This window comes from Citrobacter sp. R-1.5.2, from assembly GCF_035064245.1.
Taxonomy (GTDB): domain Bacteria; phylum Pseudomonadota; class Gammaproteobacteria; order Enterobacterales; family Enterobacteriaceae; genus Citrobacter.
The window spans coordinates 115,344-307,645 of record NZ_JASEYC010000006.1 but is presented as its reverse complement, the minus strand read 5'-3'; the positions used below and the strand labels follow the sequence as shown (position 1 = coordinate 307,645).

Sequence of the window (192,302 nt, the reverse complement as noted above, 5' to 3'; positions counted from 1 at the left end):
TTTTTCGTCTTGCGACGTTAAGAATCCGTATCTTCGAGTGCCCACACAGATTGTCTGATAAATTGTTAAAGAGCAGTTGCGACGCGCTTTAGCGCTCTGTCGCGAGGTGGCGTATATTACGCTTTCCTCTTTCAGAGTCAACCCTCATTTTCAGGATTTTTCTCTTCAACCGGACCGGCTGTTTGTGTGAAGTGATTCACATCCGCCGTGTCGATGGAGGCGCATTATAGGGAGTCGACTCAGGAAGACAAGCGGAAAAATGCATTTTTGTTTCAACCGCTCACCTTTTATCCATAACGCTTACTTTTGCTGCTTTTTTATCGCCATTGGCAGGTCCGCCAGACTATTTAGCACTAAATCTGCCGCATTTTCTGCTTCCGGAGTGACTGGCTTGCCTGTGCGCACTAATACCTTCGTTCCTACATTTGCAGCTGTCGCCGCCTGCATATCTTCTATTTTGTCGCCCACCATATAAGAAGCAGCCATATCGATGTGCAGAAAGTCTCGCGCTGAAATAAACATGCCTGGATGTGGTTTACGGCAGTCGCAGACCTGGCGGTACTCTTCGACTGTGCCCTGTGGATGATGAGGACAATAATAGATACCATCCAGATCAACATCGCGATCGGCCAATGACCAGTCCATCCATTCAGTCAACGTTTCGAATTGTGCCTCGGTAAATTTGCCACGGGCAATACCAGACTGGTTCGTCACGACAATCAGCGCATAACCCATCTTTTTAAGTTCACGCATAGCATCAATGACACCGTCGATAAATTCGAACTCGTCGATCTCATGGACGTAACCGTGGTCCACATTAATAGTGCCGTCACGGTCGAGAAAAATTGCGGGTACAGACTTTGCCACCTTTTATAGCTCCTGAATAAGGCATGTTGCTCTAGTATCGCATGTTTCGGCGGGCAAGAAAGTGCTCATCGTGCAAAGCCCGATTGATTTAGACGTCTGGATGCCTTAACATCCATCTTGTTGACGGCGTCGACCGTACCAGACAGACGAAAATGCCACGGCTAACTTAATTACGATAATAAATAACCAATGATTAAACTTTTGAATATCACCAAAGTGTTCCAGCAGGGGACTCGCACCATTCAGGCGCTAAACAATGTCAGCCTGCATGTTCCTGCCGGACAGATTTATGGCGTTATTGGTGCCTCCGGTGCCGGTAAAAGCACACTCATTCGCTGCGTAAACCTGCTCGAGCGCCCAACTGAAGGTAGCGTTCAGGTCGGCGGTCAGGAGCTGACGACGCTTTCAGAGTCAGAGCTGACTAAAGCGCGCCGTCAAATTGGCATGATTTTCCAGCACTTTAACCTGCTCTCTTCACGCACGGTATTTGGTAACGTTGCGCTGCCGCTGGAGTTGGATAACACGCCAAAAGAAGAGATTAAACGTCGTGTGACGGAACTGTTGGATTTGGTTGGCCTTGGTGACAAGCACGACAGCTACCCGGCGAACCTTTCCGGTGGTCAGAAGCAACGTGTGGCGATTGCCCGTGCTCTGGCAAGTAATCCCAAAGTGTTGCTTTGCGATGAAGCCACCAGCGCCCTCGACCCAGCGACGACCCGCTCGATTCTCGAATTACTGAAAGATATTAACCGTCGCCTGGGGCTCACCATTCTGCTGATTACTCATGAGATGGACGTTGTAAAACGTATCTGTGACTGCGTCGCAGTCATCAGCAATGGTGAACTGATTGAGCAGGACACCGTCAGCGAAGTGTTCTCCCACCCCAAAACCCCGCTGGCGCAGAAATTTATCCAGTCGACGCTGCATTTGGATATTCCGGAAGATTATCTGGAACGTTTAAAAGCAGAGCCGCAAGCCGACAGCGTGCCCATGCTGCGCATGGAGTTCACCGGTCACTCTGTTGATGCCCCATTACTCTCGGAAACGGCCCGCCGCTTTAATGTGAATAACAACATTATCAGCGCGCAGATGGATTACGCCGGCGGCGTGAAGTTCGGCATCATGCTGACTGAAATGCACGGTACACAAGAAGATACACAAGCAGCCATTAGCTGGTTGCAGGAACACCACGTAAAAGTAGAGGTACTGGGTTATGTCTGAGCCGATGATTTGGCTGCTGGTTCGCGGCGTATGGGAAACGCTGGCAATGACCTTTGTGTCCGGTTTTTTTGGCTTTGTGATTGGCCTGCCCGTTGGCGTACTGCTGTACGTGACGCGTCCAGGGCAAATCATTGAGAACGCGAAGTTGTACCGCACGCTTTCTGCGCTGGTTAACATTTTCCGTTCCATCCCGTTCATTATTTTGCTGGTGTGGATGATTCCGTTCACCCGCATGATTGTTGGCACATCTATCGGGCTGCAGGCCGCTATCGTCCCGCTAACCGTCGGCGCCGCGCCATTTATTGCTCGTATGGTGGAAAACGCCCTGCTGGAAATCCCGACCGGGCTGATTGAGGCCTCGCGTGCGATGGGCGCTACGCCGTTGCAGATTGTACGTAAGGTATTACTACCAGAAGCGCTGCCAGGACTGGTCAATGCGGCAACGATTACGCTGATTACCCTGGTCGGTTACTCAGCTATGGGCGGTGCTGTCGGTGCAGGCGGTCTTGGCCAGATTGGCTATCAGTATGGCTATATTGGGTATAACGCTACCGTAATGAATACAGTACTGGTATTGCTCGTCGTTCTGGTTTATTTAATTCAGTTATCCGGCGATCGCATCGTCCGGGCAGTCACGCACAAATAACGTTACACACAACACTAAAAACTCATTAGGAAAAGGAAATAAGCATGGCGTTCAAATTCAAAACCTTTGCGGCAGTTGGAGCCCTGATCGGTTCTCTGGCACTTGTGGGTTGTGGCCAGGATGAAAAAGATCCTAACCACATCAAAGTGGGTGTTATCGTTGGCGCAGAGCAGCAGGTTGCTGAAGTCGCACAGAAAGTGGCTAAAGAAAAATACGGTCTGGATGTTGAACTGGTAACATTCAACGATTATGTCCTGCCCAATGAAGCGCTGAGCAAAGGCGATATCGATGCTAACGCCTTCCAGCACAAACCGTACCTGGATCAGCAGATCAAAGATCGTGGTTACAAACTGGTTGCCGTAGGCAATACCTTTGTTTATCCGATTGCAGGCTACTCCAAAAAAATCAAATCACTGGATGAACTGCAGGATGGCTCTCAGGTCGCTATTCCAAACGACCCGACTAACCTCGGCCGTTCTCTGCTGCTGCTGCAGAAAGTCGGTTTGATTAAACTGAAAGATGGCGTTGGCCTGCTGCCGACCGCGCTGGACGTGATTGAAAACCCGAAAAACCTGAAGCTGGTTGAACTGGAAGCGCCGCAGCTGCCACGCTCACTGGACGACGCGCAAATCGCACTGGCAGTCATCAACACCACCTATGCCAGCCAGATCGGCCTGACTCCGGCAAAAGACGGTATCTTTGTTGAAGATAAAGATTCCCCATACGTAAACCTGATCGTGACGCGTGAAGACAATAAAGATGCTGAGAACGTGAAGAAATTCGTTGAAGCATACCAGTCAGACGAAGTTTACGAAGCGGCAAACAAAGTCTTCAACGGTGGTGCTGTTAAAGGCTGGTAATTTTAGGCTGTTTTCACAATCTGTAATATCATCAGGACGGGCGCTTGCCCGTCTTGTCATTTATGCAAGCACCTGATTCAATATCTGACGTTTAGATCATTCATTGAGGAAATATTATGCGTGCTTTACCGATCTGTTTAGTAGCACTCATGCTGAGCGGCTGTTCTATGTTAAGCAGATCCCCTGTTGAACCCGTTCAAAGCACCGCTACCCCGCCAAAAGCGGAGCCGGAAAAACCAAAAGCACCGCGCGCGACGCCGGTCAGAATTATTACCAACGCAGAAGATCTGGTCGGTAAACCATTCCGCGATCTTGGCGAAGTGAGCGGAGAGTCCTGCCAGGCATCAAACCAGGATTCCCCTCCGAGTATTCCAACCGCACGCAAACGCATGCAGATAAACGCATCCAAAATGAAAGCCAATGCGGTATTGCTGCACAGCTGCGAAGTCACCAGCGGGACACCGGGTTGCTATCGTCAGGCAGTCTGCATCGGTTCTGCCCTGAACATTTCGTCTAAATGAGTCATTTTCAGTTCGAGCAAATAGGCGTTATCCGCTCTCCTTATAAAGAAAAGTTCGCTGTGCCACGCCAGCCGGGTCTGGTGAAAAGCGCCAACGGCGAACTGCATTTGCTCGCGCCCTATAACCAAGCCGATGCTGTTCGCGGCCTGGAAGCATTCAGCCATTTGTGGGTGATTTTTGTTTTTCATCAGACAATGGAAGGCGGATGGCGACCCACCGTGCGCCCACCCCGTCTGGGCGGTAACGCCAGAATGGGAGTCTTTGCCACGCGTTCAACCTTTCGTCCCAACCCTGTCGGGATGTCGCTGGTTGAGTTAAAAGGGATTGTCTGCCACAAAGAGAGCGTCATTCTGCAACTGGGTAGTCTGGACCTGGTCGACGGAACGCCGGTGGTCGACATTAAACCTTATCTGCCATTTGCAGAAGCACTGCCTGACGCCACTGCCAGCTACGCGCAGCATGCGCCGGTTGCCGAAATGGCGGTAAGTTTCACTACAGAGGTTGAACAACAGCTTTTGACGCTGGAAAAACGTTATCCATTGCTGAAAACATTTATCGGTGAAGTACTGGCACAGGACCCACGTCCTGCGTATCGTAAGGGTGAAGAGACAGGCAAAGCGTATGCCGTCTGGCTACACGATTTCAATGTGCGCTGGCGCGTAACGGAAGAAGGTTTTGAAGTCTTTGCGCTTGAACCCCGCTAATTTCGTGCCCTTCTCTTTTGACATCCCTTTCTCGCTGGTAAACTAAACCACTTTTTTTGTGTCAGGCTGGCATCCAGCCTGTTCGATCGTTCAACTGGAACCGTAACAACATGCGTACTAGCCAATATCTGCTCTCCACTCTGAAGGAGACACCTGCCGACGCCGAAGTCATCAGCCACCAGCTGATGCTGCGCGCCGGGATGATCCGCAAGCTGGCCTCCGGGTTATACACCTGGCTGCCGACCGGCGTGCGCGTCCTGAAAAAAGTCGAAAACATCGTGCGTGAAGAAATGAATAACGCCGGTGCGATCGAGGTGTTGATGCCGGTCGTTCAGCCTTCTGAACTGTGGGAAGAGAGCGGTCGTTGGGAACAGTACGGCCCGGAACTACTGCGTATCGCAGACCGTGGCGATCGTCCGTTCGTACTCGGCCCAACGCATGAAGAAGTCATCACCGACCTGATCCGTAATGAGCTGAGCTCTTACAAACAGCTGCCGCTGAACTTCTATCAGATCCAGACCAAATTCCGTGACGAAGTTCGCCCACGCTTCGGCGTGATGCGTTCCCGCGAATTCCTGATGAAAGATGCGTACTCTTTCCATACTTCTCAGGAATCTCTGCAGGAAACTTACGACGCGATGTATGCCGCGTACAGCAAAATCTTCAGCCGTATGGGCCTGGATTTCCGCGCAGTACAGGCGGATACCGGCTCTATCGGCGGTAGCGCCTCTCACGAATTCCAGGTGCTGGCACAGAGCGGCGAAGATGACGTGGTGTTCTCCGACAGCTCGGATTTTGCTGCCAACATCGAATTTGCTGAAGCCGTTGCGCCGAAAGAACCCCGCGCAGCCGCCACTCAGGAAATGACGATGGTTGACACACCGAATGCGAAAACCATCGCCGAGTTGGTTGAGCAGTTTAATCTGCCAATTGAAAAAACCGTTAAAACCCTGCTGGTGAAAGCGGTTGAAGGCAGTAGCTACCCGCTGGTTGCGCTGCTGGTTCGCGGCGATCACGAACTGAACGAAGTCAAAGCAGAAAAACTGCCGCAGGTTGCCAGCCCGCTGACTTTTGCTACTGAAGAAGAAATCCGTGCCGTCGTGAAAGCAGGTCCAGGTTCTCTTGGTCCGGTGAACATGCCGATTCCGGTGGTTATCGACCGTACCGTTGCGGTAATGAGTGATTTTGCCGCCGGCGCCAATATCGACGGTAAACACTATTTCGGTATCAACTGGGATCGTGACGTAGCTACCCCTGAAGTTGCTGACATCCGTAACGTGGTCGCCGGCGACCCGAGCCCGGACGGCAAAGGTACGCTGATGATCAAACGCGGTATCGAAGTGGGCCACATCTTCCAGCTGGGTACCAAGTATTCTGAAGCGATGAAAGCTGCCGTTCAGGGTGAAGATGGCCGTAATCAGATTCTGACCATGGGCTGCTACGGTATCGGGGTGACTCGCGTGGTTGCTGCCGCTATTGAGCAGAACTTTGACGATCGCGGCATTGTATGGCCAGACGCCATCGCACCGTTCCAGGTCGCTATTCTGCCAATGAACATGCACAAATCCTACCGTGTGCAGGAACTGGCTGAGAAGCTGTACGCAGAACTGCGTGCACAGGGTATCGAAGTGCTGATGGACGATCGTAAAGAACGTCCGGGCGTGATGTTTGCCGATATGGAACTGATCGGCGTTCCGCACACCATCGTACTCGGTGACCGTAACCTCGATAACGATGATATCGAATACAAATATCGTCGTAACGGCGAGAAACAGCTGATTAAAACCAGCGGCATTGTCGACTATCTGGTGAAAGCGATTAAGGGCTAATCAGATACCAACAATGTGCGTTTTGTAGGATTGTCCGGTGGCGCTTCGCTTACCGGACAAACTCAAAACACGTACTGCAGGCTGGATGAGCAAAGCGCCATCCGGCAAATAAAAAGGCCTCGCATTATGCGAGGCCTTTTTATTAGTTGCTGCAATCCTTACCTGGCACAAACTTCGCATTTTTGTCGGTGGCCAGCGTTTTCACCATCGCCCCGGTATCCGGGTTTGGCTCCAGGGTGAAATGACCTTCTACTGTCAACAAAACCGGTTTATCCGTAGCACCGCGTGCGCTCAAATAATCACGCTCCAGCTGTGCGTTGTTGGCAACGGCGACTCTTTTACCCGTTGCACAGTCGGTGAAGGTAGCGGCATCCGCCATGTAGAAGTACATTCCCCGCATCGGCATTGGCGTCACGGGGAGACTGGCAGAAACCGGCTGCAAGGTGTAGTTGAGCTGTGACTCAATTGGATTGCCTTCACGATCGAGCATTTCCAGTGCCTCGCCTTTTGCCCGGTAGTAAGACTTTTCACCTTTGCTGTCCGTCAACACCAGCTTGTCAGCCGTACGCGCCCACGAGCCATATGAAGCAAACGAAGAAGGTTCATCACGTACGCCCTGATAGCGTTCGTTCATTACCCATGTTCCATCTTTTTCCAGGAACAAAGAGGTTTCAATCCCTTCGCAGTCCGCACAAGGCAAGATGCCACGCCAGCTTTGCTGCATCGGTTTTAATTCTGCCGCTTGTGTCGGTTGCAGAACATCAACTTCAGAGCGATTGTTACAGCCGATCAAGGCAAAGAGTGTAAATACAGCTGCTAATGACAGTATTGCTGTTTTCACCACAGATTCCTTCTCAATATTGTATTCCCATTCGTCAGTCCTGTGGGCGACGAACTTTCCCGCGCAGTGCCTTCACAGTGGACTTTTGCGCCTTCGATGACAATCTGCGCTCTTTTGAAGCGCGTGTCGGGCGCGTTGCCTGCCTACTTTTCTGCACTGCGGTTAATTCTTTAATCACCGCCACCAGCCGGGATATTGCCGCTTCCCGGTTCAACTCCTGGCTACGATATTCCTGAGCCTTAATAATAATGACACCCTCGCCGCTGATCAGATGATGACTGGCAGCCAACAGGCGTTCCTTGTAATACTCTGGCAGGCTGGAGGCCCGAATGTCAAAGCGCAAATGAATAGCCGTTGAGGTCTTGTTAACGTGCTGTCCACCTGCACCCTGTGCCCGAATAGCGGTGATTTCCAGCTCGTTATCAGGGATAGAGACATTTCGGGAGATAATAACCATCAACGCTGCTGCCACGCAGCCAGATGGATTTCCAGATTGTTCTGAGAGTCGGACAACCAGATAGCACCGTCCTGAATGGTTGCCTGCAGCGCCATGGTGCGCCCTGCGAACTCGCTCAATTGCGCCAATTGTTCATCATCCAGATACCACACGGATAAATTGGCAAACTGCGCGCATCGGGTCTGATTCTGCTGCCACCAGATTTGCGCTGCGCGGCTGTTATAGGCAAACAAAGCGACTTCAGCAGACTGAGTACACGCCTTCTTAATGCGACGCTCATCCGGCAAGCCGAGTTCAATCCAGAGATCAATGCCCAGGTGGTCGTTGCGCAACCATGCTTCGGGTTCGTCTTCAGCGCTTAAACCCCGCGTGAATTGCAGCCGCTCGTCAGCATATTTAATCCATGCCAACAGACGCAACATCATGCGTTCCTGGGTTTCTGAAGGGTGACGCGCCAGCGTCAATGTCGCGTCAAGAAACTGGTTGCGGTCGAGATCCGCTACATTGACGACGGCTTTATAGATTGTCGCTTTAAGCGCCATGGGAGAACTCCTTTTGAATCAGGCGTCCATTGTAGCGAAAACTGCGGCAAAAGGCTGCTAACCGCTAACGAAGGTACCGTCTATCAAGGCGCTGATATTGCTTGAATGAGTATGGTATAGTCACCTTGCTAAACAGAGTTTATCTTCGTAGGCTTAGACTTGCATCCACGGTTAAGTCAGAGTGCTGACAGGAGGGCATGTGGAAAAATATTGTGAGTTAATACGCAAGCGGTACGCGGAAATCGCCAGCGGAGACTTAGGGTATGTCCCGGATGCGCTGGGTTGCGTATTGAAGGTACTTAATGAAGTGGCGGCAGACAGCGCCCTTTCAGAGTCGGTCAGGGAAAAGGCAGCCTATGCTGCCGCGAACTTACTGGTGAGCGATTATGTCAATGAATGAAACGTATCAACCCATCAACTGTGATGATTACGACAATCTTGAACTCGCCTGCCAGCACCATTTGTTACTGACGTTGGCGCTCAAAGATGGCGAAGTTCTACAGGCGAAAGCAAATGACCTGGTTTCACGCAAAAATGTGGAATATCTGGTCGCCGATGTCTCGGGTGAAACCCGTGAGCTTCGCCTCGACAAAATTGCCAGCTTCAGCCACCCGCAAATCGGTACCGTGGTGGTCAGCGAATCTTAACCTTTCTTGCACCTTATCAGGCCTACTTTCCATACGATACGTAGGCCTGATAAGCGCAGCCCCATCAGGCACGCCACACCAGACTCACTCCTTCTTCACCTTTTGCCAGCCCTTCATGCGTCACGAAAACCCCTGCTGCCGCAATCAGCGTGTCACCGTAAAACAGTAACGGCGTGGTGTCTCGCCGCCAGGGAGGAATACCCTGTTCCTGCCAGATTTTTTTAAGCTTACGCCCACCGTTGCGCCCGACAATATGCAATAACCCAGGCGCTTTAAAGCGAATACTAACGGCTTCGTCAACGTGTGGCCTGCGAAGCTCACCCGTAGCGATAAGCTGTATCTCGCCCAACCCTGCAGGTAGCGCCAACGGCGTTTTCCAGGATTGCCACGGGATAACGGTTTCACTTTGCCCGTCAACCGACCTCACCCACCACAGCTGCGACTGATAACGGCGGACGTCATACTCACCAAGGCGAAAACAGGGCGATGCGTCCTCGCGTGCCAACGCGACTTCCTGCCAGATACGTTCTAACGCATCACGGGAAGGCATCGGTGCATTTAATCCTGCCAGCCAGCGACGAAGCAGCGCAGCACGCCGTACGGTACTCATCGTCATTAATGGCCCGAGCAAGAGTGCACCCTGCGCCGTAACGCAGTTGGCTAAATCGCAGGCCAGCAGTTCATCCAGTAAGCTCTCCTGCTCAGCGCACAGCGCGGCACTGCGAGCCGTGGCTTGCGCAAAGTGCGGCCACCGCTGTTGCAGGTGCGGGATAATACGCAGACGTAAGAAGTTGCGATCGTAGGCGTCATCCTGATTACTTTCATCTTCAATCCAGCGTAATTCATGCCGGCGCGCCCACTGTTCAAGCGCATCACGCGTTTGCGCCAGCAACGGTCGAATCAGTTGGGTTCCGGCGAACGGTGAGTTTTCGCCCATGGCGGAAAGTCCGGCAGGACCACTGCCACGCTTAAGCGCTAACAAAAATGTCTCACATTGATCGTCCAGATGCTGAGCGGTCATCAGCACCTCTCCAGGCAGCAGCGTCTGCGCAAAGGCCTGATAGCGCGCTCGTCGGGCCTGCGCCTCGATGCCCAACCCATCATCCTGCAAATGAACCCGCTCAACCACCAGCGGCACCTGCCACTGCGCACATACCGTCTCACAGTGCTGTACCCAACTGTTTGCGTGCGGGCTTAATCCGTGATGAATGTGGATGGCCCGCAGAGAGACCTCCGGGTGCTGAATTCGCCACAGCACCAGTTGGTGCAACAGCACGGTAGAGTCGAGGCCGCCGCTAAAGGCAACGAGGATCGCGTTAGTGTTCAGAAGTGAAGTATTCAGCGTAAGTGTCGTCATGATGATTGCTTACAATAGCATTGCCCGGCACGTTACCGGGCTAAAGCTACAATGACAAGCCTTACAGCTCGTACAGTTCAAGTGGTAATCCGTCTGGATCGTTAAAAAACGTAAAGCGTTTACCGGTAAAGGGATCGATGCGCACTGGCTCACATTTCACATGATGGGCTTCAAGATGAGCAATCGACTTTTCCACATCCTCGACGCTGAACGCCAGATGACGTAAACCGCAGGCTTCCGGTCTACTGGGGCGACAGGGTGGGAAAGGAAAAGAAAAAAGCTCAATCACGTACTGGCCGTTCAGCGCCAGATCGCCTTTCCAGGAGTCACGTTCTTCCCGGTAGGCTTCACTCATTAACGTGAAGCCTAATACATCACAGTAAAATGCCTTACTGGCCCTGTAGTCCGTCGCAATAATGGCAATATGGTGAACCTGTTTTAACCCCAGCATGTTCTTCGCCTCTTTAATTTTACTCTCAGCACGTTACTCGTGCGCAACGGGTTCCGGCAAGTCGTTATGCCATTTTCAGGACTCTGACACGATACACGCCGTCCTCACCCAACTTAGCCCCATGAATGTCAGTTTCAAATCCAGGGTAGCGCTGCCCCACCGAGCACAGCATCAGCAGGAAATCGAGTACTGACCGGCTTTTTTCTGTGATCATTTCTCCGGGCATCAGCAGCGGGACACCTGGAGGATAAGGCAAGATCATATTGGCGGAAACACGCCCTACCAGTTGATCAAGAGTGACTGTCTCGACGTCACCTTTAATTTGCCGCTGCCAGGCCTGATGAGGCGTCATTTTCATTTCCGGCAACGTATCGAATGCCCGCAGCATCAACCCGGAGAGATCGTGTTGGCGGATCAATCGATGGATTCCCTGTGCCAGATCCTGAATACGCATAGTGCGATAAAAATCGGGATCCTCAGCATACAGATCCGGCAGCATATTTTTAACGCGTAAATTCAGATCGTACGAACGTTTAAATTCCGTTAGTCCACGCAGGAGACCCATCGCCCGGGTTTTATCAATGCCGATACTGAACAGGAACAACAGATTATACGGGCCCGTTTTCTCCACGACGACACCGCGTTCATCAAGGAATTTCGCCACCAGTGCAGCGGGGATACCCTCTTCGCTCATATTTCCCTGCTCATCCATCCCTGGCGTCAGAATGGTCACTTTCACCGGGTCGAGGTACATATGGTCGGCATCAGCATCAACAAACCCATGCCAGTCTTCACCTGGTGCTACTGGCCAGCACTCTGCTTCATCCACTTTTTCGGGTTGCCAGATATCAAAGAACCAGCCGTCAGATTCTTCACGCAGTCGCTGTACTTCTTTACGAAAGTGTAATGCCCGCTCAACGGAGCGATTGATTAATCGCTTACCTGAGTTTCCACGCAGCATCGCTGCCGCCGTCTCGATCGAAGCGACAATCGGGTAACTCGGTGAGGTGGAGGTGTGCATCATAAAGGCTTCGTTGAACGTCTCTTCGTCATAATCGCCTTTAATATGAATCAGCGAAGCCTGCGAGAGCGCAGCCAGCATCTTGTGGGTGGACTGAGTTTCAAAAATCACCTTTCCCGGCACCCGCTCGCCGCTCATACCACTTTTCCCCTGATAGATCGGATGAAAATGGGTATACGGCACCCAGGCCGAATCAAAATGAATAGAAGGCACATCCAGCGTTTGCTTGATCCAGTTAGTGTTGTAGAGCAACCCGTCGTAAGTGGAGTTAGTAATTACCGCATGCACCGGCCATTGCGCCTGTACCGTCTCTGCGACCTTGCGCTCGATACTCTCCCGGGTAAATTCACTCTTAGGTATACCACCAAGGATACCCAGCGCATTACGCGTCGGCTTGAGCCATACGGGCACGACATCGCTCATCATCAGCAAATGCGCCAGAGACTTATGACAGTTGCGGTCAATCAGTAACGTACTTCCCGAAGGGGCGGCATACATACCGACAATTTTATTCGATGTCGAAGTGCCATTAGTGACCATATAGCTTTGCTCGGCACCAAACGTGCGTGCAATGTACTCCTCCGCTTCGAGGTGCGGACCGGTATGGTCGAGCAGCGATCCCAGCTCAGTCACCGAAATGGAGACATCAGCCTTAAGCGTATTGCCGCCAAAGAAATCATAGAACAGGCAACCGACCGGGCTTTTCTGGTATGCCGTTCCCGCCATATGCCCTGGGGTACAAAAAGTGTACTTTCCCTCTTTCACGTAGGTAAACAGTGCTTTGGTAAAAGGTGGCGTTATGTTGTCGAGGTATTCATTGGTGTACTGGCGAATACGCGTGGCAATATCGTCAGACTGACCCAATGCGTACTCAAAGAACCACAGCGCCATGCGCAGATCGTGTGCGCTGACATCCATCGTCGAATGGGTATTAATAAAGGCGTAAAGAGGGAGGTATTCGTTAAGCTGGTTGATGTCGCTACACAAATCCAGGCTGTATTCATCCCAGTCAAAAATGACGCCACAGATACGCGGGTTGTGCTCAATAAATTTCAGCAGGTCGTTGCTATTCTGCGGCCAGATTATCTGAAATCCCTGCTGCTGTAGCGCACGTTCAAGCTCCTTGATGGGCTCATCTTTGTAAAAGACGCCATGCGGTCCCATGATGGCAATGATATTCATGCGTTCCTCCTGGAAAAACCTTAGTTAATCATAGCCTGGTCAAACCGCAGGTAAAAAAAAGGGCCACAACGTTGTGGCCCTTTTCAGAATAAATGCAGTTTAGGCGTAGCCGTAGCTCATCAGACGCTGATAACGACGGTTTTTCAAATCATCTTTGCTTAACACGTCAAGATCGGCAAGATCGGCCAACAGCTGTGCTTTCAGTGATGCCGCCATCACTTCCGGGTTGCGGTGTGCGCCACCCAGCGGCTCAGGGATGATAGAGTCGATAAGTTTCAGCTCTTTCAGACGCGGTGCGATAATCCCCATCGCTTCTGCAGCCAGCGGGGCTTTATCTGCGCTTTTCCACAGAATAGAAGCACAACCTTCCGGGGAGATAACGGAATAGGTGCTGTATTGCAGCATATTCACTTTATCACCCACACCGATTGCCAGTGCACCACCGGAACCACCTTCACCGATAACAGTGCAGATGACCGGCACGCTCAGACGTGACATCTCACGCAGATTACGCGCAATCGCTTCAGACTGGCCACGTTCTTCCGCGCCCACACCCGGGTAAGCCCCTGGGGTATCGATGAAAGTGATGATCGGCATATTGAAACGCTCAGCCATTTCCATCAGACGCAACGCTTTACGATAGCCTTCCGGCGCTGGCATGCCGAAGTTACGACGAATTTTCTCTTTGGTCTCACGGCCTTTCTGATGACCGATGATCATCACCGGACGGCCATCCAGACGCGCGATGCCGCCGACAATGGCCTTGTCATCCGCATAGGCACGATCGCCCGCCAGCTCATCAAATTCATCAAACGCCAGGCGGACATAATCCAGGGTGTATGGACGCTGTGGATGGCGGGCCAACTGGGCTACCTGCCATGCGCCAAGATCGGCGAAGATTTTGCGCGTCAGTTCTACGCTTTTTTCACGCAGGCGATGCACTTCTTCATCGATGTTAATATCCAGTTTCTCATCCTGACGGCTAACCGCAGTCAGAGAATCGATTTTTGCTTCCAGCTCTGCAATCGGCTGTTCAAAATCAAGGAAATTCAGACTCATAGTATTCCTGTATTAGTCAAACTCCAGTTCCACCTGCTCCGAACCAATAAGGCCACGGAGATCGTTTAACAAACGATCGCTCGGAGAGACACGCCACGTTGCGCCAAAACGCAATCGTGCTCGTGCATCCGCCCTCTGATAGTAGAGATGTACTGGAATTGTCCCCGAGCGGTGGGGTTCCAGAGACTGACGGAGTCGGTTTAAAAGCTGGTCATCAATTTGCCTGTCCGTCAGCGAGATAGCAAGCCCGCGAGCATATTTTTCCCGGGCTTCGTCAATATCCATGACTTCACGGGCCATCATTTTAAGCCCGCCGCTGAAGTCATCAAAGCTGACCTGTCCGCTGACGATAAGTATGCGGTCTTTTTCCAGCAATTGCTGGTATTTATCCAGGGCATCGGTAAACAACATAACTTCCAGACGCCCGGAACGGTCATCCAGGGTACAGATGCCGATACGATTGCCGCGCTTGGTGACCATTACCCGCGCGGCAATGACGAGCCCCGCAGCCGTGGTAACTTTACCACGTTCTGTCGGATGCATGTCTTTCAGCCTGTAGCCTCCGACATAGCGCTCAATTTCTTTTAAATACTGGTTGATAGGGTGTCCCGTCAGATAAAGCCCTAACGTTTCACGCTCACCGTCCAGTACCACCTGTTCCGGCCACGGCTGGCAACTGGCATAGGATTGCTCGATTTGTTCCGGCTCTTCCGCCAGTACGCCAAACATATCGGCCTGACCGATAGCTTCCGCTTTCGCATGTTGATCGGCGGCTTTAAGCGCATCGTTCAGTGAGTTCATCAGTGCTGCGCGATGCGGCCCCAGGCGGTCAAACGCCCCGGACATAATCAGCTTTTCCAGCACCCGGCGATTGAGTTTTTTGATATCCGTACGCGCACAGAGATCAAACAGCTCACGGAAGTAACCGCCTTTATTACGCGCCTCAATGATAGCTTCAATTGGCCCCTCACCCACGCCTTTTATCGCGCCGATACCGTAGACAATCTCGCCGTCATCGTTAACGTGGAAATGGTACAGCCCGGAGTTAATATCTGGCGGCAGGATTTTCAGCCCCATACGCCAGCATTCATCCACTAATCCCACCACTTTCTCGGTGTTATCCATATCGGCTGTCATCACCGCCGCCATAAACTCGGCTGGGTAATGCGCCTTCAGCCACAGCGTCTGGTAAGAGACCAGCGCATAGGCAGCGGAGTGCGATTTGTTAAATCCGTAACCGGCGAATTTCTCCACCAGGTCAAAGATTTTCATCGCCAGCTCGCCGTCGACGCCGCGCTTTTTCGCCCCTTCTTCAAAGGTGCCGCGCTGCTTGGCCATCTCTTCCGGCTTTTTCTTACCCATCGCACGACGCAGCATATCCGCGCCGCCAAGGGTATACCCAGACAATTCCTGGGCAATCTGCATGACCTGTTCCTGATACAGGATAATGCCGTAGGTTGGCTCCAGTACTGGTTTCAGGCATTCATGTTGCCACTGCACATCCGGGTAAGAGATCTCTTCACGCCCGTGCTTACGGTCAATAAAGTTATCTACCATCCCCGACTGTAGCGGACCGGGGCGAAACAGTGCTACCAGGGCTATCATATCTTCGAAGCAGTCAGGCTGCAGTCGCTTGATAAGATCTTTCATACCGCGGGATTCAAGCTGGAAGACGGCTGTCGTCTCCGAGCGTTGCAGCATGTCGAAGCTTTTCTTGTCGTCCAGCGGGATAGCGGCGATATCCAGCGGCGGCTCGCCGTTCTTTTCACGGCGGGCGTTGATCATCTCCAGCGCCCAGTTGATGATGGTCAGCGTACGCAGCCCGAGGAAGTCGAACTTCACCAGGCCGGCGTATTCCACGTCGTTCTTATCAAACTGGGTAACCGGGTGCAGCCCCTGCTCATCACAGTACAGCGGTGCAAAATCAGTAATTTTTGTCGGGGCGATAACGACACCACCGGCGTGTTTACCCGCGTTACGCGTGACGCCTTCCAGCTTGCGCGCCATATCAATAAGCGCCCTAACCTCTTCATCTGCCTCATAGATTTCCGGCAGTTGAGGTTCAGCCTCAAAGGCTTTAGCCAGCGTCATACCCGGATCGGGCGGTACCAGTTTCGAGATACGGTCAACAAACCCGTATGGGTGCCCCAGTACTCGACCCACGTCGCGGATAACCGCTTTCGCCGCCATGGTACCGAAGGTAATAATCTGCGAAACCGCATCGCGCCCATACATTTCCGCGACGTGTTCAATGACCTGGTCGCGTTTCTCCATACAGAAGTCAACGTCAAAATCAGGCATCGAGACACGTTCCGGGTTCAGGAAGCGTTCGAACAGCAGGTCAAATTCCAGCGGATCAAGGTCGGTAATTTTTAACGCGTAAGCCACCAGCGAGCCCGCACCAGAACCACGTCCTGGGCCTACCGGTACACCGTTATCTTTCGACCACTGGATAAACTCCATTACGATCAGGAAGTAGCCCGGGAAACCCATCTGGTTGATAACTTTAAGTTCAACTTCCAGACGTTCATCATAAGGCGGGCGCTTCTGCGCACGGACTTCAGGATCGGGGAACAAAAATTCCAGACGTTCTTCCAGGCCCTCACGCGATTTCGCGACGAGGAAATCCTCGGTGGTCATATCGCCTGTCGGGAACTGCGGCAAGAAGTATTCGCCCAGGCGCACCGTCACGTTACAACGTTTGGCAATCTCGACGGTGTTTTCCAGCGCTTCCGGGATATCGGAGAACAGCTCGCACATCTCTTCTTCGCTGCGCATATACTGCTGCGGCGAGTAGTTGCGAGGGCGTTTGGGATCATCAAGCGTAAAACCGTCGTGGATCGCCACGCGAATTTCGTGTGCGTCAAAGTCACCGGTTTCAAGGAAACGAACATCGTTGGTCGCGACCACCGGCAGGCCACGTGTTTCGGCCAGCGCTACTGCAGCATGCAGGTAATTTTCTTCATCCTGGCGACCGGTACGGATCAGCTCAAGGAAGTAGCAATCAGGGAAATGCTCTTCATAAAACGCCACGCACTCGTCGACCAGTGCGCTGTTCCCACGCAACAGGCTGCGTCCGACGTCGCCCATACGGCCGCCGGAAAGCAAGATTAACCCTTCTTTTAGCTCTATCAGCCAGTCTCTGTCGATAACCGGCCCTTCTGCGCCATAGCCGCGCTGATAGGCTTTTGATATCAACAATGTCAGGTTCTGGTAGCCCGTATTATTAGCCGCCAGTACCGTCAGTTGCGTGAGTTCATCACCCAATAGTTCGCTACGGACATGAAAATCTGCGCCAACAATCGGCTTAATACCTGCGCCATGACCCGCTCCGTAAAACTTCACCAGACCACACAGGTTGGTAAAATCGGTGATCGCCAGCGCAGGCATGCCCAACGCGGCCGCCTTTTTCACCAGCGGCCCGGTTTTCGCCAGCCCATCGATCATGGAATAGTCGCTGTGCACCCGCAGGTGGACGAAACGAGGTTCAGACATCTTCAGATTCCTTTAACACAAGAATCAGGACGTGAGTCCCAGTGCGCGTTTGACAGGAGCAAAACTGCGACGATGGTGCTCAATTGCACCATGCTCAGAGAGCGCAGCCAGATGAAAAGCGGTTGGATAACCTTTGTGCTGAGCAAAACCATACTGCGGGAAAACCTTATCCAGCTCGGCCATTTCAGCATCGCGCGTCACTTTCGCCAGGATGGACGCTGCGCTGATTTCCGCAACGCGGCTGTCACCTTTTACCACCGCCATAGACGGTACCGGCAATGTCGGGCAGCGGTTTCCGTCGATCAGGACGTATTCCGGCGCAATATGCAAACCTGCAACCGCACGCTGCATTGCCAGCATCGTGGCGTGCAGAATGTTCAATTCGTCGATTTCATGCGGTTCCGCACGACCCAGGCTCCAGCTTAACGCTTTATCTTTGATTTCATCAAAAAGCGCCAGTCGACGCTTTTCCGACAATTTTTTGGAGTCGTTAAGACCCACTATCGGACGTGCCGGGTCAAGGATAACAGCGGCAGTCACTACCGCGCCAACCAATGGACCACGCCCAACTTCATCCACACCCGCCACCAAATGCGTATGTGGATAAACAAATTCAATCATTGTGCTAACTCCAGAACTGCATCCGCTGCCTGCTCATCCGCATTGCAACGGATCTGCTGGTGCAATTCGCGGAACGTGTCGTGCATCGCATGGCTGGTTTTACCGTTCGCCAGCAAAGGCAGCAACGCGTGCGCCAGCGCCTGGGGTTCACATTCATCCTGCAACAGCTCTTTGACGAGTTCTCTTCCCGCCAGCAGGTTAGGCAGCGATACGTAATCGGTCTTCACCAGACGTTTTGCCAACCAAAAAGTGAAAGGTTTCATACGATAGCCGACAACCATTGGGCATTTCGCCAGCATACATTCCAGTGCAGCCGTGCCAGAGGCCAACAGCGCAGCATCACTGGCGACCATTGCTTCACGTCCCATTCCGTTGAGCATATGCACGGAAAGTTCCGGGGCAACCTCAGCCTTGATACGTTCAAATTGCTCGCGCCGTTTGGCATTGACCAACGGTACGACGACTTCGAGATCCGGATAATGCTGACGTAATAGCTGCGCCGTTTTCAGGAAATCGGCGCTGAGCATCTCCACTTCTGCACCACGACTCCCAGGCAAAAGCGCCAGGCAGTGAGCATCATGAGGAATGCCTAACACATCACGCGCCGCGTTTTTATCCGGGTCCAGCGGCATGGCGTCCGCCATGGTGTGACCGATAAACCGACACGGGACGTTAAATTTGTCATAAAACGCTTTTTCGAAAGGCAGAAAGGCCAGCACCATATTGGTGGATCTGCCTATTTTGAAAACGCGTTTCTGTCGCCAGGCCCATACAGAGGGGCTGACATAATGAATGGTTTTAATACCCTGCGATTTCAGATTACCTTCAAGGGTAATGTTGAAATCAGGCGCATCAATCCCGACGAAAACATCCGGCTTAAGGTCGGTGAATCGGCGAGTAAGATCGGCACGGATATGCAGTAAACGGCGCAGGCGCCCGAGCACTTCTACAATGCCCATTACTGCCAGTTCTTCCATTTCGTACCAGGCTTCACAGCCTTCCGCCTGCATCAATGGACCCGCAACGCCAACAAAACGCGCATTGGGAACACGAGCCTTGAGTGCACGAATTAAACCGGCACCAAGAATATCGCCGGAGGTTTCTCCGGCGACAAGGGCAATCGTTAAAGGACGCTGCTCAGTCATTAACGAATCAGACCACGCGTTGAGCGTTCAAAGAAATCACTAAAAGCCTGAACATCGGGGTACTGCTTCGCCAGTTCGGCGATTTCCGGTTTCACTTCCTCAAGCGTTTTACCGCTGCGGTACAGCGCTTTATAGGCGTTGCGGATCGCGGTAATCGCTTCACGGGTGAATCCACGGCGTTTCAGACCTTCGATGTTAACGCCAAATGGCGTTGCGTGGTTGCCCTGGGCGATAACGTACGGCGGGACGTCCTGGGCTACGCCAGAGCAGCCCCCCACCATCACGTGTGCACCAATAATGCAGAACTGATGCACCGCGGTCATGCCGCCGATGATAACAAAATCATCAAGCGAAACATGTCCGGCAAGTGTCGCGTTATTCGCCAGAATGCAGCGGTTACCGACCGTACAATCATGCGCAACGTGTGCGTTAATCATCAGTAAGTTATCGCTGCCCACCTTCGTCAACCCACCGCCTTGCACTGTGCCACGATGAATGGTGACGCTTTCGCGAATGCGGTTGCGATCGCCAATTTCCACACGGGTCGGTTCACCAGCATATTTCAGGTCCTGGTTCACTTCACCAATGGAGGCAAACTGATAAATCTCGTTATCGCGACCAATTTTTGTATGGCCATTCACGACAACGTGAGACTTCAGTACGGTACCCTCACCAATTTCAACATGGGGTCCAACAATACAAAATGGGCCAATGTGAGCATTAGCGCCAATGCTGGCGCCGTCTTCGACAATGGCAGTTGGGTGAATAAAGGCGGATTTATCAATCACGTATCAGGCCTCCCGGCTACGGGCACACATCATCGTTGCTTCGCACACAACTTTACCGTCGACCAGCGCAACCCCTTTGAAACGGGTCAGGCCGCGGCGCGTTTTCTCGAAAGTCACTTCCATGATCATCTGATCGCCTGGCACGACAGGACGCTTAAAGCGTGCTTCATCAATACCGGCGAAATAATACAGTTCGCCTGGCTCCAGTTTTCCTACGCTTTTAAACGCCAGAATACCCGTGGCCTGCGCCATCGCTTCCAGAATCAACACACCAGGAAAAATCGGTTTACCCGGGAAGTGGCCCTGAAAGAAAGGCTCGTTAACGGATACATTTTTCACTGCGCGCAGAAAACGACCTTCTTCAAAATCCAGCACGCGGTCTACCAGTAAAAACGGAAAACGGTGCGGCAGAAGTTCTAAAATCTCTTCAATATGCAGAGTATGAGTGTTAGTAGTCAAAATACTCTTCCTGTCTAAATATACTAAAAGGCAATAATAACACGGCCTGCCGCAATCCCAGGAATGTGACAGGCCGTAAAGTCAGACATGCGTAAAACGATGTATTAGTCTTGTTGATTAACCTTGCGCTCAATCGCTTTGAGGCGCTTGCTCATATCATCAATGTTCATCACCAGTGCAGCTGTTTTACGCCATACCTTGTTGGGTTGTAGCGGAATGCCTGAGGAGTAGACGCCAGGTTCTGTGATAGGACGCATCACCATACCCATGCCAGTTACCGTGACTTTGTCGCATATTTCCATATGCCCATTAATCACGCTGGCGCCGCCAATCATGCAGTAACGGCCAATCTTCAGGCTACCCGCCATAATGACGCCACCGGCTACCGCCGTATTGTCGCCAATCACGACGTTATGCGCAATCTGGCACTGGTTATCAATGATAACACCATTACCGATCACGGTATCGTCCAGCGCACCACGGTCAATCGTGGTACATGCGCCAATCTCAACACGATCGCCAATAATCACGCGACCCAGTTGTGGGATCTTCACCCAGTTACCGCGATCGTTCGCATAACCAAATCCGTCGGATCCGACAACAGTGCTGGACTGGATCAGGCAATTTTCACCGATCTGAATGTCGTGGTAAATCGTCACATTCGCCCACAAGCGTGAACCTGCGCCGATTTTTGTGTTTTTTCCAACGAAGCAACCCGCGCCGATAACCACGTTATCGCCCAGTTCTACGCCAGACTCAATGACCGCATTCGCGCCCACAGAAACATTGTTACCCAACTTCGCCGTTGCATCGATCACTGCACTGGGTGCAATATTTTGCGCAGGCTGAGGCGTGGTATCTAAAATTTGCGCCATTCGTGCATAGGTCAGGTAGGGATTCTTCACTACCAATGCAGCACTCTTAGCAAACGGAAGATCGTCCTGCGTCATCACAACGGCAGAAGCCTGGCATGCACTCAGGTGCTCACGGTACTTTGGATTCACCATGAACGTGATATTGCCAGTTTGCGCAGATTGCATGGACGCTACGCCGGTGATGGCGATATCGCCATCACCGTGTAATTCTGCATCCAACTGCTCTGCTAAATCAGCCAGTCGAATTGAAGGCATTACTTATTTAACCTGTTTCAGTACGTCAGCGGTGATGTCTTTTACATCGCTGCTGTTGTATGCAACGGTGTTCGCGTCAACAACCAGATCGATGCTCTGGCTGCTCGCAACAGATTTCACAGCTGTCTGGATACGATTAACCAGCTTGCCACGTTCTTCGTTAGAACGACGTTGACGATCCTGCTCGAAAGCCTGCGCTTTCTGAGAGAAAGTCTGGCGCTGAGCCATTACGTCTTTTTCCAGCTTGGTACGGTCGCTGCCTGCTTTCATTGATTGCAGACGCTGCATTTTAGATTGCAGGTCGGATTCCATACGCTGCAGTTCACTGGCGCGGCCTTTGAACTCATTTTCCAGCGTAGTAGAAACACCCGTCTTCTGTGCAACCTGTTGGAACAGGCTACCCATGTTGACGATTGCAATTTTGTCAGCAGCCTGTGCGGACGTTGCCATCGCTAAACCGAGACCTGCAGCTAATAACCACTTTTTCACAATTAACTCCTTACCATCCCATTTGCACCCGAAGGTGCAGTTCTTTGCGTGGCCAGGCGATCCCATGCAAGATCGCCTAAAGTCATCGCTACACTACCACTACATTCCTTTGCGAAGAACAATTACCAGGTTTTACCAATGTTAAACTGGAACTGTTCCGCTTTGTCTCCATCGTACTTCTTGAACGGTTGGGCGTAGGAGAAAACCAACGGCCCCAATGGGGACATCCATTGTAACGCGATACCCGCAGACATACGGATATTATTCGGATCGCTGTAGTCTGGCACGCCAAGTGCACGAGTGTCGGCAGTGTTCTGCCAGTTCGTATCCCACACGGTACCCATATCCCAGAAGAAGGAGGTACGCACCGAGTTAGCATATTTATCGCTGATAAACGGCGTAGGTGTGATGAATTCCAGGCTGGCTACAGCCATGGCGTTACCGCCGACTGCATCGTCTGATTTACACAGCGCAGCGCCCGTACACTCTTCGTAGTTGTCATTATTGTCTCTATCGCCAGAATAAGCCCCGTTCTTATAGACGGCTTTCGGGCCGATAGTATTGGACTGGAAGCCACGCACGGTGCTGGAACCACCCGCGTAGAAGTTCTCATAGAACGGCATCTCTTTACTACCTATGCCATCACCATAGCCCAGCTTGGTACGTCCCAGAACCACCCATTTGTGGTCGTCATCGATCGGCACATAGGTCGCCGTATCCAACGTCGCTTTATAGTATTCGTTATCAGAACCCGGAACAGTCACTTTACCGTTCAGGTTGACACGCGTACCTTCCGTAGGGAAATACCCACGGTCCAGCTTGTTGTAGGTCCAACCGTAGTTGAAGGTAAAGTCATCTGCGGCAAAGCTGCTGGTATCATCTTGTCCCATTGAATCAAGATAACGATCCATCGCAATCTGCGGCTGCATGTTGGACAGTTTGTTATGCACATAACCCAGGCCTGCGCGCAACGTGTTGTATTCGTTGACCGGGAAGCCCAGCGTTACGTCCGTACCATAGCTTTTGTTGGTATAGTCGGACAGATCTGCATCATCTGCCTCAAAGTCGTTATAGAAGACACGACCACCGAGACTCACACCATCGACGGTGAAGTACGGGTTGGTGACAGACAGCTCAGTATAGGTCTGATAGTCGTTTTTGGTGCCGCTAATCCCGACTGAATAACCGGTACCTAACCAGTTATCCTGCTGAACGCCCGCCTGGAAGCTTACGCCACTTTCAGTGCCGTAACCCACACCGAAGTTAAAGCTACCGGTGTTGCGTTCTTTCACCTTATAGACCACATCAACCTGATCAGGACTGCCCGGAACACGTTGAGTATCGGTATCGACAGTTTCAAAGTAACCCAGACGGTTCAGACGCTCTTTACCCTGGTCAACCAGATCGCTGCCCAACCAGGCGCCTTCCATCTGGCGCATTTCGCGGCGCAGTACGGAATCTTTCGAAGTGTCGTTACCTTCAAAACGGATCTTACGCACATAGAAACGGTTACCCGCATCCACGTTTACACGCAATTTAACGGTTTTGTCTGCATCGTTGATTTCAGGCTGCGACTGTACACGCGGGTAGGCATAACCATAGCGTCCCAGAAGCTTCTTGATATCATCTTCCATTTTGGTCACTTTGGTGCCGTTATAGAGTTCACCCGGTTCGATTTTCGTCAGGGTCTCAATTTCGGCAGAGTGTCCAGCCAGGTTACCACTCACCTGGACCCCAGAAAGCTTGTACTGCTCGCCTTCTGTGATGTTAACGGTGATGTAGATACCTTTTTTATCCGGCGTCAGGCTAACCTGCGTGGAATCGATATTGAAGCGAGCATAACCGCGATCCAGATAGTAACTGCGCAGGGTTTCAAGGTCGCCGGCCAGTTTCTGTTTCTGGTATTTACGATCGCCCACCACGTTCCACCACGGTACTTCATCGCGTAGTTGGAAGTGAGAGATAAGCTCGTCGGTTGTGAAGGCGTGGTTGCCGACGATATTGATCTGTTGGATCTTCGCCGAAACGCCTTCCTGGAAGACCAGTTTGAGGTCAACGCGGTTACGCGGCAACGGCGTTACCACCGCTTTCACACTGGCGCTGTATTTACCGACGCTATAGTAGAAATCTTCCAGGCCTTTTTCGATATCGGCAAGCGTTGTGCGATCCAGAGACTCGCCAACACGTACGCCAGACGCCTCGAGGTTTTGCTTCAGCATGTCATCTTTTACCGATTTGTTACCGGAGAAAGTGATGCTGGCAATCGTCGGACGTTCTTTTACCTGAACCAGAAGGGTATCACCATCGCGCAGGACGCGGACATCCTCAAAGTTACCGGTGGCGAACAGAGCACGAATGGTATTACTGATATCTTCATCATTAACCGTGTCGCCTGTGCGCACCGGCATACTGAGGAGAGCCGCACCAACGGCGACTCGCTGTAGGCCTTCGAAATGAATGTCCTTCACTACGAACCCTTCAGCACCGTATACGGTGGCGCTGCTAAACAGCAGCGACGCTATGAGCAACTTTTTCATCGCCATCGTTATTATGCGTTCTTCCTAACACTCTCTTACAACCGAGAGAAATCATTGAAAAGTGCAAGCCCCATTAACAACACCAGCAAGATAGAGCCAATGCGATAACTAAAGTCTTGAACCCGCTCGGATACCGGACCGCCCTTCAGCTTTTCAATCGCCAGGAACAGCAGATGCCCCCCGTCAAGAACGGGCAACGGAAACAGGTTAATTATCCCTAAGTTCACGCTGATAAGCGCAAGGAACATCAGGTAATAAATAACCCCGAACTCCGCTGACATCCCAGCCCCCTGGGCGATAGAAATCGGCCCACTGAGGTTGTTCAGTTTTACATCACCGGTAATCAATTTTCCCAGCATACTGACCGTTAGCTTCATCAACTGCCACGTTTTATCCGAGGCTTCGAGGATGGCGCTGAATGGCCCATACTGGCGTACAGTCTTATACTCATCAGGCAGAGGGATAATTTTAGGCACTACGCCCGCAAAACCTTCGGCCTTTCCGTTACCCGGTTTTGAATCCGGGGTTAACGTCAAAGACAAGGAATTCCCTTGTCTTTCAATTTCTAGCGCTAGCGGCTTATCAGGATTATCGCGCACCAACGTCACGAACGTCATCCATTGCGTCAGCGGCTGACCATTGACTTTAACGATCCTGTCGCCAGCTTGCAAACCCGCCTTACTTGCCGCGGAGTTAACCTGCACTTCTGACAGCACCGGTTCAATCTGCGGACCACGTGGACGAATGCCCAAACTAGAGACGGGATCCTCTTTGTCTGGCTCAAATGCCCAATGGCGTAAATCCAGCGTTTTGTCCTGTCGCTGGTTACTGCCAAACTGCGCCACGCTGATGGTCGTATGCTCATCGCCAATTTTGGATACCAGTTGCAATCGGACGGTATCCCAATCAGGGGTTTCGATACCATCAACCGCTTTTAGTTCCGTACCTGGCTGAATTTGCGCCTGGGCAGCAATCGAGTTGGGTGTTATTTCACCAACAACCGGGCGAACGCCAGGGACACCGATGATAAAGACCAGCCAGTAGGCAAAAATAGCGAAGAGGAAATTTGCAATCGGGCCTGCAGCAATAATGGCCGCGCGCTGCCCAACTGTTTTATTGTTGAATGCGTAGTGGCGCAGCTCCGGTACAACTGGTTCAGCGCGCTCATCCAGCATTTTGACGTAACCGCCGAGGGGGATTAAGGCGATAACGTATTCCGTACCCTGTTTATCGGTACGGCGCCAAAGCGCTTTTCCAAAGCCAATGGAAAAGCGCTCGACGCGGACTCCGCAGCGCCGTGCAACCCAGAAATGACCAAATTCATGCACGGTGATAAGTACACCAAGTGCAACGATGAATGCAGCCAGATTCCAGAGAATACTCAGCATAAGACCATCCGTTAGAGCGTCCTGAATACCAGTAACAACAGGCAAGCAAAGACCGGCACCGCAGCCGTCAGGCTGTCAATACGATCCAGAATACCACCGTGTCCTGGGATTAAGTGACCACTGTCCTTAATACCTGCTTCACGCTTAAACATACTCTCGGTCAGGTCACCCAGCACGGAGGCCAGGGCTGCAACGATGGAGCAAATGAGCAAGGTGACAGGCGCAACTTCAAGATTCGCCCACATACCATAACCCCACGAGATTACAGCTGCAGTGGCAAGTCCGCCAATAAAACCCTGCCAGGTTTTACCAGGAGAAACCTTCGGCGCCAGTTTATGTTTGCCAAACATCTTACCAAACATATACGCACCTGAATCCGCTCCCCAAACGAGGATCATGACATAGAGCAGCCATAGCGCGCCACTATAATGATTCTCATCATAGTGCCAGGCACGTAGCGCCAGCATTCCCCAAAAGAAAGGAACAATGGTTAACACGCCGAAAATTATGCGTAATGTTTTGGAATTACGCCAGACCGAGGCTGAACCGGGGTAAAACAGCACCAGTAATAGCGCCACGGCCCACCAGCCCAGCGACGCCCAAAGCGACACCTCAACCAGCGGTTGGTGAATGTTATGATGATACTCAGGCAGCAAAAACAGCATCAGTGCCAGCAATAGCCCGCACAAAACCGCCAACCAGACTCGCTGTGTACGAGTGGCAAAACCGCTTAACTGTCCCCATTCCCACGCGGCCAGCATACAGACGACCAGCGTAACAATGGCGAACCCCACCGGCGGCAACAAAAACAACGCCGCGATGACAACGGGTATTAAAACAAAAGCAGAAATCAGGCGATACTTCAGCAAAAGCGACCCCCATCAGGCTTTTTCATCACCGGGCTCGGTGCCGCCGAAACGACGCTCACGATTAGCAAAGGCATGTAGCGCACCTTCAAAGTCTTGTTCATCGAAATCGGGCCAGAGAACATCCGTAAAGTAAAGTTCGGCGTAGGCAATTTGCCACAACAAAAAATTACTAATTCGATGCTCTCCCCCAGTCCTTATCACTAAATCCACAGGAGCCAGCTCATGCATACAAACTTGCTGACCAAGCATCTCTTCATCAATTTGCTCCGGACGCAACAGACCTTCCTGCACCTGTTGTGCCAGTTGCCTGACGCCCTGGACAATATCCCACCGTCCGCCGTAATTCGCGGCAATATTCAGCGTTAACCCGGTATTCTGGGCGGTAAGCGCTTCCGACTTGCGAATCCGTTCTTGCAAACGTGTGTTAAATCGACTGATATCCCCAATAATACGCAGGCGCACGTTATGGCGGTGCAGGTTTTTCACTTCGCTATCAAGTGCCCACACAAACAACTCCATTAACGCACTGACTTCCTGCGCTGGTCGGTTCCAGTTCTCACTGCTAAAGGCATACAGCGTTAACGCATCAATACCGTTATTGGCAGCAAAAGAGACAGCCCGGCGGACGGATTTTGCTCCGGCCTTATGCCCAAAGGCGCGGATCTTCCCTTGCTTTTTCGCCCAGCGGCCATTGCCATCCATGATAATTGCGACATGGCGACAACCATGTGCTGGCAAATTTTCGCTTAATGGTTTAGTTGCAGACAACATAACGCGTTTTTAGTCCCTGAAAGGATTATACGGTACTCAGGAATACTGAAGCCTTTGCGCTTCATCCTTCAGGCTGCCTCTTCGTTGGCTGTGCTTATTCGCCCCTGTCACATACTATTTGTATGCTCCAGGGAACTCATTCACTTGCCGCCTTGATGCAACCTGAATGATTTTGTGCATCCACAAAAAAGCCGTGTCAAACCACGGCTTACCCGATCGAAAAAAAGCAAATACCTGCGATCAGGTGGCGCAGACTATATCACCGAAGCCCAACGCTAACAAATAGCACGATCCCCCACAGAGGGATTATCATCAGCTTGAGAGTCGTGTCACTTGTTTTGTCGCGACATCTCTGGCGATGGCATCGACCCTCAGCACATCATCAACGCTCTGCGGTTCCTGCAAATCCATCTTATCCAGTACAGATAAATTGAGATCGGCGATATCCGTAAATCGAATCTGCTGCGCCAAAAATGCGGCAACGGTAATTTCATTCGCGGCATTCAGCGCAGTTGTCGCAGCCTGTCCTTGCTCAAACGCGTCCATCGCCAGTTTCAGGCACGGATAACGCTGATAATCAGGTGCGGAAAACGTCAACGCACTGAGTTTGCAAAAATCGACAGGCTTAACGCCAGAGCTCACACGTTCCGGCCATGCCATTGTATGGGCGATAGGTGTGCGCATATCAGGCTCACCCAATTGGGCCAGGACGCTGCCATCCTGATAACGGACCATCGAGTGAATAACCGACTGTGGATGGATCAGCACTTCCATCTGACTTGCACTGGCATTAAATAACCAACGCGCTTCAATGTATTCCAGACCTTTATTCATCATGGTGGCGGAGTCGACAGAAATTTTTCGTCCCATCGACCAATTCGGATGACGGCATGCCTGATCGGGTGTCATTAGAGCCAGATCGTGCAATGGCGTTTCGCGGAAAGGGCCACCAGACCCGGTAAGCAGAACAGACACAACGCCGTTTTGCTCAAGGTCAGCGTATCCCAGATTGTGTTGGATAGGTTGCGGTAAACTCTGAAAAATCGCGTTATGTTCGCTATCTACCGGCAAAAGCTGCGCTTTATGGCGTTTCACGTCGTCCATAAACAGACGTCCGCAGGTTACCAGAGACTCTTTATTCGCCAGCAAAATGTTTTTGCCCGCGCGGATTGCCGCAAGTGTTGGCAACAAACCTGCCGCGCCGACTATCGCCGCCATAACCTGATCGACATCATCCAACGCAGCCATATCACAGGCAGCCTGCTGCCCGCACATAACCTCGGTGCGACTTCCATGATCCCGCAATGCGGCTTTCACCAGCGCTGCACTTTTTTCGTCATCCATCACCGCGTAACGGGGTGAAAACTCCAGACATTGCTCCACCATACGGGCGACATTTTTACCCGCTACCAACGCAGCAACACGAAATTTATCCGGGTTATGACGTACTACATCGAGCGTACTGCAACCAATAGAGCCGGTTGAGCCCAGGATGGTTAATTGCTTCATGAGACATCCAGAAGAATTGAGACAGGATAAAAAAGCAAAACGCCGCCATCCAGCCTTCTCAGGCCTTCTAAGCGGCGTTTTTAGCGTACAGGCGAATCAGAACTGCATCAGTTCCGCTTCTTTCTCTGCCAGCGCCGCATCAACTTTCTTGATTGCAGCATCGGTCAGTTTCTGTACGTCGTCCTGAGAACGGCGATCGTCATCTTCGCTGATCTCTTTATCTTTCAGCAGCGCTTTCACTTTGTCGTTGGCATCACGGCGTACGTTACGCACAGCAACACGCGCGCCTTCAGCTTCACCACGTACGATCTTGGTCAGATCTTTACGACGCTCTTCGGTCAGCGGTGGCAGCGGAACGCGGATGTCAGAGCCCGCTGAGCTTGGGTTCAGACCGAGGTCGGAAGCCATAATCGCTTTCTCAACAGCAGGACCCATAGAGCGGTCAAACACGTTGATTTTCAGGGTACGGGAATCTTCAACCGTTACGCTTGCCAGTTGGCGCAGCGGAGTCGGCGTGCCGTAATATTCCACGATAATGCCATCCAGCAGGCTGGGAGAAGCACGACCCGTGCGAATTTTGCTGATTTGATTTTTGAATGCTTCGACGCATTTGTCCATGCGTACTTCAGCATCTTTTCTGATATCGTTGATCACGTTACGAATCCTTGAAAGCTTGTTTCAGTCAGACCATACCCACTACGCAAGGTGTGACAAGTATAGTCTTGATTAATTTTGAGGGACGTATCCCGCGACATTAAAGCGGAATATTACCTGCATTTAGCCGCAACGGGAATTATTCCGTGATTAACGTGCCTTCTTTTTCACCCATCACAACGCGGCGCAACGCACCCGGTTTGTTCATGTTGAAGACACGAATCGGTAATTTGTGGTCACGAGCCAGCGTGAACGCAGCCAGATCCATCACTTTCAGTTCTTTATCCAGTACTTCAGCATAGGTCAGCTGCTCGTACATGGTTGCTGTTGGATCTTTAGCTGGATCGGCGGTAAACACACCATCAACTTTAGTGGCTTTCAGAACCACATCCGCTTCAATTTCAATACCACGCAGGCAGGCTGCGGAGTCGGTAGTGAAGAACGGGTTGCCAGTACCAGCGGACAAAATAACCACGCGGTTGTTACGCAGCAGACTGATCGCTTCTGCCCAGCTGTAGTTATCACACACGCCGTTCAGAGGAATTGCGGACATCAGGCGAGCGTTCACATAGGCGCGGTGAAGCGCATCGCGCATCGCCAGACCGTTCATTACGGTGGCTAACATGCCCATGTGGTCGCCCACAACGCGGTTCATCCCTGCTTTCGCCAGACCAGCACCACGGAACAGGTTACCACCACCGATCACTACGCCAACCTGGATTCCCAGCTCGACCAGCTCTTTGATTTCCTGAGCCATACGGTCAAGTATGCTTGCATCAATACCGAAGCCTTCTGAACCTTGCAGAGCTTCGCCACTTAACTTAAGCAGAATACGTTTGTAGACGGGTTTTGCATTGGTAGCCATGTTTCTTTCCTGAGACTGTCAACGAATGAGATGAGTTAATTCCAGCGACATTGTATGTCGCTTTTCAGCCTTACCACTATAGCGCTTAGCTGAATTTACAAGTCGGACGCAAAAAGAAGCCGCCCTCAGGCGGCTTCTTTTAAAATTAAGACTGCTTGGACATCGCAGCAACTTCTGCTGCAAAGTCAGTCTCAACTTTCTCGATGCCTTCACCCACTTCGAAGCGGATGAAACCAGTTACGTCAGCGTTGTGCTCTTTCAGCAGCTGAGCAACAGATTTGCTCGGATCCATTACGAAAGGCTGACCAGTCAGAGAAACTTCGCCGGTGAATTTCTTCATGCGGCCTTCAACCATTTTCTCTGCGATTTCTTTCGGCTTACCAGACTGCATCGCGATGTCCAGCTGAACCTGGTATTCTTTTTCTACTACTTCAGCAGAAACGTCTTCCGGCTTAACGAATTCTGGTTTGCTTGCGGCGATGTGCATTGCCAGCTGTTTAACCAGTTCTTCATCAGCGCCAGTTGCAGCAACCAGAACACCGATACGAGCACCGTGCTGGTAGCTACCCAGAACTTCGCCTTCCAGGGAAGCAACGCGACGGATGTTGATGTTCTCACCGATTTTAGCAACCAGAGCAACACGTTCTTCTTCGAACTGTGCTTTCAGAACTTCAACATCAGTGATTTTGCCAGCAACGGCAGCGTCCAGTACTTTGTCAGCAAATGCCTGGAAACCAGCATCTTTAGCAACGAAGTCAGTCTGGCAGTTAACTTCCAGAATGAAAGCGATATTGCCGTCGATTTTGGTTTTGATTACGCCGTCAGCAGCAACGTTGCCTGCTTTTTTCGCTGCTTTGATAGCACCGGACTTACGCATGTTTTCGATTGCCAGCTCGATGTCGCCATTAGCTTCAGTCAGTGCTTTTTTGCAATCCATCATGCCTGCGCCAGTACGCTCACGCAGCTCTTTTACCAGGGATGCGGTAATTTCAGCCATTCTAAAATCCTCGGAAGATTTGATCTGCCCGGCATGAAACCGCACAGATTTAAAAGTGAAAAAGGGGCCTGAAGGGCCCCTAACCAAACGTGATACTACCTGGTTTATAAGGGGGCTCTAACGAGCGTGCCTTATTATTCAGCTTCTACGAAGCTTTCTTCCGCCTGGGAAGCCAGATCCTGAGAACGGCCTTCACGAACGGTAGTAGCTACAGCGCCCAGGTACAGGGTCACAGCACGGATTGCGTCGTCGTTACCCGGGATAACGAAGTCAACACCGTCCGGATCAGAGTTGGTATCAACGATAGCAAATACTGGGATACCCAGGTTGTTTGCTTCTTTGATAGCAATGTGCTCGTGGTCAGCATCAATTACGAACAGAGCGTCCGGCAGGCCGCCCATGTCTTTGATACCGCCCAGGCTGTTTTCCAGTTTCTCAAGCTCACGGGTGCGCATCAGCGCTTCTTTCTTGGTCAGCTTTTCGAAAGTACCGTCCTGAGACTGAGTTTCCAGATCTTTCAGACGTTTGATGGACTGACGAACAGTTTTCCAGTTAGTCAGCATACCGCCCAACCAGCGATGGTTCACGAAGAACTGATCGCAGCTGTTAGCAGCGTCTTTCACCGCTTCGCTTGCAGCGCGTTTAGTACCAACGAAAAGGATTTTACCTTTACGAGCAGAGATCTTGTTCAGTTCAGCCAGAGCTTCGTTGAACATCGGTACAGTTTTCTCAAGGTTGATGATGTGAACTTTGTTACGCGCACCGAAGATGAACGGCTTCATTTTCGGGTTCCAGTAACGGGTCTGGTGACCGAAGTGAACACCAGCCTTGAGCATGTCGCGCATGGAAACAGTTGCCATGATTAAAACCTCTATATATAAAAGTTGGGGTTAAGCCTCCACGCATCCCATATTACCGACCCCAAAGGGCACCCCGGAATATGTGTCGATACGTGTGTGTTGTTACACAAAGTGAGATTTGTCGCTCCCGTCCATCGTGTGTAGTCTTCGAATGGATCGGAAGTCCGGCGCGCTTTATACCACAAATACGCCACCGACACCAATAATTGTTGGCGGTCTGTGCTGTATTGAACAATGAATTTCGTGTTACAGACAGGCGGCAAATTTTTGAATCCCCGGGAGCTTACGGCCAGTAAGTGACTGGGGTGAAAAAATGTAGCCAACGCATCTGTGGCACGAAAGGCGAAGTTCAGAATGATTCTCAATTTGGCAGGGTACACTCCAGACTGATACCATTGACGGCACTTACACAATTATTGTCGAAATAATCGACACTGATGGACAGAATTCATGGCTATCTCAATTAAGACTCCTGAAGAAATCGAAAAAATGCGCGTCGCTGGCCGTCTGGCAGCCGAAGTGCTGGAGATGATCGAACCGTTTATCAAACCGGGCGTGAGCACCGGCGAGCTGGATCGCATCTGTAACGACTACATCGTGAATGAACAGCAGGCGATTTCCGCGTGCCTGGGTTATCACGGTTATCCGAAATCCGTGTGCATCTCTATTAATGAAGTCGTGTGCCACGGGATCCCGGATGACGCTAAGCACCTGAAAGAGGGTGATATCGTCAACATCGACGTCACCGTGATTAAAGACGAGTACCACGGCGATACGTCCAAAATGTTTATCGTCGGTAAACCGACCATTCTTGGCGAGCGTCTGTGCCGCGTAACGCAGGAAAGCCTGTATCTGGCGCTGCGTATGGTAAAACCGGGTATTCGCCTACGTACCCTGGGTGCTGCAATTCAGAAATACGCAGAAGGTGAAGGCTTCTCTGTAGTACGTGAATACTGCGGCCACGGTATCGGTCGCGGCTTCCATGAAGAACCTCAGGTCCTGCACTACGATGCAGACGACGGCGGCGTGGTACTGCAGCCGGGCATGACCTTCACCGTAGAACCGATGCTGAATGCCGGTGATTACCGTATCCGCACCATGAAAGACGGCTGGACGGTGAAAACCAAAGATCGCAGCTTGTCTGCTCAGTACGAGCATACTATTGTGGTAACGGAAAACGGCTGTGAAATTCTGACATTACGTAAGGATGACACCATCCCGGCAGTCATCACACACGACGCATAATTTTTTGCCTGATGGCGATGCTCCTGCATCTTATCAGGCCTACAAATTACACCTTTACTCAAAATCATTCGAGTTGCCTCAAGGCGGCAAGAGAGTGAATCTTCAGGAGCGTACATAAGTACGTGACTGGAGTGAACGAGCGCAGCCAACGCAGAAGCAACTTGAAGGATGAAGAGTAAATACGTAGGCCGGGTAAGGCGTTCACGCCGTCATCCGGCTTTTTAATGGGTGGCGCACAATGAATACTCTTCCTGAACAGCACGCAAATACTGCCCTCCCCACCCTGCCTGGCCAACCGCAAAACCCAGGGACATGGCCACAGCACGACCTCAACTGTACCGGCATAAAAGCTCATATCGATAATTTCCAGCACTGGTTGGGGGAAGCATTTGACAGCGGAATTTCCGCTGAACAGTTAATCGAAGCCCGCACCGAATTTATTGACCAGTTGCTGCAGCGCCTGTGGATTGAAGCAGGTTTCGGTCAGATTGCCGATCTGGCGCTGGTGGCCGTTGGCGGCTACGGGCGTGGTGAACTGCATCCGCTTTCCGATATTGACCTGCTGATCCTTAGCCGTAAAAAACTGCCTGACGCGCAGGCGGAGAAAGTCGGCGAGTTATTAACGCTATTGTGGGATGTGCGGCTGGAAGTAGGACACAGCGTGCGTACGCTGGAAGAGTGTCTGCTGGAAGGACTATCAGATTTAACCGTCGCCACCAATCTGATTGAAACACGGCTGCTGATTGGCGATGTCGCGCTGTTCCTTGAGCTGCAAAAGCATATTTTCAGCGAAGGTTTCTGGCCATCCGATAAATTTTACGCCGCCAAAGTAGAAGAGCAAAATCAACGCCATCAGCGCTATCACGGCACCAGCTACAATCTGGAGCCGGATATCAAAAGCAGTCCAGGTGGACTGCGCGACATCCACACCCTGCAATGGGTCGCCCGCCGTCATTTTGGTGCCACGTCGCTGGATGAGATGGTCGGTTTCGGCTTCCTGACGCTGGCGGAGCGCGCCGAACTGAATGAATGTTTGCATATTCTGTGGCGGATCCGCTTCGCATTGCATCTGATCGTGAACCGTTACGACAACCGTCTGCTGTTTGATCGACAGCTCAGCGTGGCACAACGCCTCAATTATGGCGGTGAAGGCAATGAGCCTATCGAGCGGATGATGAAAGACTATTTCCGGGTCACGCGGCGGGTGAGCGAACTGAACCACATGCTGCTCCAGTTGTTTGACGAGGCGATTCTCGCCATGCCGGCCGATGAAAAACCGCGCCCAATTGATGACGACTTTCAACTGCGTGGCACATTGATTGACCTGCGCAATGACGACCTGTTTATCCGCGAGCCCGAGGCCATTTTGCGGATGTTTTATATCATGGTACGCAATAGCGCGATCACCGGAATTTACTCCACCACACTGCGTCATTTGCGTCATGCCCGCCGTCATTTAACGCAGCCGCTGTGCTACATTCCGGAAGCGCGCTCGCTATTTCTCAGCATGTTGCGCCATCCAGGCGCAGTCAGTCGCGGCCTGTTGCCAATGCATCGCCACAGCGTGTTATGGGCCTATATGCCGCAGTGGTCACATATCGTCGGTCAAATGCAGTTTGACCTGTTTCATGCTTATACGGTGGATGAGCACACTATCCGCGTCATGCTGAAACTGGAAAGTTTTGCCAAGGAAGAGACCCGCCAGCGCCATCCGCTGTGTGTGGATCTGTGGCCGCGCTTACGTCAACCGGAACTCATTTTGATTGCTGCGCTGTTCCACGATATCGCCAAAGGTCGTGGCGGCGATCACTCTATTCTCGGGGCTCAGGACGTACTCAAGTTCGCCGAATTACACGGACTCAACTCCCGCGAAACGAATCTGGTTATGTGGCTGGTACGCCAGCATCTGCTGATGTCGGTGACCGCTCAGCGCCGTGATATTCAGGACCCGGAGGTGATTAAGCAATTCGCCGAAGAAGTACAAACGGAACACCGTTTGCGTTTCCTGGTCTGCCTTACCGTCGCCGATATCTGCGCCACTAACGAAACGCTATGGAATAGCTGGAAGCAAAGCCTGTTGCGCGAATTATACTTCGCCACAGAAAAACAACTGCGTCGTGGAATGCAAAATACACCGGATATGCGCGAGCGTGTGCGCCATCATCAGCTTCAGGCGCTGGCGTTATTGCGGATGGATAACATTGATGAAGAAGCGTTGCACCATATCTGGTCACGCTGTCGAGCGAACTATTTCGTGCGCCACAGCCCAAATCAACTGGCCTGGCATGCGCGTCATCTCTTACAACATGACCTCAAAGAACCGCTCATTCTGCTTAGCCCGCAGGCAACGCGTGGGGGAACGGAAATCTTTATCTGGAGTCCGGATCGCCCGTATCTGTTTGCCGCCGTTTGCGCCGAACTGGACCGGCGTAATCTGAGCGTCCACGATGCGCAGATTTTCACCACCCGCGATGGGATGGCGATGGATACGTTCATTGTGCTGGAGCCGGACGGCAGTCCGCTGTCGTCAGACAGGCACGAAGCGATCCGTTTTGGGTTGGAACAAGCCATTACTCAACGCAGTTGGCAGCCACCGCAACCGCGTCGTCAGCCGGCAAAATTACGCCACTTTACTGTCGATACTGAGGTCACCTTTTTGCCGACCCATACCGACCGTAAGTCATTCCTCGAACTTATCGCACTCGATCAACCAGGACTACTGGCGCGGGTCGGGCAGATTTTTGCCGATCTGGGAATTTCGCTGCATGGCGCCCGAATTACAACTATTGGTGAGCGAGTAGAAGATTTATTCATAATCGCCACCGCCGACCGGCGTGCCCTTAATAATGAGCTGCAGCAGGAAGTACATCAACGGTTGACAGAGGCCCTCAATCCAAACGATAAAGGGTAATGTTTTTATTTATTATGGAAAGAGTTTAACAATGCAGCAGTTACAGAACGTTATTGAGTCCGCTTTTGAGCGTCGTGCCGACATCACTCCGGCGAATGTGGATACCGTAACCCGTGAAGCGGTTAATCAGGTTATTTCTTTACTGGATTCCGGTGCACTGCGTGTCGCAGAAAAGATTGACGGCCAGTGGGTCACCCATCAGTGGCTGAAAAAAGCGGTCCTGCTCTCTTTCCGTATTAACGATAATCAGGTTATCGATGGTGCGGAAAGCCGCTACTTCGATAAAGTGCCGATGAAATTTGCCGACTACGATGAAGCACGCTTCCAGAAAGAAGGCTTTCGCGTGGTTCCGCCTGCGGCCGTGCGTCAGGGGGCATTTATCGCACGTAACACCGTGCTGATGCCGTCTTACGTTAACATTGGTGCGTATGTTGATGAAGGTACGATGGTTGATACCTGGGCGACCGTAGGTTCTTGTGCGCAAATCGGTAAGAATGTTCACCTGTCCGGTGGCGTTGGCATCGGCGGCGTACTGGAGCCGTTACAGGCTAACCCGACCATCATCGAAGATAACTGCTTCATCGGTGCGCGTTCGGAAGTTGTGGAAGGCGTGATTGTCGAGGAAGGTTCCGTCATCTCGATGGGCGTGTATATCGGTCAGAGCACCCGTATTTACGATCGTGAAACAGGCGAAGTGCATTATGGTCGCGTACCGGCAGGTTCTGTTGTCGTTTCCGGCAACCTGCCGTCGAAAGATGGCAAATACAGTCTGTACTGCGCGGTGATCGTGAAGAAAGTCGACGCTAAAACGCGTGGCAAAGTGGGTATCAACGAACTGTTACGTACCATCGACTAACAGCAATTTGAAAAAGCGGGCTTAGCCCGCTTTTTTTACATCTGCGGGTGGCATAAACAAGGCTTTTCGTTAATTATTCAATGGTTATAGTAAGCTTAAGGGTACCGCTATGTATGACAATCTGAAAAGTCTGGGCATTACTAATCCTGAAGAGATCGATCGTTACAGCCTGCGGCAAGAAGCCAACAACGATATCCTGAAAATCTATTTCCAAAAGGATAAAGGCGAGTTTTTTGCCAAGAGCGTGAAATTCAAATATCCCCGTCAGCGTAAAACGGTGGTCGCCGATGGCATCGGTCAGGGCTACAAAGAAGTGCAGGAGATCAGTCCAAACCTGCGCTATGTGATCGACGAGTTGGATCAGATCTGCCAGCGCGACCGCAGTGAAGTCGATCTTAAACGCAAGATCCTCGATGATTTACGTCATCTGGAAAGCGTCGTGACCAATAAGATCAGCGAAATTGAAGCCGATCTGGAAAAACTGACGCGCAAATAAGCCATCATATCTTCAGGCCAGGAAACTGGCCTTTCTAAAAAAATATCACACACCCACACTCCCTTTAATTTACTCATCATTTCATTATCCATAAAGATAAAAAAATATATATCCATATCATTAACATCATTGCACACGGATATTATATAAAATGACTTTTATTATCTCATAAAAAATATAAGGTTTATCTATCTTCAACCACTAAATAAGAGATAACCAACTATGAACAATATACTTTTAATGAAATGCTATGCTCTCGAAAAGGCAACATGGCTTAATAAAGAAGGTTTTAATAAAGGGTTACTGCACGATCGTCAGGAATTAGACTTTATTTTGCCCGCGGAGACCATCCTTCGCGTCAGGCAGTCCGACATCAGTAATGGTTCTGCTACCTTGCGTCTATTATGCAATGACTCTGCTGTTGAAAAAACATTAACATTGAAAACTGAATGGCAAGAGATCAGCGCTACTGTTGATACCGTCCCTTTCATTGATACGCTATACATGGAAAATGTTTCTGATTACGACGTTGAATTTGAAACACCAGAAAAATTCCAGACATTGCCTTTTTTTGACAAAAATAGTGATTCTGCTTTATTTTTTTCTTCATGGTCAGAGACCAACGCCCCCTATGCGCTTATCGATACTGGCAGTGCCAAACTATTAGTTCCCTTTGCCGACATGGATAATCTCCAGAATGTAAATACCGACAATGGCATTTACGGACTATTGGACTATTATGAAAAAATTTTTGCATTCTATAATGATTTAGCCGGACTTAGTTTTACGCCAGTAAATTCTCTCAATCAGAACATTGCCAATAAGTATTTCATTAAGGCAGATAAAAACGGTGTGGGTTCCGCCTATTTCAACACCTACTGGTGTGCAGAGACCTCATCAACCATCGCGCAAGGCTGGATTGATAATGTTGAAAACCAATGGACTGTGCTTCATGAAATTGCCCATGGATATCAGGGCAATTTTATGAATGACTCTCGCTTCTCCGCTGGAGAGGTTTGGAATAATATATATGGCGCATGGTTTCAGCAAGTTATGTTGGGCAATAAAAATGAACTGTATACCGATGGATGGTTATATAACGATGGAAACAGAGGTTACACTGAGGATAACTTCCGAAATAATATCTATAATCAAACACCTGTGAATCAGTGGAATCCACATCAAAGATTATTATTATTGATGCTAATGCAATTCAAATCCTCGATGAAAAATTTTGTGCTATTTAATGATAGTTACCGGGCATTGGCAAACAGCGAAAATTTCTCCGCATCAGATCATCACATCCTGGATATGCTTGCAGAGGCAAGCGCCTCTGCCGCAGGATATGATATGACCCCCTATATTGATTTGTGTGGTGTTGAACTTGATGATATCACCCGAGAACGTATTCAGACTCTGGAAACCAAACCGGTTTATCCACTCTTTGATCTCCTGCCTGAGGCGGAATGGGACAACGCGCAGCAAGCAATGGGGCTACAAACGTCTGTTTGGTTGGTTGATAATGCAGAGTTGTCTGTCTTAAACAAAAAAGGCAATGTTACCTTTGATATCATCATTGATAATTTAGCTCAAATTTATGGACGTGATCTCAAAATAATTGATCATTGTGGCAATGATATTACGGTCAGAATTACTAATACTACATTAGAACAGCAATATTTACCCATTGGGGTTTATCAACTTATTCTGCCAAAAGGAAAATCTCAAAAATATACTACTGATCAAAACTGGTTTGTGGTACGTGAAGGCGAAAATAATGTAACGATTAATTATACCCCACTAAATGACACCAGCGGTCGTAACGAAGAACTTATTTTCCTGGGGCTTGGCGATGCAAAGTTTGCAACCCTCACTGTTGAGAATGAGAGCAAAACAATCCAACTAAATGTCACCAGTTCCGCGCCACATTCTTACTATGGCAGTGACATTTATGCGAGCGTCACCATTTTCTCAGCGACTGGCGAGGAAATTTTCAATCGTGATATGCCAGGACAAAATTGTCCAATTACCTATGATGAAATTCCTTTTGAAGATGGGTATCTCATCGAGGTTTATCATGCCGAATGTGGGAAGCGTTTATATAGCCTACCAAATTATCTTGATCTGGTTGTGCACAATGAAAAAATCAATAACTTCAGGATTGATAAAACAGGATTATTTAATACCGCACTAAACAATGACCCGGATGAGGATCTCCGTTCTATTATTGCTGAGTCAGCAGAAAAGCTACGCGTTGAGTCACTTATTTATACTCTACCAGAAAGCACAGAAAAAATTAGTATCTGGCTAATGATTAACAAATTCACTGGCGAGGAGCGTGATTTATTATTGCTTGAATATGCAGATGTCATTCCATTAGATAATAGTGAACCCGACATCCTGACAGGGAGTATTATTCATCTTGAATTACGCGGATTGAGTGACGCCGAATTTTCCGAAATTACTATCGATAACAGTAATTACTTGATGACGGTAAATACTAAATCAGTAATACCACACAATTATTATCCGGAAACCTACGCATGGATACGTGTGTGGAATGAAAATGGGATTGAAATGTACAACCGAAATTATGATGGCTCAATCCGATATCCGACTACAACAGAAAGCATTCCATTACGCAATGGCTATGTTATCGACATCCTTCATTATGAACCATTCAGATGCGTAGCTTCAAACGTTATGCAAAATACAGATTTTCAACTTGCACAGGATAATACATGGGAAGTCATTAGTTCAGGGCTACAAGATTACCAACACCCGGCTTCCAGTGATCCGAAGGCGACAATACGAGGTAATAAATTTCTCTGGAAGCTACTGGGATATTACGATGTACAGTTTGCCAGTATTGATATGGATCTGGTGAATAACCAGGTTGTTTACTCAACAGAGGCCACCACGCCACACAGCATATATGGCGAAGATCTCTATGCAGAGGTCAACATTATCGATAACAATGGTTTTCTCGTTTATCATCAGGAAATACAAAGTAAAGTCCTGCTGGAGAAATACACGAACACTATGACACTGGAAAAAGGATATACTATTGAGGTTTATCATGCAGAAGCATATAAACGCTCGGTTATTCTCAACACCGAGACCGAGCAAAAGTATCCCCAAAAGAAAAAAGTAGTTTATCAGGTTATTGAAAAAGGACTGCTTTTAATTTCTGAAGAGTAACCCGTAGCTCAAAACCACCTCGCTGTGAGGTGGTTTAATGTCTCAATGCTGCTCATCCAGCTGCAACGCCACATACAGTAGCAGTCTGTCGTCAAAATTCCCCAAATCCAGCCCGGTAAGTTCTGAAATACGATTCAGGCGATATTCAAGCGTATTGCGGTGGATAAATAGCGCCTTTGAGGTCGCCAGCGGCTGTACGTTGTGGCGAAACCATGCCGCTAATGTCCTACGCAGCAAGCCGTTGTTATCCATCGCTTTCAGTCGTACCAACGGACGGGCCAGCTCATTAGCCTGCCAACCGCCACGCAGGCTGTCTAACAGCACGGGCAGCATCAAATCCTGGTAAAAATAGCTACGGCTTTCCGGCATGCGCTGCTTACCGACCATCATGGTCGTACGCGCGGTGCGATACGAGCGGGCAATGCTGCCCGGCCCGGTAAAATAGTTACCCAGCGATACGCGAAAGCGTAGCTGTCCGTTCTCTTTCATACGGGCGATCAGCTGTTCAACACGCTTGCGATGATCTTCTGCATCCCAGCGGCCAAACTGATTCAGCGCGGGTTTCAGAACGACCATCTCAGTCAGTGAAACAATCGCAATCAGGTTATTTCGCTCTGGTGTCGTCAACGCATTTTGTAATTGCTGTAGTTCAGCCATGGCGCTGTCTACACCAAGCTGACCGCTGTCGACCTCCACCACAGCTACCACACGTGGTTGGTTCAGATCTATTCCTAGCCGCTGCGCCCATTCCACCAGCGCCGGGGTGTTCTCTTCAGCCTGAATCAGGTTCATCACCAGTTCTTCGCGCAGACGACTGTCCTGAGCGAGCAGATGCATCAAACGCGACTGCTCCAGCATCATTTCGGCGGTCATACACACCAGTTCACCGTACTTACGCAAATGCTCCGGCTCGCCAGTTAAACCAATAACGCCAACAATTTCGCCTTCAAGCCGCAGCGGCAGGTTTATTCCCTGTCGCACGCCGTGCAGATGTCGTGCTACCGCATCATCAATATCGACGACCCGGCCCTGTGAGAGCACCAGCAGCGCACCTTCGTGCAATTCACCAATACGCTCGCGATCGCCACTGCCAATGATCCGCCCACGGGCATCCATTACGTTGATATTGGTATCAATGATGCGCATCGTGCGCGCCACGATATCCTGCGCCATTTTGGTATCGAGATGCCAGCCAGCCATAAAGCCCTCCTGTGAGCAGTGCTCAAGCATAGGGAAGAAAACAGGCCGCGACATTGTGCAAATGCACAAAGCAGAAGAGAGAAGTATGGAGTTGTGGTAGGTATCACAAAAAGAAACCCCTTCCCTGATATGGGAAGGGGTTCAGAGGGATTACTGCATCAACAGATAGATAGAGCTGTCACCACGCTGAATGTTCAGCGCCAGAACAGCTGGTTTACTGTCGAGAATTTTGCGCAGTTCCGCGATGTTTTTCACCGGTTGCTGGTTAGCACCAATGATGACATCCCCTTTCTTCAGGCCAATCTGTGCCGCCGGCGAATTCGGTTTCACATCGCTTACCACGACACCTTTGTCCTGGCCTTTGTTGCTCATATCCGCACCTTCAATGCCTTTGAAGATAGAGCTGGAATCAACCTGAGTCTGGCTGCTCTGCTGCAGTTCCAGGTTCACCGTTACCGGCTTACCGTCTCGCAGCAGGCCAAGGTTAATTTTGCTACCCACTGGCATGGTGCCGACCTGCGCACGCAGGGCAGCGAAGCTGCTGATGGGTTTACCGTTCAGTGATGTAATCACGTCACCCGCTTTGATACCGGCTTTCGCTGCAGAAGAGTTCGGCATAACCTGACTGACGAATGCCCCACGCTGGGCATCAACTTTCATCGCTTTCGCCAGCTCAGAGCTCAGCTCAGTCCCCATAATACCCAGCTCACCGCGTTTAACCTGGCCGAACTCAACCATCTGCGAAGTCAGGTTTTTCACCATGTTGCTTGGGATAGCAAAACCGATACCGATGTTGCCACCGTCCGGCGCGAGGATCGCGGTGTTAATCCCGATCAACTCACCATTCAGGTTAACCAACGCACCACCAGAGTTACCGCGGTTGATCGCCGCATCCGTCTGGATAAAGTTCTCGTAGTTTTCGGCATTCAGGCCACTACGCCCCAGTGCAGAAACGATACCTGAAGTCACTGTTTCACCAAGGCCAAACGGGTTACCAATCGCTACAGTGTAATCACCCACGCGCAGCGCATCAGAATCTGCCAGCTTAATTGCCGTCAGGTTTTTCGGGTCCTGGATTTGGATCAGTGCGATATCAGAGCGCGGATCTTTTCCGACGATCTTCGCGTCAAACTTACGACCATCGCTCAGTTGAACCTTGATCACCGTGGCGTTATCGACCACGTGGTTGTTGGTCACAACATATCCTTTCGCGGCATCAATGATGACGCCAGACCCCAGCGCCATAAATTTCTGCTGCTGTCCGCCGCCGTTGTCAGCACCCGGAGCGCCACCCTGACAGAACGGTGAGCTCTGGAACGGAGAACCGTCCTGGCAGAACGGAGAGTTATCACCGAAGAACTGCTGGAAATTACGCGGCATACGCGGCGTATTGACCGTCGTGCTCCCCTCGACATTAATACTCACCACCGATGGCATCACTTTTTCGAGCATCGGGGCCAGGCTTGGCATCTGTTGGGCAGTTGTTGCTGAAGACGCTGTCTCAGCCGCCGTTGCAGACAGGGGGGACAACGCCAAACCTAAACTCAGAGCCAGTGCACTCATTGCTAATGTGGTTTTTTTCATGTGTTTCGTTCTCGATTAACAGGTCACGCAAAATTGCTGTATACCTCAGAGTCGTTTTATAGCGCTAAGTTCCAGAATGAAGTTTAAGGAAAAAGTAAAATTTTATTGTCCGTCTTTACAAATGAGTATTTATTGTTCTACCGCCATCAGCCGTCTATATTCATCCCAGGCATACAAGTCAGTCATCCCGCTGATATAATCCTGAATTAAACGGCAGCGGTAATAATATTCCATAACCGGGAACTCGGCACTACCCGGCAATATTTTACTGACCGCCTCAACATAAGCAAGACGATGGCGGGTAGACAACTTTTGAAATAATCGAGATTCGATAGGGAACTGTTTTAATCTTTCGTGTTCAACCAGCTCGCTAAAGTCGGATAATGACATTTTTAACAGTGGCTGGTAGATTTCCAGAAGCCCACTGATAACCCGATAGCCTTGCAATTCCAGTTGCTCCACATCTGGATGGCTAAACACATGTTTTACCGCTACATTTTTATAAACCCCAAGTAACTGACTGAAGCTACTGGCATCTTCTAATAAAGCGTGATTAAAACTCCCCTCAAAAATTTGCGGTAAATTATCAATAAAACGCTGAGCGGCGTACGGTACCAGTTTATTCAGCGTGTTAACGCGTAAATACATAAAGAATTGATCTTCCGTACTGCGACTTAATGTATTTGAGCGAGATTTTTCCCAGGCGTTCTCAACAACCTGGCTAAACAGGGAACCTTTTTCATGATGCCCCCACGCCTCATACAGATGGTGGTAAAGCTGCTCAACACTGAAGATTCTTTTCTCAACAGCATCCTCCAGGTCAGCCACACAATAAGAGATATCGTCCGCTGCTTCCATAATCCAGGTTAATGGAAAGCGACTGTAAGGCGCTAATGATAATTCTTTACGTAACCGCTCAATATACGGTTCCTCGGAAAGGTAATATCCCGGTTTCTTCATTAAATAGTTATGCGTCGCCGGCGTACCTCCACGCCACCATGCCGGGCGCGTATATTTTAAAATCCCCCCCACCTGCGACCAGGTCAGGTTCATGCGCATCAGTGTATGCACCAACCGAATGCCCTGTGCATTGCCTTCAAAATGGCACAGGTCCTGACGTACCTTGCGGCGAATATCATTGAGCGACTCTTCACCTTCACGCAAACGTAACGCAGGCACCTGGCAGCGATCGTCGCTTAAGGGCTGGCTTTCAGCATCAGCCGGATAGAGTCGCTGGCGAAACCAGTCATTAATTGCTGCCTCGCCAAAGTGACCAAACGGCGGATTGCCGATGTCATGCATCAGGCAGGACATTTCGACGATGCTTTCAAAGGGACCGGTCAACTCATCCAGGCCGTACTGCTCCAACAATTTTTGCTCTTTCAGTCGACTGAGGATCTCTTTGGCGATATAACGTCCTACCTGCTGAACTTCCATCGAGTGCGTCAGGCGCGTACGCACTGCCGCATTACGCTCCAACGGAAAGACCTGGGTTTTTTGCTGCAGTCGGCGAATAGCCGGAGAATTGATAATGCGTCCACGGTCGCTTTCGAAAATGCGCAGGATCTCATGCTCAGATTTCACGCCCTGCGGCGAACGGTAACGACGATGCCAGTTTATTTTTTTTCGGAAATCGATCTGTGCCATGTCCTCTCCCGCCTGAGAAATGCGCTACCCCTTAAGCGCATGATAGACTATGCCCTCAAATCTGGCTTATCGCGAGTAAATCTATGAAAATCGGCATCATTGGTGCAATGGAAGAAGAAGTTACGCTGCTGCGTGACAAAATCGAAAACCGTCAGACAATTGCTCTTGGCGGTTGTGAAATTTACACCGGCCAACTGAACGGTACTGAGGTTGCGCTACTGAAATCAGGCATCGGTAAAGTGGCTGCGGCGCTGGGCGCTACGCTGCTGCTTGAACACTGCAAGCCAGATGCCATCATTAATACCGGTTCAGCGGGTGGCCTGGCCTCTACGCTGAAAGTGGGTGATATCGTGGTTTCTGACGAAGCGCGCTATCACGATGCTGACGTCACCGCATTCGGCTATGAATTTGGCCAGCTACCGGGCTGCCCGGCTGGTTTTAAAGCCGACCCGGCACTGATTGCTGCAGCGGAATCCTGTATTGCCGAACTCAATCTGAACGCCGTCCGCGGACTGATCGTCAGCGGCGATGCCTTCATTAACGGCTCCGTTTGCCTGGCAAAAATTAAGCATAACTTCCCACAGGCGATTGCCGTTGAGATGGAAGCAACCGCAATTGCGCACGTGTGTCACAACTTTAACGTGCCGTTTGTTGTCGTTCGCGCTATCTCTGACGTTGCCGATCAGCAGTCCCATCTCAGCTTTGACGAGTTCCTGGTTGTTGCCGCGAAACAGTCAAGCCTGATGGTTGAAACGCTGGTGCAGAAACTGGCGCATGGCTAACTTCATCTCCAGGGCGCTGGTCGCCCTGCTTTTCACTCTTCCGGCGTGGCTTTACGCCGCGCCGCGCGTTATTTCGCTTTCCCCAGCCAACACTGAACTGGCCTTTGCCGCCGGTATTACCCCCGTTGGCGTCAGCAGCTATTCAAACTTCCCGCCCGAGGCCAAAAATATTGAAGAGGTCTCAACCTGGCAAGGCATGAATCTGGAACGTATCGTGGCGCTCAAACCCGATTTGGTTATTGCCTGGCGTGGAGGGAATGCCGAGCGGCAGGTTAATCAACTGACTGCCCTGGGAATTAAGGTCATCTGGGTCGATGCCGTCACCATCGAGCAGGTCGCTGATGCATTGCGTCAACTTGCGCCATGGAGCCCCAAGCCTGAACAAGCAAAGCAAGCAGCGCAAACCTTGCTTGATGAGTATGCTTTACTAAAGTCTCAGTATGCCAACAAACCGAAAAAACGTGTGTTTCTCCAGTTTGGCGCAAATCCTCTGTTTACCAGTGGAAAAGGTTCCATTCAAAACCAGGTTCTTGAGGTATGTGGTGGAGAAAACATCTTTTCCGGCAGCCGGGTTCCATGGCCGCAGGTCAGCCGCGAACAGGTCCTGGCAAGAGCCCCTCTGGCAATTGTTGCTACCGGCGGTTCGGGCGAAATTCCTAAAATTGAGCAATACTGGGGAAATCAGCTAAAAATACCGATTATTACTCTTGATAGTGACTGGTTTGAACGCGCGAGCCCGCGTATTATCCTCGCCGCAAAACAACTCTGTAATGCGCTTTCACAAGTAAATTAGCGCCTGCCCCCACCAGGTTTGTTGTGAGGATTTAAAGATGCTCGTCTATTGGCTGGATATTGTCGGTACCGCGGTATTTGCTATCTCTGGTGTATTACTTGCCGGAAAACTGCGTATGGACCCCTTCGGCGTTCTGGTCTTAGGCGTGGTAACCGCCGTCGGTGGCGGTACGATCCGTGATATGGCACTGGATCACGGCCCCGTATTCTGGGTTAAAGATCCCACCGATCTGGTGGTGGCGATGATCACCAGTATGTTGACGATCGTACTGGTACGTCAGCCAAGACGCTTACCGAAATGGATCCTTCCGGTGCTGGATGCCGTAGGTCTGGCGGTGTTCGTGGGTATTGGTGTGAATAAAGCATTTCTCGCAGGAACCGGACCACTGGTAGCAATTTGTATGGGGGTCATTACCGGTGTTGGCGGTGGAATTATTCGCGATGTGTTAGCACGTGAAGTGCCGATGATTTTGCGCACCGAAATCTACGCTACAGCATGCATCATTGGCGGCATCGTCCACGCCACCGCGTTTTATACCTTCAATGTGTCGCTGGAAAACGCCAGTATGATGGGGATGGTCGTTACCCTGCTGATTCGGCTTGCCGCCATTCGTTGGCATTTGAAATTGCCGACGTTTGCGCTGGATGATAACGGGCGTTGATGTGACGATGCAGAACATGTAGGCCGGATAAGGCGTTTACGCCGCCATCCGGCACATTGCCCGGTGACGCTACGCTTACCGGGCCTACACCATCAGACCATCGGTATTACAGACAGCAATCAGATGCTGAAAGAGGAACCACACCCGCAGGTGCTTTTGGCGTTCGGGTTAGTCACAACAAAGCGAGAACCTTCCAGACCTTCGGTGTAATCAACCGCACCGCCTACCAGATACTGCAGGCTCATCGGATCAACCACCAGACCAACACCTTGCTTCTCAATGGTCATATCACCATCGTTTACCTGATCATCAAAGGTAAAACCGTACTGGAAACCGCTGCAACCACCGCCGGTGATATACACGCGTAATTTCAGATTTGGGTTATCTTCATCTGCGATCAGGCTTTTTACTTTATTGGCTGCTGCTTCAGTAAATTGCAGTGGCAGCGCTACGTCATCACTCATATTTTGCTCCAAACGACATTGGCAATTGGGCAAATTATAACCCAATGGTTAAGGCCATTATCTAATACCCTGGTATTTCGTTCAAGTATTCTCGCCCGTGGCGGTACTCTGGCTTTTTGCCGCCTGCTCCGCTTCCTGTTTAGCCAGTGTGCGGGCAAGGATAGTCGAGTATAGCGGTTTTCCACCCATAAACTGGGCTAATAGTGTTGCGCCAAGACAGGTAATAATCATTGGCAAAATGAGCTGATAGTTATCCGTCATTTCCAGCACCAGCACAATGCCCGTTAACGGCGCACGCACAGAAGCGGCCAGCAATGCCCCCATCCCGGCAATAGCAAACGTCCCCGCCTCCAAATGATACTGCGGAAAAGAGGCCGCTGCAGCCATGCCAAATGCAGTTCCCAGCAATGTGCCTAATGCCAGCATCGGGGCAAATATCCCACCAGGCGCGCCGGATGAGAAGCACAGCAGCGTGGTGATGACCCTGGCGATAAAGATAAACAGCAGAAGACCCACACTGAAATTGCCCGCAGCAGCAATCGGGATCAGATTAAATCCACCGCCTGCCGCTTCAGGTTGAATCAAACCGAGGATCCCGCACAGACCGCCGATCACGCCACCCATCAGCACCCATTTTTTAATTTCACCGCCGTGGAAGCGCTGAAACATATCCTGGGTACGCAACACCATGGTATTGAACAACGGCCCGACGCAACCAAAAATAATCCCCAGGATGAGGTACAACCACAGCGTATTAACCGGCGCATTGGAGAGTTTCCCGACCTCAATAATCGGGGCCTCGCCGTTGAAAATACGAAACACAATGCTCGACATAATCACGCCGGTAAATACGGCTTTGATCGACACGAGGTTATAACGAAACTGTGGTCGCATCTCTTCAATAATGAACAGAATGCCGGCCAAAGGCGCATTAAACGCGGCCGACAGACCCGCAGCCGCACCGGTTGCCAGTAAGGTGTGTCGCGCTTCGGCGCTACGCATGCGGAAAATATCCAGCACCATGCGCCCGATATTGCCACCAATTTGCACCGTTGGCCCTTCCCGGCCGAGCACCATCCCGGCACCCAGCGTCCCCATACCACCGATAAATTTTACCGGCAGCACACGCCACCAGCGCACAGGTCGCAATTCTTCTAATGCGCCTTCAATCTCCGGGATCCCCGAACCGCCCGCTTCCGGCGCAAATTTACGCACCAGAAAATAGCCGACCATCGCCAGCAATGCAGAGAGGATAAACGCCAGCGGCCACAGCAGAATGGCATGGTCAGCAACCTGAGCCAGCGCGCCAATACGCTGATTCTGCACCCAGGTAACGGCTTTCTCAAACGCCACACCCACCAACCCCGTCACTGTCCCCACCACGGCGGCCATCAAGAGGATCGCCAACGGCGTTTTGTCACGATCGAGGAGTCGACGGATCTGATCCCTGCGCCGTAAACGCACAATTTGTTGTGCTTCAAAAGAAGGGGTGTCTGTTTTCATCAGATAATCATTAATTGGTAATACAAATACGGAAACGGCATTCTACTCGCACGTTTCGTGAAAATCCCCTGCAAATCGTATTGTTTCAAATACGCAAAACTTTCATAACCTTCTCTGAATAACTAGAATAGCGGGCATTTACTTTTTCTACGAACCAGGACCCCATCCATGAGTAAGTCTGAAAACCTCTACAGCGCAGCACGCGAACTTATCCCCGGCGGCGTTAACTCCCCAGTTCGCGCCTTTACTGGCGTGGGTGGTACTCCGCTGTTTATTGAAAAAGCGGACGGCGCATATCTGTATGATGTCGATGGTAAAGCCTATATCGATTATGTCGGCTCCTGGGGGCCGATGGTGCTGGGTCATAACCACCCGGCAATTCGCAATGCCGTGATTGAAGCGGCAGAGCGCGGTTTAAGCTTCGGCGCACCGACCGAGATGGAAGTAAAAATGGCGGCGCTGGTCACTGAGCTCGTGCCAACCATGGATATGGTACGTATGGTGAACTCCGGTACCGAAGCGACGATGAGCGCGATCCGCCTAGCGCGCGGTTTTACCGGTCGCGATAAGATCATCAAATTTGAAGGCTGCTACCACGGTCATGCTGACTGCCTGCTGGTCAAAGCCGGTTCCGGCGCATTGACGCTGGGCCAGCCTAACTCCCCGGGGGTTCCGGCAGATTTCGCGAAACATACCCTGACCTGCACCTATAACGATCTTGCCTCAGTACGTGCGGCATTCGAACAGTATCCGCAGGAAATCGCCTGTATTATCGTTGAACCAGTAGCGGGCAACATGAACTGCATCCCGCCACTGCCGGAATTCCTGCCGGGTCTGCGTGCGCTGTGCGATGAGTTTGGCGCACTGTTGATCATCGATGAAGTCATGACCGGTTTCCGCGTCGCACTGGCGGGTGCGCAGGATTATTACGGCGTAGTACCGGATCTGACCTGCCTGGGTAAAATCATCGGTGGCGGCATGCCTGTTGGCGCATTTGGTGGCCGTCGTGATGTGATGGATGCCCTGGCCCCAACCGGACCGGTTTACCAGGCGGGTACGCTGTCCGGAAATCCAATTGCGATGGCGGCAGGATTCGCCTGTCTGAATGAAGTCGCCCAGCCAGGGATTCATGAGACGCTGAACGAACTGACGACACGTCTGGCAGAAGGTCTGCTGGAAGCCGCTCAGGAAGCAAATATTCCACTGGTGGTTAACCATGTCGGCGGGATGTTCGGGATTTTCTTCACTGATGCAGAAACCGTAACCTGCTATCAGGACGTGATGTCCTGCGACGTTGAACGCTTTAAGCGCTTCTTCCATATGATGCTGGATGAAGGCGTTTACCTGGCACCGTCCGCCTTTGAAGCAGGCTTTATGTCTGTCGCGCACAGCGAAGACGATATCAATAACACCATCGACGCCGCGCGTCGGGTGTTTGCGAAATTGTAAAAGAGAACGTCCAGAAACAACGTAGCCGGGTAAGGCGAAGCCGCCACCCGGCTTTTTTATTGCCGGATGGCGACGCAAAGCGTCTTATCCGGCCTACATGAAAAGAATCAGCCTCAACGGCTCTGCTTACGTAACAGATAGATAAAGTACGGCGCGCCAATAAACGTCGACAACAGTCCCGCCGGGATCTGATACGGAAACAGCACCATACGCCCACACCAGTCGGCAAACACCAGCAGTACTCCACCCGCCAGCGCGGATATCACCATATGCGGCATCGTACGCCGAAAACCTAACATCCGTGCGATATGCGGCGCCATCAGCCCCACAAAGCTCAACGGACCGATTGTCATGGTTGCCGTAGCGGTCAGACCCGCAGCCAACATCAGTAAGCCAACGCGCGACGGTGTTAATGCCATACCGACAGCCCGCGCAGTGTCACCGCCTAACGGTAGAATCGTCAGCCAGCGGCGGCACAGCGGCGTTATCGCCAGCAGAATGATCATCACAATACCGGTACGTAAAACCTGTTCATTGGAAGCGTTATAGGTCGAGCCGGACATCCAGGTCAGAATGCCCGCCATGCGCGGATCGCCGCTGGCCTGCAGCATCATCAGCAGCATTGTGAATGCCGTACTGAGCGCCATCCCCGCCAACAGCATCCTATGCGGAGAGAAACCACCGCGCCCGGCGGCAATCATAATAATAAGCAAGGTGACCGCCGCACCGATACTCCCGGCGGGCAACAGCCAGCCAAACGCATTGCCGGGCACCAGAAACAGCATGAGCACCACGCCGAAGGCCGCGCCGGAGCTAATACCCAACACTTCCGGGCTGGCCATCGGATTACCAGTCAAACGCTGAATAATGCAGCCCGCCACAGCCAGCATTACGCCAGCCACCAGAGCAGCCAGGATACGCGGCCAGCGCCAGGGCATCAGCTCATCCAGCATTGCACCGCTGGCCCAGCTCCAGCCGTGGGCATCGCGACCCAATGACAGCGCAACCACAACCGTCAGCAACAATATCGCCCCCCCAGCCAGCGCGAACATCAACACATGCTGGCGCTCAGCGGCGACACGGTTGCTGGCATTCATATCCGGTGCGCTCATACTGCGAAGGCGCGGCAATAGCCACAGCAGCAATGGCGCGCCAATCAGCGCCGTCACCGAACCGGTGGAGACTTCCATCCAGACGCGAGTGAGTAATAAAATAATTTGATCGGAGAGCCAGAGGATCAGTGCGCCAATCAACGGAGCCAGCAGCAGACGCGCCAGCAAACGCCGCGCGCCGAGCATTTTCGCCAACAGCGGCGAAAACAGTCCCACAAAACCGATAATTCCGACGGCGTTGACCAGCAAAGCACTGAGCACAATCGCCAGCGTTAACGCCGCCAGGCGCGCCAGCGACAGCGCCAGTCCGAGATTGCGCGCCACGCCGTCATCCAGTCCCATCAGCGTCATTGGGCGTAATAGCAGCAGCGTCAACATCACGCCACCCACCAGTTGCGGCCACAGCCTTTGCACCCCGCTCCAGTCGGTTTGCGTTAGCGTGCCGCTGCTCCACAAAAACATGCTTTGCAGCTGGTCGTGATGGAAAATCACCATCAATTGATTAATCGCGCCACAGTACAGGCTGACCACCAGGCCCGCGAGGATCAGCGTCACCGGAGAAAGTCGTTTGCCCCAGGCTACGCCAAACACCAGCGCCCCAACAATACAAGCCCCTGCCAGCGCCGCAAATTGTGTCGTCAGTGCGCCAGGAATAGCCCACAGCGTAGTCACCGTGATGCCCAGTTGTGCCCCGGTGGCAACACCCAGCGTAGTCGGCTCCGCCAGCGGGTTACGCAGTACCTGCTGAAACAGCACACCAACCAGTCCCAGCCCGGCACCGACCAGCAGAGAAATCGCCAGCCTCGGTAGCAGGCTAAAATGGAATACCATCTGCTCAATAACATCGATATCCGGTGACCAGATAGCCTGTTGCCACTGGCTACGCGGCAGAGCAGCGGAAAAGTTAAACCAGGTCAGCCAGCATGCAGCAACAAACAGAACCGCTAGCAGAAGAGTTGGGAGCAGCGCAATACGTTTACTCACGCTTTCCCCCCCAGCGCATTATCCAGAATGCGCGCAAAATGCATCGCCGATAGCGTTGCACCATAGAACCAGACGGCGGGAACACGTTGAAAACGTCCGGCGCGAACAAACGGCATCGCCAGCCACAACGGTGTGGACATCAGTGCTTGCATATCCATGTTGTTACCGTGATCGAAACACAGCACATCAACATCTTTGTAGGCGGCAAGCCTGTCAATCCCTACCGCGGTGCTGCCCCAAAAGTTGGTTTCGCCCTGCCAGGCGTTGCGGATCCCGTACTCATTCAGCACTTCCTGGAACAAGCAGTTAGGCCCAAATACCAGCATATGGCGAGGATCGAGCAGGGTCATCAGCAATAATGGCCGGGAGCCTCGCTGAACAAAGCGCGGTTTCAGGCTGGCAATCAGGTGTTCGTACTGCGACAGATGACGTTCGGCAGCGGTCTGCAGATTCAGCAACTGAGCCAGTTCTTGCAACGACTGACGCGCCACTGCCAGCGGCTTTTTGCCATCACTGAAGTTAAAGCCGCGACCCGGCGCAATACGTGCAAGCTTCTCAGGTGCAGGACCATAACCAGCCGACCAGACCATAAATGAGGGTTTCATTTCAGTCAGCAGTTCGAGGTTCGGTTCAGTACGTAATCCGACATCAATGACGGAGTCCGGCAACGCGGGTTCGTTGACCCACAGTTTGTAGTTTGGAACATCCGCGACGCCGTAAGGTGCAACACCCAGCGCCAATAGCAACTCAACAGGCAGCCATTCCAGCGCCACTATACGCTGTGGATCAACCGCCGCCGCGCGGGCTGTATTCATTTGCCACAGTAGCGGAGATAGCGCCATTGCCGTTAGCAGTCGTCGACGGGAAAGATGAGGTAATCCAATCATTAATAGACAAAACTCACGGGTGCGGCACCGGCCGGATGCGGCAAAATGCCCATCGGGATACCGTAAATCAGTTCCAGGGTTTCACTACGCATCAGTTCCGCAGGTGTTCCCTCTGCAATCATTTCCCCACCGCGCAGCGCGACCAGGTAGTCACAGTAGCGGGCTGCCATGTTGATATCATGCAGTACGGCAACCACCGTCAATCCACGTTGTTGGCTCAAGCGATGTACCAGCGCCAGAACATCAACCTGATGCGCGATATCCAGCGCCGAGGTTGGTTCGTCCAGCAGCAGGCAACGGCTGTCTTGTGCCACCAGCATGGCGATCCACGCACGCTGACGCTCGCCGCCAGACAAGCTATCCACCAGGCGATGCGCCAGAGGTTTGAGTCCAACAAGCGTAATTGCCTCTTCCACTTTCTCCCTGTCAGCCACACCAAAGCGTCCCAACGCCCCATGCCAGGGATAACGCCCAATCGCTACCAGCTCACGTACCGTCATCCCTTCGGCCTGCGGTAACTGCTGGGGTAAATAGGCAACCTTACGGGCAAACGCTTTGCTGCTCCAGCTCTCCAGCGGCTGCTCATCAAGAAGGATTTCACCTTCTGACGGCGGCTGATGACGTCCCAGCATTTTCAATAAAGTGGATTTACCGGAGCCGTTGTGGCCGATAAGACCCGTCACTTTACCCACGGGAAAGGTTAACGAGAGAGGATGCAAAAGCGTGCGGCCAGGCACACGAAAGGAGACATTCTTCAACGCAAACGTCGTGTCGGGATGGGATCTGTTTTCCTGCATAGTGGCCAACTTGTAAAACGGGCACGCAAAGCGTGCCCAAAGAGAAATTAGAAACGGAAGGTTGCTGTTGCAACGACCTGACGTTCTGCGCCCCAGTAACATGCGTATTCGCTATAGCAACTGGAAACATATTCACGATTAAACAGGTTGTTGACGTTTACGGCAACGGACGAACCCGCCATACCGAAACGGGCCAGATCGTATTTCACCATGGCATCAGCAACGGTATAACCGCCCACATTAAACGAATCGTTTTTCTTCCCTGCAGCAGTATCGTTTTTGTAGTAACTCACCGTTGAACCGGTATAACGCACGCCAGCCCCAATGGTCAAACCACTCAGTGCTGATTCATAGAACGTGTAATCGGTCCATAACGAAGCCTGATTACGTGGTACTTCCGCCGGTCGTTGACCTTTAAAGATAGTGTCTTCGGTATATTCCGCATCCGTGTAGCTGTAAGCCGCCGTAACGTTAATATTGGCATTTACGGCTGCTTTTGCTTCCAGTTCAATGCCGCGTGAACGAATCTCCCCAGTCTGGACGCTGTACAGACCCGTAGGATCGTTCGGGTCCGCCGTCAGGTTTTTATCTTTCGTCAGCTGGTACACAGCCGCCGTCAGTACAACTGGCATATCCTTCGGAACACACTTCACACCTGCTTCGTACTGCTTACCACGCGACGGATCGAACGGTTTGCCTTCTTTCGTTGAACCGGATGTCGGTTCAAACGATTCGCTGTAGCTGAAGTACGGAGAAATACCATTGTCAAACAGATAGTTAACACCACCACGCCAGGTAAACTGCTGATCGTTCACTTCGGCCAGTGAATTACTGGAGCGGGTCAACGTGGAGGTGGTTGCAAAATCATAGCGGCCGCCCAACGTCAGCACCCACTTATCCCATTCCATCTGGTCCTGGGCGTAGAGTCCGGTCTGTTCCATACGGTTTAACACGGCGTACTTAGCATACGGTCCGCTGACATCAATATTCGGGTTACCGTACTGAGGGTTCTGCATATTTAATGGATCAGCATCGCCATACAGCGCATTGACATCGTTACGCATACGCGAGTAATCAACACCGGTCAGCAGAGTATGTGCAACATCACCGGTGGCAAAAGCAGACTGGAGCTGGGTATCAACGGTAAATGCATTGAGATCTTCATCAGAACGAACGTATTTACGGATAATCTCACCAGGCTGACTATAGCCAAAACCATATACAGAACGGTAGAGCGTTTTCACCTTGTCATAACGCAGGTTCTGGCGCACGGTGAAGGTGTCGTTAAAGGCATGCGAGAAGTTGTAGCCAACCATCTGCTGGCGGCGAGCCATCTTGTTATCCGCTTCACCTTCATTGAAATCAGTCGGCAGCTTGTGCGGATTACCATTTGCATCGTAATACGGAACAAGCGTACCTTCACGCGGCAACCAGCCATAATAACCCGCGTACGGATCGTTCTGGAAATTACTCAGGAAGGTGAAATCTGTTTTATCATCAGGGCGCCAGCTAAACGCAGGTGCAACTGCGTAGCGCGTTGATTTTGACATCTCCTGCTGAGAGTTCTGGCTATTACCCAACCCCGTTAAACGGTATGACCACACGCCGTCATCATCAATAGCATCGCTAAAATCGAAACCAGTTTGCCAGAGGTTGTTCGTCCCCATTTTAAACTGCACTTCTTTCAGGGGTTCTGTTGTCGGACGTTTGCTCACCATACTGACGATGCCGCCAGGGTTGCTGTTGCCGTACAGCACTGAAGTCGGCCCGCGCATCACTTCTACGCGTTCCAGAAAATACGGGTCCATAGATACTTCAGAGTAGTTATTACCCTGAAGTTTCATGCCATCAAGATACTGGTTGGTGTTGACCGTGGTTGGAGAGGTAAAACCACGAATCGTCACTACATCATAGGTGGAAGAGCTACCACGGGTAGCAAAAACACCGGGTGTATAAGCAATGGCTTCTTTTACTGTAGCCGGTTGCTTGGTATCCATCTCTTCACGCGTCACAACCGAAACAGACTGCGGGGTCTTTTCGATAGGCGTATCGGTTTTGGTGGCAGTGGCGGAACGCTTCGCGGCAATCGTCGGCGAAGGTCCCCATGCGCTTTCTTGTGCGGCAGGTGCTGCGGTTACGGTGATTGTTTCTTCTTTCGGTTGAACCGCCGCCTGTGCATACACAGACATGCCGCTAACCGCTGTGGCTACCACGACTGCAATTTTGCGCAGTGAGGAGTTTGGCTGAGCAGTTTTAAGACGCGCCATTGGTATTTCTCTGATGAAAGTGAATGATAACGTAAACGAGAATTATTATTATAACGGCAGCATAATATTCGAAACTCTGGCGAGATAGCAAGCAATACGCGCCCCTACTAAAACTAAGGGGTTAAGAAATAACCAGATGAAAAGAAAGGGTTAATAAATTAGGCTGAAATGTTTTAACAGAAGACCTGCCGGATAGCGTCATGGCTGCTCAAATTCCGTAGACCTGATAAGCGCAGCGCCATCAGGCAAAACAAAACCGAATGACGCCAAAAGAAAAACCCGCCGGAGCGGGTTTTTAGGTAGATATTGGTAGGTATTAGTTACTGCCAAACATATCCTTGATCCAGCCTGCGACGCCGTCGCTGTCTTTCTTCTCCTGCTGCGGCGGCTGTTGTTGCTGCTGCTGCTGTTGAGGCTGCGACTGCGTTGATTGATCGAACGGATTACCTGACTGCTGCTGCATCTCACCTTGCTGACACAACGAGTCCGGATCGGTGGTCCACACTGGCAGCGTACGCATACCGCCACTGCACACGAAGTTACCGTCGTAATCGACACCCATATCAACAATATCTTCCGGCGGCGTCAGCACCAGCGGGGTTGGTGTCTGGTTCGCCAGATAACGCTGATAAATCGACATCGCCCCGCTGGCACCGTACAACTTGGTTGGCTGGTTGTTATCGCGGCCTACCCAGGTAATCGTCACCTGGCTGCCGTCGATACCGGCAAACCACGTATCCACGTTGTTGTTGGTGGTACCGGTTTTCCCTGCCAGGTGCAGCCCTGGGTACTTCGCGCCCAGTTGACGACCCGTACCGCGTTGAACCACCTGTTGCATGGTCCACAGCGTCATATAGGCCGCCTGCGCCGGAACGGCGCGCTCTGCCTGCGGGAAGCTTTGATACAGCACGGTTCCATCTTCAGCAATGACCGAACGCAGTGCTGATAATGGCGCACGGTTACCCCCGCTGGCGATGGTCTGGAACGCCTGCGCCACTTCAATTGGCGTCAGGTTCAACGCCCCCAGCAGCATCGCCGGAACCGGATTGAGCTGATCTTTCGGAGCGCCCAGTTTCGTCCAGGTATCGGTAACAGCAGGCAGACCCAGCGCCATCCCCAGATTGACAGTCGGGACGTTCATTGAACGCGTTAATGCATCCACCAGCATCACTTTACCGCTTTCGCTATAGCGACGGTCATCGTTCTGCGGTGACCACACCTGGCCGTTCGGCTGGCGCAGCGCAATCGGCGCATCGGCTATCCAGGTATTCAGGCGATACAGCTTCGGCTGGCTGAGTGCCGTCAGATAGGTTGCCGGTTTTGCCAGAGAACCGATGGAACGACGGGCCTGCATCGCGCGGTTATAGCCCGCAAACTGCGGCTCAGCGCCGCCGACCATAGCACGAACCTCGCCGCTAAAGCGGTCAACGACCACAATCGCGGTTTCCAGATCGCTCAGCTTGCGCTGTTTCTTCAGCACCGGAATGCCTTCCACCGCCGCTTTTTCTGCCGCATCCTGCGCCACGGAATCAAAGGTGGTGAAAATTTTCACACCGGAGAGATCTTTGACTTTATCGCCCAGCTTCGCCTGTAGCTCCTGGCGAACCATCTGCATAAACGCTGGCTGTGGTGAAATCACTCCGCCACGCGGCTGCACGCCTAACGGGCGCGCACTCAGCATGTCATACAGATCCTGATCGATAATCTGCTGCTGTTGCAGCAGGCGCAGCACCAGATTACGACGTTCCAGCGCCAGCTTCGGATTACGCCATGGGTTGTAGATTGACGCACCTTTCACCATCCCCACCAACAGCGCCTGCTGGTCAAGACTCAACTCCTCTACCGGGCGACCAAAATAATACAGGCTCGCCAGCGGGAAGCCACGGATCTCGTTATCACCGCTCTGACCGAGGTACACCTCGTTCATATACAGTTCAAGAATGCGGTCTTTGCTGTAGCGCGCATCCATGATCAGCGCCATGTAGGCTTCGTTCGCTTTACGCCAGTACGAGCGCTCGCTGGAGAGGAACAAGTTCTTCACCAACTGCTGGGTCAGCGTACTGGCCCCCTGCACCGTACGACCAGCCGTCAGGTTCGCCAGCACTGCACGTCCGATGGAATAGAGGCTGATACCGTCGTGCTCATAGAAGTGACGGTCTTCTGTCGCCAATAGCGTGTCCACCAGCAGATCCGGGAAGCCGCTACGCGGGACAAACAGACGCTGCTCGCCGTTAGGCGAAGAGAGCATGGTGATCAAACGCGGATCGAGACGGAAGAAACCGAACTGGCGGTTGTTATCCATATTCTCAATGGTATCCAGATGATCGCCATCAAAGGTCAGACGCGCACGCACCTGCCCTTCTTTACTGTCCGGGAAGTCAAACGGACGGCGGATCATCTCAATGCTCTTCGCCTGCACGGTAAATTCGCCAGGGCGCGTCATTTTCGTCACCTGACGGTACTGTGTCGCCTCCAGCAGTTTTACCATCTCGTTCTTGCCGATGGGCATTTCTGGCTCAAGGTTAACCATCCGGCCATAAACAGCCGCGGGCAGTTGCCAGACTTTGCCATCGATACGGCTGCGAATTTTTTGGTCCAGGTACACGCCATATATCGCGATCAGCACCAAAAAGACGATCGACAGTTTTACCAGCAGCCAGAACCAGCCACGCTTACCACGAGGCTTACGCCCTTTGCCTTTACCCTTACGCGGCATCGGTTCTTCATCCTCATAGTCATCATCATCATAATCGTCGTCATACTCGTCATCTCTGAGTTGACGACGGCTCACCTTTTGTTTCGCCGGACGTGACGGTTTCCCTTTACGTCCAATTGGCTCGCGGTCATTCCCCGCCATGCTTTTTCTCCGCAACATTCAGGCGCAAGGGCCCGATTCTCTGTTCTTCCGTCCTGCGACAGAAGAAGAAATCTCTCAATTTTCTGCTGTATTTATGCCGGATGGCGGCGTAAAACGCCTTATCCGGCCTACAGTTGCATTACGAATACTTCTTCGTGCGCCGCGTTGGCGCGGTATTCGCCGGATCGTCCGGCCAGACGTGTTTCGGATAACGCCCTTTCATCTCTTTTTGCACCTCGCGGTACGACCCTTTCCAGAACGCGCTCAGATCGCTGGTCACCTGTAGCGGTCGCTGGGCCGGAGACAGCAGTTCCAGCACCAACGGCACACGCCCCTCGGCGATGGTTGGCGTATTCGCTTCGCCAAACATTTCCTGCATCCTGACCGCCAACACCGGGGGATTATCCTCGTGATAGCGAATGGCTATCCGGCTTCCCGTCGGCACAGTGTAATGCGCCGGCAGCGAACTCTCCAGACGTTGCAGCATTGACCAGTCCAGTAAACCGCGCAATGCCTGAGCCACATTTAATGCTTTGAGTGCGCGTAAAGAGTGCACACCGCTCATATGCGGCAATAGCCAGCTCTCCAGCGTCGACAGCAGCGAGGCATCATCGACAGCAGGCCAACCGTACTCCGGCAACCAGTTTGCCGCGCATTGCAGACGCAACCGAAACTGTTCAGCCTCAGGCGTCCAGTTGAGCACACTTAGGCCTTTATCGCGAATTCCGTTCAACATGGCCTGATGCAACTCGTCTTCCGAAGGTTTAGCCAGCGGCTGTACTTTAACTGTCAGTTGACCAATGCGCATTCGGCGCAGCGCTTTCAGCGTCCCCTGGGTTTCATCCCATTCGATGGTATCTGACTGTCGCAGCAGCTCAGGACACGTCTGTATTAATCTGTCGATATCCAGCGGCAAAGACAGCAAAATACGAGCATCCGGCGAGGCACTACCCTGTAGCAACAGCGGCGCGATAAGCCACTCATGGCGCGCCGATGCATCATCAGCATCCAGCATTGCCCCCATCCCGTTCGCCAGTTGATATCGCCCTTCCTGACCACGACGCCGGGCAATACGATCGGCAAACGCCTGCGCCAGTAAAGGTGCTAACCGTTCGCTATCAGGCTGGCCTCCACGCACATTCAGGCGCTTCAGTAGCTGCTGGCTACGCAGTTGCCAGGCGGGCTGGTGGCGTGAAAATGCTGTTGCCAGATCGGTACTCCCACCGCGCGGTGGTTCTTCCAGAATTGCCGCCAGCTTTGCTGCCGTTGCCGCTTCGTCGTCATTGTTAGCACTGACTAGCATTGCTGCTAAGCGGGGATCGTTGCCCAGTGCCGCCATTTTTTGTCCGGTGGCACTGAGTCTGTCCCCCTCCAGTGCGCCCAGCATCAGTAACAAACGCGTTGCCGCCTGCATATTTACGACTGGCGGCCTATCCAGCCAGCTTAACTGTGCGGGATCGGTGCATCCCCATTGCAACAGTTCCATCAGCAGGCCGGACAGGTCGCTTTGTACGATTTCCGGCTCGCCTTGCGGCGCAGCCCTTTCTGCCTGCTCTTTGGCCAGCAGATGCAGACAAATACCGGGTTCCAGACGGCCTGCTCGCCCTGCACGTTGGGTCATTGAGGCCTGGCTAATGCGTTGGGTAATCAGTCGCGTTAATCCCGTGCGTGCATCAAAACGCGCCACACGCTCCTGAGCGCAGTCCACCACCAGACGGATACCTTCAATGGTTAAGCTGGTTTCAGCAATATTGGTTGCCAGCACGACTTTACGTCGCCCCGCTGGAGCAGGCAAAATGGCCTGTCGCTGCTCGGTCAGCGATAATGCGCCATACAGCGGGCACAGCAAGATATCGCTGCCCACGCGGCCTGCCAATTGCTCCTGCACACGCAGGATCTCCCCCACGCCGGGTAAAAATAGCAGCAACGAGCCACTCTCGTTACGCAGCAACTCCGCGGTGGCAATGGCAACCGCTTCGTCAAAACGTAAATGCGTCGCCAGGGGCTGGTAGCGCCGTTCAACAGGAAACGCACGTCCTTCGGAAACAAGGGTAGGCGCTTCAGGCAACAGCTGTTGTAAACGCCCGTTGTCCAGTGTGGCTGACATAATCAGCAGTTTTAAATCATCCCGCAGGCCTTGCTGCACGTCCAACAGGAGCGCCAGTGCCAGATCCGCCTGCAGGCTGCGCTCGTGAAATTCATCAAGGATCACCAGACCAACCCCCTGCAATTCTGGATCGCGTTGGATCATGCGCGTGAGCACACCTTCTGTGACCACTTCAAGCCGGGTTTGCGGCCCAATGCAGCTTTGCGCGCGCATGCGGTAACCCACGGTTTCGCCGGGCTTTTCGTTTAGCGACTCCGCCAGTCGTTGTGCCACATTGCGAGCCGCCAGACGACGCGGTTCCAGCAGGATAATGCGCCCCGAAATCCCCTGATGCTTCAGAAACTGCAGCGGCAGCCAGGTCGATTTCCCGGCCCCCGTCGGCGCGGTCAGCAGGACCTGCGGTGAGGCATCAAGGGCAGTAAGCAGTTCAGGCACGATGGCGGCAACGGGCAACGACGTCACAAATGACTCCAGAGGGTTAACATTCTTCGCGCTGCATTGTAGCATCGCGTTAATTCATAACCGAGTATCCATCATGTCTGAGCCAAAACGGCTGTTCTTTGCCATTGAATTGCCTACTGAGGTTCGGGAGCAGCTCATCCACTGGCGAGCCGCACAATTTCCACCGGAAGCGGGCCGCCCTGTCGCCGCGGACAATCTGCACCTGACGCTGGCTTTTTTAGGGGATGTCAGTGCGGAGAAACAGCAGGCGCTATCACAGCTGGCCGGACGCATTCGCCAGCCGTCGTTTACGCTCAGGCTGGACGATGCAGGGCAATGGCTGCGTTCGCGGGTGGTATGGCTGGGAATGCGCCAGCCGCCACGTGGGCTATTGCAACTGGCCAACATGCTGCGAGCACAGGCCGCACGCAGCGGATGCTACCAAAGCCCGCAGCCCTTTCACCCGCATATCACGCTCTTGCGCGATGCCAGCCATGCAGTCGCCATCCCGCCCCCCGGTTTTTGCTGGTCATTTCCGGTTACGGAGTTTGCGCTTTACGCCTCGTCATTTGAGCGAGGACGCACTCGCTACTCAACCTTGCAACGCTGGGCGCTGAGCAAGTAATCAAGGGTATTATTCATGCAATTTTCTCCCCCTTTACAACGCGCTACGCTAATTCAGCGCTATAAACGTTTTTTAGCGGATGTGATCACACCTGATGGCACAACCTTGACGCTACACTGCCCAAATACCGGAGCAATGACCGGATGCGCAACCCCTGGTGATACCGTCTGGTATTCAATATCAGAAAATACTAAACGGAAATATCCACATACATGGGAATTAACGCAAACCGGATCTGATGCTTTTATTTGTGTTAACACGCTATGGGCCAATCGCTTAACGAAAGAGGCGATTCAGAATGAACTCATTGCGGAGCTTTCTGGCTACAGTGTGTTGAAAAGTGAAGTAAAATACGGCGCAGAAGGCAGTCGTATTGATTTTTTGTTACAGGCAGATTCCCGGACTGACTGCTATATTGAAGTAAAATCAGTCACGTTGGCGGAAAAAGAGTATGGTTATTTTCCCGATGCCATCACTGAACGAGGTCAGAAACATCTTCGGGAATTGATGAGCGTAGCGGCTGAAGGTAAACGTGCAGTCATATTTTTCGCGGTACTACATTCAGCCATTACACGGTTTTCACCCGCGCGCCATATCGATGCAAAATATGCGCAGTTATTAGTCGAAGCACAGCTAAAGGGGGTCGAAATTCTGGTTTATAAAGCGGAACTTTCTGCCCATGGTATGACTCTTAAAGAACCGTTGCCCATTGCCTTATAATGGTGTGAACAACGGGTTAATTAGTATTCTGGCCGCGTGCGCAAATACGCTTTTCCTCACAGGGTTGTCAAGTGTTACGTATAGATAATTGCTATCCGGAAAAGCATCTGCTATTTATAGCGACCTGATTTTTCCCCCGAACATGGGGATCGATAGTGCGTGTTAAGGAGAAGCAACATGCAAGAAGGGCAAAACCGTAAAACATCGTCCCTGAGTATTCTCGCCATCGCTGGGGTGGAGCCGTACCAGGAGAAACCGGGCGAAGAGTATATGAACGAAGCCCAGCTGTCGCACTTCAGGCGTATTCTTGAAGCATGGCGTAATCAACTCAGGGATGAAGTCGATCGCACTGTGACTCATATGCAGGACGAAGCGGCTAACTTCCCTGATCCGGTTGACCGTGCCGCACAGGAAGAAGAATTCAGCCTTGAGCTGCGTAACCGTGACCGTGAGCGCAAACTGATCAAAAAGATCGAGAAGACGCTGAAGAAAGTAGAAGACGAAGATTTCGGCTACTGCGAATCATGCGGCGTAGAAATTGGTATTCGTCGTCTGGAAGCCCGTCCAACAGCCGATCTGTGCATCGACTGCAAAACGCTGGCAGAAATTCGCGAAAAACAGATGGCGGGTTAATCCCGTAGGCTGTTGCATGCCGGATAGCATTACGCTAATCCGACAATACCTGGGCGGGAGTTTCTCCCGCCTTATTCTTTTATATTATCCATCGACATGACAGACAAACCCTATATTGGCCGTTTTGCCCCTTCACCTTCCGGTGAACTGCATTTTGGTTCCCTGGTAGCCGCCCTCGGCAGTTATCTGCAGGCCCGTGCACAACGTGGAATCTGGCGGGTACGAATTGAAGATATCGATCCCCCTCGTGAAGTTCCCGGTGCTGCAGAGACGATTCTGCGTCAGCTGGAACATTACGGGCTGCACTGGGATGGCGAAATCGTGTGGCAGTCGCAACGCCATGACGCCTACCGTGAGGCACTGGCCTGGTTACAACAACAAGATTTAAGCTACTACTGCACCTGTACACGCGCCCGTATTCAGCGTATTGGCGGGATTTACGACGGTCATTGCCGCGCGTTACGCCACGGGCCGGAAAATGCAGCGGTACGCATCAAGCAACAGCATCCCGTCTTACACTTTAACGACCTGCTGCGCGGCAATATTCACGCCGACCCAGAGCTTGCTCGGGAAGACTTTATTATCCACCGACGCGACGGACTGTTTGCTTATAACCTTGCGGTGGTGGTTGATGACCACTTCCAGGGGGTAACTGAGATTGTACGCGGTGCAGATCTCATCGAACCGACTGTACGCCAAATTTCGTTGTATCAGCAGTTCGGCTGGCAAGTACCGGACTATATTCATCTGCCGTTGGCGCTCAACGAGCAAGGCGCTAAACTTTCTAAGCAGAATCATGCGCCTGCCCTACCGCACAGCGATCCACGCCCGATTCTCATCAAGGCGTTGCGTTTCCTCGGTCAGAGCACTGCAATACCGTGGCAAGCGCTGAGTGTGGAAGAATTACTGCAAACTGCGGTGCAAAATTGGACGCTTTCGACTGTGCCGGGTTCAGTGAATGTAAATCCGGCATTCTCAAATGACTCATGCTGAGCTATGATTAGCCGCGATTTTTACACAGCAACACTTGTTCTGACTGAAGTTTGACACTACCGAGGTGCACTATTTTTACCCGAGTCGCTAATTTTTGCCGCAAGGTGCTAAGCCGCGAGGAGCGCGAGGCCGAGCTTGCCGTCGCCCGTCCGCATATGACGGTAATCCCGCGTGAGCAGCACTCTATCTCCCGCAAAGATATCAGTGAAAATGCCCTGAAGGTAATGTACAGGCTTAATAAGGCTGGATACGAGGCATGGCTGGTTGGCGGTGGCGTGCGCGACCTTTTGCTGGGCAAAAAACCGAAAGACTTTGATGTCACCACTAACGCGACACCGGATCAGGTACGGAAGTTGTTTCGCAACTGCCGTCTGGTTGGGCGTCGTTTCCGTCTGGCTCACGTCATGTTTGGCCCGGAAATTATCGAAGTCGCGACTTTTCGTGGTCATCATGAAGGCAGCGAAGCCGATCGTGCAACGTCACAGCGTGGACAAAACGGAATGCTGTTGCGCGACAACATCTTCGGTTCCATCGAAGAAGATGCCCAACGCCGCGATTTCACCATCAACAGCCTCTACTATAGCGTGGCTGATTTCACCGTTCGTGATTACGTGGGTGGAATGCAGGATCTGGAAGACGGCATCATCCGTCTGATTGGCAATCCTGAAACGCGCTATCGTGAAGATCCCGTGCGTATGCTGCGCGCGGTACGCTTTGCAGCCAAGCTTGATATGCGTATCAGCCCGGAAACCGCAGAGCCGATCCCACGCCTGGCAACACTGCTGAACGATATTCCTCCTGCACGCCTGTTTGAAGAAGCGCTCAAGCTGTTACAGGCAGGCTACGGTTATGAAACCTATAAAAAACTGCGTGAGTACAGCCTGTTCCAGCCGCTGTTCCCAACCATCACCCGCTATTTCACCGAAGACGGTGACAGCGCGATGGAACGCATCATTGCCCAGGTACTAAAGAATACCGACACCCGTATCCACAATGATATGCGCGTAAACCCGGCATTCTTGTTTGCAGCGATGTTCTGGTACCCGTTACTGGAAACCGCGCAGAAAATTGCCCAGGAAAGCGGTCTGGCCTATTACGACGCCTTCGCGCTGGCAATGAATGACGTGTTGGATGAAGCCTGTCGTTCACTGGCTATCCCGAAACGCCTGACGTCGCTCACCCGTGATATCTGGCAGCTTCAGTTACGCATGTCCCGTCGTCAGGGTAAGCGCGCCTGGAAGCTGATGGAGCATCCAAAATTCCGCGCTGCCTACGACTTGTTGGCCCTGCGTGCCGAAGTGGAAAATAACGCCGAGCTGCAGCGTCTGGCGCAGTGGTGGGGCGAATTCCAGGTGTCGGCTCCGCCAGAGCAAAAAGGCATGCTGAACGAGCTTGATGAAGAACCAGAACGTCGTCGTCATCGTCGTCCACGTAAGCGTGCGCCGCGCCGCGAAGGTTCCGCATGACCCATCACGTATACCCTACAAAATTCGAGGCGCATCAAGGCGGTGACACAGATGCAGCTTGAAAGACGACGGGTATATATCGCTCTCGGCAGTAATTTAGCCTCTCCTCTGGAGCAGGTGAATGCTGCCGTGCAAGCGATCGGTGAAATCCCGGACAGCCAAATTCTCGCCGTTTCTTCCTTTTACCGCACCCCGCCATTAGGCCCACAGGATCAGCCCGATTACCTGAATGCCGCCGTCGCGCTGGAAACCACCCTTGCAGCGGAAGAGTTACTTAATCACACTCAACGCATTGAGTTGCAGCAGGGCCGTGTGCGTAAAGCCGAGCGCTGGGGCCCGCGTACGCTGGACCTCGACATCATGCTGTTTGGTGATGAAGTGATTAATACCGAACGTCTGACCGTACCGCACTACGATATGAAAAACCGCGGCTTTATGCTGTGGCCACTTTTTGAAATCGCCCCTGAACTGACTTTCCCGGACGGAACCCGCCTGCATCAACACCTCTCCCAACTCGGTGCAGCAAAACCTGCACACTGGTAAAGTAATCCTTCCCCTTTAGCGTTTACTGCTTTCGCGCCAAACGATTGCTTAAATCAATTGCCCCCCTGAATGTGACTGCTAGAATGCCGTTAAATATGACTTTCACCATCAGGAAATGTTATGAAACCGACAACAATCTCATTGCTGCAAAAATACAAGCAAGAGAAGAAACGCTTCGCAACGATTACGGCCTACGACTACAGCTTCGCGAAACTCTTTGCCGACGAAGGTATCAATGTGATGCTGGTGGGTGATTCACTGGGGATGACGATTCAGGGTCATGACTCTACCCTGCCGGTCACTGTTGACGATATTGCCTACCATACTCGCACTGTGCGTCGCGGGGCACCCAACTGCCTGCTGCTTTCCGATCTCCCGTTTATGGCCTACGCTACGCCAGAACAAACCTTTGCAAACGCGGCGGTTGTGATGCGCGCGGGTGCCAATATGGTCAAGATTGAAGGCGGTGCATGGCTGGTCGATACGGTGAGAATGCTGACTGAACGCGCGGTTCCGGTTTGCGGCCATCTGGGTCTGACCCCGCAGTCAGTCAACATTTTTGGCGGCTATAAGGTGCAAGGCCGTGGTGATGCCGGGCAAACGCTGCTCGACGACGCACTGGCACTGGAAGCGGCTGGCGCTCAACTGCTGGTACTGGAATGCGTTCCCGTTGAACTGGCAAAACGCATCACCGAAGCGCTATCTATTCCGGTGATCGGCATCGGCGCGGGCAACGTCACCGACGGTCAGATTTTAGTGATGCACGATGCGTTTGGCATTACCGGCGGTCATATTCCAAAATTCGCGAAAAATTTCCTTGCCGAAGCGGGCGACATGCGCGCTGCGGTGCGGCAGTATATTGCTGAAGTGGAATCCGGCGTTTACCCGGGCGAAGAACATAGCTTCCACTAAATTTTCTGACGAGATGTAGGCCTGATAAGCGTAGCGCCATCAGGCGGTTCGGCGCACGTTGCCGGATGGCGGCGCAAACGGCTTCTCTGGCCTACAGACCCTCAGGCAACTAAAGGAGTCAAGGTGTGCTAATTATTGAAACCCTGCCGCTGCTGCGCCAGCATATTCGCCGTCTGCGCCAGGAAGGTAAACGTGTGGCGCTGGTTCCCACCATGGGCAATCTACACGACGGCCACATGAAGCTGGTCGATGAAGCAAAAGCCCAGGCCGAAGTGGTCATCGTCAGCATTTTCGTCAACCCAATGCAATTCGACCGACCGGAAGATCTGGTGCGCTATCCGCGCACGCTGCAGGAAGACTGTGAAAAGCTGAACAAACGTAAAGTCGATTATATCTTTGCTCCAGCCGTTGAGGAAATCTACCCACAGGGGCTGGAAGGCCAGACGTACGTTGATGTTCCCGGCCTCTCTACCATGTTGGAAGGCGCCAGCCGTCCGGGCCACTTCCGTGGCGTTTCGACCATCGTCAGCAAACTGTTCAACCTAATCCAGCCGGATGTTGCCTGCTTTGGCGAAAAAGATTTCCAGCAGTTAGCATTGATCCGCAAAATGGTTGCGGATATGGGTTATGACATTGAGATCGTCGGTGTGCCTATTATTCGCGCCAAAGACGGCTTAGCCCTTAGCTCACGTAACGGATATCTGACGGCAGAGCAGCGTAAAATCGCCCCCGGCTTGTACAAAGTGATGAACCGCATTGGCGAAAAATTACAGGCTGGCGAGCGCGATCTGGAAGAGATTATTGCTATTGCCGCGCAGGAGCTGAATGAAAAAGGTTTCCGTGCCGACGATATTCAGATCCGCGATGCCGACACACTGCTGGAACTGACTGAAAGCAGCCAACGCGCAGTGATTCTGGTCGCCGCATGGCTGGGCCAGGCACGGCTGATCGATAATCAAAGCGTTACATTAGCCCTGTAGACAGGGGTTAAAAATCGGGCAATACTGCCTGAGAAATTTCTCAAAGCGGGCCAGTTGTGCCTGCTTAGCCAAGGTAAACGACAGGGTATAGAAGTTATGATTCGCACCATGCTGCAAGGCAAGCTCCACCGCGTAAAAGTCACGCAGGCGGACCTGCATTACGAAGGCTCCTGCGCCATCGACCAGGATTTCCTTGATGCCTCCGGTATTCTGGAAAACGAAGCTATTGATATCTGGAACGTGACGAATGGAAAACGTTTCTCAACCTATGCGATTGCGGCTGAACGCGGCTCTAAAATCATCTCGGTGAACGGTGCGGCTGCACACTGTGCAGATGTCGGTGACATTGTGATTATCGCCAGCTTTGTCACTATGTCTGATGAGGAAGCCCGTACATGGCGCCCGAAAGTGGCTTATTTTGAAGGCGACAACGAAATGAAGCGTACCGCGAAAGCCATTCCGGTACAGGTTGCCTGATAGTAAATAGCCCCGAGATATTCATCGGGGCTATTTATAATAACCATCGACACAGCCAATAAAACACTTTATATATTACATTTAATTAATAACAAAACGAATAACACTAAAAGATTTAACATATCTCAACACAAATTTCAATCGTTCTATTCTAAAACCGTTTTTAATGATACTTAAATTTCTTTATTATTAATTAAATATAATATTATTAATTCCTAATACCCTTAGGACCCCCTTTAATCATTTATGGGGAAATTAATATTTTATATGGATATTATCAACATGAATAAGTTAACCATTGCCGCCGCATCAATTGTTATCGCACTGAGTTCAACATCTGCATTCGCAGACACCGATGTCGGTCTAATCACCTTTGATGGCGCCGTAACCGACACCACTTGCACGATCACCAGCAATAACGGTGTTGATGCTAACACCGTCACCATCAGCATGCCGGTTGTGAAAAGAGCCGATGTTGAAAAGACAACCATTGATACTGGCGTCGGTTCCAAAGAGTTCGAACTGCACTTCAGCGACTGCCCGACTGACCTAACCAAAGCCTCTGCCACTTTCACCTCCCATCAGTTCGCTGACCTGACTAATGGTACGTTGAAAGCCGACCCAAGCGTAAGCGGCCACGCGGAAAACGTAAACCTGGCGTTGTTCAATAACAGCACATCCGACACCGACCGTATTCAGGTTGGCCTGCCGGCAAACAACACACAGATCGCCACACTGACCGAGGGTGAAGGTGTTCTGGCGTTCCGCGTTGCTTATGTGCCAAGCGCTGACTGGGTTTCCGGTACCAACGATATCACTGCCGGTAAAGTAACCAGCAACGCTACTTTTACGATGACTTACGAGTAATCGTTACGTAATCGATTATGTGCCTGCCTTTGAGACAGGCACATTGTGAGGATCAATACTATGCACCGTTTTACCCGTCTTACCTCAGCCTCGCTTTTCTGTATAAGCGCAGCACTTTGTTCGTTTAATGCCAGCGCGGATATCGTCATATCCGGCACCCGCGTGATCTATCCACAGTCGTCCAAAGACGTTACCGTCAAAATGGAAAACCGTGGCAATAAGCCGTTGCTGGTACAGTCATGGTTGGATGACGGTCGCGATGAGGTCAACCCACAAGAGCTGAAGCTACCGTTTATCGTTACGCCGCCGGTATCCCGTGTCGATCCGTCCAAAGGGCAAACTGTGCGCATAACGTGGACACGGCAACCGCTGGCTCAGGACCGTGAGACCCTCTTTTGGTTTAACGTACTGGAAGTCCCCCCGAAGGCAAAAGACGCGGATAGTCAAAACGTACTGCAACTGGCCTTTCGTACCCGTATTAAAATGTTTTTCCGTCCGGATGGTTTACAGGGCGATCCGTCCATAGCCGCAGGTAATGTGAAATGGACCCAGCAAGGTAATGCATTAATCGCGAATAACAGCAGCCCTTATTTCGTTTCGATGTCCAGTGCCACCATCACGGTTAACGGTAAGAAAATAGCAGTGGACTCCCATACCCTCCCGCCATTCGCAAATGAAAATGTGCCGGTAAAAAATGCCGTTAGTATGGCAGGTGGAAACATAGAATATACCACTATCAATGATTTCGGCGGGACAGAAAAGCATCAGTCCACCATTAATTAATGTTCACGCTGAAGGATTTCAGCGAATTTAAAAGATAGGGAAATTATGTTTTTTCGTCGCTCATTATTGTGTACTGCTATATATATTGCACTATCGTCCTCAGTAATGGCTGAAGAAGCGTCTTCATCTTCAACAGATGAAGTTGAATTTAACGATCAGTTCTTATTCAATACGGGTACCAGTATTGACGTTAGTCGCTTTTCAAAAGGCAATCCGGTTCCACCGGGTACCTATAAAACGCAAATTATTTTGAACGGTAAGCCGAAAATGCTCACCGATTTCACCTTCAACGATAACGGCACACCTCGCGCAACCCCCTGCTTCACCGCCAAACTTCTCGCGCAAATTGGGGTTAAAACTGAAGGACTGAATCTTGAGTCTGCAACCTGCGTAGATTTTGCGCAACAATATCCGCAGTCTACATGGAATTATGATATCGGCACGCAAGAATTATCTCTGTCGATACCACAAATTTTCGTCCTCAGAAGCCCTAACGGCTATGTCGATCCTTCGCTGTGGCAAGACGGTATCCCAGTTGCGATGTTCTCTTATGATCTGAACAGTTGGCACACTGAAAGCGACGGCAACAAATCCGACTCTCTCTACGCTGGTCTTAAATACGGTGTAAATCTTGGTGCCTGGCACTTTCGCGCCCGAGGCAACGCTAACTGGAATCAGGACAGCGGCGGCGACTACACCAACCAGGATATTTATCTGCAACGCGATATTGCAGCGTTACGCTCGCAGTTTCTGGTTGGGGATTCATTCACCCGTGGTGATGCTTTTGACTCTTTCAGCCTGCGCGGCCTCCGTTTTTATAATGACGACCGAATGCTGCCCGGTGGAACATCAACCTATGCCCCTGAAATTCGCGGCGTCGCCAAAAGCAACGCCAAAGTCACTATCACGCAAAGTGGCAACAAGATTTATGAAACCACCGTGCCACCGGGGCCGTTTGCCATCACCGACCTCAGTACCACGGGTTACGGCAGCGATTTGGACGTCGCTATAGAAGAAGCCGACGGCAGCATTCGTACCTTCTCTGTCCCCTACTCCTCCGTTACGCAGATGCTGCGTCCTGGCTATGGGCGCTGGGATATTGGCGCTGGCGAGCTGCATGATAGCAACTTGAACGATAAGCCGAAGTTAGGTTACGCCACGGGTTATTACGGACTGAATAACATCTTTACCGGCTACGCTGGCGTGCAATATATGGACGTGGGCTATTATGCCGGGCTGCTGGGTGTCGCGACCAATACCCCCGTGGGCGCTTTCGCGCTTGATGTGACACATTCAAGCACGGCTATTGACGATCTGGACACCCTGACTGGTCAAAGCTACCGCGTTACCTGGAGCAAAATGATCGAAGAGTCTCGCACCTCTTTCAATATCGCGGCCTACCGTTTTTCGACCAAAAACTATATGTCACTGCGCGATGCTGCCACGTTAAGTGAGAACGTAAAACAAAACAGCGACAATTCAGAAAAGGAATTTAGCAATTTCCAGCGCATGAAGAATCAATTCCAGCTCAACGTCAGCCAACCGGTATCTTTTTTAGGTTCCAGCAATGGCAACGTGTATATCAGCGGTAGTTGGGAGGATTACTGGAACAAATCATCATCCACCTCACAGTACTCTGTCGGCTATAGCGACTCCTTCTCATGGGCCAGCTACAGCATTTCGGTTCAGCGTAGCTATAACGAATACGGCGATAAAGATGACAGCGTTTACCTGAACCTCAGTATTCCGCTGGAAAACTTGTTAGGTCGCAATAAAAAGCCGCTGGGGTTCTCAACGGTGAACATGAGTGTTAACAGCGATTTGAAATCAAACAACAGTTTCGCCACCAGCGCTAGCGGCAACTCTGACGACTATCGCTTTAGCTATAGCGTGAATACCACCTCCAGTCGAGGCGATGGTTCATCGATTAACCAACTGGGCGGCTACGGTACCTACAACGGACCGTGGGGACCATTAAGCGTGTCGGCCTCCGCCTCGGATGATAACAGCCGCCAGTACTCCGTAAGTTACAGCGGCGGCATGTTAGTACACCCTGGTGGATTGACGCTGGCCCCCAACAGTATCGGCGATACCGATACGCTGGCGCTGGTACACGCGCCTGGCGCCAAAGGTGCTCGCTTAATCAACGGCGACGGCAATATCGACCGCTTTGGCTACGCAGTCCAGCCTTATCTGTCTGCTTATCGGGAAAACAACGTCGGTCTCAATATCGACTCCATGGAAAACGATGTTGAGGTAAAAAACACCAGCACAGTTGTTGTTCCACGTAGCGGTGCCGTTGTGCAGGTCGATTTTGAAACTGATGAAGGGCGTTCGCTGCTGCTGGAACTGCTGCGCACCGACAACGGTTTTATCCCGCTCGGTGCCGACGTACAAAACGAGAAAGGCGAATCGATCGGGACCGTTGGGCAAGCCGGTATTGCCTATGTTCGCGGCGTTAACGATAGCGGCACGCTAAAGGTGATTTGGGGAAGTGGTATTGAAGGACGCTGCACCGTTAACTACCAGCTTACTGATGAAAACACCAACCAGAAAATTGGCCTTACCCGTCTATTGAGTAACCAACGTTGCCAGATGTAATGGCATTATTTTTACAGGGAATAAGATGAAAATAATGAAGCTAAAAAAACTCTACCTGCTGGGATGCAGCGGCCTGCTGTTTGCAACCGCATTCCCAGGTCAGGCGGCATCGCTGGATGTCACCTTCACCGCCACACTACGGGAAACCACCTGCGATATGGCGATTGAAGGCGGCAGCGGCGATGGCCAAAACAACACTATCCCTATTGGGACAGATGGCACCGTAGGTCTGGACAAAATCATCAACGGCGACAGCAGTGCGCAGACGACCTTTAAGCTGAAGATCACCGAGTGCCCGGCAAGCTTACAGTCACTAAAAACAACGGTATCGGGAACCCAATCAGCCGACTCCGATAAAATCATTGCCAATGGTGCGTCATCTGATGCAGCGACCAACCTTGGTGTTTCAATCGCCAGAGCATCCGCAACTGATGCGCCATTCACCATTAACTCAGCGAACGATAGCACCATGCTGGTATGGAGCAACGACGAAATCAGTAACAAAGAGGTCCCGTTAGTGGCAACGCTGGTTGAAACCTCTGCGGGGAAAGGGACGACAGGTGCCTTTAGTGCGCTTGCTACCTTCAACTTCACCTATGAATAATCATCAGAAAAGGAATATCTTGATGAAAAAAAATCGCTTTTCTGAGCGGCATGGCCGGCGCGTTACTTTTTTCGGCCTCCTCTTTTGCCGCCATTACCGGTACCAGCAGCGTTTCCGCGACGTTTACCTCAACGGTGACATCCGGTACCTGTACAGCACAAATTCAGGACACCAGCGGCAACCCTATCGACACCCTGGACTTCGGCGACGTCTTTAAATCAGACCTGGTCAACCAGAGCCGCAGCGAGCCGTTTAAAGTGGCCTTCACTAACTGCATGGGCGTGAAATCCGCCAGCTATCAGGTTGTTCCAGGCTCCGGTAGTAACTGCACAGGCCCCAATTCAGACGGTGACTCCTTCTCCGCCGGTAACGCTACAGGTTTTGAAGTCTGGCAAGGCGAGTCCGCCACCGGAACGTTGCTCAGTTGCAATACGAAACCCGCACAGTCTCTCACCATCAGCGACAGCACGCTGGATGTCGATTTTGCATCACGTATCGTCATTGCCAAAAGCAGAACGATTGCCAACGTCACAGCAGGTAACGTTAGCGCGCCAGTGACATTTGTTATCACCTATCAGTAAGCCACAAGGAGCAAAGCCGCCATGTCATATTGTATCCGTATTCTCTTGTCCTTAGGGAGAACGCTGTTGGTTGCGGGGGTGACTGGCGGGATATGTACTGCGCCCTGTTTTGCCGATGAGGGGGAAAGCAGTCTGGATGTCACGATCAAAGCGAACATCGTGGAGAACACCTGCCAGATCTCCCTTTCTGATAATGGAACGGTGCATTTACCCACCGTTTCCCGCCATTGGTTTTATAACGATGATGGCTCCACGCGTTTACAGCCTGGCGATGCCGCCAGCGGGACGCTTTTTAGCATCAATGTGGATAGCTGCGCAGGCGATGCCACCACGGTCAATACCATGACCTTTGGCTTCCAGCCGCAAAATGGCATCTGGCCAGCGCAAAGCCAGCAGGTATTTATCAATGAAACGCCTGCAGTCAGCGGTGGTGCAGAAAACGTCGGCGTGGTGATTTTCTCCACCAGCGATAATCGTAACGTCGTCAATAGCGATGGCACTTCTGCTGTGGCAATTGATGTCTCAACGGCGGCTAACTACCTGACCAGCTATGACTTTTACGCGCGCTATCAAAACACAGGGGTTGTGACCCCCGGAAAGGTCACCAGCCACGTACTGGTTGATGCTATCTATCAATAATCAAGGAAGATTGCATGCTTAAATATTTATTATGCCCGATAGCATTACTGGCTCTGAGTTTTCATGCCAATGCGAAAGAATGCCACCTTGCGGAAAATGGTAAATCGGGTACGATGGCGCTCAATGGCGGAGGCCCAAGCAACCCGATAACATTTCATTATGTCTCGGACGATATCACCACCTCCATCTATGAATTGACCTATTTTGACCCGACATTAGATCATGACCTCTGGACCTACTGTGATGCAGGGAGCCAAGGATATGGGTTCTATGCCAACACCAATGCCTCATCAACAACCATGTCAACCGATGGCAGAGCGCTCTATCCCACCAACGTCGATGGCATTTATTATGCGGTAAAAATGTACAGTAGCGGCGGCGGCGGAGGCTATTTCCCCTCAACGAATAATGGTTCATGGGTGTTGGTTGACGGCGGCAGCGAAAGCAAGTGGGACAGCCAGAACATGAAGGCGACGGTGACGCTCTATCAGGACACTGGCTTTCGCGGAAATATAAATGGCGTCACCGCCATTACGCCAAAAGATTCAAGAACGCTGGGGCAAATACGTATCGGCACCGCAGACTCTGATGACAATAACCCCTGGACCATTAACGTCACCCCCAGCAGTTTTCGCATTCCCGTAAAAGCCGCGACATGTGGCTCCCTGTCGGTCAATAGCGGCACTAACAATGTCGATTTTGGCGAGATAATGGTTTCAGAACTAAGGGAGAATTATTGGCCGAATAAGAACTTCACCTTCCAGGTGAAAAACTGCGTTAATACGGTATGGCTGCGCTTTAAGCTAACATCGACCCGCAGCACTACCAATAGTAATGGATATATACTGCTTAAAAATACGCTGAGTGGGAGTTCGGCGGCACAAGGTATTGGCGTTTATGTGCAAGCTAATATCCCGACACGCGATGGTGAACAGGCGTTTAAACCGGGAATGGAAATGTGGAGCCCGATGACTTCTGTCAGCAACGGGGCGTCATTCAATTTCCCCTTTTATTCGCAGATCTTCCGGCTTGAAGACGGCAGCGATCTTACGTTGGGTAATTTCAAAGCTATCGGCACGTTTACTGTCGACTATTTTTAGCTTACCCTTGCGGCTGGTTACTGATCAGCCGCGCCATCGTTTCCAGCGAATCCGTTCTTAAGATGTACAAACGCTTCAGTAAGAACGGATTATCTCCTGGCTTTACCTTCCCCCGCACCGTCGTCACCGCCATATGAAACCCGGCATCGCTCGCCGCTTTTACCGCCTTATCGTTATAACCGCCAAACGGATAAGAGAGATACAGCACATGCGGATTGAATTGCGAAAGCGCGCGGCGCGAACGTTCGAAATCAAACAGAATATTGTGATAGCTGCGACTTAGCAGCACCGGCTGGTTTTTAACACCAATACGATGCAAAAAATGGGTATGCGACTGGAAATCGAACACATCCCGCATTCCCTCAAGTTCCGAAACGCTCATAAATTGCAGCGATTTCGGGTCCCACTTCTGAGGGTGGCGCTTGATACGCGACGAAATGATAAACGCTGTCGCTTTCATCCCGTACTGCTTGAGGACAGGATAAGCATAACGGCTGACCGACTTCAGGCCATCGTCGAACGTCAGCACAACAGCCCGTGCTGGCAGATTCATTTTATTCTGCACGTAGCCTTCCAGTTGATACATCGTCAACGTTGTGTAACCGCGATCCCGTAGCCAGGCCATTTGGTTACTGAACGCACGCACAGAGGTGGTCGTGGAGGTGTGGCGAAAACGGGTATTCTCTTCATCACGCAGAATATGATGGTAGGTCAACACGGGAATACCGTGGTCTTCCTGTGCATCCAGCGCGCTGATATAAGCCAGCCTGCCACCAATGCGAATCTGAAACCAGGTCTGATTGAGTCGGTCTTTAAGCTTACTAATTATGGGATAGCGCAGGTTGTCCGTCAGTACGCCAAACGGAGCACTCCCAACATCCGGGGCATTATAAACGGGTGTGTCTTTCCAGGTTATCAGGCTTTGATTGCTGAGCGGTTTGTTGAGGTCACCTAAACCATCGTCAACTTTCTGCCGCCCCTGAACAGGCTCCAGATGTCCCTTATCGATAAACCCGGTACCGAAGCCAAAGGTGAATTCATAGTAGTCAGCGGCAATTGGCTCTACTGAGAGGATTTGGCCGGCACGAATATTCCCTACCGTCACCATTTTATTACCGATCTGTGCCCAAACAGCAGCCGCTTCGGTCGTTTGCATATAACGAGCTGGTAACGCCGCAGCAACGCTACCGGAGAACAGGAGCAACAAAACCAACAGAACGCGCATCACCATATAAGATAACCGAGGCGAGAAACTCCGATTATTGTAGCAAAATCGCTATCAATACCAATGATTAACACGCATACAAATCATGCAGCAATACGAAAGGCGGATTTTTCTGTTGTTGATGCCAGAGGCTCGAGACGTCAGGCCCACCAAGCGTCACGATACGGTCACGAAAGGCAGAACTGCTCAAAGATTCCCGCGACATTAGCATTTGCTCCAGCAATGCGTAGCTGATACCGGAAATAACTTCACACTGGGGATGCTTATGACTCATCAGCGAGGCGACACGGTACGGCGCAGCGCCAGCAATATCCGTCAGAAAGATGACGCCCTCACCGGAGTCTGTGGCATGCAAAGCATCGCACATCATACGGCTTAACATATTCGAACTGAGTCCACGCCAGAAGCTGACTGCCTGGCACTGTGCCTGTGGACCGTACTTTCTTTCCAGACGCTGCAGCATATCCTGTGCCTTATCGTCATGACAGGTAATTACCCAACCTAGCATCATCATCCCTCCTTTTGCTATAAACCATCCTGACACAGACAAACATGCTTGACAGTGATGGCGATCATCCTGGGTTAATTTATTTTTTTAACGCATGAAATAGCCATTCCCCTCATATTATTAATCGAATCATTAATAAAATTAAATACTTTATTAACAATACACACACTTAAAAACCATAAGGCATAATTGGCGCAAATAATAAATTAAACACCATTCAAATATAGCATGGGTTTATTCCTATTTTTTACCAGCCTCATATTCCAGCAAGCATTATATATTTACTTTAATATAGCAAAATAAGAAAATAAAAACGAAGCAAATGAATTAACACTCTTGATTAACACTGTGTTATTAATAATTAGTCTTAAAGGATTAAGCTCATGAACAAAAAAATGAAAACAATGGTTTTCGCTTCATTATTGATATCCACTTCTGCATTAGCCGATACCGCAAGCGATGGCACCGTCCACATCACAGGGACAATTCTGCAAAACGCCTGTACTGTCAAGACCAGCTCTATTGACGTCACGCTGAAAGACCAGTTTGCCTCCGTTTTTACCGCTGCCGGGCAAACGCAAAGTAATGAAGCCTTCACCATCGATCTGGAAAACTGCGATTCATCAATCTACGAAAATATCCAAACCCGTTTTGAAGGTACGCAGGACCCGTATGACACCAGCGTACTGGCAAACACGGGTGATGCAACCGGTGTAGGCGTGCAAATTCTGGATAGTGCCAATACTGCGCTGGCGTTGAATGATGAATCAGCATGGTCAACGAAATCTACGCTCACCAGCGGCCAGACCGAAATTTCCATGCCATTCTCTGCCCAGTTTATCTCAACCAGCGACACCGTAACGGCGGGCAGCGTTGACGCGACTGCAACCTTCTACCTGCAATACAACTAATCCATAGCGGCCAACGCGGGTTGGCCCTTTTGTTTGTTGAGGTCATGATGAATCCTTTGACGAAGGCAGTTCTTGCTGTCAGCCTTTTCGCCTGTCCTTTTGCTCATGCTGCAGGAATCAACATTGGTGCCACGCGCGTTATTTTTAACGGCGATGCAAAAGATGAGTCAATATCAATAAGCAATAATGACAACGTCCCATACTTAATTCAATCGTGGGTACAGTCAATTAGTGAAACGGGTAAAACAGGTGATGCACCTTTTATGGTAACCCCTCCACTATTTCGACTTGATGGTGGTAAAAGAAATGTTTTACGTGTTATTCGCACAGGTGGAAATATACCCAAAGACAGAGAGTCCCTTTATTGGTTAGATATCAAGTCCATTCCCGGAACTAATCCGGATGATAAAGGCAACAAACTTAAAATTGCGATTAAAGCGGAATTTAAACTGATTTACCGTCCCACGTCATTAAAGCAAACACCCGAAAAAGTGACCAATCAGCTGCAGTGGTCAAGAAGCGGCAGCATATTAACGGTCCGCAACCCAACGCCCTACTACATGAATTTCGGCGAAATAGCGGTCGGTGGCAGCAAACTGAAAGCACCGCGCTATGCACCGCCGTTTGGTAGCGCGCAGTACACATTGCAGTCGGGGGCGAGTGGTGTCATCACCTGGTCAATTATTAATGACTTTGGGGGGACGGGACCAATACATAAACAAGAGCAGTAAAAACACGGCCAAGGATGATTTATGGGCACGAGGAATGGACAATCTGTGCAGTTTTATCTCTCACGCAGTGCTCTTATGGTTGCGCTTCACTGCGCGCTGACGCATCAGGTTTGGGCCAGGGACTACTTCGATCCGGCATTTATTGAAAACCGCGGATCGCAACAGATCACAGCGGCAGATCTCTCCATATTTTCCACTGACCAAAGCCAGCTACCGGGTACTTATTACACCGATATTTTAATCAACAAGACATCACTGGGTTCGCGAAACGTTGATTATCAACAGGTCGCTCTACCCGATGGCCGCCAGGTATTACAGGGTTGTTTACTCACAGCGGAATTAAAAAGCGCAGGAGTAAAGACTGAACTTTTTCCCGCGTTGAATACCGCCAGGGGATGCGCCGATCTTTCACTGATCCCAGGTGCCAGCCAGCAGTTTGATTTTCAGGCACAGCAACTGTTTATTAGCATCCCGCAAATGTACATTGCCAGTAGCGCCCGAGGATACGTGCCGCCGGAAAAGTGGCAGGAGGGAATCCCAGCCCTGTTGCTCAACTACAATTTCAGCGGTTATCAGACCTTCGGAAAAAATCGCGATGTGGCGGATACCGACTCGCAATATCTGGCACTTCAGCCGGGTATTAATGTTGGACCATGGCGTTTTCGTAACTATACCAACTGGAACGCCAACACCAGCGATGGCAACACGCAGCAGAGCTGGAATACCGTATACAATTATCTTCAGCGCGACATTATTGCGCTGAAGAGTCAACTCACCCTCGGCGACAGCAACACGCCCACGGACATCTTCGACAGCCTTGCCTTTCGCGGTATACAGCTAGCATCAGACGATCAAATGCAACCGGACAGCCTACGTGGTTACGCGCCGACAATTCGCGGCATTGCCCGTTCGAACGCGCAGGTCACCGTGCGACAAAATGGCCGGGTTGCTTACCAGACCGCCGTCCCGCCTGGCGAGTTCGAAATTAACGACATGTTCCCCACCGGCAGCAACGGCGACTACGACGTGACGGTCAAGGAAGCCGACGGCAGCGAACAACACTTTATTGTCCCCTACGCTTCACTGCCTATTCTGCAGCGAACCGGGCACGCCAAATATAGCGTAACGGCAGGGAAGTACCGGGACGGCAGCAACCACACCGGCGATAGCTTCACCCAGGCAACCCTGCTCTATGGCCTTCCCTGGGGGATCACACTCTATGGCGGCGGACAGGTTGCCGGGAACACATACCAATCTGCCGCACTGGGGATCGGGCAGAATATGCAGATGCTCGGCGCTATCTCGCTGGACGGAACCTGGTCACATGCCCGGTTTGATGATGGTCACAAAGAAACTGGTCAATCCTGGCGCGTCCGCTATAGCAAAGGGGTAGTCAGTACAGGGACCACGCTTTCACTTGCCGGGTATCGCTACGCCAGCGAACACTACAACTCGCTTGAAGAAGTGCTGGACCCAGACGAGAGCTTCAACGATTACTATGGCAAGCGCCATAATCGTTTTGAAAGCTCATTAAATCAGCAACTTGGTGGAAAACTTGGGTCCTTCACACTGAGCTGGATAAAAGAAAACTATTGGCGCAGTGAACGTAAAATGGAATCACTGGGCGCAAGCTATAACAACCGTTTTGGCGCGGTGAGTTATACCCTGGGTTACAGCTATAACCGCAATACCTATCAGTCCAGCGCAACAGATAACGATCGGTATTATCAAAACGATCAACTGTTCACGCTCTCGGTAAGCGTACCTTTCGCGCTGCTCGATTCGCGCATGTACGCTAACTATATGCTCAGCACCCGTAAGCATGACGCTACCGTTAACAGCACCAGCCTGAGCGGTACTGCCCTTCGAGACGATAACCTGAACTGGTCCATACAGCAAAGCCACAGCACTACCGGCGGCGACTCCGGCGGGTTAAGCGCCAGCTATAAAGGAACGTATGCCAACGTGAACGCCGGTTATAGCCAGTCTCCCGACTCCCGGCAAGTCAGCTACGGTATTAGCGGCGGCATGCTGGCCCACGAAAATGGGCTAACGCTGAGCCAGCCGATTACCGGAGCGGCCGTGCTCATCAAAGCGCCCGGCGCGTCTAATGTCTCGGTTGTCAACCAGACTGGCGTTACGACCGACTTCCGCGGATATACGGTGATCCCGAACGTCACGCCTTACTATCGCTACGATATCGCGCTGGACAGCAGCACTTTTGCAGACAACGTTGATATCCCAATGAATAACCAGACCGTCTACCCGACACGCAATGCCATCGTGCGTGCTGATTACGACGCGCGCAAAGGCTACCGGGCACTCATCACGCTTCTGCGCGCGAACGCAAGCGCGGTGCCCTTTGGCGCGACAGTCAGCCTTACGCAACAAAACGAGAGTCTGGCCAATATTGTCGCTGATAAAGGACAGGTGTTCTTGAGCGGGCTGCCAGAGGAAGGCGTGCTTGTCGTGAGATGGGGAAACAGTGCGAATGAAACCTGCCGCGCCAGCTACCACCTCGACCCGCAAAAAAATCTCAATGGCATTGTGACAAGCCAGGCTCAGTGCCAATAAAGGAATACGATGAACCTGAAAGAATTGAAGTATTGTGCACTACTGTTAGTCGCGCTTTCCGGATGCGCCAGGGCCGAAGACTTTGGCAACGGTACAGGATGGTGCGAATCGACAAGCGGCACCCGAAATTATCCGTTTGATGTCAATCAGACGATCGACAGCACAGACAACAACCAGCGGGGGACGATTATTGAATCGAATTGGTCCGGCAGCGCTACCTACAACGCCGTATGTGATTGCGATAATACTGATTATCGGGGCTATAACTACTTTACCGCCACAACCGGTGACCTGACGCAAAAAGGTACCTACAGTGAGAGCCGCTACTACGGCTATATGTATTATTACGTACTGGTCGCGGGAAAGCTGGAGATCGGCTCTGAAACCTACATCGCTGGCAAACTCGGGCAATTTGTCCCCGTGCCTTTTTCCGCCGTCAGCAATCTTGACGCAACAGGAGGTGGCTGTCCAGGGGCAGAGATGAGGGCGATGACAGCAGGAAACCGCGGCAGGGTCAGGATCTACATTACCCATCCGTTGGTCGGTGAGATAATCATCCCAGAAACCACCATCGTGAACCTGTATCTATCGAAATCCGCCACCGGCGGCGGCGATAACGTACCGCCAGGCGTGCCGCCGGTCGCGCGCGTCACGCTCTCTGGCACGATCACCGTTCCTCAGTCTTGCTCTATAAACGCCGGACAGATTATCGAAGTGAAGCTACCGGATATTCAGGGAAAAGATATCCGCAACCTTGGCGACAGCCCGCAGGAATCTCATGTCACAACCCGCGTCAACTTAACCTGCAGCAACGTTGCCAATGGCACCAATCTCTCGCTGTCATTAGCAGGCACTAACGATCCGCATAACAACGACTATTTGCAAACCGATAATGAGAATATTGGAATTCGTATTTCTGACAAAGAGGACAATACCATCGTGCCGAACGGCAGCACGGAATTGCCCGTCGATGATTATCAGGATGGCAGTGGCAGTTCGACATTTACCACCGCTCCGGTAAATACCACCGGCAAAACGCCACATACCGGACAATATCAGGCAACGGCCACACTGGAAGTACAAATTCGCTAAAAAAAGGCGACTCACGTCGCCTTTTAACATTTAGCTGCGCAGCCCGCGCCCGCGCTGAATCAGATACCAGCACAGTAAATAAAATGCGGCGATAAACACCACCAGCACACCGAAGGTCGTCACCAGCGGCACATCGTGAATGCCGAGGAAGCCGTAGCGGAATCCGCTAATCATGTAGACAATCGGGTTCAGGTGCGACAGTCCCTGCCAGAATGGCGGCAGCAGCGTTAACGAATAGAAAACGCCCCCCAGATAGGTCAGCGGCGTTAACACGAAGGTCGGGATCAGACTGATATCGTCAAAGGTTTTGGCAAAAACCGCGTTCAGCAAGCCCGCCAGCGAAAACAGTACCGCCGTTAGCACCAGCGTCAGCGCCACGAAGACCCAGGAGTGCACCTGGAACGGAACAAAGAACAGAGAGATAGCTGTGACCAGAATGCCCACACACAGACCGCGAGCCACACCACCGCCGACAAAACCGGCGATGATAACGTGCGTCGGTACCGGTGCAACCAACAGTTCCTCAATGTTGCGCTGAAACTTGGCGCTAAAGAACGACGACGCCACATTGGCGTACGAGTTGGTAATCACCGCCATCATGATAAGCCCCGGCACGATAAACTGCATGTAGCTAAAGCCGTGCATTTCACCGATCCGTGAGCCAATCAAATTACCAAAGATAATAAAATAGAGCGTCATGGTGATGACAGGCGGCACCAGGGTTTGCACCCAGATACGCATAAAGCGGTGGATCTCTTTCGCCCAGATGCTTTTCAGCGCGACCCAGTAAAGCTGCATCATGCGCGATCTCCTTGTTTTTCATGAACCAGAGAAACAAACAACTCTTCCAGCCGGTTCGCCTTGTTCCGCATACTCAATACCTGAATACCCTGAGCGCTCAGCTGCGAGAACACGCTGTTCACCCCCTGCTCGCGCAGAACTTCAACTTCCAGCGTTGAGGTATCAACCAGGCGATATTGATAGCCTTCCAGCTTAGGTAGTGGGCTTTTCGCCGCCAGATCGAGAATAAACGTCTCAGATTTGAGCTTGGAGAGCAGATTCTTCATCGAGGTATTTTCTACCAGCTCACCGTGCTGAATAATGCCGATGTTCCGGCACAGCATTTCCGCTTCTTCGAGGTAGTGGGTGGTTAGAATAATCGTCGTACCTTTATCGTTTAAATCCTTCAAAAAGCCCCACATTGAGCGGCGTAATTCAATATCAACACCGGCAGTAGGTTCATCGAGGATAAGCAACTTTGGCTCATGCATCAGCGCGCGGGCAATCATCAGGCGGCGCTTCATCCCGCCGGACAGCATACGAGCACGCTCGTTGCGTTTTTCCCACAGGTCGAGCTGTTTTAGATAAATTTCACTGCGCTTAATCGCCTCTTTATGCTCAACGCCGTAATAACCCGCCTGATTCACCACGATCTGTTGCACGGTTTCAAACGGGTTAAAGTTGAACTCCTGCGGCACCAGCCCAAGCTGGCGCTTGGCATTAACCGTATCTTTATCAAGATCGAACCCGAAGACGCTAACCCGACCGGAGGTTTTATTCACCAGCGAGCTGATAATGCCGATGGTAGTGGACTTTCCCGCGCCATTGGGACCTAGCAGCGCATAGAAATCACCCGCTTCGACTTGCAAATCTATGCCACGCAACGCCTGAACGCCACCGGGATAGGTTTTTTTAAGTTTTTGAAGTTCCAGAGCAATGGTCATGGTTTTTTACTTACCTTACGTTCTGACATTTTATATATAGTTTAAATAATGCTGGAGTTACCCTATATTAGCCCATCGAATTTATCTGGCTTCGGGTTGTACAACTCCATGAAAGACATAGATACACTTATCAGCAACAATGCACTATGGTCAAAGATGCTGGTAGAAGAGGATCCCGGGTTTTTTGAAACGCTGACACATGCACAAAATCCGCGTTTTCTATGGATTGGATGTTCCGACAGTCGCGTTCCCGCTGAACGTTTAACCGGTCTTGAACCGGGTGAACTGTTTGTTCACCGTAATGTTGCTAATCTGGTTATTCACACCGACCTGAACTGTCTCTCAGTGGTTCAGTATGCGGTGGATGTGCTGGAAGTGGAACACATTATTATTTGTGGCCACTATGGATGCGGCGGTGTCCAGGCAGCCATTGAAAATAAAGAACAGGGGCTGATTGATAACTGGTTGCTGCATATTCGCGATATCTGGTTTAAACACAGCTCACTGCTGGGCGAAATGCCGCAGGAACGTCGCATGGACACCCTGTGCGAACTGAATGTCATGGAGCAGGTCTATAACCTGGGCCATTCGACAATCATGCGTTCAGCCTGGAAACGCGGTCAGAAAGTGACGATTCACGGATGGGCTTACGGTATTCATGATGGCCTGCTGCGCGATCTGGACGTCACGGCCACCAGCCGCGAAACGCTGGAACAACGCTACCGACAGGGGTTGTCGAACCTCAGCCAGAAGCACAGCAACCATAAGTAAGGCGATACTGCCGGGTGGCGGTGACGCCTTATCAGGCCTACAAATCAGCGCTGTAGGCCTGATAAGCGAAGCGCCATCAGGCGCTCCAGCCAATTACTCGTCCAGCAACACCACTTTGCCAACATACGGCAGATGGCGATAACGTTGTGCATAGTCAATGCCGTAGCCAACAACGAACTCATCTGGAATGGAGAAACCGATAAACTCGACCGGTACATTCACTTCACGGCGAGAAGGTTTATCCAGCAACGTACAAATCGCCAGAGATTTAGGTTCACGCAGACTCAGGATTTCACGCACTTTAGACAGCGTGTTGCCGGAGTCGATGATGTCTTCAACAATCAGCACGTCTTTGCCACGAATGTCTTCATCCAGGTCTTTGAGGATTTTAACATCACGTGTGGTGGACATTCCGCTGCCGTAGCTGGAGGCGGTCATGAAATCGACTTCGTGGGAGACATGCACTTCGCGGCACAGGTCAGCCATAAACATAAATGAACCGCGTAACAGGCCTACCAGCACCATATCACTGCCGCTGTCCTTGTAACGCTCGTTAATCTGACGCCCCAATTCGGCAATACGCGCTTTGATCTCCGCTTCCGGGATCATGACTTCTACAGTATGTTTCATAAAAGAAATAACTCACTGATTTTTATCAGTTAACACATCATGCAAATCGAAAGAAAGCGCTTACCTTGATACACCGACAGAGAGGCGGTGGCTCGCACTAACCACAAAACTTGCGACAGCATACAAACAATTCAGTGGGTGAAGTATACCAGCAAAGAGACCGCATTCCTCTGATAGTTACTCAGAGAACCTGCGCACGCATTTTAACGCGCGCTGAATACACAAAAGCCGGGCAACGAACCCGGCTTTTAGCGTGAACAAAATCGGACTTTTTCAGGTCAGAACGTTTCCCAATGTTGATCCTGGGTAGTAGAGACAACGCGATCCTGGCGCGGAGCGTCCTGCGATGGTTTTCGTGCCCCGCTTACCGCCTTCTCACGGGTAATGCGAAATACCGCAACAGCCTGCCGCAACTGCTCGGCCTGTTGCTCCAGTGAGGCCGCCGCCGCCGCAGACTCCTCCACCAGCGCGGCGTTTTGCTGGGTAACACTGTCCATCTGCGAAACCGCGAGGCTAACCTGTTCAATCCCCCGACTCTGCTCTTCAGAAGCAGACGCAATTTCGCCCATGATATCGGTCACACGGGTCACCGCCGCGACAATTTCAGCCATGGTTTTACCGGCATCCGAAACCTGCTGCGATCCCATGCCGACACAGTGAGTTGAATTATCAATCAGCGCTTTGATCTCTTTTGCTGCCTGGGCACTACGGCTTGCCAGAGTCCGGACTTCACCGGCTACGACCGCAAATCCGCGCCCCTGTTCTCCTGCTCTGGCCGCTTCTACTGCGGCGTTCAGCGCCAGAATGTTGGTCTGGAATGCAATACTGTCGATAACGTTCGTGATCTGCGCGATTTGCTGCGAGCTGTCCGCTATTTCACTCATCGTATGAACAACGGTATCAACAACACGCCCCCCGCGAGCGGCAGTATCAGAGGCGTTTTTCGCCAATTGGGTCGCCTGTTTCGCATTGTCCGTATTCTGCTTCACTGTCGCAGTCAACTGCTCCATGCTGGCGGCAGTTTCCTCAAGCGAGGCCGCCTGCTGCTCAGTGCGCGAAGAAAGGTCGTTGTTGCCCGAGGATATTTCAGCGGCCCCGGTATGAATTGACTCCGAGCTATTGCGTACGGCAGTGACTGTCGAAATCAGCGACTGTTGCATCTCTTCCAACCCCATCGCCAGTCGGCCCATTTCGTTGCGACCTTCAACATTAAGCTTATGGGTTAAATCTCCACCGGTAATGACGCGAATATGCTCCATAATCTGCGCCAGCGGCTTCAGCAGGATGTGTTGCAACCCGCTCCAGATCATGCCCAGAACGATCAGCACAACCAGAACGATGCCTCCCAGCGTCCACTGCATACGGGAAAAACTGAGCTGATTCTCCGCAGCAGCGTGCTGCAGCAGCGCATTATTCTCGTTTCGCCAGTGGTCATAGCTCGCTTCCATTTCATCCTGCGCTTTCTGGGCATCAAGATCGCCATAGGCCTGATAGTTATTCGCTCGCAGATACTCAATCGATAATTTCATGACTTCGTGCATCTGGCGATATTGCTTTTCCATTTCACTGGCGATCTGCGGATCTTGCCCTGTAACCTGTGGTAATCCCTGATACCGGGCGAAATAACCTTCCGCCTTCTTCATTGAATCACTGGCGGTATTGAGCAGCGTGTTGATCGCGGCTAAAGAAGCAGGATCGCTCTGATTTTTTAAAAAGCGGATGGCGACGCGTGTCACCGTAACACGGGTTTTAATCAACGTATTGACGCTGTCACTCAGATTTTCTTGCTGAGCGTTGAGGGTGCCTGAGTTCTGGAAATTCTGCCTATCATTGTTTACCGCAGAATAAAACAGGCTTCCCGTAACGGCCTGCAGTAAACAGAAAATGGCGAGAACCAGCAGGATACCGGTAATAACACGAATATTTTTAATCACGTTTTTTCATCCATTGAACTCACATTGGGTACATGATGATTATCGGCCCCAAAGGCGATTACTTTATGTTCAATGGCAGAATATGCAGGGGATGCGCCATACCCGGCCGACAAGAAATATCCTGTAGGCCGGGTAAGCGAAGAGACGTCGTTGTTTAAACCGTAAAACCGAGCATCATGCCGGTGTCTTCGTGCTCCAGCAGATGGCAGTGCGCCATATAGGCATGTTCTTTCGGCGCGTCGTGGTCAAACTTCACCAGCACCTCACTGACGCCACCTTCAACACGCACGGTGTCCTTCCAGCCTGCGCGATGCGTGGCCGGCGCTTTGCCATTCTCAGAGAGGATGCGGAACTGCGTGCCGTGAATATGGAACGGATGCAGCATCATGTCACCCTGACCGGAAATGACCCAGCGTTCATGCTGGCCTTTCGCCGCAGCAAACATCGGTTTATTCATATCAAAGGGCAGGCCATTAATCCGATTGGCGTTATGGAAATCAAACGACCCGCCATGTTTCATATTGCTCATATCACCCTGTTTCATGCTGTCCATATTGCCGTGATTCATATTGCCGTGGCTCATGTTACCGTGACTCATGTTGCTGCTGTTCATATGGCCCATCATTTGCCCGTGATCCATCCCGGCCATCGCCTGATCGCCATACTTTTGCATCAGCATCTGCATGCCCATCATGTCGAGCATCGGGTCCATCGACAATTGCAGTTTACGCACCGTCAGTCCATCCAGAGAAGGCAGCGCTGGCAGGGTGGTCAGCGTATCCGGCAGCGTCCCGGAAGCGGTAATAAGCAGCGGTTGAATACGCATCACCGGATGTGGTTTATCAAATGGCGCGATCGCCATCCCCATCTGGCTCACCGGCAGAGTGACCAAATCAAAGGCTTTTCCGTCGCTCACATCCACCAATACTTCAAAACGCTCACCCATCAGCATCGGCAGTTCGGTCACTTTTACCGGCTCAGCTAACAATCCACCATCACTGGCAATCACATACAGGGGACGGTTATCGCTGGCCGCGATATTAAGCGAGCGTGCGTTACAGCCATTCAGCAGACGCAGGCGCAACCAGCCGCGTGGTGCGGCATGTTGTGGGTAAATCGCCCCATTGGTTAGCAGCGTATCGCCAAACCAACCGACGGCGGCGGTCATCATATCCAACTGGTAATTAATTTGTCCGTCAGCGGAAAACTGTTTGTCCTGAATAATCACCGGCACATCGTCGATACCCCACTGCTTCGGTAGCAGTAGTTTGCGGATCTCGTCATCTTCAATCAGCACCAGTCCTGCCAGGCCCATCGCAACCTGACGTCCGGTTTTCCCGTGTTGATGTGGATGGAACCAACAGGTTGCTGCCCGTTGCGCAGGGGTAAAGGTCACTGAACGCTTCCCACCCGCCGGAATAACGCCTTGCGGCCCGCCATCGACTTCACCGGGGATTTCCAGCCCATGCCAGTGCAGCGTCGTCTCTTCGGCCAGTTGATTATGGATATCCACACTCACCGCCTGACCTTTATTCAGTTTTACCGCGGGTCCGAGCACGTTACCGTTATATCCCCAGGTGGTGGCGGTTTTCCCCGCAAACGTCGACTGCCCAGCTTTCACAATCAGCTGTATGCGATTAGAAGCATCCGCAGTTAACAGGTCAGGAATGGGTAACGCAGGACGGTCAGCCGCAAAAACGGTGCGGCTCCACAAAGGTAAAGCTGACGCGACGCTCAGCGCCACGGAGTACTTTAAAAAGTCACGACGTTGCATATTCATTTCCTTATATTCAGCAGCTTAAGCAGGCTATCTTTTAAGCATAAGCCCTCCCCTTACGGGAAGGTCAAGTGAACGGCTGATAATAAAGGTCGTCGCTTCGCTCTCAGTATGCTAACGTTTAATTTCCGTGATGCAGTGGTAGAAGCAATGAAGACGTTTTTCAGAACAGTTTTGTTCGGCAGCCTGATGGCAGTATGCGCAAATAGCTACGCGCTTAGTGAATCCGAAGCCGAAGATATGGCCGATTTAACGGCGGTTTTTGTTTTTCTGAAAAATGACTGTGGCTACCAGAATTTGCCCAACGGGCAGATACGTCGCGCACTGGTCTTTTTTGCCCAACAGAACCAGTGGGACCTCAGTAATTACGATACCTTCGATATGAAAGCACTCGGTGAAGACAGCTATCGCGATTTGAGCGGTATTGGTATTCCGGTCGCGAAAAAATGCAAAGCGCTGGCGCGCGACTCCTTAAGTCTGTTGGCTTACGTCAAATAAGACACCTTGCCCGATGGCGCTACGCTTATCGGGCCTACGAACCAGGAATGACATCGTTGTGCCAGGCCGGGTAGCACAGCGCCCCCGGCAGAGGCGAGAGCGAATTAACGCTGTTGCACAAATTCACGATACGCGGCAACCACCTGCAAGAAATCTTCAACGCCGCACAAAGATAAACTCTCTTCGTCGTAGTAATTCATTCCTTCTTCCATTTCATCGCCCGTGAACTCCAGTTGATTGGCGCGAACCATAACCTCTTCGCCATCCAGCCAGAGCGTGTATTCATGCCCTGCTCGCTGCCAGGAACGTTCACTGCCTTTTACCGCACGCGCTGCCTGTTCCACTTCATCAAGCAAGGCCATGTTCTCTTTCACTTCTTCATTAAACCAGTGCCCCACGACTTCATGGCCCATGGACATACGCACTAAAACCCGCCCGGTAACATCGCGCAGAAATTCGTAATCCATAATGTCTTCCTCTGCTCCCGGCAATGCGCCAATACCGCATTGCACCTTGCTGTAATTATCGCAGCAGCGCGGCAGAAAAAAAGTGTAGCGGGTATAAGGAATAGAAATAAAAATGCCCGGAGAAGTCAGCTTCTTCGGGCATTGATGCGTTTTTACGCTAAATGTGGTCGCGAATTAAACCGCAGTCTGGAAAATCACGCTATCTGCTTTCTCGGTGTACTGAGAGAGCTGGTCAAAGTTCAGATACCGGTAAGTATCCACGGCCGTTTTATCTACCTGCGCCACATAGGTCTGATACTCTTCCGCTGTCGGCAGTTTACCGATCAGCGCAGCAACCGCCGCCAGCTCTGCAGAAGCCAGGTAGACGTTCGCCCCCGTACCTAAACGGTTCGGGAAGTTACGGGTTGAGGTAGAAACGACTGTCGCACCGTCTGCCACACGCGCCTGGTTACCCATGCACAGTGAACAGCCAGGAATCTCGATACGCGCCCCGCTCTTACCAAAGACGCTGTAATAGCCTTCCTCGGTAAGCTGTGCCGCATCCATACGCGTTGGTGGAGCAACCCACAGACGCGTTGGCAACTGGCCTTTATGCGCATCCAGCAGTTTACCCGCGGCACGGAAGTGACCAATGTTTGTCATGCAGGAACCGATGAACACTTCGTCAATCTTCTCGCCCTGCACGTCAGACAGCAGACGCGCGTCGTCCGGATCGTTCGGTGCACACAGGATCGGCTCTTTGATATCCGCCAGATCGATGTCGATCACTGCCGCGTATTCGGCGTCAGCATCGGCTTCCAGCAGCTGCGGATCCGCCAGCCATTTTTCCATGCCCTGTACACGACGTTCCAGCGTACGGCGATCGCCGTAGCCTTCCGCGATCATCCATTTAAGCAGAACGATGTTGGAGCTGAGGTACTCAACGATCGGCTCTTTGTTCAGCTTGATGGTACAACCGGCAGCGGAACGCTCAGCGGAGGCATCGGTCAGTTCGAATGCCTGCTCAACTTTCAGATCCGGCAGACCTTCAATTTCCAGAATGCGGCCAGAGAAGATATTTTTCTTACCTTTCTTCTCAACGGTCAGCAGACCTTGTTTGATCGCGTACAGCGGGATGGCATGAACCAGGTCACGCAGGGTGATACCCGGCTGCATTTTGCCTTTGAAACGCACCAGAACAGATTCCGGCATATCCAGCGGCATCACGCCAGTCGCAGCCGCGAACGCCACCAGACCAGAACCCGCCGGGAAAGAGATACCGATTGGGAAACGGGTATGGGAGTCACCACCGGTACCTACGGTATCCGGCAGCAGCATACGGTTCAGCCAGGAGTGGATTACGCCATCGCCCGGACGCAGCGACACGCCGCCACGGTTCATGATGAAGTCAGGCAGAGTATGGTGGGTGGTCACGTCAACCGGTTTCGGATACGCAGCGGTATGACAGAACGACTGCATCACCAGGTCAGAAGAGAAGCCCAGGCACGCCAGGTCTTTCAGTTCGTCGCGGGTCATTGGGCCAGTGGTATCCTGAGAGCCGACGGAAGTCATCTTCGGTTCACAGTAGGCACCCGGACGGACGCCGGTTACGCCACATGCGCGGCCAACCATTTTCTGAGCCAGAGAGAAACCACGGCTGCTTTCCGCTACATCTTTCGCCTGACGGAATACATCACTGTGCGGCAGACCCAGCGCTTCACGCGCTTTGGTGGTCAGGCCACGGCCGATGATCAGCGGAATACGGCCACCGGCGCGCACTTCGTCAACCAGCACATCGGTTTTCAGTTCGAAGGTAGCCAGCAGTTCGTTGGTTTCGTGGTTACGCACTTCGCCCTTGAACGGGTAAACGTCAATTACGTCGCCCATGTTCAGGTTGCTTACGTCCACTTCAATCGGCAGCGCGCCCGCATCTTCCATGGTGTTGAAGAAGATCGGTGCAATTTTTCCGCCCAGACACAAACCACCGCCACGCTTGTTCGGTACATGAGGGATATCATCACCCATAAACCACAGCACGGAGTTGGTCGCAGATTTACGCGAAGAACCGGTACCGACAACGTCACCCACATAGGCCAGCGGGTAACCTTTTTTCTGTAATGCTTCGATCTGTTTGATCGGGCCAACGACACCCGGCTGATCCGGCTCGATACCTTCACGGGCGTTTTTCAGCATCGCCAGGGCGTGCAGCGGAATATCAGGGCGAGACCACGCGTCCGGGGCCGGAGACAGGTCATCGGTGTTGGTTTCACCCGTCACCTTGAAGACGGTAACGGTGATTTTTTCAGCCAGAGCAGGACGGTTCAGGAACCATTCGGCATCAGCCCAGGACTGCATCACTTGCTTAGCATATTCGTTGCCAGCTTTGGCTTTTTCTTCTACATCGTAGAAGTTATCAAACATCAGCAGCGTTGAAGAGAGCGCTTTGGCGGCAATCGGCGCCAGTTTGGCATCGTCCAGCGCATCAATCAGCGGATGAATGTTATAACCGCCCTGCATGGTACCCAGCAGTTCGATGGCTTTTTCTGGCGTGATCAGCGGAGAGGTAGTGTCACCTTTAGCGACAGCGGCGAGAAAACCGGCTTTAACGTAAGCGGCTTCATCTACACCAGGGGGAACGCGGTTAATCAACAGGTCTAACAGGAATTCTTCTTCGCCCACAGGCGGGGTCTTCAGCAGCTCGACAAGTGCAGCCATTTGGGTTGCGTCTAAGGGTTTCGGCACAATCCCCTGGGCGGCACGCTCAGCTACGTGCTTACGGTATTCTTCTAGCACGACGATATCTCCTCGCTCTCATTGTCATAATGCGGCGCTTTTGTATATGGGCGATTCTCTTCACGCTCCTGTGAGACAGCAGTTAGTAGGGTAAATGCCCGGTACCGCAAAAGGCACAATAACAGGATTTTCGTTGGGTGTTAATCTGTTTACAAAAAAGCAACATAAAAAATTGGCTGAATCGTTAAGGATGGTCTAATGCTCTTCGCAATGGCAGAAGTGGAATGATAATTTTCGCCAGCAATGTTTAGTCACATTATTTAGCTCCCTGATAATAAACTTGCGTTAACGATCCCAAGATTCGTCAAAAATTAAACTATTGTCTCTTTATACTCACGGAACACTGCACCCACTAGCGGCAGGCATAATGACTATGACGATTCTTACTGAGTCGGGAGAGATAAAATGACGTTGCCCTTTAAGCCCCATATCATTGCTCTGGCGTGCAGTGCAGGGTTATTTGTCGGTGCGGGCGTGCTGTTTGTAAACAGCCGCACACCAGAAGCCCCCTCGCAGCCAGCCCCGGCAGTAGCGCCTCAACCGCCCGTTGCTGCGGCTCCCGCAGTCGCCCCGGTTGCGGCAACAACGTATACCACTGCTCAACTCGATCAGTGGGTCGCCCCTGTTGCGCTCTACCCTGACCCGTTACTTTCTCAGGTGTTGATGGCCTCAACGTATCCATCGAACGTGGTACAGGCGGTTCAGTGGTCTCGTGATAATCCGACACTGCAAGGTGATGCCGCCATTCAGGCAGTGTCCGGCCAGTCATGGGACCCCAGCGTGAAGTCGCTGGTGGCATTTCCGCAACTGATGGCTCTGATGGGCGAAAACCCTGACTGGGTACAAAACCTGGGAAATGCGTTTCTGGCACAGCCACAGGACGTGATGGATGCCGTACAACGCCTGCGTTTGCTGGCTCAGCAAACAGGTTCGCTAAAATCCACACCACAGCAAACGGTCACGAACACCCAGAAAACAACCGTGGTTCAGACGCCATCATCATCAACGACGAAAGTGACCAGTAGCGCCCCCACCTCGACGGTTATCAAAATTGAGCCGACCGATCCACAGGTGGTATATGTGCCGAACTACAATCCAACCGTTGTTTACGGCAGCTGGCCTAATACTGCCTACCCGCCCGTCTATCTGCCGCCCCCTCCGGGAGAGCAATTTGCCGATAGCTTCGTCAAAGGTTTCGGCTATAGCCTGGGCGTTGCGACGACCTATGCGCTGTTCAGTAACATCGACTGGGATGACGACGACCATCACCATGATGATGACTACCATGACCATGACGGCCCTCACGGCGGTAATGGCTACCAGCACAACGGAGATAACATCAATATTGATGTTAACAATTTCAACCATATCTCCGGACAAAACCTGAAAGGGCAAAACATTGCCTGGCAGCACAACCCTGCGTACCGTAACGGCGTGCCTTACCAGAACGACGCGGTCGCACAACGTTTTCATCAGACCAACGTTAGCGGGGGTTTAAGCGCCACTCAACATACACCGACCACCGCTGCCACACGAGACAGCCAGCGTCAGGCCGCAATGACGCAGTTCCAACAGCGTAGCCAGACCTCTCCGGCAAACTTGTCGGGTCAGACATCGCGGGATGCTCAACGTAAAGCCGCCTCTTCACAGCTAAATCAAATTGCCCAGCGCAATAACTATCGTGGCTATGACGAAACACAAAACAACAGCCGTCGTGAAGCAGCACAGAAGACGCTGAATAAATCCACTACGCAACAGCAGCACCGCTCTGAACTGAAATCAAAAGCTCAGCAACATCCGGTTTCACAGCAGCAAAGGGAAACCGCTCGCCAACGCGTTGAATCATCCAACTCGCAACAACGTCTGGCCTCCCGTCAGAATACACATTCAAACGTCTTCAGCGGGAATGACAGTCGCTCACCGTCGTGGCAGTCCCAGCAACTGCGTGGACAGGAAAGCCGTCGCGCGAGCAACCTCAACAGCGGGCAGCGCGCTGCGGCACGCGAGAATTTTTCTGAGCACCACGAATTTCGCCGTCGTTAACCGGAGCCGATGATGAAAAAAATTATGTTAAGCGCCCTGTTGCTCTCCTTGCCGCTGGTGAGCTATGCGCAACAGGCGTTCACCTCCCCCGAAGAAGCGGCCAGTGCATTTGCCGCTGCGGTGGCGCAGCAAAATGAAAAGCAGCTCACGGCGCTACTGGGTGAAAACTGGCGACATTTTTTACCACCAGAAGGGGCCGATCCGGAAGCGGTGGCACGCTTTAATCGCGACTGGAAGGTGAGCCATCACATTGTGCTGCAGGACAACATGGCGCATCTCAACGTAGGGCAAGATGACTGGCAGTTACCCATACCGATGGTGAAAACCAGCAAAGGTTGGGCGTTCGATATGACCGAAGCCCAGGAGGAGATCCTCACTCGAACGATCGGTCGCAACGAGCTTTCAGCCATCGAAGCACTGCACGCCTACGTTGACGCGCAGCAAAGCTATTACGCGCTGAACAAATCGTATGCGCAAAAAATTGTCAGTAGCGAAGGTAAAAAAGATGGGCTTTACTGGCCCGCCGCATCAGGCGAAGCGCCAAGCCCTCTGGGACCCGCCTTCAGCCCACAAGAGCCCGGCACGGGTTATCACGGTTATCGTTTCCGCATACTGCCGGACAACGCCAGTGGTTTTGCCATGATTGCATGGCCCATTAGCTACGGTCACACAGGGGTGATGAGCTTTATGATTAGCGGCGATGATAAAGTCTATCAGGCCAATCTCGGCGTTGATTCTCAGCAAAAAGCACAGGCGTTAACCACATTCCATCCGGATAAAAACTGGCAGCCCGTAGCACCGTAAAGCGAGGTTAAGCCGTAGGCCGGGATAGCGCTAGCGCCACCCGGCATGTTGCCTGAAATAACGGGTAGCTTTAGGCAAAAAAAAACGCCTCCGAAGAGGCGTTTTCACAAAAACGAGAAGATTACTTTTTCTTCGCTTTCGGGTTTGGCAGGTCGGTGATGCTGCCTTCGAACACTTCTGCCGCCAGGCCCACAGACTCATGCAGAGTCGGGTGTGCGTGGATGGTCAGTGCGATATCTTCAGCGTCGCAACCCATTTCGATCGCCAGACCGATTTCGCCCAGCAGCTCGCCGCCGTTGGTACCGACAATCGCACCACCGATCACACGGTGAGATTCTTTGTCGAAAATCAGTTTGGTCATACCGTCTGCGCAGTCGGAAGCGATAGCACGGCCAGAAGCAGCCCACGGGAAGGTGGCGGTTTCGTAGCTGATGCCTTTTTCTTTCGCTTCTTTCTCAGTCAGGCCAACCCATGCAACTTCTGGTTCAGTGTACGCGATGGATGGGATAACTTTCGGGTCGAAGTAGTGTTTCTTCCCGGCGATAACTTCAGCGGCAACGTGACCTTCGTGAACACCTTTGTGCGCCAGCATCGGCTGACCGACGATATCGCCGATAGCAAAGATGTGCGGGACGTTGGTGCGCAGCTGTTTGTCAACGCGGATGAAGCCACGGTCATCAACTTCCACGCCAGCTTTGCCCGCATCGAGGTTTTTGCCGTTCGGTACACGACCGATAGCCACCAGTACGGCATCATAACGCTGTGCTTCAGCAGGCGCTTTTTTGCCTTCCATGGAAACGTAGATACCGTCTTCTTTCGCTTCAACGGCGGTCACTTTGGTTTCCAGCATCAGGTTGAATTTCTTGCTGATGCGTTTGGTGAAGACTTTAACCACGTCTTTATCGGCAGCCGGGATAACCTGGTCAAACATTTCAACCACGTCAATCTCTGAACCCAGCGCATGGTACACGGTACCCATTTCCAGACCGATGATACCGCCGCCCATTACCAGCAGGCGCTTAGGAACAGTTTTCAGTTCCAGTGCATCGGTGGAATCCCACACGCGCGGATCTTCATGCGGAATGAATGGCAGTTCGATCGGACGGGAACCCGCCGCGATGATCGCGTTGTCGAAGTTGATGACGGTTTTGCCGTTTTCGCCTTCAACTTCCAGGGTGTTCGCCCCGGTAAATTTACCCAGACCGTTAACCACTTTCACTTTACGGCCTTTGGCCATACCAGCCAGACCGCCGGTCAGTTGAGTGATAACTTTTTCTTTCCAGGTACGAATCTTGTCGATATCAGTTTTCGGCTCGCCAAAAACAATACCGTGTTCAGCCAGTGCTTTGGCTTCTTCGATAACTTTTGCTACGTGCAGCAGCGCTTTAGAAGGGATACAGCCGACGTTCAGACAAACACCACCAAGGGTGCTGTAACGTTCTACGATGACGGTCTCCAGACCTAAATCTGCGCAACGGAAGGCAGCAGAGTAACCTGCCGGGCCTGCCCCAAGTACCACGACCTGAGTTTTGATTTCAGTGCTCATCATGACCTCTTAATTTATACCCGTCGTCCACCGGGTCGTTCTATCCGCCCGTATTTTACAAAATTGTTAACAATTTTGAAACAACAAACGGCAACCGATTTGTCTTTCGCACAATAACCTCACTGACTTCATGAGATTACCAGAAAAAAGCCGGCCGTCGGGCCGGCTTTTTCGCTTACATCACCAGGCGGCGAATGTCAGACAGCATGTTGTTGATGATGGTGATAAAGCGCGCACCATCTGCACCGTCGATTACACGGTGGTCGAAGGAGAGCGAAATCGGCATCATCAGACGCGGCATAAACTCTTTACCGTTCCACACTGGCTCCATAGAGGACTTGGAGACACCGAGGATAGCCACTTCCGGCGCGTTAACAATCGGTGCGAAGTGGGTAGTACCCAGGCCACCGATGCTGGAGATGGTGAAGCAACCGCCCTGCATTTCGCCAGCGGTCAGCTTGCCATCACGTGCTTTCTTGGAGATCACGGTCAGTTCACGAGACAGCTCGGTAATGCTCTTCTTGTTCACGTCTTTGAAGACCGGAACAACCAGACCATTCGGGGTATCTACCGCAACACCGATGTTGATGTATTTCTTCAGGGTCAGACGCTGACCGTCTTCAGACAGAGAGCTGTTGAAGCGCGGCATCTGTTCCAGAGCGGCAGCAACGGCTTTCATGATGAAGACCACTGGGGTGAATTTCACGTCCAGTTTACGTTTCTCCGCTTCGGCGTTCTGTTGTTTACGGAACGCTTCCAGATCGGTGATATCGGTCTTATCGAAGTGGGTAACGTGCGGGATCATCACCCAGTTACGGCTCAGGTTAGCACCAGAGATTTTCTGGATACGGCCCAGTTCCACTTCTTCGATTTCACCAAACTTGCTGAAATCAACTTTTGGCCAAGGCAGCATGCCCGGGATACCGCCGCCAGCAGCGGCTGCCGGAGCAGCTTCAGCACGTTTAACCGCGTCTTTCACGTATGCCTGAACGTCTTCACGCAGGATACGGCCTTTACGACCTGAACCTTTCACTTTCGCCAGATTCACGCCAAATTCGCGCGCCAGGCGACGGATCAGCGGAGTTGCGTGGACGTAAGCATCGTTTTCTGCGAAGTCAGATTTGCTTTCCGCTTTTGCAGCCGGAGCAGGAGCAGCTTGTGCAGGTGCAGCGGCCGGAGCCGGTGCCGCAGCTTGTGCCGGTGCAGCAGCAGGTGCTGCGCCTTCAACTTCGAAGACCATAATCAGAGAACCGGTTTTCACTTTGTCGCCGGTGCTGATTTTGATTTCTTTTACGGTACCCGCGAACGGTGCCGGCACTTCCATAGACGCTTTGTCGCCTTCTACGGTGATCAGTGACTGCTCTGCGGCAATTTTATCGCCCACTTTGACCATCACTTCGGTCACTTCAACTTCGTCACCGCCGATATCCGGTACGTTAACTTCTTTAGAACCCGTTGCCGCCGGAGCTGCCGCTGCAGCAGGAGCCGCAGCCTGAGCCGGTGCAGCAGCAGGTGCTGCGCCTGCGACTTCAAAGACCATAATCAGGGAGCCGGTAGACACTTTGTCGCCGGTGTTGATTTTGATCTCTTTAACCGTTCCTGCGAACGGCGCCGGAACTTCCATAGACGCTTTGTCGCCTTCTACGGTGATCAGAGACTGTTCAGCCGCAACGGTATCGCCCACTTTAACCATGATCTCGGTAACTTCAACTTCGTCACCGCCGATGTCTGGTACGTGTACGTCTTTTGCCGCAGCTGCAGCAGCTGGTGCAGCGGCCGGAGCGGCTGCTTTCTTCTCTTCTGCCGGAGCAGGTGCAGCAGTTGCTGCACCGTCGGCGGAATCGAAAATCATGATCAGTTTGCCGGTCTCAGTTTTGTCGCCAACAGAGACTTTGATCTCTTTAACGATACCAGCCTGAGGAGACGGAACTTCCATAGAGGCTTTGTCGCCTTCTACGGTGATCAGCGACTGTTCAGCTTCAACTTTGTCGCCCACTTTGACCAGGATCTCGGTGATTTCAACTTCATCAGCCCCGATGTCCGGTACATTGATTTCGATAGCCATTATTCTTTTACCTCTTACGCCAGACGCGGGTTAACTTTATCTGCATCGATGTTGAATTTGATGATTGCGTCAGCAACCACTTTCTTATCGATTTCGCCACGTTTAGCCAGTTCGCCCAGGGCCGCTACAACCACGTAGGAAGCATCAACTTCGAAGTGGTGACGCAGGTTTTCACGGCTGTCAGAGCGACCGAAACCGTCAGTACCCAGTACGCGATAATCATCAGCCGGTACATAAGTACGAACCTGTTCGGCAAACAGTTTCATATAGTCAGTAGATGCAACTGCCGGAGCGTCGTTCATCACCTGAGCGATGTACGGAACGCGCGGAGTTTCCATCGGGTGCAGCATGTTCCAACGCTCACAATCCTGGCCATCACGCGCCAGTTCAGTGAAGGACGTTACGCTGTATACGTCAGAACCTACACCGTAGTCGTTCGCCAGGATCTGTGCTGCTTCACGGACGTGACGCAGGATAGAACCGGAGCCCAGCAGCTGAACTTTACCTTTCTTACCTTCAAGGGTTTCGAGTTTGTAGATACCTTTACGGATACCTTCCTCGGCACCTGCTGGCATTGCCGGCATGTGGTAGTTTTCGTTCAGCGTGGTGATGTAGTAGTAAACGTTCTCTTGTTTCTCACCGTACATACGCTCCAGACCATCATGCATGATGACCGCAACTTCGTACGCGTAAGACGGATCGTAAGAGATACAGTTCGGGATAGTCAGAGACTGAATATGGCTATGACCATCTTCGTGCTGCAGACCTTCGCCGTTCAGCGTCGTACGACCGGAAGTACCACCAATCAGGAAGCCGCGAGCCTGCTGGTCGCCTGCCTGCCAGCACAGGTCGCCGATACGCTGGAACCCGAACATGGAGTAGTAGATGTAGAACGGGATCATCGGCAGATCGTTGGTGCTGTAAGATGTTGCAGCAGCCAGCCAGGACGCGCCTGCACCCAGTTCGTTGATACCTTCCTGCAGGATCTGACCTTTTTCGTCTTCTTTATAGTAAGCAACCTGCTCACGGTCCTGCGGGGTGTACTGCTGGCCGTTCGGGCTGTAGATACCGATCTGACGGAACAGACCTTCCATACCGAAAGTACGCGCTTCGTCGGCAATGATTGGAACCAGACGATCTTTGATCGATTTGTTCTTCAGCATCACGTTCAGGGCACGAACGAAAGCGATAGTGGTAGAGATTTCTTTGTTCTGCTCTTCCAGCAGCGCACCGAAGTCTTCCAGCGCTGGCAGTTCCAGCTTCTCAGTGAAGTTCGGCTGGCGGCTCGGCAGGTAACCGTGCAGTTTCTGACGCTGAGCGTGCAGATAGGTGTGCTCTTCAGAACCTTCCGGGAAGGTAATGTAAGACAGGTTTTCAACCTGCTCATCGGTTACTGGCACATTGAAACGGTCGCGGATATAACGCACGCCGTCCATGTTCATTTTCTTAACCTGGTGAGCGATGTTCTTACCTTCGGCGGTGTCACCCATGCCGTAACCTTTGATGGTATGGGCCAGGATTACAGTTGCTTTGCCTTTGGTTTCCTGCGCTTTTTTCAGTGCAGCGTAGACTTTCTTCGGATCGTGACCACCACGGTTCAGCGCCCAAATCTGCTCGTCAGTCCAGTCAGCAACCAGTGCTGCGGTTTCCGGATATTTACCGAAGAAGTGCTCACGTACGTAAGCGCCGTCTTTGGATTTGAAGGTCTGGTAGTCGCCGTCAACGGTTTCGTTCATCAGCTGGATCAGCTTACCGCTGGTATCTTTACGCAGCAGCTCATCCCAACGACCGCCCCACATGACTTTAATCACGTTCCAGCCAGCGCCAGCGAAGATGCCTTCCAGTTCGTTGACAATCTTGCCATTACCGGTGACTGGGCCATCAAGACGCTGCAGGTTACAGTTGATAACGAAGACCAGGTTGTCCAGTTTTTCACGGGTCGCGATGGTGATAGCACCCTTAGATTCTGGCTCATCCATCTCGCCGTCGCCCAGGAAAGCGTAAACGGTTTGTTTAGAGGTATCTTTCAGGCCACGGTGTTCCAGATATTTCAGGAATTTAGCCTGGTAGATAGCACCGATTGGACCCAGACCCATAGATACGGTCGGGAACTGCCAGAATTCCGGCATCAGTTTCGGGTGCGGGTAGGAAGACAGGCCTTTGCCATGTACTTCCTGACGGAAGTTGTTCATCTGCTCTTCAGTCAGACGACCTTCCAGGAATGCGCGCGCGTAGATGCCCGGGGAGATGTGACCCTGGAAGTACACCAGATCGCCACCGTCCTGCTCGTTGCGTGCACGGAAGAAGTGGTTGAAGCAAACATCATATACCGTTGCGGAGGACTGGAAGGATGCCATATGGCCACCCAGTTCAAGATCCTTTTTAGACGCACGCAGTACGGTCATGATGGCGTTCCAGCGGATAGCAGAACGAATACGACGTTCCAGCTCCAGATTGCCCGGGTATTCCGGTTCATCTTCAACGGCAATAGTGTTTACATAATTGCTGGCCCCTGCACCTGCCGCTACTTTCACGCCGCCTTTGCGGGCTTCTGAAAGCAGTTGGTCGATCAGATACTGAGCACGCTCAACACCTTCTTCACGGATGACCGATTCGATCGCCTGTAGCCAGTCGCGAGTTTCGATCGGATCCACGTCATTTGGGAAACGTTCTGACATGGGGGTATTCCTTATCTATCTAATACGTTGAGTTATCTGGAACCTGTCCCATTGTGTTCTCGCTCGCGAGAGCACAATAAGACAGGTTCTGCGTTTAGTTGCCGCGCTTTACATTCGCGCTTGATTTACAACATCTTCTGGTTAACGTTCTGCCAGAAAAATCACTAATTCTTTCGTTGCTCCAGGCGGCGTAAGGCGCGTTCACGACGACTTTCCTCACGGCTTCTGTCCAGGAGAATCTCTTCGATAAATGCCAGGTGACGGTGCGACGCTTCACGCGCCTCCTCCGGCTTCCCGGCGATAATTGCTTCAAAAATACGGGTGCGGTGACTGCTTACCAGAGGCAGCATCTCGCGACGCGCATACAGCAATTCAAAGTTTTGACGGACATTCTGGGCCAGCATCGGCTCCATACACCTTAGCAAATGGAGCAGTACCACATTATGTGCCGCTTCGGTGACAGCAATTTGATACTGAAGTACGGCATCAGATTCACCGTCAAGATCGCCGGACTGTTGCGCAAGCTCGATCGCCTGATGGAGTTCACGGATACGCGTTTTGTCTTCATCCGTGCTGCGCAGTGCGGCGTAATAGGCCGCAATACCTTCCAACGCATGGCGCGTTTCGAGCAGGTCAAACTGGGATTCAGGATGGTCGGAGAGCAGCTCTACCAGTGGGTCGCTAAAGCTCTGCCACAGGCTGCTCTGAACAAAAGTGCCACCGCCCTGACGACGAAGCAGTAAGCCCTTCGCTTCGAGGCGTTGGATCGCCTCACGTAAGGAGGGGCGGGAAACGTCGAACTGTTTTGCCAGCTCGCGTTCCGGTGGGAGTTTTTCTCCGGGGCGAAGTGTCCCCTCAAGAATTAAAAACTCCAGCTGCTGCTCAATCACATCGGAGAGTTTTGGTTGGCGGATTTTGCTGTAGGCCATGATTTCCTGTCTTAAGCCATTTGCCCGGAGTCAATTGGTCTTACCAATTTCATGTTCTTGACGCTAAAGTAACAAAGTATTCACCTTCTGTCCATACAGGTTTTGATTGAAATCAGTAAAGGAGGCATATTTTAACAACATTACAGAAATAACGTTTCAAACATGTAACTATGCACAAATGTTAAATTTACCCATCCCGAGGTAGTTTTAACCGAATTGAAACGAAAAAATATATTATCTGAACCGATTCACCTGCTTATTTATCGATTTATCAATCACTATTTTCGAATAAAAATTCAAATTGGAAATTTTGTGGTAGATAAACTCGCGCTTACAAATGGTTTCTTTTTATTCAACTCATCACTCACGCCGCATAAAGCAGGTGCATTCGCGCTCGCATAACATTATTCTGATCAAGACAAAAGTCTTTAGGCAACATTTCATAATTCATTGCTGTAAATAAATTAATACAACAAACGGAATTGCAAACTTACACACGCGTCACTGCGTGGTTCAAAATATAAGTACTCGAAAGATGAAGAGTAAAACCACACACGAGGTTTCATGATGGAAAGTCAACAGCATGGCGATCAGCTAAAGCGCGGCCTTAAAAACCGCCATATACAGCTTATCGCGCTGGGTGGCGCGATTGGTACCGGGTTATTCCTCGGAAGCGCATCCGTTATTCAGTCTGCAGGGCCGGGTATTATTCTGGGTTACGCTATCGCCGGATTTATCGCTTTTCTGATTATGCGTCAGCTAGGTGAAATGGTGGTGGAAGAGCCAGTGGCAGGCTCCTTTAGTCACTTTGCCTACAAATACTGGGGGAGCTTTGCCGGTTTCTCTTCAGGCTGGAACTACTGGGTACTGTACGTATTGGTTGCCATGGCTGAGCTAACCGCCGTAGGTAAATACATTCAATTCTGGTATCCGGAGATCCCAACATGGGCTTCGGCAGCAGCCTTTTTTGTGATCATCAACGCCATCAACCTAACCAACGTAAAAGTGTTCGGTGAGATGGAGTTCTGGTTCGCCATTATTAAAGTCATTGCCGTAGTCGCAATGATCCTGTTCGGCGGCTGGTTGCTGTTTAGCGGCAACGGCGGCCCACAGGCCAGCGTCAGCAACTTGTGGAGCCAGGGTGGATTCCTGCCGCACGGCTTCACCGGGCTGGTGATGATGATGGCGATTATCATGTTCTCCTTTGGTGGGCTGGAACTGGTCGGGATCACCGCAGCAGAAGCCGATAACCCGGAGCAAAGCATTCCCAAAGCGACTAACCAGGTTATCTACCGTATCCTGATTTTCTATGTCGGTTCGCTGGCGGTTCTGCTTTCCCTGATGCCGTGGACGCGCGTCACCGCTGATACCAGCCCGTTTGTCCTTATTTTCCACGAGCTGGGTGACACCTTTGTTGCCAATGCGCTGAACATCGTGGTGTTGACCGCCGCCCTTTCTGTCTATAACAGCTGCGTATACTGCAACAGTCGCATGCTGTTCGGTCTGGCTCAGCAGGGTAACGCGCCAAAAGCGCTGATGAACGTGGATAAACGCGGCGTGCCGGTTAACACCATTCTGGTCTCCGCACTGGTTACCGCACTGTGCGTACTGATTAACTATCTGGCACCGGAATCTGCGTTTGGCTTGCTGATGGCACTGGTGGTTTCCGCATTGGTCATCAACTGGGCAATGATTAGCCTTGCGCATATTAAGTTCCGCAAAGCGAAACAGCAGCAGGGCGTCGCCACTCGCTTCCCGGCACTGCTCTACCCGCTAGGTAACTGGATCTGCCTGATTTTCATGGCTGCAGTACTGGTGATTATGTTGATGACGCCGGGCATGGCGATCTCTGTGTACCTGATCCCGGTATGGATTGCCATTCTTGGCATTGGCTATCTGTGTAAACAGAAAACGGCCGGGGCCGTAAAAGCGCATTAATCCTTTCCCCCCCCACCTGCACCAGGTGGGGGTTGTTATCTGCTTCACACTTTCCCACAGATGACTGTTTAGTCCATATCAGCGGCGCTATCCTGCAACGCAAAAACACCAGCACCAGACAATAATTCTCTCCATATCACATTAATGGAGTGCGCTTGATGGAAACCAGAAAGCTGTCGGTGAAAGAAAAGATCGGCTATGGAATGGGCGATGCCGGATGCAACATCATATTCGGCGCTATCATGCTGTTTGTTAACTATTTTTATACAGATATTTTCGGTCTTGCTCCAGCACTTGTCGGCGTATTGCTGCTCTCGGTACGCGTTATTGACGCTGTTACTGACCCTATCATGGGGGCAATGGCCGATCGTACTCGCAGTAAATATGGTCGCTTTCGTCCATGGCTTCTGTGGATGGCTTTCCCCTACGCATTATTCAGCGTACTGATGTTTACCACCCCGGAGTGGACGTATAACAGCAAAGTTATCTATGCGTTTGTCACCTACTTCCTGCTCTCTATTACCTACACAGCAATCAACATTCCCTACTGTTCACTCGGTAGCGTCATCACCAACGATCCGAAAGAACGCGTCGCCTGCCAGTCGTATCGTTTCGTGCTGGTCGGGATTGCCACTCTGCTACTCTCACTCACGCTACTGCCAATGGCAGAGTGGTTTGGCGGGGAAGATAAAGCCAAAGGCTATCAGATGGCGATGGCCGTGCTGGCTTTCATTGGTATGTGCATGTTCCTGTTTTGTTTCGCAACCGTGCGCGAACGTGTACGCCCTGCGGTACCCACGAACGACGATTTGAAAGCCGATCTAAAAGACGTGTGGAAGAACGATCAGTGGGTAAAAATCCTGCTATTAACCCTGTGCAACGTCTGCCCGGGCTTTATTCGTATGGCTGCCACCATGTACTACGTCACCTGGGTTATGCAGCAAAGCACACAGTTCGCAACGTTGTTTATCAGCCTTGGCGTTGTCGGCATGATGATCGGCAGTATGCTCGCGAAGGTATTAACTGACCGCTGGTGCAAACTGAAAGTCTTCTTCTGGACCAACATCGTACTGGCGGTGTTCTCCGGCGCGTTTTACTTCTTCGATCCGAAAGCCACCATGATGATTATGGTGCTCTACTTCCTGCTCAACATCCTGCATCAGATCCCTTCTCCACTGCACTGGTCTCTGATGGCGGATGTGGATGACTACGGCGAGTGGAAAACCGGTAAACGTATTACCGGGATCAGCTTCTCGGGCAACCTGTTCTTCCTGAAGCTGGGGCTGGCGATTGCCGGCGCGATGGTGGGCTTCCTGCTCTCCTGGTACGGTTACGACGCAGGCGCGAAAGCGCAAAGTGACTCCGCGATTAACGGCATTATGCTGTTGTTCACTATTATTCCGGGCGTCGGTTATCTGATTACCGCAGGCGTGGTTCGTCTGCTGAAAGTTGACCGCGAATTTATGCAGCAAATCCAGTCAGACCTGGAAAAACGCCGCGCCAACTACCGCGAATTAAATGAGTATCACGACATTAAATCGACTGACCATGTAAGGAAAGCCTGATGAATCAGTGGCCGAATCCCTTTATCGAACAGCGTGCCGATCCGTTTATCCTGCGTGACGGTAACCACTATTATTTCATTGCTTCAGTACCTGAATATGACCGACTGGAGCTGCGTCGGGCTGACTCTCTGGAGGGATTACGCACCGCGGAGCCCGTTGTTGTCTGGCGCAAACCGGACAGCGGCCCAATGAGTCAACTTATCTGGGCCCCCGAGATCCACACTATTGCCGGTAAGTGGTACATCTACTTTGCGGCCACGCACACCCAGGCGCTTGATACGTTGGGTATGTTCCAGCATCGCATGTTTGCTTTGGAGTGCGCAGATGCCGATCCACTAAGCGGAAAGTGGGTTGAGAAGGGGCAAATTAAAACCCAGTTTGATACCTTCGCGCTTGATGCCACAACGTTTAACCATCAGGGGAAACAGTGGTATTTGTGGGCGCAGAAATCGCCTGATATTGCCGGAAACTCCAATGTTTATCTCGCAGAGATGGAAAACCCTTGGACAATCAAAGGTCAGCCGGTGATGCTCAGCCATCCGGAATATGACTGGGAATGTCGGGGCTTTTGGGTCAACGAAGGTCCAGCCGTCGTGGTGCACGGAGACAAACTGTTTGTCAGTTACTCCGCCAGCGCAACCGATGAGAACTACTGCATGGGGTTACTGTGGGTTGATCTCCATGCCGATCCACTAAACCCGGAAAACTGGCACAAATCACCGCGTCCGGTCTTCACCACCAGCTATGAAAACCGTCAGTATGGACCCGGGCACAACAGCTTTACGCAAACGCCGGAAGGGGATGATGTACTGGTGTATCACGCGAGGAATTACACCGAAATAGAGGGGGATCCGCTGTATGACCCGAATCGCCACACCCGACTGAAGCTTGTACGCTGGGATGAGAACGGCATGCCGGATTTTGGCGTGCCACCTGCCGATACGCTTTAAAATGTTTGCCCGGTGGCGCTGCGCTTACCGGGCCTACGGCACTTACATATGGTGTAGGCCGGATAAGCGTTAGCGCCATCCGGCACAACGCTACACTAATGCCCCATAAATGGTGAGCAGCGCAATCACCACAACCACGACAAACGACGTTTTCTTCGCCATTGCAACGGCTGCTTTCGGCGTTTCGACCTTATCAGTATGCGGCTCACGCGCCAGCGAGAACTGCGCCAGACGGGTCAACACCTGATACTGCGAAGTATGCAGATCCGCCAGCGATGCAAACCAGGCGGGCAACGCCTTCTCACCGTGTCCTAACAGCGCATAGACCACACCCGCCAGACGTACCGGAACCCAATCCAGGACATGCAGGATCGCGTCAATACCTGACTGCAGACGCTGATGCGGCGTCTGGTAGCGCGCCAGCCATGACTGCCACGCACGTAAAAAAGCATAGCCGACTAGCGTCACCGGTCCCCACGGACCACCGACGATCAACCAGAATAGCGGAGCCAGATAAAAGCGAAAGTTGTTCCATAACAGCGCATTTTGTAGCTCACGCAGAAACTCTCGTTCATCACAATCCGGCGGCACGCCATGAATCAGCGTCAGCTCACTGGCCATCGCCTCACGGGCGTGCGCATCATTACGTGAAGCCGCATTCAGGTAGGCATGATAATGAAGGCGCACCTTGCCAGCACCGATGCACAGCAAACCAATTAAGATCCACACCACCAACAGCGGAACATTAAACAACAACCCATGCAGCGCGCGCAGTAACAGGAATGTCACTACCATCGCAATAATGGTCATTCCTAACGTTCGCGCCATAGAGAAATGCTTAACCCGCCGGAAAAAAGCCTCAATCCGGTGATCAAGCTGCCAGTGCTCACCCAGCTTAAACAAGCGCTCAACAATCAGCACCAGTAATGTTGTAAACAGCGTCATGTCATCTCCTTGTGTGACGAGGGGGTGACCAGGGCGCGAAACCTTGCCCAGTCAAAAGATGGCCCAGGATCGGTCTTCCGTTCGGGCGCAATATTGCAATGCCCAGTCATGTTGCTGGCAATCGCCGGATAACGCTGAATCAGCGTCTGCGTCACGGCAGCCAGTTGCTGGTACTGAACATCGGTATAAGCCAGCGTATCCGTACCTTCAAGCTCAATACCAATTGAAAAATCATTACAGCGTTCACGCCCCTGATAGCAGGAGACGCCTGCATGCCAGGCACGTTTGTCAAAGGGAACATATTGCACAACCTCACCGTCACGGCGGATCAGGCAATGGGCAGAAACGCGCAAATGGGCAATTTGTGCAAAAAAGGGATGGGCGTTGGGATCAATTGTTCCAGTAAATAACGCGTCTATCCATGGGCCGCCAAATTCACCGGGTGGCAGGCTGATATTATGCACCACCAGCAAAGAAGGGCTTTCGTCATCCGGGCGGCAATCGTAATGAGGAGAGGGAACGCGTCGCGCCTCTGCCAGCCAGCCCTCGTCTAACAACATGCAGAATCTCCTTATTGGTGGTGCTCATATCAGGTTCAGGGTAGCATGTTTCTACCTTATGATTCGTTAGCAATTTGGAGTTTTATCATGCCGCCTCGCCGCTATAACCCTGACTACCGACGTGACGCGCTGTTGGAACGCATAAATCTCGATATCCCTGCCGCGGTTGCCCAGGCGCTGCGCGAAGATTTAGGCGGAGAAGTTGATGCCAATAACGATATCACCGCACAGCTTTTACCTGAGGATATGCGTTCTCATGCCACTGTCATTACACGCGAAGAGGGTGTTTTTTGTGGGAAACGCTGGGTGGAAGAGGTCTTTATTCAGCTTGCTGGCGATGATGTCAGCATCAACTGGCATGTTGAAGATGGCGACAGCATTAAGGCTAACCAACCGCTGTTTGAACTGGATGGCCCTTCCCGCGTGTTGCTAACCGGCGAACGTACCGCACTCAACTTTGTGCAGACGCTGTCTGGCGTGGCAAGCGAAGTGCGAAAATACGTCGACCTGCTGGCCGGGACAAAAACCCAACTGCTGGATACACGTAAAACGCTGCCTGGGCTGCGTACGGCGCTGAAATACGCGGTGCTCTGTGGCGGCGGCGCGAATCATCGTTTAGGTCTTTCTGACGCCTTCCTGATTAAAGAGAACCACATTATTGCTTCCGGTTCGGTACGTCAGGCCGTGGAGAAAGCCTTCTGGCTACACCCGGATGTTCCGGTTGAAGTGGAAGTGGAAAGCCTGGATGAACTGGACGATGCGTTGAAAGCCGGAGCGGACATCATCATGCTGGACAACTTCGAAACCGACCAAATGCGCGAAGCGGTCAAACGTACCAACGGCCAGGCGCGTCTGGAAGTATCTGGTAACGTCACCTATGAAACGCTACGCGAATTCGCGGAAACCGGCGTGGATTTCATCTCTGTAGGCGCACTGACCAAACATGTCCGCGCACTCGATCTTTCGATGCGTTTTCGCTAATCGCTGACTGTTCTGCCCGATGGCGTTTCGCCTACCGGGCTACAGCCCCCAGCCAGATAAGCCTTATACGCCGCAGTCTGGCTGTTTATTCGAGTGCCTTCGCAAATACGTTGTCTGACTCTGTAATTTCGTAAAATTCCTCTGAACCGGTCTTCTCGTTCTATTTTTTGCCCCTCGCCTGAAATCCCTTCGATTTGCCAAAGTAGCGCCAGCTAACTCAAGGAGCAAATCAACAATGGATAAACAACGAGGTTTCACGCTAATCGAACTGATGGTGGTCATTGGCATCATTGCCATCCTCAGCGCTATCGGTATCCCGGCTTACCAAAACTATCTGCGCAAAGCCGCGCTGACGGACATGCTGCAAACCTTTGTCCCCTACCGTACTGCCGTCGAACTCTGCGCGCTGGAGCACGGCGGAACAGAAACCTGTGATGCTGGGACGAATGGGATCCCCTCTGCGACCACCACCCGCTATGTCTCAGGTATGAGCGTTGAAAAAGGTATCGTCAGCCTCACTGGGCAGGAAAGTCTGAATGGGTTAAGCATCACCATGACGCCCGGTTGGGACAACGCCAACGGTATAACGGGCTGGAATCGCAACTGCGCTATCCAGAATGACAGTGCGCTGCAACAGGCTTGTGAAGACGTTTTTCGCTTTGATGCCAACTAAGGAAAAGAGATGAATACCACACAACTGACGGCACTTTGCCAACGTTATCAGGGAATATTGCTGGATGCAGACAATGACGTGGTGCATATCGCCGTTGTGGATGCCCCTTCCCACGAACTGCTGGATGCACTGCATTTTGCAACGACCAGGCGTATCGATATTGTGTGCTGGACACGTCAGCAAATGGAGGGCCACACACACACGCCACATAAAATGCTCCCGGCCATCATCACAGAAAGCAGCGCAACTGCCGCGGGTTTGCTGAACCATGCTTTTCAATCCGCGTTGGCACAGCGGGCTTCTGATATTCATATTGAACCTGCGGAGAATCACTACCGGATCAGGATGCGTGTGGATGGCGTACTACACACATTGCCGGAAGTCACCACAGAGATGGGCATAGCTCTCACCGCAAGATTAAAGGTATTAGGCAGTCTGGATATTGCCGAGCACCGGCTCCCGCAAGATGGGCAATTTACCGTGGAGATTTCAGGTGAACCCATTTCGTTTCGCATCGCCACGCTGCCTTGCCGATGGGGTGAAAAAGTAGTGCTACGCCTGCTTCACCAGGTTAATCAAACGCTGGAGATCAACGCACTGGGCATGCATGAGGCACAGTTGGCTGCGTTTTCACAAGCATTACAGCAACCACAGGGATTGATTCTGGTCACCGGGCCGACCGGGAGCGGCAAAACGGTTACCCTGTACAGTGCGCTACAAACCCGAAACACCCCCGACGTGAATCTCTGTAGCGTAGAAGACCCGGTCGAGATCCCCATTGATGGGCTCAATCAGACACAAATCCATCCTCGCGCCGGGCTTAATTTTCAGGGTGTATTACGTGCACTGCTACGCCAGGATCCCGACATTATTATGGTGGGCGAAATCCGCGACGGCGAAACAGCTGAGATTGCCCTAAAAGCCGCACAAACCGGTCATCTGGTTCTTTCGACACTGCATACCAATTCCACCAGTGAAACACTGATACGGCTGCAGCAAATGGGAGTAGCTCGCTGGATGATTGCCTCCGCGCTGACGTTAATTGTTGCACAGCGATTAGTCAGAAAATTATGCCCACATTGTCGGCGACGACTTGATACTCCCATAACACTCCCGGCAACACTTTGGCCCACGCCACTACCGCGTTGGCAGGCACCCGGTTGCCAACACTGCTATCACGGATTCTATGGGCGAGCCGCTCTGTTTGAAGTACTGCCCATTACGCCAGCATTACGGCAACGTATTGCCGATGGCTCATCCGCAGACGTTGTGGAATCAGATGCTCAGCAAGCGGGCATGAGTACTCTTTTCGAAGATGGCTGTCAGGCTGTGGAACAAGGGTTAACGACATTTGAAGAACTGATCCGCGTACTGGGCATGCCCCATGTCAGCTAAACAGCTATGGCGCTGGCAAGGAATAACGCGCGAAGGACAGCCTGTAGCGGGGATGCTATGGGCTGATACCCGACCATCGCTCCTGTTTGTGCTCGAACAACAGCAGATTACACCGATTCGCATTAACCGGATGCGAGTTAAAACCTCGCACTGGAGCAGAACAAACAGTGCCGAAGCCATACGCCAGTTGGCAACATTGCTTAAAGCGGGATTGACGCTTTCCGCTGGGTTAACTCTGCTTGCTGAACAGCATCCCAGCAACCAATGGCAGGCATTACTGCGCACACTGGCTTACGATATGGAACAAGGCATTGCGCTGTCAGCCTCGCTTTCACGGTGGCAACACGTATTTCCCCCGCTGTACCAGGCAATGATCCGCACCGGAGAGCTAACGGGAAAACTGGACGACTGCTGCTTTGAACTTGCCCGTCAGCAAAAAAACCAACAGCAACTGGCGGATAAAGTTAAAAAAGCACTACGGTATCCCATTATCATTCTTGCCATGGCGATAATGGTCGTGCTGGCGATGCTGCATTTTGTGTTACCTGAATTTGCCGCCATCTATCGCACGTTCAACACACCGCTACCGGCGCTCACTCAATGGATGATTAACGCGGCATATTACAGCAGTCGATGGGGATGGCTGGTAGGGTTGCTCTGCCTGGGGCTGGGAACAGCATACGGGTTGATAAAGCAGAAGCCTTATTGGCTTATTCTACGCCAGAAAATACTGCTGCACTTTCCCATCATCGGGCCGATGGTCAGGGGGCAAAAACTCACACAGATCTTCACCGTACTGGCATTAACACAAAACGCGGGCATTCCCTTTCTGCAAGGCCTGGAAAGTGTCACTGAAACCCTTAACTGCCCTTACTGGGCCCAACGTTTGGCACAGGTGCATCACGATATCAGCGCCGGGGAGCCAGTCTGGCTGGCGCTTAAAAATAGCGGTGAATTTAGTCCACTGTGCTTACAACTGGTGAGAACAGGTGAAGCTTCCGGTTCGCTGGATGCAATGTTGCAAAATCTCGCCCGACATCACAGCGAGTACACGCTGTCCCAGGCCGAAAATTTGGCGGCATTACTTGAGCCGGCCTTGCTTGTCATTACAGGGGTGATTATCGGTACGCTGGTTGTGGCAATGTATTTACCGATATTTCATCTGGGAGATGCAATGAGTGGCGTGGGATAAGTTCAAATGCCGGATGGCGGCGTAAATGCCTTATCAGACCTACACAGAGCATGAGCGTAGGCCTGATAAGCTTTGCGTCATCAGGCATTTAACAGTACGACCAGTTCTTACAGACTATTGAAGACGCGGTTTTCTTGTTCCTGTACGCGAATAAAGGTTGTCCGTTTGGTCAGCTCTTTCAGGCGGGATGCACCGACATAAGTACAGGCTGAACGCAGGCCGCCAAGGATATCACGAGCGGTGTTATCAACCGGGCCACGCAGTGGCAGCTTAACGGTTTTACCTTCAGCGGCACGATATTGAGCAACACCACCAACATGGCGCGTCATCGCAGACTCAGAGCTCATACCGTAGAACAGCATGAATTTCTCACCGTTCTCTTCAACGATTTTACCGCCGCTTTCTTCATGACCGGCCAGCATGCCGCCGAGCATCACGAAGTCCGCACCACCGCCAAACGCTTTTGCCACATCACCAGGCATTGTGCAGCCACCGTCGCTGACAATCATGCCGCCCAGGCCGTGCGCTGCATCAGCACATTCAATGACGGCAGAAAGCTGTGGATAGCCAACGCCGGTTTTTACGCGGGTGGTACATACAGAACCTGGGCCAATACCCACTTTGACGATATCAGCACCGGAAAGGACCAACTCTTCACACATCTCGCCGGTGACCACGTTGCCAGCACAAATCGTTTTTGTCGGCCAGGCCGCACGTGCTTTCGACACAAACTGAACAAAATGCTCTGAGTAGCCATTTGCCACATCAATGCAGATAAAGTTCAGCGCTGGATTCAGTGCCAGAATCTGTTTGGTTTTTTCGAAATCAGTGTCCGACGTCCCGGTTGAAACCATCACGTGTTTCAGTACATCGGCAGAGGAGCCCGCAATGAAAGCGGCCCAGTCTTCAACGGAATAGTGTTTATGCACAGCGGTCAGGATGTCGAAGGAGGCAAGTGCCGTTGCCATGGCAAACGTCCCGACGGTGTCCATGTTCGCGGCGATAATCGGCACGCCGGACCAGGTCTGACCTGAATGTTTAAAGGTGAATTGACGTTCCAGTTCAACATCGGAACGACTTTTGAGAGTAGAACGCTTAGGGCGGATAAGAACGTCTTTGAAACCTAACTTCAGATCTTCTTCGATACGCATGTGCGGATTCCTGGGGTTAATGGCGAAAAATCGAAACTCACAACTCCAGTGACGCTATCATACGCACTAATCAATGCCGCGCAAGACTGCGAAATTCTCTTTTTTTACGCTACAATCCCATAAATTTACCTGGCGATTAGTAGGTTAATCCTGCATCAGCTTCGCCTTTGCATGCTTAATTTTTAACTGTTTGATAATCAAACCAAAACTCCAGGATCTGGATCTATGAGGTATACGGTAGCCTTAACCGGCGGCATTGGCAGTGGTAAAAGTACCGTTGCAAATGCATTCGCTGACCTCGGAATAAACGTGATTGATGCGGATATCATTGCGCGCCAGGTGGTCGAACGCGGCATGCCTGCCCTACGGGCAATTGCAGAACATTTTGGCTCCGACGTTATTGCTGCGGATGGCTCGTTACAACGGCGAATTTTACGCGAACGCATTTTTTCGGATCCTGATGAGAAAAAATGGCTAAATGCCTTACTCCACCCACTTATTCAGCAGGAAACACAGCGTCAGTTTCAGCAAGCGACCTCCCCTTATCTGTTATGGGTCGTCCCCTTGTTGGTAGAAAACGCCCTGTATGAAAAAGCCGATCGCGTACTCGTCGTGGATGTCACCCCTGAGACTCAACTCAGGCGAACCATGCAGCGTGATGATGTTACGCGCGAGCACGTTGAACAAATTTTGGCTGCCCAGGCAACACGTGAAGCGCGCCTTGCCGTGGCAGATGATGTTATTGATAATAATGGCGCACCGGATGCCATCGTCTCGGATGTCGCCCGCCTGCACGCGCTCTATTTGCAACTCGCGTCGCAGTTTGTCTCACAGGAAAAACCGTAATGCACACCCAGGTCCTTTTTGAACACCCTCTCAATGAGAAGATGCGTACATGGCTGCGCATTGAGTTTCTGATCCAGCAACTCTCCATTAATTTGCCCATTGTGGATCACGCAGGTGCACTGCACTTTTTCCGCAATGTGGGGGATTTACTGGATGTATTTGAACGTGGCGAAGTCCGTACTGAACTCCTCAAAGAGCTGGAAAGACAGCAGCGAAAACTTCAGGCCTGGGTTGAAGTTCCCGGCGTCGATCAAAGCAGAATCGACTCTTTACGTCAGCAGTTAAAAAGTGCGGGCAGCATTCTGATTTCAGCCCCGCGCATTGGACAAACCCTGCGTGAAGACCGTCTGATTGGCCTTGTTCGTCAGCGTTTAAGTATTCCCGGCGGATGCTGCAGTTTTGATTTGCCGACTTTACATATCTGGCTGCACCTGCCACAGACTCAGCGTGACGCGCAGGTTGAGACCTGGCTTGCCAGCCTGAATCCTCTCAACCAGGCATTGTCTCTGGTGCTGGATTTAATCCGCAACTCTGCACCGTTTCGTAAGCAAACCAGCCTGAATGGTTTTTACCAGGACAACGGCGATGATGCAGATCTATTGCGTCTACAATTGCCGCTCGCTTCGCAGCTTTATCCGCAAATATCAGGTCATAAGAGCCGCTTTGCCATTCGCTTTATGCCGCTGGATAGCGAGAACGGTCAGGTACCTGAACGCCTCGATTTCGATCTGGCGTGCTGTTAAGGAGTTAAGATGTCTGAACAAACTATCGTAAACTGCCCAACCTGCGGTAAAGCTGTCGTGTGGGCAGAAGTCAGTCCGTTTCGTCCATTCTGCAGCAAACGTTGTCAGTTAATTGACCTGGGTGAATGGGCCGCGGAAGAGAAGCGAATCCCAAGCTCTGGCGATCTATCAGAAAGCGACGACTGGAGTGAAGAGCAGAAGTAATTCTGCTAATACGGTAGGCCGGATAAGGCAACGCCGCATCCGGCCAATTATGGCGGGGGCGCTACGCTTGCCCGCCCTACGTTTTAGTTCGTAGGCCTGATAAGCGCAGCGCCATCAGGCAAAACAACATAAAATGCCGGATGCGGCGTTGCCTTATCCGGCCTGCTACACCATTAGCCAGCAATCAACTTTTCAATGACCGGTGCATTCGCAGGCGGGAAATCGTCCGTATTTAGCGCATCTTGCGCAATCCACTGAGCGGGTTGCCCCTCTTTCCCCCACGGTTCACCTTCCCAGCTTTCAACCAGCCAGAACCACAGTGTGATATGCCGGTCCGGAAACTGGTACTCCAGTTTTTCGAACAGTGAGCAATTAACGGGTGTAATCCCCACCTCCTCCTGTAACTCACGACTTAACGCCTGCTCTGGTGTTTCACCCGGTTCAATTTTACCGCCGGGAAATTCCAGTTTGTTTGCCATGTGAGCATCGGCGGCACGCTGAGTGATAAAAATCTCGTTGTGCTTATTACGAATAATTCCAACCGCGATTTGCAGTACTTTCATATTTATCGTCCATAAAAAAGGCGCAGAATTCTGCGCCTTTTTAGTGAGGTATTTTCTTAGCTCAGACGGCCATGGCACTGTTTGTATTTTTTACCGGAACCGCAAGGGCACGGATCGTTACGTCCCACTTTACGATCGCCGGTCTGTGCAGCCAGCTCTTCTGCAACAGCAGACTCATCATCTTTGTGGCTCAGTTGCTGCATCTGCGCTAAACGCTCAGCATCTTCGCGACGCTGCTGCTCCATTGCTTCGACTTCTTCAGGCATACGCACCTGCACTTTGCTCAGGGTGCTGATCACTTCATATTTCAGTGACTCCAGCATAGAGGCAAACATGGAGAAGGATTCGCGTTTATATTCCTGCTTCGGATCTTTCTGCGCATAACCACGCAGGTGGATCCCCTGGCGCAGGTAATCCATCGCCGCAAGGTGCTCTTTCCACAGGGAATCGAGCGTTTGCAGCATCACACCTTTTTCAAAGTGACGCATCATTTCTGCGCCTACGACTTCTTCCTTGCGATGATAGACCTCTACAGCGTTGGCGAGAATACGTTCACGCAGCGTCTCTTCATGCAGTTCAGGCTCTTTATCCAGCCACTCTGAAATCGGCATTTCCAGATCGAAGTCGTTTTTCAAACGTTCCTGCAGACCCGGAATATCCCACATCTCTTCCAGAGACTGAGGCGGAATGTACGCATCAATAGTCGCTTTGAAGACATCTTCGCGAATACTGTTGATGGTTTCACTAACGTCAGTCACGTCCAGCAGTTCGTTACGCTGGGTATAGATAGCGCGGCGCTGGTCATTCGCAACGTCATCGTATTCCAGCAGTTGCTTACGAATATCGAAGTTACGGCTCTCTACTTTACGCTGGGCATTAGCAATAGCTTTCGTTACCCATGGGTGTTCGATTGCTTCGCCTGGCTTCATACCCAGTTTACGCATCATGCCCGAGACACGGTCGGAGGCAAAAATACGCATCAGCGCATCTTCCATCGACAGGTAGAAACGAGAGGAACCCGCATCACCCTGACGGCCGGAACGACCGCGTAACTGGTTATCGATACGACGAGATTCATGACGCTCAGTACCGATGATATGTAAACCACCGGCAGCCAGCACCGCGTCGTGACGCACCTGCCACTCGGCTTTGATCTGTGCAATTTGCTCTGGCGTCGGATCTTCCAGCTCGGCAACTTCTGCCTGCCAGCTACCACCCAACACGATATCAGTACCACGACCGGCCATGTTTGTGGCAATAGTGACAGCTGACGGGTAACCCGCCTGAGCGACGATTGCCGCTTCGTTAGCGTGGAACTTGGCGTTCAGCACGTTGTGCTTGATACCCGCTTTGTTCAGCTCGTTGGAAACCACTTCAGACTTTTCAATGGAGATCGTACCCACCAGCACCGGCTGACCATTCGCGGTACGCTCTTTAATATCTTCGATAATGGCCTGAATTTTTTCCGCTTCGGTCATGTACACCAGATCCGGTAAATCCTTACGAATCATCGGACGGTTAGTTGGCACCACTACGGTATCCAGTTTGTAGATAGAGCTGAATTCGAACGCTTCAGTATCTGCCGTACCAGTCATACCGGCCAGTTTTTCGTACAAACGGAAGTAGTTCTGGAAGGTAATGGAAGCCAGCGTCTGGTTTTCGTTCTGGATTTCTACGCCTTCTTTGGCTTCAACAGCCTGGTGCAGACCGTCGGACCAGCGACGCCCCTGCATGGTACGACCCGTGTGTTCGTCGACGATGATAACTTCGCCGTCTTTCACAATGTAGTCTACATCACGGGTGAACAGCACATGTGCGCGCAGTGCGGCAGTCACGTGATGCATCAGCATGATGTTGCCCGGAGAGTACAACGACTCGCCTTCATCCATAATGCCTTCTTTCACCAGCAGTTCTTCAATCAGAACCAGACCACGTTCGGTAAGGTTAACCTGGCGCGCCTTCTCATCGACAGAGAAGTGGCCTTCGCCCTGGAACGTGTCAGAATCTTCCTTCTCCTGACGGATCAGGTTTGGAATGATTTTGTTCACTTTCTTGTACATTTCCGAGCTATCTTCAGCCGGGCCGGAAATGATCAGTGGCGTACGCGCTTCATCAATCAGGATGGAGTCGACCTCATCCACCAACGCATAGTGCAGTTTACGCTGAACGCGCTCTTCCGGGCTAAACGCCATGTTGTCGCGTAGATAGTCAAAGCCGTATTCGTTGTTGGTACCGTAAGTGATGTCAGCGTTGTAAGCTTCACGCTTGGCCGGTGCTGGCAGACCTGACATATTGATACCTACGGTCATGCCGAGGAACTCAAACAGTGGGCGGTTATTTTCGGCGTCACGCTGAGCCAGATAGTCGTTCACGGTAACCACGTGTACACCTTTCCCGCTTAATGCGTTCAGGTAGGCCGGCAACGTTGCGGTCAGTGTTTTACCTTCACCGGTACGCATTTCAGCGATACAGCGATCGTTGAGGACCATACCGCCCAGCAACTGCACGTCAAAGTGACGCATACCGAACACACGCTTACTGGCTTCACGGACGACCGCGAATGCTTCCGGGATCAGGCTTTCAACGCTGGCGCCTTTTTCCAGACGCGCGCGGAATTCCGCAGTCTTCGCTTTCAGCTCGTCATCGGAGAGTTTTTCCATCTCCGGTTCCATCGCGTTAATGACGTTGACCACTTTGCGCATACGACGCAGCGTACGCTCGTTACGGCTACCGAATACTTTCGTTAATAATTTGATTAGCATAATAAAATCTCAAACGCCCCGCGGTGCGGAGTCAAAAATTATAAGTTGGAAGGTTCTTTTTTAGCTGAGGCGTTGAGGGCCAGCGCGGATCCCCTGCTGCTGGCTTATCCAGACAGGAACACTAAACGCGGCCTGAGAAGTGAAATGGGCATATGTCACGCGACTGACAGTCGCCGGTGGTCTGCCTTCCTGCGTCAGCAGCGCGCTGAGCGTATTCAGTAAAGCAAGATGATGCGCCTGGATTGGCAAAGGTTCTTCGGCAACGGGCAGTGCCTGAGGAGCCATTGCAAAGGAAAGATGACGTATAACCGTACGAATGGCATGCTGGTGCCAGTAATCGACAGTAAAATTCGGGCGACGGTTAGTGGCTTCCAGCAAAGCAAGCTGGCTAAAGTTAACCTTAGCGGATTGATCGTGGTTGCTGGCGGTCGCTTTCGCGGGCGTATTCGGTTCAGCGGCATTACCGATCGCGGGCAGGCCAAAACTCGCCGCGACCATCCCTAATAAGAGATGCGGCCAGAAGTACCGTCTGCCTAACTGTCGCCAGCGCGTCAGTATTCCACTCACGTTAGTGCCACCTGATCTACCCTGCATTTGGGGTTTTAAATTCAAAACGATTTTTGCGCACAAATCTTATCATTAAAGCGTGCACTCCACAGCAGTAATGACAGCAAGTCGCGGTTAAATATGCTTAAGAAAGCATCGATCGCGCTGTATTTTAATCTGACAGCGGGGAAAAAGTCGCATCGGAAAAGACGGTGAGCTATCGGAGGATAAAAAAAACGACTGGCTCACCTGGCCGGAGAGAGTGCCAGATTAACCAGTCGAATTTATGCGACAGATATACACTTCATCTTTCAAGCTGCCTCTTTGTTGGCTGCTTTCTCTCACCCCAGTCACGTACTAGTGTACGCTCCTGTGGATTCGTTCAGTTGCCGCCTTGATGCAACTTGAATGATTTTGTGTATAGTTATTACGCCAGTACAGTCGAAGGCGCTTTGAACGCCAGCGGCAGTTCTGCGTCGTCCTGGAAGGTCACATATTCCCAGGCTTCCTGTTTTGCCAGGACCGCCTGCAACAGTTTGTTATTCAATGCATGACCGGATTTATACGCGGTAAATGCACCAATAATGTTGTGACCACACATGAACAAGTCACCGATCGCGTCGAGCATTTTGTGACGAACGAATTCATCTTCAAAACGCAGGCCGTCTTCGTTCAGTACGCGATAATCGTCAACAACGATGGCACAATCGAAGCTGCCGCCCAGGCACAGGCCGCGGGACTGCAGATATTCGATATCACGCATGAAGCCGAAAGTACGCGCACGGCTGATCTGGCGCATGAACGCATCAGCAGAGAAGTTCATCGCATAGCGCTGCGTGCTGGAGTCGATCGCCGGGTGGTTAAAGTCGATGGTGAAATCCAACGTAAAACCATTATACGGCTTAAACTCAGCCCACTTGTCGCCATCTTCGACGCGAACAGTCTCTTTGATGCGGACAAATTTCTTCGCACTGTTCAGTTCTTCAATACCTGCGTCAAGCAGCAGGTAGACGAACGGAGCAGCACTACCATCCATGATCGGGATTTCCGGGGCATTAACCTCAATAACGATGTTATCGATACCTAAGCCCGCCAGAGCAGCATTAAGGTGCTCAACGGTTGAAATCCGCACATCATGCTCGTTGACCAGACACGTACAGAGCATGGTATCACGCACAGATTTGGCATCGGCCGGGAAATCTACCGGAGGATTCAAGTCGGTGCGACGATAGATGACCCCGGTGTTGGCCGGCGCAGGGCGTAATGTCAGGGTGACTTTTTTGCCGGTATGTAAACCGACACCAGTCGCCTGAACGATACGTTTAAGAGTCCTTTGTTTGATCATCGTATAATCTCGCCAAATTACCTATCCAACCGAAGTGTACTATACATTCGGTGGGCCAGTTTAGCACAAAGAGCCACAATTCCCAAATTCCAGCTAATTCTTAATCAGCTTGCTTACGCAGGAATGCAGGGATATCCAGATAATCCGGTTCTTTAGTGGTCTGCGGCGTATTGTCGTTAACCACCTTCGCTACCGGCTTCTGCTCTTGCGTCAACGGCGCCATACCGTGCTGCTGGTAACGATCCATTACCGGCTGCTGAACCTGCTTGTTGGTCACCAGTGTGATTTCAGGACGCTTGTCCATACCAATTCCAGTGGCAACAACGGTAACGCGCAGTTCGTCGTTCATATCCGGGTCCAGAGAAGTACCGATAACCACGGTCGCGTTATCCGATGCAAATGCACGAATCGTGTTACCTACGGTTTCGAACTCATCCAGGCGCAGGTCGAAGCCCGCAGTAATGTTTACCAACACGCCACGCGCGCCAGACAGATCAATATCTTCCAGCAGAGGCGAAGAGATAGCCATTTCAGCCGCTTCTTCTGCACGATCTTCACCGCTTGCCACGCCAGAACCCATCATCGCATAGCCCATTTCGGACATTACGGTGCGCACGTCGGCAAAGTCGACGTTCATCAGGCCCGGACGGGTGATCAGTTCAGCGATACCCTGGACTGCGCCTTTCAGCACGTCGTTCGCTGCGCCAAACGCATCCAGCAGGGAGATACCGCGACCCAGTACTTTCAGCAGTTTGTCGTTCGGGATAGTGATCAGAGAGTCCACATGTTTGGACAGCTCGGTGATACCCTGCTCCGCAAATGCCATACGCTTTTTGCCTTCAAAATTGAAAGGCTTAGTCACGACAGCAACGGTCAGAATACCTAAATCTTTTGCCACTTCAGCAACCACTGGCGCTGCACCGGTCCCGGTACCGCCGCCCATGCCTGCTGCGATAAACACCATGTCTGCGCCGTCAAGCGCTGCACGCAGAGCTTCACGATCTTCGTCTGCCGCATTGCGACCGACTTCCGGGTTTGCACCCGCGCCCAGACCCTTGGTGATGCCGCTACCAATCTGAATGGTCTGTCCAACCGCCGTTTTACGCAACGCCTGAGCGTCGGTATTCACCGCGAAGAATTCAACACCTTCGATGCGCTCACGCACCATGTGTTCAACGGCATTACCGCCGCCGCCGCCGACGCCGATGACTTTAATCACCGCGTCATTGGTCAGTTCCATAGGTTCAAACATAGTTTCTCTCTCCGTTGTGCCTGTCGCCTGAGACCGTAATCGATGCCGGTCTCATAAAAAATTAAAACTCTTTTCGCAGCCAGCTATTGAGTCGTTTAATCCACGAGCCAACTGATGCCGTTACACGTTTTTCAACTTCAGCTTCACCACTTAAATGGGATTCTTTCCCGTAATGAAGCAACCCCACTGCCGTTGAATAATACGGCTCCTGGGCATAATCTGTCAGACCGGTAATATTGAGCGGCGCACCAATACGCACCTGCGTATGGAACACGCGCTGAGCGCAGGCCGCAAGACCTTCAATTTGCGCAGCACCACCGGTTAACACAATCCCCGCCGCCAGATGATGTTTCACACCCTGCTGGCGAAGTTGTTCCTGTAATTGCAAAATTTCTTCGTTGACCAGGTTAAGCAGCTCGGTATAACGCGGCTCAATGACCTCAGCCAGAGTTTGACGTTGCAGACTGCGTGGCGGACGACCACCGACGCTTGGCACTTCAACGCTCTCATCTTTGCCAACGATAGAACCCAGCGCACAACCATGACGAACTTTAATAGCTTCAGCATCGCTCGGCGGCGTACCAAAGGCATACGCAATGTCGCTGGTGACCACATTCCCTGCATAAGGGATTACTTTGGTATGGCGCAACGCCCCGCCAGTATAAACGGCGATGTCCATTGTACCACCACCAATATCGACCACGCAGACACCCAGCTCACGTTCGTCTTCCGTTAACACGGAATAACTGGCTGCCAACCCGGCAAATATCAGTTGGTCAACTTTCAGTCCACAGCGTTCAACGGCTTTGACGATATTCTTCGCCATGTCGTTGTGGCAGGTAATCAGATGTACTTTTGCCTGCATACGCACGCCGGAAAGACCGACCGGATTTTTAATACCCTCCTGGTAGTCAATCGCGTATTCCTGTGGAATAACATGCAGTACACGATGCTCATCGCGCACACGTACGGATTTTGCCGTATGCACAACATTTTCCACATCTTCCTGGGTCACTTCCTCTTCGGAAATGGGCACCATACCAATTTCATTCTGACAGCTAATATGTTTACCTGAAAGCGCCAGATACACCGAGGAAATCTGGCAATCTGCCATCAGTTCAGCCTGGTCAATGGCGCGCTGTACGCATTTCACCACTGACTCAAGGTCATTCACCCCGCCTTTATCCATACCTCGCGATGGGCAACTGCCCACGCCAATGATATTGACCATACCGTCGGGCAGAACTTCCCCTACTAAAGCGGCTACCTTCGCGGTGCCAATCTCCAGTCCAACTACCAGTTTTCTGTCCGTCGCCTTGATCATTGTTGTTCTGCCTGTGCCTGATTCTGTTGCTGATTAGATTCCTCAGGAGGCAAGGGAACCCAGCCTACTGCTGCTCCTGAGTCATAACGCAAATCAACGTAGCTAATCCGTTTGCCATCGGTTTGCGCCTGCTGCTGTAAAACCGGGTAGAGTTCCACAAAGCGAGCCAAACGTTTTATCGTATCGCCCCTGCCCAGATTGAGCTTAATATCGTTATTAAGCGTTAACTGCCAGGAACGACGAGCGGTCATCGCCGCTTCCTTCAGGGTGAATCTATCCTTAGCCAGCACCTGCCCCATATCGCGGAACCCTTGCAACACTTCACTTGCGCTGCCTTCAGGGCCATACAACATAGGTAATACCTGCTTGTTAGCCCGACCGGTTGGTATGCTGAACGTATTTCCATCGGCATCCACCATATGTTGGTCATTCCAACGCGCTATCGGCACATATTCAACCAGATGAATCTTCAATTCATCAGGCCACTGCTTTCTGACACTCGCCTGCTTAATCCAGGGGAGACGTTCAATCTGACTTTGGATGATGTTCACATCCTGGGTCATAAAGGTTCCCGGTGCGCCAAGCGCCAGGATGGACTGACGAATATCGTCATTGCGCGTGTAGTGTCGCTCACCGGTCAATACCAGCTTCGACAATGGCAAACGTTGCGCATCTTCCATCCATCCCAACACGACCCAGCCGCTCACAAACACGGTGCACAGCACTGTCAGCAGAAACAGAATTCCTGCAAGACGCGTTCCATTATTGCGGCGTGAGGAGGCTACCTCGTCTTCATCACCGTTTCGCGTGTTCAGCGCAGCCTGCGACATATCAGTCCGCCAACTCCAGAATTCGTACCACCAACTGCGAGAAGCTCAGCCCCGCCTGACGCGCCGCCATCGGCACCAGGCTGTGGCTGGTCATACCCGGAGAGGTATTCGCTTCCAGCAGATAAAACTGGCCATCGCTGTCCAGCATGACGTCAATACGGCCCCAACCTTTACAGCCCAATGCGTTCCACGCTTTCAGGACTAATGCCTGTAATTCGGCCTCCTGGTCAACTTCCAGACCTGCAGGACAGAAATATTGTGTCTCATCAGACAGATACTTCGCCTCATAATCATAGAAGGTTCCCGCGGGTTGGATACGTATTGACGGTAAAATTTCTTCGCCAAGTATCGCAACTGTGAATTCCGGTCCACTGAGCCATTTTTCAATCAGTACTTCTTCATCATGCTGAAAAGCCAATGCTAATGCAGCTTGCAAAGCATTTTCTTCTTCAACTTTTGACATCCCTACGCTGGAACCTTCACGGCTTGGCTTCACAATCAACGGCAAGCCTAACGCAGAAATTCTCGTAACCACTTCATCGCTAAGTCCTTTTTCAAACTCAGCACGGGTCAATGCCACCCATGGCGCAACGGGCAATTCTGCCCCCTGCCACAGCAGTTTGCTGCGTAGTTTGTCCATTGAGATAGCCGATGCCATGACACCGCTACCGGTATAAGGCAAACCAATCTGCTCCAGCATGCCCTGTAACGTTCCGTCTTCACCACCTCGGCCGTGCAGTGCAATAAACACTTTCTGAAAACCCATCGATTTCAGAAGCGTAACGTCGACCTCTTTTGGGTCAACCGGATGTGCATCCACACCGCCTTCGCGCAAACCCGCCAGCACTGCTGCGCCAGAATTCAACGACACTTCTCGCTCTGCGGAGGTTCCCCCTAACAGGACCGCGATTTTATCAGCCATGTTGTTCTTCCTCCGGGTTTTGCGGCTTCAGTTTGATTTCAGCTAAGGAACGCGCGATTTTGCCGATATTTCCAGCGCCCTGCACCAAAATCAGATCATTACCGGTTAATACCGGTGCCAGCATTTCCGCTACCAGGGCCGGATCGGACACCAGAATAGGATCGATCTTTCCGCGACCGCGAATGGTACGGCACAGCGAACGGCTATCGGCCCCCGGAATTGCAGCTTCACCTGCGGCATACACGTCCAACATCAGCAACGCATCAACCTGTGTCAGAACGTTGGCAAAGTCGTCGTACAAATCGCGTGTACGTGTGAAGCGGTGCGGCTGGAACAACATCACCAAATTTTTGTCCGGCCAACCTGCGCGTGCGGCTTTGATCGTGGCATCGACTTCCGTTGGATGATGTCCATAGTCATCGACCAGCATCGCCGTTCCGGCTTTACCGTTTACTGGCTCCAGCGGGAATTCACCCAGGAAGTCAAAGCGGCGTCCGGTACCCTGGAAACTTTCCAGCGCGCGCAGAATCGCGTCGTCTTCAATACCCTCTTCCGTTGCCACTGCCACGGCTGCCGCCGCGTTCAAGGCATTGTGACGACCCGGCGCGTTCAACGTCACACGCAAATCGGCCATCCCCTGACGCAGCAGCGTGAAGTGACCTTGTGGGCCAATCTGTTGATAATCTTCTACGCGAACGTCAGCATCATCGCTGAAACCATAGGTGGTGGTCTGACGCCCGACGCGCGGCAACAACTCGCGGATTACCGGATCGTCGACACACATCACCGCACGCCCATAAAACGGCAAGTTGTGCAGGAAATTAATAAACGTCTGCTTTAAATTTTCGAAGTCGCCATGGTAGGTATCCATATGGTCAGCTTCGATATTGGTGACAATCGCCACCATCGGCTGCAAATGCAGGAACGACGCATCGCTCTCATCGGCTTCCGCAATCAAATAACGGCTGTGACCCAGACGTGCATGCACACCTGCTGCCTTTACCAGCCCGCCGTTCACAAAAGTCGGATCGAGGCCCGCTTCTGCATAAATACTGGAGACCATCGCAGTGGTCGTGGTTTTACCGTGGGTCCCGGCAATGGCGATGCCGTGACGAAAACGCATCAACTCTGCCAGCATCTCCGCACGGCGGATCACCGGGATACGCGCTTCATGGGCCGCAACAATTTCCGGGTTATCCGCAGAAATAGCGCTGGATACCACCACCACGCTCGCATCACGAACGTTTTCCGGGCGATGGTTGAAAAAAATCGTGGCACCCAGATTCGTCAGTTGCTGCGTAACCGGATTCGGCGCTAAGTCAGAACCGCTGATCTGATAACCTTCATTGGCCAAAACTTCGGCAATACCGCCCATACCAGCACCACCGATGCCGACAAAGTGGATGTGCCGAACGCGACGCATTTCGGGCACGATGGAACGCAGTTTTGCCAGTTGTTGTGTATTCATTCTTTAGCCATTAACTTCTCAGTTCATGCGATGCAAAAGGCATCACCACAATTACACCCGGGCAGCCCGGCTCACTTCAGTTGCAACCCGCTCAGTGGCATCCGGTATGGATGCGGCGCGAGCACGCTCTGCCATGGTTAATAAAGTTTCTCGTGACCACCCGGACAGGGTGCTGACGACGGCATCCACAGTAAACTGCGGCTGCTCAAGAATTTTGGCTGCGCCCGCTTTTTCCAGCGGCAGCGCATTCCAGTACTGTTGTCTGTCTTTATGTTGAAACGGCACGAACAGCGCGGGTAAACCTGCGGCAGCAATCTCACTCACCGTCAGTGCGCCTGAACGACAGACCACCACATCCGCCCACGCGTAAGCTGCTGCCATATCATCAATAAATTCAGTGACCTTATGCTGTGGTTGCCCCGCGTCTGCATAAGCCTGTTCCACGGTTTGCTGCGCACCTTTACCACTCTGATGCCAGATAGTCACTGCGTCGCCAAGTTTTGCGGCGACCTGCGGCAACGTCTGGTTCAGCACACGTGCGCCCTGCGAACCACCGACAACCAGCACCCGCACCGGACCTTCACGACCAGCCAGACGTTCTTCGGGTAACGGCAGTGCAAGGACATCAGTACGCACTGGATTCCCCACCACTTCCGCATTCGGGAAAGCGCCAGGGAAGGCCTGCATCACCTTCGTCGCGATCTTCGCCAGCCATTTGTTCGTTAACCCGGCGATACCGTTCTGCTCATGCAGCACGACCGGAATACCTAACGACCAGGCCGCCAGGCCGCCAGGGCCAGACACATAGCCGCCCATGCCCAGCACCACATCGGGCTTAAACTGCTTCATGATGGCGCGGGCCTGACGCCAGGCATTAAAAATACGTACAGGTGCAGCCAGCAACGCGTTGAGGCCCTTTCCGCGCAAACCGGAGATGCGAATAAAGTCAATGTCAATGCCATGCTTCGGCACTAAGTCCGCTTCCATACGATCGGCGGTGCCCAGCCAACGAACCTGCCAGCCCTGGGCCATTAAATGGTGCGCAACCGCCAGCCCCGGGAAAACATGTCCACCGGTACCGCCTGCCATCACCATTAACCGCTTCGGTTGACCACTCATCGTGCACCTCGTGTAAACGCCTGGGCTTTTTCCAGACGCGTTTCATAATCAATACGTAACAAAAACATGATGGCTGTCGACATGATCAACAAACTCGAACCACCATAACTGATCAACGGCAGCGTCAGACCTTTCGTTGGCAGCATGCCCGCCGCCGCGCCGACGTTTACCAGAGCCTGGAAGCTAAACCAAATCCCGATAGAGCAGGCTAAGAAACCTGAAAAACGGTGGTCAATTTCCAGCGCCTTACGACCGATCGACATCGCGCGAAAAGCGACGAAGAATACCATTAAAAGAGCGAGTACCACACCGATATAACCCAGCTCCTCCCCAATAATGGCGAAGATAAAGTCGGTGTGCGCTTCCGGCAAATACTCCAGTTTTTGGACTGAATTACCCAATCCCTGGCCCCACACTTCACCGCGACCAAAAGCCATCAGAGACTGTGTCAGCTGATAGCCGCTGCCAAACGGATCTTCCCAGGGATTCCAGAACGAGGTCACACGGCGAATACGGTACGGTTCGGCGAGGATCAGCAGCACGACAGCGGAAATCCCCATCCCGATGATGGCGATGAACTGCCACAATTTGGCACCAGCCAAAAACAGCATCGCCAGCGTCGTGACGAACAGCACGACCACTGTGCCCAGGTCAGGCTGCGCCAGCAGCAGTACGGCCAGAACCAGAATCACACCCATCGGCTTTAAGAAGCCGCGCAGGTTGTTACGCACCTCATCCACCTTACGCACCAGGTAGTTGGCGAGATAACAGAACAACGACAGCTTGGTAAACTCCGCAGGCTGAATACGCAGTGGCCCCAGCGCAATCCAGCGCGATGCCCCGTTAACCGAGCTGCCTACAACCAGAACGATCAGCAGCATGATGATCGACGCGATCAGCATGGTGGTGCTGTACTTTTGCCAGAACTCCATCGGCAGGCGCAGGGTAATCATCGCCAGACAGAACGCCAGAAAAATATACAGTGCGTCACGCTTAGCAAACAGGAATGGATCGCCTGCCAGACGCTGCCCAACGGGCATTGACGCCGATGTCACCATGATAAAACCGATCGCTGCCAGACCAAACGTCAACCACAACAGCATGCGGTCGTACATGATCAGGCTGTCCGCGTCTTTCTCACGCGAAGCCATCACCCAGCCTTTAAGTGCCGCAAAGACCCACGCCAGGATTCCGAGTCCCGGTACGCGCGGCAGTTTCAGACGAGGGAGAGATAATCGCATCAACCCAACTCCTTCGCCAGGTGGGTAAAGACGTCGCCACGTTGCTCAAAATTCTTGAACTGATCGAGACTGGCACAGGCGGGAGACAGTAGTACCATGTCGCCCGGTTTAACACGCGGGGCGAGCAGACGCATCGCCTGTTCCATGGTTTCTGTTTGTTCCGCCACTTCCGGTCGCAACGCGGCAAGCTGTGCACCATCACGGCCAAAGCAGTACAGTCGAATGCGATCGCCACTCAGGTAACGGCTTAACGGAGAAAAATCGGCTGATTTCCCATCGCCGCCCAACAGCAGGTGCAGAGTACCCTCAACGTGCAGCCCATTCAGCGCGGCTTCAGTGCTGCCGACATTGGTCGCTTTTGAATCGTTGATCCAACGCACACCGTTATGATTCAGTACCAGTTGGAAACGATGCGCCAGGCCGGTAAAGGTAGTCAATGCTTTCAGGCTGGATGCCCGCGGCAGACCCGCAGCATCCGCGAGCGCTAACGCTGCCAGCGCATTGGTGTAGTTATGTTGACCGGAAAGGGTCATCTCTTTCACGTTCAATACTTTTTCACCCTTCACCCGCAGCCAGGTTTCACCCTGCTGGCGGTTAAGGTGATAGTCACCCATATTGATGCCAAAGCTCACGCAGCGCTCATCGGCACCGCGAACCGGCATAGTTAACGCATCATCCGCATTGACTACGCACACTTTCGCATTCTCATAAACGCGCAGTTTGGCTGCACGGTACTGCTGCAGTCCAAACGGATAACGGTCCATGTGATCTTCAGTAACGTTCAAAATGGTTGCCGCGACAGCCCGTAAGCTGGAGGTCGTCTCCAGTTGGAAGCTGGACAATTCCAGAACATACAACTCGCGCTCAGCGTCCAGCAACATCAGTGCAGGCAGGCCGATATTACCGCCTACACCGACGTTTACTCCGGCCGCTTTCGCCATTTCACCAACCAGCGTCGTGACGGTACTTTTACCGTTTGAACCGGTGATCGCGACAATGGGGGCCTGTGCTTCGCGGCAAAACAGTTCGATGTCACCGACAATCTCAATTCCCGCATCTGCGGCAGCGCTCAGCGAAGGGTGCGCCAGGGCAATACCAGGGCTGGCGACGATTAAATCAGCGGCCAACAGCCAGTCATCATTCAGGCTGCCAACATGATGCTCAACCGCTTCCGGTAATTTATCCAGGCCTGGCGGCGTCGCGCGGGTATCCATGACGCGCGGCGTGACGCCACGTGCCAGAAAGAAATCCACGCAGGACAACCCGGTCAAACCCAGACCGATAATGACGACTTTTTTACCCTGGTAATCAGCCATGATTAACGTACCTTCAGCGTTGCCAGGCCAATCAGGACCAGCATCAGCGAAATAATCCAGAAACGCACAATCACACGCGGTTCCGGCCAACCTTTCAGTTCATAGTGGTGATGAATAGGCGCCATACGGAAAATACGCTGTCCGCGCAGCTTAAAGGAACCCACCTGCAGAATGACCGACAGGGTTTCCACCACAAATACGCCGCCCATGATCACCAGCAGGAATTCCTGACGCAGCAGCACGGCAATAATGCCCAGTGCGCCACCCAGAGCCAGTGAACCGACGTCGCCCATAAAGACCTGTGCCGGATAAGTGTTAAACCACAGGAAGCCCAAACCTGCGCCGACAATCGCCGTACAGACGATAACCAGTTCGCCGGCGTGGCGCAGATAAGGAATGTGCAGGTAGTTGGCGAAGTTCATGTTACCGGTCGCCCATGCAACCAGTGCAAAACCGGCGGCCACAAACACGGTTGGCATAATTGCCAGGCCATCGAGGCCGTCGGTCAGGTTGACCGCGTTGCCGGTGCCGACAATCACGAAATACGCCAGCAGGATGTAGAACAGCCCCAGTTGCGGCATGACATCTTTAAAGAATGGCACCACCAGTTCAGTTGCCGGGGTGTCTTTTCCTGCCAGATACAGCGCAAACGCGACCCCTAATGCAATGACCGACATCCAGAAATACTTCCAGCGCGCGATCAGGCCCTTGGTGTCTTTGCGCACCACTTTGCGGTAGTCATCGACAAAACCGATAATACCGTAGCCAACCAGCACCACCAGCACGCACCACACGTACGGGTTGGATGGGTAGGCCCACAGCAGTACGGAGATAACAATCGCAGTGAGGATCATGATGCCGCCCATGGTCGGCGTACCGCGTTTACTAAAGTGTGATTCCGGGCCGTCGTTACGCACGACCTGGCCAAATGACATTTTTTGCAAGCGGGCGATCATACGCGGGCCCATCCACAAAGAGATGAACAGCGCGGTCAGCAGGCTGACGATGGCGCGAAACGTCAGATAGGAAAAGACGTTGAAGCCGGAATAATATTTGACCAAATGTTCGGCCAGCCAAACTAACATGTTCCATTCTCCTGTAATGCGCGTACTACCTCTTCCATGGCGGCACTACGTGAACCCTTCACTAAAATCGTCATGATCTGATGTTCTGCAATCAGCGCCTTAAGATGCGCGGTCAGCGCGGTTTTATCCGCAAAATGCTCGCCAACGCCGCTGGTGTCGCTAATTGCCTGACTCAGTTTCCCTGTACTCAGCACACGGTCGATGCCCGCAGCTTTCGCAGCCATACCCACCTGTACATGGCATGCTTCGCTTTCCGCGCCAAGCTCTGCCATATCGCCCACTACCAGTACTCGGTAGCCCGGCATCTCAGACAGCACCTGTACCGCTGCGGTCATTGAGCCGACGTTAGCGTTGTAGGAGTCGTCCAGCAGCAGCTGATTTTCTGCCAGTTGAACCGGGAACAGACGCCCCGGCACCGCTTGCAGATCCTTCAGACCCGCTTTCACGGCATCTGGCGTTGCGCCTACCGCCATAGATAGCGCTGCCGCCGCCAGGGCGTTAGCAATATTGTGACGACCCGGCAGGGGCAGCAGAACATCAATGCTTCCGGTTGGCGTTTGCAGCGAAAACTCTGTGCCGTGTGAGGTCACATGAACGTTAGCCGCCGAAAAGTCGCTGTTAGCCGCATTCGGCGAGAAGCGCCAGACTTTGCGATCGCCGATGATGCTCTGCCAGTTCAACCAGTCGTTGTTATCGGCATTCATAATGGCGATACCATTCGCTGACAGGCCGGTAAAAATCTCACCTTTTGCCTTCGCCACACCTGCCAGAGAGCCGAAGCCTTCCAGATGCGCGGCGGCCAGGTTGTTCACCAGCGCCGCTTCCGGGCGCGTCAGGCCAACGGTCCAGGCGATTTCGCCCTGATGATTCGCGCCAAGCTCAATCACGGCATAGTCGTAATCGTTGTTTAAGCGCAGCAGCGTCATCGGGACGCCGATGTCGTTATTCAGGTTGCCCGCGGTATACAGGGTGTTACCACACTGGCTCAGAATGGATGCCGTCATCTCTTTGACAGAGGTTTTACCGGACGAGCCGGTAAGCGCCACCACACGAGCCGGAACCTGAGCGCGAACCCATGCCGCCAGCTCGCCAAATGCCAGACGCGTATCTTTTACAATCAGCTGCGGAAGGTCGGTATCCAGTGCACGGTTTACCAGCAGTGCGCCCGCGCCATTTTCTTTTGCCGTATCGGCAAAATCGTGGGCATCAAAGCGTTCACCTTTCAATGCCACAAATAAACAGCCTGGCGTGACTTTACGCGTATCGGTCGTGACCGCATCAAGGGTCAGATCGCCCCCTTTCAGTTCGCCGCCGAGGATTTCCGCCAGTTGACTGAGCGTTACGCTAATCATGCGATAACCCCCAGCAGACGTGCTGCCGTCACGCGGTCGGAGTAGTCGAGACGGTGTGCGCCGACAATCTGATAATCCTCATGGCCTTTGCCAGCGACCAGCACCACGTCATTTTCTTTTGCCTGCATGATGGCGCTAGTGACCGCTTCAGCACGACCTTCCATCACTTTTGCCTGCCCGGCATCCAGCATACCCGCCAAAATGTCATTGATAATGGCGCGAGGCTCTTCGGTGCGTGGGTTGTCATCCGTAACCACAACGACATCGGCAAACTGCTCGGCAATGGCCCCCATCAACGGACGTTTGCCTTTGTCGCGATCGCCGCCACAGCCAAAGACGCACCACAGCTTGCCGGTGCAATGCAGACGGGCCGCCTGCAGCGCTTTTTCCAGCGCATCCGGCGTATGAGCATAATCAACCACAACGGTGGTTTTGCCCGGCGCGCTAAACACTTCCATGCGCCCGCAGACCGGCTGCAGCTGTGCCGCCGTTTTCAGTAAATCAGTTAACGGATACCCCAACGCCAGCAGTGTGGCCAGCGCCAGCAGCAAATTGCTGACGTTAAACGCCCCCATCAGGCGGCTTTCAATTTCCCCTTCTCCCCAGGTGGAGGAAAAGCGAATCGTTGCGCCGCTATCGTGATAGTTCACCTCAACGGCTTTCAGCCAACGACCGTGGCAGTTGGGATTGATATGGTTTTCCATCGAGACAGCTACCGCATCCGGCAGCTTCGCCAGCCAGCGGCGACCCACTTCGTCATCCGCATTGACGATAGCCTGCCCACAGTGGTGCGTGGAATACAGCAACCACTTCGCGGCTTCGTAGTGTTCCATATCACCGTGATAATCGAGATGGTCACGGCTTAAGTTGGTAAATACTGAGGCCGCAAATTTCAGCGCCGCCACGCGATGCTGAACCAGGCCATGCGATGAAACCTCCATCGCGCCAAAGGTCGCGCCCTGTTCAACCAGTCCCGCCAGCACATGCTGAACGTCAACGGCGGACCCAGTGGTATTTTCCGTCGGGATCACTTTACCCAGCAGGCCATTACCTACCGTTCCCATTACCGCACTGGTTTCGCCAAGCAGTTGGCTCCACTGTGCAAGCAATTGGGTGGTGGTGGTTTTACCGTTCGTTCCGGTCACACCGACCAGACGCATATTTTCAGATGGCTCGTGGTAAAAGCGGCCTGCCAGTGCAGATAAGCGTTCGTTAAGCTGGCTGAGATAGATGACCGGAACGCCGTGCATTTCACGGATTTCGCCGTCTGCGGCCTCATCTTTTGCCTCTGCAATAATGGCAGCCACACCTTGCGCTATCGCCTGCGGGATATATCGACGCCCGTCCGCCTGATGACCCACTACTGCGACAAAGAGATCGCCCGATGCAGCCACACGGCTGTCGAGTGTCATCTCTCGCAGTGCTCGCTCCGGTGCACCCGGCACCCATGGAGCAAGAAGGTCGCGCAAATTACGATCTGCCACCTGTTGCCTCGCCTTGATTATTCACAAATTCATTTTTATCGCCCGTTGTCAGCGCATCCGGTTCGATGTTCATGGTACGCAGTACGCCGCCCATGATGGCACCGAAGACCGGCGCGGAAACGGCGCCACCGTAATATTTACCCGCCTGCGGATCGTTGATAACAACAACCAGCGCGAAGCGCGGCTGACTCGCAGGCGCAACGCCTGCGGTATAAGCAATGTATTTATTGATATAGCGGCCATCTGGCCCGACTTTTTTCGCCGTACCGGTTTTAATCGCGATGCGATAGCCTTTAATCGCCGCCTTCACGCCGCCACCACCCGGCAGCGCCACGCTTTCCATCATGTGCACCACAGTGCGTACGGTCGACTCCGGGAAGATACGCTCGCCCGGAACAGGAGGGTCAACTTTAGTAATCGACAGTGGGCGATAAACGCCATAGCTGCCGATAGTTGCGTAGACTCGCGCTAACTGTAACGGGGTTACCATTAGCCCATAGCCGAAAGAGAAGGTGGCCCTCTCTATGTCAGACCACCGTTGTTTTTGAGGATATAAGCCACTGCGTTCTCCGACCAACCCCAAATTGGTCGCTTTTCCCAGCCCAAAACGTGAGTAAGTATCTACTAACGCTGAGGACGGCATCGCTAACGCCAGTTTGGAAACACCGACGTTACTCGACTTCTGCAAAACCCCGGTAAGGGTCAATTCGCTATAACGCGCCACGTCTTTAATTTCGTGACCATTAATTCGGTAAGGAATGGTGTTAAGTACGGTATTTTCACGTACCACGCCACGCTGCAGCGCGGTCATCACCACCATCGGTTTAACGGTAGAACCCGGCTCGAAGACGTCGGTAATGGTACGGTTACGCATTGCGTCTTTCGGCGTACCGGTAAGATTATTAGGGTTGTAAGACGGGCTGTTCGCCATCGCCAGCACTTCACCGGTATTAACATCCACCAGAACCGCACTACCTGACTCCGCCTTGTTAAACGCTACGGCGTTGTTCAGTTCACGGTAGACCAGCGCCTGTAAACGCTCATCAATACTCAGCGCAAGGTTATGCGCCGCCTGGCTGTCGGTAGAGGAAATATCCTCAATGACGCGGCCATAGCGGTCTTTACGTACAATACGTTCGCCCGGTTGCCCGGTGAGCCATTTGTCGAAGCTCTTCTCAACGCCTTCAATCCCCTGGCTGTCGACGTTGGTAAAACCAATGAGGTGAGCGGTCACTTCCCCGGAAGGATAGTAACGGCGGGATTCTTCGCGCAGATGAATGCCTGGCAGCTTCAGCTTCTTGATGTAGTCGGCCATGTCAGGGTTTACCTGACGCGCAAGATAAATAAAGCGCCCTTTCGGGTTGGCATTAATTCTGCTGGCCAACTGGTCAAGTGGCAGGTTCAACGCGGTTGAAAGTGCTCTCCAACGCTCGCCAACGCTCACACCGCCTGCGTCATGAACTTCTTTTGGGTCAGCCCAAATCGCCTTAACGGGAACACTCACCGCCAGCGGACGACCTAAACGATCGGTTATCATACCGCGCGATGTGGCAACTTCCTGTACGCGCAGGGAACGCATATCGCCCTGGCGCACCAGCATGTCTGGCGCGATGATTTGCAGCCAGGCAACACGCCCCAGCAAGAAACCCAGCGCCAGCAAAATACAGCCGCACAGTAACGCAAAACGCCAACTGACAAAGTTGGCTTGTTCTTCCTGACGTTTTGGTTTGTGCGTTTTTGCCGCTGCTTTCATGCGTCGCGTTTATCCTTATTTTTGTACTACGATATTTTCTTGTGAGGGATCAACATGCTGCATTTGCAGCTTTTCCGTTGCGATCCGTTCAACACGGCTATGATCACCGAGCGCGTTCTCCTCAAGGATCAAGTTACGCCATTCGATATCCAGCGCATCTCGTTCCAGAACCAACTGCTCACGCTGCGCGGTCAGTAACCGTGTATGGTGTGCGGTTGTCACGACAGTAACCGCCGTCAAAATAATGCAAATGAACAGGCAGAGTGGCAGCTTCCCAAACCGCAAAAGATCGTCACCGATCACGCCAGGCAAAGCATGGCGCTCGTTGCTTCCTATCGATCCTTTAACTTTGCTGAGGGCTTCTGTCACTCTGCTGATCATGCGTTCGTCCTCTCTGCAATACGCAGAACTGAACTACGGGCACGAGGATTTTCAGCTACCTCTTCTTCACCCGGCATCAACTTGCCTAGTGCTCTCAACTCACGACCGCCCAGTTTTTTGATCTGCGCTTCTGTCATCGGTATTCCAGCCGGAACCTGAGGACCGCGGCTTTGTTCACGCATAAAGCGCTTCACAATGCGATCTTCGAGTGAATGGAAACTAATGATCGAAAGGCGACCACCTGGTGCCAGCACGCTGAGCGAGCTTTTTAGCGCCTGCTCTATCTCCTCCAGTTCACTGTTTACCCAAATGCGCACCGCCTGGAAGGTACGGGTCGCGGGATGTTTGAATTTGTCTTTTACCGGCATTGCTGCTGCAATGACTTCCGCCAGTTCTTTGGTACGGGTCATCGGTTCTATGCGGTTGCGCTCCACGATGGCACGGGCAATACGTTTGCCGAAGCGCTCCTCGCCAAAGGTTTTAATCACCCAGGCGATATCAGCTTCATCGGCGGTTTGCAGCCATTCAGCGGCAGACTGACCGCGCGTAGGGTCCATACGCATATCTAGCGGACCGTCACGCATGAATGAAAAGCCGCGTTCGGCATCATCAAGCTGCGGAGAAGACACGCCAAGATCAAGGAGGATTCCATCGATCTTGCCGGTAAGTCCACGCTCGGCTACATACTCAGCCAGCGCAGAAAAAGGTCCATGAATGATGGAGAAACGGGGATCGGTAATCGTCTGGGCAACGGCAATAGCCTGCGGATCGCGATCGATTGCCAGTAAACGTCCCTCTTCACCAAGCTGTGAGAGGATCAGACGTGAATGACCACCGCGACCAAATGTCCCGTCAATGTAGATGCCGTCTGGACGAATATTCAGGCCATTTACAGCTTCATCCAGCAACACCGTGGTGTGTTTATAATTTTCCATCATCTTATAGAGACAAGTCCTGCAATCGTTCCGACAGCGCGCCGGTCACAGACTGCTCAGCGTCGATATCTTCCTTGACCTGTTGATACCAGGTCGTTTCATCCCACAGCTCAAACTTATTGAACTGCCCAACCAGCATCACTTCTTTTGTCAGTCCCGCGTGTTGTCGCAGAATGGGCGCAATCAATAAGCGACCGGCGTTATCCATCTGACATTCGCTGGCATGCCCCAACAATAAGCGTTGTACGCGACGCTCAGCCGGATTCATGCTCGACAGGCGAGATAGCTTCTGCTCGATAACTTCCCATTCAGGCAGGGGGTACAGCAGCAGGCACGGGTGATGGATGTCAATGGTACAAACCATTTGACCGGTAGCGCTCTCAAGCAGTTGATCCCGATAACGGGTAGGCACCGATAAGCGCCCTTTACTGTCGAGATTAACTAACGTTGCTCCCCGGAACATGCCAGTCTCACCCCCAATCACCACTTTATCCCACAAAATCCCACTTAAAGGAGTTTACGGAGCGGAGGAAAACCTTGTCAAGCAAGTCACGGCGCTCAGCGGAGCAAAAAACCCAATGTTTACGGCTAATATCAGTGTTGAGCAAATTCCGTACAGCAAACGAAGCAAATTAACGTCATGAATATTTGTAAGAAAAAAATCCAACAACTCATCATTGTTTAAAACAACTCAATATCAACCGAGGAAAATATAAAGTGTCAGTTTGCGACGCGAGCGGCATTTTAGGACAATATGCGGCGAGATAACAGTACCAGTTCATCGGTCTGTACGGCCCGTACGGCCAAGGAAGGTGAGAGATTGCCGCAATTCGGCGGCAAAGTGTTTGTTAATTCGGCAAATCCACACAAGCATGTAACAAAATAATACAAACGTAACGCGTCGTTACGTATCAATAACCCAAAAAAGGATAGTTGCGTTTTTAAATTAGGATAATTAAAGAATGAATTTCAGATAATTCTAAAGAATATTCTTAAATATAATGCGGTTATTTCTGAGAATAAAATAGTTGATGGCATCGAAGCATTCTCTCCAATGCCATCAATAGCAGCCACTTAGGTACGGCTAAGGATGCCGCGGCGATACAGATTACGCCGAATGCGCGTTAATCCTGGTTTTGGTTTACGCGGTTCATCAAGGCTTGCAAGGACGATCTCCAACACACGTTCAGCCACATCACGGTGGCGCTGTGCTACTGCCAACACCGGGCATTGCAGGAAGTCGAGCAGTTCATGATCGCCAAAGGTCGCAATGGCTAAATCAGACGGCAGTTGCCCATCACGACGCAAAGTCACATCCATCACCCCTTGCAATAGCGCAAATGAGGTGGTGAACAGCGCCTGAGGCATCGGATGCGTTTCCAGCCATTTATCAAACAGCTGTGCTGCTGCCTCCCGTTCATAGCTATTGGCATACAGGAAGTGCACTTCACGCGGATCGTCTTTCCACGCGGTACGGAAACCCTGTTCACGCAGGAAACTGACCGATAATTCAGGGAGCGCCCCCAGGTAGAGCACAGTTTCAGCAGGGAATTTACGCAATTCCTCCGCCAGCATTTGGGCATCATCCTGATCTGCACCGACAACACTGGTGAAGTGTTCACGATCCAGCGCACGATCCAGCGCCACAATCGGGAATGAGCTGTTCGCCCAACGCTGATAGAACGGATGTTCTGGCGGTAATGAGGTAGACACAATAATAGCGTCAACCTGACGCTGTAAAAGATGCTCAATACAGCGCATTTCGTTATCTGGCTGATCTTCAGAGCAGGCAATCAGCAGTTGATACCCACGCTGACGCGCCTGACGTTCCAGGTAGTTTGCAATGCGGGTATAACTCGTATTCTCCAGGTCCGGGATTACCAACCCGATAGAACGTGTGCGTCCAGCACGGAGCCCGGCCGCCACAGCATTGGGGTGGTAATTATGTTCACGCACCACCGCCATGACTTTTTCGACCGTTTTGTCGCTTACGCGGTATTGCTTTGCTTTGCCATTAATAACGTAGCTTGCAGTCGTTCGCGAAACGCCGGCCAACCGAGCGATTTCATCCAGTTTCACAATTGCCCCTTGCGTAAAATGTACAAACCATAACCTTTAAGATGGCATGGGTTAAATTTATTAACATCTAAGCGCAGAATAATGACTGCGGCAACCGCTTTTGTCTCTGGTTACTGCTGATTTCGCAAAAAAAAAGCGCAACAGGTAGCATCAGCGAAAACGGGTACGTTACCTGTAGGCCGGATAAGGCGTTTACGCCGCCATCCGGCATGACCTCCACGAGGATGCCTGATGGCTCTGTGCTTATCAGGCCTACAGGCGACTATTAACGCATGATTTTATCACCTCGGGAGAGTCCCACCACACCGGAACGGGCCACCTCTACAATCTTGGCGACTTCACGCAGTGTTGCCAGGAAAGCGTCCAGTTTGTCACTGGTTCCCGCCAACTGCACCGTGTAAATAGACGGCGTGACATCGATAATCTGTCCACGGAAAATTTCCGTGTTGCGTTTCACCTCTTCCCGGCCATAACCACTGGCCTGAATCTTCACCAGCATGATTTCTCGTTCAACGTGAGCACCCTGCCCTAACTCACTCACCCGCAGGACATCCACCAGCTTGTGCAGTTGCTTTTCAATTTGCTCAAGGACCTTCTCATCGCCCACGGTCTGAATCGTCATCCGCGATAAGGTCGGATCGTCAGTCGGCGCGACGGTCAGGCTTTCAATGTTGTAACCGCGCTGGGCAAAGAGGCCTATCACGCGCGATAATGCCCCAGACTCGTTTTCCAGTAATACTGATAATATCCGGCGCATAATCAGGTCCTCTCCGTTTTGCTTAACCACATCTCATCCATACCACCACCCCGAATTTGCATCGGGTAGACATGCTCACTGCCATCGACGGTGACATCAACAAATACCAGCCGGTGGTTGCGCACATGTTCCAGTGCTTCACCCAGTTTGCTTTCCAGCTCATCCGGATGATTTATCTGGATACCAATATGCCCATAGGCTTCAGCAAGACGGACAAAATCGGGTAGCGACTGCATATAAGACTGCGAATGACGCCCGGAATAGATCATGTCCTGCCACTGTTTCACCATACCGAGATAGCGGTTGTTAAGGTTGAGTACCAGCACCGGCAGCTCATATTGCAGCGCCGTCGACAGCTCCTGGATATTCATCTGAATACTGCCATCACCGGTAACGCAGACTACCGTTTCATTCGGCAGTGCCATCTTCACCCCTAACGCGGCAGGTAAACCGAATCCCATGGTGCCAAGGCCGCCTGAGTTAATCCAACGACGAGGTTTATCAAACGGATAGTAAAGTGCAGCAAACATCTGATGTTGGCCCACATCCGAAGTGACATACGCATCGCCTTTCGTCAGGCGCCAGATGGTTTCAATGACAGCCTGCGGTTTAATGCTCTCACTCTGGGTGTCATATTTCAGGCACTGGCGGGCACGCCAGTGCTCAATCTGTTGCCACCAGTCACGGTTATCATCCAGCGGTTGCTGTGATTTTTCCTGTGGCAGCAGCTCTAACATCTGCTCAAGCACCAGGCGAGCATCGCCAACGATTGGAATATCCGCGGTGACGGTTTTTGAAATAGAGGTGGGGTCGATATCGATATGTAACACGGTCGCATTCGGGCAATACTTTGCCAGATTATTGGTCGTACGATCGTCAAAGCGAACGCCGACCGCAAATATCACATCCGAATGATGCATAGTCATATTCGCTTCATAAGTACCGTGCATGCCCAACATGCCCAGCGCCTGACGATGCGTTGCCGGAAATGCGCCTAACCCCATCAACGAGGAAACGACAGGTAGGTTCAGGGCTTGTGCAATCTGGCCCAGTTGCTCGTGGCAGGCCGCATTCACTGCACCACCACCAACATAAACCACCGGTTTTTTAGCCGCCACCAGCGTTTGCAGCGCCCGTTTGATCTGTCCCTTGTGCCCTGTCGTCGTCGGATTATACGAGCGCATACTTACTGATTCAGGCCAGCTATAAGGCAATTTCTTCGCAGGATTCAGGATATCTTTCGGCAAATCCACAACTACAGGACCGGGGCGACCGCTTGCGGCCAGCCAAAAGGCTTTCTTCAGCACCTGAGGTATATCTTCCGTTTGCTTGACCAGAAAGCTGTGCTTCACCACCGGACGGGATATCCCCACCATATCGCACTCCTGAAAGGCATCGTAGCCAATCAGAGAGGTAGCCACCTGCCCGGAGAGGATCACCAGCGGGATGGAGTCCATGTACGCCGTTGCAATCCCCGTGATCGCATTGGTTGCACCCGGCCCTGAGGTGACCAACACAACGCCCACTTCCCCCGTGGCACGTGCCAGACCATCGGCCATATGGACCGCGGCTTGCTCATGGCGGACCAGCACATGATCAATACCACCGACCGTATGCAAAGCATCATAAATATCGAGGACTGCGCCCCCGGGATACCCGAATACCTGCTTCACACCCTGATCGATGAGCGATCGGACGACCATCTCGGCTCCAGACAACATCTCCATGGCTTGCCTCCACTCTTATAATGAATAACGGTTTAACAACACATTAACCGCTGACGATAAGGCATGGCAATTGACACCGAAGTGGTGGTGTAACCGCGGATAAGAATAAAACGGAGGAAAGAATCGAATAAACGGAGAATTAAACCAGTATAAGCAAATGAAATGACAAATAATCGCTTAAAAATGGGCACTTACAGCGATTACTCTAATTTTTCACCCTCACAGGAAAAAATCAAAAGCAGATTTCAGCATAAAATTTTAAATAAAAATAAAAAAGCAGAATAAACCAGATGTTTCATCGGATTTACTCTGCCATAGGTCACTGCTTACAGATGGAGACTAACAGCTCTTCCATCCATTGATGCCCTTTATCCCGACCAGCGGCTTCATGCCAGGAAAGATAGCAAGTCCGGCTATTCAATTTTAAAGGTAGCGGTAATATTTGCAGTTCTAAAGCCTCGGAGAACTCTTCAGCTAACCAGCGTGGCGCAATAGAAACCAAATGAGTTTGAGATACAATATTCAGCACACTGATTAATGCCATTCCCTGATAAGCAACGCAGGTTTGTTTATCCTGAGTGTCATACCAGGGCTGACTGAATGACGCAAAGCGATCGAGAGAAACTACGGCATGCTGTTCATTATAGACATCACTTTCCAGCAATGGACCGCTAATGCGCGGGTGTTTTTTACTTGCGACTAACACCATCTCATCATTGAATAACGGAATACTGGTGAATTCAGGACGGCGGAATTCTTCATAACTAATAACGAATTCTGTTTCCTGATATCGCAATTGATGTTCTGTATTTTGGTTGAGCGATGATTTAAATACGACATGAATATTAGGTGCAACTTGCTCAACGCGATTGTAAATCAAGGACGTGAGGATATTATCCAATGGGCTACAGACGCAGAGATTAAATACTCGTGAGCTGCTGGCAGGTTCAAAACCGGACCCTGGCAGTTCATTCTGCACCAATTGCAGTGCCTGACGAACAGAGCCAAATAGCTGAAAAGCCCGTGCTGTTGGCTGGATGCCTCGGCCATAGCGCACAAAGAGCTCATCATTAAACATAACCTTCAGACGTGCGACTGCGTTGCTGACTGCAGGCTGCGACATGCCCAGAGAATGCGCTGCGCGAGTAATATTCTGTTCTTGCATCACCGCGTCAAAAACGGTTAATAAATTAAGGTCAACCATGCGCAGCTGCGGCTTCCCCATCTCTAAAAGATTAGGTTTATCTATTATTTTTACTTCTGGCATATTTAACTCCACTGTCACTCTAAACTCCCTTTTCCCAGACGGAGCTCAGAAATAACCTCCGCTAATATGATTTACCATGCATATAAAATAAGAAAAAGGGAAAGTATTAAAATTAGGAAAACATAAAGGCCCTGACCTGAATGAACAAAAACCAATACGAGCGCAGTGTGGCAGAGGTCACTGCACGATGATTCATACGTTTAAATGTCGAAAACAATATAACCATAACCATGGCGAATATACAATCATGCACTAAGTGAATGTATATTTAAGTTTTAATTAAATTTTTATATCATTAACACCGTGATGCTTAACATTTATTTATCAATCATTTTTCCCACGGCACCTCAAACCTATTCAAAGTTAGTATAAAAAACCGATAAATCATAAAGATAAAAAATCCATACACAAGTTATCCCTTCAATATGCCGTTACAATAGCTGAAAACAAATATGCTCAAATATGTCAAATCGTGAAAAGTATGTAATCCACACGCTGATTTATTTTATACAACCATAAAAATTCAGCACAATTCGCTCAAAGTTCAGGAGATTTTTTCCGCCGACTGGGGGCATTTGTGGGGGATGGGGTTGACATCAATCTTCATATCCAGTACCACTAAAAGCATATCGCATTCGCCTGGAGCTTAATTGATGACTTACATTGCTCGTTTTAACGGTCTACTACTACTAAACGCATTCTCATTGCGCGGTAGACTGGTGGACGACATTCAGCATTAAGTCAGCTCCAGTTAAGACAAAAACCCGCGCCATTGCGCGGGTTTTTTTATGCTCGAAGCAAGGCGCCCTAAACACCAAGGACCTAAACCATGAGCCAGCAAGTCATTATTTTCGATACCACCTTACGCGATGGTGAACAGGCGTTACAGGCAAGCCTGAGTGTGAAAGAAAAACTGCAGATAGCTCTGGCCCTCGAGCGTATGGGCGTTGACGTGATGGAAGTGGGTTTTCCTGTTTCTTCACCGGGTGACTTTGAATCAGTACAGACCATCGCTCGTCAGGTTAAGAACAGTCGCGTTTGTGCCTTAGCGCGCTGCGTAGAAAAAGATATCGACGTTGCTGCTGAATCTCTGAAAGTGGCTGAAGCTTTCCGCATTCACACATTCATTGCCACGTCACCGATGCACATCGCGACGAAATTACGCAGCACGTTGGATGAAGTGATAGAGCGCGCGGTCTACATGGTTAAGCGAGCGCGTAATTACACCGATGACGTGGAGTTCTCATGCGAAGACGCGGGCCGAACCCCTATTGCCGATCTGGCCCGCGTGGTAGAAGCGGCGATTAATGCAGGTGCCAAAACCATCAATATCCCCGATACCGTTGGCTACACCATGCCTTTCGAATTTGGCGCAATCATTTCTGGTCTGTATGAACGCGTACCGAATATCGATAAAGCCATCATCTCCGTACACACCCATGATGACTTAGGCCTGGGCGTCGGTAACGCACTGGCGGCTGTTCATGCGGGCGCCCGTCAGGTGGAAGGCGCGATGAACGGTATCGGCGAACGTGCAGGCAACTGTTCACTGGAAGAAGTGATCATGGCGATCAAAGTGCGCAAAGATATCCTGAACGTGCAAACCCGTATTAATCACCAGGAAATCTGGCGTACCAGCCAGTTAGTCAGCCAAATCTGCAACATGCCGATTCCGGCCAACAAAGCGATTGTGGGTAGTGGTGCCTTTGCTCACTCCTCCGGTATCCATCAGGACGGCGTGCTGAAAAACCGTGAAAACTACGAAATCATGACGCCTGAATCCATCGGCCTGAACCAGGTACAGTTGAACCTGACCTCCCGTTCAGGACGCGCTGCGGTGAAACATCGTATGGATGAGATGGGCTATAAAGAAAGCGAATACAGCCTGGACAATCTGTATGACGCGTTCCTGAAGCTGGCAGATAAAAAAGGTCAAGTGTTCGACTACGACCTGGAAGCGCTGGCCTTTATTAACAAACAGCAGGAAGAACCAGAACACTTTCGTCTGGACTATTTCAGTGTGCAGTCTGGTTCTAATGACATTGCTACCGCCTCCGTCAAGTTGGCCTGTGGCGAAGAAGTCAAAGCCGAAGCGGCTAACGGTAACGGCCCGGTCGATGCTATTTATCAGGCCATTAACCGCGTGACGGAATACAACGTCGAACTGGTCAAATATAGCCTGACCGCTAAAGGCCACGGTAAAGATGCGCTGGGTCAAGTGGATATCGTCGCCAACTATAATGGTCGCCGCTTCCACGGCGTTGGTCTGGCAACAGATATCGTCGAGTCTTCCGCCAAAGCGATGGTACATGTGCTGAACAACATCTGGCGTGCTGAAGAAGTCGAAAAAGAATTGCAACGCAAAGCTCAGAACAACGAGAACAACAAGGAAACCGTGTGATGTCGAAGAATTATCATATTGCTGTTTTGCCGGGTGACGGTATTGGCCCGGAAGTGATGGCGCAAGCATTGAAAGTATTGGACGCAATTCGCAACCGTTTTGGCATGCGCATTACCACCAGCCACTATGACGTAGGCGGTGCCGCTATCGATAACCACGGTCAGCCGCTGCCGCCAGCGACGGTTGAAGGCTGTGAGCAAGCCGACGCCATTCTGTTTGGCTCCGTTGGCGGCCCGAAATGGGAACATCTGCCGCCTAACCAGCAACCCGAGCGTGGTGCGCTGCTGCCGTTGCGTAAGCACTTCAAATTATTCAGTAACCTGCGTCCGGCGAAGTTGTACCAGGGGCTGGAAGCCTTTTGCCCGCTGCGCGCCGACATTGCAGCTAACGGTTTCGACATCCTGTGCGTACGTGAACTGACGGGTGGGATCTATTTCGGTCAACCCAAAGGCCGCGAAGGCAGCGGGCAACATGAAAAAGCCTTTGATACTGAGGTTTATCACCGTTTCGAGATCGAGCGTATTGCCCGTATCGCGTTTGAGTCAGCGCGCCGGCGTCGTCGTAAAGTCACGTCGATTGATAAAGCCAACGTGCTGCAAACATCCATCTTGTGGCGTGAAATCGTCAATGAAATCGCCAACGAATACCCGGATGTTGAACTGGCGCATATGTATATCGACAACGCGACAATGCAATTAATCAAAGACCCGTCCCAGTTCGACGTACTGCTGTGTTCAAACCTGTTTGGTGACATTCTGTCTGATGAGTGCGCCATGATCACGGGTTCAATGGGCATGTTACCGTCTGCCAGCCTGAATGAGCAGGGCTTTGGCCTGTACGAGCCGGCTGGCGGTTCTGCACCCGATATCGCAGGGAAGAATATTGCAAACCCGATCGCCCAAATTCTGTCACTGGCCCTGCTGTTGCGTTACAGCCTGGATGCCATTGATGCGGCAACCGCAATTGAGAGCGCCATCAACCGCGCATTAGAAGAAGGTATTCGCACCGGTGACTTAGCCCGTGGCGCTGCCGCAGTCAGTACCGATGAGATGGGCGATATCATCGCTCGCTACGTCGCTGAAGGGGTGTAATCATGGCTAAGACGTTATACGAAAAATTGTTTAATGCGCACGTTGTCTTTGAGGCGCAAAGCGAAACCCCACTGTTATATATCGACAGACATCTGGTGCATGAGGTGACCTCTCCGCAGGCATTTGATGGTTTGCGTGCGCATGGCCGCCAGGTTCGCCAGCCGGGTAAAACCTTTGCCACTATGGACCACAACGTTTCGACGCAAACGAAAGACATTAACGCCTCGGGCGAAATGGCGCGTATTCAGATGCAGGAGCTGATCAAAAACTGCAATGAATTTGGCGTGGAACTGTACGATCTGAACCACCCATATCAAGGCATCGTCCACGTGATGGGGCCAGAACAAGGCGTAACCTTACCGGGCATGACCATCGTCTGCGGTGACTCGCATACCGCCACCCACGGTGCGTTCGGCGCGCTGGCGTTTGGAATCGGGACCTCCGAGGTTGAGCACGTCCTGGCCACTCAGACCCTGAAACAGGGTCGCGCGAAAACCATGAAGATCGAAGTTAATGGTAAAGCCGCTCCCGGCATCACAGCCAAAGATATCGTACTGGCCATTATCGGTAAAACCGGTAGCGCAGGCGGCACCGGACATGTCGTTGAGTTTTGCGGCGAAGCCATTCGTGCACTGAGCATGGAAGGCCGTATGACGCTGTGCAACATGGCCATTGAAATGGGTGCCAAAGCGGGCCTGGTCGCACCGGATGAAACCACGTTCAACTATGTGCAGGGCCGTTTGCACGCCCCGAAAGGTGACGACTTTGCCAATGCGGTTGAGTACTGGAAAACGCTGAAAACCGACGATGGCGCAACGTTTGATACCGTCGTCACCTTGCAGGCAGAAGAGATCGCGCCGCAGGTGACATGGGGAACGAACCCGGGTCAGGTCATCTCAGTGAACGATAATATCCCCGACCCGGCATCATTTACCGATCCCGTGGAACGCGCTTCAGCAGAAAAAGCACTGGCTTATATGGGGCTGAAGCCAGGTATTCCGTTAACCGAAGTCGCTATCGATAAAGTGTTCATCGGCTCCTGCACCAACTCACGTATTGAAGATTTACGCGCCGCGGCAGAAATTGCCAAAGGCCGTAAAGTCGCCCCGGGCGTTCAGGCGCTGGTTGTTCCAGGTTCAGGTCCGGTAAAAGCGCAAGCGGAAGCAGAAGGTCTGGATAAGATTTTCATTGAAGCCGGTTTTGAATGGCGTTTACCCGGTTGTTCCATGTGTCTGGCCATGAACAACGATCGTCTGAATCCGGGCGAGCGCTGTGCTTCTACCAGCAACCGTAATTTTGAGGGCCGTCAGGGCCGCGGTGGACGCACACACTTAGTCAGCCCGGCAATGGCCGCCGCTGCCGCCGTTACCGGTCATTTTGCCGACATTCGCAGCATCAAATAAGGAAACTACCATGGCAGAGAAATTTACCCAGCATACCGGCCTGGTTGTCCCATTGGATGCCGCCAACGTCGATACCGATGCCATTATTCCCAAACAGTTTTTGCAGAAAGTAACACGCACCGGGTTTGGCGCTCATCTGTTTAACGACTGGCGTTTCCTGGACGAAAAGGGGCAACAGCCTAATCCGGAGTTCGTGTTGAACTTCCCGGAATATAAAGGTGCGTCAATTCTGCTGGCGCGGGAAAACTTTGGCTGCGGCTCTTCACGTGAGCATGCGCCCTGGGCGTTGACCGATTATGGTTTCAAAGTGGTCATTGCGCCGAGCTTCGCCGACATCTTCTACGGCAACAGCTTCAACAACCAGCTGCTGCCGGTGAAATTAAGCGATGAAGAAGTCGATGAGCTGTTCAAACTGGTACAGGCAAATCCGGGCATCCGTTTTGAGGTTGATCTGGAAGCGCAGGAGGTGAAAGCCGGAGACAAAGCGTATCCATTTGACATTGACGCTTTCCGTCGCCACTGCATGCTGAACGGTCTCGACAGCATCGGACTGACGCTGCAACATGAAGCGGCGATTACCGAGTACGAACACAAGCAACCAGCGTTTATGCGCTAGTCATTGTGACGCCGGATGCGCTGCGCTTATCCGGCCTACAAACGCATTCTAACTGTAGGCCGGATAAGCGCAGCGCATCCGGCAACATCATTAAACGTCTTTCACCCGCCCGGTCATCACCAGCGTAACCACAGAAATCGCCGCGATTACCCAGTAAACGGCAAAATGTCCGTAGCTTTGCGCAACAGCCCCCTGAATCACCCCTGCCAAAATGACACCCGTGGAAATGCTGTTGGTGAATAATGTGGTTGCAGAACCCGCGCGTCCCGGCATCAGATCCTGAAACCACAGCATCCCTATCCCAGCGACAATACCGATGAATACGGCGTTAAACAGCTGCAAAATAAGCAGCGCCGTATGGCTGTGAAAGAAAATAAGACCAAGGTAAAACAGCACGCCGGCCGCCACGGCAGTAATCATCATTCGTCGTTTACCAAAGCGCTTCACATAATAGCCCGCCAGAATCATCGCCGGAATTTCCAGCCCGGCAGCCGTCCCCATCAGAATCCCGGCAAGCTTGTCGGGTAAGCCCAGTTCAAGGCTTATCCACAGCGGCATATCGATGATGTACATCGTGTTGCAGGTCCACATTAACGTGGAGGCAATAAACAGCATGCGCACATTTTTATCCTGCCAGCCCCCCGTTTGTTCAAGCGGTAGATCAACAGGTTGTTCCACCCGGGCGACAGAGGGCAGGATCAGCGCAATCAGCACCAGGCTTATCGCAAAAATGCCAGCCGCAATAGAGAACATCACCGTGAAACCGTAATTCAGTGCCAGCATGAAGGCCAGCGGTGGCCCAATCACCCACGCCAGCGAAAGCTGTGCGCGCATCACTGAGCTAAACATCACCACTTCACGCGCTGAGTTATCCGCATACTCCCGCGCCAGCGCAAACAACTGCGGCATCGCAGTATTGGCCAGCGAGGCCAGCAACACACCGCAGGTGATCAACGTGAGATAGTGACGATTAAAGGCAAACAGCAGCGCATTGCCAATTGCCATCAAGCAGCAAAACATGATCAGTTTGCGCCGATCGCCCTGGCTGTCGGAACGTTTTGCAAGCCCGAGGCTAACCACGATCCCGGCAATCGCATTGACGGTATAAAACAACCCGACCCAGAATGGCTGCGCCCCGACTTCACGGCTCAGGAACAGACTCAGCGTGGGTGCCTGCAATGCCCCCGCCACGCCCATCATAAAAGCGACCAGCATAAATGCCGCGTAAACGCCGTTGAGGCGCCGTCCCATGGTCATAATCCAGAGCATTGTTATCCCTATTGGCTGGGCTGATACGAAAAAAGCCAGCAGATAATACCTGCTGGCGCGGCGATTAACACCAATACTCAGTCACACATGATGTCTGCAATTCCCAATTCAGGAGTCAGGCTGTCACCTCCCACTGCATCAGATCTTCGAGCATCTTTAAGCGCTGCGGTGCGCTCAGGCAAGCCAACCAGGACGATTTCTCTGTCGCGGTAAAGTACTTCATATAGAACTGACGCATAGATGACCCCTTCGTTGTCTCATCGCTTCATCGAAATCTATTATTGGCCTAATATAGGGATAATAAAATTGCTGAGTTTTTTGCAGGAGTTCCCCTTTTATGTCTTCAGGTCGTTTGCAACAACAGTTCATCCGTCTGTGGCAATGCTGTGATGGCAAAACGCAAGACACGACACTGAACGAACTGGCGGAGCTGCTTAGCTGCTCGCGCCGCCATATGCGAACCCTGCTTAATACCATGCAGGAACGTGGCTGGTTAACCTGGGAAGCGGAGGTCGGTCGGGGTAAACGCTCTCGCCTGACATTTCTCTATACCGGGCTGGCACTCCAGCAGCAGCGGGCAGAAGACCTGCTGGAACAGGATCGCATCGATCAGTTGGTACAGCTGGTCGGTGACAAAACCGCCGTACGACAGATGCTGGTTTCCCACCTCGGTCGTAGCTTTCGCCAGGGGCGGCACATCATGCGTGTCCTGTATTATCGACCGATGCGCAACCTGCTGCCCGGTACGGCATTACGCCGTTCCGAAACCCATATCGCCCGGCAAATCTTCAGCGCCTTAATTCGGGTAAATGAGGAAAATGGGGAACTGGAAGCCGACATCGCGCATCACTGGCAGCAGATTTCACCTTTGCACTGGCGTTTCTTTCTACGCCCGGGGATCCATTTTCACCACGGCCGTGAACTGGAAATGGACGATGTGATCGCCTCACTGACCCGCATTAATACGTTGCCGCTGTACTCGCATATTTCGCATATCGTCTCCCCCACGGCCTGGACGCTGGATATCCATCTGTCCCAGCCCGACCGCTGGCTTCCCTGGTTATTGGGGCAAGTCCCCGCCATGATCCTGCCGCGAGAATGGGAAACGTTGAATAACTTCTCCAGCCACCCGATTGGGACTGGCCCGTATGCGGTGATACGTAATACCAATAACCAACTGAAGATTCACGCATTTGATGACTATTTTGGCTACCGGGCGCTGATCGACGAAGTGAATGTTTGGGTGTTACCTGACATCGGTGAAGAACCTGGCGGCGGGTTGACGCTAAAAGGTCCCACGGAGGATGAAAAGGCGATCGAGAGCCGCCTCGAAGAAGGCTGCTACTACCTGCTGTTTGATACGCGTACCCGCCGCGGCGCTAATCAGGAGGTCCGCGAGTGGGTAAGCCGCGTACTCTCGCCAACCCATTTAATCTGTCACGCCGACGAACAGTATCAGCGACTGTGGTTCCCCGCCTATGGTTTACTCCCCCGCTGGCACCACGCCAAACCCGGCCATGGTGAAAAACCAGCCGGACTGGAAACGCTGACGCTCACTTACTATCGCGATCATATCGAACACCGGATTATCGCGCAGATCATGAAAACGTTGCTGGCGCAGCATCAGGTGCAACTGAATATTCAGGAGATCGACTACGATCAATGGCATGCAGGTGAAATAGTCAGCGATATCTGGCTAAACAGCGCCAACTTTACCCTACCGCTGGACTTCTCGCTGTTCGCCCATTTGTGCGAAGTCCCGTTGCTGCAAAACTGTATCTCGCGGGACTGGGAAAACGATGCCGCCCGCTGGCGAACCGGTGAAATGAGTCTGGCTGCGTGGTGCCAACAGTTGCTCGCCACAAAGGCCATTGTGCCATTGATCCACCACTGGTTGATCATTCAGGGACAGCGCAGTATGCGCGGGTTACGCATGAACACCCTCGGCTGGTTTGATTTTAAATCGGCGTGGTTTGCACCACCGGATCCTTAAGAGCCTTGTTCAGTAGGCGTAATCGGTGAAGACAGTTTGAACACGGACAGCGCGGAAAAACCGGAACGTACACGTAGTACGCGAGGATTTTGAGCACTGCCCAGGTTCAAACTGGCAAACAAGATAGCCTAATGGACAAGGCTCTTGATTGCCGCCTAGCAACAAAATCACTACACTAACGCCGTTCTCAACGGGGTGCTAAATAAAAACATACACAAAATCATTCGATCTGCGTATGGGCTGAGAGATACCCGTCGAACCTGATCCGGATAATGCCGGCGAAGGGATTTGAGGCTGTAGCTCAAGTCCTTTGCCACCTAACTCGTCATACTTCAAGTTGCAGATGCGTTGGCTTTATTACTCGGCCCATCCATGGGCCTCGCCCTTTCAGGGCCGCTGCAAGCAGCGTTCAAATCTGCTCCCGGCAGGTTTGTCGCTCACCCCAGTCACGTACTACCTGTACGCTCCTGGGGATGTGCTGCGTCGCCGCCTTCCTGCAACTCGAATTATTTAGAGTTTTACTTTATGAGGTGCAAAGTGTTTAAAAAATGTCTTCCGCTTTTACTGCTGTGTGCAGCGCCTGCCTTCGCCAAACCTGTGCTGACCGTTTATACCTACGACTCGTTCGCTGCTGACTGGGGCCCCGGCCCGACAATCAAAAAAGCCTTCGAAGCTGACTGCAACTGCGAACTGAAACTGGTCGCACTGGAAGATGGCGTATCGCTGCTGAACCGCCTGCGTATGGAAGGAAAAAACAGCAAGGCTGACGTTGTACTGGGGCTGGACAACAACCTTCTGGCAGCCGCTACGCAAACCGGGTTGTTCGCTAAAAGCAACGTGCCGGAGAATGCAGTCAGTGTGCCAGGCGGCTGGAAAAACGACACCTTTGTCCCGTTTGATTACGGTTATTTCGCCTTTGTTTATGATAAAAACAAGCTGAAAAACCCGCCGAAGAGCCTGAAGGAACTGGTGGAGAGCGACCAGAAATGGCGCGTAATCTACCAGGATCCGCGTACCAGCACGCCAGGGCTGGGGCTGCTGCTGTGGATGCAAAAAGTCTATGGTGATAAAGCGCCGGAGGCATGGCAGAAACTGGCAGCCAAAACCGTCACTGTCACCAAAGGCTGGAGTGAAGCCTACGGCCTGTTCCTGAAGGGTGAAAGCGACCTGGTGTTGAGCTACACCACCTCTCCGGCCTATCACATCATCGAAGAAAAAAAGGGTAACTACGCCGCCGCTAACTTTAGCGAAGGTCACTATCTGCAGGTGGAAGTTGCCGCACGTACCGCAGCCAGCAAGCAACCGGAGTTGGCGGAAAAATTCCTGAAATTTATGGTATCTCCGGCATTCCAGAATGCGATCCCAACGGGCAACTGGATGTATCCGGTGACGCAGGTCACCCTGCCGCCAGGATTTGAGCAACTGGAAAAACCGGTCAACGCACTGGAATTTACCCCGCAGCAAGTTGCTGCCCAGCGTCAGACATGGATTAGCGAATGGCAACGCGCCGTCAGCCGTTAATTCCCGGCTGGCTGATCCCAGGGCTTTCAGCAGCCACATTGATGGTGGCTGTCGCGCTGGCCGCATTTCTGGCACTGTGGTTTAACGCACCGCAGGGAGAATGGGTATCGCTCTGGCAGGACAGCTACCTGTGGCATGTGGTGCGCTTTTCTTTCTGGCAGGCATTTTTGTCCGCAGCGTTGTCCGTTATCCCGGCGATTTTTCTCGCCAGAGCGCTCTATCGCCGGCGTTTTCCCGGACGTCTGGCCCTGTTGCGCCTGTGCGCGATGACGCTGATCTTGCCGGTGCTGGTCGCCGTATTCGGCATCCTTAGCGTATATGGTCGTCAGGGCTGGCTGGCCTCGCTCTGGCACACATTCGGGCTGGAGTGGACGTTTTCGCCATACGGCTTACAGGGTATTCTGCTGGCGCATGTCTTTTTCAACCTGCCGATGGCGAGTCGTTTGCTGCTGCAATCGCTGGAGAACATCCCCGGCGAGCAACGCCAGCTCGCGGCGCAGTTAGGGATGCGCGGCTGGCATTTCTTCCGTTTTGTTGAATGGCCGTGGCTGCGTCGTCAGATCCTCCCCGTAGCAGCACTTATCTTTATGCTGTGTTTCGCCAGCTTCGCCACCGTGCTGTCGCTCGGCGGCGGACCGCAGGCAACCACTATTGAGCTGGCTATCTATCAGGCACTGAGCTTTGATTACGATCCCGCGCGGGCGGCTATGCTGGCCCTGATCCAGATGGTTTGCTGTTTAGCGCTGGTACTGCTCAGCCAACGGCTGAGTCGCGCCATCGCACCCGGTAATACGCTGGTACAAGGCTGGCGCGATCCCGACGATCGTCTACACAGCCGACTGGCTGACATAATTCTGATTGCTCTCGCGCTGTTGCTGTTGCTTCCACCGTTGCTGGCGGTGATTGTCGATGGCTTAAACCGCAATGTACTGGATGTGCTTACGCAACCAGTGCTGTGGCAAGCACTGGAGACGTCACTGCGTATCGCGCTGGCGGCAGGCATATTGTGCGTCATTCTGACGATGATGCTGCTGTGGAGTAGCCGCGAACTGCGCGCCCGGCAGCAGGTATTGGCAGGTCAGGCGCTGGAACTGAGCGGCATGATGATACTCGCCATGCCGGGTATCGTACTGGCTACCGGGTTCTTTTTGTTGCTCAATAACAGCATTGGGTTACCGGAATCGGCTGACGCCATCGTGATTTTCACCAATGCACTAATGGCGATCCCTTACGCACTGAAGGTGCTGGAAAACCCGATGCGCGATGTAACCGCACGCTACAGTATGTTGTGTCAGTCTTTGGGTATTGAAGGATGGTCACGACTGAAAGTGGTTGAACTACGCGCCCTGAAGCGCCCGCTGGCGCAGGCGATGGCCTTTGCTTGTGTCCTGTCGATTGGTGATTTTGGCGTAGTCGCCCTGTTCGGCAATGAAGATTTCCGCACCCTGCCGTTTTATTTGTATCAACAGATTGGATCTTACCGCAGTCAGGATGGCGCGGTTACGGCGTTATTGCTGCTGATCCTGTGTTTTACGCTGTTTACCGTTATTGAGAAATTGCCGGGACGAAATGTTAAAACTGATTGATATTACATGGCTTTATCACCACTTACCCATGCGTTTCACATTATCGGTAGCGCGCGGTGAGCAAGTCGCGGTGCTCGGGCCAAGCGGCGCCGGGAAAAGCACGCTATTGAATCTGATTGCCGGATTTCTGACGCCTGCCAGCGGCATAATGATGATTGAAGGCGAAGATCACACCGCCACACCGCCCTCTCGTCGTCCTGTTTCCATGCTGTTTCAGGAAAACAACCTGTTCAGCCATCTGAACGTACAGCAAAACATCGGCCTGGGTCTGAATCCGGGATTAAAACTGAACGCGTCTCAGCGTGAGAAACTACAGCACATCGCCCAACAAATGGGTCTTGATAACCTGCTGGACAGGCTCCCCGGCGAGCTTTCCGGCGGACAAAGGCAACGTGTAGCACTGGCACGTTGTCTGGTTCGCGAACAACCCGTTTTACTGCTTGATGAGCCGTTTTCTGCACTCGATCCGGCATTGCGCCAGGAGATGTTATCGCTGGTTGCCGAGGTCTGTCGTGACAAACAACTGACGATGCTGATGGTCTCCCATAGCGTTGAAGATGCAGCACGCATTGCGCCACGTTCAATTGTGGTCGCTGATGGGCGCATTGCATGGCAAGGCAAAACGGACGATCTGTTAAGCGGCAACGCCAGCGCCTCGGCGCTATTGGGCATTAAAGCATAATGCGTTGCCGGATGACGGCGTGAACGCCTTATCCGGCCTACAGGTCGCACATTATGTAGGCCGGATAAGGCGAAGCCGCCATCCGGCAAAGGAATCGTCAGTAACCCACCACTTTGCGCAAAATATCGAGATACACCGGCATCAGTGGATGACGCAATAACGCCACCAGCGCGACTACGCCAATCCCAAGCGTCAGCGGCGCCAGATACAGCAGGCGGCCACGCGGCAAATATGCGGTTAAACGATCGACAGCGGCTTTGCCACTGCGCCACAGTCGCCAGCACAGCCAGCCCCCCACCCACAGCAGCAATGCAGTCGCCAGCAACAGCCATTTGAAATCTCCGCTCTGCATATCGGAAGGAATATCAATTGCCGCGCCCGCCAGAATACCCGGCAGGAAATAGAACGGTGGCCACAGCACACAGCCGATGATATTGGGAACGATGAATTTGGCGACGGGCAGATCCAGCATTCCCGCCACCATCGGTACCAGTGGACGCGTCGGGCCAACAAAACGCCCTACCAAAATAGTAAACATGCTGTGCTGATGTAGCGCGTGTTCGGTCTTGTCCAGCAACGCTTTATTCTTTTTCATGAAGGACCAACGGTGCAACGGTTTTTTAAAGCGCCAGCCCAGCCAGAAAGAGATCCAGTCCCCCAACAAGCAACCGACGATGCCCGCAAGCCAGGCATGCCAGAAATTCAGTTCACCACTGCCAATTAAGGCGCCCAACCCCGCCATCATCACGGTGCCAGGTAGAATCAGGCCAACCAGCGCCAGAGACTCTAAAAAAGCCACCAGAAGCACAGCTATCAAAGAGTACATGGCGGACTGGAGAATAAAGTGTTCCAGCAATGCTTGCATAATGTGTCCGTCAGATTTACGAAGCAGGGATTCTGCAAACCCTTCTCAACTTCGTCAAGCCATCAATTGTCTGAATAGATTGCGAGTTATGACAACTTTCAGGACACATCATTCACTTTTTATTCACATCCAGCACGAAACTCGCTCGGACTGGCACCGGTGCATTTTTTGAAAACGCGGGAGAAATAGAGTTGGTCGTCAAAGCCAACATTGCGACCCACCGTGGCAATAGGCATACGTGTGGTACTCAGCAGTAACTTGGCCTGGCTGATACGCTGATCCTCGCGCCAGCTTAATACGCTGATGCCCAATTGCTGACGGAACAGATGTGACAGCCGGGACGGTGACAGGCAGACATGCTGCGCAACGCTGGCAATATCAAAATTACTGTCCGCCAGATGATCACTGATGTACTGGCAGGCATCGCGCACGCGGTTATCCATCGGCGGATGCAGCGATTCGTTAATCGCGTCCATGCGTCTGAGCAATAATTGCTCCAGCAGGTTTATCGCCAGCAGTTCGGAATAGCGCCCTTCCCCCTGTCCGGCATTAATGATCTGTCCAAACAGTTCGTTAAAATGCGGCTGGTGCGCTTCGTCCGGGCGGAAAAAACCGGTCTGGGCAAAGATTGCCGGCCAGGCCAGCCACTCCTGCCAATAGGCACGCGGTCGGAAGTAGACCCACTGGTGATACCACTCGCTGGCATCAGGATGGCGTCCGTAATGGTGAATTTCGCCGGGTGGGAACAGCAAAATATCACCAGGTCGACAGACAAACTGCTTACCCTGATTATTGATGACCCCTTCACCTCGGATGGTGAGGTTCAGGATATAACCTTTCATACCCAACGGCCTGTCGATAAAAAAATCCAGATATCCGTTCGCCTCAATGGGGGTTAAACCCGCCACTAAATGCGCATTAAACGAATACCCAGGCAGCAGGGGATCGTTTTGCGGTTCAGCCATAATTTCAATACTCCCTCTGTTCTGATAAGAAACAATTTGTCCATATTGTGTGAGACTTCATCACCGCCGTCCCTGCAAGTCGCTATGACGTCAGCAATGCACCATCAACCCCGCTTGTGAAAAGCACTTTGTTAAAAAGCTGTACGATGCCAACGACAAAAACGGCTAACAAAAGTGTCTATAAGTACGGCAGAAATGTCCACATTGAATATTTGCACGGCGTCACACTTTCTGATGCCACAGCATTTTAGTCCATAAGATTAGCGGATCCTGCCTGACGGTTTTTATCCCCACTATCTACTGTTTATCCATACCCGTATTTTTGGATGGAGTAAGACGATGGCGATTGCAATTGGCCTCGATTTTGGTAGTGATTCAGTACGTGCTTTAGCGGTGGAATGTGCCACCGGCGCAGAAATCGCCACCAGCGTAGAGTGGTACCCGCGTTGGCAGGAAGGGCAATATTGCGACGGCCCAAACAATCAGTTTCGCCATCACCCGCGCGACTACATCGAATCCATGGAAGCGGCACTGAAAACCGTGCTGGCCGAACTGAGCGCTGAGCAACGTGCGGACGTGGTCGGGATTGGCGTTGACAGCACGGGTTCGACTCCGGCACCTATTGATGCCAACGGTAACGTGCTGGCGCTGCGTCCTGAATTCGCTGACAACCCGAACGCCATGTTTGTGCTGTGGAAAGATCACACCGCAGTCGAAGAAGCTGAAGAAATTACCCGCCTGTGCCACACACCGGGCAAAGTCGATTACTCCCGTTATATCGGTGGCATTTATTCCAGCGAATGGTTTTGGGCAAAAATCCTGCACGTTACCCGTCAGGACAGCGCTGTCGCCGAGGCAGCGGTCTCATGGATTGAGCTATGTGACTGGGTTCCAGCCCTGCTCTCGAATACCGTACGCCCGCAGGATATTCGCCGCGGACGCTGCAGCGCCGGACACAAATCACTGTGGCATGAAAGCTGGGGTGGACTGCCACCAGCCAGTTTCTTTGATGAACTCGATCCCGTCATCAACCGCCATTTGCAATACCCAATGTTTACCGACACCGTCACCGCCGACCTGCCGGTTGGCACGTTATGCGCTGAGTGGGCACAGCGTCTGGGTCTGCCAGAAAGCGTCGTCATTTCAGGCGGTGCATTTGACTGCCATATGGGTGCCGTAGGCGCTGGTGCGCAACCCAATACGCTGGTAAAAGTCATCGGCACCTCGACCTGCGACATTCTGATTGCCGACAAGCAAAGCGTGGGCGAACGCGCAGTGAAGGGGATTTGCGGCCAGGTTGATGGCAGCGTCGTCCCACATTTTATCGGCCTGGAAGCGGGTCAGTCTGCTTTCGGCGATATCTATGCCTGGTTTAGCCGTGTCTTGAGCTGGCCGCTGGATCAGCTTGCGGCACAACATCCTGAACTGAAAACCCAGATTAAAGCCAGCCAAAAACAACTGCTGCCTGCGCTGACTGAAGCGTGGGCAAAAAACCCATCGCTGGATCATTTGCCGGTGGTACTCGACTGGTTCAACGGCCGCCGTACGCCAAACGCGAACCAGCGTCTGAAAGGGGTTATCACCGACCTGAACCTTGCGACCGATGCTCCGGCCCTGTTTGGTGGTCTGATTGCCGCCACGGCGTTTGGCGCACGCGCCATCATGGAATGCTTTACCGAACAAGGCATAGCGGTCAACAACGTCATGGCATTGGGCGGTATCGCGCGTAAAAACCCGGTCATCATGCAGACCTGCTGTGACGTGCTGAACCGTCCGCTACAAATCGTTGCTTCAGACCAGTGCTGCGCACTCGGTGCCGCAATCTTCGCCGCTGTTGCCGCTAAGGTCCACGCAGACATTCCAGCCGCCCAACAAAAAATGGCGAGCGCCGTAGAAAAGACGATGCAACCTCGCCCAGAACAGGCTCAACGTTTTGAACAGCTTTACCGCCGCTACCAGCAGTGGGCAGTAAGCGCTGAACAACAATACCTTCCGACTGCCATGCCGGCGCAAAAAACACCGGTAAACCAGGCAACCCTGACACATTAAGGACACGACAATGACGATTTTTGATAACTATGAAGTGTGGTTTGTGATTGGTAGCCAGCATCTGTATGGCCCTGAAACACTGCGTCAGGTAACCCAACATGCCGAGCACGTCGTTAACGCACTGAATACTGAAGCTAAACTGCCCTGCAAACTGGTCTTAAAACCGCTGGGTACCTCGCCTGACGAAATCACCGCTATTTGTCGTGACGCCAACTATGACGATCGCTGCGCAGGGATGGTGGTCTGGCTGCATACCTTCTCCCCGGCAAAAATGTGGATCAACGGCTTGGCGATCCTCAATAAACCGCTGATGCAGTTCCACACCCAGTTTAACGCTGCTCTGCCATGGGACAGCATTGATATGGACTTTATGAACCTGAACCAGACCGCGCACGGCGGCCGCGAGTTCGGTTTCATCGGCGCGCGTATGCGTCAACAGCATGCCGTGGTCACCGGTCACTGGCAGGATAAACAGGCACACGAACGTATCGGTTCCTGGATGCGCCAGGCCGTCTCCAAACAGGATACCCGTCACCTGAAAGTGTGCCGTTTTGGCGACAACATGCGTGAGGTTGCGGTCACTGACGGCGATAAAGTGGCGGCACAAATCAAATTCGGCTTTTCAGTAAATACCTGGGCCGTGGGCGATCTGGTACAGGTGGTGAACGCAATCAGCGACGGTGAAATCAACGCGCTGATCGACGAGTACGAAAGCACCTACACTATGACAGCGGCCACTCAGATCCACGGTGACAAACGTCAAAACGTGCGGGAAGCTGCCCGTATTGAACTCGGCATGAAGCGTTTCCTGGAACAGGGTGGATTCCACGCCTTTACGACAACATTCGAAGATTTGCACGGCCTGAAACAACTTCCGGGTCTGGCCGTACAGCGTCTGATGCAGCAGGGCTACGGCTTTGCGGGCGAAGGCGACTGGAAAACTGCCGCTCTGCTTCGCATCATGAAGGTGATGTCAACCGGTCTGCAGGGCGGCACCTCATTTATGGAGGATTACACCTACCACTTCGAGAAGGGCAACGATCTGGTGCTCGGCTCGCACATGCTGGAAGTGTGCCCGTCTATCGCGGTGGAAGAGAAACCGATCCTCGACGTACAACATCTCGGCATTGGTGGTAAAGACGATCCGGCCCGCCTGATCTTCAATACCAAAACTGGCCCTGCTGTTGTTGCCAGCCTGATCGATCTCGGCGATCGCTATCGTCTGCTGGTTAACTGCATCGACACCGTACCCACCCCACATGATCTGCCGAAACTACCGGTGGCAAACGCACTGTGGAAAGCCCAACCGGATCTGCCAACTGCATCTGAAGCCTGGATCCTCGCCGGCGGCGCACATCACACCGTCTTTAGCCACGCGCTGGATCTGAACGATATGCGTCAGTTTGCTGAAATGCACGATATCGAGATCGCAGTGATCGATAACGACACCCGCCTGCCGGCCTTTAAGGACGCGCTGCGCTGGAACGAAGTGTATTACGGGTTCAAACGTTAATCGTCGAAACGGATTGCCCGGTGGCATTTCATTTACCGGGCCTGCAAACCACTGTAGGCCGGATAAGCGAAGCGCCATCCGGCATTCAGGAGTTAACATGTTAGAAGATCTTAAACGTCAGGTACTGGAAGCCAATCTGGCGTTGCCTAAGCACAATCTGGTCACCCTGACCTGGGGCAACGTTAGCGCCGTCGATCGTGAGCGTGGCGTATTTGTGATTAAACCATCCGGTGTCGATTACAGCGTCATGACTGCCGACGATATGGTGGTAGTCAGTATCGCCACGGGCGAAGTGGTGGAAGGCCAGAAGAAACCCTCTTCTGATACACCAACGCACCGTCTGCTGTACCAGGCATTCCCGACGATTGGCGGCATTGTTCATACCCATTCTCGTCACGCAACCATCTGGGCGCAGGCAGGCCAGTCAATCCCGGCCACGGGCACAACGCATGCGGACTATTTCTATGGCGCTATCCCCTGCACGCGTAAAATGACCGATGTCGAGATTAACGGCGAATATGAATGGGAAACCGGGAATGTGATCGTCGAAACCTTTGAGAAGCAAGGGATTGATGCCGCACAGATGCCTGGCGTATTAGTGCATTCTCACGGCCCGTTTGCGTGGGGAAAAAATGCCGAGGATGCAGTACATAACGCGATTGTGCTGGAAGAAGTCGCCTATATGGGCATCTTCTGTCGCCAACTCGCACCGCAGTTACCGGATATGCAGCAAACGTTGCTGGATAAACATTACCTGCGCAAACATGGTGCTAAAGCGTATTACGGACAGTAACCATTGTCGAACATGACAACTGTATAAAATCACAGCCAATCTATCAGAACCAGGCTATAATAATGCCTGGTTTTTTGACGGATACGCAGCGTGGCGCAGGCTGGTTTTATTTTAACCCGACACTGGCGGGATACCCCGCAGGGGACAGAGGTTTCATTCTGGCTGGCAACGGACAATGGGCCACTGCTGGTTACGCTCGCGCCACAGGAATCCGTCGCGTTTATCCCCACACACCAGACGCCTCGTGTAACGTCATTATTACGCACAGAAAACGGCTATCGGCTGACACCGCTCACACTCCAGGATTTCCACCGTCAGCCAGTTTCGGGCCTGTATTGCCGCTCGCACCGCCAGCTTATGCGGCTAGAAAAACTGCTGCGTGAAAATGGTGTGACGGTTTACGAGGCCGATGTCCGCCCACCAGAACGTTATCTGATGGAACGCTTTATTACCTCCCCGGTTTGGGTCGAAGGTACTCCTCAAAACAACACACTCATTAATGCCCGACTGAAGCCGAATCCGGACTACCGACCACCGTTGAAATGGGTATCGCTGGATATCGAAACAACGCGTCACGGCGAGCTGTACTGCATCGGCCTTGAAGGTTGCGGGCAGCGTATTGTCTATATGCTCGGCCCGCCGAATGGCGATGCCTCCCGGCTGGATTTTGAACTTGAGTACGTCGCCAGTCGCCCGCTGTTGCTGGAAAAACTTAACGACTGGATTGCCCGTCACGATCCCGATGTGATCATCGGTTGGAACGTGGTGCAGTTCGATTTACGCGTCCTGCAAAATCATGCTGAACGTTATCGTATCCCACTGCGTTTTGGTCGCGACAACAGCGAACTGGAGTGGCGTGAACACGGTTTTAAAAACGGTGTTTTTTTCGCGCAGGCCAGAGGGCGTCTGATTATTGACGGCATTGAGGCGCTGAAATCCGCATTCTGGAATTTTTCGTCATTCTCGCTGGAAACGGTATCGCAGGAACTCCTTGGCGAAGGGAAGTCGATTGATAATCCCTGGGACAGAATGGACGAAATTGACCGTCGTTTTGCCCAGGATAAGCCCGCTCTTGCTACTTACAACCTCAAAGACTGTGAGCTGGTCACGCGTATTTTTCATAAAACCGAGATCATGCCGTTTCTGCTGGAACGTTCGACGGTAAACGGTCTGCCTGTCGACCGGCACGGCGGTTCGGTTGCCGCTTTCGGGCATCTCTACTTACCGCGGATGCACCGCGCCGGTTACGTCGCGCCCAATCTGGGGGAAGTCCCCCCTCATGCCAGCCCCGGCGGCTACGTGATGGACTCGCGCCCTGGGCTGTACGACTCCGTGCTGGTGCTGGATTACAAAAGCCTGTATCCCTCAATTATCCGTACTTTCTTGATCGACCCTGTCGGACTCATCGAAGGGATGGCTCATCCAGAACCGTTGCACAGCACAGAAGGGTTCCTCGACGCGTGGTTCTCCCGCGAAAAGCACTGCCTGCCGGAGATTGTTACCCAAATCTGGCACGGGCGCGACGAAGCGAAACGCCACGGCAATAAACCGCTCTCGCAGGCGCTAAAAATCATCATGAATGCGTTTTATGGCGTACTTGGCACCACGGCTTGTCGCTTCTTTGATCCGCGACTGGCCTCGTCGATCACCATGCGCGGCCATGCGATCATGCGCCAGACTAAAGCACTGATAGAAGCACAGGGCTACGATGTCATCTATGGCGATACTGACTCGACCTTTGTCTGGCTCAAAAAGGCGCACTCAGAAGACGATGCCGCCAGAATTGGTCGTGAGTTGGTAAGCTATGTCAACACCTGGTGGGCGCAATCGCTGAAGCAGCAAAACCTGACCAGCGCGCTGGAGCTGGAGTTTGAAACCCATTTTTGTCGCTTTCTTATGCCCACCATCCGCGGTGCCGATACCGGCAGCAAAAAGCGTTATGCCGGGATGATCCAGGAAGGTAATGCACAACGCATGGTGTTTAAAGGCCTGGAAACGGTGCGTACAGACTGGACACCGCTGGCACAGCAGTTTCAGCAGGCGCTGTACCTGCGAATTTTTCGCAACGAGCCTTACCAGGAGTTTGTCCGCGAGACCATCGACAAGCTGATGGCGGGTGAACTGGATGAACAACTGATTTATCGCAAACGTCTGCGCCGCCCGTTAAGCGAATACCAGCGCAATGTCCCACCGCACGTTCGTGCGGCGCGACTCGCCGATGAACAGAATGCAAAACTTGGCCGCCCACCGCAGTATCAAAATCGCGGGACGATCAAATATGTCTGGACGGTAAATGGCCCAGAACCCGTGGATTATCAACAATCCCCCCTGGATTACGAGCACTATCTGACCCGGCAAATACAGCCCGTAGCCGAGGGAATTCTTCCCTTTATTGATGATAACTTTGCTACACTACTCACAGGACAACTGGGGTTATTTTGACGCGTGACGAAACCGCCGCCATCCAGTACCATAGCGCCCTTTCCATTCCTGGACCCATTTAACACCACTACCACTGATTTATTAGCCTGGTAGCGGGGTCGTATGCTCTCAAAACCTCGGGCTAGCCCGAAAAATGACGAGTATTACCTGCAATTAAAGATATAGAGCCGAACACATATGCCTTTTACACTTGGTCAACGCTGGATCAGCGATACAGAAAGCGAATTGGGACTTGGTACCGTTGTCGCCATGGATGCGCGAACCGTCACTTTACTTTTCTCATCGACGGGCGAAAACCGTCTGTATGCGCGCAGTGATTCCCCCGTGACCCGCGTGATGTTCAATCCTGGCGATACGATAACAAGCCATGAAGGCTGGCAACTGCATGTCGATGAAGTAAAAGAAGAAAACGGCCTGCTTGCTTATATCGGAACCCGTCTCGACACCGAAGAAACTGGCGTCATATTGCGTGAAGTGCTGCTCGACAGCAAGCTGGTGTTCAGTAAACCCCAGGATCGCCTGTTTGCTGGCCAGATTGACCGAATGGACCGCTTCGCACTGCGCTATCGTGCGCGTAAATTTCAAAGCGAACAGTACCGCATGCCGTGGAGTGGTCTGCGCGGTCAGCGCACCAGCCTGATCCCACACCAGCTTAACATCGCCCACGATGTCGGCCGCCGCCATGCGCCTCGCGTTCTGCTGGCAGACGAAGTTGGTTTAGGTAAAACCATTGAAGCCGGGATGATCCTGCATCAGCAACTGCTGTCTGGTGCTGCCGAGCGTGTACTGATCATCGTCCCTGAAACTTTACAGCACCAGTGGCTGGTCGAAATGCTGCGCCGTTTCAACCTGCGTTTCGCGCTGTTCGATGACGAACGCTATGCAGAAGCGCAGCACGATGCCTACAACCCGTTTGAAACTGAGCAACTGGTTATCTGCTCGCTGGACTTTGCCCGTCGCAGTAAACAACGTCTGGAGCATCTGTGTGATGCCGAATGGGACCTGCTGATTGTCGATGAAGCCCATCACCTGGTATGGAGCGAAGATGCGCCCAGCCGCGAGTATATGGCCATTGAACAGCTGGCAGAGCGCGTGCCGGGTATCCTGCTGCTGACCGCAACGCCGGAACAACTCGGCATGGAAAGTCACTTTGCGCGTTTGCGCCTGCTGGACCCAAGCCGCTTCCACGATTTTGCCCAGTTCGTTGAAGAACAAAAAAATTATCGCCCGGTTGCCGATGCGGTTGCCATGCTGCTGGCAGGTAACAAGCTGAGTAACGATGAGCTAAACATGCTTGGCGACATGATTGGCGAACAGGATATTGAGCCGCTATTACAGGCAGCGAACAGCGACAGTGATGACGCCCAAAGCGCGCGTCAGGAGCTGGTTTCGATGCTGATGGACAGACACGGCACCAGCCGCGTGCTGTTCCGTAACACCCGTAATGGTGTGAAAGGCTTCCCGAAACGCGAACTGCATACCATCAAGCTGCCGCTGCCAACCCAATACCAGACAGCAATCAAAGTCTCGGGCATTATGGGTGCACGTAAGAGTGCGGAAGATCGCGCACGCGACATGCTCTACCCCGAACAGATTTATCAGGAATTTGAAGGCGATACCGGAACCTGGTGGAACTTTGACCCGCGCGTTGAATGGCTGATGGGTTACCTGACCAGCCACCGCTCACAGAAAGTGCTGGTGATCTGTGCGAAAGCAACCACCGCGTTGCAACTTGAGCAAGTGCTGCGCGAGCGCGAAGGTATCCGCGCCGCCGTGTTCCATGAAGGGATGTCGATCATTGAGCGTGACCGCGCCGCAGCCTGGTTTAGCGAAGAAGATAGCGGCGCCCAGGTAATGCTGTGTTCTGAAATCGGCTCCGAAGGGCGTAACTTCCAGTTCGCCAGCAATCTGGTGATGTTTGACCTACCGTTTAACCCGGACCTGCTGGAACAGCGTATTGGTCGTCTGGACCGTATTGGTCAGGCGCATGATATTCAGATCCACGTTCCGTACCTGGAAAAAACCGCGCAGTCCGTGCTGGTACGCTGGTACCACGAAGGTCTGGATGCGTTCGAACACACCTGTCCGACCGGACGCACCATTTATGATACGGTTTATAACAATCTGATCGGCTACCTGGCGGAGCCAGAAAACACCGATGGCTTTGACGATTTGATCAAAACCTGCCGCGAACAGCATGACGCGCTGAAAGCTCAGTTGGAGCAAGGTCGCGATCGCCTGCTGGAGATCCACTCTAACGGCGGCGAAAAAGCACTGGCGTTGGCTGAAAGTATTGAAGAACAAGACGACGATACTAGCCTGATCGCCTTCGCGATGAACCTGTTTGATATCGTTGGTATTAATCAGGATGACCGTGGCGACAATTTGATCGTGCTGACACCTTCCGATCACATGCTGGTGCCTGATTTCCCAGGACTGCCGGAAGATGGCTGCACCATTACGTTTGAGCGTGATGTCGCTCTGTCGCGTGAAGACGCGCAGTTTATTACCTGGGAGCACCCGCTAATCCGTAATGGTCTGGATCTGATCCTCTCCGGCGATACCGGTAGCAGCACCATTTCGTTGCTGAAAAACAAAGCATTACCGGTCGGTACTCTGCTGGTTGAACTGGTCTACGTTGTTGAAGCGCAAGCGCCAAAACAGTTGCAGTTAAACCGCTTCCTGCCGCCAACGCCGGTACGCATGCTGCTGGATAAAAACGGCAATAATCTTGCCGCCCAGGTTGAATTCGAAACCTTTAACCGTCAGCTCAGCGCCGTTAACCGCCACACCGGCAGCAAACTGGTCAATGCCGTGCAGCAGGATGTTCATGCCATTCTGCAACTCGGTGAAGCGCAGGTAGAAAAATCGGCCCGTGCGCTGATCGATGCAGCACGTAAAGAAGCAGATGAGAAACTGACCGCGGAACTGTCGCGTCTCGAAGCGCTACGAGCCGTGAACCCGAACATCCGTGATGACGAGCTTGCAGCCATAGAAAGCAACCGTCAGCAGGTGATGGAAAGCCTCGATCAGGCTGGCTGGCGACTGGATGCGCTACGCCTGATCGTCGTGACACATCAGTAACGGAGCTGAAAATGGGGATGGAAAACTACAATCCGCCGCAGGAACCCTGGTTGGTTATCCTGTACCAGGATGAGCACATTATGGTGGTCAACAAGCCAAGCGGCTTGTTGTCCGTACCGGGTCGCCTGGATGAGCATAAAGACAGCGTGATGACACGTATTCAGCGCGACTATCCACAAGCCGAATCCGTACATCGTCTGGATATGGCTACCAGCGGCGTGATTGTAGTGGCGCTGACCAAAGCAGCAGAGCGCGAACTCAAACGCCAGTTTCGCGAGCGTGAGCCGAAGAAACAGTACGTGGCGCGGGTGTGGGGACATCCTGCACCTGCCGAAGGCCTGGTTGATTTACCGCTGATTTGTGACTGGCCCAACCGGCCAAAGCAAAAGGTGTGCTATGAAACCGGAAAATCCGCGCAAACAGAATACGAAGTCGTGGAGTTTGCCGCGGATAATACCGCCCGGGTGGTGCTAAAACCTATTACTGGACGTTCCCATCAGCTACGCGTGCATATGCTGGCGTTAGGACACCCGATTCTGGGTGACCGTTTCTATGCGCCACCGGAGGCGCTGGCAATGGCACCGAGGCTGCTGCTGCACGCAGAGATGTTAACCATCACCCATCCCGAATACGGCAACAGTATGACGTTTAAAGTCCCGGCGGATTTTTAAATTCAGTTCCCATTTATGCCGGGGGCGCTTCGCTTGCCCGGTCTACAGTTATCAACGTAGGCCGGATAAGGCGCTAGCCGTCATCCGGCATAATTATTATTTAAAGCCTTTCTGTTCTTTAATTAGCTCATACGCTTTTTGAATTTCTTGTGCTTTTTGCTTCGCCATTTCCATCATTTCTGGTGGCAGGCCTTTCGCAACCAGTTTGTCCGGATGGTGCTCGCTCATCAGCTTACGATAGGCGCGCTTAATGGTGGTTGCATCATCTGTTGCTTTTACCCCCAACACGTTACAGGCATCTTCCAGCGTGGGTCCGCGTTGCGCCTGCTGCCAGCCGCCGCCCGCAGATTGCTGTTGATATCCGCCGCCAAACTGCGCCCCACCCTGCATCATGCGGAGGAACTGATCAAACTGGGTACGCGAAATCCCCAGTTCTTCAGCGATGACGTACAGCACTTCACGCTCGTTAGGATGCAACGACCCATCGGCAAATGCCGCCTGGATCTGAATTTCCAGAAACATGCGGATCAGATCGAATCGACCAAAGCAGACACTACGAAACTGACGCATCTTTTCACGTAATGGGTAATTGTCTGATTTTCCCACGCGGAAAGCATGCTGCGCCGCAGTACGCGAATCACCGTGCAAATTCATGCGCTCCATCAACTGGCTGGCGATATGAATATCCGCCTCAGTAACACGTCCCTTGGATTTAGTCAGATGCCCCATCACCTCAAAAGTGGTGGCAAAAAACAGCGCCTGACGCTCTCGTTGGTTGGCGAACCATGCCATTTTGCGCATGCGGGCTTTGTCGAACATATGGCCAACTAACAGGCCTAACACCACACCCCAGAAGCCGCCGCCCATCATTAAGGCAACGGCCACACCAATAATCTTTCCCCAATACTGCATACATTCCCCAAATCTTTATGCTCTTGGCCAGGCTATGTCCCACAATATAAGGTGCTTTTACCGTTTTACGGCTGCGGTCAATTGTGGGACATAGCCTATAATTTGCATTATCATACCTGTCATTCAATGCCGTGCCTAACACCACAAACGCTATACCCGTTGGATTTCGAGTTACGACAAGGCAGCAACGCAGTGACAAATTCGTCTGGAACGAATTTGAACAACCGCAGACTGCCGCCGAAGAGGGATAAAGAAATCCCTCATCGCATCCCCTGACGCTTTACAGTGCAGGTAACTGGGGAAAACGAAGAAGACAACGAATATGCAGCTTGAAAGGTGACGGGCATAAAATGGGCAGGATTAATACTAGCGAAGTGAAGATGAGATAAGTTAGGCTGTGACCGTTTGTCACGCGCGACGCTACTGATGATGGAACAATAAATACAACGTATGAAAAAACGTATTCCCACTCTTCTGGCCACCATGATTGCCAGCGCCCTCTATAGTCAACAGGGCCTGGCAGCCGATCTCGCCTCACAGTGCATGTTGGGCGTGCCAAGCTACAACCGTCCTCTGGTGCAGGGCGACACCAATGAGTTACCTGTCACCATCAATGCCGATCACGCGAAAGGGAACTACCCTGATGACGCCGTGTTTACCGGCAACGTGGATATTGCGCAGGGTAACAGCCGCCTACAAGCCGATGAAGTGCAGCTTCATCAAAAGCAGGCCGAAGGTCAACCCGCTCCCGTTCGTACCGTCGATGCTCTGGGCAACGTCCATTATGATGACAACCAGGTCATTCTGAAGGGACCAAAGGGATGGGCAAACCTGAATACGAAAGACACCAACGTCTGGGAAGGTGACTACCAGATGGTGGGACGTCAGGGGCGCGGGAAAGCGGACCTGATGAAACAGCGTGGTGAAAATCGCTACACTATTCTGGAAAACGGCAGTTTTACCTCCTGTCTTCCGGGTTCCAATACCTGGAGCGTCGTCGGTAGTGAAGTGATCCATGACCGTGAAGAACAGGTCGCTGAAATCTGGAACGCCCGTTTTAAACTGGGCCCGGTTCCGGTGTTTTACAGCCCCTATTTACAACTCCCTGTCGGCGATAAGCGCCGTTCCGGTTTCTTGATCCCGAACGCAAAATACTCCACCAAGAACTATTTTGAGTTCTACCTGCCATATTACTGGAATATCGCGCCCAACATGGACGCCACCATTACGCCGCATTATATGCATCGCCGTGGCGGCGTGATGTGGGAGAACGAATTCCGTTACCTGACCCAGGCAGGTATGGGTCTGATGGAACTCGACTATCTGAATTCCGACCGGGTCTACGACGACGAACATCCGAAAGATGATAATTCACGTCGCTGGCTGTTTTACTGGCAACACGCCGGTGTGATGGACCAGGTGTGGCGTTTCAACGTCGACTACACCAAAGTCAGCGACTCCAGCTACTTTAATGATTTTGACAATAAGTACGGTTCCAGCACCGACGGTTATGCGACACAGAAATTCAGTGTCGGCTATGCGGTGCAAAACTTTGATGCAACGCTCTCAACTAAACAGTTCCAGGTCTTTGACGATCAGAACAACAGCAGTTATTCCGCTCAGCCACAGTTAGACGTCAACTTCTATCAGAATGACGTTGGTCCATTTGATACCCGTATTTATGGACAGGCGGTGCATTTCGTCAATACCAATGACGATATGCCGGAAGCGACGCGTGTGCACCTTGAGCCGACCATCAATCTGCCGCTATCCAATCAGTGGGGAAGTATCAACACTGAAGCGAAGCTAATGGCGACGCACTACCAGCAGACCAATCTGGATTGGTATAACGCGAATAACACCACGAAGCTGGACGACTCCGCTAACCGCGTCATGCCGCAGTTCAAAGTCGACGGTAAGCTGGTCTTCGAACGTGATATGGAAATGCTGGCACCAGGCTATACCCAGACACTGGAGCCGCGTGCGCAGTATTTATATGTGCCGTATCGCAACCAAAGTCATATCTATAACTATGACTCTTCCCTGCTGCAATCTGACTACAGCGGCCTGTTCCGTGACCGCACCTATGGCGGTCTGGACCGTATTGCCTCCGCAAACCAGGTAACGACCGGCGTCACATCTCGCGTTTATGATGACGCGGCCGTTGAACGTTTTAATATTTCTGTGGGTCAAATCTACTATTTCACCGAGTCTCGCACTGGCGATGACAACATTAAATGGGAGAATGACGACAAAACCGGTTCACTGGTATGGGCTGGCGATACCTACTGGCGCATCTCCGATCGTTGGGGTTTACGCAGTGGGATTCAGTACGACACGCGTCTGGACAGTATCGCCACCAGCAGCAGCAGCATCGAGTACCGTCGCGACGAAAACCGTATGCTGCAGTTGAACTACCGCTATGCCAGCCCGGAATATATCCAGGCGACCCTGCCCTCGTATTACTCTACGGCAGATCAGTATAAAAACGGGATTTCTCAGGTGGGTGCAGTGGCGAGCGTGCCGATCGCTGAGCGTTGGTCAATCGTCGGGGCTTACTACTTCGATACCAATGTGAACAAAGTGGCGGATTCCATGCTGGGCTTGCAGTACAACTCCTGCTGTTATGCCATTCGCGTCGGCTACGAACGTAAGCTGAATGGTTGGGATGACACCCAGAAACACGCGGTATATGACAACTCGATCGGCTTTAATATCGAACTGCGCGGCCTGAGCTCTAACTATGGCCTTGGCACCAACCAGATGCTGCGTTCGAACATTTTGCCGTATCAAAGCTCTTTATGATCTGATTGATTTACAACGTAATCCGCATTGCGGTTAATTGAAATGGAAAAAGTATGAAGAACTGGAAAACGCTGCTTCTCGGTATCGCCATGGTCGCGAATACCAGTTTCGCTGCCCCACAGGTGGTCGATAAAGTCGCAGCCGTCGTCAATAACGGCGTCGTTCTGGAAAGCGACGTCGATGGCTTAATGCAGTCAGTAAAACTTAATGCGGGTCAGGCAGGTCAGCAATTACCGGACGATGCCACGCTGCGTCATCAGATCCTGGAACGTTTGATCATGGATCAAATCGTTCTACAGATGGGTCAGAAGATGGGTGTAAAAATCTCTGATGAGCAGTTAGATCAGGCTATTGCCAACATTGCCAAGCAGAACAATATGACGCTGGATCAAATGCGCAGCCGTCTGGCTCAGGATGGTCTGAGTTATTCGACCTATCGCAACCAGATCCGTAAAGAGATGACCATCTCTGAAGTGCGTAATAATGAAGTTCGCCGTCGCGTCACGATCCTGCCACAGGAAGTTGATGCCCTGGCGCAGCAAGTTGGCAACCAAAATGATGCCAGCACTGAGCTGAACCTGAGCCACATTTTGATTCCATTACCGGAAAACCCAACGTCAGACCAGGTTAACCAGGCGGAAAGCCAGGCGCGTTCTGTGGTTGACGAAGCGCGTAGCGGTAGCGATTTTGGCAAGCTGGCCATCACCTATTCTGCTGACCAGCAGGCGCTGAAAGGCGGCCAGATGGGCTGGGGACGAATTCAGGAACTGCCCGGTATCTTTGCTCAGGCATTAAGCACCGCGAAAAAAGGCGATATTATTGGCCCGATTCGTTCAGGTGTCGGCTTCCATATTCTGAAAGTCAACGATATGCGTGGTCAGAGCCAGAGCGTCTCCGTGACTGAAGTTCATGCCCGCCATATTCTGCTGAAACCGTCGCCGATCATGACCGATCAACAGGCTCGCCTGAAACTGGAACAAATCGCGGCTGATATTAAGAGCGGTAAAACGACCTTTGCAGCAGCAGCAAAAGAGTTCTCTCAGGATCCGGGCTCAGCAAACCAGGGCGGTGACCTGGGTTGGGCTGCAGCCGATATTTTCGATCCTGCTTTCCGCGATGCACTGACCCGCCTGAACAAAGGTCAGATGAGCGCGCCGGTGCACTCTTCCTTCGGCTGGCATCTGATCGAGCTGCTGGATACGCGAAATGTTGATAAAACTGACGCGGCACAGAAAGACAGGGCTTATCGCATGCTGATGAACCGTAAATTCTCGGAAGAAGCAGCGACCTGGATGCAGGAACAACGCGCCAGTGCGTACGTTAAAATTCTGAGCAACTAATGACTCGAACTCAACGTGTTGTGATCACTCCCGGCGAACCTGCCGGGATTGGTCCGGACCTTGTGGTCCAGCTTGCACAGCGCGAGTGGCCGGTAGAACTCGTTGTTTGTGCTGATGCCACGCTACTCCGTGACCGGGCAGCCATGCTCGGTTTACCGCTCTCGCTCCTACCCTACTCTCCAGATACCCCAGCCAAACCACAATCAGCCGGTACGCTGACGCTATTGCCGGTTGCGCTGCGCCGCACGCCTGTCGTCGCGGGTCAACTGATGGTAGAGAATGGGCAATACGTCGTCGACACGCTGGCTCGTGCCTGCGATGGTTGTCTACAGGGCGAATTTGCAGCGCTGATAACCGGCCCCGTCCACAAAGGCGTGATCAATGACGCTGGCGTGCCGTTTACCGGGCATACTGAGTTTTTTGAAGACCGCTCACAGGCGAAGAAAGTCGTGATGATGCTGGCAACGGAAGAGCTGCGTGTTGCTCTGGCGACCACACATCTGCCGCTTAAAGCCGTTGCTGACGCCATTACCCCGGCATTATTGCGGGAAGTGATCGGCATTCTGCATCATGATTTACGTACCAAATTTGGCCTGAACGATCCGCATATTCTGGTTTGCGGCTTGAATCCGCATGCGGGAGAAGGCGGTCATATGGGGACGGAAGAAATAGACACCATCATCCCGGTACTGGATGAACTGCGTGCGCAGGGGATGAAATTAAACGGTCCACTGCCTGCAGATACCCTGTTTCAGCCCAAATATCTCAACAGCGCGGATGCCGTGCTGGCAATGTACCACGATCAGGGCCTCCCCGTGCTAAAATACCAGGGATTTGGTCGCGGAGTGAATATCACGCTGGGCCTGCCCTTTATTCGCACATCCGTTGATCACGGCACCGCACTCGAACTGGCGGGTCGTGGGCAAGCAGATGTCGGCAGTTTTATTACGGCGCTTAATCTCGCCATCAAAATGATTGTTAATACCAATGAATAATCGAGTCCATCAGGGCCATTTAGCCCGTAAACGTTTCGGGCAAAACTTCCTCAACGATCAGTTTGTGATCGAAAGTATTGTCTCTGCTATCAACCCGCAAAAGGGTCAGGCAATGGTCGAAATCGGCCCGGGCCTTGCTGCATTGACCGAGCCAGTTGGCGAACGTCTGGACAAGCTCACGGTCATCGAACTGGACCGCGATCTGGCTGCACGTCTGCAAACACACCCGTTTTTAGGGCCAAAGCTGACTATTTATCAGCAAGATGCCATGACCATGAACTTCGGTGAGCTATCACAAACGATGGGTCAGCCGCTGCGCGTATTTGGCAACCTGCCGTACAACATCTCCACACCGCTGATGTTCCATCTTTTTACCTATACTGATGCCATTGCCGACATGCATTTCATGTTGCAAAAAGAGGTGGTCAATCGTCTGGTTGCAGGGCCAAACAGTAAAGCGTATGGTCGATTAAGCGTCATGGCGCAATATTACTGCAATGTGATCCCGGTGCTCGAGGTTCCACCGTCGGCTTTCACACCAGCACCGAAAGTAGATTCCGCCGTTGTACGCCTGGTCCCTCACGCGACGATGCCGTACCCGGTTAAAGATGTTCGCGTCCTGAGCCGAATTACCACCGAAGCGTTTAATCAGCGCCGTAAAACGGTACGTAATAGCCTCGGTAATCTGTTCAGCGTTGAAGTACTGACAGAGTTGGGCATCGACCCGGCAATGCGAGCGGAAAATATCTCTGTCGCGCAATACTGCCGGATGGCTAACTATCTGTCAGAAAACGCGCCTTCGAAGGAGAGTTAAGCATGATCAATTCGCCCCGAGTGTGTATTCAGGTACAAAGCGTCTACATTGAGGCGCAATCCTCACCTGATGATGAACGTTACGTTTTTGCTTATACCGTGACTATCCGCAATTTGGGGCGAGCGCCAGTGCAGCTGTTGGGGCGTTATTGGTTGATAACCAATGGTCATGGGCGCGAAACCGAAGTTCAGGGTGAAGGTGTAGTTGGCGTTCAGCCTCACATCGAACCTGGCGAAGAGTACCAGTACACCAGCGGTGCCGTTATTGAAACACCGCTGGGCACCATGCAGGGTCATTACGAAATGATCGATGAGCAGGGCATCGCCTTTACTATCGATATTCCCGTATTCCGACTTGCCGTTCCAACACTCATTCATTAAAACAATATCTATGGCAACATACCTGATTGGCGACGTTCATGGTTGCTACGATGAACTGACAGCATTGCTGCATCAAGTAGACTTTACCCCTGGAAAAGACACCTTATGGCTCACCGGCGATTTGGTCGCACGTGGGCCAGGATCGCTGGACGTCCTGCGCTATGTGAAATCGCTGGGCGACAGCGTGCGCCTGGTATTGGGTAATCACGATTTACACCTGCTGGCTGTGTTTGCCGGAATCAGTCGTAATAAACCAAAAGACAGAGTCACATCGCTGCTCGAAGCACCGGATGCTGACGAATTAATTAACTGGCTTCGCCGTCAGCCGCTGCTGCAGGTAGACGAAGAGAAAAAACTGGTCATGGCGCATGCTGGCATTACCCCTCAATGGGATTTGCAGACCGCGAAAGACTGTGCACGGGACGTGGAAGCCGTGCTGTCGAGTGACTCTTATCCGTTTTTCCTTGATGCTATGTACGGCGACATGCCGAACAACTGGACGCCGGAGCTGACGGGGCTGGCCCGCCTGCGTTTTATTACTAACGCGTTTACCCGCATGCGTTACTGCTTCCCCAATGGCCAGTTAGATATGTACAGTAAAGAGTCGCCAGAAGATGCACCTGCCCCGCTAAAGCCGTGGTTTGCTATCCCCGGCCCCGTCAGTGAAGCCTATAGCATTGCATTTGGACACTGGGCATCGCTGGAGGGAAAAGGCACACCGGAAGGTATTTACGCGCTGGATACGGGCTGCTGTTGGGGGGGAGATCTCACCTGTCTGCGCTGGGAAGACAAGCAGTACTTTGTACAGCCGTCAAACCGCCATCTGAATCTGGACCCGGGCGAGGCGGTCAACGCCTGATAAGTCGTCTGCCGGATGCGGTGCTCGCACCTTATCCGGCCTACGCATATGTCACCCTGTAGGCCGGATAAGCGCAGCGCCATCCGGCAGTGACATGATTAACGACGCTCCAGAATCTCGAAGCAGTAGCTGTGGGAGTTTTGCGCGTCGGCATCGTGGAATTCGCTGAACACCGATTCCCAGTCATCCGGTTCGTAGTCCGGGAAATGCGTATCCCCTTCCACTTCCGCATCAATATGTGTCAGATACAGTTTCTGCGCTTTCGGCAGGAACTGCTCATACACGCGCCCACCACCAATCACCATAATTTCAGGTTCATCGCCACAGGCTGCAATCGCCTCATCGACAGACTTCACCCACTGCACGCGATCGTCGGTGCCGGGTTTGCTGCTGATGACGATATTTTTACGCCCAGGCAGCGGTCGCCCGATGGATTCCCAGGTATGGCGTCCCATGACAACCGGTTTGTTTAAGGTATTACGTTTAAACCAGGCGAGATCGGCAGGTAGGTTCCACGGCATGGCGTTCTCCATACCGATGACGCGATCTACCGCTAACGCCGCAATCAGACTGATCATTGATTATTTCCCGGATACAAAAAAATTGTCGCCACTATACGGAAAGCGCAATCTTTCGTCGACTAGCCAAAGGAAGATGTGCAGGAAAATTTTCTGTTCTGCTGGCGAGTCCGTGAATTCTGAGTGGACTCCCAGCATTACAGTCGTTCAAAAACAGTCAACTAGCAGTAAAGTTTGCAGAACATCACATTTTTCCCCTACGCTGACGGTTTCACTTCCGGCTCATCGGCGGTGTCGCCCGTATGTTTACCTTCATCCGTGCCTTGCCAGCCATGGCGTTGAATTAACGATAAATGTTGACGATCTTCGGCAATAATTTCACTCAGCATTGCGCTGGTACGCTTATATACAGCCGCACGGGAAATCGCGTCATCTTCGCCTTTCACCATCTCCTCAACCATCAATATATTGAAGCGCCGGAAGACGTCAGCGCGCTCACGTGCTTCATAACGCCCAAGCCCGAGACTTTCCAACGCCAGTCGTCCGGTTTTTAATGCGCCTTCGAAGGTTTCACGTTCCGGCATTTCCACCCCGGCCTGGCGCAGACGAATGTAGTGATCCACATCGCGCGCTCGGGCAATAATTTGCAGATGCGGGAAGTGATCTTTCACCATCTCGGTCAGTTGCAGGCTGGTTTGGGGATCGTCGATGGCATTAATGATCACTTCCGCTTTGGCTGCTCCCGCAGACTCCAGCAGATCCATTCGCGTCGCATCACCATAGAAAACCTTCATACCAAATTTGCGCAACGTCTCAACATGATCCGGATCGTGATCAAGGACCACCATCTTGACACCACTCGACAGCAGCAGACGACCGGTTATCTGCCCGAAGCGTCCAAATCCAGCGATGATGACTCGCGGTTGCTCTTCATCAATTTCATCTGCTTCACGTTCTTCACCGGTAGCCGATTTTTCCAGACGCGTCAGGACAACCAGTAAAATCGGCGTAGCCGCCATCGATAATGCCACCGCCAGCGTCAGTGCTTTCGCCCATTCGGGATCGAGCACATTTGCCATTTGCGCCGCGCCAAATACCACGAAAGCAAATTCACTGCCCTGCCCTAATAATACGGCAAACCAGCGACGCTGCTTACCCGGCACCTGTAATGGCCGGGCAATAAGCCACAGCATCACGGTTTTAATTACCAGGAAACCGACCAACAGAACGATAATACGCAATGGGTTATCAATCAGCGTACCAAAATCGATAGACATACCCACGCCGATGAAAAACAGCCCCAACAGCAGGCCTTTAAACGGCTCAATGTCGCTTTCCAACGCATGACGATACTCAGAGCTCGCCAACAGAACGCCCGCCAGAAACGCGCCCATCGCCATTGATAACCCGACTTCTTCCAGCAGCAAGCCAAAGCCGAAAACAAGAAACAGCGCGACGGCGCTGAACACTTCTCGCAGGCCCGAGCGGGCGACAAAACGCAATGCCGGACGCGTGACATAACGCCCTAACAGCACCACCAACGTCAGCGCCCCCGCCACTTTAAGCGCCGACAGCGCAAATGCCCCCAGTGTTGTCGATGCACCGCTCGTCGCCAGTAGTGGGATCATCGCCACCAGCGGAATGGCCGCGATATCCTGGAACAACAGCACGGCAAACGCGCTACGCCCCATTTGCGAAACCATCAGGTTACGTTCATTCATTGCCTGCATCGCAATCGCGGTGGATGAAAGCGCCAGCGTCATACCGATCAGCTCCGCCACCTGCCAGCGCAGTCCGAGGAACATACAGAACAGGCCAATCAGCCCTCCACAGACCACCATCTGCAGTGCACCGCCGCCAAACACCGAGGCCCGCAGCTTCCACAGACGCTGTGGATCCAGCTCCAGACCAATAACAAACAGCATCAGCACTACGCCGATTTCCGCAAAATGCAGGATAGATTCGGCGTCCGTCACCAGCCTCAAGCCCCACGGGCCGATAATGCACCCGGCGATGAGATAGCCCAACACCGACCCTAAACCCAGGCGCACGGCGATGGGTACAATCAGCGCTGCCGAACCGAGATAAATCAGCGCCTGTATCAGCGTATGACTATCCATGGTGTTCCTCCTGCCATTCCATCAGACGTTGTTTATAGTGGCGCGCCTGCGCCTGTAGCGTTTCATCATCACAGATGAACGTACAGTGCATGGCAAACGGTGGCAGCCATTTGAGTCCGCAGTATAACGCCGTGGCCTGTAAAGGCTGGGAAAGCACGTCAAACCCGGGGTGGGAACCGATATCAAAGTGGTTTTCACCGCCGCCAGTGGTTACTGCCCACATCAGGTGTTTGCCATGCAGCGCGGTGCCGCCGTGACCATACGCCCAGCCGTGGGAGAGGACCTTATCCATCCACAGTTTGAGTAACGGAGGTGTGCTGTACCATTGCATGGGATGTTGCCAGATAATCAGACTCGCACGTGACAGCGCGTCCTGTTCTGCGGCGATATCGATATTGAAATCAGGATAGAGTTCGTAGAGCGAACGAACCTCCACTCCCTCCAGTGTCCTTACCTGCTCAAGCATCCGCTTATTCGCATGCGAATGCTGCGGATAGGGATGTGCATAAATGATGAGAATCATGATTAGCCTGCGATCACTGCATTATTGTAATAACAGTGAGTTTAGTCAGTTAATCCGCAGGCTAAAAGCCAATATTATTGAGTAGATGAATGTAGAAAACTGAACTAGTTGTCCAGCTCGCTCATATTCTTAACCTGATCGCGGTTAATTTGTTCCGTCTTACCCGTTTCCGCATTTTTATACGAGACCAGGCCCGTATCTTCATCCACTTGCGGTTTGCCATCGGTGACGATCGTTTTACCGTCGGTCGTTTTGACCGCCTGATTAGAGGAACAACCGGCAACGGTAAACAGTGCTGCGGCGGTAAAAATGGAGGTGATCAGAATATGTTTTTGCATGGTGTTCTCCCTGCTTTTCAGTCATTTTCAGTGATATACCCGTTAACTGTAGGCTAACTAACTGAGTCACAGGGAAAATACAGAACACTCTTAGCCACTCGCTCTGGACATCGGTTTTCTACGAATCGTCATTTGACTGGTTTGCGTCAGCGTCAATCCTCGCGTTTCTGGCGCGAAGGCAATAGAAACCAGCAGGCCAATCAACGAAATCCCTGCCCCCATTAACATCACGGAGTTGATCCCATATTTCGTGATGAAGATCGGCAGTGCCCATGTTGAAACAATGGTTCCGATGCGGCTCAACGACATGATCACACCAACGGCAGACGCACGAATATCGGTAGGGAACAGTTCATTAGGATACAACCATTGCAGGTTCCCTGGCCCCCCAGAGAAAAACGCATACACAGCGAAGGCCAGCACCACCAGCCAGGCCCCCATATCCGGGATCAACCCCAGAGCGGCCAACGCCAGCGTCATCATGATAAAGCTGCCAATCAACAACGGCCGACGACCTACGCTATTGAGCCAGAACATCGGTGGAATACAGCCCAGCATGAAACACAGGCTGATCACCACATTCCCCAACGCGGCGCTTTTTCCAACACCAAGGCCCAGCAAGCCAACAATCTGCGGACCAAAAGTGTAAATAGCAAACATCGGGATCACCTGGCAGGTCCAGATAGCCGCGACAAACAAAACAAATGGAAAGTGACGACGATTAAACAACTGAAGAAAACGGGTTTCCTGTGGCGCTTCTTCGTCGAACACCACCGGTTCGCCGAACAGTTTGATCATCATCGCTTCACACTCTTTCACCCGGCCTTTGCGCAACAGCCAGCGCGGCGATTCAGGAAGATCAAAACGGCCAATCAGGATCAAAATGCAGGGGATCACCGCGCTGCCGAGCATCCAACGCCATCCGCCCTCAACATCGTACAGCCAGTAGCCGACCAGATCGGCGCAGGTGGCACCGACATACCACATCGCGGCAATAAAACCGATGGAGAACGCGCGTTGACGGGTATTGGAAAACTCGGTGATCATCGAGGTCGCAATCGGGTAATCGGCGCCAATAACCACCCCAATTAATACACGCATCACTAACAACTCAACGGGCGAGGTCACAAACATCGTCGCCGCCGATATCACGCCAATGGCGATAATATCGATGATGAACATTTTGCGCCGCCCGACCTTATCGGAAATGTAACCAAACAGCGACGTACCGACAAATAGCCCGGCCAACGTTCCGGCACCCAGCAGGCCAATCCACTCGGCATCCAGTTTTAACGCTGGCGTGAGCTGCTCCAGCGCAACACCAATCATCACCAGCACATATCCATCCAGGAATGGTCCACCGCTGCCCCACAGCATTATCCGGCGGTGAATAGAGGTAAATTTGATGTCATCAAAGTTCCTGGGCTGCTGCATAGCGACTTCCTGTTTCAACACGGGCAAAGCGTCATCTGTAGGCCGGATAAGGCGTTTACGCCGCCATCCGGCATTGGCGCCACATGATTGCCGGATGGCGATGCTACCGCATCTTATCCGGCCTACGGGGCACAACCTCGTACTTATTAGCCGTAGCGGAACTCCACGCCAAACGTCCCGCGCGGGTATTCCCATTTCTCCAGCGCCGTATCAAGTCCGAGAATTCGGCACGTCCCGCACTCAAGGCACCCGGCATAATCAAAACGCACGCTGCCATCATCCTGCTTTTTATACAGCCCCGCCGGACAGGCCTTAATCAGCACCTCCAGTACCTGTTTATCCGGCTGCGTTTTCAGAATGATATGTGGGCTCTCTTCATCCACATTGAATTTATTGACGCCCAGTTTGACGTCCACATTGACGGGAGATGTCATAATACGGTCACTCCTTTCAGGCCATCTTTCATCAGGTTGATGAAACCCACTTTCTTCGCATGGCGCAGGATTTTTTTACGCATGGGCACCGGAGCGGAACCATCGACGGTGAATAGATCGCGGGCAATACTGACCGCCATTTCGGGATAGGCGGTAAACATGCGTGGATTATCAAGAAATGCAGGCAGCTTTTGATACATGCGCATGTCGCGCATCGGGCCATCATCCAGGTGCTGATGGTATTCACCGAGCGACTGTTTGCTAAAGTCGTCACGCGTCATGGCAGAAAGCACTGTCTTCGCCGCGGCCTCACCTGCCGATATCGCTAAATCCATACCGCGGATGGTGAAGCCGAGATTCATACACATCCCGGCAGCATCACCGGCAATCAGGACGCCATCGCCTACCAGCTCAGGCTGCATATTCATTCCGGCTTCAGGTACGACGTGCGCGGCGTATTCCACCAGCTTGCCACCGGCAATCAGCGGCGCTACAGCCGGATGCTGTTTGAAATCTTCCAGCATTTGCGGGACCGATTTTTTCGCGTCTTTCAGATGATGAAGACCACAGACCAGACCCAGAGAGAGCGTTGTTTCATTTGTATACAGGAAGCCGCCTCCCATCAGGCCATCGGTTGGCGACCCGGCAAACAGACAGGCGGCGCCTTCGTTACCCTGCAACTGAAAGCGATCCTCAATCACCGACTTTGGCAACTCGATCAGCTCTTTCACGCCAACGGCGACATGTGCAGCCTGAACGCGCTTTGCCATTCCCAACTTTTCTGCCAACAGAGAATTCACCCCATCGGCAAGGATCACCACTTTCGCTTCCAGAATATCGCCATCGGCTTCCACGCCCACGACTTTGCCATCGCGCTGCACGACGTTATCCACACGAATACCGGTAATGAGCTGAGCGCCGGCTTCTTCGGCCTGCTCCATCAGCCAGGCGTCAAACTTACTGCGTAATACGGAGTAAGAAACCTGCGACGATGCAGCATCCTCACCGTTGCAATAGTCGATAGTCATCGCCCCTTTGTCGGTCATAAAGGCGAGTTTTTCGTGGGTAATCACACGTTCAATCGGGGCTTGTTCGGCAAAGCCTGGGATAATGCGCTCCAGACTATGCGCATACATGCGCCCGCCGGTGACATTCTTCGCGCCAGCAGAATTTCCGCGCTCGATAACCAACACTTGTGCGCCTTCGCGGGCGAGCACCAGCGCCGCAACCGAACCGGCCAGGCCTGCACCCACGATGATGGCATCAAAGATATCTTCGGACATAACAAACTCCTCTCTGCAGCAGGGTACTCTCGTACCCTGCCCGATATGGTTTAGCGCGCTAAGGCGGCCGTCAGCGCAGGCAGGATCTTCAGTGCATCACCAACGATGCCGAAATCCGCGTACTGGAAGATCGGTGCATTTTTGTCTTTGTTGATAGCGAAGATTGTCTGCGCGCCGTTGGCGCCAACCATATGTTGGATCTGCCCGGAGATCCCCACGGCCAGATACAGTTCAGGTTTCAACATCAGGTTAGAAATACCAACGTAACGCTCGTGTTCCATCCACTTCTCGTTCTCCGCTACCGGGCGGGAACAGGCCAGCTCAGCGCCAATCGTCTGACACAGCGCTTCAGCCAGAGAGATATTTTCTTTGCTGCCGATACCACGTCCCACGCTGACCACCAGACGAGCCTTGTCAAGATCGACACTGTTGCTCTGACGCGCCTGAGTTGCCGTACGGGTCACGGCAATGGCCGGAGCCTGCCATTGCACGGTGTGCATCTCGCCGTTACGGGAGGTATCTGGCTGTTGGGCGTCAAATGTCCCGCTACTAAGCGTCAGTACGGCAAACGGTGACGCGATGGTTTCCGCTCCCATTGCCAGGCCACCGTAGACCATATGTTTGACCGCTGCTTTCCCGTCCTGCAATGTCACTGCACTGGCATCATTGGAAACTGCCGCTGACAAACGAAAACCCAGTTTTGCCGCTAACAACTTGCCGCGACGCGTATTCGGTAGCAGTACCGCACCCCCTTCGCTGTGCTGACGAATCGTCTCAGCCATTACCCCGGCATAATCCTCCACCATGCGATCTTCTGGTTTACCGCTAAGCAACCAGGCATGATCCGCACCCAATTGGAATGCCATCGCGCTATCAGCGTCATTCAGTACGAATGTGTTAACCTTTTCACCTAAAGCCTGCGCACCACTCATCAGTTCCGGCAGACGAGAAGGGGTATCGCTGAATACCCAGACACTGGAAAACTTGTTCATAACATCCCCTGATAATTAAATGATTTTGCGAAGATTCTCGACAAATGCGGCAATCTGTTCTTCACCGTCGCCTTCAATCACAACGCGTTGACGCTCGCGTTGTTTCGGTGCGGCAACCTGTTGTACGGAATACGCCTGTGCGCCAGTAAATCCAATGTCCGCTGGCGACCAGACCTGAACCGGCTTTTTCGCTGCACCGAGAATGGCTTTCATCGAAGGGATTTGTGGCGTGTTGATGTCAGTTGAGACCGCAATCACCGCCGGCAGCGGTATGCTCAGGGTCTCAATTTCATCTTCCAGTTCGCGTTCTACTGTAAGGGTGTTATCCGTTAGGGACAGGATCTTGCTTACACCGTTAATCGCCGGGATATTCAGTGCTTCGCCCACCAGCAGACCAACCTGCTGTGCGTACAAATCGGAAGAACCATCACCACAGATAATCAGATCAAAGCCTGATTTTTGTGCGGCAGCGGCCAGTGCGCTCGCGGTATGTTGTGGCAGCGCCTGTTCAAACTGCTCGTCAATCACCACAATCAGTTCATCAGGGCCACGGGAGAGCACATCTTTACGCCCTTTGGCGTTGGTCAGTGCTTTTCCCCCCACGCTCATGGCGACAACCTGTGCTTCTCCTTGCTGCTGTTTTAACTGACACGCAGCTTCGATTGCATTCAGATCATATTGGCTGATTTTGCCATCCGCTTTACTGAAATCCAGTGAACCGTCAGCATTATTAATTGCAATATCCTGTTCATCAGGTACGCATTTGTAGCAAGTAATTATCTTCATTGCATCTCCAGAAATCATGAAGGAAACGTTATTTATATCGGCGGTGTTAAATACAAATATCACGCTCTTTAATTCGGAAATAAAACATTAATCACCAATATTGAAAATGTCACACATTGATATTCATAACTTTCAATAGTGTTATGCATCTCACCAATATTGAAAGAAACGTGTCAAAAAGGAAAATTTTCAATATTGTTTGCTGGTTCAACAATATTGAAAGATAAACACTTAAAAAAGTTAAAAAACCAATCACAAACAATTGAATATCAAGGATTAATATTGATATTTAAGCCAAAATTGCCAGCATAAAAAATCGTGATACACATCACAGAACCACCCGTTACGAATACCCATTATGAGTTACTCACTGAGGCGCCCCAGAGGTTAAATAGTTATCAACAAATCATTAATAATAAATAAACAAAAGATTACAAACGGGAACGCTAAATAAATTTCGTTTTCACACTGGAATTCAATTATGAAAAATGAAAAGAGAAAGTCGGGAATTGAACCTAAGGTTTTCTTTCCGCCATTAATAATTGTCGGGATACTTTGCTGGCTAACAGTAAGAGATCTTGATGCCGCTAATGTGGTTATTAATGCGGTATTTAGTTATGTCACCAATGTCTGGGGTTGGGCATTTGAATGGTATATGGTCATCATGCTCTTCGGCTGGTTCTGGCTGGTTTTTGGTCCGTACGCCAAAAAGAAATTAGGCGACGAAAAACCAGAATTTAGCACCGCCAGCTGGATTTTTATGATGTTCGCTTCCTGTACATCCGCTGCCGTACTGTTCTGGGGCTCGATAGAGATCTACTACTATATCTCTACGCCCCCCTTTGCTCTCGCCCCGAACTCGACAGGTGCGAAAGAGATAGGCCTGGCATACAGCCTGTTCCACTGGGGGCCGCTGCCATGGGCAACCTATAGCTTCCTCTCCGTTGCCTTCGCCTACTTCTTCTTTGTGCGCAAAATGGACGTCATCCGCCCCAGCTCTACACTGGTGCCGCTGGTTGGCGAAAAGCATGCAAAGGGCTTGTTCGGAACGATCGTCGATAACTTCTATCTGGTGGCGCTGATCTTTGCGATGGGTACCAGTCTCGGTCTGGCGACACCGCTGGTAACCGAGTGTATGCAGTACCTGTTCGGCATTCCGCATACGCTGCAATTAGATGCCATCATCATTACCTGCTGGATCATCCTGAACGCTATTTGCGTAGCCTGTGGCCTGCAAAAAGGGGTCAAGATCGCCAGTGATGTGCGTAGCTACCTGAGTTTCCTGATGCTCGGTTGGGTGTTTATCGTCAGCGGTGCCAGCTTCATCATGAACTACTTCACCGACTCCGTCGGGATGCTGCTGATGTATTTGCCGCGCATGTTGTTCTATACCGATGCTATCGGCAAAGGCGGATTCCCGCAGGGCTGGACCGTCTTCTACTGGGCATGGTGGGTCATTTACGCCATCCAGATGAGTATCTTCCTTGCACGTATTTCTCGTGGTCGTACCGTACGTGAACTGTGTTTCGGGATGGTGCTGGGTCTGACCGCTTCGACCTGGATCCTGTGGACTGTCCTTGGCAGTAACACGCTGCTGCTGATGGATAAAAACATCCTCAATATCCCGCAGTTGATTGAACAACACGGTGTGGCGCGCGCCATTATCGAAACCTGGGCCGCCTTACCATTTAGCACCGCCACGATGTGGGGATTCTTTATCCTCTGCTTCATTGCCACTGTCACTCTGATTAACGCCTGTTCCTATACCCTGGCGATGTCGACCTGTCGCGAAGTTCGCGACGGTGAAGAACCACCGCTGCTGGTCCGTATCGGGTGGTCCGTCCTGGTGGGCATCATCGGTATTGTTCTGCTGGCACTGGGAGGATTGAAGCCGATTCAAACTGCCATCATTGCCGGGGGATGTCCGCTGTTCTTCGTCAACATCATGGTAACGCTGTCCTTTATTAAAGACGCCAAAGTGCACTGGAAAGACAAGTAATTCTCATTAACCCAATTGATCAAGAGGCTGAAAGATGGATTTCAACTTAAATGACGAACAGGAACTGTTTGTCGCCGGTATTCGTGAACTGATGGCCAGTGAGAACTGGGAAGCTTATTTTGCCGAGTGCGATCGCGACAGCGTCTATCCAGAACGTTTTGTAAAAGCACTGGCGGATATGGGGATTGATAGCCTGCTGATCCCGGAAGAACACGGTGGTCTGGAAGCGGGTTTCGTCACCGTTGCCGCCGTCTGGATGGAACTGGGTCGTCTTGGCGCACCGACTTACGTGTTGTACCAATTGCCAGGAGGTTTTAACACTTTCCTGCGTGAAGGCACACAGGAGCAAATTGATAAAATCATGGCGTTCCAGGGAACCGGTAAGCAGATGTGGAACTCCGCGATCACCGAACCGGGAGCGGGATCAGATGTCGGTAGTCTGAAAACCACTTATACACGTAAAAATGGTAAGGTTTATCTTAATGGCAGTAAGTGTTTTATCACCAGTAGCGCCTATACCCCGTATATCGTGGTGATGGCGAGAGATGGTGCATCGCCGGATAAACCTGTTTATACCGAGTGGTTTGTTGACATGAGCAAAGCAGGTATCAAGGTCAACAAGCTGGAGAAACTTGGTCTGCGCATGGATAGCTGCTGTGAAATCACCTTTGATGACGTCGAACTGGATGAGAAAGACATGTTCGGTCGGGAAGGTAATGGTTTCAACCGCGTAAAAGAAGAGTTTGACCACGAACGTTTCCTCGTCGCTCTGACCAACTACGGTACGGCAATGTGCGCCTTTGAAGACGCAGCGCGCTACGCTAATCAGCGTGTACAGTTTGGCGAAACTATCGGCCGTTTCCAGCTGATTCAGGAGAAGTTTGCGCATATGGCGATCAAACTGAACTCCATGAAAAACATGCTACTGGAAGCCGCATGGAAAGCGGATAACGGCACCATTACCTCGGGTGACGCGGCAATGTGCAAATACTTCTGCGCCAATGCCGCGTTCGAAGTGGTAGACAGCGCTATGCAGGTACTGGGTGGCGTGGGTATCGCGGGCAACCATCGCATTACCCGTTTCTGGCGTGACCTGCGTGTTGACCGTGTTTCTGGTGGTTCTGACGAAATGCAGATCCTGACGTTGGGTCGTGCGGTACTCAAGCAATACCGCTAAGTGGGATGCCGGATGGCGCTGTGCTTATCCGGCCTACAACTAACTGCCAGGAGCAAAAGAATGAATCATTTACCAATGCCAACCTTTGGGCCGCTTGCCGGGCTGCGGGTTGTCTTTTCAGGAATTGAAATTGCCGGGCCGTTCGCTGGGCAAATGTTTGCCGAATGGGGTGCGGAAGTTATCTGGATAGAGAACGTGGCATGGGCCGATACCATCCGCGTGCAACCCAACTACCCGCAGCTTTCACGCCGTAACCTGCACGCACTCTCGCTCAATATTTTCAAAGATGAAGGCCGGGAAGCATTTCTGAAATTAATGGAAACCACCGACATATTCATCGAAGCCAGTAAGGGCCCGGCCTTTGCCCGTCGCGGCATTACTGATGAGGTATTGTGGGAGCATAACCCGAAACTGGTTATCGCCCACCTTTCCGGCTTCGGTCAGTTTGGCACCGAGGAGTACACCAATCTTCCGGCTTATAACACCATCGCGCAGGCATTCAGCGGCTATCTGATCCAAAACGGCGACGTTGATCAACCTATGCCCGCCTTCCCATACACCGCCGATTACTTTTCTGGCATGACCGCAACCACCGCCGCGCTGGCTGCGCTGCACAAAGTGCGCGAAACAGGGAAAGGGGAAAGCATTGACGTTGCCATGTACGAAGTGATGCTGCGTATGGGTCAGTACTTCATGATGGATTACTTCAACGGCGGCGAAATTTGCCCGCGCATGACCAAAGGTAAAGACCCCTACTACGCCGGTTGCGGTCTGTATAAATGTGCTGATGGCTACATCGTTATGGAACTGGTTGGTATCACGCAAATCAACGAGTGCTTTAAAGATATTGGTCTGGCTCACATCCTCGGTACCCCTGAAGTCCCGGAAGGCACTCAGCTTATCCATCGCGTTGAATGCCCATACGGCCCATTAGTCGAAGAAAAACTGGATGCCTGGCTGGCGGAACACACGATTGCCGAGGTCCAGGCACGCTTTGCCGAGCTGAACATCGCTTGCGCGAAAGTACTGACTATTCCAGAACTGGAAGGCAACCCGCAGTACGTTGCCCGTGAATCCATTACTCAGTGGCAAACGATGGATGGTCGCACCTGCAAAGGGCCAAACATCATGCCGAAATTCAAAAATAATCCGGGGAAAATCTGGCGTGGCATGCCATCACACGGCATGGATACCGCCGCCATTCTGAAAAATATCGGTTATAGCGAAGCAGACATAAATGAGCTGGTCGGCAAAGGCCTGGCCAGGGTTGAGGAATAAACGCGACGCGCTAACCCACGGGTTTGGTTAGCGCTCACGCCTGTTTTCAGTGGATAAAGCAATATGGATATCGTTGGCGGACAAAACTTACGTCAGATGTGGGACGACCTGGCCGGGGCGTACGGAGATAAAACGGCACTTATTTTCGAATCCTGCGAAGGAAACGTTCAGCAGTTTAGCTATGCCTCGCTCAATGAAGAGATTAACCGCACGGCAAACCTGTTCCATTCCTTAGGGGTCCGCAAGGGCGATAAGGTCGCATTGCATCTGGATAACTGTCCGGAGTTTATTTTTTGCTGGTTTGGACTGGCAAAAATCGGTGCCATTATGGTCCCGATCAATGCCCGTCTGCTGGGTGAAGAAAGCGCCTGGATCCTGCGAAACAGTCAGGTGCGCCTGCTGGTCACCAGCGCCCAGTTTTATCCTATGTACCGCCAGATACGCCTGGAAAACGAGACACCACTGAATCACATCTGTCTGATTGGCGATCG

The 192,302-nt window shown here is 52.2% G+C and carries 164 protein-coding genes, 1 pseudogene and 1 riboswitch (1 of these 166 only partly in view); of the genes and pseudogenes, 76 read left to right on the top strand and 89 right to left on the bottom strand.

The window, feature by feature from the left end; all coding sequences use genetic code 11:
* Positions 1-300: 300 nt before the first annotated feature.
* Complete coding sequence (gene gmhB / locus QMN38_RS13805) at positions 301-867, bottom strand: D-glycero-beta-D-manno-heptose 1,7-bisphosphate 7-phosphatase (protein ID WP_048212629.1); 567 nt, start codon at positions 865-867, stop codon at positions 301-303.
* A gap of 189 nt (positions 868-1,056) precedes the next feature.
* On the opposite strand from gmhB, the gene metN reads away from it, so the two are divergent.
* The 6 genes from metN to proS all read left to right on the top strand — a co-directional run bounded on the left by metN (position 1,057) and on the right by proS (position 6,648).
* Entirely contained in the window at positions 1,057-2,088 is a 1,032-nt protein-coding gene (metN, locus tag QMN38_RS13800; RefSeq protein ID WP_323605226.1) for a methionine ABC transporter ATP-binding protein MetN, read from the top strand.
* A complete protein-coding gene (locus tag QMN38_RS13795) occupies positions 2,081-2,734 on the top strand; it encodes a methionine ABC transporter permease MetI (protein WP_005132073.1) in 654 nt (217 codons plus the stop codon). The genes metN and QMN38_RS13795 overlap by 8 nt, the downstream gene beginning before the upstream one ends.
* A 44-nt stretch (positions 2,735-2,778) precedes the next feature.
* Positions 2,779-3,594 (top strand): methionine ABC transporter substrate-binding lipoprotein MetQ, encoded by an 816-nt coding sequence (gene metQ / locus QMN38_RS13790; protein ID WP_003829145.1) that lies wholly within the window; start codon positions 2,779-2,781, stop codon positions 3,592-3,594.
* Between the two features lie 116 nt (positions 3,595-3,710).
* Positions 3,711-4,115 carry an Rcs stress response system protein RcsF gene (rcsF, locus tag QMN38_RS13785; protein ID WP_040230040.1) on the top strand — a complete coding sequence of 135 codons (405 nt, stop codon included), beginning with the start codon at positions 3,711-3,713 and terminating at the stop codon, positions 4,113-4,115.
* Positions 4,112-4,819 (top strand): tRNA (N6-threonylcarbamoyladenosine(37)-N6)-methyltransferase TrmO, encoded by a 708-nt coding sequence (gene tsaA / locus QMN38_RS13780; protein ID WP_323605225.1) that lies wholly within the window; start codon positions 4,112-4,114, stop codon positions 4,817-4,819. Before rcsF ends, tsaA begins: the two co-directional genes overlap by 4 nt.
* 110 nt (positions 4,820-4,929) lie before the next feature.
* Positions 4,930-6,648 carry a proline--tRNA ligase gene (gene proS / locus QMN38_RS13775; RefSeq protein WP_323605224.1) on the top strand — a complete coding sequence of 573 codons (1,719 nt, stop codon included), beginning with the start codon at positions 4,930-4,932 and terminating at the stop codon, positions 6,646-6,648.
* A gap of 142 nt (positions 6,649-6,790) precedes the next feature.
* Here proS and nlpE read toward each other — a convergent pair whose 3' ends face one another.
* From nlpE to QMN38_RS13760, 3 genes are read right to left on the bottom strand one after another with little or no spacing between them, the layout of a single operon-like run.
* Positions 6,791-7,492 (bottom strand): envelope stress response activation lipoprotein NlpE, encoded by a 702-nt coding sequence (gene nlpE / locus QMN38_RS13770; RefSeq protein ID WP_271441987.1) that lies wholly within the window; start codon positions 7,490-7,492, stop codon positions 6,791-6,793.
* Between the two features lie 31 nt (positions 7,493-7,523).
* Positions 7,524-7,946, bottom strand: coding sequence for an alternative ribosome rescue aminoacyl-tRNA hydrolase ArfB (gene arfB, locus QMN38_RS13765; RefSeq protein WP_271441988.1), 423 nt, complete (start codon positions 7,944-7,946; stop codon positions 7,524-7,526).
* The gene (locus QMN38_RS13760; protein WP_271441989.1) at positions 7,946-8,488 is read right to left on the bottom strand and encodes a YaeQ family protein; all 543 of its coding nucleotides are present in this window, start codon (positions 8,486-8,488) and stop codon (positions 7,946-7,948) included. The genes arfB and QMN38_RS13760 overlap by 1 nt, the downstream gene beginning before the upstream one ends.
* Positions 8,489-8,687: 199 nt before the next feature.
* Here QMN38_RS13760 and QMN38_RS13755 point away from each other — a divergent pair, with 199 nt between their 5' ends.
* Together QMN38_RS13755 and rof are read left to right on the top strand one after the other, a co-directional pair.
* Positions 8,688-8,888: a YaeP family protein gene (locus tag QMN38_RS13755; RefSeq protein ID WP_005132083.1), complete on the top strand. Its 201-nt coding sequence runs from the start codon at positions 8,688-8,690 to the stop codon at positions 8,886-8,888.
* A complete protein-coding gene (gene rof, locus QMN38_RS13750; protein ID WP_048212636.1) occupies positions 8,875-9,135 on the top strand; it encodes a Rho-binding antiterminator in 261 nt (86 codons plus the stop codon). The genes QMN38_RS13755 and rof overlap by 14 nt, the downstream gene beginning before the upstream one ends.
* 64 nt (positions 9,136-9,199) lie before the next feature.
* On the opposite strand, the gene tilS is transcribed toward rof, so the two are convergent.
* The 20 genes from tilS to rpsB all read right to left on the bottom strand — a co-directional run bounded on the left by tilS (position 9,200) and on the right by rpsB (position 32,782).
* Complete coding sequence (tilS, locus tag QMN38_RS13745; protein ID WP_323605223.1) at positions 9,200-10,492, bottom strand: tRNA lysidine(34) synthetase TilS; 1,293 nt, start codon at positions 10,490-10,492, stop codon at positions 9,200-9,202.
* A 61-nt stretch (positions 10,493-10,553) separates the two neighbouring features.
* Positions 10,554-10,943 (bottom strand): VOC family protein, encoded by a 390-nt coding sequence (locus QMN38_RS13740; protein WP_048212638.1) that lies wholly within the window; start codon positions 10,941-10,943, stop codon positions 10,554-10,556.
* Between the two features lie 64 nt (positions 10,944-11,007).
* A complete protein-coding gene (ldcC, locus tag QMN38_RS13735) occupies positions 11,008-13,146 on the bottom strand; it encodes a lysine decarboxylase LdcC (protein WP_271441992.1) in 2,139 nt (712 codons plus the stop codon).
* A gap of 99 nt (positions 13,147-13,245) precedes the next feature.
* Entirely contained in the window at positions 13,246-14,205 is a 960-nt protein-coding gene (gene accA / locus QMN38_RS13730; protein ID WP_003018513.1) for an acetyl-CoA carboxylase carboxyl transferase subunit alpha, read from the bottom strand.
* Positions 14,206-14,217: 12 nt separating this feature from the next.
* On the bottom strand, positions 14,218-17,700 hold the full coding sequence (gene dnaE / locus QMN38_RS13725; protein ID WP_271441993.1) for a DNA polymerase III subunit alpha: 3,483 nt from the start codon (positions 17,698-17,700) through the stop codon (positions 14,218-14,220).
* A 24-nt stretch (positions 17,701-17,724) separates the two neighbouring features.
* Entirely contained in the window at positions 17,725-18,321 is a 597-nt protein-coding gene (rnhB, locus tag QMN38_RS13720) for a ribonuclease HII (protein WP_271450059.1), read from the bottom strand.
* Positions 18,318-19,466 carry a lipid-A-disaccharide synthase gene (gene lpxB, locus QMN38_RS13715; RefSeq protein WP_061067280.1) on the bottom strand — a complete coding sequence of 383 codons (1,149 nt, stop codon included), beginning with the start codon at positions 19,464-19,466 and terminating at the stop codon, positions 18,318-18,320. The genes rnhB and lpxB overlap by 4 nt, the downstream gene beginning before the upstream one ends.
* A complete protein-coding gene (lpxA, locus tag QMN38_RS13710; RefSeq protein WP_005132096.1) occupies positions 19,466-20,254 on the bottom strand; it encodes an acyl-ACP--UDP-N-acetylglucosamine O-acyltransferase in 789 nt (262 codons plus the stop codon). Before lpxA ends, lpxB begins: the two co-directional genes overlap by 1 nt.
* Positions 20,255-20,257: 3 nt before the next feature.
* Positions 20,258-20,713, bottom strand: coding sequence for a 3-hydroxyacyl-ACP dehydratase FabZ (gene fabZ / locus QMN38_RS13705; RefSeq protein WP_003018528.1), 456 nt, complete (start codon positions 20,711-20,713; stop codon positions 20,258-20,260).
* A gap of 104 nt (positions 20,714-20,817) precedes the next feature.
* Entirely contained in the window at positions 20,818-21,843 is a 1,026-nt protein-coding gene (lpxD, locus tag QMN38_RS13700) for a UDP-3-O-(3-hydroxymyristoyl)glucosamine N-acyltransferase (RefSeq protein WP_323605222.1), read from the bottom strand.
* Between the two features lie 3 nt (positions 21,844-21,846).
* Entirely contained in the window at positions 21,847-22,332 is a 486-nt protein-coding gene (skp, locus tag QMN38_RS13695; RefSeq protein ID WP_005132103.1) for a molecular chaperone Skp, read from the bottom strand.
* Between the two features lie 122 nt (positions 22,333-22,454).
* Complete coding sequence (gene bamA / locus QMN38_RS13690) at positions 22,455-24,875, bottom strand: outer membrane protein assembly factor BamA (protein WP_202039452.1); 2,421 nt, start codon at positions 24,873-24,875, stop codon at positions 22,455-22,457.
* Between the two features lie 29 nt (positions 24,876-24,904).
* Entirely contained in the window at positions 24,905-26,257 is a 1,353-nt protein-coding gene (gene rseP, locus QMN38_RS13685) for a sigma E protease regulator RseP (protein ID WP_271441998.1), read from the bottom strand.
* An 11-nt stretch (positions 26,258-26,268) separates the two neighbouring features.
* Positions 26,269-27,126 (bottom strand): phosphatidate cytidylyltransferase, encoded by an 858-nt coding sequence (gene cdsA, locus QMN38_RS13680; protein ID WP_048212646.1) that lies wholly within the window; start codon positions 27,124-27,126, stop codon positions 26,269-26,271.
* 12 nt (positions 27,127-27,138) lie between these two features.
* Positions 27,139-27,897, bottom strand: coding sequence for a (2E,6E)-farnesyl-diphosphate-specific ditrans,polycis-undecaprenyl-diphosphate synthase (gene ispU, locus QMN38_RS13675; RefSeq protein WP_040230029.1), 759 nt, complete (start codon positions 27,895-27,897; stop codon positions 27,139-27,141).
* A gap of 312 nt (positions 27,898-28,209) precedes the next feature.
* The gene (gene ispC, locus QMN38_RS13670) at positions 28,210-29,406 is read right to left on the bottom strand and encodes a 1-deoxy-D-xylulose-5-phosphate reductoisomerase (RefSeq protein ID WP_271441999.1); all 1,197 of its coding nucleotides are present in this window, start codon (positions 29,404-29,406) and stop codon (positions 28,210-28,212) included.
* A 96-nt stretch (positions 29,407-29,502) separates the two neighbouring features.
* Positions 29,503-30,060, bottom strand: a complete 558-nt coding sequence (frr, locus tag QMN38_RS13665; RefSeq protein WP_005132113.1) for a ribosome recycling factor — start codon at positions 30,058-30,060, stop codon at positions 29,503-29,505.
* A gap of 139 nt (positions 30,061-30,199) precedes the next feature.
* Positions 30,200-30,925: a UMP kinase gene (gene pyrH, locus QMN38_RS13660; protein WP_005132114.1), complete on the bottom strand. Its 726-nt coding sequence runs from the start codon at positions 30,923-30,925 to the stop codon at positions 30,200-30,202.
* A gap of 145 nt (positions 30,926-31,070) precedes the next feature.
* Positions 31,071-31,922: a translation elongation factor Ts gene (tsf, locus tag QMN38_RS13655; RefSeq protein WP_271442000.1), complete on the bottom strand. Its 852-nt coding sequence runs from the start codon at positions 31,920-31,922 to the stop codon at positions 31,071-31,073.
* A gap of 134 nt (positions 31,923-32,056) precedes the next feature.
* Entirely contained in the window at positions 32,057-32,782 is a 726-nt protein-coding gene (rpsB, locus tag QMN38_RS13650; protein ID WP_005132117.1) for a 30S ribosomal protein S2, read from the bottom strand.
* A gap of 450 nt (positions 32,783-33,232) precedes the next feature.
* On the opposite strand from rpsB, the gene map reads away from it, so the two are divergent.
* The 5 genes from map (at position 33,233) to QMN38_RS13625 (ending at position 41,491) form a co-directional block, all read left to right on the top strand.
* Complete coding sequence (gene map / locus QMN38_RS13645; protein WP_271442001.1) at positions 33,233-34,027, top strand: type I methionyl aminopeptidase; 795 nt, start codon at positions 33,233-33,235, stop codon at positions 34,025-34,027.
* Between the two features lie 238 nt (positions 34,028-34,265).
* Positions 34,266-36,938: a bifunctional uridylyltransferase/uridylyl-removing protein GlnD gene (gene glnD, locus QMN38_RS13640; RefSeq protein WP_271450060.1), complete on the top strand. Its 2,673-nt coding sequence runs from the start codon at positions 34,266-34,268 to the stop codon at positions 36,936-36,938.
* A gap of 31 nt (positions 36,939-36,969) precedes the next feature.
* On the top strand, positions 36,970-37,794 hold the full coding sequence (gene dapD, locus QMN38_RS13635; RefSeq protein WP_039030312.1) for a 2,3,4,5-tetrahydropyridine-2,6-dicarboxylate N-succinyltransferase: 825 nt from the start codon (positions 36,970-36,972) through the stop codon (positions 37,792-37,794).
* 109 nt (positions 37,795-37,903) lie between these two features.
* The gene (locus QMN38_RS13630) at positions 37,904-38,290 is read left to right on the top strand and encodes a DUF3461 family protein (RefSeq protein WP_005132126.1); all 387 of its coding nucleotides are present in this window, start codon (positions 37,904-37,906) and stop codon (positions 38,288-38,290) included.
* A 222-nt stretch (positions 38,291-38,512) separates the two neighbouring features.
* Positions 38,513-41,491 carry a putative mucin/carbohydrate-binding domain-containing protein gene (locus QMN38_RS13625; RefSeq protein ID WP_323605221.1) on the top strand — a complete coding sequence of 993 codons (2,979 nt, stop codon included), beginning with the start codon at positions 38,513-38,515 and terminating at the stop codon, positions 41,489-41,491.
* Positions 41,492-41,533: 42 nt separating this feature from the next.
* Here the strand turns inward: QMN38_RS13625 and cdaR are convergent, their stop codons facing one another.
* The 3 genes from cdaR to dgt all read right to left on the bottom strand — a co-directional run bounded on the left by cdaR (position 41,534) and on the right by dgt (position 45,922).
* A complete protein-coding gene (cdaR, locus tag QMN38_RS13620; RefSeq protein ID WP_005132128.1) occupies positions 41,534-42,691 on the bottom strand; it encodes a DNA-binding transcriptional regulator CdaR in 1,158 nt (385 codons plus the stop codon).
* 150 nt (positions 42,692-42,841) lie between these two features.
* Positions 42,842-44,275: a serine endoprotease DegP gene (gene degP / locus QMN38_RS13615; RefSeq protein ID WP_005132129.1), complete on the bottom strand. Its 1,434-nt coding sequence runs from the start codon at positions 44,273-44,275 to the stop codon at positions 42,842-42,844.
* Between the two features lie 129 nt (positions 44,276-44,404).
* Entirely contained in the window at positions 44,405-45,922 is a 1,518-nt protein-coding gene (dgt, locus tag QMN38_RS13610; RefSeq protein WP_271442283.1) for a dGTPase, read from the bottom strand.
* An 83-nt stretch (positions 45,923-46,005) separates the two neighbouring features.
* On the opposite strand from dgt, the gene mtnN reads away from it, so the two are divergent.
* The 3 genes from mtnN to QMN38_RS13595 are packed head-to-tail and all read left to right on the top strand — an operon-like array spanning position 46,006 to position 48,158.
* Complete coding sequence (gene mtnN / locus QMN38_RS13605; RefSeq protein WP_323605220.1) at positions 46,006-46,704, top strand: 5'-methylthioadenosine/S-adenosylhomocysteine nucleosidase; 699 nt, start codon at positions 46,006-46,008, stop codon at positions 46,702-46,704.
* A complete protein-coding gene (gene btuF, locus QMN38_RS13600) occupies positions 46,697-47,497 on the top strand; it encodes a vitamin B12 ABC transporter substrate-binding protein BtuF (protein WP_323605219.1) in 801 nt (266 codons plus the stop codon). Before mtnN ends, btuF begins: the two co-directional genes overlap by 8 nt.
* A 37-nt stretch (positions 47,498-47,534) precedes the next feature.
* Positions 47,535-48,158 (top strand): TRIC cation channel family protein, encoded by a 624-nt coding sequence (locus QMN38_RS13595; protein ID WP_005132135.1) that lies wholly within the window; start codon positions 47,535-47,537, stop codon positions 48,156-48,158.
* A gap of 119 nt (positions 48,159-48,277) precedes the next feature.
* On the opposite strand, the gene erpA is transcribed toward QMN38_RS13595, so the two are convergent.
* The 3 genes and pseudogenes from erpA to clcA all read right to left on the bottom strand — a co-directional run bounded on the left by erpA (position 48,278) and on the right by clcA (position 50,125).
* Positions 48,278-48,622: an iron-sulfur cluster insertion protein ErpA gene (gene erpA, locus QMN38_RS13590; protein ID WP_003018581.1), complete on the bottom strand. Its 345-nt coding sequence runs from the start codon at positions 48,620-48,622 to the stop codon at positions 48,278-48,280.
* Positions 48,615-48,680: pseudogene (gene yadW, locus QMN38_RS13585) on the bottom strand (small protein YadW). The gene erpA and the pseudogene yadW overlap by 8 nt, the downstream one beginning before the upstream one ends.
* A 23-nt stretch (positions 48,681-48,703) precedes the next feature.
* Complete coding sequence (gene clcA / locus QMN38_RS13580; protein WP_323605218.1) at positions 48,704-50,125, bottom strand: H(+)/Cl(-) exchange transporter ClcA; 1,422 nt, start codon at positions 50,123-50,125, stop codon at positions 48,704-48,706.
* Between the two features lie 168 nt (positions 50,126-50,293).
* Between clcA and hemL the strand changes: the two genes are divergently transcribed.
* Entirely contained in the window at positions 50,294-51,574 is a 1,281-nt protein-coding gene (hemL, locus tag QMN38_RS13575; protein ID WP_137383237.1) for a glutamate-1-semialdehyde 2,1-aminomutase, read from the top strand.
* Positions 51,575-51,687: 113 nt separating this feature from the next.
* On the opposite strand, the gene fhuB is transcribed toward hemL, so the two are convergent.
* The 6 genes from fhuB to hrpB form a co-directional block, all read right to left on the bottom strand.
* Positions 51,688-53,670, bottom strand: coding sequence for a Fe(3+)-hydroxamate ABC transporter permease FhuB (gene fhuB / locus QMN38_RS13570; RefSeq protein WP_323605217.1), 1,983 nt, complete (start codon positions 53,668-53,670; stop codon positions 51,688-51,690).
* A complete protein-coding gene (fhuD, locus tag QMN38_RS13565; RefSeq protein WP_323605216.1) occupies positions 53,667-54,557 on the bottom strand; it encodes a Fe(3+)-hydroxamate ABC transporter substrate-binding protein FhuD in 891 nt (296 codons plus the stop codon). Before fhuD ends, fhuB begins: the two co-directional genes overlap by 4 nt.
* The gene (fhuC, locus tag QMN38_RS13560) at positions 54,557-55,354 is read right to left on the bottom strand and encodes a Fe3+-hydroxamate ABC transporter ATP-binding protein FhuC (RefSeq protein ID WP_271442277.1); all 798 of its coding nucleotides are present in this window, start codon (positions 55,352-55,354) and stop codon (positions 54,557-54,559) included. The genes fhuD and fhuC overlap by 1 nt, the downstream gene beginning before the upstream one ends.
* 47 nt (positions 55,355-55,401) lie before the next feature.
* On the bottom strand, positions 55,402-57,621 hold the full coding sequence (fhuA, locus tag QMN38_RS13555) for a ferrichrome porin FhuA (protein WP_323605215.1): 2,220 nt from the start codon (positions 57,619-57,621) through the stop codon (positions 55,402-55,404).
* Positions 57,622-57,937: 316 nt separating this feature from the next.
* Complete coding sequence (gene mrcB / locus QMN38_RS13550; RefSeq protein WP_323605214.1) at positions 57,938-60,478, bottom strand: bifunctional glycosyl transferase/transpeptidase; 2,541 nt, start codon at positions 60,476-60,478, stop codon at positions 57,938-57,940.
* 139 nt (positions 60,479-60,617) lie between these two features.
* Complete coding sequence (hrpB, locus tag QMN38_RS13545; protein ID WP_323605213.1) at positions 60,618-63,047, bottom strand: ATP-dependent helicase HrpB; 2,430 nt, start codon at positions 63,045-63,047, stop codon at positions 60,618-60,620.
* A 73-nt stretch (positions 63,048-63,120) separates the two neighbouring features.
* On the opposite strand from hrpB, the gene thpR reads away from it, so the two are divergent.
* The 16 genes from thpR (at position 63,121) to QMN38_RS13465 (ending at position 77,550) form a co-directional block, all read left to right on the top strand.
* The gene (thpR, locus tag QMN38_RS13540; protein WP_271442273.1) at positions 63,121-63,651 is read left to right on the top strand and encodes an RNA 2',3'-cyclic phosphodiesterase; all 531 of its coding nucleotides are present in this window, start codon (positions 63,121-63,123) and stop codon (positions 63,649-63,651) included.
* A 15-nt stretch (positions 63,652-63,666) separates the two neighbouring features.
* Positions 63,667-64,371 carry a DNA/RNA nuclease SfsA gene (gene sfsA, locus QMN38_RS13535; protein WP_323605212.1) on the top strand — a complete coding sequence of 235 codons (705 nt, stop codon included), beginning with the start codon at positions 63,667-63,669 and terminating at the stop codon, positions 64,369-64,371.
* A gap of 177 nt (positions 64,372-64,548) precedes the next feature.
* Positions 64,549-65,004, top strand: coding sequence for an RNA polymerase-binding protein DksA (gene dksA / locus QMN38_RS13530; protein WP_003829221.1), 456 nt, complete (start codon positions 64,549-64,551; stop codon positions 65,002-65,004).
* Between the two features lie 96 nt (positions 65,005-65,100).
* On the top strand, positions 65,101-65,997 hold the full coding sequence (gene gluQRS, locus QMN38_RS13525; protein WP_271456980.1) for a tRNA glutamyl-Q(34) synthetase GluQRS: 897 nt from the start codon (positions 65,101-65,103) through the stop codon (positions 65,995-65,997).
* A 71-nt stretch (positions 65,998-66,068) separates the two neighbouring features.
* Positions 66,069-67,463: a polynucleotide adenylyltransferase PcnB gene (pcnB, locus tag QMN38_RS13520; RefSeq protein ID WP_212734722.1), complete on the top strand. Its 1,395-nt coding sequence runs from the start codon at positions 66,069-66,071 to the stop codon at positions 67,461-67,463.
* 51 nt (positions 67,464-67,514) lie between these two features.
* Positions 67,515-68,006, top strand: coding sequence for a 2-amino-4-hydroxy-6-hydroxymethyldihydropteridine diphosphokinase (gene folK, locus QMN38_RS13515; RefSeq protein ID WP_271450071.1), 492 nt, complete (start codon positions 67,515-67,517; stop codon positions 68,004-68,006).
* 120 nt (positions 68,007-68,126) lie between these two features.
* On the top strand, positions 68,127-68,918 hold the full coding sequence (gene panB / locus QMN38_RS13510) for a 3-methyl-2-oxobutanoate hydroxymethyltransferase (protein ID WP_137383692.1): 792 nt from the start codon (positions 68,127-68,129) through the stop codon (positions 68,916-68,918).
* A gap of 125 nt (positions 68,919-69,043) precedes the next feature.
* Positions 69,044-69,898: a pantoate--beta-alanine ligase gene (gene panC, locus QMN38_RS13505; RefSeq protein ID WP_323605211.1), complete on the top strand. Its 855-nt coding sequence runs from the start codon at positions 69,044-69,046 to the stop codon at positions 69,896-69,898.
* Positions 69,899-69,994: 96 nt separating this feature from the next.
* The gene (panD, locus tag QMN38_RS13500) at positions 69,995-70,375 is read left to right on the top strand and encodes an aspartate 1-decarboxylase (RefSeq protein WP_137383694.1); all 381 of its coding nucleotides are present in this window, start codon (positions 69,995-69,997) and stop codon (positions 70,373-70,375) included.
* 282 nt (positions 70,376-70,657) lie between these two features.
* The gene (locus tag QMN38_RS13495; RefSeq protein ID WP_271455708.1) at positions 70,658-71,242 is read left to right on the top strand and encodes a fimbrial protein; all 585 of its coding nucleotides are present in this window, start codon (positions 70,658-70,660) and stop codon (positions 71,240-71,242) included.
* A gap of 60 nt (positions 71,243-71,302) precedes the next feature.
* A complete protein-coding gene (locus QMN38_RS13490) occupies positions 71,303-72,025 on the top strand; it encodes a fimbrial chaperone (protein ID WP_271442764.1) in 723 nt (240 codons plus the stop codon).
* 45 nt (positions 72,026-72,070) lie between these two features.
* A complete protein-coding gene (locus QMN38_RS13485; RefSeq protein ID WP_323605210.1) occupies positions 72,071-74,626 on the top strand; it encodes an outer membrane usher protein in 2,556 nt (851 codons plus the stop codon).
* Positions 74,627-74,651: 25 nt separating this feature from the next.
* A complete protein-coding gene (locus QMN38_RS13480) occupies positions 74,652-75,230 on the top strand; it encodes a fimbrial protein (protein ID WP_323605209.1) in 579 nt (192 codons plus the stop codon).
* A 50-nt stretch (positions 75,231-75,280) separates the two neighbouring features.
* Positions 75,281-75,811, top strand: a complete 531-nt coding sequence (locus QMN38_RS13475; RefSeq protein WP_323605208.1) for a fimbrial protein — start codon at positions 75,281-75,283, stop codon at positions 75,809-75,811.
* A 21-nt stretch (positions 75,812-75,832) separates the two neighbouring features.
* The gene (locus QMN38_RS13470; protein ID WP_323605207.1) at positions 75,833-76,450 is read left to right on the top strand and encodes a fimbrial-like protein; all 618 of its coding nucleotides are present in this window, start codon (positions 75,833-75,835) and stop codon (positions 76,448-76,450) included.
* A gap of 14 nt (positions 76,451-76,464) precedes the next feature.
* Positions 76,465-77,550: a fimbrial protein gene (locus QMN38_RS13465; protein ID WP_323605206.1), complete on the top strand. Its 1,086-nt coding sequence runs from the start codon at positions 76,465-76,467 to the stop codon at positions 77,548-77,550.
* Between the two features lies 1 nt (position 77,551).
* Here QMN38_RS13465 and QMN38_RS13460 read toward each other — a convergent pair whose 3' ends face one another.
* A complete protein-coding gene (locus QMN38_RS13460; RefSeq protein WP_323605205.1) occupies positions 77,552-78,781 on the bottom strand; it encodes a polysaccharide deacetylase family protein in 1,230 nt (409 codons plus the stop codon).
* Positions 78,782-78,842: 61 nt separating this feature from the next.
* A complete protein-coding gene (locus QMN38_RS13455; protein WP_271442765.1) occupies positions 78,843-79,283 on the bottom strand; it encodes a PTS sugar transporter subunit IIA in 441 nt (146 codons plus the stop codon).
* A 383-nt stretch (positions 79,284-79,666) separates the two neighbouring features.
* Between QMN38_RS13455 and QMN38_RS13450 the strand changes: the two genes are divergently transcribed.
* The 4 genes from QMN38_RS13450 to QMN38_RS13435 are packed head-to-tail and all read left to right on the top strand — an operon-like array spanning position 79,667 to position 84,591.
* Positions 79,667-80,194, top strand: a complete 528-nt coding sequence (locus tag QMN38_RS13450; RefSeq protein ID WP_271440526.1) for a fimbrial protein — start codon at positions 79,667-79,669, stop codon at positions 80,192-80,194.
* 47 nt (positions 80,195-80,241) lie between these two features.
* A complete protein-coding gene (locus tag QMN38_RS13445) occupies positions 80,242-80,925 on the top strand; it encodes a fimbria/pilus periplasmic chaperone (protein WP_323605227.1) in 684 nt (227 codons plus the stop codon).
* Between the two features lie 21 nt (positions 80,926-80,946).
* On the top strand, positions 80,947-83,499 hold the full coding sequence (locus QMN38_RS13440; RefSeq protein ID WP_323605204.1) for a fimbrial outer membrane usher protein: 2,553 nt from the start codon (positions 80,947-80,949) through the stop codon (positions 83,497-83,499).
* Positions 83,500-83,508: 9 nt separating this feature from the next.
* Positions 83,509-84,591 (top strand): fimbrial protein, encoded by a 1,083-nt coding sequence (locus tag QMN38_RS13435; protein ID WP_323605203.1) that lies wholly within the window; start codon positions 83,509-83,511, stop codon positions 84,589-84,591.
* 30 nt (positions 84,592-84,621) lie between these two features.
* Here the strand turns inward: QMN38_RS13435 and QMN38_RS13430 are convergent, their stop codons facing one another.
* Together QMN38_RS13430 and QMN38_RS13425 are read right to left on the bottom strand one after the other, a co-directional pair.
* The gene (locus QMN38_RS13430) at positions 84,622-85,392 is read right to left on the bottom strand and encodes an ABC transporter permease (protein ID WP_003829467.1); all 771 of its coding nucleotides are present in this window, start codon (positions 85,390-85,392) and stop codon (positions 84,622-84,624) included.
* Positions 85,389-86,315, bottom strand: coding sequence for an ABC transporter ATP-binding protein (locus QMN38_RS13425; RefSeq protein ID WP_271457093.1), 927 nt, complete (start codon positions 86,313-86,315; stop codon positions 85,389-85,391). Before QMN38_RS13425 ends, QMN38_RS13430 begins: the two co-directional genes overlap by 4 nt.
* A gap of 108 nt (positions 86,316-86,423) precedes the next feature.
* On the opposite strand from QMN38_RS13425, the gene can reads away from it, so the two are divergent.
* The gene (gene can / locus QMN38_RS13420; RefSeq protein WP_003018654.1) at positions 86,424-87,086 is read left to right on the top strand and encodes a carbonate dehydratase; all 663 of its coding nucleotides are present in this window, start codon (positions 86,424-86,426) and stop codon (positions 87,084-87,086) included.
* A 93-nt stretch (positions 87,087-87,179) separates the two neighbouring features.
* Here can and hpt read toward each other — a convergent pair whose 3' ends face one another.
* The 3 genes from hpt to cueO form a co-directional block, all read right to left on the bottom strand.
* Positions 87,180-87,716, bottom strand: a complete 537-nt coding sequence (gene hpt / locus QMN38_RS13415) for a hypoxanthine phosphoribosyltransferase (RefSeq protein ID WP_003018658.1) — start codon at positions 87,714-87,716, stop codon at positions 87,180-87,182.
* Positions 87,717-87,994: 278 nt separating this feature from the next.
* Positions 87,995-89,650, bottom strand: a complete 1,656-nt coding sequence (gene tcp / locus QMN38_RS13410) for a methyl-accepting chemotaxis citrate transducer (RefSeq protein ID WP_271440521.1) — start codon at positions 89,648-89,650, stop codon at positions 87,995-87,997.
* A 154-nt stretch (positions 89,651-89,804) separates the two neighbouring features.
* Positions 89,805-91,424, bottom strand: a complete 1,620-nt coding sequence (gene cueO, locus QMN38_RS13405) for a multicopper oxidase CueO (RefSeq protein ID WP_323605202.1) — start codon at positions 91,422-91,424, stop codon at positions 89,805-89,807.
* 153 nt (positions 91,425-91,577) lie between these two features.
* Here cueO and QMN38_RS13400 point away from each other — a divergent pair, with 153 nt between their 5' ends.
* Complete coding sequence (locus tag QMN38_RS13400; protein ID WP_001295568.1) at positions 91,578-91,925, top strand: YacC family pilotin-like protein; 348 nt, start codon at positions 91,578-91,580, stop codon at positions 91,923-91,925.
* A gap of 104 nt (positions 91,926-92,029) precedes the next feature.
* Here QMN38_RS13400 and yacL read toward each other — a convergent pair whose 3' ends face one another.
* Positions 92,030-92,392: a protein YacL gene (gene yacL / locus QMN38_RS13395; protein WP_271440519.1), complete on the bottom strand. Its 363-nt coding sequence runs from the start codon at positions 92,390-92,392 to the stop codon at positions 92,030-92,032.
* A 174-nt stretch (positions 92,393-92,566) separates the two neighbouring features.
* The gene (gene acnB / locus QMN38_RS13390) at positions 92,567-95,164 is read right to left on the bottom strand and encodes a bifunctional aconitate hydratase 2/2-methylisocitrate dehydratase (RefSeq protein WP_271440518.1); all 2,598 of its coding nucleotides are present in this window, start codon (positions 95,162-95,164) and stop codon (positions 92,567-92,569) included.
* A gap of 405 nt (positions 95,165-95,569) precedes the next feature.
* On the opposite strand from acnB, the gene QMN38_RS13385 reads away from it, so the two are divergent.
* Positions 95,570-97,207 carry a DUF3300 domain-containing protein gene (locus QMN38_RS13385; RefSeq protein ID WP_271450002.1) on the top strand — a complete coding sequence of 546 codons (1,638 nt, stop codon included), beginning with the start codon at positions 95,570-95,572 and terminating at the stop codon, positions 97,205-97,207.
* Between the two features lie 9 nt (positions 97,208-97,216).
* Positions 97,217-98,011, top strand: coding sequence for a DUF2950 family protein (locus QMN38_RS13380; RefSeq protein WP_323605201.1), 795 nt, complete (start codon positions 97,217-97,219; stop codon positions 98,009-98,011).
* Between the two features lie 121 nt (positions 98,012-98,132).
* On the opposite strand, the gene lpdA is transcribed toward QMN38_RS13380, so the two are convergent.
* The 4 genes from lpdA to pdhR all read right to left on the bottom strand — a co-directional run bounded on the left by lpdA (position 98,133) and on the right by pdhR (position 105,229).
* Positions 98,133-99,557: a dihydrolipoyl dehydrogenase gene (gene lpdA, locus QMN38_RS13375; RefSeq protein ID WP_003018686.1), complete on the bottom strand. Its 1,425-nt coding sequence runs from the start codon at positions 99,555-99,557 to the stop codon at positions 98,133-98,135.
* 175 nt (positions 99,558-99,732) lie between these two features.
* On the bottom strand, positions 99,733-101,622 hold the full coding sequence (gene aceF, locus QMN38_RS13370) for a pyruvate dehydrogenase complex dihydrolipoyllysine-residue acetyltransferase (protein ID WP_271454463.1): 1,890 nt from the start codon (positions 101,620-101,622) through the stop codon (positions 99,733-99,735).
* A gap of 14 nt (positions 101,623-101,636) precedes the next feature.
* Positions 101,637-104,300 (bottom strand): pyruvate dehydrogenase (acetyl-transferring), homodimeric type, encoded by a 2,664-nt coding sequence (aceE, locus tag QMN38_RS13365; protein WP_202039483.1) that lies wholly within the window; start codon positions 104,298-104,300, stop codon positions 101,637-101,639.
* A gap of 164 nt (positions 104,301-104,464) precedes the next feature.
* Entirely contained in the window at positions 104,465-105,229 is a 765-nt protein-coding gene (gene pdhR, locus QMN38_RS13360; protein ID WP_137383704.1) for a pyruvate dehydrogenase complex transcriptional repressor PdhR, read from the bottom strand.
* 564 nt (positions 105,230-105,793) lie between these two features.
* Here pdhR and aroP point away from each other — a divergent pair.
* From aroP to QMN38_RS13345, 3 genes are all read left to right on the top strand, one after another.
* On the top strand, positions 105,794-107,167 hold the full coding sequence (aroP, locus tag QMN38_RS13355) for an aromatic amino acid transporter AroP (RefSeq protein ID WP_271454462.1): 1,374 nt from the start codon (positions 105,794-105,796) through the stop codon (positions 107,165-107,167).
* A gap of 158 nt (positions 107,168-107,325) precedes the next feature.
* A complete protein-coding gene (locus QMN38_RS13350) occupies positions 107,326-108,732 on the top strand; it encodes a glycoside-pentoside-hexuronide (GPH):cation symporter (RefSeq protein ID WP_271450006.1) in 1,407 nt (468 codons plus the stop codon).
* Positions 108,732-109,682, top strand: a complete 951-nt coding sequence (locus tag QMN38_RS13345) for a glycoside hydrolase family 43 protein (RefSeq protein WP_271450007.1) — start codon at positions 108,732-108,734, stop codon at positions 109,680-109,682. Before QMN38_RS13350 ends, QMN38_RS13345 begins: the two co-directional genes overlap by 1 nt.
* A gap of 90 nt (positions 109,683-109,772) precedes the next feature.
* On the opposite strand, the gene ampE is transcribed toward QMN38_RS13345, so the two are convergent.
* Complete coding sequence (gene ampE, locus QMN38_RS13340) at positions 109,773-110,627, bottom strand: beta-lactamase regulator AmpE (RefSeq protein WP_271440512.1); 855 nt, start codon at positions 110,625-110,627, stop codon at positions 109,773-109,775.
* On the bottom strand, positions 110,624-111,187 hold the full coding sequence (gene ampD, locus QMN38_RS13335; protein ID WP_271450008.1) for a 1,6-anhydro-N-acetylmuramyl-L-alanine amidase AmpD: 564 nt from the start codon (positions 111,185-111,187) through the stop codon (positions 110,624-110,626). Before ampD ends, ampE begins: the two co-directional genes overlap by 4 nt.
* A gap of 87 nt (positions 111,188-111,274) precedes the next feature.
* On the opposite strand from ampD, the gene nadC reads away from it, so the two are divergent.
* The 4 genes from nadC (at position 111,275) to hofC (ending at position 115,428) form a co-directional block, all read left to right on the top strand.
* Complete coding sequence (gene nadC / locus QMN38_RS13330; RefSeq protein WP_271450009.1) at positions 111,275-112,168, top strand: carboxylating nicotinate-nucleotide diphosphorylase; 894 nt, start codon at positions 111,275-111,277, stop codon at positions 112,166-112,168.
* Between the two features lie 235 nt (positions 112,169-112,403).
* Entirely contained in the window at positions 112,404-112,841 is a 438-nt protein-coding gene (gene ppdD, locus QMN38_RS13325; protein WP_202039489.1) for a prepilin peptidase-dependent pilin, read from the top strand.
* Positions 112,842-112,850: 9 nt separating this feature from the next.
* Positions 112,851-114,236, top strand: a complete 1,386-nt coding sequence (gspE, locus tag QMN38_RS13320; protein ID WP_271450011.1) for a type II secretion system protein GspE — start codon at positions 112,851-112,853, stop codon at positions 114,234-114,236.
* Positions 114,226-115,428: a protein transport protein HofC gene (hofC, locus tag QMN38_RS13315; protein ID WP_323605200.1), complete on the top strand. Its 1,203-nt coding sequence runs from the start codon at positions 114,226-114,228 to the stop codon at positions 115,426-115,428. Before gspE ends, hofC begins: the two co-directional genes overlap by 11 nt.
* A 107-nt stretch (positions 115,429-115,535) precedes the next feature.
* Here hofC and QMN38_RS13310 read toward each other — a convergent pair whose 3' ends face one another.
* The gene (locus QMN38_RS13310; protein ID WP_271454459.1) at positions 115,536-116,579 is read right to left on the bottom strand and encodes a GMP reductase; all 1,044 of its coding nucleotides are present in this window, start codon (positions 116,577-116,579) and stop codon (positions 115,536-115,538) included.
* A 225-nt stretch (positions 116,580-116,804) separates the two neighbouring features.
* Between QMN38_RS13310 and coaE the strand changes: the two genes are divergently transcribed.
* Genes coaE through yacG form a run of 3 tightly spaced genes read left to right on the top strand, consistent with a single transcriptional unit; the run spans position 116,805 to position 118,372 of the window.
* The gene (gene coaE, locus QMN38_RS13305; protein WP_323605199.1) at positions 116,805-117,425 is read left to right on the top strand and encodes a dephospho-CoA kinase; all 621 of its coding nucleotides are present in this window, start codon (positions 116,805-116,807) and stop codon (positions 117,423-117,425) included.
* Positions 117,425-118,168: a cell division protein ZapD gene (gene zapD / locus QMN38_RS13300; RefSeq protein WP_271440506.1), complete on the top strand. Its 744-nt coding sequence runs from the start codon at positions 117,425-117,427 to the stop codon at positions 118,166-118,168. The genes coaE and zapD overlap by 1 nt, the downstream gene beginning before the upstream one ends.
* A 9-nt stretch (positions 118,169-118,177) precedes the next feature.
* Positions 118,178-118,372: a DNA gyrase inhibitor YacG gene (gene yacG, locus QMN38_RS13295; protein WP_005124648.1), complete on the top strand. Its 195-nt coding sequence runs from the start codon at positions 118,178-118,180 to the stop codon at positions 118,370-118,372.
* A gap of 173 nt (positions 118,373-118,545) precedes the next feature.
* Here yacG and mutT read toward each other — a convergent pair whose 3' ends face one another.
* The 23 genes from mutT to leuO form a co-directional block, all read right to left on the bottom strand.
* Positions 118,546-118,935: an 8-oxo-dGTP diphosphatase MutT gene (gene mutT, locus QMN38_RS13290; RefSeq protein ID WP_271440505.1), complete on the bottom strand. Its 390-nt coding sequence runs from the start codon at positions 118,933-118,935 to the stop codon at positions 118,546-118,548.
* A gap of 56 nt (positions 118,936-118,991) precedes the next feature.
* Positions 118,992-121,697, bottom strand: a complete 2,706-nt coding sequence (secA, locus tag QMN38_RS13285) for a preprotein translocase subunit SecA (protein ID WP_271440504.1) — start codon at positions 121,695-121,697, stop codon at positions 118,992-118,994.
* A 60-nt stretch (positions 121,698-121,757) separates the two neighbouring features.
* A complete protein-coding gene (gene secM, locus QMN38_RS13280) occupies positions 121,758-122,264 on the bottom strand; it encodes a secA translation cis-regulator SecM (protein ID WP_271440503.1) in 507 nt (168 codons plus the stop codon).
* A 406-nt stretch (positions 122,265-122,670) separates the two neighbouring features.
* Entirely contained in the window at positions 122,671-123,588 is a 918-nt protein-coding gene (lpxC, locus tag QMN38_RS13275; protein WP_048212691.1) for a UDP-3-O-acyl-N-acetylglucosamine deacetylase, read from the bottom strand.
* A gap of 100 nt (positions 123,589-123,688) precedes the next feature.
* A complete protein-coding gene (gene ftsZ / locus QMN38_RS13270) occupies positions 123,689-124,840 on the bottom strand; it encodes a cell division protein FtsZ (RefSeq protein ID WP_003018753.1) in 1,152 nt (383 codons plus the stop codon).
* Between the two features lie 61 nt (positions 124,841-124,901).
* Positions 124,902-126,164 carry a cell division protein FtsA gene (gene ftsA, locus QMN38_RS13265; protein WP_003018755.1) on the bottom strand — a complete coding sequence of 421 codons (1,263 nt, stop codon included), beginning with the start codon at positions 126,162-126,164 and terminating at the stop codon, positions 124,902-124,904.
* Positions 126,161-126,994, bottom strand: coding sequence for a cell division protein FtsQ (gene ftsQ, locus QMN38_RS13260; RefSeq protein ID WP_271440502.1), 834 nt, complete (start codon positions 126,992-126,994; stop codon positions 126,161-126,163). The genes ftsA and ftsQ overlap by 4 nt, the downstream gene beginning before the upstream one ends.
* A gap of 1 nt (position 126,995) precedes the next feature.
* A complete protein-coding gene (locus QMN38_RS13255) occupies positions 126,996-127,916 on the bottom strand; it encodes a D-alanine--D-alanine ligase (RefSeq protein ID WP_271457105.1) in 921 nt (306 codons plus the stop codon).
* Complete coding sequence (gene murC, locus QMN38_RS13250; protein ID WP_323605198.1) at positions 127,909-129,384, bottom strand: UDP-N-acetylmuramate--L-alanine ligase; 1,476 nt, start codon at positions 129,382-129,384, stop codon at positions 127,909-127,911. The genes QMN38_RS13255 and murC overlap by 8 nt, the downstream gene beginning before the upstream one ends.
* A 51-nt stretch (positions 129,385-129,435) precedes the next feature.
* A complete protein-coding gene (murG, locus tag QMN38_RS13245) occupies positions 129,436-130,503 on the bottom strand; it encodes an undecaprenyldiphospho-muramoylpentapeptide beta-N-acetylglucosaminyltransferase (RefSeq protein ID WP_271440500.1) in 1,068 nt (355 codons plus the stop codon).
* Complete coding sequence (ftsW, locus tag QMN38_RS13240) at positions 130,500-131,744, bottom strand: cell division protein FtsW (protein WP_271440499.1); 1,245 nt, start codon at positions 131,742-131,744, stop codon at positions 130,500-130,502. Before ftsW ends, murG begins: the two co-directional genes overlap by 4 nt.
* Entirely contained in the window at positions 131,744-133,060 is a 1,317-nt protein-coding gene (gene murD, locus QMN38_RS13235) for a UDP-N-acetylmuramoyl-L-alanine--D-glutamate ligase (protein ID WP_271440498.1), read from the bottom strand. The genes ftsW and murD overlap by 1 nt, the downstream gene beginning before the upstream one ends.
* A gap of 2 nt (positions 133,061-133,062) precedes the next feature.
* The gene (gene mraY, locus QMN38_RS13230; protein WP_137383724.1) at positions 133,063-134,145 is read right to left on the bottom strand and encodes a phospho-N-acetylmuramoyl-pentapeptide-transferase; all 1,083 of its coding nucleotides are present in this window, start codon (positions 134,143-134,145) and stop codon (positions 133,063-133,065) included.
* A complete protein-coding gene (gene murF, locus QMN38_RS13225) occupies positions 134,139-135,497 on the bottom strand; it encodes a UDP-N-acetylmuramoyl-tripeptide--D-alanyl-D-alanine ligase (RefSeq protein WP_323605197.1) in 1,359 nt (452 codons plus the stop codon). Before murF ends, mraY begins: the two co-directional genes overlap by 7 nt.
* A complete protein-coding gene (murE, locus tag QMN38_RS13220; RefSeq protein WP_323605196.1) occupies positions 135,494-136,981 on the bottom strand; it encodes a UDP-N-acetylmuramoyl-L-alanyl-D-glutamate--2,6-diaminopimelate ligase in 1,488 nt (495 codons plus the stop codon). The genes murF and murE overlap by 4 nt, the downstream gene beginning before the upstream one ends.
* The gene (gene ftsI, locus QMN38_RS13215) at positions 136,968-138,734 is read right to left on the bottom strand and encodes a peptidoglycan glycosyltransferase FtsI (RefSeq protein ID WP_271440495.1); all 1,767 of its coding nucleotides are present in this window, start codon (positions 138,732-138,734) and stop codon (positions 136,968-136,970) included. The genes murE and ftsI overlap by 14 nt, the downstream gene beginning before the upstream one ends.
* A gap of 15 nt (positions 138,735-138,749) precedes the next feature.
* On the bottom strand, positions 138,750-139,115 hold the full coding sequence (ftsL, locus tag QMN38_RS13210) for a cell division protein FtsL (RefSeq protein WP_000625651.1): 366 nt from the start codon (positions 139,113-139,115) through the stop codon (positions 138,750-138,752).
* The gene (rsmH, locus tag QMN38_RS13205; RefSeq protein WP_271440494.1) at positions 139,112-140,053 is read right to left on the bottom strand and encodes a 16S rRNA (cytosine(1402)-N(4))-methyltransferase RsmH; all 942 of its coding nucleotides are present in this window, start codon (positions 140,051-140,053) and stop codon (positions 139,112-139,114) included. Before rsmH ends, ftsL begins: the two co-directional genes overlap by 4 nt.
* 1 nt (position 140,054) lies before the next feature.
* On the bottom strand, positions 140,055-140,513 hold the full coding sequence (gene mraZ / locus QMN38_RS13200; RefSeq protein WP_271440493.1) for a division/cell wall cluster transcriptional repressor MraZ: 459 nt from the start codon (positions 140,511-140,513) through the stop codon (positions 140,055-140,057).
* A 611-nt stretch (positions 140,514-141,124) separates the two neighbouring features.
* Positions 141,125-142,129, bottom strand: a complete 1,005-nt coding sequence (gene cra, locus QMN38_RS13195) for a catabolite repressor/activator (protein ID WP_271450019.1) — start codon at positions 142,127-142,129, stop codon at positions 141,125-141,127.
* 265 nt (positions 142,130-142,394) lie between these two features.
* Positions 142,395-142,886: an acetolactate synthase small subunit gene (ilvN, locus tag QMN38_RS13190; protein WP_003829566.1), complete on the bottom strand. Its 492-nt coding sequence runs from the start codon at positions 142,884-142,886 to the stop codon at positions 142,395-142,397.
* A gap of 2 nt (positions 142,887-142,888) precedes the next feature.
* On the bottom strand, positions 142,889-144,613 hold the full coding sequence (ilvI, locus tag QMN38_RS13185; protein ID WP_271457108.1) for an acetolactate synthase 3 large subunit: 1,725 nt from the start codon (positions 144,611-144,613) through the stop codon (positions 142,889-142,891).
* A 319-nt stretch (positions 144,614-144,932) separates the two neighbouring features.
* Positions 144,933-145,880: a transcriptional regulator LeuO gene (gene leuO / locus QMN38_RS13180; protein ID WP_271440491.1), complete on the bottom strand. Its 948-nt coding sequence runs from the start codon at positions 145,878-145,880 to the stop codon at positions 144,933-144,935.
* Between the two features lie 653 nt (positions 145,881-146,533).
* On the opposite strand from leuO, the gene leuL reads away from it, so the two are divergent.
* The 5 genes from leuL (at position 146,534) to leuD (ending at position 151,391) form a co-directional block, all read left to right on the top strand.
* Complete coding sequence (leuL, locus tag QMN38_RS27000) at positions 146,534-146,620, top strand: leu operon leader peptide (protein WP_075551415.1); 87 nt, start codon at positions 146,534-146,536, stop codon at positions 146,618-146,620.
* Positions 146,621-146,709: 89 nt separating this feature from the next.
* Positions 146,710-148,281, top strand: a complete 1,572-nt coding sequence (gene leuA / locus QMN38_RS13175; RefSeq protein WP_323605195.1) for a 2-isopropylmalate synthase — start codon at positions 146,710-146,712, stop codon at positions 148,279-148,281.
* Positions 148,281-149,372 carry a 3-isopropylmalate dehydrogenase gene (gene leuB / locus QMN38_RS13170; protein WP_323605194.1) on the top strand — a complete coding sequence of 364 codons (1,092 nt, stop codon included), beginning with the start codon at positions 148,281-148,283 and terminating at the stop codon, positions 149,370-149,372. The genes leuA and leuB overlap by 1 nt, the downstream gene beginning before the upstream one ends.
* A 2-nt stretch (positions 149,373-149,374) precedes the next feature.
* A complete protein-coding gene (leuC, locus tag QMN38_RS13165) occupies positions 149,375-150,775 on the top strand; it encodes a 3-isopropylmalate dehydratase large subunit (RefSeq protein WP_323605193.1) in 1,401 nt (466 codons plus the stop codon).
* Positions 150,776-150,785: 10 nt separating this feature from the next.
* Positions 150,786-151,391, top strand: a complete 606-nt coding sequence (gene leuD / locus QMN38_RS13160) for a 3-isopropylmalate dehydratase small subunit (RefSeq protein ID WP_271440487.1) — start codon at positions 150,786-150,788, stop codon at positions 151,389-151,391.
* Between the two features lie 90 nt (positions 151,392-151,481).
* Here the strand turns inward: leuD and QMN38_RS13155 are convergent, their stop codons facing one another.
* On the bottom strand, positions 151,482-152,660 hold the full coding sequence (locus QMN38_RS13155) for a sugar efflux transporter (protein ID WP_271455486.1): 1,179 nt from the start codon (positions 152,658-152,660) through the stop codon (positions 151,482-151,484).
* 115 nt (positions 152,661-152,775) lie between these two features.
* Positions 152,776-152,898: a glucose uptake inhibitor SgrT gene (gene sgrT, locus QMN38_RS13150; protein WP_137383736.1), complete on the bottom strand. Its 123-nt coding sequence runs from the start codon at positions 152,896-152,898 to the stop codon at positions 152,776-152,778.
* Positions 152,899-152,997: 99 nt separating this feature from the next.
* Here sgrT and sgrR point away from each other — a divergent pair, with 99 nt between their 5' ends.
* The 4 genes from sgrR to thiQ all read left to right on the top strand — a co-directional run bounded on the left by sgrR (position 152,998) and on the right by thiQ (position 158,442).
* Positions 152,998-154,653 (top strand): HTH-type transcriptional regulator SgrR, encoded by a 1,656-nt coding sequence (gene sgrR, locus QMN38_RS13145; protein ID WP_323605192.1) that lies wholly within the window; start codon positions 152,998-153,000, stop codon positions 154,651-154,653.
* A gap of 181 nt (positions 154,654-154,834) precedes the next feature.
* Positions 154,835-154,958: riboswitch (TPP riboswitch) on the top strand.
* A 232-nt stretch (positions 154,959-155,190) separates the two neighbouring features.
* Positions 155,191-156,174, top strand: a complete 984-nt coding sequence (gene thiB / locus QMN38_RS13140; RefSeq protein WP_323605191.1) for a thiamine ABC transporter substrate binding subunit — start codon at positions 155,191-155,193, stop codon at positions 156,172-156,174.
* Positions 156,150-157,760, top strand: a complete 1,611-nt coding sequence (gene thiP / locus QMN38_RS13135; protein WP_271449966.1) for a thiamine/thiamine pyrophosphate ABC transporter permease ThiP — start codon at positions 156,150-156,152, stop codon at positions 157,758-157,760. The genes thiB and thiP overlap by 25 nt, the downstream gene beginning before the upstream one ends.
* The gene (gene thiQ / locus QMN38_RS13130) at positions 157,744-158,442 is read left to right on the top strand and encodes a thiamine ABC transporter ATP-binding protein ThiQ (RefSeq protein ID WP_271440482.1); all 699 of its coding nucleotides are present in this window, start codon (positions 157,744-157,746) and stop codon (positions 158,440-158,442) included. The genes thiP and thiQ overlap by 17 nt, the downstream gene beginning before the upstream one ends.
* Positions 158,443-158,539: 97 nt before the next feature.
* On the opposite strand, the gene QMN38_RS13125 is transcribed toward thiQ, so the two are convergent.
* A complete protein-coding gene (locus QMN38_RS13125; RefSeq protein ID WP_137383741.1) occupies positions 158,540-159,307 on the bottom strand; it encodes a DedA family protein in 768 nt (255 codons plus the stop codon).
* Positions 159,308-159,426: 119 nt separating this feature from the next.
* The gene (gene araC, locus QMN38_RS13120) at positions 159,427-160,272 is read right to left on the bottom strand and encodes an arabinose operon transcriptional regulator AraC (RefSeq protein ID WP_271457056.1); all 846 of its coding nucleotides are present in this window, start codon (positions 160,270-160,272) and stop codon (positions 159,427-159,429) included.
* A 339-nt stretch (positions 160,273-160,611) separates the two neighbouring features.
* Between araC and araB the strand changes: the two genes are divergently transcribed.
* The 6 genes from araB (at position 160,612) to rluA (ending at position 170,824) form a co-directional block, all read left to right on the top strand.
* Positions 160,612-162,321: a ribulokinase gene (gene araB, locus QMN38_RS13115; RefSeq protein WP_323605190.1), complete on the top strand. Its 1,710-nt coding sequence runs from the start codon at positions 160,612-160,614 to the stop codon at positions 162,319-162,321.
* A 10-nt stretch (positions 162,322-162,331) separates the two neighbouring features.
* Positions 162,332-163,834: an L-arabinose isomerase gene (gene araA / locus QMN38_RS13110; RefSeq protein WP_271440480.1), complete on the top strand. Its 1,503-nt coding sequence runs from the start codon at positions 162,332-162,334 to the stop codon at positions 163,832-163,834.
* A gap of 97 nt (positions 163,835-163,931) precedes the next feature.
* Positions 163,932-164,627, top strand: a complete 696-nt coding sequence (gene araD / locus QMN38_RS13105; protein ID WP_271440479.1) for an L-ribulose-5-phosphate 4-epimerase — start codon at positions 163,932-163,934, stop codon at positions 164,625-164,627.
* 90 nt (positions 164,628-164,717) lie between these two features.
* The gene (gene polB, locus QMN38_RS13100) at positions 164,718-167,069 is read left to right on the top strand and encodes a DNA polymerase II (RefSeq protein ID WP_323605189.1); all 2,352 of its coding nucleotides are present in this window, start codon (positions 164,718-164,720) and stop codon (positions 167,067-167,069) included.
* 177 nt (positions 167,070-167,246) lie between these two features.
* Entirely contained in the window at positions 167,247-170,153 is a 2,907-nt protein-coding gene (rapA, locus tag QMN38_RS13095; RefSeq protein ID WP_323605188.1) for an RNA polymerase-associated protein RapA, read from the top strand.
* A gap of 11 nt (positions 170,154-170,164) precedes the next feature.
* Positions 170,165-170,824: a bifunctional tRNA pseudouridine(32) synthase/23S rRNA pseudouridine(746) synthase RluA gene (rluA, locus tag QMN38_RS13090; protein ID WP_137383748.1), complete on the top strand. Its 660-nt coding sequence runs from the start codon at positions 170,165-170,167 to the stop codon at positions 170,822-170,824.
* A gap of 96 nt (positions 170,825-170,920) precedes the next feature.
* Here rluA and djlA read toward each other — a convergent pair whose 3' ends face one another.
* Positions 170,921-171,736 (bottom strand): co-chaperone DjlA, encoded by an 816-nt coding sequence (djlA, locus tag QMN38_RS13085; protein ID WP_323605187.1) that lies wholly within the window; start codon positions 171,734-171,736, stop codon positions 170,921-170,923.
* A 450-nt stretch (positions 171,737-172,186) separates the two neighbouring features.
* On the opposite strand from djlA, the gene lptD reads away from it, so the two are divergent.
* The 6 genes from lptD to apaH are packed head-to-tail and all read left to right on the top strand — an operon-like array spanning position 172,187 to position 178,929.
* On the top strand, positions 172,187-174,541 hold the full coding sequence (gene lptD, locus QMN38_RS13080; RefSeq protein ID WP_323605186.1) for an LPS assembly protein LptD: 2,355 nt from the start codon (positions 172,187-172,189) through the stop codon (positions 174,539-174,541).
* 53 nt (positions 174,542-174,594) lie between these two features.
* The gene (surA, locus tag QMN38_RS13075; protein WP_271440473.1) at positions 174,595-175,881 is read left to right on the top strand and encodes a peptidylprolyl isomerase SurA; all 1,287 of its coding nucleotides are present in this window, start codon (positions 174,595-174,597) and stop codon (positions 175,879-175,881) included.
* Complete coding sequence (pdxA, locus tag QMN38_RS13070; RefSeq protein ID WP_271440472.1) at positions 175,881-176,876, top strand: 4-hydroxythreonine-4-phosphate dehydrogenase PdxA; 996 nt, start codon at positions 175,881-175,883, stop codon at positions 176,874-176,876. Before surA ends, pdxA begins: the two co-directional genes overlap by 1 nt.
* On the top strand, positions 176,869-177,690 hold the full coding sequence (gene rsmA / locus QMN38_RS13065) for a 16S rRNA (adenine(1518)-N(6)/adenine(1519)-N(6))-dimethyltransferase RsmA (RefSeq protein ID WP_048212723.1): 822 nt from the start codon (positions 176,869-176,871) through the stop codon (positions 177,688-177,690). Before pdxA ends, rsmA begins: the two co-directional genes overlap by 8 nt.
* Before the next feature lie 2 nt (positions 177,691-177,692).
* On the top strand, positions 177,693-178,070 hold the full coding sequence (gene apaG / locus QMN38_RS13060) for a Co2+/Mg2+ efflux protein ApaG (protein ID WP_003018867.1): 378 nt from the start codon (positions 177,693-177,695) through the stop codon (positions 178,068-178,070).
* 10 nt (positions 178,071-178,080) lie between these two features.
* Positions 178,081-178,929 carry a bis(5'-nucleosyl)-tetraphosphatase (symmetrical) ApaH gene (apaH, locus tag QMN38_RS13055; RefSeq protein WP_271449973.1) on the top strand — a complete coding sequence of 283 codons (849 nt, stop codon included), beginning with the start codon at positions 178,081-178,083 and terminating at the stop codon, positions 178,927-178,929.
* A gap of 98 nt (positions 178,930-179,027) precedes the next feature.
* On the opposite strand, the gene folA is transcribed toward apaH, so the two are convergent.
* From folA to QMN38_RS13010, 9 genes are all read right to left on the bottom strand, one after another.
* Positions 179,028-179,507 carry a type 3 dihydrofolate reductase gene (gene folA, locus QMN38_RS13050; RefSeq protein ID WP_003018873.1) on the bottom strand — a complete coding sequence of 160 codons (480 nt, stop codon included), beginning with the start codon at positions 179,505-179,507 and terminating at the stop codon, positions 179,028-179,030.
* Positions 179,508-179,704: 197 nt separating this feature from the next.
* Entirely contained in the window at positions 179,705-181,567 is a 1,863-nt protein-coding gene (gene kefC, locus QMN38_RS13045; RefSeq protein WP_271457049.1) for a glutathione-regulated potassium-efflux system protein KefC, read from the bottom strand.
* Positions 181,560-182,090, bottom strand: a complete 531-nt coding sequence (gene kefF, locus QMN38_RS13040) for a glutathione-regulated potassium-efflux system oxidoreductase KefF (protein ID WP_048212726.1) — start codon at positions 182,088-182,090, stop codon at positions 181,560-181,562. Before kefF ends, kefC begins: the two co-directional genes overlap by 8 nt.
* Before the next feature lie 104 nt (positions 182,091-182,194).
* On the bottom strand, positions 182,195-182,428 hold the full coding sequence (locus tag QMN38_RS13035; RefSeq protein WP_271440470.1) for a YgdI/YgdR family lipoprotein: 234 nt from the start codon (positions 182,426-182,428) through the stop codon (positions 182,195-182,197).
* Positions 182,429-182,518: 90 nt separating this feature from the next.
* Positions 182,519-183,862 carry an MFS transporter gene (locus QMN38_RS13030; protein ID WP_323605185.1) on the bottom strand — a complete coding sequence of 448 codons (1,344 nt, stop codon included), beginning with the start codon at positions 183,860-183,862 and terminating at the stop codon, positions 182,519-182,521.
* Positions 183,863-184,008: 146 nt separating this feature from the next.
* The gene (gene fixX / locus QMN38_RS13025; protein ID WP_096758345.1) at positions 184,009-184,296 is read right to left on the bottom strand and encodes a ferredoxin-like protein FixX; all 288 of its coding nucleotides are present in this window, start codon (positions 184,294-184,296) and stop codon (positions 184,009-184,011) included.
* Entirely contained in the window at positions 184,293-185,579 is a 1,287-nt protein-coding gene (locus QMN38_RS13020) for an FAD-dependent oxidoreductase (RefSeq protein ID WP_271449976.1), read from the bottom strand. Before QMN38_RS13020 ends, fixX begins: the two co-directional genes overlap by 4 nt.
* 50 nt (positions 185,580-185,629) lie before the next feature.
* Positions 185,630-186,571, bottom strand: coding sequence for an electron transfer flavoprotein subunit alpha/FixB family protein (locus QMN38_RS13015; RefSeq protein WP_271454653.1), 942 nt, complete (start codon positions 186,569-186,571; stop codon positions 185,630-185,632).
* A 15-nt stretch (positions 186,572-186,586) separates the two neighbouring features.
* Positions 186,587-187,357 carry an electron transfer flavoprotein FixA gene (locus tag QMN38_RS13010; RefSeq protein WP_323605184.1) on the bottom strand — a complete coding sequence of 257 codons (771 nt, stop codon included), beginning with the start codon at positions 187,355-187,357 and terminating at the stop codon, positions 186,587-186,589.
* 481 nt (positions 187,358-187,838) lie between these two features.
* Between QMN38_RS13010 and caiT the strand changes: the two genes are divergently transcribed.
* The 4 genes from caiT to caiC all read left to right on the top strand — a co-directional run.
* Positions 187,839-189,356 (top strand): L-carnitine/gamma-butyrobetaine antiporter, encoded by a 1,518-nt coding sequence (caiT, locus tag QMN38_RS13005; protein WP_271440464.1) that lies wholly within the window; start codon positions 187,839-187,841, stop codon positions 189,354-189,356.
* A gap of 34 nt (positions 189,357-189,390) precedes the next feature.
* Positions 189,391-190,533 (top strand): crotonobetainyl-CoA dehydrogenase, encoded by a 1,143-nt coding sequence (gene caiA / locus QMN38_RS13000; protein WP_137383761.1) that lies wholly within the window; start codon positions 189,391-189,393, stop codon positions 190,531-190,533.
* 60 nt (positions 190,534-190,593) lie between these two features.
* The gene (gene caiB / locus QMN38_RS12995) at positions 190,594-191,811 is read left to right on the top strand and encodes an L-carnitine CoA-transferase (RefSeq protein ID WP_271440463.1); all 1,218 of its coding nucleotides are present in this window, start codon (positions 190,594-190,596) and stop codon (positions 191,809-191,811) included.
* A gap of 63 nt (positions 191,812-191,874) precedes the next feature.
* Positions 191,875-192,302, top strand: partial view of a crotonobetaine/carnitine-CoA ligase gene (gene caiC / locus QMN38_RS12990; RefSeq protein WP_323605183.1) — the start only. 1,126 nt of this gene lie beyond the right edge of the window; 428 of the gene's 1,554 nt are visible here — the first part of the coding sequence; it begins with the start codon at positions 191,875-191,877; its stop codon lies off the right edge, out of view.

Coding starts and splice junctions, on each gene's coding strand:
- metN (WP_323605226.1), top strand. CDS start 1,057: ATGATTAAACTTTTGAATATCACCAAAGTGTTCCAGCAGGGGACTCGC.
- QMN38_RS13795 (WP_005132073.1), top strand. CDS start 2,081: ATGTCTGAGCCGATGATTTGGCTGCTGGTTCGCGGCGTATGGGAAACG.
- metQ (WP_003829145.1), top strand. CDS start 2,779: ATGGCGTTCAAATTCAAAACCTTTGCGGCAGTTGGAGCCCTGATCGGT.
- rcsF (WP_040230040.1), top strand. CDS start 3,711: ATGCGTGCTTTACCGATCTGTTTAGTAGCACTCATGCTGAGCGGCTGT.
- tsaA (WP_323605225.1), top strand. CDS start 4,112: ATGAGTCATTTTCAGTTCGAGCAAATAGGCGTTATCCGCTCTCCTTAT.
- proS (WP_323605224.1), top strand. CDS start 4,930: ATGCGTACTAGCCAATATCTGCTCTCCACTCTGAAGGAGACACCTGCC.
- arfB (WP_271441988.1), bottom strand. CDS start 7,946: ATGGTTATTATCTCCCGAAATGTCTCTATCCCTGATAACGAGCTGGAA.
- QMN38_RS13760 (WP_271441989.1), bottom strand. CDS start 8,488: ATGGCGCTTAAAGCGACAATCTATAAAGCCGTCGTCAATGTAGCGGAT.
- rof (WP_048212636.1), top strand. CDS start 8,875: ATGTCAATGAATGAAACGTATCAACCCATCAACTGTGATGATTACGAC.
- tilS (WP_323605223.1), bottom strand. CDS start 10,492: ATGACGACACTTACGCTGAATACTTCACTTCTGAACACTAACGCGATC.
- QMN38_RS13740 (WP_048212638.1), bottom strand. CDS start 10,943: ATGCTGGGGTTAAAACAGGTTCACCATATTGCCATTATTGCGACGGAC.
- ldcC (WP_271441992.1), bottom strand. CDS start 13,146: ATGAATATCATTGCCATCATGGGACCGCATGGCGTCTTTTACAAAGAT.
- accA (WP_003018513.1), bottom strand. CDS start 14,205: ATGAGTCTGAATTTCCTTGATTTTGAACAGCCGATTGCAGAGCTGGAA.
- dnaE (WP_271441993.1), bottom strand. CDS start 17,700: ATGTCTGAACCTCGTTTCGTCCACCTGCGGGTGCACAGCGACTATTCC.
- rnhB (WP_271450059.1), bottom strand. CDS start 18,321: ATGATTGAATTTGTTTATCCACATACGCATTTGGTGGCGGGTGTGGAT.
- lpxB (WP_061067280.1), bottom strand. CDS start 19,466: ATGACTGAGCAGCGTCCTTTAACGATTGCCCTTGTCGCCGGAGAAACC.
- lpxD (WP_323605222.1), bottom strand. CDS start 21,843: ATGCCTTCAATTCGACTGGCTGATTTAGCAGAGCAGTTGGATGCAGAA.
- bamA (WP_202039452.1), bottom strand. CDS start 24,875: ATGGCGATGAAAAAGTTGCTCATAGCGTCGCTGCTGTTTAGCAGCGCC.
- rseP (WP_271441998.1), bottom strand. CDS start 26,257: ATGCTGAGTATTCTCTGGAATCTGGCTGCATTCATCGTTGCACTTGGT.
- ispU (WP_040230029.1), bottom strand. CDS start 27,897: ATGTTGTCTGCAACTAAACCATTAAGCGAAAATTTGCCAGCACATGGT.
- ispC (WP_271441999.1), bottom strand. CDS start 29,406: ATGAAGCAATTAACCATCCTGGGCTCAACCGGCTCTATTGGTTGCAGT.
- pyrH (WP_005132114.1), bottom strand. CDS start 30,925: ATGGCTACCAATGCAAAACCCGTCTACAAACGTATTCTGCTTAAGTTA.
- tsf (WP_271442000.1), bottom strand. CDS start 31,922: ATGGCTGAAATTACCGCATCCCTGGTAAAAGAGCTGCGTGAGCGTACT.
- rpsB (WP_005132117.1), bottom strand. CDS start 32,782: ATGGCAACTGTTTCCATGCGCGACATGCTCAAGGCTGGTGTTCACTTC.
- map (WP_271442001.1), top strand. CDS start 33,233: ATGGCTATCTCAATTAAGACTCCTGAAGAAATCGAAAAAATGCGCGTC.
- glnD (WP_271450060.1), top strand. CDS start 34,266: ATGAATACTCTTCCTGAACAGCACGCAAATACTGCCCTCCCCACCCTG.
- dapD (WP_039030312.1), top strand. CDS start 36,970: ATGCAGCAGTTACAGAACGTTATTGAGTCCGCTTTTGAGCGTCGTGCC.
- QMN38_RS13630 (WP_005132126.1), top strand. CDS start 37,904: ATGTATGACAATCTGAAAAGTCTGGGCATTACTAATCCTGAAGAGATC.
- QMN38_RS13625 (WP_323605221.1), top strand. CDS start 38,513: ATGAACAATATACTTTTAATGAAATGCTATGCTCTCGAAAAGGCAACA.
- cdaR (WP_005132128.1), bottom strand. CDS start 42,691: ATGGCTGGCTGGCATCTCGATACCAAAATGGCGCAGGATATCGTGGCG.
- degP (WP_005132129.1), bottom strand. CDS start 44,275: ATGAAAAAAACCACATTAGCAATGAGTGCACTGGCTCTGAGTTTAGGT.
- dgt (WP_271442283.1), bottom strand. CDS start 45,922: ATGGCACAGATCGATTTCCGAAAAAAAATAAACTGGCATCGTCGTTAC.
- mtnN (WP_323605220.1), top strand. CDS start 46,006: ATGAAAATCGGCATCATTGGTGCAATGGAAGAAGAAGTTACGCTGCTG.
- btuF (WP_323605219.1), top strand. CDS start 46,697: ATGGCTAACTTCATCTCCAGGGCGCTGGTCGCCCTGCTTTTCACTCTT.
- QMN38_RS13595 (WP_005132135.1), top strand. CDS start 47,535: ATGCTCGTCTATTGGCTGGATATTGTCGGTACCGCGGTATTTGCTATC.
- erpA (WP_003018581.1), bottom strand. CDS start 48,622: ATGAGTGATGACGTAGCGCTGCCACTGCAATTTACTGAAGCAGCAGCC.
- clcA (WP_323605218.1), bottom strand. CDS start 50,125: ATGAAAACAGACACCCCTTCTTTTGAAGCACAACAAATTGTGCGTTTA.
- hemL (WP_137383237.1), top strand. CDS start 50,294: ATGAGTAAGTCTGAAAACCTCTACAGCGCAGCACGCGAACTTATCCCC.
- fhuD (WP_323605216.1), bottom strand. CDS start 54,557: ATGATTGGATTACCTCATCTTTCCCGTCGACGACTGCTAACGGCAATG.
- fhuC (WP_271442277.1), bottom strand. CDS start 55,354: ATGCAGGAAAACAGATCCCATCCCGACACGACGTTTGCGTTGAAGAAT.
- fhuA (WP_323605215.1), bottom strand. CDS start 57,621: ATGGCGCGTCTTAAAACTGCTCAGCCAAACTCCTCACTGCGCAAAATT.
- mrcB (WP_323605214.1), bottom strand. CDS start 60,478: ATGGCGGGGAATGACCGCGAGCCAATTGGACGTAAAGGGAAACCGTCA.
- thpR (WP_271442273.1), top strand. CDS start 63,121: ATGTCTGAGCCAAAACGGCTGTTCTTTGCCATTGAATTGCCTACTGAG.
- sfsA (WP_323605212.1), top strand. CDS start 63,667: ATGCAATTTTCTCCCCCTTTACAACGCGCTACGCTAATTCAGCGCTAT.
- dksA (WP_003829221.1), top strand. CDS start 64,549: ATGCAAGAAGGGCAAAACCGTAAAACATCGTCCCTGAGTATTCTCGCC.
- gluQRS (WP_271456980.1), top strand. CDS start 65,101: ATGACAGACAAACCCTATATTGGCCGTTTTGCCCCTTCACCTTCCGGT.
- folK (WP_271450071.1), top strand. CDS start 67,515: ATGCAGCTTGAAAGACGACGGGTATATATCGCTCTCGGCAGTAATTTA.
- panB (WP_137383692.1), top strand. CDS start 68,127: ATGAAACCGACAACAATCTCATTGCTGCAAAAATACAAGCAAGAGAAG.
- panD (WP_137383694.1), top strand. CDS start 69,995: ATGATTCGCACCATGCTGCAAGGCAAGCTCCACCGCGTAAAAGTCACG.
- QMN38_RS13495 (WP_271455708.1), top strand. CDS start 70,658: ATGAATAAGTTAACCATTGCCGCCGCATCAATTGTTATCGCACTGAGT.
- QMN38_RS13490 (WP_271442764.1), top strand. CDS start 71,303: ATGCACCGTTTTACCCGTCTTACCTCAGCCTCGCTTTTCTGTATAAGC.
- QMN38_RS13485 (WP_323605210.1), top strand. CDS start 72,071: ATGTTTTTTCGTCGCTCATTATTGTGTACTGCTATATATATTGCACTA.
- QMN38_RS13480 (WP_323605209.1), top strand. CDS start 74,652: ATGAAAATAATGAAGCTAAAAAAACTCTACCTGCTGGGATGCAGCGGC.
- QMN38_RS13475 (WP_323605208.1), top strand. CDS start 75,281: ATGGCCGGCGCGTTACTTTTTTCGGCCTCCTCTTTTGCCGCCATTACC.
- QMN38_RS13470 (WP_323605207.1), top strand. CDS start 75,833: ATGTCATATTGTATCCGTATTCTCTTGTCCTTAGGGAGAACGCTGTTG.
- QMN38_RS13465 (WP_323605206.1), top strand. CDS start 76,465: ATGCTTAAATATTTATTATGCCCGATAGCATTACTGGCTCTGAGTTTT.
- QMN38_RS13460 (WP_323605205.1), bottom strand. CDS start 78,781: ATGGTGATGCGCGTTCTGTTGGTTTTGTTGCTCCTGTTCTCCGGTAGC.
- QMN38_RS13455 (WP_271442765.1), bottom strand. CDS start 79,283: ATGCTAGGTTGGGTAATTACCTGTCATGACGATAAGGCACAGGATATG.
- QMN38_RS13450 (WP_271440526.1), top strand. CDS start 79,667: ATGAACAAAAAAATGAAAACAATGGTTTTCGCTTCATTATTGATATCC.
- QMN38_RS13445 (WP_323605227.1), top strand. CDS start 80,242: ATGAATCCTTTGACGAAGGCAGTTCTTGCTGTCAGCCTTTTCGCCTGT.
- QMN38_RS13440 (WP_323605204.1), top strand. CDS start 80,947: ATGGGCACGAGGAATGGACAATCTGTGCAGTTTTATCTCTCACGCAGT.
- QMN38_RS13435 (WP_323605203.1), top strand. CDS start 83,509: ATGAACCTGAAAGAATTGAAGTATTGTGCACTACTGTTAGTCGCGCTT.
- QMN38_RS13430 (WP_003829467.1), bottom strand. CDS start 85,392: ATGATGCAGCTTTACTGGGTCGCGCTGAAAAGCATCTGGGCGAAAGAG.
- QMN38_RS13425 (WP_271457093.1), bottom strand. CDS start 86,315: ATGACCATTGCTCTGGAACTTCAAAAACTTAAAAAAACCTATCCCGGT.
- can (WP_003018654.1), top strand. CDS start 86,424: ATGAAAGACATAGATACACTTATCAGCAACAATGCACTATGGTCAAAG.
- hpt (WP_003018658.1), bottom strand. CDS start 87,716: ATGAAACATACTGTAGAAGTCATGATCCCGGAAGCGGAGATCAAAGCG.
- cueO (WP_323605202.1), bottom strand. CDS start 91,424: ATGCAACGTCGTGACTTTTTAAAGTACTCCGTGGCGCTGAGCGTCGCG.
- QMN38_RS13400 (WP_001295568.1), top strand. CDS start 91,578: ATGAAGACGTTTTTCAGAACAGTTTTGTTCGGCAGCCTGATGGCAGTA.
- yacL (WP_271440519.1), bottom strand. CDS start 92,392: ATGGATTACGAATTTCTGCGCGATGTTACCGGGCGGGTTTTAGTGCGT.
- QMN38_RS13385 (WP_271450002.1), top strand. CDS start 95,570: ATGACGTTGCCCTTTAAGCCCCATATCATTGCTCTGGCGTGCAGTGCA.
- QMN38_RS13380 (WP_323605201.1), top strand. CDS start 97,217: ATGATGAAAAAAATTATGTTAAGCGCCCTGTTGCTCTCCTTGCCGCTG.
- lpdA (WP_003018686.1), bottom strand. CDS start 99,557: ATGAGCACTGAAATCAAAACTCAGGTCGTGGTACTTGGGGCAGGCCCG.
- aceF (WP_271454463.1), bottom strand. CDS start 101,622: ATGGCTATCGAAATCAATGTACCGGACATCGGGGCTGATGAAGTTGAA.
- aceE (WP_202039483.1), bottom strand. CDS start 104,300: ATGTCAGAACGTTTCCCAAATGACGTGGATCCGATCGAAACTCGCGAC.
- pdhR (WP_137383704.1), bottom strand. CDS start 105,229: ATGGCCTACAGCAAAATCCGCCAACCAAAACTCTCCGATGTGATTGAG.
- aroP (WP_271454462.1), top strand. CDS start 105,794: ATGATGGAAAGTCAACAGCATGGCGATCAGCTAAAGCGCGGCCTTAAA.
- QMN38_RS13350 (WP_271450006.1), top strand. CDS start 107,326: ATGGAAACCAGAAAGCTGTCGGTGAAAGAAAAGATCGGCTATGGAATG.
- QMN38_RS13345 (WP_271450007.1), top strand. CDS start 108,732: ATGAATCAGTGGCCGAATCCCTTTATCGAACAGCGTGCCGATCCGTTT.
- ampE (WP_271440512.1), bottom strand. CDS start 110,627: ATGACGCTGTTTACAACATTACTGGTGCTGATTGTTGAGCGCTTGTTT.
- ampD (WP_271450008.1), bottom strand. CDS start 111,187: ATGTTGTTAGACGAGGGCTGGCTGGCAGAGGCGCGACGCGTTCCCTCT.
- nadC (WP_271450009.1), top strand. CDS start 111,275: ATGCCGCCTCGCCGCTATAACCCTGACTACCGACGTGACGCGCTGTTG.
- ppdD (WP_202039489.1), top strand. CDS start 112,404: ATGGATAAACAACGAGGTTTCACGCTAATCGAACTGATGGTGGTCATT.
- gspE (WP_271450011.1), top strand. CDS start 112,851: ATGAATACCACACAACTGACGGCACTTTGCCAACGTTATCAGGGAATA.
- hofC (WP_323605200.1), top strand. CDS start 114,226: ATGTCAGCTAAACAGCTATGGCGCTGGCAAGGAATAACGCGCGAAGGA.
- QMN38_RS13310 (WP_271454459.1), bottom strand. CDS start 116,579: ATGCGTATCGAAGAAGATCTGAAGTTAGGTTTCAAAGACGTTCTTATC.
- coaE (WP_323605199.1), top strand. CDS start 116,805: ATGAGGTATACGGTAGCCTTAACCGGCGGCATTGGCAGTGGTAAAAGT.
- zapD (WP_271440506.1), top strand. CDS start 117,425: ATGCACACCCAGGTCCTTTTTGAACACCCTCTCAATGAGAAGATGCGT.
- yacG (WP_005124648.1), top strand. CDS start 118,178: ATGTCTGAACAAACTATCGTAAACTGCCCAACCTGCGGTAAAGCTGTC.
- mutT (WP_271440505.1), bottom strand. CDS start 118,935: ATGAAAGTACTGCAAATCGCGGTTGGAATTATTCGTAATAAGCACAAC.
- secA (WP_271440504.1), bottom strand. CDS start 121,697: ATGCTAATCAAATTATTAACGAAAGTATTCGGTAGCCGTAACGAGCGT.
- lpxC (WP_048212691.1), bottom strand. CDS start 123,588: ATGATCAAACAAAGGACTCTTAAACGTATCGTTCAGGCGACTGGTGTC.
- ftsZ (WP_003018753.1), bottom strand. CDS start 124,840: ATGTTTGAACCTATGGAACTGACCAATGACGCGGTGATTAAAGTCATC.
- ftsA (WP_003018755.1), bottom strand. CDS start 126,164: ATGATCAAGGCGACGGACAGAAAACTGGTAGTTGGACTGGAGATTGGC.
- ftsQ (WP_271440502.1), bottom strand. CDS start 126,994: ATGTCGCAGGCTGCGCTGAACACGCGAAACGGTGATGAAGACGAGGTA.
- QMN38_RS13255 (WP_271457105.1), bottom strand. CDS start 127,916: ATGGCTGATAAAATCGCGGTCCTGTTAGGGGGAACCTCCGCAGAGCGA.
- murC (WP_323605198.1), bottom strand. CDS start 129,384: ATGAATACACAACAACTGGCAAAACTGCGTTCCATCGTGCCCGAAATG.
- murG (WP_271440500.1), bottom strand. CDS start 130,503: ATGAGTGGTCAACCGAAGCGGTTAATGGTGATGGCAGGCGGTACCGGT.
- ftsW (WP_271440499.1), bottom strand. CDS start 131,744: ATGCGATTATCTCTCCCTCGTCTGAAACTGCCGCGCGTACCGGGACTC.
- murD (WP_271440498.1), bottom strand. CDS start 133,060: ATGGCTGATTACCAGGGTAAAAAAGTCGTCATTATCGGTCTGGGTTTG.
- mraY (WP_137383724.1), bottom strand. CDS start 134,145: ATGTTAGTTTGGCTGGCCGAACATTTGGTCAAATATTATTCCGGCTTC.
- murF (WP_323605197.1), bottom strand. CDS start 135,497: ATGATTAGCGTAACGCTCAGTCAACTGGCGGAAATCCTCGGCGGCGAA.
- ftsI (WP_271440495.1), bottom strand. CDS start 138,734: ATGAAAGCAGCGGCAAAAACGCACAAACCAAAACGTCAGGAAGAACAA.
- ftsL (WP_000625651.1), bottom strand. CDS start 139,115: ATGATCAGCAGAGTGACAGAAGCCCTCAGCAAAGTTAAAGGATCGATA.
- rsmH (WP_271440494.1), bottom strand. CDS start 140,053: ATGATGGAAAATTATAAACACACCACGGTGTTGCTGGATGAAGCTGTA.
- mraZ (WP_271440493.1), bottom strand. CDS start 140,513: ATGTTCCGGGGAGCAACGTTAGTTAATCTCGACAGTAAAGGGCGCTTA.
- ilvN (WP_003829566.1), bottom strand. CDS start 142,886: ATGCGCCGGATATTATCAGTATTACTGGAAAACGAGTCTGGGGCATTA.
- ilvI (WP_271457108.1), bottom strand. CDS start 144,613: ATGGAGATGTTGTCTGGAGCCGAGATGGTCGTCCGATCGCTCATCGAT.
- leuO (WP_271440491.1), bottom strand. CDS start 145,880: ATGCCAGAAGTAAAAATAATAGATAAACCTAATCTTTTAGAGATGGGG.
- leuL (WP_075551415.1), top strand. CDS start 146,534: ATGACTTACATTGCTCGTTTTAACGGTCTACTACTACTAAACGCATTC.
- leuA (WP_323605195.1), top strand. CDS start 146,710: ATGAGCCAGCAAGTCATTATTTTCGATACCACCTTACGCGATGGTGAA.
- leuB (WP_323605194.1), top strand. CDS start 148,281: ATGTCGAAGAATTATCATATTGCTGTTTTGCCGGGTGACGGTATTGGC.
- leuC (WP_323605193.1), top strand. CDS start 149,375: ATGGCTAAGACGTTATACGAAAAATTGTTTAATGCGCACGTTGTCTTT.
- leuD (WP_271440487.1), top strand. CDS start 150,786: ATGGCAGAGAAATTTACCCAGCATACCGGCCTGGTTGTCCCATTGGAT.
- QMN38_RS13155 (WP_271455486.1), bottom strand. CDS start 152,660: ATGCTCTGGATTATGACCATGGGACGGCGCCTCAACGGCGTTTACGCG.
- sgrT (WP_137383736.1), bottom strand. CDS start 152,898: ATGCGTCAGTTCTATATGAAGTACTTTACCGCGACAGAGAAATCGTCC.
- sgrR (WP_323605192.1), top strand. CDS start 152,998: ATGTCTTCAGGTCGTTTGCAACAACAGTTCATCCGTCTGTGGCAATGC.
- thiP (WP_271449966.1), top strand. CDS start 156,150: ATGGCAACGCGCCGTCAGCCGTTAATTCCCGGCTGGCTGATCCCAGGG.
- thiQ (WP_271440482.1), top strand. CDS start 157,744: ATGTTAAAACTGATTGATATTACATGGCTTTATCACCACTTACCCATG.
- QMN38_RS13125 (WP_137383741.1), bottom strand. CDS start 159,307: ATGCAAGCATTGCTGGAACACTTTATTCTCCAGTCCGCCATGTACTCT.
- araC (WP_271457056.1), bottom strand. CDS start 160,272: ATGGCTGAACCGCAAAACGATCCCCTGCTGCCTGGGTATTCGTTTAAT.
- araB (WP_323605190.1), top strand. CDS start 160,612: ATGGCGATTGCAATTGGCCTCGATTTTGGTAGTGATTCAGTACGTGCT.
- araA (WP_271440480.1), top strand. CDS start 162,332: ATGACGATTTTTGATAACTATGAAGTGTGGTTTGTGATTGGTAGCCAG.
- araD (WP_271440479.1), top strand. CDS start 163,932: ATGTTAGAAGATCTTAAACGTCAGGTACTGGAAGCCAATCTGGCGTTG.
- rapA (WP_323605188.1), top strand. CDS start 167,247: ATGCCTTTTACACTTGGTCAACGCTGGATCAGCGATACAGAAAGCGAA.
- rluA (WP_137383748.1), top strand. CDS start 170,165: ATGGGGATGGAAAACTACAATCCGCCGCAGGAACCCTGGTTGGTTATC.
- djlA (WP_323605187.1), bottom strand. CDS start 171,736: ATGCAGTATTGGGGAAAGATTATTGGTGTGGCCGTTGCCTTAATGATG.
- lptD (WP_323605186.1), top strand. CDS start 172,187: ATGAAAAAACGTATTCCCACTCTTCTGGCCACCATGATTGCCAGCGCC.
- surA (WP_271440473.1), top strand. CDS start 174,595: ATGAAGAACTGGAAAACGCTGCTTCTCGGTATCGCCATGGTCGCGAAT.
- pdxA (WP_271440472.1), top strand. CDS start 175,881: ATGACTCGAACTCAACGTGTTGTGATCACTCCCGGCGAACCTGCCGGG.
- rsmA (WP_048212723.1), top strand. CDS start 176,869: ATGAATAATCGAGTCCATCAGGGCCATTTAGCCCGTAAACGTTTCGGG.
- apaG (WP_003018867.1), top strand. CDS start 177,693: ATGATCAATTCGCCCCGAGTGTGTATTCAGGTACAAAGCGTCTACATT.
- apaH (WP_271449973.1), top strand. CDS start 178,081: ATGGCAACATACCTGATTGGCGACGTTCATGGTTGCTACGATGAACTG.
- folA (WP_003018873.1), bottom strand. CDS start 179,507: ATGATCAGTCTGATTGCGGCGTTAGCGGTAGATCGCGTCATCGGTATG.
- kefC (WP_271457049.1), bottom strand. CDS start 181,567: ATGGATAGTCATACGCTGATACAGGCGCTGATTTATCTCGGTTCGGCA.
- kefF (WP_048212726.1), bottom strand. CDS start 182,090: ATGATTCTCATCATTTATGCACATCCCTATCCGCAGCATTCGCATGCG.
- QMN38_RS13035 (WP_271440470.1), bottom strand. CDS start 182,428: ATGCAAAAACATATTCTGATCACCTCCATTTTTACCGCCGCAGCACTG.
- QMN38_RS13030 (WP_323605185.1), bottom strand. CDS start 183,862: ATGCAGCAGCCCAGGAACTTTGATGACATCAAATTTACCTCTATTCAC.
- fixX (WP_096758345.1), bottom strand. CDS start 184,296: ATGACATCTCCCGTCAATGTGGACGTCAAACTGGGCGTCAATAAATTC.
- QMN38_RS13020 (WP_271449976.1), bottom strand. CDS start 185,579: ATGTCCGAAGATATCTTTGATGCCATCATCGTGGGTGCAGGCCTGGCC.
- QMN38_RS13015 (WP_271454653.1), bottom strand. CDS start 186,571: ATGAACAAGTTTTCCAGTGTCTGGGTATTCAGCGATACCCCTTCTCGT.
- QMN38_RS13010 (WP_323605184.1), bottom strand. CDS start 187,357: ATGAAGATAATTACTTGCTACAAATGCGTACCTGATGAACAGGATATT.
- caiT (WP_271440464.1), top strand. CDS start 187,839: ATGAAAAATGAAAAGAGAAAGTCGGGAATTGAACCTAAGGTTTTCTTT.
- caiA (WP_137383761.1), top strand. CDS start 189,391: ATGGATTTCAACTTAAATGACGAACAGGAACTGTTTGTCGCCGGTATT.
- caiB (WP_271440463.1), top strand. CDS start 190,594: ATGAATCATTTACCAATGCCAACCTTTGGGCCGCTTGCCGGGCTGCGG.